Source organism: Microbacterium sp. APC 3901 (genome assembly GCF_030407765.1).
Classification (GTDB): domain Bacteria; phylum Actinomycetota; class Actinomycetes; order Actinomycetales; family Microbacteriaceae; genus Microbacterium.
In genome coordinates, this window is sequence record NZ_JASDCU010000002.1 from 1 (window position 1) to 230686 (window position 230686).

Annotated in this window: 204 protein-coding genes, 3 tRNA genes and 1 riboswitch (1 of these 208 cut by a window edge); of the genes, 80 read left to right on the plus strand and 127 right to left on the minus strand. The window is 68.0% G+C overall.

Annotated elements, in window-relative coordinates:
- The 3 genes from QMA07_RS01620 to QMA07_RS01630 form a co-directional block, all read right to left on the minus strand.
- On the minus strand, positions 1-353 hold a 353-nt coding region (locus QMA07_RS01620; protein WP_290159479.1), incomplete at its 3' end, for a hypothetical protein.
- Between the two features lie 184 nt (positions 354-537).
- Positions 538-1353, minus strand: a complete 816-nt coding sequence (locus QMA07_RS01625; RefSeq protein ID WP_290159480.1) for an SDR family oxidoreductase — start codon at positions 1351-1353, stop codon at positions 538-540.
- Between the two features lie 90 nt (positions 1354-1443).
- Positions 1444-2190, minus strand: a complete 747-nt coding sequence (locus QMA07_RS01630) for an SDR family oxidoreductase (RefSeq protein WP_290159482.1) — start codon at positions 2188-2190, stop codon at positions 1444-1446.
- A 242-nt stretch (positions 2191-2432) separates the two neighbouring features.
- Between QMA07_RS01630 and QMA07_RS01635 the strand changes: the two genes are divergently transcribed.
- From QMA07_RS01635 to QMA07_RS01645, 3 genes are read left to right on the plus strand one after another with little or no spacing between them, the layout of a single operon-like run.
- On the plus strand, positions 2433-3890 hold the full coding sequence (locus QMA07_RS01635) for an APC family permease (protein WP_290159484.1): 1458 nt from the start codon (positions 2433-2435) through the stop codon (positions 3888-3890).
- A gap of 34 nt (positions 3891-3924) precedes the next feature.
- Positions 3925-4764 carry a molybdenum cofactor biosynthesis F family protein gene (locus tag QMA07_RS01640; protein WP_290159487.1) on the plus strand — a complete coding sequence of 280 codons (840 nt, stop codon included), beginning with the start codon at positions 3925-3927 and terminating at the stop codon, positions 4762-4764.
- 1 nt (position 4765) lies between these two features.
- Positions 4766-6412, plus strand: a complete 1647-nt coding sequence (locus tag QMA07_RS01645) for an amidohydrolase (RefSeq protein WP_290159489.1) — start codon at positions 4766-4768, stop codon at positions 6410-6412.
- A 231-nt stretch (positions 6413-6643) separates the two neighbouring features.
- On the opposite strand, the gene QMA07_RS01650 is transcribed toward QMA07_RS01645, so the two are convergent.
- The 3 genes from QMA07_RS01650 to QMA07_RS01660 form a co-directional block, all read right to left on the minus strand.
- Complete coding sequence (locus QMA07_RS01650; RefSeq protein WP_290159490.1) at positions 6644-8107, minus strand: GMC family oxidoreductase; 1464 nt, start codon at positions 8105-8107, stop codon at positions 6644-6646.
- Positions 8104-9549 (minus strand): aldehyde dehydrogenase family protein, encoded by a 1446-nt coding sequence (locus QMA07_RS01655; RefSeq protein WP_290159492.1) that lies wholly within the window; start codon positions 9547-9549, stop codon positions 8104-8106. Before QMA07_RS01655 ends, QMA07_RS01650 begins: the two co-directional genes overlap by 4 nt.
- A 159-nt stretch (positions 9550-9708) precedes the next feature.
- The gene (locus tag QMA07_RS01660; RefSeq protein WP_290159493.1) at positions 9709-10146 is read right to left on the minus strand and encodes an Lrp/AsnC family transcriptional regulator; all 438 of its coding nucleotides are present in this window, start codon (positions 10144-10146) and stop codon (positions 9709-9711) included.
- Between the two features lie 150 nt (positions 10147-10296).
- Here QMA07_RS01660 and pdhA point away from each other — a divergent pair, with 150 nt between their 5' ends.
- The 4 genes from pdhA (at position 10297) to QMA07_RS01680 (ending at position 15253) form a co-directional block, all read left to right on the plus strand.
- The gene (gene pdhA / locus QMA07_RS01665; protein ID WP_290159496.1) at positions 10297-11397 is read left to right on the plus strand and encodes a pyruvate dehydrogenase (acetyl-transferring) E1 component subunit alpha; all 1101 of its coding nucleotides are present in this window, start codon (positions 10297-10299) and stop codon (positions 11395-11397) included.
- The gene (locus QMA07_RS01670; protein ID WP_290159497.1) at positions 11394-12422 is read left to right on the plus strand and encodes a transketolase C-terminal domain-containing protein; all 1029 of its coding nucleotides are present in this window, start codon (positions 11394-11396) and stop codon (positions 12420-12422) included. Before pdhA ends, QMA07_RS01670 begins: the two co-directional genes overlap by 4 nt.
- The gene (locus QMA07_RS01675; protein WP_290159499.1) at positions 12419-13777 is read left to right on the plus strand and encodes a dihydrolipoamide acetyltransferase family protein; all 1359 of its coding nucleotides are present in this window, start codon (positions 12419-12421) and stop codon (positions 13775-13777) included. The genes QMA07_RS01670 and QMA07_RS01675 overlap by 4 nt, the downstream gene beginning before the upstream one ends.
- A gap of 195 nt (positions 13778-13972) precedes the next feature.
- The gene (locus tag QMA07_RS01680; protein ID WP_290159501.1) at positions 13973-15253 is read left to right on the plus strand and encodes an MFS transporter; all 1281 of its coding nucleotides are present in this window, start codon (positions 13973-13975) and stop codon (positions 15251-15253) included.
- 56 nt (positions 15254-15309) lie between these two features.
- Here QMA07_RS01680 and QMA07_RS01685 read toward each other — a convergent pair whose 3' ends face one another.
- The 5 genes from QMA07_RS01685 to QMA07_RS01705 all read right to left on the minus strand — a co-directional run bounded on the left by QMA07_RS01685 (position 15310) and on the right by QMA07_RS01705 (position 21494).
- On the minus strand, positions 15310-16605 hold the full coding sequence (locus QMA07_RS01685) for a hypothetical protein (RefSeq protein WP_290159504.1): 1296 nt from the start codon (positions 16603-16605) through the stop codon (positions 15310-15312).
- Positions 16606-16632: 27 nt separating this feature from the next.
- The gene (gene ptsP / locus QMA07_RS01690) at positions 16633-19113 is read right to left on the minus strand and encodes a phosphoenolpyruvate--protein phosphotransferase (protein ID WP_290159506.1); all 2481 of its coding nucleotides are present in this window, start codon (positions 19111-19113) and stop codon (positions 16633-16635) included.
- Complete coding sequence (dhaL, locus tag QMA07_RS01695) at positions 19113-19754, minus strand: dihydroxyacetone kinase subunit DhaL (RefSeq protein WP_290159508.1); 642 nt, start codon at positions 19752-19754, stop codon at positions 19113-19115. The genes ptsP and dhaL overlap by 1 nt, the downstream gene beginning before the upstream one ends.
- On the minus strand, positions 19754-20746 hold the full coding sequence (gene dhaK, locus QMA07_RS01700; protein WP_290159511.1) for a dihydroxyacetone kinase subunit DhaK: 993 nt from the start codon (positions 20744-20746) through the stop codon (positions 19754-19756). The genes dhaL and dhaK overlap by 1 nt, the downstream gene beginning before the upstream one ends.
- Positions 20747-20882: 136 nt before the next feature.
- Entirely contained in the window at positions 20883-21494 is a 612-nt protein-coding gene (locus tag QMA07_RS01705) for a TetR/AcrR family transcriptional regulator (RefSeq protein WP_290159512.1), read from the minus strand.
- Positions 21495-21605: 111 nt separating this feature from the next.
- On the opposite strand from QMA07_RS01705, the gene QMA07_RS01710 reads away from it, so the two are divergent.
- The 6 genes from QMA07_RS01710 to paaK are packed head-to-tail and all read left to right on the plus strand — an operon-like array spanning position 21606 to position 28227.
- Positions 21606-22793 carry an acetyl-CoA C-acyltransferase gene (locus QMA07_RS01710; protein ID WP_290159515.1) on the plus strand — a complete coding sequence of 396 codons (1188 nt, stop codon included), beginning with the start codon at positions 21606-21608 and terminating at the stop codon, positions 22791-22793.
- Complete coding sequence (locus QMA07_RS01715; RefSeq protein WP_290159518.1) at positions 22790-23521, plus strand: enoyl-CoA hydratase/isomerase family protein; 732 nt, start codon at positions 22790-22792, stop codon at positions 23519-23521. Before QMA07_RS01710 ends, QMA07_RS01715 begins: the two co-directional genes overlap by 4 nt.
- Entirely contained in the window at positions 23518-24426 is a 909-nt protein-coding gene (locus tag QMA07_RS01720) for a 3-hydroxyacyl-CoA dehydrogenase family protein (RefSeq protein ID WP_290159519.1), read from the plus strand. Before QMA07_RS01715 ends, QMA07_RS01720 begins: the two co-directional genes overlap by 4 nt.
- Entirely contained in the window at positions 24423-26504 is a 2082-nt protein-coding gene (gene paaZ / locus QMA07_RS01725; RefSeq protein ID WP_290159521.1) for a phenylacetic acid degradation bifunctional protein PaaZ, read from the plus strand. The genes QMA07_RS01720 and paaZ overlap by 4 nt, the downstream gene beginning before the upstream one ends.
- Before the next feature lie 5 nt (positions 26505-26509).
- A complete protein-coding gene (paaI, locus tag QMA07_RS01730) occupies positions 26510-26893 on the plus strand; it encodes a hydroxyphenylacetyl-CoA thioesterase PaaI (RefSeq protein ID WP_290159523.1) in 384 nt (127 codons plus the stop codon).
- A 38-nt stretch (positions 26894-26931) separates the two neighbouring features.
- Positions 26932-28227, plus strand: a complete 1296-nt coding sequence (gene paaK / locus QMA07_RS01735) for a phenylacetate--CoA ligase PaaK (protein WP_290159524.1) — start codon at positions 26932-26934, stop codon at positions 28225-28227.
- A 30-nt stretch (positions 28228-28257) separates the two neighbouring features.
- Here paaK and QMA07_RS01740 read toward each other — a convergent pair whose 3' ends face one another.
- Positions 28258-30378: a RecQ family ATP-dependent DNA helicase gene (locus tag QMA07_RS01740; protein ID WP_290159526.1), complete on the minus strand. Its 2121-nt coding sequence runs from the start codon at positions 30376-30378 to the stop codon at positions 28258-28260.
- Positions 30379-30493: 115 nt separating this feature from the next.
- Here QMA07_RS01740 and QMA07_RS01745 point away from each other — a divergent pair, with 115 nt between their 5' ends.
- The 8 genes from QMA07_RS01745 to QMA07_RS01780 all read left to right on the plus strand — a co-directional run bounded on the left by QMA07_RS01745 (position 30494) and on the right by QMA07_RS01780 (position 37175).
- Positions 30494-30913, plus strand: a complete 420-nt coding sequence (locus tag QMA07_RS01745; protein ID WP_290159527.1) for a pilus assembly protein CpaE — start codon at positions 30494-30496, stop codon at positions 30911-30913.
- An 87-nt stretch (positions 30914-31000) separates the two neighbouring features.
- Positions 31001-31978 carry a 1,2-phenylacetyl-CoA epoxidase subunit PaaA gene (paaA, locus tag QMA07_RS01750; RefSeq protein WP_290159528.1) on the plus strand — a complete coding sequence of 326 codons (978 nt, stop codon included), beginning with the start codon at positions 31001-31003 and terminating at the stop codon, positions 31976-31978.
- Positions 31978-32283: a 1,2-phenylacetyl-CoA epoxidase subunit PaaB gene (paaB, locus tag QMA07_RS01755; RefSeq protein ID WP_290159935.1), complete on the plus strand. Its 306-nt coding sequence runs from the start codon at positions 31978-31980 to the stop codon at positions 32281-32283. Before paaA ends, paaB begins: the two co-directional genes overlap by 1 nt.
- A 29-nt stretch (positions 32284-32312) precedes the next feature.
- A complete protein-coding gene (gene paaC / locus QMA07_RS01760) occupies positions 32313-33122 on the plus strand; it encodes a 1,2-phenylacetyl-CoA epoxidase subunit PaaC (protein WP_290159937.1) in 810 nt (269 codons plus the stop codon).
- Complete coding sequence (paaD, locus tag QMA07_RS01765) at positions 33116-33610, plus strand: 1,2-phenylacetyl-CoA epoxidase subunit PaaD (RefSeq protein WP_290159529.1); 495 nt, start codon at positions 33116-33118, stop codon at positions 33608-33610. Before paaC ends, paaD begins: the two co-directional genes overlap by 7 nt.
- Positions 33610-34791 carry a 1,2-phenylacetyl-CoA epoxidase subunit PaaE gene (gene paaE / locus QMA07_RS01770; protein WP_290159531.1) on the plus strand — a complete coding sequence of 394 codons (1182 nt, stop codon included), beginning with the start codon at positions 33610-33612 and terminating at the stop codon, positions 34789-34791. Before paaD ends, paaE begins: the two co-directional genes overlap by 1 nt.
- Before the next feature lie 10 nt (positions 34792-34801).
- A complete protein-coding gene (locus QMA07_RS01775; RefSeq protein WP_290159532.1) occupies positions 34802-35572 on the plus strand; it encodes an enoyl-CoA hydratase/isomerase family protein in 771 nt (256 codons plus the stop codon).
- A 79-nt stretch (positions 35573-35651) separates the two neighbouring features.
- The gene (locus QMA07_RS01780; RefSeq protein WP_290159534.1) at positions 35652-37175 is read left to right on the plus strand and encodes an ATP-dependent DNA ligase; all 1524 of its coding nucleotides are present in this window, start codon (positions 35652-35654) and stop codon (positions 37173-37175) included.
- 7 nt (positions 37176-37182) lie between these two features.
- Here QMA07_RS01780 and QMA07_RS01785 read toward each other — a convergent pair whose 3' ends face one another.
- From QMA07_RS01785 to QMA07_RS01800, 4 genes are read right to left on the minus strand one after another with little or no spacing between them, the layout of a single operon-like run.
- Positions 37183-37692, minus strand: coding sequence for a phosphoribosyltransferase (locus QMA07_RS01785; protein WP_290159536.1), 510 nt, complete (start codon positions 37690-37692; stop codon positions 37183-37185).
- A 48-nt stretch (positions 37693-37740) separates the two neighbouring features.
- Entirely contained in the window at positions 37741-38586 is an 846-nt protein-coding gene (locus tag QMA07_RS01790; protein WP_290159538.1) for a transglutaminase family protein, read from the minus strand.
- Positions 38583-39509 carry an alpha-E domain-containing protein gene (locus tag QMA07_RS01795; RefSeq protein WP_290159539.1) on the minus strand — a complete coding sequence of 309 codons (927 nt, stop codon included), beginning with the start codon at positions 39507-39509 and terminating at the stop codon, positions 38583-38585. Before QMA07_RS01795 ends, QMA07_RS01790 begins: the two co-directional genes overlap by 4 nt.
- Entirely contained in the window at positions 39503-41197 is a 1695-nt protein-coding gene (locus QMA07_RS01800; RefSeq protein WP_290159541.1) for a circularly permuted type 2 ATP-grasp protein, read from the minus strand. The genes QMA07_RS01795 and QMA07_RS01800 overlap by 7 nt, the downstream gene beginning before the upstream one ends.
- 203 nt (positions 41198-41400) lie before the next feature.
- Between QMA07_RS01800 and QMA07_RS01805 the strand changes: the two genes are divergently transcribed.
- From QMA07_RS01805 to QMA07_RS01815, 3 genes are read left to right on the plus strand one after another with little or no spacing between them, the layout of a single operon-like run.
- A complete protein-coding gene (locus QMA07_RS01805) occupies positions 41401-43155 on the plus strand; it encodes a thiamine pyrophosphate-binding protein (RefSeq protein WP_290159543.1) in 1755 nt (584 codons plus the stop codon).
- A 27-nt stretch (positions 43156-43182) separates the two neighbouring features.
- Positions 43183-44037, plus strand: a complete 855-nt coding sequence (locus QMA07_RS01810; protein WP_290159545.1) for a PhzF family phenazine biosynthesis protein — start codon at positions 43183-43185, stop codon at positions 44035-44037.
- Between the two features lie 34 nt (positions 44038-44071).
- Positions 44072-44506, plus strand: a complete 435-nt coding sequence (locus QMA07_RS01815) for an NUDIX domain-containing protein (protein WP_290159548.1) — start codon at positions 44072-44074, stop codon at positions 44504-44506.
- A 31-nt stretch (positions 44507-44537) separates the two neighbouring features.
- On the opposite strand, the gene QMA07_RS01820 is transcribed toward QMA07_RS01815, so the two are convergent.
- Positions 44538-44918 (minus strand): VOC family protein, encoded by a 381-nt coding sequence (locus QMA07_RS01820; RefSeq protein ID WP_290159550.1) that lies wholly within the window; start codon positions 44916-44918, stop codon positions 44538-44540.
- A 227-nt stretch (positions 44919-45145) separates the two neighbouring features.
- Positions 45146-47017 carry an FAD-dependent monooxygenase gene (locus tag QMA07_RS01825; RefSeq protein ID WP_290159552.1) on the minus strand — a complete coding sequence of 624 codons (1872 nt, stop codon included), beginning with the start codon at positions 47015-47017 and terminating at the stop codon, positions 45146-45148.
- A 132-nt stretch (positions 47018-47149) separates the two neighbouring features.
- Between QMA07_RS01825 and QMA07_RS01830 the strand changes: the two genes are divergently transcribed.
- On the plus strand, positions 47150-47851 hold the full coding sequence (locus QMA07_RS01830; RefSeq protein WP_290159554.1) for a helix-turn-helix domain-containing protein: 702 nt from the start codon (positions 47150-47152) through the stop codon (positions 47849-47851).
- A 114-nt stretch (positions 47852-47965) separates the two neighbouring features.
- Here the strand turns inward: QMA07_RS01830 and QMA07_RS01835 are convergent, their stop codons facing one another.
- Positions 47966-49345 (minus strand): MFS transporter, encoded by a 1380-nt coding sequence (locus tag QMA07_RS01835; protein WP_290159555.1) that lies wholly within the window; start codon positions 49343-49345, stop codon positions 47966-47968.
- Positions 49346-49500: 155 nt separating this feature from the next.
- On the opposite strand from QMA07_RS01835, the gene QMA07_RS01840 reads away from it, so the two are divergent.
- From QMA07_RS01840 to QMA07_RS01875, 8 genes are read left to right on the plus strand one after another with little or no spacing between them, the layout of a single operon-like run.
- Positions 49501-50991 (plus strand): fumarylacetoacetate hydrolase family protein, encoded by a 1491-nt coding sequence (locus QMA07_RS01840; RefSeq protein WP_290159939.1) that lies wholly within the window; start codon positions 49501-49503, stop codon positions 50989-50991.
- Positions 50988-51674, plus strand: a complete 687-nt coding sequence (locus tag QMA07_RS01845) for a GntR family transcriptional regulator (protein ID WP_290159557.1) — start codon at positions 50988-50990, stop codon at positions 51672-51674. The genes QMA07_RS01840 and QMA07_RS01845 overlap by 4 nt, the downstream gene beginning before the upstream one ends.
- Positions 51671-53167 (plus strand): 5-carboxymethyl-2-hydroxymuconate semialdehyde dehydrogenase, encoded by a 1497-nt coding sequence (hpaE, locus tag QMA07_RS01850; protein ID WP_290159558.1) that lies wholly within the window; start codon positions 51671-51673, stop codon positions 53165-53167. Before QMA07_RS01845 ends, hpaE begins: the two co-directional genes overlap by 4 nt.
- Positions 53168-53180: 13 nt before the next feature.
- On the plus strand, positions 53181-54344 hold the full coding sequence (gene hpaD / locus QMA07_RS01855; protein WP_290159559.1) for a 3,4-dihydroxyphenylacetate 2,3-dioxygenase: 1164 nt from the start codon (positions 53181-53183) through the stop codon (positions 54342-54344).
- A gap of 10 nt (positions 54345-54354) precedes the next feature.
- The gene (locus QMA07_RS01860) at positions 54355-55140 is read left to right on the plus strand and encodes a fumarylacetoacetate hydrolase family protein (RefSeq protein WP_290159562.1); all 786 of its coding nucleotides are present in this window, start codon (positions 54355-54357) and stop codon (positions 55138-55140) included.
- The gene (locus tag QMA07_RS01865; RefSeq protein WP_290159564.1) at positions 55125-55928 is read left to right on the plus strand and encodes an HpcH/HpaI aldolase/citrate lyase family protein; all 804 of its coding nucleotides are present in this window, start codon (positions 55125-55127) and stop codon (positions 55926-55928) included. The genes QMA07_RS01860 and QMA07_RS01865 overlap by 16 nt, the downstream gene beginning before the upstream one ends.
- A gap of 29 nt (positions 55929-55957) precedes the next feature.
- Positions 55958-57235 (plus strand): MFS transporter, encoded by a 1278-nt coding sequence (locus QMA07_RS01870; RefSeq protein WP_290159565.1) that lies wholly within the window; start codon positions 55958-55960, stop codon positions 57233-57235.
- 22 nt (positions 57236-57257) lie between these two features.
- Complete coding sequence (locus tag QMA07_RS01875) at positions 57258-57980, plus strand: DUF6882 domain-containing protein (RefSeq protein WP_290159566.1); 723 nt, start codon at positions 57258-57260, stop codon at positions 57978-57980.
- Positions 57981-58001: 21 nt separating this feature from the next.
- On the opposite strand, the gene QMA07_RS01880 is transcribed toward QMA07_RS01875, so the two are convergent.
- The gene (locus QMA07_RS01880; RefSeq protein WP_290159568.1) at positions 58002-58478 is read right to left on the minus strand and encodes a DUF4188 domain-containing protein; all 477 of its coding nucleotides are present in this window, start codon (positions 58476-58478) and stop codon (positions 58002-58004) included.
- Positions 58479-58545: 67 nt separating this feature from the next.
- On the opposite strand from QMA07_RS01880, the gene QMA07_RS01885 reads away from it, so the two are divergent.
- Together QMA07_RS01885 and QMA07_RS01890 are read left to right on the plus strand one after the other, a co-directional pair.
- On the plus strand, positions 58546-59106 hold the full coding sequence (locus tag QMA07_RS01885) for a TetR/AcrR family transcriptional regulator (protein ID WP_290159569.1): 561 nt from the start codon (positions 58546-58548) through the stop codon (positions 59104-59106).
- 59 nt (positions 59107-59165) lie between these two features.
- The gene (locus QMA07_RS01890) at positions 59166-59714 is read left to right on the plus strand and encodes a hypothetical protein (RefSeq protein WP_290159571.1); all 549 of its coding nucleotides are present in this window, start codon (positions 59166-59168) and stop codon (positions 59712-59714) included.
- A gap of 104 nt (positions 59715-59818) precedes the next feature.
- Here the strand turns inward: QMA07_RS01890 and QMA07_RS01895 are convergent, their stop codons facing one another.
- Positions 59819-60697: a bifunctional methylenetetrahydrofolate dehydrogenase/methenyltetrahydrofolate cyclohydrolase gene (locus QMA07_RS01895; protein WP_290159573.1), complete on the minus strand. Its 879-nt coding sequence runs from the start codon at positions 60695-60697 to the stop codon at positions 59819-59821.
- Complete coding sequence (gene glyA, locus QMA07_RS01900) at positions 60694-61968, minus strand: serine hydroxymethyltransferase (RefSeq protein ID WP_290159575.1); 1275 nt, start codon at positions 61966-61968, stop codon at positions 60694-60696. The genes QMA07_RS01895 and glyA overlap by 4 nt, the downstream gene beginning before the upstream one ends.
- 36 nt (positions 61969-62004) lie before the next feature.
- A riboswitch (ZMP/ZTP riboswitch) is annotated at positions 62005-62089 on the minus strand.
- A 52-nt stretch (positions 62090-62141) separates the two neighbouring features.
- Between glyA and QMA07_RS01905 the strand changes: the two genes are divergently transcribed.
- The 6 genes from QMA07_RS01905 to QMA07_RS01930 all read left to right on the plus strand — a co-directional run bounded on the left by QMA07_RS01905 (position 62142) and on the right by QMA07_RS01930 (position 69639).
- Positions 62142-63668: a beta-N-acetylhexosaminidase gene (locus QMA07_RS01905; protein ID WP_290159576.1), complete on the plus strand. Its 1527-nt coding sequence runs from the start codon at positions 62142-62144 to the stop codon at positions 63666-63668.
- The gene (gene nagA / locus QMA07_RS01910; protein ID WP_290159577.1) at positions 63665-64831 is read left to right on the plus strand and encodes an N-acetylglucosamine-6-phosphate deacetylase; all 1167 of its coding nucleotides are present in this window, start codon (positions 63665-63667) and stop codon (positions 64829-64831) included. Before QMA07_RS01905 ends, nagA begins: the two co-directional genes overlap by 4 nt.
- A gap of 494 nt (positions 64832-65325) precedes the next feature.
- Positions 65326-67476, plus strand: coding sequence for a sigma-70 family RNA polymerase sigma factor (locus tag QMA07_RS01915; protein ID WP_290159578.1), 2151 nt, complete (start codon positions 65326-65328; stop codon positions 67474-67476).
- Between the two features lie 30 nt (positions 67477-67506).
- Positions 67507-67878 carry a YrdB family protein gene (locus tag QMA07_RS01920; protein ID WP_290159579.1) on the plus strand — a complete coding sequence of 124 codons (372 nt, stop codon included), beginning with the start codon at positions 67507-67509 and terminating at the stop codon, positions 67876-67878.
- Positions 67875-69239, plus strand: a complete 1365-nt coding sequence (locus QMA07_RS01925) for an FAD-linked oxidase C-terminal domain-containing protein (RefSeq protein WP_290159581.1) — start codon at positions 67875-67877, stop codon at positions 69237-69239. The genes QMA07_RS01920 and QMA07_RS01925 overlap by 4 nt, the downstream gene beginning before the upstream one ends.
- Complete coding sequence (locus tag QMA07_RS01930) at positions 69232-69639, plus strand: NUDIX domain-containing protein (RefSeq protein ID WP_290159583.1); 408 nt, start codon at positions 69232-69234, stop codon at positions 69637-69639. Before QMA07_RS01925 ends, QMA07_RS01930 begins: the two co-directional genes overlap by 8 nt.
- Positions 69640-69651: 12 nt before the next feature.
- Here the strand turns inward: QMA07_RS01930 and nagB are convergent, their stop codons facing one another.
- The 5 genes from nagB to QMA07_RS01955 all read right to left on the minus strand — a co-directional run bounded on the left by nagB (position 69652) and on the right by QMA07_RS01955 (position 77171).
- Positions 69652-70431 (minus strand): glucosamine-6-phosphate deaminase, encoded by a 780-nt coding sequence (gene nagB, locus QMA07_RS01935; protein WP_290159584.1) that lies wholly within the window; start codon positions 70429-70431, stop codon positions 69652-69654.
- A complete protein-coding gene (locus QMA07_RS01940; protein ID WP_290159585.1) occupies positions 70424-71389 on the minus strand; it encodes an ROK family protein in 966 nt (321 codons plus the stop codon). The genes nagB and QMA07_RS01940 overlap by 8 nt, the downstream gene beginning before the upstream one ends.
- A 52-nt stretch (positions 71390-71441) precedes the next feature.
- Positions 71442-72629: an ROK family transcriptional regulator gene (locus QMA07_RS01945; RefSeq protein ID WP_290159586.1), complete on the minus strand. Its 1188-nt coding sequence runs from the start codon at positions 72627-72629 to the stop codon at positions 71442-71444.
- Between the two features lie 79 nt (positions 72630-72708).
- Positions 72709-75963: a family 20 glycosylhydrolase gene (locus QMA07_RS01950; protein WP_290159588.1), complete on the minus strand. Its 3255-nt coding sequence runs from the start codon at positions 75961-75963 to the stop codon at positions 72709-72711.
- Positions 75954-77171 carry an alanine racemase gene (locus QMA07_RS01955; RefSeq protein ID WP_290159590.1) on the minus strand — a complete coding sequence of 406 codons (1218 nt, stop codon included), beginning with the start codon at positions 77169-77171 and terminating at the stop codon, positions 75954-75956. Before QMA07_RS01955 ends, QMA07_RS01950 begins: the two co-directional genes overlap by 10 nt.
- 25 nt (positions 77172-77196) lie before the next feature.
- Between QMA07_RS01955 and QMA07_RS01960 the strand changes: the two genes are divergently transcribed.
- A complete protein-coding gene (locus QMA07_RS01960) occupies positions 77197-77604 on the plus strand; it encodes a RidA family protein (RefSeq protein ID WP_290159592.1) in 408 nt (135 codons plus the stop codon).
- 102 nt (positions 77605-77706) lie between these two features.
- Complete coding sequence (locus tag QMA07_RS01965; RefSeq protein WP_290159593.1) at positions 77707-79221, plus strand: L,D-transpeptidase family protein; 1515 nt, start codon at positions 77707-77709, stop codon at positions 79219-79221.
- A 138-nt stretch (positions 79222-79359) separates the two neighbouring features.
- Here the strand turns inward: QMA07_RS01965 and QMA07_RS01970 are convergent, their stop codons facing one another.
- Positions 79360-81579 (minus strand): NADP-dependent isocitrate dehydrogenase, encoded by a 2220-nt coding sequence (locus tag QMA07_RS01970; protein WP_290159595.1) that lies wholly within the window; start codon positions 81577-81579, stop codon positions 79360-79362.
- Between the two features lie 179 nt (positions 81580-81758).
- On the opposite strand from QMA07_RS01970, the gene QMA07_RS01975 reads away from it, so the two are divergent.
- From QMA07_RS01975 to QMA07_RS01985, 3 genes are all read left to right on the plus strand, one after another.
- On the plus strand, positions 81759-82217 hold the full coding sequence (locus QMA07_RS01975) for a GNAT family N-acetyltransferase (protein WP_290159597.1): 459 nt from the start codon (positions 81759-81761) through the stop codon (positions 82215-82217).
- A 110-nt stretch (positions 82218-82327) separates the two neighbouring features.
- Positions 82328-83458: an ROK family transcriptional regulator gene (locus QMA07_RS01980; RefSeq protein ID WP_290159599.1), complete on the plus strand. Its 1131-nt coding sequence runs from the start codon at positions 82328-82330 to the stop codon at positions 83456-83458.
- A gap of 15 nt (positions 83459-83473) precedes the next feature.
- Positions 83474-85498 carry a beta-galactosidase gene (locus QMA07_RS01985; RefSeq protein ID WP_290159601.1) on the plus strand — a complete coding sequence of 675 codons (2025 nt, stop codon included), beginning with the start codon at positions 83474-83476 and terminating at the stop codon, positions 85496-85498.
- On the opposite strand, the gene QMA07_RS01990 is transcribed toward QMA07_RS01985, so the two are convergent.
- Positions 85458-86429 carry an acetylxylan esterase gene (locus tag QMA07_RS01990; protein WP_290159602.1) on the minus strand — a complete coding sequence of 324 codons (972 nt, stop codon included), beginning with the start codon at positions 86427-86429 and terminating at the stop codon, positions 85458-85460. The genes QMA07_RS01985 and QMA07_RS01990 overlap by 41 nt on opposite strands.
- 155 nt (positions 86430-86584) lie before the next feature.
- Here QMA07_RS01990 and QMA07_RS01995 point away from each other — a divergent pair, with 155 nt between their 5' ends.
- Genes QMA07_RS01995 through QMA07_RS02020 form a run of 6 tightly spaced genes read left to right on the plus strand, consistent with a single transcriptional unit; the run spans position 86585 to position 95827 of the window.
- Positions 86585-87895, plus strand: a complete 1311-nt coding sequence (locus QMA07_RS01995) for an extracellular solute-binding protein (RefSeq protein WP_290159604.1) — start codon at positions 86585-86587, stop codon at positions 87893-87895.
- A 7-nt stretch (positions 87896-87902) separates the two neighbouring features.
- The gene (locus QMA07_RS02000) at positions 87903-88841 is read left to right on the plus strand and encodes a sugar ABC transporter permease (RefSeq protein ID WP_290159606.1); all 939 of its coding nucleotides are present in this window, start codon (positions 87903-87905) and stop codon (positions 88839-88841) included.
- Positions 88831-89772 carry a carbohydrate ABC transporter permease gene (locus tag QMA07_RS02005; RefSeq protein WP_290159607.1) on the plus strand — a complete coding sequence of 314 codons (942 nt, stop codon included), beginning with the start codon at positions 88831-88833 and terminating at the stop codon, positions 89770-89772. The genes QMA07_RS02000 and QMA07_RS02005 overlap by 11 nt, the downstream gene beginning before the upstream one ends.
- Before the next feature lie 3 nt (positions 89773-89775).
- Entirely contained in the window at positions 89776-92091 is a 2316-nt protein-coding gene (locus QMA07_RS02010) for a glycoside hydrolase N-terminal domain-containing protein (RefSeq protein WP_290159609.1), read from the plus strand.
- Positions 92088-94397, plus strand: coding sequence for an alpha-xylosidase (gene yicI / locus QMA07_RS02015; RefSeq protein WP_290159610.1), 2310 nt, complete (start codon positions 92088-92090; stop codon positions 94395-94397). The genes QMA07_RS02010 and yicI overlap by 4 nt, the downstream gene beginning before the upstream one ends.
- Positions 94394-95827, plus strand: coding sequence for a GH1 family beta-glucosidase (locus tag QMA07_RS02020; RefSeq protein WP_290159612.1), 1434 nt, complete (start codon positions 94394-94396; stop codon positions 95825-95827). Before yicI ends, QMA07_RS02020 begins: the two co-directional genes overlap by 4 nt.
- A gap of 46 nt (positions 95828-95873) precedes the next feature.
- Here the strand turns inward: QMA07_RS02020 and QMA07_RS02025 are convergent, their stop codons facing one another.
- The 8 genes from QMA07_RS02025 to QMA07_RS02060 form a co-directional block, all read right to left on the minus strand.
- Complete coding sequence (locus QMA07_RS02025; RefSeq protein ID WP_290159613.1) at positions 95874-96677, minus strand: hypothetical protein; 804 nt, start codon at positions 96675-96677, stop codon at positions 95874-95876.
- A 111-nt stretch (positions 96678-96788) separates the two neighbouring features.
- Positions 96789-98603: an ABC transporter ATP-binding protein gene (locus tag QMA07_RS02030; protein WP_290159614.1), complete on the minus strand. Its 1815-nt coding sequence runs from the start codon at positions 98601-98603 to the stop codon at positions 96789-96791.
- Complete coding sequence (locus QMA07_RS02035; RefSeq protein WP_290159616.1) at positions 98600-100531, minus strand: ABC transporter ATP-binding protein; 1932 nt, start codon at positions 100529-100531, stop codon at positions 98600-98602. The genes QMA07_RS02030 and QMA07_RS02035 overlap by 4 nt, the downstream gene beginning before the upstream one ends.
- 373 nt (positions 100532-100904) lie before the next feature.
- On the minus strand, positions 100905-101402 hold the full coding sequence (locus QMA07_RS02040) for a methylated-DNA--[protein]-cysteine S-methyltransferase (protein WP_290159617.1): 498 nt from the start codon (positions 101400-101402) through the stop codon (positions 100905-100907).
- On the minus strand, positions 101399-102898 hold the full coding sequence (locus tag QMA07_RS02045; RefSeq protein ID WP_290159618.1) for an AlkA N-terminal domain-containing protein: 1500 nt from the start codon (positions 102896-102898) through the stop codon (positions 101399-101401). Before QMA07_RS02045 ends, QMA07_RS02040 begins: the two co-directional genes overlap by 4 nt.
- 152 nt (positions 102899-103050) lie before the next feature.
- The gene (gene purH, locus QMA07_RS02050) at positions 103051-104658 is read right to left on the minus strand and encodes a bifunctional phosphoribosylaminoimidazolecarboxamide formyltransferase/IMP cyclohydrolase (protein WP_290159620.1); all 1608 of its coding nucleotides are present in this window, start codon (positions 104656-104658) and stop codon (positions 103051-103053) included.
- A gap of 53 nt (positions 104659-104711) precedes the next feature.
- Positions 104712-105299 carry a phosphoribosylglycinamide formyltransferase gene (gene purN, locus QMA07_RS02055; RefSeq protein WP_290159622.1) on the minus strand — a complete coding sequence of 196 codons (588 nt, stop codon included), beginning with the start codon at positions 105297-105299 and terminating at the stop codon, positions 104712-104714.
- Between the two features lie 43 nt (positions 105300-105342).
- Positions 105343-106743, minus strand: coding sequence for a DUF6350 family protein (locus tag QMA07_RS02060; protein WP_290159624.1), 1401 nt, complete (start codon positions 106741-106743; stop codon positions 105343-105345).
- 91 nt (positions 106744-106834) lie between these two features.
- On the opposite strand from QMA07_RS02060, the gene QMA07_RS02065 reads away from it, so the two are divergent.
- Positions 106835-108292, plus strand: a complete 1458-nt coding sequence (locus tag QMA07_RS02065) for an NCS2 family permease (RefSeq protein WP_290159626.1) — start codon at positions 106835-106837, stop codon at positions 108290-108292.
- Positions 108293-108421: 129 nt separating this feature from the next.
- Here QMA07_RS02065 and sucD read toward each other — a convergent pair whose 3' ends face one another.
- Both sucD and sucC read right to left on the minus strand, forming a co-directional pair.
- A complete protein-coding gene (gene sucD, locus QMA07_RS02070; protein ID WP_290159627.1) occupies positions 108422-109324 on the minus strand; it encodes a succinate--CoA ligase subunit alpha in 903 nt (300 codons plus the stop codon).
- A 27-nt stretch (positions 109325-109351) separates the two neighbouring features.
- Complete coding sequence (sucC, locus tag QMA07_RS02075; protein ID WP_290159629.1) at positions 109352-110518, minus strand: ADP-forming succinate--CoA ligase subunit beta; 1167 nt, start codon at positions 110516-110518, stop codon at positions 109352-109354.
- A gap of 168 nt (positions 110519-110686) precedes the next feature.
- On the opposite strand from sucC, the gene QMA07_RS02080 reads away from it, so the two are divergent.
- A complete protein-coding gene (locus QMA07_RS02080; protein WP_290159630.1) occupies positions 110687-111349 on the plus strand; it encodes a TetR family transcriptional regulator in 663 nt (220 codons plus the stop codon).
- A 79-nt stretch (positions 111350-111428) separates the two neighbouring features.
- Complete coding sequence (locus tag QMA07_RS02085; RefSeq protein ID WP_290159632.1) at positions 111429-112664, plus strand: acyl-CoA dehydrogenase family protein; 1236 nt, start codon at positions 111429-111431, stop codon at positions 112662-112664.
- Positions 112665-112691: 27 nt separating this feature from the next.
- Here the strand turns inward: QMA07_RS02085 and QMA07_RS02090 are convergent, their stop codons facing one another.
- Positions 112692-113576, minus strand: coding sequence for a helix-turn-helix transcriptional regulator (locus tag QMA07_RS02090; protein ID WP_290159633.1), 885 nt, complete (start codon positions 113574-113576; stop codon positions 112692-112694).
- A 123-nt stretch (positions 113577-113699) separates the two neighbouring features.
- On the opposite strand from QMA07_RS02090, the gene QMA07_RS02095 reads away from it, so the two are divergent.
- A complete protein-coding gene (locus QMA07_RS02095) occupies positions 113700-114644 on the plus strand; it encodes an SDR family oxidoreductase (protein ID WP_290159634.1) in 945 nt (314 codons plus the stop codon).
- A gap of 9 nt (positions 114645-114653) precedes the next feature.
- Here QMA07_RS02095 and QMA07_RS02100 read toward each other — a convergent pair whose 3' ends face one another.
- Positions 114654-115139, minus strand: coding sequence for a hypothetical protein (locus QMA07_RS02100; RefSeq protein WP_290159636.1), 486 nt, complete (start codon positions 115137-115139; stop codon positions 114654-114656).
- Positions 115140-115180: 41 nt separating this feature from the next.
- Here QMA07_RS02100 and QMA07_RS02105 point away from each other — a divergent pair, with 41 nt between their 5' ends.
- Positions 115181-116632: an NAD(P)/FAD-dependent oxidoreductase gene (locus tag QMA07_RS02105; RefSeq protein WP_290159638.1), complete on the plus strand. Its 1452-nt coding sequence runs from the start codon at positions 115181-115183 to the stop codon at positions 116630-116632.
- A 51-nt stretch (positions 116633-116683) separates the two neighbouring features.
- Complete coding sequence (locus QMA07_RS02110) at positions 116684-117727, plus strand: ATP-dependent DNA ligase (protein WP_290159640.1); 1044 nt, start codon at positions 116684-116686, stop codon at positions 117725-117727.
- A 3-nt stretch (positions 117728-117730) separates the two neighbouring features.
- On the opposite strand, the gene ligD is transcribed toward QMA07_RS02110, so the two are convergent.
- From ligD to QMA07_RS02130, 4 genes are all read right to left on the minus strand, one after another.
- Positions 117731-118783: a non-homologous end-joining DNA ligase gene (gene ligD, locus QMA07_RS02115; RefSeq protein ID WP_290159642.1), complete on the minus strand. Its 1053-nt coding sequence runs from the start codon at positions 118781-118783 to the stop codon at positions 117731-117733.
- A 40-nt stretch (positions 118784-118823) separates the two neighbouring features.
- Positions 118824-119954 (minus strand): SseB family protein, encoded by a 1131-nt coding sequence (locus QMA07_RS02120; RefSeq protein WP_290159644.1) that lies wholly within the window; start codon positions 119952-119954, stop codon positions 118824-118826.
- 26 nt (positions 119955-119980) lie between these two features.
- Positions 119981-122434 (minus strand): UvrD-helicase domain-containing protein, encoded by a 2454-nt coding sequence (locus QMA07_RS02125; RefSeq protein WP_290159646.1) that lies wholly within the window; start codon positions 122432-122434, stop codon positions 119981-119983.
- A gap of 157 nt (positions 122435-122591) precedes the next feature.
- Positions 122592-125435, minus strand: a complete 2844-nt coding sequence (locus QMA07_RS02130) for a lamin tail domain-containing protein (protein ID WP_290159648.1) — start codon at positions 125433-125435, stop codon at positions 122592-122594.
- A 199-nt stretch (positions 125436-125634) separates the two neighbouring features.
- Between QMA07_RS02130 and QMA07_RS02135 the strand changes: the two genes are divergently transcribed.
- Complete coding sequence (locus QMA07_RS02135; protein ID WP_290159650.1) at positions 125635-126030, plus strand: YccF domain-containing protein; 396 nt, start codon at positions 125635-125637, stop codon at positions 126028-126030.
- Between the two features lie 22 nt (positions 126031-126052).
- Here QMA07_RS02135 and QMA07_RS02140 read toward each other — a convergent pair whose 3' ends face one another.
- The gene (locus QMA07_RS02140) at positions 126053-127039 is read right to left on the minus strand and encodes a glycerophosphodiester phosphodiesterase family protein (protein ID WP_290159651.1); all 987 of its coding nucleotides are present in this window, start codon (positions 127037-127039) and stop codon (positions 126053-126055) included.
- Between the two features lie 87 nt (positions 127040-127126).
- On the opposite strand from QMA07_RS02140, the gene QMA07_RS02145 reads away from it, so the two are divergent.
- A complete protein-coding gene (locus QMA07_RS02145) occupies positions 127127-128038 on the plus strand; it encodes a Bax inhibitor-1/YccA family protein (protein WP_290159652.1) in 912 nt (303 codons plus the stop codon).
- A gap of 160 nt (positions 128039-128198) precedes the next feature.
- Positions 128199-128471, plus strand: a complete 273-nt coding sequence (locus QMA07_RS02150; protein WP_140036394.1) for a GlsB/YeaQ/YmgE family stress response membrane protein — start codon at positions 128199-128201, stop codon at positions 128469-128471.
- Between the two features lie 76 nt (positions 128472-128547).
- On the opposite strand, the gene QMA07_RS02155 is transcribed toward QMA07_RS02150, so the two are convergent.
- From QMA07_RS02155 to QMA07_RS02205, 11 genes are all read right to left on the minus strand, one after another.
- On the minus strand, positions 128548-129837 hold the full coding sequence (locus QMA07_RS02155) for an RNA polymerase sigma factor (protein WP_290159655.1): 1290 nt from the start codon (positions 129835-129837) through the stop codon (positions 128548-128550).
- Position 129838: 1 nt separating this feature from the next.
- Positions 129839-130264 carry a YciI family protein gene (locus tag QMA07_RS02160; RefSeq protein WP_290159657.1) on the minus strand — a complete coding sequence of 142 codons (426 nt, stop codon included), beginning with the start codon at positions 130262-130264 and terminating at the stop codon, positions 129839-129841.
- A gap of 113 nt (positions 130265-130377) precedes the next feature.
- A complete protein-coding gene (locus QMA07_RS02165; RefSeq protein WP_290159659.1) occupies positions 130378-131316 on the minus strand; it encodes an L-lactate dehydrogenase in 939 nt (312 codons plus the stop codon).
- 153 nt (positions 131317-131469) lie between these two features.
- Entirely contained in the window at positions 131470-133056 is a 1587-nt protein-coding gene (gene guaA / locus QMA07_RS02170) for a glutamine-hydrolyzing GMP synthase (protein WP_290159661.1), read from the minus strand.
- The gene (locus QMA07_RS02175; RefSeq protein ID WP_290159663.1) at positions 133053-133565 is read right to left on the minus strand and encodes a DUF3817 domain-containing protein; all 513 of its coding nucleotides are present in this window, start codon (positions 133563-133565) and stop codon (positions 133053-133055) included. Before QMA07_RS02175 ends, guaA begins: the two co-directional genes overlap by 4 nt.
- A 40-nt stretch (positions 133566-133605) precedes the next feature.
- Positions 133606-134583 carry a carbohydrate kinase gene (locus QMA07_RS02180; protein WP_290159665.1) on the minus strand — a complete coding sequence of 326 codons (978 nt, stop codon included), beginning with the start codon at positions 134581-134583 and terminating at the stop codon, positions 133606-133608.
- Positions 134580-135776, minus strand: a complete 1197-nt coding sequence (locus tag QMA07_RS02185) for an ADP-dependent glucokinase/phosphofructokinase (protein ID WP_290159666.1) — start codon at positions 135774-135776, stop codon at positions 134580-134582. The genes QMA07_RS02180 and QMA07_RS02185 overlap by 4 nt, the downstream gene beginning before the upstream one ends.
- A gap of 29 nt (positions 135777-135805) precedes the next feature.
- The gene (locus QMA07_RS02190; protein ID WP_290159667.1) at positions 135806-136669 is read right to left on the minus strand and encodes a ketose-bisphosphate aldolase; all 864 of its coding nucleotides are present in this window, start codon (positions 136667-136669) and stop codon (positions 135806-135808) included.
- A 44-nt stretch (positions 136670-136713) separates the two neighbouring features.
- On the minus strand, positions 136714-137559 hold the full coding sequence (locus QMA07_RS02195) for a carbohydrate ABC transporter permease (protein WP_290159668.1): 846 nt from the start codon (positions 137557-137559) through the stop codon (positions 136714-136716).
- Positions 137560-137561: 2 nt separating this feature from the next.
- Entirely contained in the window at positions 137562-138485 is a 924-nt protein-coding gene (locus QMA07_RS02200; protein ID WP_290159669.1) for a sugar ABC transporter permease, read from the minus strand.
- Positions 138486-138568: 83 nt separating this feature from the next.
- Entirely contained in the window at positions 138569-139864 is a 1296-nt protein-coding gene (locus QMA07_RS02205) for a sugar ABC transporter substrate-binding protein (protein WP_290159670.1), read from the minus strand.
- A gap of 249 nt (positions 139865-140113) precedes the next feature.
- On the opposite strand from QMA07_RS02205, the gene QMA07_RS02210 reads away from it, so the two are divergent.
- The gene (locus QMA07_RS02210) at positions 140114-140923 is read left to right on the plus strand and encodes a DeoR/GlpR family DNA-binding transcription regulator (protein WP_290159671.1); all 810 of its coding nucleotides are present in this window, start codon (positions 140114-140116) and stop codon (positions 140921-140923) included.
- 9 nt (positions 140924-140932) lie between these two features.
- Here QMA07_RS02210 and QMA07_RS02215 read toward each other — a convergent pair whose 3' ends face one another.
- The 8 genes from QMA07_RS02215 to QMA07_RS02250 form a co-directional block, all read right to left on the minus strand.
- Positions 140933-141283, minus strand: a complete 351-nt coding sequence (locus QMA07_RS02215; protein WP_290159673.1) for a DUF2510 domain-containing protein — start codon at positions 141281-141283, stop codon at positions 140933-140935.
- On the minus strand, positions 141280-142029 hold the full coding sequence (locus tag QMA07_RS02220) for a hypothetical protein (RefSeq protein ID WP_290159674.1): 750 nt from the start codon (positions 142027-142029) through the stop codon (positions 141280-141282). The genes QMA07_RS02215 and QMA07_RS02220 overlap by 4 nt, the downstream gene beginning before the upstream one ends.
- 3 nt (positions 142030-142032) lie before the next feature.
- On the minus strand, positions 142033-142338 hold the full coding sequence (locus tag QMA07_RS02225) for a hypothetical protein (RefSeq protein ID WP_290159676.1): 306 nt from the start codon (positions 142336-142338) through the stop codon (positions 142033-142035).
- Entirely contained in the window at positions 142331-142879 is a 549-nt protein-coding gene (locus tag QMA07_RS02230; RefSeq protein WP_290159677.1) for a hypothetical protein, read from the minus strand. Before QMA07_RS02230 ends, QMA07_RS02225 begins: the two co-directional genes overlap by 8 nt.
- Positions 142880-142901: 22 nt before the next feature.
- Positions 142902-143192 carry a WXG100 family type VII secretion target gene (locus QMA07_RS02235; RefSeq protein WP_290159678.1) on the minus strand — a complete coding sequence of 97 codons (291 nt, stop codon included), beginning with the start codon at positions 143190-143192 and terminating at the stop codon, positions 142902-142904.
- Between the two features lie 127 nt (positions 143193-143319).
- The gene (locus QMA07_RS02240) at positions 143320-147945 is read right to left on the minus strand and encodes an ExeM/NucH family extracellular endonuclease (RefSeq protein WP_290159679.1); all 4626 of its coding nucleotides are present in this window, start codon (positions 147943-147945) and stop codon (positions 143320-143322) included.
- 236 nt (positions 147946-148181) lie between these two features.
- The gene (locus QMA07_RS02245) at positions 148182-148940 is read right to left on the minus strand and encodes an SURF1 family cytochrome oxidase biogenesis protein (RefSeq protein ID WP_290159940.1); all 759 of its coding nucleotides are present in this window, start codon (positions 148938-148940) and stop codon (positions 148182-148184) included.
- Between the two features lie 57 nt (positions 148941-148997).
- Entirely contained in the window at positions 148998-150113 is a 1116-nt protein-coding gene (locus QMA07_RS02250; RefSeq protein ID WP_042539210.1) for a GuaB3 family IMP dehydrogenase-related protein, read from the minus strand.
- A 76-nt stretch (positions 150114-150189) separates the two neighbouring features.
- On the opposite strand from QMA07_RS02250, the gene QMA07_RS02255 reads away from it, so the two are divergent.
- Positions 150190-151269, plus strand: a complete 1080-nt coding sequence (locus QMA07_RS02255) for an FAD-dependent oxidoreductase (RefSeq protein ID WP_290159681.1) — start codon at positions 150190-150192, stop codon at positions 151267-151269.
- 1 nt (position 151270) lies between these two features.
- Here QMA07_RS02255 and QMA07_RS02260 read toward each other — a convergent pair whose 3' ends face one another.
- The 9 genes from QMA07_RS02260 to guaB form a co-directional block, all read right to left on the minus strand.
- The gene (locus QMA07_RS02260) at positions 151271-152959 is read right to left on the minus strand and encodes an ATP-binding cassette domain-containing protein (protein WP_290159683.1); all 1689 of its coding nucleotides are present in this window, start codon (positions 152957-152959) and stop codon (positions 151271-151273) included.
- A 68-nt stretch (positions 152960-153027) separates the two neighbouring features.
- Positions 153028-154812, minus strand: a complete 1785-nt coding sequence (locus tag QMA07_RS02265) for an ATP-binding protein (protein ID WP_290159685.1) — start codon at positions 154810-154812, stop codon at positions 153028-153030.
- A complete protein-coding gene (locus QMA07_RS02270; protein WP_290159686.1) occupies positions 154809-155156 on the minus strand; it encodes a response regulator in 348 nt (115 codons plus the stop codon). The genes QMA07_RS02265 and QMA07_RS02270 overlap by 4 nt, the downstream gene beginning before the upstream one ends.
- Positions 155153-155296, minus strand: a complete 144-nt coding sequence (locus QMA07_RS02275) for a hypothetical protein (protein ID WP_290159687.1) — start codon at positions 155294-155296, stop codon at positions 155153-155155. Before QMA07_RS02275 ends, QMA07_RS02270 begins: the two co-directional genes overlap by 4 nt.
- Positions 155293-156795 carry a glycosyltransferase gene (locus QMA07_RS02280; protein ID WP_290159689.1) on the minus strand — a complete coding sequence of 501 codons (1503 nt, stop codon included), beginning with the start codon at positions 156793-156795 and terminating at the stop codon, positions 155293-155295. The genes QMA07_RS02275 and QMA07_RS02280 overlap by 4 nt, the downstream gene beginning before the upstream one ends.
- Positions 156780-157493 carry a PHP domain-containing protein gene (locus tag QMA07_RS02285; RefSeq protein WP_290159691.1) on the minus strand — a complete coding sequence of 238 codons (714 nt, stop codon included), beginning with the start codon at positions 157491-157493 and terminating at the stop codon, positions 156780-156782. The genes QMA07_RS02280 and QMA07_RS02285 overlap by 16 nt, the downstream gene beginning before the upstream one ends.
- Complete coding sequence (locus tag QMA07_RS02290; RefSeq protein ID WP_290159693.1) at positions 157490-158479, minus strand: ATP-grasp domain-containing protein; 990 nt, start codon at positions 158477-158479, stop codon at positions 157490-157492. The genes QMA07_RS02285 and QMA07_RS02290 overlap by 4 nt, the downstream gene beginning before the upstream one ends.
- A complete protein-coding gene (locus tag QMA07_RS02295; RefSeq protein ID WP_290159942.1) occupies positions 158479-159522 on the minus strand; it encodes a response regulator in 1044 nt (347 codons plus the stop codon). Before QMA07_RS02295 ends, QMA07_RS02290 begins: the two co-directional genes overlap by 1 nt.
- Positions 159523-159716: 194 nt before the next feature.
- On the minus strand, positions 159717-161219 hold the full coding sequence (gene guaB / locus QMA07_RS02300; RefSeq protein WP_140036371.1) for an IMP dehydrogenase: 1503 nt from the start codon (positions 161217-161219) through the stop codon (positions 159717-159719).
- Between the two features lie 310 nt (positions 161220-161529).
- On the opposite strand from guaB, the gene QMA07_RS02305 reads away from it, so the two are divergent.
- Genes QMA07_RS02305 through QMA07_RS02320 form a run of 4 tightly spaced genes read left to right on the plus strand, consistent with a single transcriptional unit; the run spans position 161530 to position 165605 of the window.
- Positions 161530-162846: a branched-chain amino acid ABC transporter permease gene (locus tag QMA07_RS02305; RefSeq protein ID WP_290159694.1), complete on the plus strand. Its 1317-nt coding sequence runs from the start codon at positions 161530-161532 to the stop codon at positions 162844-162846.
- Between the two features lie 5 nt (positions 162847-162851).
- Positions 162852-163829 (plus strand): branched-chain amino acid ABC transporter permease, encoded by a 978-nt coding sequence (locus tag QMA07_RS02310; RefSeq protein ID WP_290159696.1) that lies wholly within the window; start codon positions 162852-162854, stop codon positions 163827-163829.
- Between the two features lie 46 nt (positions 163830-163875).
- Positions 163876-164841, plus strand: coding sequence for an ABC transporter ATP-binding protein (locus tag QMA07_RS02315; protein ID WP_290159944.1), 966 nt, complete (start codon positions 163876-163878; stop codon positions 164839-164841).
- Positions 164838-165605 (plus strand): ABC transporter ATP-binding protein, encoded by a 768-nt coding sequence (locus QMA07_RS02320; protein WP_290159698.1) that lies wholly within the window; start codon positions 164838-164840, stop codon positions 165603-165605. Before QMA07_RS02315 ends, QMA07_RS02320 begins: the two co-directional genes overlap by 4 nt.
- Positions 165606-165774: 169 nt before the next feature.
- On the opposite strand, the gene QMA07_RS02325 is transcribed toward QMA07_RS02320, so the two are convergent.
- The 3 genes from QMA07_RS02325 to groES form a co-directional block, all read right to left on the minus strand.
- Positions 165775-167046, minus strand: a complete 1272-nt coding sequence (locus QMA07_RS02325; RefSeq protein WP_290159700.1) for an ABC transporter substrate-binding protein — start codon at positions 167044-167046, stop codon at positions 165775-165777.
- A gap of 143 nt (positions 167047-167189) precedes the next feature.
- Positions 167190-168128, minus strand: coding sequence for an EamA family transporter RarD (gene rarD / locus QMA07_RS02330; RefSeq protein ID WP_290159702.1), 939 nt, complete (start codon positions 168126-168128; stop codon positions 167190-167192).
- 178 nt (positions 168129-168306) lie between these two features.
- Positions 168307-168603 carry a co-chaperone GroES gene (gene groES, locus QMA07_RS02335; RefSeq protein WP_039394204.1) on the minus strand — a complete coding sequence of 99 codons (297 nt, stop codon included), beginning with the start codon at positions 168601-168603 and terminating at the stop codon, positions 168307-168309.
- Positions 168604-168746: 143 nt separating this feature from the next.
- On the opposite strand from groES, the gene QMA07_RS02340 reads away from it, so the two are divergent.
- On the plus strand, positions 168747-169955 hold the full coding sequence (locus QMA07_RS02340; RefSeq protein WP_290159704.1) for a class I SAM-dependent methyltransferase: 1209 nt from the start codon (positions 168747-168749) through the stop codon (positions 169953-169955).
- A gap of 19 nt (positions 169956-169974) precedes the next feature.
- On the opposite strand, the gene QMA07_RS02345 is transcribed toward QMA07_RS02340, so the two are convergent.
- From QMA07_RS02345 to coaA, 11 genes are all read right to left on the minus strand, one after another.
- Positions 169975-171195 carry a hypothetical protein gene (locus QMA07_RS02345; RefSeq protein WP_290159706.1) on the minus strand — a complete coding sequence of 407 codons (1221 nt, stop codon included), beginning with the start codon at positions 171193-171195 and terminating at the stop codon, positions 169975-169977.
- Positions 171179-172234, minus strand: a complete 1056-nt coding sequence (locus QMA07_RS02350) for a hypothetical protein (RefSeq protein WP_290159708.1) — start codon at positions 172232-172234, stop codon at positions 171179-171181. Before QMA07_RS02350 ends, QMA07_RS02345 begins: the two co-directional genes overlap by 17 nt.
- A gap of 3 nt (positions 172235-172237) precedes the next feature.
- Positions 172238-172744 (minus strand): hypothetical protein, encoded by a 507-nt coding sequence (locus QMA07_RS02355; RefSeq protein WP_290159709.1) that lies wholly within the window; start codon positions 172742-172744, stop codon positions 172238-172240.
- On the minus strand, positions 172744-173814 hold the full coding sequence (tsaD, locus tag QMA07_RS02360; protein WP_290159711.1) for a tRNA (adenosine(37)-N6)-threonylcarbamoyltransferase complex transferase subunit TsaD: 1071 nt from the start codon (positions 173812-173814) through the stop codon (positions 172744-172746). The genes QMA07_RS02355 and tsaD overlap by 1 nt, the downstream gene beginning before the upstream one ends.
- A complete protein-coding gene (gene rimI / locus QMA07_RS02365; RefSeq protein ID WP_290159713.1) occupies positions 173811-174317 on the minus strand; it encodes a ribosomal protein S18-alanine N-acetyltransferase in 507 nt (168 codons plus the stop codon). The genes tsaD and rimI overlap by 4 nt, the downstream gene beginning before the upstream one ends.
- The gene (gene tsaB / locus QMA07_RS02370; protein ID WP_290159714.1) at positions 174314-174937 is read right to left on the minus strand and encodes a tRNA (adenosine(37)-N6)-threonylcarbamoyltransferase complex dimerization subunit type 1 TsaB; all 624 of its coding nucleotides are present in this window, start codon (positions 174935-174937) and stop codon (positions 174314-174316) included. Before tsaB ends, rimI begins: the two co-directional genes overlap by 4 nt.
- 20 nt (positions 174938-174957) lie before the next feature.
- A complete protein-coding gene (gene tsaE / locus QMA07_RS02375) occupies positions 174958-175455 on the minus strand; it encodes a tRNA (adenosine(37)-N6)-threonylcarbamoyltransferase complex ATPase subunit type 1 TsaE (RefSeq protein WP_290159716.1) in 498 nt (165 codons plus the stop codon).
- Positions 175452-176558 (minus strand): alanine racemase, encoded by a 1107-nt coding sequence (gene alr, locus QMA07_RS02380; protein ID WP_290159718.1) that lies wholly within the window; start codon positions 176556-176558, stop codon positions 175452-175454. Before alr ends, tsaE begins: the two co-directional genes overlap by 4 nt.
- Positions 176555-176914 carry a holo-ACP synthase gene (locus tag QMA07_RS02385; RefSeq protein WP_290159720.1) on the minus strand — a complete coding sequence of 120 codons (360 nt, stop codon included), beginning with the start codon at positions 176912-176914 and terminating at the stop codon, positions 176555-176557. Before QMA07_RS02385 ends, alr begins: the two co-directional genes overlap by 4 nt.
- Before the next feature lie 134 nt (positions 176915-177048).
- A complete protein-coding gene (gene glmS / locus QMA07_RS02390; RefSeq protein ID WP_290159722.1) occupies positions 177049-178896 on the minus strand; it encodes a glutamine--fructose-6-phosphate transaminase (isomerizing) in 1848 nt (615 codons plus the stop codon).
- 57 nt (positions 178897-178953) lie between these two features.
- Positions 178954-179898: a type I pantothenate kinase gene (coaA, locus tag QMA07_RS02395; RefSeq protein ID WP_290159723.1), complete on the minus strand. Its 945-nt coding sequence runs from the start codon at positions 179896-179898 to the stop codon at positions 178954-178956.
- Between the two features lie 36 nt (positions 179899-179934).
- Between coaA and QMA07_RS02400 the strand changes: the two genes are divergently transcribed.
- Positions 179935-180879 carry a Ppx/GppA family phosphatase gene (locus QMA07_RS02400; RefSeq protein ID WP_290159725.1) on the plus strand — a complete coding sequence of 315 codons (945 nt, stop codon included), beginning with the start codon at positions 179935-179937 and terminating at the stop codon, positions 180877-180879.
- Positions 180880-180913: 34 nt separating this feature from the next.
- On the opposite strand, the gene glmM is transcribed toward QMA07_RS02400, so the two are convergent.
- The 9 genes from glmM to QMA07_RS02445 form a co-directional block, all read right to left on the minus strand.
- Complete coding sequence (glmM, locus tag QMA07_RS02405) at positions 180914-182272, minus strand: phosphoglucosamine mutase (RefSeq protein WP_290159726.1); 1359 nt, start codon at positions 182270-182272, stop codon at positions 180914-180916.
- A gap of 14 nt (positions 182273-182286) precedes the next feature.
- Positions 182287-182772 carry a 30S ribosomal protein S9 gene (rpsI, locus tag QMA07_RS02410; protein WP_042539158.1) on the minus strand — a complete coding sequence of 162 codons (486 nt, stop codon included), beginning with the start codon at positions 182770-182772 and terminating at the stop codon, positions 182287-182289.
- Between the two features lie 27 nt (positions 182773-182799).
- Complete coding sequence (rplM, locus tag QMA07_RS02415) at positions 182800-183246, minus strand: 50S ribosomal protein L13 (RefSeq protein WP_042539156.1); 447 nt, start codon at positions 183244-183246, stop codon at positions 182800-182802.
- 178 nt (positions 183247-183424) lie between these two features.
- Positions 183425-184093 carry an endonuclease/exonuclease/phosphatase family protein gene (locus QMA07_RS02420; RefSeq protein WP_290159729.1) on the minus strand — a complete coding sequence of 223 codons (669 nt, stop codon included), beginning with the start codon at positions 184091-184093 and terminating at the stop codon, positions 183425-183427.
- Positions 184090-184275, minus strand: coding sequence for a hypothetical protein (locus QMA07_RS02425; protein WP_290159731.1), 186 nt, complete (start codon positions 184273-184275; stop codon positions 184090-184092). Before QMA07_RS02425 ends, QMA07_RS02420 begins: the two co-directional genes overlap by 4 nt.
- Complete coding sequence (locus tag QMA07_RS02430; RefSeq protein WP_290159733.1) at positions 184272-185528, minus strand: hypothetical protein; 1257 nt, start codon at positions 185526-185528, stop codon at positions 184272-184274. The genes QMA07_RS02425 and QMA07_RS02430 overlap by 4 nt, the downstream gene beginning before the upstream one ends.
- Positions 185525-186373, minus strand: a complete 849-nt coding sequence (gene truA / locus QMA07_RS02435; RefSeq protein WP_290159735.1) for a tRNA pseudouridine(38-40) synthase TruA — start codon at positions 186371-186373, stop codon at positions 185525-185527. Before truA ends, QMA07_RS02430 begins: the two co-directional genes overlap by 4 nt.
- A gap of 55 nt (positions 186374-186428) precedes the next feature.
- Entirely contained in the window at positions 186429-187967 is a 1539-nt protein-coding gene (locus QMA07_RS02440) for an APC family permease (protein WP_290159736.1), read from the minus strand.
- A 99-nt stretch (positions 187968-188066) separates the two neighbouring features.
- On the minus strand, positions 188067-188432 hold the full coding sequence (locus QMA07_RS02445) for a helix-turn-helix domain-containing protein (protein ID WP_290159738.1): 366 nt from the start codon (positions 188430-188432) through the stop codon (positions 188067-188069).
- Positions 188433-188526: 94 nt separating this feature from the next.
- Here QMA07_RS02445 and QMA07_RS02450 point away from each other — a divergent pair, with 94 nt between their 5' ends.
- Positions 188527-189372, plus strand: a complete 846-nt coding sequence (locus QMA07_RS02450; protein ID WP_290159740.1) for an SDR family oxidoreductase — start codon at positions 188527-188529, stop codon at positions 189370-189372.
- A gap of 69 nt (positions 189373-189441) precedes the next feature.
- On the opposite strand, the gene QMA07_RS02455 is transcribed toward QMA07_RS02450, so the two are convergent.
- From QMA07_RS02455 to QMA07_RS02470, 4 genes are all read right to left on the minus strand, one after another.
- Complete coding sequence (locus QMA07_RS02455; RefSeq protein ID WP_290159742.1) at positions 189442-189795, minus strand: hypothetical protein; 354 nt, start codon at positions 189793-189795, stop codon at positions 189442-189444.
- On the minus strand, positions 189792-190415 hold the full coding sequence (locus tag QMA07_RS02460; RefSeq protein ID WP_290159744.1) for an Asp23/Gls24 family envelope stress response protein: 624 nt from the start codon (positions 190413-190415) through the stop codon (positions 189792-189794). Before QMA07_RS02460 ends, QMA07_RS02455 begins: the two co-directional genes overlap by 4 nt.
- Positions 190412-190978: a sigma-70 family RNA polymerase sigma factor gene (locus tag QMA07_RS02465; RefSeq protein WP_290159746.1), complete on the minus strand. Its 567-nt coding sequence runs from the start codon at positions 190976-190978 to the stop codon at positions 190412-190414. Before QMA07_RS02465 ends, QMA07_RS02460 begins: the two co-directional genes overlap by 4 nt.
- A gap of 123 nt (positions 190979-191101) precedes the next feature.
- Complete coding sequence (locus QMA07_RS02470) at positions 191102-191569, minus strand: Asp23/Gls24 family envelope stress response protein (RefSeq protein ID WP_290159747.1); 468 nt, start codon at positions 191567-191569, stop codon at positions 191102-191104.
- Positions 191570-191719: 150 nt separating this feature from the next.
- Here QMA07_RS02470 and QMA07_RS02475 point away from each other — a divergent pair, with 150 nt between their 5' ends.
- Positions 191720-192331, plus strand: a complete 612-nt coding sequence (locus tag QMA07_RS02475) for a TetR family transcriptional regulator (protein ID WP_140036340.1) — start codon at positions 191720-191722, stop codon at positions 192329-192331.
- Positions 192332-194008 carry an MDR family MFS transporter gene (locus QMA07_RS02480; protein ID WP_290159749.1) on the plus strand — a complete coding sequence of 559 codons (1677 nt, stop codon included), beginning with the start codon at positions 192332-192334 and terminating at the stop codon, positions 194006-194008. It begins immediately after the preceding gene.
- 65 nt (positions 194009-194073) lie between these two features.
- Here QMA07_RS02480 and QMA07_RS02485 read toward each other — a convergent pair whose 3' ends face one another.
- From QMA07_RS02485 to QMA07_RS02525, 9 genes are all read right to left on the minus strand, one after another.
- Positions 194074-194256, minus strand: coding sequence for a hypothetical protein (locus QMA07_RS02485; protein ID WP_056375780.1), 183 nt, complete (start codon positions 194254-194256; stop codon positions 194074-194076).
- Between the two features lie 143 nt (positions 194257-194399).
- Positions 194400-194473: transfer RNA gene (locus QMA07_RS02490), tRNA-Met, on the minus strand.
- A gap of 34 nt (positions 194474-194507) precedes the next feature.
- Positions 194508-194579 (minus strand) — tRNA-Thr (locus tag QMA07_RS02495).
- Between the two features lie 67 nt (positions 194580-194646).
- A complete protein-coding gene (locus QMA07_RS02500) occupies positions 194647-195927 on the minus strand; it encodes a M23 family metallopeptidase (protein WP_290159751.1) in 1281 nt (426 codons plus the stop codon).
- Positions 195928-196051: 124 nt separating this feature from the next.
- On the minus strand, positions 196052-196846 hold the full coding sequence (locus QMA07_RS02505) for an inositol monophosphatase family protein (RefSeq protein ID WP_290159753.1): 795 nt from the start codon (positions 196844-196846) through the stop codon (positions 196052-196054).
- A complete protein-coding gene (locus QMA07_RS02510) occupies positions 196843-197817 on the minus strand; it encodes a hypothetical protein (RefSeq protein WP_290159754.1) in 975 nt (324 codons plus the stop codon). The genes QMA07_RS02505 and QMA07_RS02510 overlap by 4 nt, the downstream gene beginning before the upstream one ends.
- Positions 197818-197930: 113 nt before the next feature.
- Positions 197931-198725 (minus strand): enoyl-CoA hydratase/isomerase family protein, encoded by a 795-nt coding sequence (locus tag QMA07_RS02515; RefSeq protein WP_290159756.1) that lies wholly within the window; start codon positions 198723-198725, stop codon positions 197931-197933.
- Between the two features lie 46 nt (positions 198726-198771).
- A complete protein-coding gene (locus QMA07_RS02520) occupies positions 198772-199263 on the minus strand; it encodes an FBP domain-containing protein (RefSeq protein ID WP_290159758.1) in 492 nt (163 codons plus the stop codon).
- A gap of 44 nt (positions 199264-199307) precedes the next feature.
- Positions 199308-200015, minus strand: coding sequence for an FCD domain-containing protein (locus QMA07_RS02525; protein ID WP_290159760.1), 708 nt, complete (start codon positions 200013-200015; stop codon positions 199308-199310).
- Positions 200016-200152: 137 nt separating this feature from the next.
- On the opposite strand from QMA07_RS02525, the gene QMA07_RS02530 reads away from it, so the two are divergent.
- From QMA07_RS02530 to QMA07_RS02540, 3 genes are all read left to right on the plus strand, one after another.
- Positions 200153-201562, plus strand: coding sequence for a gluconate:H+ symporter (locus QMA07_RS02530; RefSeq protein WP_290159762.1), 1410 nt, complete (start codon positions 200153-200155; stop codon positions 201560-201562).
- A gap of 7 nt (positions 201563-201569) precedes the next feature.
- On the plus strand, positions 201570-202088 hold the full coding sequence (locus QMA07_RS02535; protein WP_290159764.1) for a gluconokinase: 519 nt from the start codon (positions 201570-201572) through the stop codon (positions 202086-202088).
- 203 nt (positions 202089-202291) lie between these two features.
- Entirely contained in the window at positions 202292-202591 is a 300-nt protein-coding gene (locus QMA07_RS02540) for a hypothetical protein (RefSeq protein WP_290159766.1), read from the plus strand.
- Between the two features lie 73 nt (positions 202592-202664).
- Here the strand turns inward: QMA07_RS02540 and QMA07_RS02545 are convergent, their stop codons facing one another.
- The 4 genes from QMA07_RS02545 to QMA07_RS02560 all read right to left on the minus strand — a co-directional run bounded on the left by QMA07_RS02545 (position 202665) and on the right by QMA07_RS02560 (position 205044).
- Positions 202665-203138, minus strand: a complete 474-nt coding sequence (locus QMA07_RS02545) for a heme-degrading domain-containing protein (protein ID WP_290159768.1) — start codon at positions 203136-203138, stop codon at positions 202665-202667.
- A gap of 118 nt (positions 203139-203256) precedes the next feature.
- Complete coding sequence (locus QMA07_RS02550) at positions 203257-204120, minus strand: FHA domain-containing protein (RefSeq protein ID WP_290159770.1); 864 nt, start codon at positions 204118-204120, stop codon at positions 203257-203259.
- A gap of 15 nt (positions 204121-204135) precedes the next feature.
- Positions 204136-204402: a hypothetical protein gene (locus QMA07_RS02555; protein WP_290159772.1), complete on the minus strand. Its 267-nt coding sequence runs from the start codon at positions 204400-204402 to the stop codon at positions 204136-204138.
- Between the two features lie 144 nt (positions 204403-204546).
- Entirely contained in the window at positions 204547-205044 is a 498-nt protein-coding gene (locus QMA07_RS02560) for a MarR family transcriptional regulator (protein WP_290159774.1), read from the minus strand.
- Between the two features lie 79 nt (positions 205045-205123).
- Here QMA07_RS02560 and QMA07_RS02565 point away from each other — a divergent pair, with 79 nt between their 5' ends.
- On the plus strand, positions 205124-207247 hold the full coding sequence (locus tag QMA07_RS02565; RefSeq protein WP_290159776.1) for an MMPL family transporter: 2124 nt from the start codon (positions 205124-205126) through the stop codon (positions 207245-207247).
- A gap of 141 nt (positions 207248-207388) precedes the next feature.
- Here QMA07_RS02565 and QMA07_RS02570 read toward each other — a convergent pair.
- A tRNA-Tyr gene (locus tag QMA07_RS02570) sits at positions 207389-207473 on the minus strand.
- 86 nt (positions 207474-207559) lie between these two features.
- On the minus strand, positions 207560-208489 hold the full coding sequence (locus tag QMA07_RS02575; RefSeq protein ID WP_290159778.1) for a PfkB family carbohydrate kinase: 930 nt from the start codon (positions 208487-208489) through the stop codon (positions 207560-207562).
- Positions 208490-208574: 85 nt separating this feature from the next.
- Between QMA07_RS02575 and QMA07_RS02580 the strand changes: the two genes are divergently transcribed.
- A complete protein-coding gene (locus QMA07_RS02580) occupies positions 208575-209168 on the plus strand; it encodes a hypothetical protein (RefSeq protein ID WP_290159780.1) in 594 nt (197 codons plus the stop codon).
- Positions 209169-209232: 64 nt separating this feature from the next.
- Here the strand turns inward: QMA07_RS02580 and rpoC are convergent, their stop codons facing one another.
- From rpoC to QMA07_RS02610, 6 genes are all read right to left on the minus strand, one after another.
- Positions 209233-213108: a DNA-directed RNA polymerase subunit beta' gene (rpoC, locus tag QMA07_RS02585; protein WP_042539086.1), complete on the minus strand. Its 3876-nt coding sequence runs from the start codon at positions 213106-213108 to the stop codon at positions 209233-209235.
- Positions 213109-213195: 87 nt separating this feature from the next.
- A complete protein-coding gene (locus QMA07_RS02590; RefSeq protein ID WP_290159783.1) occupies positions 213196-216699 on the minus strand; it encodes a DNA-directed RNA polymerase subunit beta in 3504 nt (1167 codons plus the stop codon).
- Between the two features lie 230 nt (positions 216700-216929).
- Positions 216930-218636 carry an ABC transporter ATP-binding protein gene (locus QMA07_RS02595; protein WP_290159785.1) on the minus strand — a complete coding sequence of 569 codons (1707 nt, stop codon included), beginning with the start codon at positions 218634-218636 and terminating at the stop codon, positions 216930-216932.
- Positions 218633-219598: an ABC transporter permease gene (locus QMA07_RS02600; RefSeq protein WP_290159787.1), complete on the minus strand. Its 966-nt coding sequence runs from the start codon at positions 219596-219598 to the stop codon at positions 218633-218635. Before QMA07_RS02600 ends, QMA07_RS02595 begins: the two co-directional genes overlap by 4 nt.
- Positions 219599-219632: 34 nt before the next feature.
- On the minus strand, positions 219633-220637 hold the full coding sequence (locus QMA07_RS02605) for an ABC transporter permease (RefSeq protein ID WP_290159789.1): 1005 nt from the start codon (positions 220635-220637) through the stop codon (positions 219633-219635).
- An 86-nt stretch (positions 220638-220723) separates the two neighbouring features.
- Positions 220724-222397 carry an ABC transporter substrate-binding protein gene (locus tag QMA07_RS02610; protein WP_290159790.1) on the minus strand — a complete coding sequence of 558 codons (1674 nt, stop codon included), beginning with the start codon at positions 222395-222397 and terminating at the stop codon, positions 220724-220726.
- 168 nt (positions 222398-222565) lie between these two features.
- On the opposite strand from QMA07_RS02610, the gene QMA07_RS02615 reads away from it, so the two are divergent.
- Positions 222566-223486 carry a sugar kinase gene (locus QMA07_RS02615; protein ID WP_290159792.1) on the plus strand — a complete coding sequence of 307 codons (921 nt, stop codon included), beginning with the start codon at positions 222566-222568 and terminating at the stop codon, positions 223484-223486.
- Positions 223487-223558: 72 nt separating this feature from the next.
- On the opposite strand, the gene QMA07_RS02620 is transcribed toward QMA07_RS02615, so the two are convergent.
- From QMA07_RS02620 to QMA07_RS02640, 5 genes are read right to left on the minus strand one after another with little or no spacing between them, the layout of a single operon-like run.
- Complete coding sequence (locus QMA07_RS02620; protein WP_290159794.1) at positions 223559-224425, minus strand: MurR/RpiR family transcriptional regulator; 867 nt, start codon at positions 224423-224425, stop codon at positions 223559-223561.
- Between the two features lie 14 nt (positions 224426-224439).
- The gene (locus QMA07_RS02625) at positions 224440-225951 is read right to left on the minus strand and encodes a glycoside hydrolase family 3 N-terminal domain-containing protein (protein ID WP_290159796.1); all 1512 of its coding nucleotides are present in this window, start codon (positions 225949-225951) and stop codon (positions 224440-224442) included.
- On the minus strand, positions 225948-226781 hold the full coding sequence (locus tag QMA07_RS02630; protein ID WP_290159798.1) for a carbohydrate ABC transporter permease: 834 nt from the start codon (positions 226779-226781) through the stop codon (positions 225948-225950). The genes QMA07_RS02625 and QMA07_RS02630 overlap by 4 nt, the downstream gene beginning before the upstream one ends.
- Positions 226778-227755 (minus strand): sugar ABC transporter permease, encoded by a 978-nt coding sequence (locus QMA07_RS02635; protein WP_290159800.1) that lies wholly within the window; start codon positions 227753-227755, stop codon positions 226778-226780. The genes QMA07_RS02630 and QMA07_RS02635 overlap by 4 nt, the downstream gene beginning before the upstream one ends.
- A 14-nt stretch (positions 227756-227769) precedes the next feature.
- Positions 227770-229062: a sugar ABC transporter substrate-binding protein gene (locus QMA07_RS02640; protein WP_290159801.1), complete on the minus strand. Its 1293-nt coding sequence runs from the start codon at positions 229060-229062 to the stop codon at positions 227770-227772.
- Between the two features lie 197 nt (positions 229063-229259).
- Here QMA07_RS02640 and QMA07_RS02645 point away from each other — a divergent pair, with 197 nt between their 5' ends.
- Together QMA07_RS02645 and QMA07_RS02650 are read left to right on the plus strand one after the other, a co-directional pair.
- On the plus strand, positions 229260-230120 hold the full coding sequence (locus QMA07_RS02645; RefSeq protein ID WP_290159802.1) for a fused MFS/spermidine synthase: 861 nt from the start codon (positions 229260-229262) through the stop codon (positions 230118-230120).
- Between the two features lie 112 nt (positions 230121-230232).
- A protein-coding gene (locus tag QMA07_RS02650; protein WP_290159804.1) for a hypothetical protein crosses the window boundary here: on the plus strand, positions 230233-230686 show its 5' portion. The gene runs 74 nt beyond the window's last position; 454 of the gene's 528 nt are visible here — the first part of the coding sequence; it begins with the start codon at positions 230233-230235; the stop codon falls past the right edge of the window.

Here is a 230686-nt window from a genome sequence, read left to right on the forward strand (position 1 = left end):
AGCGCCAGCCGCATCTCCGACCACCGCGCCGGCATCCTCTCCCCCGCCAGACTCAACGGCCGCCGCACCAGATCGACGACCCTGTCGACTCGGGCCGCACCCCGCACATCCACCAACAGCGTCCGCTGCAACAACTCATTCAGACCCCGACACCCCGCCGCATGCGGAAAGTCACCCATGTCCCCCGTCGCAACCGTCTCCACGATCACGGCCTCCACCCGCCGGAACGTCGCGCCCGCCGCCACGAGAACACCCACACGATCCGCATCCGACAACCCCGCCAACGCATCATCGGACAACACCGCATCAAGGTCAGCGATGACCCGATCCAGAAGCTCCGCGGTGCTGTTCATACCCCCAGTCAACCCGGGACCACCGACATTCAAGACCCACAAGAGACCACTTTTACCCCAGATCAGCGCAAGTATCTCGGCCTACCGGAATTATGCAGCGCGAGTCATCGCACGAGGCAGTGGAGCGACAGTGAGCCAGGCAGCAGAGCGACGGCACCTCAGCACCGAAAGGGAACGGAATCCCTTACATCCCCGCCCGATCGAACGCGATCGTCGGCACGTCCACCACGTGGGATCCGCCATCCGCCACGATCACTGCGCCCGTGATGTACGACGACTCCCCCGACCCGAGAAACCGCACGACCGACGCGATCTCGGCGGGCCGAGCCGGTCGCTGCAAAGGCACATCGGCCGTCACCGTCGCATACGCCTCTTCGCGCGAACCGAGCCCGGCCTGCGTGGCGAACTCGTCCATCTCGTCGTCCGCCATCGGCGTCTGCACCCATCCGGGGCACACCGCGTTGACCCGCACGCCGCGTCTCCCGTAGTCGCGAGCGAGTGTGCGGGTCAGGCCGATCAGAGCGTGCTTGCCCACCGTGTACCCGGCAACCGAGGGCCCCGCGAAGAGACCGGCGAGCGACGACACGATCACGATCTGCCCCTTCGCCTCGATCAGCGACGGCAATGCCTCTCTCGCCATCACGAACGCCGTGGTGAGGTTGGCGCGGATCGCCGCATCCCAGCTGTCGTCGTCGGTGTCGGCGACGGGTGAGAAGCCGTGTCCACCGGCGTTCGCCACGAGCACGTCGAGCCGCCCGAACGTCGCGAGCACCTCGGCCACCGCTGCCTGAGCGGACGCGGTGTCGGCGGCATCCGCGATGATCGGGTGAGCGCCGACCGCATCCGCCACGGCGCGCAACGGTTCGGGCCGCCGCCCGACCACGACGACGTGCGCTCCCTCTGCGGCATACCGCTCGGCGACCGCCGCACCGATGCCTGTTCCGCCGCCGGTGATGACGACGACGCGTCCCGAGACCGTCGATCCGACTGCATTTCCCATGTCTGCTCCTGTTCCTGGTGCGCTCACGCGCTGCTCATGCGCTCACGCGCAGTCCATGCGCTCACGCGCCATCCGGTGGCCCCGAGGTCATCAGGCGGGGAATCCTGACCGGGCCGAGTACCCGAAGTCGCTGAGGATCGTCGCGCCGTTGATCGCTCTGCTGCGCGGAGAGACGAGATACAGCACGTGGGAGGCGACGTCCTCCGGCGTCTGCACGGCGAACTCCGGATCGACGAACGCCTCGGCGCCGAGGTCGCCGCGACTCATCGCCGTGTCGACGATCGACGGCGCAACGGTGTTCACCCTGATGCCGTCTCCCGCGAGATCCACGGACAGTGATCGCCCCAGCTGCACGAGAGCCGCCTTCGACGCGCAGTACGGAGCCATGCCCGGCGATGACACGAACGCCGAGTCGCTCGCCAGCAACACGACGGATGCGGCGGCCGACGCGCGGAGTGCGGGAAGCGCCTGGGCGACGACCAGGAAAGCCCCCGTGACGTTGACCGCGAACACCGCGTTCCAGTCGGCAAGGGATATCTCCCCGATCGACGACCCGACCGGACCGGAGATTCCGGCGCAGCAGACGACCCCGTCCAGCCCGCCGAGCTCCTCGACGGAGGTCGAGACGGCGTCCTCCACCTGCGCCTCGTAGGTGACATCAACCACACGGACGACGGCGTCACGGCATCCGCGTGCCGTCTCGTCGAGCGCGGCAGCATCCCGATCGAGCAGCGCCACCCGCACCCCTTCTGCGGCGAGCGCGAGGGCGGTCGCCCGCCCGATGCCGCTCGCCGCTCCTGTGATCAGCGCGGTCGTGCCGCTCAGTCGAAGGTCCATGCTCTCCCTGAGACGCCGTCGCCGCGCCCGCGGCGCTGTCTGAGAACGGCGGTGTCATCACGGTCATCCTGCTCTGCCGGCAGCGGCGCGGGAACACGCCGGCGACGGCTGTGCGCGCTGGCACCATCGTCCTTCGCTCAGGGTCAACCGCCCGCCTCCCGGCGCGAGGAGACTCGCTCTATCGACGAACCCCTCGTCGTCGATGCCGTTCGACACAGCAGTCACCGAGCAAAGGAACCGACGTGGCAGACCCGATATCTGCGTCCACGACGCAACACGACCACACCTCTCTTCGACCCGGCGCGCTGGGCGTCGCCGGCATCGTCTTCCTCGTCCTCGCCGCCGTCGCACCGCTGACCGGCATCGTGGTCGTCGCCTCCCTGGCGATCGCCCTCGGCAACGGTGGCGGCACCCCGATGGCGTTCTTCCTGGTCGCCGCCATCCTGCTGCTCTTCGCCGTGGGCTACGCGCAGATGTCGAAGCAGCTGGTGAACGCCGGCGGCTTCTACGCCTTCGTGGTGAAGGGACTCGGCCGTACGGGCGGTCTCGTCGCCGGCCTCATCGCGACGCTCGGCTACAACTTCTTCGTGGTCGGCACGATCGGCACCAGCGGCTTCTTCATGCAGAACATCATCCGCGACCTGACGGGCCTCGACGTGCACTGGCTGATCTGGGGTCTGGTGTCGATCATCGTCTGCTTCGTGCTCGCACGCGTCGGCGTGGACTTCTCGTCGAAGATCCTCGGCGTCTGCCTCGTGCTCGAGGTGCTGATGCTCGTCGTCTTCGACGTCTCGGTGCTCGTGCAGACCGGCTACGACGTGGCCGCGTTCAGCCCCGAAGCGGTGTTCTCGGGTTCGCTGCCGATCGGCCTGCTCCTCGCCGCGACGGGCTTCCTCGGATTCGAGGCGACTGCCCTGTTCAGCGAGGAGGCGAAGCAGCCGCTGCGCACCATCCCCCGCGCGACCTACACCTCGATCATCGCGATCGGCGTGATCCTGGGCGTCACCACGTGGGCCGTCGTGAGCGCGACGGGCGTCGCGCAGGCACAGGCCACAGCTCTCGAGCACCTGCCGACGGGCGACCTCATCTTCACCCTCTCGCAGCAGTATCTCGGGGGTCCGCTGACCACGGTGATGATGATCCTGCTGCTCGTCAGCCTGTTCGCGGCGATGCTCGCGTTCCACAACTCCGCGACGCGCTACCTATACTCTCTCGGTCGCTCGCGGATCCTCCCGCACGCTCTCGCCCGTACGCGCCGCAACGGCGCCCCGCAGCTCGCGGGGATCGTGCAGGCGTCGTTCGCAGCGATCGTGGCGATCATCTTCGCGATCGCCGGCGCCGACCCCATCCTCACCCTGGTGCCGGCAATGCTCGGTTTCGGCACCCTGAGCGTGCTGATCCTGCAGGGCCTCGCGGCGATCTCGATCGTCGTGTACTTCCGCCGGTCCGGCGACCCTCGGTGGTGGAGCACGTTCATCGCCCCGGGCATCGGATTCCTCGGCATCGCCGCGATCTCGGTGCTCGCGATCGTGAACTTCAACATCGTCGCCGGATCCGAAGAGCTCGCCATCCGTCTCATGCCCCTCCTGCTCGTGGTCGCCCTCATCGGCGGCATCGTCTACGGCGCCTACCTCAAACGCTCCAGGCCCGCGGTGTACGAGGGCCTCGCATCCGACCTCGAGCGATTCAGCGATCGCTGACGCTCCCCGACCTCCCACCCCTTCAAGGAGAGACATGACGACCCTCAACCCCGCCGACACCTCCACCTGGCTCCCGCTCGAAGGCCTGGCCCCCGGTTTCGACGCGAACAAGGCCCCGCACACGACGGCGCTGAGCGGACGAGAGATCACGGTCGTGGATGCCCGCGGAACCCGCATCTCGCACCGCTTCGCCGACACCACGGTCGCGTGGGACTACCGCCCGGGCGCCGACGACTCCACAGCACCGGCATCCGACACCGACGACTACGAGGCCTTCGAGGTCGACGATGAGCTGTACTTCGTGCAGTTCCATCACAGCTACCTGCCGAACGAGGCCGTGTCGCTGGTCGTCGACCTCCGCCACGGGCGCTCCCTCGCCGTCATCTCGGTGATCCTGCCCGCGCCCGAGCAGGGACGCACCCGCGTGCAGCACGTCTTCGCGCCGAGCATCATCGAAGGCGTGGTCGTGACGGGCGCAGAGCCCGCCCCGACGACGACGCTCATCGGCCGCCGGGTCGAATGGGTCTACAGCGAGGAGCACGCCTACGAGCACGTCTACCTCTCGGAGCGCTGGTACTCATGGCAGTGCCTCGCCGGCCCGGAACGAGGGCTCGCCGACACCGACGAGAACAGCGTGTGGGAGGTGCGCCCCGGCATCTACATCTTCGCGTGGCGCGAGAAGGTCATCCCGTGCGCGTCGGTCACGATCGCCGACCATCGCGACGTGAACGCGATCCGCTCTCACGGCGTGCTGTTCGGGCTCGACGAGTCGGGCGAGGTGCCGACGCACTTCACGTTCGGCGCGCACGGCCGGCTGCTCTCGACCACGCATCACGGCTCGGGGCTCGAACCGGCCTCGTTCGGGGCTCTCTGACATGGCGGCGGATGCCGAGCTGATCGTCACGGGGTCGGTGATCCGCACGGCGGATCGTCGCAAGCCGGTCGTCGAGGCGTTCGCCGTGCGCGACGGGCGGATCCTCGACGTCGGGACCAGTGCCGAGATGCGTGCTCTCCGAGGGCCGGACACACGGATGCTGGACGTCGGCGACGCCGCGATCTACCCCGGTTTCGTCGACGTGCACAACCACCACGCCATGGCCGGCCGCACCGAACTGTTCGAGCTCTCGCTGCCCCCGTCGCTCGCTCTCGACGACATCCTCGACCTCGTGCGAGACAAGGCGGACACGCTGCCGCAGGACGCGTGGATCGTGGGTGGCCCCGTGTCGACCACGCTGCTGCCCGCTCTCGCGAACACCGCGACCAGGCAGCGTCTCGACGACGCGGCCGGTGGTCGGCCGGTCGTGCTCGTCGAGGACTCGAGGCACAACAGGTGGGCGAGCACCCGGGCATTGGAGCTCGCCGGCATCACCTCCGGCGCCATTCCCTCCGGCGGCGTCACCCTGCTGGATCCCGACGACGGCACACCGACCGGGGTGCTGCTGGAGGCGGCGGGAATCCCGGTGCAGGAGGCCTATGACCGCAGCGGCGGGCTGACGGACGAGCAGCACATCGCCGCGTCACGCCGCGGCGTCGAGATCCTCAACTCCTTCGGCATCACGACGTTCCAGGATGCCGGGGTGTCGACCGACATCCTCGCCGCGCTCGCGGCACTCGACCGGGCAGAGGAGCTCAGCGCCTGGGTCGTCTCGTCGTTGCTGATCAACGACGAGATCTTCGGGTTCGATCCGATCGGCGCGGCGCTCATCGAACTCGGTGAGCAGTTCCGCACCCCGCACCATCGGCCGGATTTCGTGAAGATCTTCCTCGACGGGGTGCCTCCCGCGCGGACTGCCTCCTTTCTCGATCCCTACGTGGCGGATGCTGCGCACGGCGCCCACTTCCGCGGCGAGACGACGATGGACTTCGACGAGCTGCACACCTGGCTGCGGTCGGTCGCCGAACGCGGACTCGGCGCCAAGGTGCACTGCACGGGCGACGGGTCGGCGCGTCTCGTGCTCGACGTCGCCGAACGCATCCGCGCCGACGGCTTCGGCATCCCGATCCAGATCGCTCACGGCCAGTTCCTCGCCGATGACGACATCCCCCGGTTGCGAGCCCTCGACGTGTCGGCCGACATCTCTCCGTTCATCTGGTTCCCCGGCGTGATCCCGCAGGCACTGGCCGAGGTGCTCGGCGAGCGTGCCGAGCATTCGCAGCCCAACCGTGCTCTGCTCGATGCAGGAGCGCTCGTGGCCGGCGGTTCGGACTGGCCGGTGAGCGAGTCCCCGAACACGCTCGAGGGACTGCAGGGTCTCGTCACGCGCGCGGACCCGCTCGGACGCGCACCCGGCGTCCTCTGGCCCGAGCAGGCGATCACCGCCGAGGAGGCGCTCGAGGTCTTCACGATCAATGCCGCGATCGCGATGGGGCTCGGATCGGAGACCGGCTCTCTGACGCCGGGCAAGTCCGCGGACTTCGTCGTGCTCGCACGCGATGCGATCGCCGGCCCCGCCGACGAGATCGTGCACACGTCGGTGCGCTCGACGTGGTTCGCCGGTCGCGAGGTCTACACCGCGCGCTGATCCGGTCGCGGGCACCGCGTCCGCCCTGCCCTCCGCACTCGCGTGCGCGGCTCTCGCATGCGCGGCTCTCCTGCCGTGGGTGGTCAAAATCGCACCGCTCACGAGCGATTCGGATGCGTTTTTGACCCCGCACGCGAGATGAGATGCGTTCTTGACCCCGCACGTGGGCACGGACGCCGAAGCCCCCTCCCGCACTTCGCAGGAGGGGGCTTCGCGCACGGCCCGCCGACGTCAGCGCGCGAGCAGGAGCCTCGCCCCCAGCTCGCCGATCATCGCCGCGGGCGCATTGGTGTTGCCCGTCGGAACAGTCGGGATCACCGATGCGTCGATCACACTCAGCCCCTCGAGGCCGCGGACGCGCAGCAGCGGGTCGACGACCGCGTCGGCATCCGAACCCATCCGGCACGTGCCCACCTGGTGGTGGTACGTGATGGCGGTGCGGCGCACCCAGTCCTCGACACCGTCGTCCGGCACATCCGGCCCGGGATACACCTCGGTCGCTCCCCACCCGTCGGCGAGCGCCGGCTGCGCGCCGATCCGACGGCACTGACGCACGGATGCCGCGAGCGACGCGACGTCTCTGTCGTCTTCGAGTGCAGCGAGGTCGATCAGGGGCGGGTCGTCGAGATCGGGGCCAGACAGGCTGAGCGTGCCCCGGCTGTATGGCGTGACCAGCCCGGCCATGAGCGTGAATCCGTCATCTCCCCGGGGCTCGAGGTCGCCCCACATCGGCACTGAGAAGTGGATCGGCTGCGTGTCCGGCTCGGCCAGATCATCGCGGCTGCGCCAGAAGAGGTGCGACTGCGTGACCGAGACGCCGGGCTGCGGCGGCCCGACCGGTCGCTCCGTCGTGAAGATGACGGGCGAGAGCAGGTGATCGTGGAGGTTCTTGCCGACGCCGGGGGCATCGACCACGACCGGAATGCCGAGGGCTGCGAGCTCATCGGCGGGACCGATGCCGGAGCGCAGCAGGATCACGGGCGATCCGATCGCACCGGCCGAGAGCACGACCTCGTCGGCGAAGACGTCCTCGGAGTCGGCGCCCGTTCCGAGCCGCACGCCGACAGCGCGCCCCTCCTCGACGATCACGGAGTGCACCTCGCGTCCGGTCAGGACCGTGAGTCTGTCGGCGATCGGCTGCGCATAGGCCATCCACGTGTTCACCCGGCGTCCGTCGCGAATCGTCACCTGCTGCTGCGAGACGCCGTCGAGGGTGCCGCCGTTGTAGTTCGGATTGCGGGGCAGCCCCTCCTCGACCGCCGCGTCGATGATCGACGCCTGAATCGGCGAGAGCTCGTAGTCGTCGGTGACCGGCAGCACATCCTGCTCGAGCGCCGAGAAGACGGGTTCGACGGTGCTCCAGCCCCACCCGGTCGCCCCGCCGCGCTCCCACGCGTCGTAGTCGGAAGCCGCGCCGCGCACCCAGATCATCGCGTTGAGCGCGTGCGAGCCTCCGGTGACCTTTCCGCGCGGGAGATGCAGTCGGCGACCGCCGGCGTGCTCCTGCGGCACCGTGAAGAAGTCCCAGTCATCGGCGGAGTGCCAGAGCTCGCCCGCCCGAGACGGGTCGTGGATCGCGGGGTTCGAGTCGTATCCTCCGGCCTCGATGAGCGTCACATCGACGCCCGCATCGACCAGCCGTCGCGCGACGATCGCCCCCGAAGTCCCCGCGCCGACGACGATCGCGGTCTTCACGCCTGCGCCTTGCGTCCGGGGCCCGACACGACCTGGGTCACGGCGACGGACTTGAGACCCTCGACGCCGAACTCCAGGCCGTAGCCCGAGCTCTTGACACCGCCGAACGGCACCATCGGATGCAGCCCGCCGTGAGAGTTGATCCACACCGTGCCCGACTCCATGCGCGTCGCCGCCTCGCGCGCGGCCTCGGGGTCGCTCGACCAGACCGATGCGCCGAGACCGACATCCACCGCGTTGGCGAGGGCGAACGCCTCGTCGACGTCGCTGTACCTGATCACCGGGAGTGCGGGTCCGAACTGCTCCTCCTGCACGAGCGCCGCGTCGTTGTCGATGTCGGCGACGATCGTGGGCCGGTAGAACAGCTCCCCGAGTTCGGACGCCGCCTCGCCGCCTGTGACGACTCGAGCGCCGCGGCCTCGCGCCTCTTCGACCAGCCGCGACACGATGTCGAACTGGGCGCGATTCTGCAGCGGGCCGAGCACGTTGTCCTCATCGAGCCCGTTGCCCATCGGCACGGAGGCCGCGATCTCGGCGAGCGCGTCGACGACTTCTTCGTACACGGAGTCGTGCACGTAGAGGCGCTTCATGGCGGCGCACGTCTGACCGGTGTTGATGAACGCACCCCAGAAGAGGTCCTGCGCGATCGACGACACCTCGGTGCCCGGCAGCACGATGCCGGCATCGTTGCCGCCGAGTTCGAGGGTGAGGCGCGCGAGGTTGCCGGCCGAGCTCTCGATGATGCGGCGCCCGGTGGCCGTCGATCCGGTGAACATGATCTTGTCGATGTCGGGGTGCGAGGCGAGGCGCGCGCCGACCTCGCGGTCGCCCGAGACGCCGATCAGCACGTCGGCCGGCAGCACGTCGTTCATCACGGCCAGCATCGCGAGCACGCTCAGGGGCGTGTACTCGCTGGGCTTCACGACGACCGTGTTGCCCATCCGCAGCGACGGACCGATCTGCCAGACGGTGATCATGAGCGGCCAGTTCCACGGACCGATCGCGCCCACCACCCCGGCCGCCTTGTAGACGAGCTCCGCGTGCAGCGTCTCGTCGTCGACGAGCACCTGCGACTCGATCGGGATCGCGGCGTTGGTGCGCAGCCACGCCGAGCACGCGCCGAGCTCGAAACGCGCGTTGGGGCCGTTCAGCGGCTTGCCCTGTTCGCGCGACAGCAGGTGCGCGAGCGCCTCGGCGTTCGCGTCGATCGCGTCAGCAGCTGCGATCAGCAGCTCGCTGCGCCTCGCGTGCCCGAGGGACTCCCAGCCGGGCTGCGCGGCCCGCGCCCGCGCGATCGCGTCGTCGAGGTCCTCGACCGAATGCTCGGGAGCCCGACCGATCACGTCCCGCGTGGCGGCATCGGGGATGTCTCGTCCAGCGCCCTCCGGCGCCTGGATTCGGTCGAGCAGCGCAGTGGCTGCGGATGCGGCGGATTCGGACATCGGGACTCTCCTTCGAGCGGGACGCGTGCCAAGGGTCTGGCGGTCGTCTCATTGTCGAACGCCGGGGCGCGGCGCACTTGTCGAGGAGTGCGCCGCAGATGTCCGAGTGCGAAGGGATGCTCAGCACCCACTCGCTCGGACGCGTGATCAGACGCGCGATCAGACGAGCGCGAAGTCTTCGAAGATGAGAGTGGTGCGGGTGGAGCGGATCGATGGGATCGCTTGGATGTCCTCCAGCACGATGCGACGGAGGTCGCGTGCGTCGCTCGCTCGGACGAGCAGGATGACGTCGAAGTCACCGCCGACGAGCGCCATGTGCTCGATCTCGGGGATGGAGCGGAGCCGGGCGCTGACCTCCTGCCACGTGGCCTGCTCGATCGCGAGGGTGACGTAGGCGCTCGCGTGATGACCGAGCAGCACCGGGTCGGTGCGCACGGTGTATCCGGTGATGATGCCCGAATCCGTGAGGCGTTTGATCCGCGCATGGGCGCCCGCCCTCGAGATGTGCACGGCCTCCGCGATGGCCGTCATGGACGCGCGCGCATCGGCTCTCAGCTCCGCGAGAATCGCGTGGTCGGTCTCATCGAGCGTGATCATGGAACTCCTTCGTCCGTGCCTGAATTCTGACACTTCGCAGCGCAGGAGGACAACCGGGCAGCAATCGTCCACGATGTGTCAAATGTTCTTGGACGACTGCCCGCGGCGGCGCATGCTGTCCTCATCAGGTTCGGCAAGGAGGGCGAACGGATGCAACACACAGATCTGCTCCCACGCGACGCGGCGGTCCAGCTCATCGACCCCGACGGCAGAATCGTCGACGACGAGCGCTATGCTCTCCCGCGATCCGAGGCCCTGCTCGCCGCCTATCGCGGTCTCGTCGAGGGACGGCGAATCAACGATCAGGCCAGCGCTCTCGTTCGGCAGGGCCGCCTCGCGGTCTACCCGTCGTCGCACGGCCAGGAGGCGTGTCAGATCGGCGCCGCACTCGCTCTCGCCGATGACGACTGGCTCTTCCCGACATATCGCGACTCGGTGGCGGTCATCGCTCGTGGCGTCGCGCCGGCTGAGGCGATGGTGCTGCTCAAGGGCGACTGGCACTCGGGGTACGACGTTCGAGCGCACCGCGTCGCCCCGCAGGCCACTCCCCTCGCCACGCAGCTGCTGCATGCGGTCGGCTTCGCGTATGCCGCCAAGAGGCGCGGAGAGACCACCGTCGTCGTGGCCCTGTGCGGAGACGGCGCGACCAGCGAGGGCGACTTCCACGAGGCCATGAACTTCGCCGCCGTCTTCCACGTGCCCGTCGTGTTCTTCGTGCAGAACAACGAGTTCGCCATCTCGGTGCCGCTCAGTCGGCAGACGGCGGCACCCTCCCTCGCCCACAAGGCCATCGGCTATGGGATGCCCGGGCAGCGTGTCGACGGCAACGACGTCGCCGCCGTGCTGGCGGTGCTGGGCGACGCGGTCGATCGGGCGCGCGCCGGCGGCGGACCGACGCTCGTCGAGGCGCACACCTACCGGATGCAGGCGCACACGAACGCCGACGACGACACCCGCTATCGCGAGCGGGCCGAGGTGCAGGCGTGGGTCGCCCGCGATCCGCTGGCGCGCCTGCGTGCCCATCTCACGAGCGTGGGCGCACTCACGGAAGAGCTCGAGACCGAGTACGCCGACGGGGCGGAGCAGACGGCGGCGGCGATGCGGGAGGCCCTCAACACGGATGCCGACATCGACCCCGAGGACCTCTTCCGATTCGTCACAGGGTCCCGCTCACCGCAGCGCGAAGAGCAGTGGCGGATGCTGAGCGGCGAGATCGAACGAGCCCGCGAAACAGCCGGAGGTGCACGATGACCATCGCCCACGACGACGTCCGCGTCGACATGCGCACCGCGTCCGTCTCGACCATGAGCATGGCCGCCGCTCTGAATCTCGCCCTCGCGGACGCGATCGAGGACGATGCCGAGGTCGTGGTGTTCGGCGAAGACGTCGGCGCACTCGGCGGTGTGTTCCGGATCACCGACGGCCTCACGGCACGGTTCGGTGAGGACCGCTGCTTCGACACTCCGCTCGCAGAATCCGGCATCGTCGGCACAGCCGTGGGCATGGCGATGAACGGCATGAGGCCCGTCGTCGAGCTGCAGTTCGACGCCTTCGCGCTGCCGGCGTTCGAGCAGATCGTCAGTCACGTCGCGAAGCTCGGCAACCGCACGCGCGGAGGGGTGCGGATGCCGCTGGTGATCCGCATCCCGTTCGGCGGCGGCGTCGGCGGCGTCGAGCACCACTGCGACTCGTCCGAGGCGTACTACGCCCACACCCCCGGCCTCACGGTCGTGAGTCCGTCGACCCCGCAGGACGCGTACTCGATGCTCCGCGCGGCGATCACCTCGCCCGACCCGGTGATCTTCCTCGAACCCAAGAAGCTGTATTGGACGAAGGGCGAGGTCGACACCTCGGTGATCGCCGACATCGGTACGGCCCGGATCGCGCGCGAGGGCACCGACATCACTCTGATCGCCTACGGCGCCTCGGTGCCGCTCGCTCTGGAAGCCGCCGACGTCGCGGCATCCGAGGGGCGCAGTGTGCAGGTCATCGACATCCGCTCGCTGTCTCCGTTCGACGACGAGACGGTGACCGCCGCCGTGCGTTCGACCGGCCGCGCAGTCGTGATCGCCGAAGCCCCTGGTTTCGCCAGCGTGGCATCCGAGATCCAGGCGCGAGTCTTCGAGCGCTGCTTCGAGTATCTGGAGGCTCCCGTGCGGCGGGTCACCGGATTCGACACCCCGTATGCGCCTCCCAAGCTCGAGCACTGGTATCTGCCCGATGTCGACCGCGTCCTCGACGCGATCGACTCGCTGCACTGGGAGGACGAGTCATGACCGCCCTGACCGGCCGCGTGTTCCGCCTTCCCGATCTCGGCGAGGGGCTGACCGAAGCAGGACTCGTGCAGTGGCTCGTCTCCGTCGGCGACACCATCGTCACCGATCAGGCGATCGCCGAAGTCGAGACCGCCAAGAGCATCGTCGAGCTGCCCTCCCCGTTCGCGGGCGTCGTGTCGGCTCTGCACGGTACGCCCGGCGAGACGATCGACGTCGGCGCGCCGGTGCTCGAGGTCGCCGATGCGGCGAGCTCCGCACCCGCGTCGGAGGCGGACGGATCGGACAGATCGGATGCCGCAGAGCACGAGGCCTACCGAGAAGAGGAGCGAGCGGGGTCGGGCAACGTCCTGATCGGCTACGGCACCTCGGAGAGAGCGACGACGGGCCGTCGCCGTCGGAGAGCGGCGCCGGTCTCGTCGGTGCCAGTCTCGTCGGCGCCGGTCTCTCCGGCGGAGACCGCGCCGCGACGCCCTGTGGCCGTGCGCTCACCTCTCGTCCGGCGACTGGCGCGAGACCTGGGGCTCGACGTGCACGACATCACCCCGACCGGACACGACGGCTCGATCACCCGCGCCGACGTTCTGGCCGCGGCCGTGGACGATGCGGTCGACGGTGCAGCGGCGCAGCATCGCAGCACGACCGGGCATGACCTCGACGGCCTCGCCGTGGTCTCGCGCGAGCGCCTGTCGGCTCTGCGCCGAGCCGTGAGCGCGAAGCTCAGCCGCAGTCGCTCCGAGATCCCGGAGGCGACCGTATGGGTCGACGTCGATGCCACCGAGCTGTGGGCGTTGCGCGCCGGCATGGCTCCGGACGGCGGCAAGGCCCCCTCGCTCACCGCGCTCATCGCGCGCTTCGTGCTGCTCGCTCTCGAGGATCACCCCGTGCTCGCCTCGCGCCTGAGCGAGGACGCATCGGAGCTGATCACGTTCGCCGGGGTCAATCTCGGCGTCGCCGCCGACACCGACCGCGGGCTCATGGTCCCCGTCATCCCCCGTGCGCACGACCTCACGGTCGAGCAGCTCGACGCCGCACTGCGCGAGCTGACGACCGCCGTGCGCGCCGGGTCGATGCCGCCGGAGCGCCTGCGCGGATCGACGTTCACCCTGAACAACTACGGCGGGCTCGGCGTCGACGGCTCAGCCGCCATCATCAATCACCCCGACGTCGCGATCCTCGGAATCGGTCGCATCATCGAGCGTCCCTGGGTGGTCGACGGCCAGATCGTGCCCCGCCGCATCGCACAGCTGTCCCTCGTGTTCGATCACCGGGTCTGCGACGGCGGCTACGCCGCGAGTTTCCTGCGCCGTGTGACGGAGCTCATCGAGCATCCGCTGCGTGCGTTCGGGAGGGTGTGAGGGCCGCTCGCTTCGGAATTCCGTGCTCCATCGGACGCAGTGCTTGGGCCACGCGACCGCGTGCGCTACTCTCGACAATTACTGACCGATCATTCGGTAAGTGCTTCAGGGTGACACTGCGTCGCTCTTACCCCACCGCAGAACAATGGAGTTCGCATGACGTCAACAGTCTCCGCACGCACCTCGAGAACGAGAATGCCCAACGAGGAGCGCCGGGTCCTCGCCGGCACCCTCGTCGGCACCTCGATCGAGTGGTACGACTTCTTCATCTACGCGCAGGCCGCCGGTCTCGTGCTCGCCCCGCTCTTCCTGGCTCCGATCGCCCAGGAGAATCCGGGATTCGCACAGATCCTGTCCTTCGCCACCATCGGCATCTCCTTCCTCTTCCGCCCACTCGGGGCGATCATCGCCGGCCACCTCGGCGACAAGCTGGGCCGCAAGAAGATGCTGGTCTTCACCCTCGTCATGATGGGCCTCTCGACAGCGCTGATCGGCGTGCTTCCGACGTATGCGGCGATCGGCGTCGCCGCTCCGATCCTGCTCATCGTGCTCCGCATCCTGCAGGGGTTCTCCGCCGGCGGCGAGTGGGGCGGGGCGGCACTGATGGCCGTCGAGCACGCTCCGACGGGCCGGCGAGGACTCTTCGGCGCCTTCCCGCAGATCGGCGTTCCGATCGGCATGATCCTCGCGACAGCGACGCTCTGGGTGCTGACGAGCTCGATGTCGCCCGAAGCGTTCCTCGCCTGGGGATGGCGCATCCCGTTCCTGATGTCGATCGTGCTGATCGCCGTCGGCTACGTGATCAGGCGCGCGGTCGACGAGAGCCCCGTCTTCGAGGATCTCCGCCGTCGTCGGCAGGAGGCCTCGGCACCGCTGGGTCGCCTGTTCCGCAAGAACACCAAGCAGGTCGTGCTCACCGCACTCATCTTCATCGGAAACAACGCCGCCGGCTACCTGCTCATCGCGTTCTTCGCCACGTACGCCGTCACGGCCCTCGGCATGGAGCGCCCTCCTGTGCTGCTGGCCACGACGCTCGCATCCTTCGGGTGGCTCATCTTCACGCTCTGGGGCGGTCACCTGTCCGATCGGCTCGGGCGGGTACGCACGTTCCAGATCGGCTACATCGCCCTCGCGCTCTGGGCGGTTCCGATGTGGTTCCTGATCGATACGGCGAACATCTTCTGGTACTTCGTGGCGCTGTTCGTCATGACGTTCGCGCTCGGGCTCTCCTACGGTCCGCAGGCGGCCCTCTACGCCGAGATGTTCCCCGCGAACGTCCGGTACTCGGGCGTCTCGATCGGGTATGCGCTGGGCGCCATCCTCGGCGGAGCCTTCGCGCCGATGATCGCCGAGACGTTGCTCAATCAGTTCCAGGCGGCCTGGACGATCGGCATCTACATCGCCGTCGCGGCAGTGATCTCGCTCATCGCAGTGTCGATGGTCAAAGAGACGAAGGGCGTCGACCTGCACGCCTGACGGAGCCGCTGACAGGGCCAGGCGGCGGGTCGGTCGGTGGAACGACCGGCCCGCCGTCAGCCGAAGACGAGCGGCATGCGGGCTGTGGCGTCCTCGACCGTGATGCCGACGATCGTCGAACCCTCTTCGGCGACGTCGCGGTCGGCCTGGAAACGGAAGACCTGACCGTCGCGGTTCGTGACGGCGTAGTAGTCATCGCCCGACGACGCGACATCGACCACGGTGCCCCCGGGGTAGGCCGCCATCGCATCGGCCACAGGAGCGCCGAGGCGGATGTCGCCGCGATGCGGCATCGCGGAGCCGTCATCCACCGCCTCGTCGAGGCTGCGCTCGTTCCCCACGGTGATCGACCGCACCGCGTCGCCCGCCTCGACGGGCTGCACCAGGATCGACCCGGCGTCGTCAGGCGCGACGAGCCTCCACGGCCCGCCGTCGTACTGCGGTTCGACGACCTGCACATCTTCTCCGGCTGCGGCGAGAGCGGCATCGACCGAATCGCCGAGGCGCAGCGGACCGACACCGCCGACACCGATCTGCCACTCTCTCCATACGGTTCCGGGATCACCGGAGGGGTCGGTCTCGGCGACGGGTGGATTCTCGGTGAGTTCCTCGATCAGGCCCGCCCGTGCCTCCTCGGCACGCGTCTGCAGCAGCAGCGCGGCCGCTTCGGCGTCGAAGGTGCGATCGCCGGTGAAGGGCTGCCACAGCTGCACGATCACGTTCCCGGTCGCGGCGAACGCATCGAACGCCTGCCAGTCATAGCCGGAAGCCGTATCGTCGAGTGTTCCCGCGAAGGCCCGAACACCCTCGTTCTCGTCGAGGATCACCGCGTCGAACGTCACCGGGGACTCCTTGACGAACTCCGCGCACTGCTCGGCTGCGTGCAACAGCTGATCCATCCTCGCCTGGGCCTGGGCCTCGTCGGCGAACTGCAGGACGAGCAGTTGACCGAACCCGTAGTCGGGATCGGTGGGCACCTGCCACTCGATGACGCGTGCTCCGACAGTTCCCAGCGACTGCTCGGCGTAGAACGCGTCGCAGATCGCGGGGCTCGCGGCGAGACCTCCGCCGTCCGACACCTGATCGAGCACCGAGGACGTGTCCCCGACATCGGTGGCTTCGGGCACGATTCCCGCGATCTCCTCGGCGGTGAGTGCGAAGGCGCCGAGTTCGTCGCCGACGAACACGATGGGTCCGGCGTAGGGCTCCGGCGCGGGAGTGGTCTGCGATGGCGACGGCGTCGGCGAGGACGAGGCCTGGGGGGTCGGAGCGCAGGCGGTCAGCGCGACCAGAGCCCCGATGCCGATGGCTCCGAGCATCACGCGCGCCCGCTCCGTGGTGAAGATGTGCATGTCTGCCTCCGCCTTCAACCTACATTCTCAGCCGATCGCGTCAGAGGCGGCGGTGCGGGCATCGTCCGCCGTCGCGGCCCTCGACACAGCCTCCGCGGCGGCCTCGCACTGCTCGACCGTGACAGCTGCCAGTGCCGCCGCGACGCGTCCCAGCGCCCGGGGCGTCATCGACAGCGACGTGACCCCGAGGCCCACGAGCACTGCTGCGAGGGTCGGATCGGCCGCGGCCTCTCCGCAGACGCCCACCGGCAGGTTCCACCGGCGTCCGGCCGCACCCGCCTGCCCGATCAGGCGCAGCACAGCCGGTTGCCACGGATCGTTCAGATCGCCCAGCTCACCCAGCAGGCGATCCGCCGCGAGCGTGTACTGGGCGAGGTCATTGGTCCCGATGCTGACGAAGTCGACGACCTCGAGCATCTCGGAGGCGAGGAGTGCGGCGGAGGGCGTCTCGATCATCACGCCCACCCTCTCGAGTCCGGCAGCCCGCGCACGGTCTGCGAAGTCTCGCGCCTCATCGACGGTCGCCACCATGGGAGCCATCACCTCGACCAGCGCCGACTCCGCAGCCGCCGCGAGCGCGAGGGCCCGCAGCTGATCGTCGAGCAGCCCGGGTGATCGCCGCGCGACCCGCAGACCGCGGACTCCGAGGGCCGGATTCTCCTCGGCATCCGCATTGGCGAACGGCAGCGGCTTGTCGCTGCCCGCATCGAGCGTGCGCACGACGACTCTCCGTCCGGGGAACGCCGCGAGGACGCCTCGGTACGCCTCGACCTGCTCGTCCACCGACGGCGCATCGACGCGGTCGAGGAAGCAGAACTCGGTGCGGAAGAGACCCACTCCCTCGGCCTTCGACGCAGCGGCCGTCACCGCTTCGGCCGCACCGCCGACGTTGGCGAGCAGTGCGATCCGGCGCCCATCGGCGAGCACCCCCGCTCCGTCGAACGGCACGACGACCGCCGCTGCCTTCGTCTCGGCGATCCGGGAGCTGCTCGGGTCGACCTCGACCGTGCCCCGCTCTCCGTCGACGAGCACGTCGACACCCGGAGCGATCCCCGTCGCCCCGGCCACGCCGACCACCGCGGGGATGCCGAGCGATCGGGCGATGATCGCGGTATGAGACGTGGGCCCACCCTGCTCGGTCACGAGAGCGACGCAGTTGCCGCCGCCCAGCGCGGCGGTGTCGGCGGGCGCGAGGTCGATGGCCACGAGCACGAAAGGCTCCTCCCTCTCCGGGACACCCGGCATCTCGAGGTCGAGGAGCTCGGCGATGATCCGGTCTCGGACGTCGCGGATATCGGCGGCGCGCTCGGCCATCCGACCGCCCAGAGCCCGGAGCCCCGTCTCGTGCGCGACAGCCGCCTCCCACACGGCGCGCGCGGCGGTGCGTCCCTCCGACCGCACGAGTGCCGTCGCGTCGGCGACCAGTTCGGGGTCCGAGGCGAGCAGACGCGAGGCATCGAGGATCGCCCGAGCCTCCCCGGTCGCGTTCGCTGTGCGGTGGCGCAGCTGATCGGCCACCGCCAGAGCTGCCCGCTCGATGGCCGACACCTCGCCCTCGCGCTCACCGGCATCGACCGTGACGCTCGGGTCGGGCTCGTCGAGCGGCGCGGCCAACATCACGGCCTGAGCCGCGACTCGGCCTGCGCTCACGCCACGACCGCTCAGCACGGTTCCCGACTCGACGGGCGCCGCAGCGGTCGGCGAATCCGTCGATCGCGTGAGCACGGCCTCTTTCGGGGGCGATGCGACGTCGGTTCCTTCGCCGAACCCCTCGTCGAACAGCGCGACGAGTCGATCGAGGGTGGCCTCGGCATCCGTCCCGGTCGCGGAGAGCCGCACCTCGTCGCCCTGCGTGGCCCCGAGCATCAGCAGCCGTGACAGGCTGGCAGCCGCGGCCTCGGGTCCGTCCGGAAGGCGCGTGAGTCGCACATCCGTTCCCGCAGAGGCCTCGGCGATCAGCGCGGCCGGACGAGCATGGATGCCGAGCGGGTTGCGCACGGTGGCCACGCGCGTCGCCGCATGGCCCTCCGCCAGTGACGGTGCGAGTGGCGGTGCGAATGGCGGTGCGGCGACGGATGCCGGTTCGTCGGGCCCGCCGAGCTGTCCGGTCTTCGCACCCAGCGCGGCGGAGGCCTCCTCGGCCACGGCCTCGAGCGATCCGCCGGCCGCCGCAGACACGACCGCGGCGAGCAGCCCCTCGACGAACGGCGCGGGCGTGAGGCGCACAGGGACGTCACTCGTCCGCAGTTCGAGCGCGAGCTCAGCGCTCAGCACCGCCGATCCGAGGTCCATCAGCACCAGCACGCCATCGCAGTCGGCCGACAGGTCGTCGATGGCGGTCGCGACCGTCACGGCATCCGTTCCCAGGATGGCGGTGCCGTCGGCATCCGTGCCCGCTCCCGCTGCCACCAGGACGCGCACGCCCCCACCCCGCACCATCTGCAGGGCAAGCTCGAGGGCCGCCTCCGCGAGTCGAGCACTGTGGGAGACGGCGACGATGCCGATCATCAGGAAGATTCCGCAGCGGCCAGGGCGAGCGCCTCGAACAGCAGCGTCGTCGATGCCGCCCCCGGATCGATGTGTCCGGCGCTGCGCTCACCGAGGTAGCTCGCGCGTCCCTTGCGCGCCACCAGGGGCTCCGTGGCATCGCGCCCCGCGGCTGCCGCGACGGCAGCCGCGGCCGTCGCCGCGGCGAGATCCGCCCCGCCCGCGATCGCTGCGTCGAGAGCATCCAGAGCGGGCGCCATCGCATCGAACATGGTCTTGTCGCCGGCTTCGGCCTTGCCTCGAGCGACGATCCCGTCGAGTCCCGCACGCAACGAGGCTGCGAGCCCGGTGGCATCCAGCTCGATCACCGGCCCGGACGCCATGCCCATCCGCAGGAACAGCGTGCCGTAGAGCGGCCCGCTGGCCCCTCCGACCGAGCTCACGAGAGTCATGCCGACCGTCTTGAGCAGTTCGTCGACAGTCTGGGGAACACCGGAGTCGAGCTTCGCCGCGACCGCATCCATGCCCCGGGCCATGTTCGCGCCGTGATCCGCGTCGCCGATCGCCGAGTCGAGCTCGGTCAGCCAGTCGCGCTTCTCGGCGATCACGTCTCGGAACCGTCGGACCCATTCGGCGAGGGCCGCAGCGTCGATCGTCGTCATCATGCTCCCCATCGCAGTCCCGGCGTGTTCACCGGGGCATCCCACAGCCGCAGCAGCTCGTCGTCGGCCTTCAGCACGGTGAGCGAGCAGCCGGCCATGTCGAGCGACGTGATGTAGTCGCCGACCAGGTTCCGGGCGATCTGCACGCCCGCCTTCTCGAGCAGCGACACGACCTCGCCGTACATCAGGTACAGCTCGATCAGCGGTGATCCCCCCATGCCGTTGAGCATCACGATCGCGGGTCCTGATGCATCGAGATCGGCGAGGATCGGCTCGACGAGCTGACGGGCGATCTCGGATGCCGGAGCCAGCGGCTCCCGATGCCGACCGGGTTCGCCGTGGATGCCGATGCCGATCTCCATCTGGTCCTCCGGCAGATCGAACGTGGGTTTGCCCGCTGCGGGCACCGTGCAGCTCGTGAGCGCCATCCCCATCGAGCGGCCCTGACTGTTGATGCGCTTCGCGAGCTCGACGACCGCGGCGAGATCCTGCCCCTCTTCGGCCGCCGCGCCGACGAGCTTCTCGAGCAGCACGGTCAGCCCGACGCCACGACGCCCCGCCGTGTAGAGAGAGTCCTGCACGGCGACATCGTCGTCGACGATCACGGTGCCGACCTCGATGCCCTCCATCGACGCGAGCTCCGCGGCCATCTCGAAGTTCAGCACGTCACCGGTGTAGTTCTTGACGATGTGCAGCACGCCGGCTCCGCGGTCCACCGCCTTGGTCGCGGCCTGCACTCGGTCGGGGGTCGGCGAGGTGAACACCTCGCCGGCGACGGCGGCGTCCAGCATGCCCACCCCCACATATCCGCCGTGCAGCGGCTCGTGTCCTGACCCGCCACCGGAGACGACGGCGACCTTGCCCTGCGCCTTCGGCGTCGCGCGCGTGATCACGTGCGTCTCCAGGTCGACCGACAGCTCGGGATGCGCGAGGGCGACGCCTCGCAGCGACTCGACCAGCACATCGGCGGGGTTGTTGATGAGCTTCTTCATCGTTCGATCTCCCTTGATCTCTGCGGTGGCGATCTTTCGCAATATTGGAAAGTTATTCGTCCATGTCGAACTTCCTCGGGCACCGCCGCGTTGTCAAGATCCACCTGCCGACCGGCGTCCGTCTACCGCTGCCTCGTCAGCGCGACTGCAGCCCGTCGAGGCTCACCCGCAGGATGTCCTCCCCCAGCTCATCGGGGTCGACGGGACCGCCCGGGCGATACCACTCGACGACCGAGTTGATCATGCCGAAGATGAGCCTGGTCGCGACCGCCGCGTCGACATCGTCACGGATCAGCCCCTCGGCCTGCGCCTCGGCGACGATCGCCGTCACCCGCTGGTCGAACGCGCGACGGCGCACGAGTGCAGAGGTCTCGACGTCGCCGTTGCCGCGCACACGCAGCAGCAGCGTGACCGACGGGAGCTTCTCGGTCAGTACCCTCACGGCTCCGCGGATGATCGACCGCAGACGATCGGAGGCGAGCGCATGCCGCGCCGTCGCGTCGTCCACGACGGCCTCGAGAGCGTCGAGGGCGTCGGTGAGCGCGAGCTCGAGGATCGCCGACTTGGATTCGAAGTGGTGGTACAGCGCCGATTTGGTGAGGCCCAGAGTCGCGCTGAGATCGGCGACGCTGGTCGCGTCATACCCCTGCTCGTTGAAGACCTTGACGGCGACCGCGAGCACCTGCTCGCGGTCATAACCCGGCCGGCCGCGCTTGGGGGCCGGCGCGTCGAATCCGAGCTGCACCATGGCCCCAGTCTGTCAGTCCCGATGAGTTGCCATCCGCCCGAGGATCTGAGATCGTATTCCTGACCGATCGGTCTGAAATTATCGCCAGCGTGGGCGATCGAGAGGATGACGATGTCCGAGGCCTATCTTGTCGACGGGGTCCGCACCCCCGTCGGGCGCTACGGAGGCGCACTCGCCGGCATCCGCCCCGATGATCTGGCGGCCCTCGTCGTGGGCGAGACCGTCATTCGATCGAGGATCCCCGCCGAGGCGATCGACGAGGTCATCCTCGGAGCCGCGAATCAGGCGGGCGAGGACAACCGCAATGTGGCGCGGATGGCCGTGCTGCTCGCGGGCCTCCCCGATTCGATCCCCGGATTGACCGTCAACCGCCTCTGCGCCTCCGGGATGTCGGCCATCGCACTCGCCGCGAACGCTGTGCGTGCGAGCGATGCCGACCTCATCGTCGCCGGTGGCGTCGAATCCATGACCCGAGCGCCCTGGGTGCAGGCCAAGCCGGAGCGCGCATGGGCCAAGCCCGGCGCTGCCTTCGACACATCGATCGGCTGGCGCTTCACGAACCCACGCCTCGCTGCGCGCGAGAAGGCCACCTTCTCGATGCCCGAGACGGCAGAGGAGGTCGCCCGCGTCGACGGCATCAGCCGTGCGGACGCCGACGCATTCGCGCTGGAGAGCCACCGGCGGGCCGTCGCCGCGACCGATGCGGGGCGCTTCGCCGACGAGATCGTCGGGGTCGAGACGGTCCGCGGCATCGTCGACACCGACGAGGGTCCGCGACGCGACACCACCCTCGATGCCCTCGCGAAGCTGCGCGCCGTCGTGGCCGGTGGCGAGGTCGTCACCGCCGGCAACTCCAGCTCGCTGAACGACGGAGCCTCCGCGATCATCGTGGCGAGCGGCGAGGCCGTCGAACGACACGGCTTGCGCCCCCGCGCACGGATCGTCGCGTCCGCGACGGCCGCGCTCGCTCCCGAGATCATGGGGCTCGGCCCGGTGCCCGCCACGCAGAAGGCTCTCGCGAAGGCGGGTCTGCAGATCGCCGACCTCGGGGCCGTCGAGTTGAACGAGGCCTTCGCGTCGCAGTCGCTCGCCTGCATCCGCCGCCTCGGTCTCGACCCGGCGATCGTCAACGCCGACGGCGGAGCGATCGCCCTCGGCCACCCGCTCGGCTCCAGCGGTTCGCGTCTGATCGTGACCCTGCTGGGCCGACTCGAGCGAGAGGACGCTCGCTACGGTCTGGCCACCATGTGCGTCGGCGTCGGACAGGGAACCGCGATGATCGTGGAAAGACTCGCATGACCCTGCGCATCGAGGAGCAGGACGACCGTGTGGTCGCCACGCTCGACCGCCCCGAGAAACGCAACGCGATCGACCAGGAGATGATCGACGCGCTCCACAGCCTGTGCGCGATGCTCGAAGACACCCCGCGCACCCTGATCCTCACCGGCTCGTCCGGAGTGTTCGCGGCCGGTGCTGACATCGCCCAGCTGCGCGATCGCACCGCAGCTGACGCGAGGCGTGGCATCAACGCGATGGCGTTCATCCGCGTCAACGAGTTGCCGATGCCGGTGATCGCGGCGATCGACGGCTTCGCGCTCGGGGGTGGAGCCGAGCTCGCGTACGCCGCAGACATCCGGATCGCCACCCCCGCTCTGCGCATCGGCAACCCCGAGACCGGACTCGGCATCATCGCGGCGGCCGGCGCGACGTGGCGCCTGCCGGAGATCGTCGGCGCCGCACGCGCAAGCGAGCTCTTGCTCACCGGGCGCACGCTCGACGCCGACGAGGCTCTCCGATCGGGCCTGATCTCGTCGGTGCATCCCGCCGACGAGCTGCTGCCCGTGGCGCACGCGATCGCCGACCGGATCGCGGCGAACGACCCGCTCGCGACGCAGTATACGAAGCGAGCCCTTCGCACCCCCAGAGCACAGCATCCCGAGATCGAACTCGCGCTGCAGGCCGAACTGTTCGAGTCGCCGGAGAAGCACCGCCGCATGACGGCGTTCCTCGAGAGGAAGAACCGATGAGCGACCCCCGCCGTGTGTCGTCGAGCGAACGGCGCGAGACGAAAGGCCCGGACCACGCACCCGCGACCGTCGGCGTGCTCGGCGGAGGGCGAATGGGCGCCGGCATAGCGCACGCCTTCCTGCTCGCAGGTTCTCGTGTCACGGTCGTCGAGCGCGACACGGCGAGCGCCGATGCCGCACTGCAGCGGATCCGCGAGAGCATCCACCGGTCCGTCGAGCGCGACCCCGCCCTGACAGAGGTCGAGATCACTCGCCGCCTCACGACCGGAGTCGACCTCGGCGCGTTCGCCGCGGTCGACCTCGCGATCGAAGCGGTGCCCGAGGACCGCGCACTCAAGGACGACGCGCTCGCCCGCACGGAGTCGGCGATGCCCGAGCATGCGATTCTGGCGAGCAACACCTCGTCGATCTCGATCGACGAGCTGGCGGCGGGTCGACTGCGCCCCGCGCGATTCCTCGGCCTTCACTTCTTCAACCCCGTGCCCGCATCTGCGCTCGTCGAGATCGTGCGAGGCACGGCGACCGACGGGGCCGTCGTCGAGAGCGCGACCGGATGGGTGAACGCCCTCGGCAAGACGCCGATCGTCGTCAGCGACTCCCCCGGGTTCGCGTCCTCGCGCCTCGGCGTGATGCTCGGACTCGAGGCGATCAGGATGCTCGAGGAGGGTGTCGCCTCTGCGACCGACATCGACGCCGCGATGACGCTCGGATACCGGCATCCGATGGGTCCGCTGCGCACCACCGACGTGGTCGGGCTCGACGTCAGACTCGGCATCGCGGAGGAGTTGGAACGCACGCTCGGCGAGCGGTTCGCTCCGCCGGACCTGCTGCGACGGATGGTCGCCGAGGGAAAGCTCGGCCGCAAGAGCGGCGAAGGGTTCTACGCATGGAACGAGGAGAGATGACCGAGTATCTGCCGAGCTACGTCCAGGGCGAGTGGTGGACCCCCTCGTCTCCCCGGCGATCCACAGAGGTGCGTGACGCGTCCACCGGCGACCTCGTCACCCTCGTCTCCACCGACGACCTCGACCTGGCAGGCGCGCTGGAGCACGCTCGCTCTGTGGGACAGAAGAGCCTCGGCTCGCTCACGTTCCACCAGCGAGCCGTGCTGCTCAAGCAGTTCGCTCTGGCCCTCACGGAGCGCAAGGACGAGCTGTACGCCCTGTCCTCGCGCACCGGTGCCACCAAGAACGACTCATGGGTCGACATCGACGGCGGCGTCGGGGTGCTGTTCTCGTACTCGGGAAAGGGCCGTCGCGAGCTGCCCAACAGCCGCGTGCACGTCGACGGCCCGGTCGAGCCGCTTTCGAAGGACGGGTCGTTCCTCGGCCGCCACGTCTACACGACCCTTCCCGGGGTGGCCGTGCAGATCAACGCGTTCAACTTCCCGGTATGGGGCTCGCTCGAGAAGTTCGCTCCGGCGTTCCTCGCCGGCATGCCGACGCTCGTGAAGCCCGCGACGCCCACCGGCTACCTGGCTGAGGCGATGGTGCGCATCCTCGTCGAGTCGGGCCTGCTCCCCGCGGGCTCGCTGCAGTTGGTGAGCGGCAGCGTCCCCGATCTCTTCGAGAACCTTCGGCTGGGTGACATCGTCGGCTTCACCGGCAGCGCATCGACGGCGGAGAGCCTCAAGGCCCACCCTGCGGTGCAGACGGGTGGGGTGCGTTTCACGGCCGAGACCGACTCGATCAACGCCTCGGTGCTCGGCACCGACGCCGTCGAGGGCACGCCGGAGTTCGACGCCTACGTGCGCCAGCTCGTCACCGAGATGACGACCAAGGCAGGGCAGAAGTGCACGGCGATCCGCCGAGCGATCGTGCCGACCGGATCGGCGGATGCCGTGATCTCCGCCGTGCAGGCGCGCATCGCCGAGAAGACCGTGCTGGGCGACCCGCGCGCCGAGGGTGTCACGATGGGTCCGCTCGCCTCGACCGCCCAGCGTGACGAGGTGCTGCGGCAGGTGGGCAGGCTGCGAGAAGCCGGCGGACGGATCGTCGTCGGGACGACGGATGCCCCCGAGGTGCGACTCGTCGACGGCAGCGCGGGGCTCTCTCCCGACGGAGCGTTCGTCTCACCTCTGCTGCTGCGTTTCGACGACCCTCAGGCCGATGCGGCGCATTCGGTCGAGGCATTCGGTCCGGTCTCGTCGTTGCTCACCTACGACACGACCGCCGACGCCGCAGCGCTCGTGGCCCGAGGCGGTGGATCGCTCGTCACCAGCATCGCCACGCACGACCCGGTGCAGGCTGTGGAGCTGGCCACACGCATCGCGCCCTTCAACGGACGGATGCTGTTGCTCGACCGCGACGATGCGCGCTCATCGACCGGCCATGGCTCGCCGCTGCCCAACCTCGTGCACGGCGGCCCGGGGCGAGCGGGCGGTGGCGAAGAGCTGGGCGGAATCCGCGCGGTTTTGCACCACATGCAGCGCACCGCGGTGCAGGGCTCACCCGAGATGCTGACCGCGCTGACCGGGGTGTGGCACGCGGGAGCCGCAGCGCGCAGCGACGGCCGGCACCCGTTCCGCAAGTCGCTCGCAGAACTGCGCATCGGCGACCAGATCGTCTCGGCCGCCCGCGAGGTGACGCTCACCGACATCGAGACGTTCGCGCACTTCACCGGCGACACGTTCTATGCGCACATGGATGAGACGGCTGCCGCGGCGAACCCGTTCTTCCCCGGACGGGTGGCGCACGGATACCTGCTCGTCTCGTGGGCGGCCGGCCTCTTCGTCGACCCCGAGCCCGGCCCGGTGCTCGCGAACTACGGGCTCGAGAACCTGCGGTTCATCACTCCGGTCTCTCCCGGTGACACGATCCGCGTCGAACTCACGGCCAAGCAGATCACCCCCCGCGAGACCGACGAGTACGGCGAGGTGCGCTGGGATGCCGTGATCCGCAACCAGGCGGAGGAGCTCGTCGCGACCTATGACGTGCTCACGCTGGTCAGCAAGGAGCCCACCCCCGAGGTCGTGGCTGCATGAGGGCCATGATGCAGCGCGATGCCGCGTCAGCGATGCTCGGCATGACCGTCGAGCTCGATGAGCCCGGCGAGGCCGTGGTGTCGATGACGGTGCGTGACGACATGCTGAACGGCTTCGCGATCACGCACGGCGGTCTGGTGTTCACTCTCGCCGACACGGCCTTCGCGATCGCCTGCAACGAGGACGAGCGGGTCACTGTCGCCGGCGGCGCCGACATCACCTTCTTGAAGTCGACGACCGCAGGGCAGCGGCTGACGGCACGTGCGGTCCGCCGCGTCGTCAGCGGTCGCAACGGCATCTACGACGTGACGGTGACCGACGAATCGGGCGATGTCGTCGCCGAGGTGCGCGGCCGCTCGCTCACCACGAACCGGCCGCAGAAGGGGTGAGCGGACTCATGCCCATGACCGCGACGAAGGAGTCGACGATGAACGAGGAACGCGCCGAGATCGGTAAAGAGATCGAGCTGCACTCCCCCGCTGCGCTGGCTCGAGTGCAGCTGCAGCGCCTGCAGTGGACAGTGCACCACGCCTACGAGAACGTGCCGACATACCGCCGCAAGTTCGATGAGCACGGCGTGCATCCCGACGACATCCGCACTCTCGACGACGTGCAGAGGCTGCCGTTCACCACGAAGGCAGACCTGCGCGAGAGCTACCCCTTCGGCATGTTCGCCGTGCCGATGCCCGAGGTTCGACGCATCCATGCGTCGTCGGGCACGACGGGGCGGCCGACCGTCGTCGGCTACACGGAGGGCGATCTCGACCGGTGGGGTGACCTGGTCGCACGGTCGTTGCACGCGGCGGGCATCCGCGCGGGGATGAGGGTGCACAACGCCTACGGCTACGGACTCTTCACCGGTGGGCTCGGTGCCCACGCAGGCATCGAGCGGCTCGGTGCCACGGTGATCCCGGTCTCCGGTGGTCAGACCGCACGGCAGGTGCAGTTGATCGCCGATTTCGAGCCGGATGCCATCCTCTGCACGCCGAGCTACCTGCTCACGATCGCCGACGCGATGGAGGCGGCAGGCATCGACCCCACGCAGACGTCGTTGCGGGTGGCAGTGCTCGGGGCTGAGCCGTGGACCAACGAGATGCGCCGCGAGATCGAGCAGCGACTGCACATCGACGCCGTCGACATCTACGGGCTCAGCGAGGTCATGGGGCCGGGCGTGGCGAGCGAGAGCGTGCTCACCAAAGACGGTCCGCACATCTGGGAAGACCACTTCCTTCCGGAGATCATCGACGGCGACACCGGCGAGCGGCTGCCGGACGGCGAGCTGGGCGAGCTGGTCTTCACCTCGCTCACCAAAGAGGCCTTCCCGGTGATCCGCTATCGCACGCGGGACCTCACCCGTCTGCTGCCGGGGACGACGTATCCCGCCCTCCGGCGGATCGAGAAGATCACCGGACGCAACGACGACATGATCATCCTGCGCGGCGTCAATCTGTTCCCCACCCAGATCGAAGAGCTCGTGATGGGCATCGAGACGCTGACACCGCACTTCGTGCTGGAGCTGCACCGCGCCGCCCAGCTCGACACCATGACCGTGCGCATCGAGCGGCATCCCTCGCTGAGCGTCGAGGAGTGCGATGCCGCCGCTGCAGTGCTCACGCATCGCATCAAGGTGCACATCGGCACCAGCGTCGACGTGAAGGTCGAGGAGCCGGGCACACTGCCGAGAAGCGAGGGCAAGTACAAGCGCGTGTACGACCTGCGGTGAGCTGCCCCAGTCGCAGCTGAAGCCCTGGCGTCAGCCGCGCAGCGCGAGCACGAACGGAAGCACGTCGGTGGCGCCGGCCTGGCGGAGCGTGCGGGCGGCGACCGTCAGCGTCCACCGACTGTCGGCCATGTCGTCGACGAGGAGCACGGGCCCCTCGGGTATGTCGAGGTGCTGAGCGCTGAACCGGTCCCAGAGGCCAGCGAGACGGAAGACGCTGTTGCCCCCGGGCTGACCGCTCGGGCCCCCGTCGACCGGGTCGAGCGCGCCGAGATATGGCAGCCGTCCGATCTCGGAGATCCCGCGGGCGAGCGAATCGACGAGCGACGGATGAGACCGCGACGGCATCGCGACCACCGCGACGGGGCGCTCCGTCCATCCCCAGCCGGCGAGCACGCGCACGCAGCCGCCGAGCACCTGCGGGGTCACGGCGGCGTCGGGTGCTCCCGCCGCGAAGAGCTCTCGCAGAGTGCCGCCCCATCCGAGATCCGTCAGCCGAGCGAGGGCGCGCCCTTCTCCTGCCTGCTCCCCCGCCGGGATGCGCCCCTTGACGGGCACGCCGAGCTTGTCGGCACCGGTCGGCCAGGCGCGGCGCGGTTCGACGGGGACGCCGACTCGGTCGAGCGACTCCGCAGCCTGAGTCGTCGCCGATTCGCCGATCTCGCTCGGGAACCAGATGCCGGCGCAGTTGTCGCATCTGCCGCAGGGCGCTGCGGTGTCGTCGTCGAGCGAGCGCTGCAGGAACTCCATCCGGCATCCGTCCGTCTGCTCGTAGTCGATCATGTGCTGCTGCTCGGCTCGGCGCTCGCCCGCGATGCGCTCGTAGCGCTCGGCGTCATAGGCCCAGGGCTCACCCGTGGCGACCCACCCGCCCTGGACGCGCCGCACCGCACCGTCGACATCGAGCACCTTGAGCAGCAGCTCGAGCGGCGTACGACGGATGTCGACCATCGCCTCGAGCGCCGGCGTCGAGATCGGCTGATCTCCGAGTGCGGCGATCACCCTCTCGGCGCGCTCGCGATCGGGCATCGATGCGGTCGCGAAATAATGCCAGATGTCTCGATCTTCGACTCCCGGCAGCAGCAGCACGTCTGCGCTCTCGCTCGCGCGGCCGGCGCGACCCACCTGCTGGTAGTACGCGACAGGTGACGATGGTGCACCGAGGTGCAGGACGAAACCGAGATCGGGTTTGTCGAAGCCCATGCCGAGTGCGCTCGTCGCGACGAGGGCCTTGACCTCGTTGCGCTTCAGCATCCCCTCTGACTCCGCGCGTTCGTCGGTGTCTGTCTGCCCGGTGTACGCGCGCACGTCGTGTCCGTGGTCGCGCAGCAGCCGGGCGGTGTCGACCGCCGCGGCGACGGTGAGCGTGTAGATGATGCCCGAGCCGGGCAGGTCGTCGATATGGCTGAGCAGCCAGGCGAGCCGGCTCGCCGAGCTCGGCAGGCGCAGCACTCCGAGCCGCAACGACGTGCGGGCGAGTGGACCGCGGATCGTGAGCACCTCAGAGGCCCCGTCATCCGATGAGCCTCCCGTGCCGAGCTGCTCGGCGACGTCGGCCACGACCCTGCTGTTGGCGGTCGCCGTGGTCGCGAGCACCGGAACCTCTGGCGGCATCTGCTCGATGAGGTCGCGCAGCCGACGGTAGTCGGGGCGGAAGTCGTGCCCCCAATCGCTGATGCAGTGCGCCTCGTCGACCACCAGCATGCCGATGCGCCGAACGAGCGCCGGCAGCTGCTGCTCGCGGAAAGCCGGGTTGTTGAGCCGCTCAGGTGAGACGAGCAGCACGTCGACCTCGTCTCGGTCGAGCTGCTCCATGACCTCCGCCCACTCGTGCGCGTTGGTGGAGTTGATCGCCACGGCTCGGACGCCGGCGCGCTCGGCGGCGGCGATCTGATCGCGCATGAGGGCCAGCAGCGGCGAGACGAGCACGGTCGGCCCCGCTCCCTGCCGCCGCAGCAGCAGCGTCGCGACGAAGTACACCGCCGATTTGCCCCAGCCGGTGCGCTGCACGACGAGCGCGCGGCGGCGCCCCTCGACCAGCGCCTCGATCGCCTCGTACTGGCCGTCGTGGAAATCGGCGTCGGGGCGGCCGACCAGTTCGCGCAAGGCGGCGAGCGCAGCAGTGCGGGTGTCGACAGCAGAGGGGGAAGTCATTCCTCCACTGTGCCTCATGCCACCGACGTCGGGCCCGACGCCGCCGACACCGAGGGCATCGTCATCCACAGGGGGATCCGCGCCGCGACCTCGAGACGTCGTCTAGCGTGGAGAGATGATCACCCGAGAGCTGGCTGTATCCCTGCGCGACGCCGGACTCGTGTGGCATCCCGCCGAGGGAGATCGCTTTCAGCTCGACCTCCCGAACGATGTCGAACTCGAAGCCGAGGCCGACGTCTTCACAGTCAGCGAGATGACGATCGAGGCTCGACAGACACCGAGCGGCACCGATCTCGCCTTCAACGGCACGACCGAGTGGGCGCTCGACGCGGTCACCCTGGCCGACGCCGTCTGGCTGCCACGCGAAGACCAGTTGCGCGAGCTGCTTCGAGGCACCTTCCGCACCCTCACCCGGCTTCCCGACGCCTTCGTGGTCGAGGTCGAGATCGCGGGAGAGACGCTGAGATTCGAGCATCCGGATCCGTCCGAGGCCTACGGTCGAGCCCTTCTCGACCTGGTCTCTCGCTCCCGCTGAGCGCCGCGTCTTGCGCGCAGCGCACCTCCGTGTCAGAATTACCTAACGACCGGTCAGTAAAGCCGATCGGATACCGAGGAGTCGATGATGACCAGCCCCGCAGACCTCTCCCTCGTCGACGGCGAGCTCTCCGACGAGGAGCGCCTGTTCGACGAACTCATCGCGAACGAGCAGCGCATCGAGCCGCGCGACTGGATGCCCGACGCGTACCGCAAGACGCTGATCCGTCAGATCTCGCAGCACGCGCATTCGGAGATCATCGGCATGCAGCCCGAGGGCAACTGGATCACCCGGGCTCCGAGCCTCAAGCGCAAGGCGATCCTCATGGCCAAGGTGCAGGACGAGGCGGGGCACGGGCTCTACCTCTACTCCGCGGCGCAGACGCTCGGCATCACGCGCGACGAGATGATGGATCAGCTGATCAGCGGCAAGGCCAAGTACTCGTCGATCTTCAACTACCCCACCCCCACGTGGGCCGACATGGGCGCGATCGGATGGCTGGTCGACGGTGCCGCGATCTGCAACCAGGTGCCGCTGTGCCGCGCGTCCTACGGCCCCTACGGCCGCGCCATGGTGCGCGTGTGCAAAGAGGAGTCGTTCCACCAGCGCCAGGGTTTCGAGATCCTGCTCTCGCTGATGCAGGGCTCCGAAGAGCAGAGGCAGATGGCGCAGGATGCCGTGAACCGCTGGTACTGGCCGAGCCTGGCGATGTTCGGGCCGCCGGACGACCAGTCTCCGAACTCCGCCCAGTCGATGAAGTGGAAGATCAAGCGCTTCACCAACGACGAGCTGCGCCAGCGCTTCGTCGGGATGCTGGTGCCGCAGGCCGAGATCCTGGGCGTCACCCTCCCCGATCCTGATCTGCGCTTCGATGACGAGACGGGCCAGTACGTGATCGGCGAGATCGACTGGGACGAGTTCTTCGAGGTGCTGCGCGGGAACGGCCCCTGCAACGCCGAGCGTCTCGAACGCCGCCGCACGGCGCACGAGGAGGGCGCGTGGGTGCGTGAGGCCGCAGCCGAGTACGCCCGCAAGCAGGCTCTCACGACGAAGGCGGTGGCATGATGGCGACGCCCGGCGCCGACGAACGCGAGCCCTGGCCTCTCTGGGAGATCTTCGTCCGAGCGAATCGCGGCCTGAGCCACGTGCACGTCGGGTCCCTGCATGCCCCGGACTCCGACATGGCGATCCGCAATGCCCGCGACCTCTACACCCGCCGTGGTGAGGGTGTCTCGATCTGGGCTGTGCCCGCCGATGCGATCACCACGAGCGACCCCGACGCGAAGGGCGCCTACTTCGAGAGCCCCGCGGGCAAGAACTACCGGCATGCCGTCTACTACACGGCCTCCGAGGGGGTGCCGCACCTGTGAGCGACATCCACACGGACGTCCATGGAGACATGCACGGGGATGTCTCGGTCGACGAGCTGCGGTTGAGCGACGAGCTCACGGGAACCGGCTCCGCAGCGGCATCCGCTGACATCGCCGAGTACGCGCTGTGGCTCGGCGATGACGCCCTGATCCTCTCGCAGCAGCTCGGCGAATGGATCGCGCGCGCCCCCGAGCTCGAAGAGGACGTCGCTCTGGGCAACATCGCCCTCGATCTGCTCGGCCACGCCCGCTCGTTCCTGCACTTCGCCGGATCTTTCGACGGACGCTCCGAAGACGACCTCGCGTACTTCCGCGACGAGCCCGAGTTCCGCAGCGCCTGGATCGTCGAGCAGCCCAACGGCGACTTCGCGCAGACGATCGCCCGCCAGTTCGTGGTGTCGACCTACATGTTCGAGCTCTACTCCGCGCTGCGCGCGAGCACGGACGAGACCTTCGCCGCGATCGCCGAGAAGTCGCTCAAAGAGGTCGACTACCACCGCGATCACGCCGTGCAGTGGGTGCTGCGCCTCGCCGGAGGCACCGACGAATCACGGGAGCGGATCATCCGTGCGCTCGGCGACGTCTGGCCGTATGTCGACGAGCTCTTCCGCGATGAGCCGCTGATCGATCGTCTCGGCGATGCCGCCGTGCGCCCGTCCGCGCTTCGCGGCGGATTCGACGCGGTGATCGACACCGTGTTCGCAGAGGCGGAGCTGACCGCGCCATCAGTGGCGGCATCGTCGGCGGGAGGGCGCCGAGGTGCCCACGCGACCCCGATGGGCCATCTGCTCGCCGAGATGCAGGTTCTCGCGCGACGTCATCCGGGGGCGTCATGGTGACCGACACGGTGCAGACCGACGCCTGGCGGATCGCCGCTGCCGTGGCGGACCCCGAAGTCCCCGTGCTCACGATCGAAGACCTCGGAGTGCTCCGGGCCGTCACGGTCGACGGCGACGTCGTGCGAGTCGACATCACCCCCACCTACAGCGGATGCCCCGCCATGGACACGATCCGCGACGACGTCATCCTGGCCCTCACCGCTGCCGGTTACTCGCAGGTCGACGTGCGCCTCGTGCTCTCCCCCGCCTGGACCACGGACTGGATGTCGGATGCCGGCAAGCAGAAGCTCTCGCAGTACGGCATCGCTCCTCCGACCGGGCGATCCGCGCTGTCGTCCGGCCCGATCCGCCTGGCCATCAGCGTGAGATGCCCCCGGTGCGGGTCGCTCGACACGCACGAGGTCTCGCGCTTCGGTTCCACCTCGTGCAAGGCGCTGTTCGAATGCCGCGCGTGCCTCGAGCCCTTCGACCACTTCAAGGTGCACTGATGTCGCTGTTCGCCCCGCCCGGTGCCGTCGCACCGGCATCCGTTCGTCCGTCCTCCGCATCGAGCGCGAAGAAGCGCGCCCGCTTCCACACCCTCACCGTCGAAGAGGTGCGACCGCTCACCGACGACTCCGTCGTGGTCAGCTTCACGGTTCCCGCTGAGCTCGCCGACGACTACGACCACCTGCCGGGCCAGTACGTCGCGCTGCGCACCACGCTCGAGGGCAGCGAGGTGCGCCGTTCGTATTCGCTGTGCCGCGCGCCGGAGCATCGCACGGCGGAGCAGATCGCGGAGGGCATGCCGACCCGGCTCAGCGTCGCCGTGAAGCGCGACGAGGGCGGGCTGTTCTCCACCTGGGCGCAGACCGGCCTGCACGCCGGGTTCGAGATCGATGTGATGAGCCCGCAGGGCACGTTCACCTCCGGACTCGACGACCTCGATCATCGCCACGTCGTCGGAATCGCCGCGGGCTCGGGCATCACCCCGCTGATGGCGCTCGCGCACACCGCACTGACCCGATCAGAGACCTCGCGCTTCACCCTGCTCTACACGAACCGCTCGACGCTCGACGTCATGTTCCTCGAAGATCTCGCTGATCTGAAGGACCGCTACCCGACGCGAGTGACGCTGCACCATGTGCTCTCGCGTGAGCAGCGCACGGCTCCCGTGCTCTCGGGGCGGATCGATGAGGAGAAGCTGCGTACGATCCTGGGGATGCTCATCGACCCGAGCGACGTCGACGAGTGGTTCCTCTGCGGTCCGCTCTCGCTCGTCGATCTGTGCCGTGAAGTGCTCGCCGATGTCGGGGTGCCCCGCGAGCACATCCGGTTCGAACTCTTCACGACCGGCGACGAACCTGTGCGCGCCGCCCGCCCTGTCGAGGTGCGGGCGGGCGCGAAGACGATCCGCATCGAGGTGAACCTCGACGGCGTCTCGTCGACCGTCGAGAGCCCCGTCGACGCGCACGAGTCGGTGCTGAATGCGGCTCTGCGCGTGCGACCGGACGCTCCGTTCGCGTGCGCCGGCGGCGTGTGCGGCACGTGCCGCGCCAGGGTCGTCGAGGGCAGCGTGACGATGACCGAGAACTATGCGCTCGAGCCGGACGAAATCGAACGCGGCTACGTCCTGACCTGCCAATCACACCCGACGAGCGACCGCGTCGTGGTCGACTACGACGTCTGAGGAGCATCCGATGATCGATCTGACCATCGCCGACGACGTCGCGACAGTGGTCCTGGACTCTCCGGCCACGCTGAACTCGCTCGACGAGCAGGCGCTGCGTGATCTGGGCCGTGCATACGACGAGGCCGATGCGGCGGGAGTGCGCGCACTCGTGCTCCGGGGCGAAGGCCGCGCGTTCTGCGCCGGTCGTGACATCTCGGCCGTCGATCCTCGCAACGACGACGTGATGGGCTTCCTCGGCGGCCTCGTGACGCCGCTGCTGCAGCGGATGGCGCGTTTTCCCGCTCCGACGTTCGCGGTCGCACACGGTGCGTGCCTGGGCGTCGGACTCGGTCTGCTGATCGCCACGGATGTCGTCTACGTCGCGGAGTCGGCGAAGATCGGCTCGCCGTTCGCGGCGCTGGGCGCCACGCTCGATTCGGGCGGACACGCCCTGTTCGTCGAGCGCCTCGGCGCGCACAAGACGCTCGACCTCATATACACGGGGCGTCTGATGAGCGGTGCCGAAGCCGTGACCTCGGGCCTCTTCTCCCGCGTGCTCCCCGACGACGAGGTGCTGCAGACGACGACGGATGCCGCCGCGACCGCCGCCCGCGGCGCCACCTCCGCGTTCCTCGCGAGCAAGCAGCTCGTCGCTCGCATCCGCGATGAGAGGCTGGCGCTGTGGGGCTCGATCGACCTCGAGAACGCCGCTCAGGCCGCGCTCTGCGACACCGACGACTACCGCGAGGGCTTCGCCGCGTTCCAGGAGAAGCGGAAGCCGGAGTTCCGGGGGCGCTGAGGTCTCGCCGTTCTACTGCGGCGGCGAGGGTGAAGGCAAGGGCTTCGCCGATGTCGGATGCCGGTGCCAGACTGCATCCATGTTGCTCTCGGAGCTCGTCTCCACCGCTGAAGAGGTCACCGCCACCGCATCGCGCCTCGCCAAGATCGATGCACTCTCGCGGTTGCTCGCGCGCGCGGATGCCGACGACGTCCCCACCCTCGTCGGGCTGCTCCTCGCGACACCGCGTCAGGGACGCCTGGGTGTGGGCTGGCGCGGGATCTCCGCCCTCGAGGTGACGCACGCCGACGAGCCGTCCCTGTCGATCAGTGACGTCGACACGGCGTTCGAGGCTCTGTCCCGCGCGGCGGGCTCGGGGTCTGCAGCCGCCCGGACCGATCTGCTCTCCGCTCTCGCCGGCCGCGCCACGGCCGCCGAATGGGATCTCCTGTCGCGCGCGATGCTCGGCGAACTGCGCACGGGTGCGCTCGGCGGCGTGCTGCTCGACGCGATCGCTCGCGCCTCTGATCGCCCCGCGGCATCCGTGCGACGAGCAGCGATGCTGTCCGGCGACCTGGGTGACACGGCGGTCATCGCCCTCACAGGCACGGCGGCCGAGCTCGAGGCGGTGGGCCTCGTGGTCGGGCGGCCCGTGCTGCCGATGCTCGCCTCGACCGCCGCGACTCCGACCGCGGCCCTCGAGGTCACGGGCAGGGCGTCCGTCGAATACAAGCTCGACGGAGCGCGCATCCAGGTGCACCGCAGCGGCGACGAGGTGAGCGTGTACACCCGCAGCCTGGCTGACATCACACACCGTGTGCCCGAGATCGTCGAGATCGTGCGAGGTCTTCCCGCCCACGACCTGATCCTCGACGGTGAGACCCTGTCGCTCGACGAAGACGGCGGTCCGCGGCCGTTCCAGGAGACGATGTCGCGGTTCGGCGCCGACGTGTCTCGCGACCTCGTGCTGCGCCCCTGGTTCTTCGACGTACTGCACGTCGACGGCCGCGATCTGCTCGACGAGCCGCTCTCGACCCGCCTGGCGGAGCTCGAACGCGTCGCGGGCGAGTGGCGGATGCCGGGCATCGTGACCGACGATTCCGCAGCCGCCGAGCAGCTGTCCCGTGACGCATTGAGCGCCGGGCACGAGGGTGTGCTCGTCAAGGGAATCGACGCTCCCTACTCGGCAGGGCGTCGCGGCAAGTCCTGGGTCAAGGTCAAGCCCGTACTCACCTACGACCTGGTCGTGCTCGGAGCCGAGTGGGGCTCGGGCCGACGACAGGGGTGGCTGTCGAACCTCCATCTCGGCGCACTCGATCCGAGCGGAGAGTTCGGCGAGCCGGGTGGACTCGTGATGGTCGGCAAGACGTTCAAGGGTCTGACCGACGAGCTGCTGCGCTGGCAGACCGAGCAGTTCCCGGAGTTCGAAACACGGCGCACGCAGTCGACGGTGTTCCTACGCCCCGAGTTCGTGGTCGAGATCGCGATCGACGGCGTCCAGCGCTCTCCGCGCTACCCCGGGGGCATCGCGCTGCGCTTCGCACGCGTCAAGGCCTACCGCCCCGACAAGACCGTCGCAGACGCCGACACGATCCAGACTCTGCGCTCACTGCAGCGCGGCTGAGCCTACGTCAGGCCGACGGCGCGAGCCCGAGATCCTCTTCACGCACCGTGCCCTGGAACGACCACGGGAAGTCGATCCACAGATCGGTGTCCTTCCACGCGTAGTCGGGCTGGATGATGGTCGACGGCTTGGTGTAGATCGTGACCGACCGCACGTCTGCCCCCTTGTCCTCGAGCAGCTGCACCGCGAGTGCGAGCGTACGGCCCGAGTCGGCGACGTCGTCGACGAGCAGCACGCGACGACCGTCGAGATAGGCCATGTCGAGTTCGGGCGGCAGCACCTCCGGAGCATCGAGCACCGTGCCGATGCCGGTGTAGAACTCGACGTTGATCGCGCCGCAGTTCTTGGCGCCGAGACCATAGGCGATGGCACCGGCGGGCAGCAGACCGCCGCGGGCGATGGCCACCACGACCTCGGGCATGAAGCCGCTCTCGAGGATGCCGCGCGCGAGATCCCGCGTCGCAGATCCGAAGCCGTCCCAGGTGAGCGTCTCGCGCTCGATCGATGCATCCGTCATCGTCTCATTCTTCCCCACTGCCGCTCGTCGTCCGGCCATGTCGTCGCCTCAGCCGAGGCGCGTGATCTCGACAGAGACGAACAGCTCCGACGCACTCGGCCCGGCGTACACGCCGCGGAGCGGAGCGACATCGGCGTAGTCGCGACCGTGGCCGACGTAGACGTGCGATTCGCCGATGTCGACCAGGTTGGTGGGGTCGTAGCCGCGCCACTCACCGGAGTACCACTCCACCCAGGCGTGCGATTCCCCCGTCACCGACTGGCCGATCGCGGCCTTTGGGTCGGGGTGGAGATACCCCGACACGTACCGCGCCGGGATCCCCGCGGCGCGCAGCACACCGAGAGCCACATGAGCGATGTCCTGACAGACTCCGGATCGCGCAGGCCAGGCGTCGCGCGCCGTCGAGCCCACGCCGGTGACGCCGCTGCGGTACTCCATCGCCTCCCCGACCGCGCGGCAGATGTCGAGCGCGGTCTCGTCCACGCCGCCGCCCTCCGCCTCGAAGTGCAGGGCGAGATCGCGCATCTCGTCGTCCGGAGCGGTGGCGGGGGTCTGCGCGACGCACTCGGCCAGCGCGAGCGACTGCGGAATCCGGGCTTCCAGCTCATCCCAGTCGATCCCGGACGTCGCCGCAGGCACCGGTCGGACATCGACCACGCTCGTCGCCGTGACCGAGAGCATCTGATGAGGGGTCAGCAACTCGAACGTCGACACCCGCGTGTCCCAGTAGTCGGAGTAAGAGTGCTGGGTGGCCGTCGGCGAGATGTCGAGTGTCGCCTGCAGCACGAACTGACCCTCGCGAGAGTGCGGCAGCATCCGCGCCTCGTTGTACGACGCCGTCGCCGGCTGCTCGTAGCGGAAGCCCGTGCGGTGCACGATCTTGAGGCGGCTCACAGTGCCTCTCCGATCCACACCGGCACCGCGATCGACGGGAAGTACCGCTCCCTGATCGCGTCACTCGCGACAGACATCCCCACCTGGACCTCCTCCATGCTCTCCGACAGCCGGTGCACGGTGTCAGCGATCGGTCGGTACTCCAGCTCCGACCGCAAGCGGCCGAGCACGCGATGGGCCCGGTCGGGCACCCCGAACGCACCCGCCGGATCGATGCCGCGCAGGCACTCCTCGGCCTGCAGGATGCTCGAGAGCACCGAGCGGGGGAACAGGCGGTCGATCAGGAGGAACTCCACCGCGGAAGCGCCCGTCGGCACCGCTCGATGGCTGCGCAGATGGGCTTCGTAGGCTCCGCAGCTGCGCAGCAGCGTCGTCCAGCTCGGACCACCCGCCTCGGTCAGCGATCGCGTCGCCAGCAGACGAGCGGTCATGTCGGCGCGCTCGATCGAGCGGCCGAGCACGAAGAAGTGCCACGCCTCATCACGGCTCGTCGACGAGTCGACGACACCGAAGGCCAGCGCCGAGCGATCGCGCACCCACCGGAAGAACGGATGCGTCTTGTCTGAGGCGATGCGGCGCGGCATCCGCGCGTTCGACTCGTTGAGCGTCTCCCAGAGGTCGGTCGAGATGATCTCCCGCGCACGGCGTGCGTTCTCCCTGGCGGAAGCGATCGAGTGGGCGATCGACGCGGAGTGCTCGCGGTCGAGCGCGAGCAACCGCACCACGTCGTCACGGCTCAGCACCGCGTCGTCGTCCGCGGTCGTCCCCATCACCGAGAGCAGCGCACGACAGGCCGTGTCCTCTTCGACCCACGGGTCTTCGAGCAGCAGCTGGAGGTGCACGTCGAGAATGCGCGCGGTGCCGTCGGCCCGCTCGACGTAGCGGCCGATCCAGAACAGCGCCTCGGCGATGCGGCTCAGCATCCTGCTCCTCCCTGCTGCTGCTGCTGCTGTTGTTGTTGCTGCTGTTGCTGCTGGTGGTGCCGCAACTCGAGGTCCTCGTCCTGCGGCGACGAGAGGAAGGGCGGGTGCGGGTCCTCGCGCGCCGGCGCCACGACGGCGATCGCTCCGGTGGCGAGCGACACCTCGGCCGCCGCCGCGTCCGGGTCGCCCTCCACGGTCGTCGTCGGTCCGGTCAACAGTGACGGGTCCAGCACCCAGGTGTCCTTGGATCCGCCGCCCTGGCTGGAGTTCACGACGAGCTGCCCCTCGGGCAGCGCCACCCTGGTGAGACCGCCGGGCAGCACCCAGATATCGTTCCCGTCGTTCACGGCGAAGGGACGCAGGTCGACGTGTCGCGGGCGGAATCCGTCTTCCACGAGTGTCGGAATCGTCGACAGCTGCACGACCGGCTGGGCGATCCACCCGCGAGGATCCGCCCGCAGCGACGTGCGCAGCTCATCCAGCGTCTTGCGCGACGCATCGGGTCCGACGACCAGCCCCTTTCCCCCTGAGCCGTCGACCGGCTTCACCACCAGCTCCTCGAGCCTGTCGAGCACCTCTTCGAGCGCACCCGGGTCCTCGAGCCGCCAGGTGTCGACGTTCGGGATCACCGGCTCCTCCCCCAGGTAGTAGCGGATCAGGTCGGGCACGTATGTGTAGACGAGCTTGTCGTCGGCCACGCCGTTGCCCACGGCGTTCGCGAGCGTGACGTTGCCGAGACGAGCGGCGAGCATCAGACCTGGGGCGCCCAGCACAGAATCGGGGCGGAACTGCTGCGGGTCGAGGAACTCGTCGTCGACCCGCCGGTAGATCACGTCCACCCGAGTGGGGCCGGCGGTCGTGTGCATCCATACCCGCCCGCCCGAGCAGAACAGGTCGCGCCCCTCGACGAGCTCGATGCCCATCATGCGCGCGAGCAGGGTGTGCTCGTAATAGGCCGAGTTGTGGACGCCGGGGGTCAGCACCACGACCGTCGGATCATCGACACCGTCAGGAGCAGCCGCACGCAGCGCCTGCAGGAGGCGGCCGGGGTAGTCGACGACCGGGCGAACCCGGAGACTCGTGAACAGCTCGGGAAGCGTCTGCGCCATCACGCGCCGATTCGCCAGCACGTAGCTCACGCCGCTCGGCACGCGTACGTTGTCTTCGAGCACGCGCCAGGCTCCGCGCTCGTCTCGGATGACGTCGATGCCGGCGACGTGGATGCGCACCCCGTTCGCTCCGACGATCCCGGCCGCCTGACGGTGGAAGTGCGCGGACGAGCTGATCAGCGACGCGGGGATCACGCCGTCATGCACCGCGAGCTGCGGCCCGTAGACGTCGGCGAGGAACGCTTCGAGAGCCCGCACACGCTGCGTGACGCCCGACTCGACGTAGCGCCAGTCATCGGCGGCGACCACCCGAGGGACCACGTCGAGCGGGAACGGGCGTTCCTCCCCGGCGAAATCGAACGTGACGCCCTGCGCGAGATACGAGCTGGCGAGGGCGTCGGTGCGCGCCCTCAGCTCGGCATCGTCCATCGCCGCGAGCGCCGGGTACATGTCCTGATAGGGCAGGCGCACGCCCTCACCGCCGGGCGGCGCGTCTGCGGGGAACATCTCGTCCCACGGCGCCGCGCCCGCCCGCTGCGGCGACTGACGCGAGGTGTATCCGTCGAACAGTGACTCCATGGCCGCATGTTTCCTCGTCGCCGTTTCGGCGGTGTTACGCGCGCGAGTCAGCGCCGCGTCGGCGCGGGCGCGATATGATCGACCGTCCGGCGCTCTCTGACGTCGGTGCCTGAAAAAGAGGCACGAAGCTCCCCACGATGACGCGGGGGCGAGACACATACGGAATACGAATGTTCTCCGTCCCTGTCTCGAAAGGCTCTCGCATGCCCTCCGTCTCCGCGCACGTCGCACTCACTCTCGCCCAGCACATCGACGCCGTCTTCGGCGTGATGGGCAACGGCAACGCCTACTTCCTCGACGCGATCGAGACCCGGACGGATGCCGTGTTCACGGCCGTCCGTCACGAGCAGGGCGCGGTGGTCGCCGCCGATGCGCACTTCCGGGCGTCGGGGCGGATCGCCGCAGGCACCTCGACCTACGGCGCAGGCTTCACCAACACACTCACTGCCCTGGCCGAGGCCGTGCAGGCGCACGTGCCGCTCGTGCTCGTGGTGGGCGACGAGCCGACCTCCGGCCCTCGGCCGTGGGATGTCGACCAGATCGCCCTGGCCTCGGCCGTCGGCGCACGCACCTATACGGTCGGGCACGCGGATGCCGCAGCGACCACCGTGATCGCGATCGAGCACGCCCTGACCTACCGCGTGCCCGTCGTGCTCGCCATCCCGTATGACGTGGCATCGCTCGAGGCCGGTCCGGTGCCCGAGGCGCCGGCGCCCCGCATCCCCGCCCCGCTCGCTCCGCGCGGCGAGTTCGCCGAGGGCACGCTCGACGAGATCGCCGAGGCCCTGAGCGGCGCCTCCCGCCCCTTCCTGCTCGCCGGCCGCGGCGCCTGGCTGGCGGGCGCAGGCACCGCGCTGGGCGAGTTGGCAGCTCTGACCGGCGCACTCACCGCGTCGTCGGCGCTGGGCCGCGGCGTCTTTCCCGAGAGCCAGTACGACCTCGGCGTCACGGGAGGCTTCGGAGCCGACGGCGCCATGGAACTCGTGCGCACGGCCGACGTCGCAGTCGTCTTCGGCGCCTCGCTGAACCAGTTCACGATGCGGTTCGGTGAGCTCTTCGCTCCGGGCACCAGGGTGTTCCAGGTCGACATCGCCCCGGCGGCCACCCACCCGCACGTCGGCGGCTTCGTCCGTGCCGACGCGCGGGTCGCGGCAGAGGCGCTCGTCGCCCGGGTCAGCTCTCGGCTCTCGGCTCTCGCCCCGGCCGCCGAGCAGGATTTCGGGGCTGAATCGCGCCCGGCCGAGACGCCGTCCGTCGCGCATGGCGCGTCGCACCCGGCATCCGACGGTCTGCTCGGGCAGCCGTGGCGCGAGACCGTCGACGTCGCGGCCGCCCGAGCGTACGACGAGGGCGACGACCTCGCACCTGACGGTCGTCTCGATCCCCGCTCGGCTGCGCGTCGTATCGCCGAGCTGCTGCCGGAAGACCGCGTGGTCGTCTCTGACGGAGGTCACTTCATCGGCTGGGCGAACATGTACTGGCCGGTCGAGGCACCCGATCGCATGATGATGGTCGGCACCGCGTTCCAGTCGATCGGGCAGGGCTGGCCGAGTGTCGTCGGTGCGGCCCTCGCCCGCCGCGATTCGACGGTCGTCCTCACCTCGGGTGACGGAGGCGGGCTCATGGCGATCGCCGACCTCGAGTCCGCCGTCCGAGCGGCGGCGGGCCGCGGCATCGCCGTGATCTGGAACGATGCCGCCTACGGCGCCGAGGTCAACCTCTACGGGCTGAAGGGGCTCGCCGAAGGACCGATGCTCATTCCCGAGGTCGACTTCGCGGCGTTCGGCGCCGCGGTCGGTGCCGAGGGCGTCGTCGTCAAGACCCTCGCCGATCTCGACCGACTCGGCACGTGGGCGCAGGAGGATGCCGCGACACGGCGCTTCCTGCTGCTCGACCTTCGCATCTCGGGCGAGGTCATCGCGCCGTACCAGCAGGAGATCATCCGCGTGAACTCCTGACGGTGCACGATCGCTAGGCTCTTCGTCATGACGGATGATCCCGGTGTCCTGAGATACAGCGCCTTCGCGGCGACCTCAGACGGGGGGAACCCCGCGGGGGTCGTGCTCGACGCCGGCGGGCTGTCCGACGAGCGGATGCAGCGGATCGCCACCGACGTCGGATTCTCCGAGACCGCGTTCCTCGTCGGTCGCACGGACGACTCCGGTGTGCCGCGATATCGAGCACGCTACTTCTCCCCGGCTGCGGAGGTTCCGTTCTGCGGTCACGCGACCGTGGCGACGGCCGTAGCCCTCGCCGAACGAGACGGCCCCGGCGAGGTCGTGTTCGACACGAACGCGGGTGCGGTGGCGCTGCGGTCGGTCGTGGAGGAGAACGGCGCGGTGACCGTGTCGTTCACCAGCGTCGAACCGCAGGTGCGCGACCTCGACCCCGAGGTGCTCACACGCCTGCTCCACGCGCTCGGCCTCGCCGAGACGGACCTCGATGCGCGCTTCCCCGCGAAAGAGGCGTTCGCCGGCAACTGGCATCCGATCCTGGTCATCGACGACCGCGAGCTGTTCGACCAGTTCCGCTTCTCACCCGCAGAGGTCGCCGCGCTCATGCGCGAGAACGGCTGGCTGGGCACCGTCACCGTGCTGCACTCCGTCGGCCCTGCCGATTTCGACGCCCGCAATCTCTTCCCCGTCGGTCGCATCACCGAAGACCCGGCGACCGGCTCGGCCGCGGCATCCAGCGGAGCGTATCTGCGCGCGCTCGGCCACCCGGAGACCATCGTGCGCATCCACCAGGGCGCGCATGTCCGGCGACCGAGCCTGCTCACGGTCTCGATCCCGCCGACCGGCGGGATCGAGGTCTCGGGCGGTGCGACGCTGCTCGGCTGACACGAGCAGCGCCACGGTGCGTTAGCCTTCCGGGATGCCTGCCATCCGCAACATCGCTGTCGGCCTGCCCGTCAAGGATGGGCATCTGCTCGCCCTCGAAGGACACGACCGCACGCGACCGCTCGACTTCCTGCGCGCGATCGGCGGAGGCATCGAGTTCGGAGAGACGGCTGCGGACGCGCTGCGCCGTGAATTCATGGAAGAGCTGGGCGTCACACTCGAGCATGCCGAGCCGCTCGGGGTCTTCGAGAACATCTTCACGTACGAGGGCGCCCCCGGCCACGAGATCGCGCACGTGTTCGCGGTGTCTTCCGCGGCGCTCGATGCCGTGCCTCTCGACGCAGAACTCCGCATCCTCGACGAGGGCAGCCCCGTGAGGTGGGTGCCGATCGACGACATCCGTTCCGGCACACGCGTGCTGTTCCCCTCAGGTGCGCCCGAGGCGCTGTTCGCGCTCACCCAGCGCTGAGCACGTCGAGCACCTCGAGCACCTCGAGCACTCAGTTCTGCGCGCTGTAGTCGGGCAGCTCCTGCAGAGTCCATGTGTTGCCGTCCGGGTCGTCGAAGGTGACGAACCGGCCCCACCCCTGCTCATCGACACCCTGCGCCGCGACTCCGAGCCCCTGAAGATGGGCGAGCGCCTCATCGGCATTCGGGACGACGACCTGGATGCTGTTCTGCTGGCCGGGCTCGAGTGCGATCTCGAGTCCTGTGCCGAAGGCGATCGAGCAGGCTGAGCCGGGAGGCGTCATCTGCACGAACCGAAGCCCGTCGTAGGGCACCTGGTCGTGATCGGCGTGAAAGCCGATCTTCTCGTAGAACTCCTTCGACCGGTCGACATCCGAGACCGGGACGAAGATCAGCTCGATCTTCCACTCCATCACACGCTCCTCCTGTCGGGGCGACTTCGCCCATCGGCCCTCAGGCTACGCGTGGCCTCCGACACTCACCAGAGGTGTCTCATCCGTGCGAGACGCCTCCCGGTACGGCAGGCCGAGCCCACCTGCCCTCGGGAGGAGAACTGCGCCTCGGGAGGAGGGCCTGCTCGAGATCTTCCTCCCGAAGGGATATCTCCTCCCGAAGGACGCGCACCGCTCTCGCAACAGGGTCAGGATGCCGGCAGCAGCGCCCCGTCGAAGAACGCACCCAGCTCGTCGGTCGCGTCCAGAGGAAGGATCGCCGCGACGTACTGGTCGGGGCGCACGACGATCACCACGCCGTCACGCGACAGCTCACGCGCCGCGAAGATGTCGGTCTCGGTCCATTTCGACGGCCCCGCCGCATAGACCTTCTCCCAATCGGTGAGCCCGAGCGGGCCGGTCCTCGGCTGGAAGAGGGCCGGGGCCGAGGTCACCTCGATCTCTTCGTACGGCTGCTGGTAGATCGCCTTCACGTCGAACACCGCGTCGGTGTCGGCATCCGAGGGTGTGAACCGCTCGAAGACGGGCGCGGCCTCAGCCGCCCACGCGTCGAGCGTCGCCGCGTCGCGACCCGAGAAGGCGTAGACACGCCAGCGTCCGTCTGCCTTGGCATGGTGACCGAGGTGGATCACGTTGCCGTCGCCGACCCGCACGACCTCGGCGGACTTGAAGCGCTTGCCCAGGGGGAAGCCGCCCGCGAGCGCCTGGTGCGCGTCGGAGCCGGTGATCATCGATGAGGTGTACTGCGTCATGAACCCGGAGGGGAACTCGGCCGTCGCGAGATAGTACGTCGCGAGGTCCGTGGGATCGGTGATCTCCGAGGGCTTGCGCGCCATGAGCGTCGACCACTCCCTGTCGAAGTCGATGAGCTGCTGGGCGACGGGGCGACGCTCGGCGCCGTACGTCGCGAGGAGCGTCTCCGGCGCGCGGCCGCTCAGCACTGATCCGAGCTTCCAGCCCAGGTTGAACCCGTCCTGCATCGACACGTTCATGCCCTGGCCGGCCTTGGCGCTGTGCGTGTGGCAGGCATCGCCCGTGAGGAACACCCTCGGCGTGCGGCCGGACCCGTCGATCACGTCGTCGAACCCGTCGGTGACCCGGTGCCCCACCTCGTAGACGCTGTGCCAGGCCACCTCCTTCACGTCGAGCGTGTAGGGGCTGAGGATCGCATTCGCCTTGGCGATGATGTCTTCGATCGGCGTCTGGCGCACGCGGTGGTCGTCGTCCTCGGCGACCTCGCCGAGGTCGATGTACATCCGGCTGAGGTAGCCGCCCTCGCGAGGGATGTGCAGGATGTTGCCCGCCTCCGAGTTGATCGCGCACTTGGTGCGCCAATCGGGGAAGTCGGTGTTCACGAGCACGTCCATCACGCCCCACGCGTGCGCTGCACTGCCCCCGACGTGTGTGCGTCCGATCGCCTGGCGCACGCCGCTGCGCGCGCCGTCGCATCCGGCCACGTACTTCGCGCGGATCGTGCGCTCCTCGCCGGCCCGCTCCCCCGCGACGTAGCGCAGCGAGACCTCGACCGGGTACTCGCCCTGCTCGTGCACGGTGAGTCCTACGAACTCGATGCCGTAGTCGGGGACGATGCGACCGGGACCGTTCGCCGCGGCCTCGGCGAAGTAGTCGAGCACTCGCGCCTGGTTGACGATCAGGTGCGGGAACTCGCAGATGTCGTAGGCGTAGTCGGCGGTCCGCGAGGTGCGGACGATCTCGTTCGGACGCTCGGGGTTCGGCCCCCAGAAGTTCATCCAGCCGATGTTGTAGGCCTCGGCGATGATGCGCTCGGCGAAGCCGAACGCCTGGAACGTCTCGACGCTGCGCGGTTGGATGCCGTCGGCCTGACCGAGCACCAGACGCCCCTCGCGCTTCTCGACGATTCGTGTCGAGACATCGGGGTACTGCGACATCTGGGCGGCGAGCAGCATGCCGGCGGGGCCGGAGCCGACGATCAGCACATCGATCTCGTCGGGGAGGTCTGCGGGGCGCTCGGTTCCGATGCCCTGGGCATCCTTGACACGCGGGTCTCCCGAGACATAGCCGTGGTGGTGGAACTGCATCGTCGTCGATTCCTTCCGGACGTCACTGTCGGGTGTTGCCTTCGAACGCCTCGTGTTCTATATTCGAACACAACGTTCTACTATTGAACACAGTTTAGGGACGCTCGTCCCGGAACGCAAGGGAGCGCACGCATGCCCGAGAGCACCCCGGCCTCGCAGACGCTGAGCCGCGGCATCCGGATCCTGGAGGTTCTCGCCGACGCGCGCATCCCGCTGACGATCGACGAGATCGCCTCGAGACTCGAGGTGCATCGCTCGGTCGCCTACCGCCTCCTCCGCACACTCGAAGACCACCGGCTCATCGGGAGAGACGCATCGGGTGCCGTGACGCTGGGCCCGCGCATGGCAGCTTTGGCGGCCGGCGTCGCCCACGACCTTCAGGCCGAGGCGATCCCGGAGCTGACCGCGATCGCGAACGAACTCGGCATGACCTGCTTCCTCGGCGTCCTCGACGGAGACGACTGCATCACGCTCGCGAGCATCGAGCCTCGTCATGCGATCGCGAGCGTCGCTCAACGGCCGGGCGCCAGGCACTCCGTCATGGTCGGCGCACCGGGCAAGGCGATCCTCACGCAGCTCCCGCTCTCGCAGTGGCCGGACGACCCTCGAGCAGGACTGCACGCAGAGGTCGACGAGGCGCGCGTACGCGGATATGCCACGAGCCACGACGAGGTCATCCCCACCGTGCAGGCGGTCGCGGTGCCGCTCGCACTGCGTGGTCAGCGCCCGGCGGCGATCGCAGTCGTGCATGTGGCCACCGACCTCGACGACGCTGAGATCGCGGCCCGTCTGCGCCGCTCCGCGTCGGCGATCCGAGAAGCCCTCGACGGCTGATGTCGTTCACGATTCAGCATGAATGGGAGACGGCAGATGCGTCGCCCCCGAAGAACTGGAGCGACGCATCGCCTGCACCATCGTCGATGCTGAGTTGTGGACGGCCGATCTAGATCAGACCTTGGCCAGCCCACGGATCGGACTCACGGACTGCTCCTCCTCGTGGTCGGGTCCGAGGGGGATCCCGGAGCGATCACGCAGCAGCAGCGTCGCCACGAGGCCGAGCAGCGTCATGCCGGCGAGGTACCAGGTGACGGCCTGCGTCGAACCGGTCGCCTGCACGATCGCGGTCGCGATGGTCGGGGCGAACGCGCCTCCGGCGATCGCGCCGATCGCGTACGAGATCGAGACGCCCGAGAAGCGGATGCTCGCGGGGAAGAGCTCGGTGTACAGCGCCGCCTGAGGGCCGTAGGTGAACCCGAGACCGATCGTGAGGATCGCGAGGCCCGCGAAGAGGAGCCCGATCTCACCCGTGTTGACCAGCGGGAACAGCGTGAAGACGCCGACGAGCTGCATCACCCAGCCGATGATGTACGTGGTGCGACGACCGATGCGGTCCGACAGCCACCCTGCGATGAGCGTCGTGATGAGCCATGTGACGGCAGAGCCGGCCACCGCCCACAGCACGGGTCCGCGCTCGAGGCCGATCGGCCCCTCGGGGTTGGTGGCGTATCCCTGGATGTATCCACCGGTCGTCATGTATCCGACCGCGTTGTTGCCCGCGAAGACGAGAGCAGCGACGATCACGAGCAGCAGGTGCTTGCGGAACAGCTGCACGATCGGCATGCTCGCCTTCTCCTTGCGTTCGGCGAGCTCGATGAAGACCGGGCTCTCCTCCACCTTGCGGCGCACGTAGTAGCCGACGAGGATCAGGACGACGCTGAGCAGGAACGGGATTCGCCAGCCCCACTGGAGGAACTGATCGCCCGGAGCGATCACCGTCATCAGCGCCATCACTCCAGACGCGAGCAGCAGGCCGAGCGGCACGCCGATCTGCGGCGATGCACCGAAGATCCCGCGCTTCGCCTTCGGAGCGTGCTCGACGGCCATCAGCACCGCACCGCCCCACTCCCCTCCGGCCGAGATGCCCTGCAGGATCCGCAGCAGCACCAGCATGATCGGTGCGGCGATCCCGATCGCCTCGTAGGTCGGGAGCACGCCGATGAGCGCAGTGGCCGCGCCCATCAGGATCAGCGTCCACATGAGCACCGTCTTGCGCCCGAGCTTGTCGCCGTAGTGGCCGGCGAGGAAGGCGCCGAGCGGGCGGAAGAGGAAGCTGACTCCGACGGTGGCGAACGCGACGATGGCACTGTTCGCTCCGAGCGGCTCGAAGAACAGCTGTCCGAAGACCAGGCCGACGGCCGTGGCGTAGATGAAGAAGTCGTACCACTCGACCGTGGTGCCGACGACCGTGGCGAACACGACCCGGCGCCGATCGGCCGGTGTCGCGATGGTTCCGGTGGGCGTGAACCCAGCCTGTGACTGCCCGCTCATAGGGGTGTCTCCTTTGATTGTGACCGCATTGTCACGGCTCGCACACGAGAGGTGTCGAGTTGCTTGCCGAGGGGTGACACGATGATATATGATTTCGAATACGACGCACAAGGCGTCGACGCACAGCGCGAGGAGGCGCCCCCGTGACGGCATCGATGACCCGGCCCGGCAAGATCATCGCGATCCATCTGAGCTACGCCTCCCGTGCCGATCAGCGCGGTCGTCGGCCCGCTGCTCCCTCCTACTTCTTCAAGCCGGCCAGCTCGGTCGGCGTCTCCGGCGGCACGGTGGAGCGCCCTGCCGGCACCGAGCTGCTGGCCTTCGAGGGCGAGATCGCCCTCGTGATCGGCACCGCCGCCCGTCATGTGTCGCTCGGCGACGCATGGAACCACGTCGGCTGGGTCACCGCGTCGAACGACCTCGGACTGTACGACCTGCGCGCCAACGACAAGGGATCCAACGTCCGCTCCAAGGGCGGCGACGGCTACACCCCGCTCGGCCCCGGCCTCATCGACGCCCGCACCGTCGATCCCGCCGCCCTGCGCGTGCGAGCCTGGGTCAACGGCGAGCTGCGCCAGGACGACACCACGGCCGGTCTCATCTTCCCGCTGGCACAGCTGGTCGCGGATCTCTCTCAGCACTTCACGCTCGAACCCGGTGACGTCATCCTCACCGGCACACCGGCCGGATCCTCGGTGATCGTGCCGGGCGATGTGGTCGAGATCGAAGTCGATGCTCCGGATGCCGAGGGCTCCCCCTCCTCCGGCCGGCTCATCACCACGGTCACGCAGGGCGATGTCCCCTTCGATGAGGAGATCGGCTCGCTCCCCGCCGTCGACGACGTGCAGCGCGCCGAGGCCTGGGGCTCGCGCGAAGAGGCGGGGCTCCCCGCCGAGGATGCGGCGCCCACCGCCGAGGAGGCGGCGCCCGCCCTCTCCCCCGAGCTCCGCGCCAAGCTCCTCGAGGCGCCGACCGCCGGCCTCTCCGCGCAGCTGCGCAAGCGCGGCCACCACTCGTGCTTCATCGACGGGGTCTCCGTCAACATCCCCGGCAGCAAGATCGTGGGTACGGCCAAGACGCTGAGATTCGTCCCGTTCCGGGAAGACCTCTTCACAACCCACGGCGGAGGCTACAACGCGCAGAAGCGCGCATTCGACTCGGTCGACGAGGGCGAGATCATCGTGATCGAGGCCCGCGGCGACGCGACCACAGGCACCCTCGGCGACATCCTCGCTCTGCGCGCTCGCGCTCGCGGCGCGACCGGCGTCGTCACCGACGGCGGGGTGCGCGACTTCGACGCCGTAGCCGAGATCGGACTCCCCGTGTTCTCGCAGGGCGCCCACCCCTCGGTGCTCGGACGCAAGCACGTGCCGTGGGATGCCGACATCACCATCTCGTGCGGCGGTGCCACCGTGCAGCCGGGAGACATCATCGTCGGCGACGGCGACGGTGTCGTCGTGATTCCACCCGCTCTCGCCGAGCAGGTCGCAGACGACACTCTCGCGCAGGAGATCGAGGACGCCTGGATCGCCGAGCAGGTCGCGGCCGGGCACCCCGTCGACGGGCTGTTCCCGCTCAATGCGGAATGGCGCGCCAAGTACGAGGCCGCGACGGGCGCAGCATCCGACCGCGGGGCACGGCCGTGACGACGGTCGCCAATGCCAGCAAGTCGGAGCAGGCCTATGCCTGGATCCGCTCGCGCATCTCCGGCCACATCTTCGGGCCCGGCTACCGGCTCGTCCTGGGATCGCTGGCGGAAGAGCTGGGCATGAGCGTCGTGCCGGTGCGCGAGGCCATCCGCCGCCTCGAGGCCGAGGGGCTCGTGACCTTCGAGCGCAACGTCGGCGCCCGTGTCACGCTCGTCGACGAGAGCGAGTACGCCCACACCATGGAGACCCTGGGGCTGGTCGAGGGCGCTGCCACGGCCCTGTCCGCGCCCCTGCTCGACGATGCGACGCTCGACGCCGCGGAGGCGGTCAACACGCGGATGACGCAGATGCTCGGTCACCTCGATGCGCATGCGTTCACCGAGCTCAACCGGCAGTTCCACTCCCTGCTCTTCCAGCCCTGCCCGAACCCGCATCTGCTCGATCTCGTGCACCGAGGATGGGCCCGTCTCTCCGGAATCCGCGACTCGACGTTCGCGTACGTGCCTGGCCGTGCCCAGCACTCCGTCGAGGAGCACACGCAGATCCTCGAGCTCATCCGAGCGGGTGCCGACCCGCTCGAGATCGAGCTCGCCGCCCGCAACCACCGCCTGCGCACGAGGGATGCCTTCCTCGACGCTCTGCACGCCCGTTCTCACCACAACTCAGGAGACGAGTCATGACCGATTCCCGCATCCCCGCCGACCTGCCCGACCACATCCAGCACTACATCGACGGCGCGTTCGTCGACTCGGTCGACGGCGACACCTTCGACGTGCTCGACCCGGTGACGAACAAGACCTACACCACGGCGGCCGCCGGCAAGAAGGCCGACATCGAGCTCGCCGTCGCGGCAGCGAAGCGCGCGTTCGACGAGGGTCCCTGGCCGCGGATGCTCCCCCGTGAGCGCTCGCGCGTGCTGCACCGGATCGCCGACCTCGTCGAGTCGCGCGACGCCCGCCTCGCAGAGCTCGAGTCGTACGACTCGGGGCTGCCGATCACCCAGGCTCTCGGACAGGCCCGCCGCGCAGCCGAGAACTTCCGCTTCTTCGCCGACCTGATCGTCGCGCAGTCCGATGACGCCTTCAAGGTGCCCGGCAAGCAGATGAACTACGTCAACCGCAAGCCGATCGGCGTCGCCGGGCTCATCACGCCGTGGAACACGCCGTTCATGCTCGAGTCGTGGAAGCTCGGCCCCGCACTCGCGACCGGCAACACCGTGGTGCTCAAGCCCGCCGAGTTCACCCCGCTCTCCGCCTCTCTCTGGGCAGGGATCTTCGAGGAGGCCGGATTGCCCGCGGGCGTCTTCAACCTCGTCAACGGTCTCGGCGAGGACGCCGGAGACGCGCTCGTCAAGCACCCCGACGTACCGCTCATCTCGTTCACGGGCGAGAGCTCGACCGGACAGCTCATCTTCGGCAATGCCGCTCCGTTCCTCAAGGGACTCTCGATGGAGCTCGGCGGCAAATCGCCAGCCGTGGTGTTCGCCGACGCCGACCTCGAGGCCGCCGTCGACGCGACGATCTTCGGCGTCTTCTCCCTCAACGGCGAGCGCTGCACAGCGGGATCCCGCATCCTGGTCGAGCGCTCGATCTACGAGGAGTTCGTCGAGAGGTACGCCGCGCAGGCGAAGCGCGTCAAGGTCGGCTACCCGCACGACCCGGCGACCGAGGTCGGCGCCCTGGTGCACCCCGAGCACTACGACAAGGTCATGAGCTACGTCGAGATCGGCAAGACCGAGGGTCGACTCGTCGCCGGCGGCGGCCGCCCCGAGGGCTTCGACGAAGGCAATTTCGTCGCACCGACGGTGTTCGCCGACGTCTCCCCCGACGCCCGCATCTTCCAGGAGGAGATCTTCGGACCCGTCGTCGCGATCACGCCCTTCGACTCCGACGAGGAGGCGCTCGCGCTCGCGAACAACACGAAGTACGGACTCGCCGCCTACATCTGGACCAACGACCTGAAGCGCGCGCACAACTTCGCGCAGTCGGTGGAGGCCGGCATGGTGTGGCTGAACAGCAACAACGTGCGCGACCTGCGCACTCCGTTCGGCGGCGTCAAGGCCTCGGGTCTCGGTCACGAGGGCGGCTACCGCTCGATCGACTTCTACACCGACCAGCAGAGCGTGCACATCACGCTCGGCGGTGCCCACAACCCGACCTTCGGCAAGAACTGATCAAGGACCCGCGATGACCGACAAGACTGCGAAGACGCTGACCTCCTCGGGCTACTACGTGAGCCAGGAGGCTCCGATCCAGACGGACAACCCCGTCCCCACCCCCGAGAGCACTCCTCCCGACGTGCTGCGCTGCGCCTACATGGAGCTCGTGGTCACCGACCTCGCGGCGTCCCGGGTGTTCTACGTCGACGTCCTGGGACTGTACGTCACGGAAGAGGATGACGAGGCGATCTACCTCCGCTCGACCGAGGAGTTCATCCACCACAACCTCGTGCTGCGCAAGGGCCCGATCGCCGCGGTGGCGGCCTTCTCGTACCGCGTGCGCACACCGGAGGATCTCGACCTCGCGGTGGCGTTCTACACCGAGCTCGGATGCGACGTGCGCCGCAACCCCGAAGGCTTCGTGAAGGGCGTCGGCGACTCCGTGCGCGTGGTCGACCCCCTGGGCTTCCCCATCGAGTTCTTCCACCGGTCCGACCACGTCGAGCGGATGTCGTGGCGGTACGACCTGCACATCCCGGGCGAGCTCGTGCGTCTCGACCACTTCAACCAGGTCACGCCCGACGTGCCCCGCGCCGTCAAGTTCATGCAGGACCTGGGCTTCCGCGTGACGGAGGACATCCAGGACGACGAGGGAACCGTCTACGCGGCCTGGATGCGCCGCAAGCCCACCGTGCACGACACGGCCATGACCGGCGGAGACGGGCCGCGCATGCACCACGTGTGCTTCGCGACCCACGAGAAGCACAACATCCTCGCGATCTGCGACAAGCTCGGAGCACTGCGCCGCTCCGACGCGATCGAGCGCGGGCCCGGCCGCCACGGCGTCTCGAACGCGTTCTACCTGTACCTGCGCGATCCCGACGGCCACCGCGTCGAGGTGTACACGCAGGACTACTACACGGGCGACCCGGACAACCCCGTCATCACGTGGGACGTGCACGACAACCAGCGTCGCGACTGGTGGGGCAACCCGGTCGTACCCTCCTGGTACACCGAGGCCTCGCTGGTGCTCGATCTCGACGGCAACCCGCAGCCGGTCGTCGCCCGCACCGACAGCTCGGAGATGGCCGTCACGATCGGCGCCGACGGGTTCTCGTACACGCGTCCCGACGACGACGAGTCCATGCCCGAGTACAAGCAGGGCGAGTACAAGCTCGGCCATCAGCTCTGAGGGGGAACGGATGCTGTCACCAGACACCGTCACGCAGATCGCCGCGGAGCTGGCCGAGGCCGACCGGACCCACTCGGTGATCCCGCGCATCACGGCGCGCTACCCCGAGGCCACCGTCGAGGACTCGTACGCGATCCAAGGTGTGTGGCGCGACTCGCAGATCGCCGCCGGACGACGCCTGGTCGGTCGCAAGATCGGGCTGACGTCGAAGGCGATGCAGCAGGCCACGGGCATCACCGAGCCCGACTACGGCGTCATGTTCGATGACACGGTCTACGAGTCGGGCGCCGAGATCCCCGTCGACCACTTCTCGAACGTGCGCATCGAAGTCGAGCTGGCATTCGTGCTGGGGCATCCGCTCGAGGGCCCCGACTGCACGCTCGACGATGCCCTCGCGGCGATCGACTACGCGGTTCCCGCGCTCGAGGTGCTGAACTCGCACATCGAGCTCGAGGGCCGCACGATCGTCGACACGATCAGCGACAACGCCGCATACGGCGCCATGGTGCTCGGCACCGTGCGCAAGCGGCCCGACGAGATCGACCTGCGCTGGGTTCCCGGCGTGCTGTCGCGCAACGGCGAGATCGAGGAGACCGGCGTCGCAGCCGGCGTGCTCGGCCATCCCGCAACCGGTGTCGCGTGGCTCGCGAACAAGTTCCACCAGCACGGCGCGCGTCTCGAGGCCGGGGAGATCATCCTGGCAGGATCGTTCACACGCCCGATGTGGGTGTCGCGCGGCGACGAGGTGCTGTGCGATTACGGACCGATGGGAACGATCGCATGCCGCTTCATCTGAGCCCCTCCTTCCGTGAGCAGCTCGGCTCGTCCGGCCGTCCGCTGATCGGCATGTGGGCGTGCTCCGGGAGCCCTCTCGTGACCGAGGTCGCCGCGGGATCAGGGCTCGACTGGCTGCTGATCGACATGGAGCACTCGGCGAACACGCTGGAGTCCACGCTGATGCAGCTGCAGGTCGTCGCCGCCTATCCGATCACTCCGGTGGTGCGGGTCTCCTCGAACGACGTCGTCGCGATCAAGCAGGTGCTCGATCTCGGCGCCCAGAACCTCATCGTGCCGATGGTCTCCTCGGTCGATGAGGCGCGTGCCGCCGTCGCGGCGACCCGGTATCCCCCCGAGGGCGTGAGAGGCGTGGGCAGCGCGCTCGCCCGCAGCGCCAGGTGGAACCGCGTCGACGGGTATCTGCAGGACTCGGCACGGCACACGTCGCTCACGGTGCAGATCGAGACGGCAGCAGGAGTGCAGGCCGCCGCCGAGATCGCCGCGGTCGACGGAGTGGATGCGGTGTTCGTCGGCCCGTCCGACCTCTCTGCATCGATGGGGTTGCTCGGCCAGCAGACGCATCCCGAGGTCGTGTCGGCGGTCGAGCAGGTCTTCGCCGCGGTGAAGGCCGCAGGCAAGCCCGTGGGCGTGAACACCTTCGACCCGTCAGCCGCCGACGCCTACATCGCCGCCGGAGCGGACTTCGTGGCGGTCGGTGCCGACGTGGCCATGCTCGCGCGGGCATCCGAGGCGCTCGCCGCCCGGTTCGTCCCGGCTTCCGACGACGCGACCCGCGCCAGCTACTGACGCCCGCGCCGCCCGTCGCGGTGGCAGGATTGACGGATGCAGAGAAGCGGGGCGCCGTCATGATCCGCGCGCTCGCCGCGATGCAGGACAAGGGATTCCGCTGGTTCTTCCTCGCCCGCGCGATCACGCTGGTCGCCGGGTCGATGTCGTCGATCGCGCTGGCCTTCGCGGTGCTCGGGATCGACAACGACGCCCGTTCCCTGTCACTCGTGCTCGCCGCCTTCACGGTCAGCAACATCGTCTTCCTGCTGTTCGGCGGAGTGATCGCCGACCGACTGCCGCGCGCTCTCATCATCCAGTCCTGCTACGTCATCGACATCCTGTCGGTCGGGGCTATGGCGGCGCTCCTGTTCAGCGGCACCGCCACGGTTCCCCTGCTCGCGCTGCTGTCGGTCGTGAACGGAGCCTCGACCGCGTTCGTGCTGCCGGCCATGCAGGGGATCATCCCTCAGCTCACCTCCCCCGAGCACCTCCAGCAGGCGAACGCGATGCTGTCATTCGTGCGCTCCGCGACGACGATCGGCGGCCCGATCATCGCCGGCATCGTCGTCGCCGCAGCCGGCCCCGCCTGGGCGATGGTCGTGCAGGGGATCGGCTGGGTCATCGCCATCCCCGTCCTGGCGATGGTCAGGCTCCCTCCCCCGGATCATGCCGGCGGAACCACGATGTTCCATGACCTCCGGGTCGGATGGCTGGAGTTCTGGGGTCGCACGTGGCTGTGGGTCATCGTGCTCGCCTTCATGGTGATGAACGCGATCCATATCGGCGCCTGGGGCGTCGTCGGTCCGTACATCGCGAAGAACGACGAGCGTCTGGGGGTCGCCGGCTGGGGGTGGGTGGTCAGCGCAGAAGGCGTCGGCATCCTGTTGATGACGCTCATCCTGATGTGGTTCCCGCTCAAGCGACCGCTGCGCTACGGCATGATCGGCATGGCCGCGTTCGCGATCCCTCTGACCGTCCTCGGCGTGCACCCCGCCGTGATCCTGCTGGCCGTCGCCGCCTTCATCGCGGGCGCGGGAGCGGAAGTCTTCAGCACCGGTTGGAACCTCGCGATGATGGAGAACGTGCCGGGCGACAAGCTGTCGCGCGTCTCGAGCTACGACATGCTGGGGAGCTACGTCGTGATGCCGATCGGCACTCTCGTATACGGCTGGCTCATCACACACAGCGACGTCGAGACGGTCTTGGTCACCTCGGGGGTCCTCTACGCATCGCTCGCGGTGGTGACCCTGATGGTGCCGAGCGTCTGGCGCATGGGCCGTCCTGCCGATGCGGTGTCCCCACGACAGGAGTTGGCGGATTCATAGCAATCCGGGCGACACTGGGGGCATGACCTTCGCCGCGCTCCAGCCGCTCGCAGACCGTGCTGCACTGTTCTCCTCCCTCCGCCAGGATTCCCTGGCCACCGCCCTCGAGGACCTCGGCGATCACCGCTGGGATGCCGACATGGCGGCGGGGACCCTCACGTTCACCTCGAACACCGAAGCCACCCGTCAGCTCGTCTCCCGCGCCCACCTCGTCGCGACGATCGCCCCGGGTCCGCGCTCGCTGCTCTGGGCCTGGGCGCATCCGCAGGGCGACCCGGCGGGAATCGCCGCACAGCTTCGCGACTACGGCGTCCAGCACGGCATCGCCGAGCTGAGCGAGACCGAACTCCCCTTCCCCGCCGACGCCGCCGGAGACGCCGAATGGATCACCGCCGCCGCTCACACCGTGGGCGCCGTGGCCGTCGAGCTCACCGGCCGCGCTCCCTACTACCTCGCGCCCGTCGGCGGAGGCACCTACGCAGTGTTCCTCCTCGATGCCCCTCTTCCTCCGCTCACCGTCGGGTCGGCCGCGATCGTCCTTCCCCGCATCCTCTCGGATCTGGCGCTGTCCGATGCCCGCACGGCCGTCTGGGATGCCGCCCGCCTCGCCGGCTGGAACCTCACCTGGGCCGACGAGTCCTTCTCGGGCGCCACGGTCGCCGATGCGACCGGCACCGCGACGTTCCGCTTCGACGAGCAGGCGCGCATCACCAACATCGAGAGCAGCCTGCACCCGCAGGGCTGATCTCTCACCGAGCGCAGCGCGTCAACGGCCCAGCCGCTGACGCGCTGTCTTCGTTCCGGGCCCGATCGGTGCGTGTCCGGTGGCCGCCGCGAGTCCGAACACCGGCATGTCGACGTACACCGCCTCGAGATCGTTCGCCGGCACCTGATAGGTCTCGTGCCAGACTCCCACGCTGCCGCTCCCTTGCAGGGTCCGCATGAAGTCGCGCCACGGCTGCAGGTGCGGAGCGTCGCGGTCGGCGGCGAAGCGCTGCAGATGCTCGGGGCTCTCCCAGTACGACAGCAGGATCGTCGTGCGCCCGAACCAGCTGTGCGCACCGAGCATCCCGGCATCCTCGTGGGTCGCGAGGTGCTGCAGCATCGGCGGCATCTTGCTCGCGGTGCGCATCACACGCCCCATCTGCCACCAGCGGTTCGCCCGCATCCCGATCAGGAAGACGGTGATGTCCGATCGCTCCGGGGACGCGGTGAACCGACCGGGAAAGACCTGCTGAGCCATGAGGCACCCCTTGAGAACAGTGTTATGTAACTGCGTTATGCAACAACGTTACGATAAGATCAACGCCATGGCAAGACCCCCTCTCTACGACGACGCTCTGCGCGACCGTCTCCTCGACGCGACAGCCGAGATGGTCGACGCCAAGGGCCCCGAACGGATCAGTCTCCGTGACATCGCCCAGAACGCCGGCACCTCGACCTCGGCCGTATACGCCCTGTTCGGCGGAAAGACCGAGCTGCTCGTCGCCGTCATCGAGCACGGCTTCGCCTCTTTCGGCGAGGCTCAGGCGACCGCCGAACCACGGGGGCTGCGCGCACTGGGGTTCGCATACCGGGCGTGGGCGATGGCGAACCCGGCGCTCTATCGCCTCATGTTCGGCGGCGGGGTGGCCACGGAGGACTGCCGCCCCGACGATGCGACCATGAGCACCGCGATGGCGCCCCTCGTACGCGCGCTCTCGCCACGCGTCGACGAGGCCGAGGTGATGGCCTCGGCGCTGACCGTCTGGGCACAGGTGCACGGAGCCGTGAGCCTCGAGCTCGCCGGAGTCACTCCCCCGCTCGCGCCGTGGGACTCCGTCTACGCCGCGGTGGTGGATGCGGTCGAGCGCGCCTTCCCCGCGCGTTGACCGCAACCGAGGCGGTGTGAGAGGTGCCACCGCATCCGGGAGTGTGGAAGTCTGGTCGCATGAAGAACGGAATCATCCGGTTCGCCGCGCTCTACGTCTTCAATGTCGCAGTCCTGCTGCTCATCGGCCTGCTGTCCGCCGGAGTCTCGGTCGGATTCCACGCCCTCTGGGCCGCGGTCGTCCTGACTCTCGCGGCACTCTTCGTCAAACCACTGCTCACGGGCGCGTTCCGCACGGCTGCCGCGAAGTCGGCATCGGATCGCACGAAGGCCGGCGAGAAGGTCGTCCAGTACGTCCTCGTCTACCTCGTCGAGCTGATCATCTGGGCGGCTGTCGTCTGGCTGAGCGGCGTCCGCGCCTCGGGGTTCTGGAGCTACGCGCTCCCACCGCTCTTCCTGCTCTTCGGCTGGATGATCTACGACCGGGTCGACGACAAGCTGCGGGCGAAGGCAGGCGAGCTCTACGACGCCGTGCAGGGCAGGGTCTCGGGCAGGAAGACCACCGCCGCATCTGCATCCTCCGCCGCACCGGCCACCGCCGAGGCGCGCCAAGAACTGCAGGACGGGCTGACCCCCGAGCAGCGACGCATGCTCGACGAGCTCGGCTGAACGCAGAAGGTCCCGATCTGCGGACCCCGCCCCGATTCGCGGACGAATCTGACGGGAGAGGTCAGCAGATCGGGACCGGATGCGCAGATCGGGACCGATCAGGCTCAGACGAGCCGCTCGGCCGCCTCCACGACGTTCGTCATCAACAGCGCGACCGTCATCGGGCCGACGCCGCCGGGGTTCGGCGAGACCCAGCCTGCGACCTCGGTGACATCGGGGTGCACGTCTCCGAAGACCAGGTTCTTGCCGGTCTCCGGGTCGGTCTCACGCGTCACGCCCACATCGAGCACCGCGGCTCCGGGCTTGACGTCTTCGGCGCGGATGAGATGCTTGACGCCCGCAGCAGCGACGATCACATCGGCCTCGCGCAGGTAGCGCGGCATGTCGACCGTGCCCGTATGGGTCAGGGTCACGGTCGCATTGAGGTCGCGACGGGTCAGCAGCAGACCGATGGACCGACCGATGGTCACCCCGCGTCCGACGACCACCACGTGCTTGCCCGTGAGGTCGTAGTCGTTGCGCAGCAGCAGCTCGATCACACCGCGCGGCGTGCACGGCAGCGGCGTGTGGATCGGGCTGTTGACGTTGAGCACGAGCCGACCGAGGTTGGTCGGGTGCAGGCCGTCGGCATCCTTCGCCGGATCGATCCGCTCGAGGATCGCATCCGTGTCGATGTGCTTCGGCAGCGGCAGCTGCACGATGTACCCGTGGCACTCCGGGTCGGCGTTCAGCTCGTCGATCAGCGCCTCGACGTCGGCCTGCGTGGCATCGGCCGGCAGCTCGCGTTGGATCGAGTTCATTCCGATCGCCTCGGACTGACGGTGCTTCATGCCGACGTAGAGCTGGGATGCCGGATCGGCGCCGACGAGGACGGTCGCGATGCCGGGGACGATGCCCTTCGCCTTCAGCGTGGCGACACGCTCGGTCAGCTCGGCCTTGATCGCGGCAGACGCCGCCTTGCCGTCGAGGATCTTCGCGGTCACTGCTGCAGGTCCGGGTAGAGCGGGAAGACTGCGGCGAGCGCGTCGACACGAGCGCGAAGCGCCTCGACGTCGGCGCCGGGCAGCAGCGCGAGGGCGATCACGTCGGCGACCTCGGTGAACTCGGCGTCGCCGAAACCGCGGGTCGCGAGCGCCGGGGTTCCGATGCGCAAGCCCGAGGTGACCATCGGCGGACGAGGGTCGTTCGGCACCGCGTTGCGGTTCACGGTGATGTGGATGTCGTGCAGCAGGTCTTCGGCCTGCTTGCCGTCGATCTCTGCGTCGCGAAGATCCACCAGCACCAGGTGCACGTCGGTGCCGCCGGAGCGCACACCGATGCCGGCATCCTTCACATCCTGCTGAGAAAGACGCTCGGCGAGGATCGATGCTCCGCGCAGCGTGCGCTCCTGGCGTTCCTTGAACTCGGCGGTGCCCGCGAGCTTGAACGCGGTCGCCTTGGCGGCGATCACGTGCATGAGAGGACCGCCCTGCTGCCCGGGGAACACCGCGGTGTTGATCTTCTTCGCGATCTCGGGGTCGTTCGTCAGGATGAAGCCCGAACGGGGGCCGCCGATGGTCTTGTGCACGGTCGACGAGACGACGTGCGCGTGCGGCACCGGGTTCGGGTGCAGGCCTGCGGCGACGAGACCGGCGAAGTGCGCCATGTCGACCCAGAGCAGGGCGCCGACCTCGTCGGCGATCGCGCGGAAGGCGGCGAAGTCGAGGGTGCGAGGGTAGGCGGACCATCCGGCGATGATGACCTTGGGCTTGTGCGCGATCGCGAGGCGACGCACCTCGTCCATGTCGATCGTCGAGGTCTCGGGGTCTACGCCGTAGGCGACGATGTCGTAGAGACGGCCCGAGAAGTTGATCTTCATGCCGTGCGTCAGATGACCGCCCTGGTCGAGCGCGAGGCCGAGCAGCGTGTCACCGGGGCGGGCGATCGCGTGCAGCACGGCGGCGTTGGCCGACGCTCCCGAGTGCGGCTGGACGTTGGCGAACTCCGAGCCGAAGAGGTCCTTGGCACGCTGGATGGCCAGCGATTCGGCGACGTCGACCTCTTCGCAGCCACCGTAGTAGCGACGCCCGGGGTAGCCCTCGGCGTACTTGTTGGTGAGCACCGAGCCCTGAGCCTGCAGCACCGAGACGGGCACGAAGTTCTCGGATGCGATCATCTCGAGGAACGTCTGCTGACGCTGGAGCTCGCGGTCGAGAACCTGTGCGATCTCGGGGTCGACCTCGGCGAGCGGGGCGTTGAAGTAACGATCGGTCATGACTTGCTCCTCTGACGACGGATTCGAAGGGGTATACCTATCGGCCCAGGCGCGCGGTCGAATTCCGTGGTCAGTCGCTCCCCGGTGGTAGTCCACCCAGACGCCAGTCGCGACGTGAGAAAGCATAGCGGATTTCCCTGGGCTGCCGGCTCTGTGCAGGGTAGGTTTTGTTCATGGTCCTTCCCCATTCCATGCCCCTCGTTCCTCTTCCCGCTTCCGTCATCGCCGGCGATGGTCGACTGCCTGTCTCCGGGAGCACGCGAGTCATCGGCGACTCCCCCGCCGCGCAGCAGCTGATCGATGCCGCGGAGCGGCGCACCGGCATCCGCTTCACCCTCTCCCCCGACACGGCAGACACCGCAGACACGACCTCGGCGATCGTGCTGCGCGTCGATCCCTCCGTCGCACCCGAGGGCTACACGCTCAGGGTCACCGATTCCGTCGAGGTCGTCGGCGGCGACGAGGCCGGGCTCTTCTACGGAGTGCAGACCCTGCTGCAGCTGCTCCGCGACGGAGACGAGGGCTGGGCGCTGCTGCGCGCCGAGGTCGCGGACGCACCGCGGTTCGAGCGCCGCGGCGTGATGCTCGACGTCACTCGGCACTTCTTCGACGTCGACGAGGTCAAGAAGTTCATCGACAGCACCAGCGCGCTCAAGTTCAACCATCTGCACCTGCACCTCAGCGACGATCAGGGGTGGCGCATCCAGATCGACGCATGGCCGAAGCTCACCGAGCTCGCGTCGTCGACCGCCTCGCTCGGCGACCCCGGAGGCTTCTACACCAAGGACGACTACCGCGAGATCGTGGCGTACGCAGCCGAGCGGCACATGCTCGTGATTCCCGAGATCGACCTCCCCGGGCACACGCACGCCATCGGCGTCGCATACCCCGAGCTCGTCGAGGACCCGGTCATGAACGACAGCCTTATCGCCGAATCGGTGCGCCTCGATCAGCCGCTCCCCGTGGCCGGAGAGCCCTATCTCGGGTGGGGCGTCGGGCATTCGAGCGTCCGCATCCACGAGGAGCGCACGTACGAGTTCGTGCGCGACGTCGTGCGAGAGCTCGCCGAGATGACGCCTGGTCCGTTCATCCACATCGGCGGAGACGAATCACTCGGCACCCCGCAGGCGGATTTCGATCACTTCGTCGAGCGCGCGACCGCGATCGTGTTCGAGGAGGGCAAGATCCCCCTCGCGTGGCACGAGGTCGGCGCGGCGAACGACATCGCCGAGGGCACGATCGGGCAGTACTGGGGCAAGACGACGCCCGAGGGCTCGCACGCCGCAGAGGCAGCCCACTTCGTCGAGCGCGGCGGCGCGCTGATCATGTCGACCGCAGATGTCGCGTACCTCGACATGAAGTACACCGCCGACTTCCCGCTCGGGCTGACCTGGGCCGCGATCATCGACGTCCGCACGGCCTACGAATGGGAGCCGACCGCGGTGCTCGACGTGCCTGAGTCGGCGATCCTCGGCATCGAGGCTCCGTTGTGGAGCGAGACCACTCGCACCCTGAGCGATGTCGAGCAGCTGGTGTTCCCCCGGGCCGCCGCTCACGCCGAGGTCGCCTGGTCTGCGCGCAGCGCCGCAGGTCGGGACTGGGAGTCGTTCCGCGTGCGGCTCGCTGGGCTCGCTCCGCTGTGGAAGGCTGAAGGCGTCGATTTCCACCCCTCAGCCGAGATCCCCTGGAGCGAACGATGACCACCGATTCCCCGGCGACCGGATCGCTCGTCATCCACTCGACCCGACTGATCGACCACGGGTCCGAGATCGCGGACTCCTGGGTGCGGATCGAAGACGGCCTGGTCGTCGCCGTCGGAACAGGGCAGACGTGGAGCGCTGCAGACGAGGTCGTCGATGCGACAGCCATCGCCGGACCGGATGCCGTGCTCACGCCCGGCTTCATCGACATCCATTGCCACGGCGGTGCCGGCGCCTCGTTCGACGACGGCGTAGAGGCGATCCGCACGGCTCGTGCTCTGCACCGCTCCCACGGCACCACCCGATCGGTGATCTCACTCGTCACGGCGCCGGTCGACGCCCTCGCGCAGCGCGTGGCGCTGATCGCCGACCTGATGCAGACGGATGCCGACATCCTCGGCTCGCATCTGGAGGGGCCGTTCCTCGACCCCGCGCATCATGGAGCACACGAGCCGACGCTGCTGCTGGCCCCGGGCGGCGATGATGTCGCTCGGCTGCTCGAGGCCGGCCGCGGCACGATCCGGCAGGTGACGATCGCACCGGAACTCCCCGGCGGACTCGACGCGATCCGACGGATCGTCGACGCCGGAGCAGTGGCTGCGGTGGGTCATACGAGCGCGGACGCCGCGATGGCTGTGGCAGCCTTCGACGCGGGTGCGACGGTGCTGACCCATGCGTTCAATGCCATGCCCGGCATCCACCATCGTGCGCCAGGGCCCGTGCTCGCGGCGGCCGGCGATCGCCGGGTGGTGCTCGAGGTGATCGCCGACGACGTGCACCTCGATCCACACGTGATCAAGCTCGTGTTCGACTCGGCACCCGGCCGCGTGGCGCTCGTCACCGACGCCATGGCTGCCGCGGGCAGCGCCGACGGGCACTATGACCTGGGCGCCGTGAGCGTGACGGTCGAGGACGGCATCGCGCGGGCGGACGACACCGGCTCGATCGCGGGGTCGACGCTCACCCAGGATGACGCGCTGCGCCGGGCGATCGCTGCGGGAGCGCCGCTGGCGGAGGCGGTGCGCGCTCTCACCGAGACTCCGGCAGCCGCGGTCGGATACGGCGATCGACTCGGCCGTCTCGCAGTCGGCTACGTCGCTGACGCCGTGCTGCTCGATGCGCACCTGCAGGTCGAGCGCGTGTGGGTGGGCGCTCGCCCGTAACCCCGTACCGCGCGGCGAGATGTCGCGGGCGCATCCGCGCGCGGACGTGCGCACTCCGGCCATGATCTCTGCGTGGGTGAGGGGCCGCCGTTCCCCAGATCGGCGGCCCCGTCACATTTCCCTCCCATGTGCGAGAGCTGGCGGGCCGAGCGCTCCTCCCCCGAGGTGCCCGACCCGCCATGCCGGTGCACTTACCCCTTGCACCAGCGCCCGAGCTCCGCCCCCCGGTGGAGCCCCATGGCTGTCTCTCCTGATGAGACGACGTCGACGCCGATTCATTACGCGATTTCTCAGATCTTTTTTTCAGGAAGCTCGCCAGGATCGGTCGATCCGCCCGTGATCAGGGGTTTTCGGGTTCGCAGAATTCTGCGAACAGTTTCCCGGAAGGGGTGGCAGGGCTGAGAGATTGGAGAGAGAATGGTGATGGCGCGTGATGAAAATGGGGTTCACGCGTCTCTTCATGTGGAGGCGCACTCGCGCTCCACGACAGATGGATGACTGTGGATCAGGACAGCACTTCGCACGACGAAACGATCGCCGACGCCGATCTCGTCCTGCGCACCCGCTCGGGTGACGCAGCGGCATTCGGCGAACTCTGGAGGCGGCATTACCCGTCCGGCATGTCCGTCGCTCGGTCGATCACCTCGTCGATCGACCCCGACGATCTCGTGCAGGAGTCCTACACCCGCATCTATCAGGCGATCATCAAGGGCGGCGGACCCAACGGCTCCTTCCGCGCCTATCTGTTCACGAGCATCCGCAACACCGCCGCCGCCTGGGGCCGCTCTCGGCGCGAGTCTGCGATCGACGAGCTCGACAGCGTGGCCGACCCCGACAGCACAGACCAGGCGGCCAACGAGGCCCTCGACCGCAGCCTGACCGCGCAGGCGTTCCGCAGCCTTCCCTCCCGCTGGCAGGAGGTGCTCTGGTACACCGAGATCGAGCAGATGAAGCCTCAGGAGGCAGCGACGCTCCTCGGCATGAAGGCGGGCGCCGTATCGCAGCTCGCGTTCCGTGCACGCGAAGGGCTTCGCGAGGCGTGGATCCAAGCACACCTCCGCAGTGCGGCGGCCGGCTCCGACTGCCAATGGACCATCGAGCATCTGGGCGCGTACTCGCGCGGCAATCTCAGCACGCGAGATCACAACCGTCTCGAGCAGCACCTCGAGGACTGCGCACGCTGCATGATCGTCGCCGCTGAGGCGAAGGACGTGTCGACGCGACTCGCCCTCGTGCTGCTGCCGCTCGTCCTCGGCGTCACAGGCGCCGCCGGATATCTCGCCACTCTCCAGGGCGGAGGCACGCCGATCGTCGCGCTTGCAGCCATGCCCTCCGGGATCACCGAGGGTGCCGTCGTCGCCGCAGGCGCGGGAACGACGGCCACGGGCGGCTCCACGAGTGGAGCGGCAGGAGGCGGCACTGCTGCAGGCGGCGCAGGCAGCGCGGCGAGCGGCGGCATCTTCAGCGGTGTCGGCGCACTCGTCGGCGCGGGTTCAGCAGCCCTGGTGGTTGCGGGCGTCGTGGCGGCTGCCACGATCGTCCCGACCCTCACCGGAGTGACACCGGTCGCATCGCTTCCCAGCGCCGGCGACAAGGACTCTTCGTCGATCAGTGCCGACGTCGGGCCCGACGAATCGATGTCCGATGAGAAGACGCCGATCGTCGACGACGCGGACTCGGACCTCGACCCCGAACCGGTACCGCCCGTCGAAGCGCCCGTCACCCCGGAGCCGGGCGAGGACATCGCGCCCGCGATCGTCGCACCCCCCGCTCCGAACGAGACATCGAAGCCGTCACCGGATGAGGACGCCCCCGAGGAGGAGACTCCCGGTGAGGAGACTCCCGGTGAGGAGACCCCCGGCGGCGAAACCCCCGGCGGCGAAACCCCCGGAGAAGAGACCCCCGGCGGCGAAACCCCCGGAGAAGAGACCCCCGGTGAGGAGACTCCCGGTGAGGAGACCCCCGGAGAAGAGACCCCCGGCGAACCGGCGACACCTACGACCCCGATCGTGGTGCGCCTCGCCGACATCTGTCTCGACGCTCGAGCGATCACCTACGTGACCTTGGACGTGTCCGGTGACCCGGGCGCCGACATCGAAGCTCTGCTCGGCGGTAGCCACGGCGGTGCCGACAGCACATCGCTGAGTGACGCCGGAACCGGCACGATCGGACTGCGACCGAGGCTCACGCAGCTCCTCTTCCCCACGACCGTGGAGATCCACTATGTGACGGCGGCCGGCCCGGTCCTGCCGGTCACCACCAGCCTCTCAGCGCTCGGGGTGACCCTCGAATCCGTCCTGCTCGCGCCCGCGTGCGGTGCTCCGGCCGAAGATCCCGTCGACACCGCGACCGTAGTGCCGACCCCGGACGACACGGTCGCGCCCGCCCCGGTTCCCACAGACGAGGCCGCACCCGCAGCCCCGGACGAGACGGCACCCGCGAGTCCGGTCGAGGCTCCGGATGCGGAAGTGCTTCCTGAGACCCCGGCTCCCGCACCGGCCGCTCCCGTCGAGCCTTCCGCTCCGGCGGAGATCGCTCCTCCGATGGAGCCGACGGTCGAGGAAGAGGGCGCGCCCGTCGACGAGACTGCGCCCGGCGTCGACGAGGTCGCCCCCGCTGCAGACGAGGCCGTCCCCGCGCTCTGACCCGCGATCGGCGGCGAATAGACTGGATCCATGTCCCAGGATCCCGCCTCCGTTCCCGGCGTCGACCGCCCCCGCATCGCCCCCCTCGACATCGTTCGATCGGTGGTACTGATCGTCGCCGTGGGCACGCTCGCACTGTGGGGCTTCGCGATGTGGCCGTTCCCCTGGAACATCGTCATCGGCATCGGCGCTCCGATCGTCGTGATCCTGATCTGGGCGCTCTTCCTCTCACCGCGGCCTGTGCTGCGTCTGCACCCGTTCCTGCGGGTCGTGGTCGAGCTGCTGATCTACGTCGGTGTCACGATCGCGTGGTGGCTGATGGATCAGCCGATCATCGGCACCGCGTTCGCCGTGGTCGCTGTCGGAGCCGGCGTGGTGAGCGGGCGGCGTCGCATCCGATGAGCGCTCTCGATCAGCTCGTCGCCGCACTCGGTGACATCGTCGACACCGATGCCGCGATCCTCGAAGAGGCGCGCGCCGACCGGTCAGGACACGCAGCTCCAGGTCATCCGCTCGCGGTCGTGCATGCAGAGACCGTCGAACACGTCCAGACCGTGATGCGTATCGCCACCCGGACGGAGACTCCCGTCGTGGTGCGCGGGGCGGGCACCGGGCTCGCCGGGGCGGCGAACGGCGGCGACGGCGAGATCGTCCTCTCCACCCGCCGCATGACCGCGATCCACGAGATCCGCGCAGACGACCTGCTCGCCGTCGTCGAACCCGGCATCCTCAACGCCGACCTCAACGATGTACTGGCAGAGCACGGACTCTGGTGGGCTCCCGATCCCGCCAGCCGCGCGATCTCGACGGTCGGCGGAAACATCGCCACCGGGGCAGGCGGGCTGCTCTGCGCGAAGTACGGTGTCGTGAAGGACGCGGTCCTCGGGGTCGATCTGGTGCTGGCAGACGGCCGTCTGATGCGCCTCGGTCATCGCAGCGTCAAAGGCGTGACGGGACTCGACCTCACCTCTCTCGTGATCGGCTCGGAAGGCACTCTCGGCGTGGTCGTCGGCGCCACCCTGAAGCTGCGCCGACTCGTCGAGGGAACCACGTGCACGGTGACGGCGATCTTCCCCGACGTGCGCACAGCGGCGTCCGCATCCGCCGCGGTCACCGCCTCGGGTGCGCAGCCGGCGATCATGGAGCTGATGGACTCCGCCAGCCTCGCCGCGGTCGCCGCCCTGCTGGAGCTGCCGGCCCCCGCCGCCGGGAGCGCGCAGCTGACGATTCAGACCGATGGCCCGGCCGCTGTCTCCGAAGCGACCACGATCGCCGAGATCCTGACGGCTCACGACGGTGTGACGCAGGTCTCGCACGACCGGGAGGAAGGCGAGCGCCTGCTGGCGATCCGCCGAGCGATGCACCCTGCCATGTCCGCTCTCGGCACGACCCTCATCGAAGACGTGTCGGTGCCGCGCAGCGCGATGCCCGCGATGTTCGACGAGATCGCCCGGATCGAGAAGGCGTACTCGATGACGATTCCCACGGTGGCGCACGCGGGCGACGGAAACCTGCATCCGAACTTCATCTTCGAAGGCGCCGAGCCCCCCGCTGAGGTCTGGGCCGCCGCAGACGAGCTGTTCCGGGCCGCGATCGCGCTCGGCGGCACTCTGACCGGCGAGCACGGCATCGGAACGCTGAAGAGCCGTTGGCTGGCCGACGAGCTCGGAGAAGACCAGTGGGAGCTTCAGCGTCAGATCACCCGGGTGTTCGACCCGCTCGGCATCCTGAACCCCGGCAAGGTGTTCGCACCCGATGCCTGACATCCGTGTCAGCGCGGCGGTCATCGTCGACGACGCCGGCAGGGTGCTGGTGGTCCGCAAGCAGGGCACCACGCGCTTCATGCAGCCGGGCGGCAAACCCGAGCCCGGCGAGACGCCATCGCAGACGCTGATCCGAGAGCTGCACGAAGAGCTCGGACTGCGACTCGACGAGGCCGATCTCGAGCCTCTCGGAACGTTCGTCTCAGAGGCGGCCAACGAGCCGGGTCACCGGGTCGTGGCAGACGCGTTCTCAGTGTCCATCGCCGCCGCGGAGGTGGTGGTGCAGGCCGAGCTCGCCGAGCTGCGGTGGATCACCCCCGCCGACGCCGAGACGCTGCCGCTGGCGCCGCTCAGCCTCGAGCACCTGCTGCCGCTCGCGTGGCCTGCGACGCGCCCCTGAGCGCCGATCAGGTCAGATCCCCTGCCAGCTCGGCTTGTTGGCGTAGGTGTAGCGGTAGTAGTCGGAGAGCCTGAGCCGCGACGCGGCGGCTTCGTCGACCACGACGGTGGCGTGCGGATGCAGCTGGATGGCCGAACCGGGGAGGATGGCCGACAGCGGCCCCTCGACGGCATCCGCGACGGCCTGAGCCTTGCCCTCGCCGAAGGCCAGCAGCACGAGGTGACGCGCACGCAGGATCGTTCCCAGCCCCTGGGTGATGCAGTGCTTCGGCACATCGTCGATCGAGTCGAAGAAGCGGGCGTTGTCCTCACGCGTCTGCACCGTGAGCGTCTTGACGCGCGTCCGCGAGGCGAAGGACGACCCCGGCTCGTTGAACCCGATGTGTCCGTCGGTGCCGATGCCGAGAATCTGCAGATCCACTCCTCCGGCGGCCTCGATGGCCGTCTCGTAGTCGTCGCCCGCATGCTGGATCGTGTCCTGAGCTCCGTTGGGTACATGGATCCGGCGCGGGTCGAGCCCGAGGGGCTCCACGACCTCGCGAGTGATGACCGAGCGGTAGCTCTCGGGATGAGCCGGGTCGATCCCCACATACTCGTCGAGCGCGAAGCCGCGCACCTGCGAGACGTCGCGACCCGTGAGCTTCTCCCGCAGCGCCTTGTACACGGGGAGAGGCGTCGAGCCGGTGGCGAGGCCGAGCACGGCATCCGGACGCCCGTCGATCAGCTCGACGATCTCCGCGGCGACCAGTGCGCCTGCTGCTTCTGCGTTCTCGACGATGACGACTTCAGCCATGGGAAACGATCTCCTTAGAGGGGGTGGTTGCGCCGACGACCGCAGCACCGAAGGCCGCGGCGGGAGAGCCGGCAGGGAGCAGTTCGATCCTGTCGTCCAGATGCAGTGAACGCATGAAGGGCGATGCCTCCGCGCCGGCCTGGAGCGCGCCACGGACGCCCGCGTGGAGCCGCTCCCCGAGCGAGGTGAGGCCGCCGCCGATGATCACACGTTCGACGTCTGCGGAGAGCACGAGGGCCCGCACAGCCGCGGCCGCACCGTGGAACAGGTCTGCGCGCAGCCCGACGGCGCGCTCGTCGCCCGCGTCAGCCGCGTCGAGGATGTCGCGGACCGGCAGAGCCCCCGGCCGATTCCAGGCACGGGCGAGCGCGCCACCGCCGCAGAAGGTCTCGATGCATCCGCGCTGCCCGCAGCCGCAGAGCCGACCGTTCGGGTCGACCGAGAGGTGACCGACCTCGCCGGCGGTTCCTCGCGCGCCACGCCAGATCGTGCCGTCGACGACGATGCCGGCAGCGACACCGGTGCCGAGATTGAGGTACGCCATGGAGCCGTCGATGCCGCGCAGCACAGCCGCGCCGAGCGCGGCCGCTTTCACGTCGTTCTCGACGCGCACGGGGACTCCCAGCTGTCCGCCGGCCAGACCGGCGAGATCCAGCGACTCGACGCCGAGGTTCACGGCGTGCAGGACTCGGCCGGTGTCCGCGTCGACGAGACCGGGGATGCCGACGCCCACCGACTCGACGGCAGAGCGGGCAAACCCTCCTTCGAAGGCGAGAGCGTCGACGGCATCGAGGATGCTGACCATGACCGCATCCTCGCCCCATCCGGTCGGACGGCGCAGCCGCGCCAGGATCTCTCCGTCGGGCGACACGGCCACAGCATCGATCTTGGTGCCGCCGACATCCAGGCCCACTCGAATGGGCCGACCGGACAGGCCGACGGTGATCGCATCCGTCATCGGATGGAGCTCCTGCTCGGCTTCAGGTCGCGGTCGCTTCCGCGAACGCGGCTCACGAGACACCCAGCTGGCTGGAGAGCACCATCACGGCGGCGCCGCGCAGGACGATGTCGTCCTGGTGGGTGCGCCGGATGAGCGCATCCTCGAAGACTCCCTCGAGCGTGCGCGCGTGCAGAGTCTCGACCGCAGCGTCGATCAGCACTCCGTCGAGCAGGTCCTCCGGGCCCGAGAGCACGACTTCGGACAGGTCCAGGGCCGCCACGATCGGGGCTATCGCGATGCCCATCCGTGTGCCGGCGTCGCGGAGGATCTCCTCGCGCGAGTCAGGAGCGGCCGCGATGGCTGGGCGCAGTCGCGTCTCGCTCAACCAGGCTTCGAGGCATCCGTCCTTGCCGCACGCGCATCGGGGCCCACCGTCTGTGCCCACCACGACGTGGCCGATCTCGCCCGCGGCGAAGCGGCTGCCGAGAAGCGGCTGGCTGCCCGTGATGACCCCTGCCCCGACTCCACGACCGATCTTGATGAGCATGAAGTCGGCCTTCGCCTCGCCGAACGTGTATTCGGCGAGAACGGCGGCGTTGGCATCGTTGCGCACGAGGACCGGCAGATCGAGATCGATGCCGAGCTTCGCCTCGAGTGGCAAATTGCTCCACCCCAGGTTCGGCGAGCTGAGCACGACGCCGTCCGGACGCACGACGCCCGGGCTGCCGATTCCGACACCGAGAATGGGCTGCGTGGCCGTCTCCGCGAGCGCGCGTGCCAGTTCGAGGGTGGCGGCGTACGCGGCATCGCCGTCTGCGCTCTCAGGTCGTGGCACTTCGCGGCGCTCGAGCACGTCGCCGTCGAGGCTGAGCAGAGCGCCCACGAACGCGTGGGGGCCCGACAGATCGAGCCCGATGATCTGATGACCGACACGGTCGATGTCGATGAGGATCGGAGGCTTGCCCGGTCCGACCGTCTCACGCACTCCCATCTCGACGACGATGCCGTCGGCGATGAACTCGGCGACGAGGTCTGAGATCGTGACTCGCGTCAGGCCGGTCTCTCGCGAGAGGTCTGCCCGGCTCATCGCACCCGAGTGGTAGAGAGTCTGCAGAACGAGAGCGCGGTTGTGACCGCGGGCGTGCTCCGGGAGCACCTTCGAGCGAGAGCGCAGGTGGCGCCCCGGGCCGAAGGCGTGCGCGCTCGCGGCGACGTAATCTGGTGACGTCGAAGGACGCGATCCATCCGATACGGACATGTTTGTTAGTAGACCTTACGAACAAAAATTTCGCAACCCCTGCCTCTGGTAGCACAGGGAGGGTTACGGAAACGTTACATTATGCCGAGAGTACCCCGTCGGCGGTGCCTTGAGTGCCGGACAAGCGCTCCACGAGGCCGGCCACGATCTGCTGCCTCGCGTCACGAGTGAGAGGCTTCCCCGGCACCCCAGGACGCCTCTGCGATGGCGTCGGACCGTCGAGAGGACGATACCGCACCCCCGTTTCGGCGAGGCGTCTGAGGTGGGTCGGGATTCTGCGGGCGAACCCCTCGTACGCGGGAGGTTCGCCGCCGTCCCACAGCCGCTCGGCGATCGCCGCGAGACGGGGAAACATCGCGAAATCGACACGGTCCCGCGTCGGGAGGTGCTCGGTCCACACGTTGGCCTGCCCGCCGGACGCGCCGTCCTCGATGCGCAGCGTATACGCCTGCTCGATCGGCAGCGGCGGCCCGACCCTGATGGGCTCCTCCCCCGACTCCGACTGCGGATAGTCGAGATACACCTCGAGGTCGGGACACGCGATCACGGGGATGCCGCGTCGCAGCGCCTCCCTCATGGCGACAGGGCCCCGCCACGCGAGGACCTCCACGCCGTCGGGGACGTCACCCTCGAGCACCTCGTCCCACGCGAGGGCGGTGCGTCCGCGGCTGCGGACGTGCGCCGCGAACTGCGCGGTGAACCACGGCTGCACGTCATGCGGAGTCGCCAGACCGAGCTCGCGCATCCGCTCGCGCGCAGCAGCGCTCTGCGCCCACTCGGTCACGGGGACCTCATCTCCGCCGATGCCGATCCAGGGAGAGTCGAAGAGGTCGCACAGCGCGTCGATCGCGGCTCGCCCGAAGGCGAGGGCGTCGTCCGTCGGAGCGAGAGTGCGCGGGTTCACGCCGAAGCGCGACCACGGCACCGCCACGGGCTCGCCGACGTCGGTGTTGCCGAGCTCGGGATACGCGGCGAGGCCCGCCTGGATGTGCCCCGGCAGCTCGACCTCGGGCACGACCGTCACGAATCTCTCGGTGGCGTAGGCGACCAGGCCGCGCAGCGCGGCATCGGTGTAGTACCCCTCGTGCAGCCCCGCCTCGACGGTGGCGCCCGGACCGTGGCCCAGCTGCGTCTCCTCGCGGCGAGCGCCCACCTGCGTCAGACGCGGGAAACCGGGCACCTCGAACCGCCAGCCCTGGTCGTCGGTGAGGTGAAGGTGCAGGTGCGTGAGGTGATGGTCGGCCATCAGATCGACAAGACGCTCGAGGTCCTCGACGGGGCGGAAGTGCCGCGCGACGTCGAGCATCACCCCCCGCCAGGCGTAGGCCGGTGCGGACTCCCAGACGCCCGCGGGGATCCGCGCACGATCGTCGCCCGGTTCGCGCAGCTGCCGCAGCAGGGTGACACCGCGGAACACACCGGTCGGGGTGGCACCGGCGACCTCGATCCCGTGGGCGGCGACCGTGACGCGGAAGGCCTCGTCGCTCACGCGCTCTCGGGCGAACGGCTCGTCGGCGAGGGACTCGTCGACGAGAAGAGTGATCGCGGGGGTCGAATCCGGAGCCCCGTGATGGCCGCCGAGCCGGGCCGCGCTCGGTGCGAGCGCGTCGGGGGCCGTGACCGGAGTGCGAGCCGTCCACTCGAAGGGGTCGGCGGCAGGGTCGATCACCGAGCGGATGTTCGGGACGGGCGCGCGATGGGCCGCAGGCGCCATCCTCAGAGCCCGGCCCGGCGTCGCGCCGCATGTGCGACCGGCCCGCACCACCGGCACACCGCCGACGATCACCTCGTCGATTCCGGTCGGCGCCCGGTGCGGTGCGTCGAAGGTCGCCCCCGCCGAGATGGTCTCGGGGTCGAACAGCACCAGATCGGCTGTCGCTCCCTCGCGGATCACGCCTCGGGGCGCGTCGCCCCGGTCGAGGCCCAGCCGCATCGCCGGCGTGCCGGACAGATGCCGCACGGCCTGTTCGAGCGAGAGGACACCGAGCTCGCGCACGTAGTGACCGAGATAGCGGGGGAAGGTTCCCCGGCCTCGCGGGTGCGGGCGGGCGCCGATCAGGATCCCGTCGCTGCCGCCGCAATGCCGCGGGTGCCGCATGATCGCGCGGACGTTGTCCTCGTCGCCGATGTGCATCAGGATGCCGGTCGCGCCGCCGTCTTCGAGGATCGTGTCCAGCACGACGTCGACGGCGCGTCTGCCCGACGAGGAGGCGATCTCCTCGACGGTGCGCCCGACGAGGTCTGCGAGGCCGGGCGCGGCGGTGCCGGAGATCTGGATCGCCGACCAGTCCGCGCGCTCACCGTGGAATCCGTCGCAGCCGATCTCTTCGAGTTCGACGCGCACGGACTCGCGTCCTGCCTCGTCGAGGGCGGCGAGGGTGGTCAGCAGGTCTCCGCTCTCGGCGAGCCTGCTCGGCAGCAGTGCGGCCAGAGTCGTGGCGCCGGGAAGGTAGGGGTAGGTGTCGAGAGTGACGTCGACGCCGTCGTCGAGTGCCTCGTCCACGAGCGCCAGCAACTCCGACGCGCGCCCGCGGTTCGGCGCGAAGTTCATCGTCGCGTGCGTCAGATGGATCGGACACCCCGTACGGCGCCCGATGTCGAGCGCCTCACGATAGGCGTCGAGGGCTCCCCCGCCGTAGCTGCGGGTGTGCGGCGCCCAGTACCCACCGCGCTCGGCGACGACGCGGCAGAGCGCCTCCAGCTCGGCGGTGTCGGCGTACATGCCAGGGGTGTACGTCAGCCCGCTCGACATCCCGAACGCTCCCGCGTCGAGCGCCTCGCCGAGGATGCCGGACATCTCCGCGATCTCCTCACCGGTCGCCGCGCGGTTCTCGTGGCCAACCACCATCATCCGCAGGTTGCCCTGAGGCACCAGGACGGCGGCGTTGGCCACCGACATCTCGTCGATCGCGGTGAGCAGGTCACCCATCGAGCGCCAGGGGGCAGTGGATGGCATGCCGTTCCAGCCGGCGATCTGAGCGGGGATCACCTGTGCTGCAGCATCGTCGAGCGGCGCGTAGCCGAGCCCGTCCTGGCCCAGCACCTCCGTCGTGACACCCTGCAGGATCTTGGCGTCGTGCCCGGCTCCCTGCAGCACCGCCAACTCGCTGTGCGCGTGCATGTCGATGAAGCCGGGAGACAGCACCTTCCCCGTGGCGACGATCTCGACCGCATCCCCGGGCAGCTCCAGAACGCGCTCGTCGCCCTCGCGGATCACCGCCACGATGCGCGATCCCTCGACGGCGACATCGGCGAGGAACCTCTCGGCGCCGGTGCCGTCGACCACGGTGGCACTGCGGTACACCCGCACCGGCTTCTCCGTGCTCAGAAGCATGTCGCGACCGCTCCGATCACGCGCGGGTCCGCCGCATCCGGGTCGTCGATCACCGCCACCACACGCCACTTGTCGAACGCCGTGCACGGGTGCGACAAGCCGAGGCGCACGACGTCGCCGACGGCGACACTCGCCCCCTCTGCGAGATCGAGGAACGCATGCTGGTCATTGAGGGCCGTGATCCTTCCGTCGACCGACTGAGGAACGGGCAGGTCGAGGTCGAACGGCACGTCGCGGCGCCCCGCATCCAGGAGTGCGAGCCCCTGCTCGGGGTGGGAGACGACGCGCGACCAGGCATGCATGGCAGATCGCAGAGGCGCCGTCGACGTCAGCGGGCCGAACGGCGACATGCGCGAATAGAAGCCGTCGTCGTGGATCTGGAACGCTCCTGATCGCAGCACGATGTCGGCGTCGTCGCGGTGCGGGGCCAGTATCGCCGCGGCCCGGTCGGGAAAGGCGCTGCCCCCGGCGCTGAGCACGGGGCGGACATCGGGTGGATATGCGAGGCGTCGATGCAGCTCGACCAGCGTCGACAGATAGGCGTCGACCGCCGTGACGGAAGCGTCTTCCCGGTCGGGGCCGAACGGACCCTCATATCCCGCTACGCCGGCGAGCCGCAGACCGGGTGCCTCGAGGATCGCCTGCGCGATGCGCTCGCCCTCCTCCACGCTGCGGGCTCCGGTGCGGCCGCCCCTGCCACCGAGCTCGACGAGCACCTCGAGCGCTCGGTCGGCTCCGCTGAGGGCGTCTGCGAGGATCTCGACGGTGCCGACGGAGTCCGCCCAGCACAGGATCCGGAGATCGCGATCCGCGCCCAGCAGTTCGCCCAGACGATGTGCGGCCGCGCCATCGGTGACCGAGTTCGCGATGAGCACCGTGGATGCTCCCGCCTCGACGGCGACCTCCGCCTGCCACGGCGTCGCGACCGAGATGCCCCACGCCCCCGCGTCGAGAAGTCGCTGCCAGAGCGCCGGCGCCATCGTCGTCTTGCCGTGCGGCGCGAGGAGCACGCCCTGTTCGTCCGCCCACGCGAAGACGGTCGACTCGTTGTGCGCGAGCGCGGCCTCATGCACCGTCAGCACCGGAGTCACGAGGTCGGAGAGGTGCAGACCCGCCCCGGCGACCTCCGAGAGCCGGAGCCCCGCGGATCGCGAAGGGAAACCCTTCGCCCAGGTGCCGAGAACAGGATCCGGGATTTGTAGAGGCATCTAACAAGGCTACTAGGCTGGCCTCATGACCGCGAAGATCCGAGTGTCGACCGACGCCGCCCCCGCCCCCGCCCACACCTTCTCGCAGGGCATCCGCAAGGGTCCGATCGTGCAGGTCTCCGGCCAGGGCCCCGTCGATCCCCAGACGAACGAGTATCTCTTCCCGGGCGATGTCGCCGCGCAGACCACGCGCACCCTCGAGAACGTGAAGGCGATCGTGGAGGCCTCGGGCGCGACGTTCGACGACGTCGTGATGCTACGCGTGTACCTGACCAAGCGCGAGGACTTCGCGATCATGAACGACGCGTACGGCGCCTTCGTGACCGCGCACACGACCAGCGGCATCCTGCCGTCGCGCACCACCGTCTTCACCGGCCTGCCGCGTGAGGAGATGCTCGTCGAGATCGACGGCCTCGCGGTCGTCATCGACTGACACGAGCGCGGTCTCCACAGGTCCACGGACCGTTGCCTCCCCGTTATACGCGATCGCGTAGCATATCGGTAAGGACACGCGAGAAACCGGGGGGTGATGTTCGTGACCGATCTGATCTCAGCGCAGGATGCGAAGACCGAGAAGCTGACCGAGGCGACCGCCTCCGGTGATCAGCCGCAGAACGTCGCGCCCGGCGACTCCGGCAATGCCCCCACCGACTCCCAGCCGCCGAGCAGCGGTGACCGGGAGCTCGCCTGGGCGCCGAACGAACCGGCACCCAAGAAGAGGCGTCTCGGCCTGTGGATCGGTCTCGGCGTGGGAGTCCTCGCCCTCGGCGCAGGCGCCGCATCGATGATCCTGATCGCCCCGGGCACCACGGTCGCCGGAATCCCCGTCGGCTGGCTCACTCCCGGTGCCGCCGCCGAGACCATCGAGGCTCATGTCGCCGAGACCGAGGTCACTCTCACCGGAGCCGGTGACGACATCGTCCTGTCAGGAGCCGACCTCGGCGTAGCGATCGACGCGAGCGCACTGGCCGACGCGGCCTTCGCGGAGCGTCCGCTCTGGAACGTCACCGCATGGATGGGCGACCCCGTCGCCGGCGAGATCACTCTCGACCCCGCCCAGGCGGAGTCCGCGCTGCGCGAGGCAGTGCCGACGAGCTTCGAGGACCCGGTCGACGCCGGAGTCGTCTTCGACGCCGCGGGCGGAGGCTATGCGATCACGCCTTCGGCACCGGGCACGGCCGTGGACGTCGACGGCCTCACCGACGCGATCATCGCGACGATCGCGGATGGCGGCAAGAGCCTCGAGTTCTCCGGCGCTCCGGCCGAAGCGACCCCCGCCGTCACCGACGACGATGCCTCGGCATTCGCCAACTCGCTGAACACGATGCTGGGTTCGATCGGCTTCTACATCGGCGAAGAGCGCACGGTTCCCGTCGATCCGGCCACCGCCTCGACCTGGTTCTCGGTCGTCGATGAAGAGGGCGAGCTGAGCATCGTCCCCGATGAAGCGGCGATCCAAGCGACGGTCGACGCGCTTCCCGCATCCGTCGACCGGGCACCCGTGAACGCGACGAACATCGTCGACTCCGGGGGCGAGATCCTTCGCACCGTCGCCGAGGGCACCAACGGCCGCGCGATCGGCGACACCTCGAACCTCGCATCCGACGTCGCCTCGAAGCTCGAGGCCGGCGAGGGCGTCTTCCCCATCGAGGTCACCGAGACCCCGTTCGAATCCGTCAATCTGAAGCGCAACATCGTGGTCGACCTCAGCTCGCAGACCACCACGCTCTACGAGAACGATGTCGCGGTCAGATCCTGGAAGATCTCGTCAGGAAAGTCGACCACGCCGACAGACACCGGCAACTTCCGGGTCTACGCACACCTCCGTGAGCAGGACATGAAGAGCCGCGAGCCGGACGGCTCCATCACCGAGACGCCGAACGTCCCCTGGGTCACGTACTTCAACGGTGACGAGGGATTCCACGGCACCTACTGGCACAACGACTTCGGCAATCCGCGCAGCCACGGCTGCGTGAACATGCCGATCGACGTCGCGCGCTACGTCTACGAGTGGTCCCCTGTGGGCCTCGAGGTCACGGTTCAGAACTGACCGGATGCGGCACCTTCGCGTGCCGCGCTGCCGCCGCCGTGCGGCCCTGCCACCCTGCCGCAGTCGAACGCGGTCGAGGCCCGAACCAGAAGAGGGGCCGGATGCTCGCGCATCCGGCCCCTCTGACGGTGATCCGTGTCAGCTCAGCGCGTCGACGATGCCGTTCAGCGTCGTCGACGGACGCATGACGGCTTCGACCAGTGCGTCGTCGGGGCGGTAGTAGCCACCGATCTCGACGGGCTTTCCCTGCACGGCGTTGAGCTCGGAGACGATCTTCTCCTCGTTCTCCGCGAGCCTGGCGGCGATCGGCGCGAACGACGCCGCGAGTTCGGGGTCCTTCGTCTGCGCCGCGAGCTCCTGCGCCCAGTACAGGCCCAGGTAGAAGTGGCTACCGCGGTTGTCGATCGTGCCGAGAGCACGACCGGGAGAGCGGTCTTCTTCGAGGAAGGTTCCGGTCGCGGCGTCCAGCGTCTCCGCGAGGACGCGGGCCTTCTCGTTGCCCGTGCGGTCTGCGAAGTGCTCGAGCGATGCGGCCAGCGCGAAGAACTCGCCCAGGGAATCCCAGCGCAGGTAGTTCTCCTCGACAAGCTGCTGCACATGCTTGGGCGCAGATCCTCCGGCGCCGGTCTCGAACAGTCCGCCGCCGGCGAGCAGAGGGACGATCGACAGCATCTTGGCGCTGGTGCCGACCTCGAGGATCGGGAACAGGTCGGTGAGGTAATCACGCAGCACGTTGCCGGTCACCGAGATGGTGTCGAGGCCATGACGCATACGCGCGAGCGTGTAGCGGGTGGCTTCTTCGGGGGCGAGGATCGTGATCGTGAGGCCCTTGGTGTCGAGCGTCGCGAGCCCCTGGTGCACCTTGGCGATGATCTGCGCGTCGTGCGAGCGGTTGGCGTCGAGCCAGAACACCGCAGGCACTCCAGAGGCGCGAGCGCGCGTGACGGCGAGCTTGACCCAGTCCATGACCGGGATGTGCTTGGTCTGGGTCGCACGCCAGATGTCGCCGGCGCCGACCTCGTGCTCGATCAGGACGGTGCCCTCGCTGTCGAGGACCTGGACCGTGCCGGGAGCGGCGATCTCGAAGGTCTTGTCGTGGCTGCCGTACTCCTCGGCCGCCTGGGCCATGAGCCCCACGTTCGGCACGGTTCCGATCGTGGCCGGGTCGAGCGGGCCGTTCGCGATCACATCGTCGATGACGGCCTGGTAGACGCTCGCGTACGAGGAGTCCGGGATCACTGCGAGGGTGTCGGCTTCGCCGCCGTCCTCGCCCCACAGCTTGCCGCCGTTGCGGACCAGCGCGGGCATGGAGGCGTCGACGATCACGTCGCTGGGCACATGCAGGTTCGTGATCCCCTTGTCGGAGTTCACGTACGAGACGCGCGGGCCCTCGGCGAGCGCGCGGTCGAAGGCTGCGGCGATCTCCTCGCCGCCGGCGATACCCCCGAGACCGGACAGGATCGACCCGAGGCCGTCGTTCGGGTTGAGACCCGCCTCAGCGAGCTTGTCGCCGTACTGAGCGAACACGTCCCGGAAGAAGACTCGCACGACATGACCGAAGATGATCGGGTCGCTGACCTTCATCATCGTGGCCTTGAGGTGCACCGAGTAGAGGATGTCGTCGTTCTTCGCCGTCTCCATCGTCTCGGCGAGGAAGGCATCGAGGTGCGCGGCCGAGAGGAACGTGGCGTCGATGATCTCGCGCGGGAGAACCTTGAGCCCTTCCTTGAGGATCGTCACGGTACCGTCAGCGGCGGTGTGACGGAAGCTCAGGACGTCGTCGTGGGCCGCGACCCAGGAGCGCTCGTTGTGCTTGAAGTCATCGTGACCCAGCGTCGCGACGCGTGTCTTCGAACCCTCCGCGAACGGCTTGTTGCGGTGCGGGTGCTTCTTGGCGTAGTTCTTGACGGCCAGAGGCGCTCGGCGATCGCTGTTGCCCTCGCGCAGCACCGGGTTGACCGCGGAGCCCTTGATGCGGTCGTAGCGTGCGCGGACGTCCTTCTCCTCGAGCGAGGTCGGCTCGTCCGGGAAGTCGGGGATGTCGTAACCCTGAGCCTGGAGCTCGGCGATCGCGCCCTTGAGCTGCGGGATCGAGGCAGAGATGTTCGGGAGCTTGATGATGTTCGCCTCGGGGAGCGTCGCGAGTCCGCCGAGCTCGGCGAGCGAGTCGCCCACCTGCTGCTCGGGGGCGAGCTTCTGCGGGAATGCGGCGAGGATGCGTCCGCCGAGCGAGATGTCGCGGGTTTCGACCTCGATGCCCGCCTGCCCCGTGTAGGCCTTGATGATCGGCAGGAGGGAGGCTGTGGCGAGAGCCGGAGCCTCGTCCGTGTAGGTGTAGATGATGGCGTCGTCGGTCACCAGGAGGTTCTCCGTTCGCGAGGGCATATTTGTCTCGATACCAAGATACCTGAGGCGCTCCCGGCGCACGTTCGCCTCGAGGAGGCGTCGACATCGACTTCCGGCATCCCGCGCACCGGAACCCCTGACGAAAGTCGAGGTTTCTGCGCGGGATCGCTGGGAGGGGCTAGCCTGTGACTATGTCCGAACTGCGCATGGTCGAACTCTCCGCTGCGACGATCGTCGCGGTGAACAACCTGTCGCTCAAGCCCGGACAGGAGCAGTTCCTCGCTCCGGTGTCCTACGGCATCGCAGCGACGGTCATCAACCCGCAGACCTCCTGGCAGCGGGTCGTCCTCGAAGACGACCAGGTCGTCGGGTTCGTCAGTGCGAACTTCGACGTCGAAGCTCCGGAAGAGCACTTCCGCTCGGTGCTGTGGCGCATCAACGTCGACGCGGAGGGCCAGGGCAAGGGGGTCGGCCGCTTCGCGGTCGAGAGCCTGATCGAAGAGGCCCGCGCACGCGGCTTCGATCACGTCAACGTCATCTACGAGGCCGGAGAGGACGGCCCAGAGGCGTTCTTCCTGCGAGTCGGGTTCACCCCCGTCGGCGAGACCGAGTACTCAGAGGTCATCGCCCAGATCCGCATCGCTTCGTAGACCGGCGGCGGGGTCTCGAATCCCTCCCCCATCGAGGCTCCGTCGCCCTCGGTCGTCTATTTCGTACCGCGCTGAAACAAAATAGCGCAATACGGCGCTAAGCTCTCATCATGCTTCACACGCCGAGTTGGTCCTGGCCGACCCTGCACGATGCGCAACGCAGCGTACTGCTCGAGGTCCTCATGCACGGATCGCGTTCACGCGCGGAGCTGGCGCACCGCACCGGGATGTCCCGCGCATCTCTCTCGCGACTGTCGCGGGATCTCGTCGATCTGGGCTTCGTCACCGAAGGCGAGGCACAGGCACGCCCCGGGCGCGGACGCCCTTCGGAGACCCTCCGAGTGCGCGCGGACGCCGCCCAGTTCGCGGGCTTCAAGCTCACCGGCGACGCGCTGTACGCCGCCGTCGTCGACCTTTCTGCGACCGTCATCGACACCGTGGAGCATCCGCTGCCGTCCCGTGAGATCGACGATGTCGTCGATCTCATCGGCCGCGTACTAGAGGAGATGAAGCCCGCCCACCCCCGCATCTCGGCCGTCGGGGTGTGCCTGGCGGGCGACGTGGTCGGAGCGGAGGGACATCGACGAATAGTCGGATCGCACTTCCTGGGCTGGGAGAACGTCCCCCTCGCCGACCTCGTCAGGGCCCGCACGGGACTGGCGACCGAGATCGGCAACGATGTGCAGTCACTCACCGCCGCCCATCATTGGTTCGGCGCGGGCAAGGGGGCGAGTTCGCTCGCTCTGATCGGTCTGGGAGCAGGCATCGGCGCAGGCCTCGTCGTGGGCGACGAGCCCATCAGAGGAGCACACGGACATCCGGGCAAAGTCGGACACCTGCGCGTCTCCGACTCGGGGCCGACCTGCGACCGCGGGCACGTGGGATGCGTCTCGGCGTTCGTGACGATCCCGGCGGTCGAGCGCGCGCTCGAGGGACTCCCGTTCGAGGAGATACTCCGTCGGGCCTCCGAGGGCGACGAGGAATGCTCCGTCGTCGTCGGCGCTGCGCTCAGAGCGCTCGGAGTGGTGATCGCGAACCTCGTCTCGATCGTCGACATCGAGAAGGTGATCATCACCGGCGAGGGCTTGCCGATCGCGGCCGCCTCTCCCGGGCTTCTCAACGCCGCTGTCGCGGAGGCACTCGACCCGGCGGCTGAAGCCCCGCCGATAGACCTGCACCCTTTCCAGTTCGCAGACTATGCCTGGGCGGCCGCTGTCAGTGCGGTCCGACTCGTGCTCTGACCCGCCGAGGATCCGATGTCGCATCACTCCCGCTTCTCTCCCCGATCGCTTCTCTTCGGCGGCGACTACAGCCCCGAGCAGTGGCCCGAGTCGGTCTGGCGCGAAGACGTCGCCCTCATGCGCGAGGCCGGGGTCAACATCGTCACCCTCGGGGTCTTCTCGTGGGGGCTGCTGGAGGTGGACGACGACCGGTGGGACTGGGACTGGTTCGACCGCATCATCGACCTCCTCTCGAACGAAGGCATCTCGATCGACCTCGCGACGCCGACCGCCTCCCCACCCATCTGGTTGCACAGGGAGCATCCGGAGATCCTCCCCGTCGACCGACGAGGAATCAGATACCACCAGGGCGGACGCCTTCAGTGGTGCCCCAGCCATCCGGTGTGGCAACGATACGCGCGACGAATCGCCGAGCGCCTCGGTGAGCGTTACGGCGCTCACCCGTCGGTGACGATGTGGCACGTCAGCAACGAGCTGGGGGGCGGGAACCGTCGTTGCTATTGCGCGGCCTCTACGTCGGCATTCCGCGTGTGGCTCGAGAACCGATACGAACACATAGACGCCGTGAACTCCGCCTGGGGAACGGCATTCTGGGGGCACCGGTACCGCCGTTTCGACGACGTGACCGCTCCCCTCGACAGTGAGTCCGCACAGAATCCGTCTCTGCTCCTCGACTTCGACCGGTTCAGCTCGGACGCCCTGCTCGGACAGTTCAGGCTCGAGCGCGATGCGCTGCGCGATGCAGGAGTCACCACGCCCATCACCACGAATCTCATGGTGTCACCCTCGGGGAGCGTCGCGGACTACGCATCGTGGATCGACGATCTGGACGTGGTCGCGATCGACCACTACACGATCGCCGAGGACCCCCGCAGGGAGCGAGAGCTGGCGTTCGTCGCCAGTCGCACGCGCGGCCTCGACCCCTCTCGTCCGTGGCTGGTGATGGAGCACTCGACCTCCGCGGTGAACTGGCAACGACGCAACGCGCCCAAGTCGCCGGGCGAGATGATCCGCAACAGTCTCCAGCACATCGCCCACGGCTCGGACGGAGCGCTGTTCTTCCAATGGCGGGCTTCGGCTTCCGGGGCCGAGCAGTTCCACTCGGCCATGGTGCCGCACGCCGGCAGCGATTCGAGGCAATGGCGGGAGGTGGTCGAGCTCGGCCGGCGGCTCGCGCAGCTCGACGAGCTGACAGGAAGCCTCGGCGAGAGGTCCGAGGTCGCGATCCTCGTCGACGACGTCTCGCTCTGGGCCTGGCACGCGGGCCAGAAACCCCTGCACGATCACCCGATCCACGAGGACGCCCGACAGTGGTTCGACGTCCTCTCTGCGCGCGGTTTCGGTCCGGACGTCGTTCCCCCCACGTCCGACCTCACAGGACGCTCACTCATCGTCGTTCCGTCGCTCTACCTCGTCACCGACGCCACGGTTGCTGCGATCGAGGCCGTGGTCCGGAGCGGGTCGACAGTGGTCATCGGTCCGCTCTCGGGCATCGTCGACGCCGACAGCCGGATCCGGGTCGGGGGGTACCCCGGGGCGTTCCGAGACATGCTGGGCGTCGTCGGGGAGGAGCTGGTGCCCCTGCTCGACGGTGAACAGCTGCTCCTGTCGTCGGGTGCGCAGATGGCCGACATCTCCGCACGTCTCAGAACGACGGCGGCCGACGTGGTCGAGGTCCACCGCGGCGGTGATCTCGACGGACTCCCGGCGATCACGCGCCGCGCCGTCGGCGCCGGGGCGGCCTGGCACATCTCAGGCCTCGTCGGCGCGGGGTTCGACGACCTGGTCGACCGCATCACGGGCGACGCCGGGCTCGTGCGTCGCCTCCCCTCCTCCGACGACATCGAGGCGGTCAGACGCGTGTCCGCCGACGGCTCGTGGCTGTTCCTGATCAATCACGGCACCACGGATGCAGTCGTCCCGGCCGATGGTACGGATCTGATCTCCGGAGAGAGCGCCGACGGACGGTTCGCCCTGCCTGCGGGCGACGTCGCCGTCATCAGGGAGCGAGTCGAGAAGCGAGCCACTCGGCCTGTCTGACCCACTGATGGGTCTGGCCACCCTCATGTCCGTTGTACTCGTACACGGTGATCTCGCGTTCCTCGGCCGCGAGGTGATTGAAGGCGGCGAAGACGCTGGACGGCAGGACTATCCCGTCCATCAGCGCGACAGAGAAGAGCGTCGGGGCGGTGATGCGACGCGCGAAATTGACTCCGTCGAAGTACGAGAGGGTGTGGAAGACGCGCTCGTCCTGATCTCGATGCACCGCGAGATATCGCGTGATCTCCTGAAACGGCTGATCGGGCGTGAGCTGCACCGATCGACGGAAGTGGCACAGGAACGGGACATCAGGCATCACTGCGACGAGATCGGGAACGAGTGCGGCCACTGCCAAGGCGATCCCCCCGCCCTGGCTCGCACCGGAGACGGCGATGCGAGTTGCGTCGACGAAGGGCATCAGGCGCACCGCATCGACCAGACGCACACCGTCTGTGAACAGTCGACGATAGTAGTAGTCCATCGGATCGCTGATGCCGCGGGTCATGAACCCGGGCACGGACGCTGCGGAACCGTGCGGGTCGGGCGTGTCTCCGCCGGTGCCCCACCCGCTCCCCTGGCCCCGCGTGTCCATGAAGACGTGGACGAATCCGGCTGCGGCCCACTGGAGCTTCTCACCCGCGACGCCGCGCCCGCCGTTGTAGCCGTTGTATTCGATGACGACCGGAAGAGGGCCGGCGACATGGGGGCGCGTGACCCAGGCCTTCACCGGCTCTCCACCGAACCCGGGGAACGTCAGATCCTCGACGATGAGTTCTCGGATCGGCGTCCGCGCCGGCACCAGCGTCGCTTCGCCTCCGGCCGCGCGCGCCTCGTCGACCGTCTGCTGCCAGAAGCTGTCGAAGTCGACGGGTTCGGCCACCTCGGGTCGGTATTCGCGGAGCTGCTCCAGGGGCAGGTCGGTCAACGGCATCGTTCCTCCTCGACATACATCGGATCAATTTCAGATTCTCGCTTGACTTTATGTTTCAGCAAAATACAAAATAGCACCACCACCCTTTGACCCGGCTCCTCCTGGCGATGAAGCCCCCTGGGTCACCGACACCGCCGTCTGAAAGGAACCGTCCCATGACATCGATCCGCCACCGCAAGCGGACCGCCGCACGTTGGGCCGCCGCGCTGCTCGCTCCCGCGCTCGCCGTCTCCGCTCTCTCCTCCTGCGCAGGAGGGCCTGCCGATGACGCCGCGGGCGAACCCGTGACGATCGACTTCTGGGGTTGGGTCCCTGGACTCGAAGACCTCGTCGCCCAGTGGAACGACGAGAACGAGGACATCCAGGTCGACTTCCACCGGATGACCGGCGACGACGGGCAGAAGGTCGAGGCCGCGGTCGACGCCGGCCAGGGCCCTGATCTGGTTCAGCTCTCGACCCACACGCTGCCGGAGTACGTGATCACCGAGCGCGTGGTCGACATCACCGACTACGTCTCCGAATACGCCGACGACTACACCCCGGCCTCCTGGTCGGCCGTCTCGTTCGACGGTCGCGTCTTCGGCATCCCGCAGGGAATCGGCCCCGCCGGAACCATGTACCGCACCGACATCTTCGCCGAGTACGGACTCGAATTCCCCGAGACGTGGGACGAGTACCTCGAGGCCGCTCGCACCCTGAAGACCGCGAACCCCGATCTGCATATCGCGAACCTCTCTCCGGGCGAGATCGGTCAGTGGGCGCAGGAGATCCAGCAGGCTGAGAGCAGCTGGTACGGGATCGACGGCGATGCCTGGACTGTCGGAGTGAACGACGAAGGCAGCCAGCTCGTCGCAGAACGCTGGCAGACCCTCCTCGACGAGGACCTCGTCACCACCGAGCTGATGTGGACGCCCGAATACTGGGCTCTCGTCAACAGCGGGAAGATCGCGACGATCACCTACGCTGCATGGTTCCCGAGCATCCTCGCCGAGAACACCGCAGACCTCACGGAGAAGTGGAGTGTCGCCTCGATGCCGAAGAACGCCGGCTCCGAGAACTCCGGCGACTCGGGCGGTGCGGCCGTCGTCGTTCTGAAGAACACCGAGAACGCCGAGGCCGCTGCGAAGTTCGCGGCCTGGTTGAACGGTTCGGACGACACGCAGGAAGCACTGATCACCGTCGGCGGACTCTTCCCCTCCACCACGAACGGACTGGAATCGCCTGCGCTGCGACAGGAATCCGAGTTCTACGGCGGCCAGGTCATCAACGACGTCTTCATCGAGTCCGCCAAGCAGACTCCGGACACCTGGGTCGAGGGTCCCAACTACGGCACGATCCAGACCGCGCTCCTCGACGAGTTCGCGAAGGTGGTCGCGGGCCAGCAGACCTTCCTCGAAGCGCTCGACATCGCACAGGCCGCCGGAGTCGCCGATCTCGAATCGCGCGGCCTCAGCGTCTCGGAGTGACCTGGTCGTGACCACCACATCCGCCTCGTCCTCCCGGCGCCGGTTCTCCGGCGCCGGGAGGCCATGGATCCCGTACGCGTTCGTCGCCCCCTTCGTGATCCTGTTCCTCGTCTTCCTCGTCGCACCGATCGTGGTCGGCGTGGTCAACAGCCTCTTCTCCCGACAGTCGAGCGGTCTCGGATTCGGCGGGTCCAGCATCGAGTTCGCCGGCCTCGACAACTTCTTCCGGGCGTTCGCCGACCGCGACTTCCTGCTCGGATTCCCGAAGGTGCTGCTGTACGGTGCCGTCCAGGTGCCGGTCATGATGGTCATCGCCGCCACCCTCGCCCTGCTGTTCGACACGGCACTGGTGAAGGCCAAGCGGTTCTTCCAGTTCGCCCTCTTCCTGCCCTACGCAGTCCCCAGTGTGATCGCGGCCCTGCTCTGGGGGTTCCTGTACCAGCCCTCGGTCAGCCCGATCCTGCAGTTCCTCTCATCTCTGGGAATCGACGCGAACCTGCTCGGTCCGGGAACGGTGTGGTGGTCCATCGGGAACATCAACCTGTGGTCGCTGATCGGGATCAACATGATCATCCTGTTCGCGGCGCTGCAATCGGTGCCACGAGAGATGTACGAGGCGGCGCGCATCGACGGCGCCGGCGAGATCCGCACGGCACTGCAGATCAAGCTGCCGATGATCGCTCCCGCGGTGCTGCTGACCACCCTGTCGTCCGTCATCGGCACTCTTCAGCTGTTCAACGAACCGCAGGTCCTCCAGTCGATCACCTCGAACATCCCGAGCGACTTCACCCCGAACATGGCGATCTATGCGGCATCCACTCTCGGCAAGGACCCGAACCTCTCGTCCGCGATGGCTGTGATCCTCGGCCTCGCGACCCTGATCGTGTCCCTCATCCTGCTCGCCGCGAACAGGCGAACGACGAAGGCGGCCTCCGATGGCATCTGACACTCTCACGTCCACTGCCGCTCTGAACACCCGCACTGCGGTCACCATAGATTCGCCTCGACGCCGACGCTCGACATTCGTGAACGGCGATCGGGTGCACCGCGGATGGATGGTCCTCGTGACCGCGGTGATGGTGATCGTCGCCGCGTACTTCCTCATCCCCGTGCTCTGGCTCGTCATCGCCTCGACGAAGTCGACCGGCGATCTCTTCTCCACCCCCGGCTTCGCCTTCGCCGACTGGCACCTCTGGGAGAACCTCGCCGCGCTCAGCTCCTACGACGGCGGCATCTTCTGGCGGTGGAGTCTGAACTCGATCATCTACTCGGTGATCGGATCGGCCTTCACCACGCTCGTGTGCGCGGTGACCGGCTACGCCCTGGCCGTGTATCGCTTCCGTGGCCGAAGCACCCTGGTCGCAGTGATCCTCGGCAGCCTGCTCGTCCCCGGCACCGTCATCGCGCAGCCGACGTATGTGCTGCTCGTGGGCATGGGATTGAACAACACCTATCTCGGTCTGCTGCTACCCGCGCTGGTCTATCCGTTCGGCGTGCTGCTGTGCTTCATCTACGCGCAATCCTCCGTCCCTCATGAGCTCATCGAGGCCGCTCGGCTCGACGGAGCAGGCGAGTTCCGCATCTTCGGCACAATCGGTCTGCGCCTGATGTCGACCGGAATGGTGACGGTTCTCCTGTTCGCATTCCTCGGCAGCTGGAACAGCTACATCCTGCCGCTGCTGGTGCTCACCGATTCGTCCCTCATGCCGCTCACCGTCGGACTCACCGGATGGAGCCAGGCATCGATCACGATCCCCGGCCTCCAGATCCTCACAGTCGTCGGCTCACTCGTATCGGTCATCCCGATCGCGATCGTCTTCCTGTCGCTCCAGCGGTTCTGGCGAGCGGGGCTCACCGCAGGAAGCGTGCGCGGCTGATCCATGAGCAGCATCATCCTCTCGGGAACGGCCGACCGGTGGCTGGAATGCCTTCCGCTCGGGGACGGGCGCATCGGGGTCATGACGAACGGCGGCGCGGCGCAGACCCTGATGCACGTGAACGATCACGCCGCCTGGTCCGGTTCGCCGGAGAGCGAGGCCGTCTCGGGGCTGCTCCGGGCCGACGAATGCTCACGACTGCTCGCGCAGGCGAGAGCGTCGATCGAGGCCGGCGACCCCGTCGCCGCCGAGGGTCCGTTGCGAGCGATGCAGACCTCCTACGCGCAGTCTTATCTGCCACTGGGCGACGTGCTCATCACCGTCGAGGGCGCGGCCGACTGCCCGGAATCGGTTCGGAGGTCTCTCGACCTTCGATCCGGCATCCATCGCTCTCGCGACGAAGAAGTCGAGACGACGACGTTCGTGGACTCCGAGAACAGTGTCGTCGTGCACGTGATCTCCTCCGCACGGCCGGTTCACACGACACTCACCTCCCCTCTGCGTGGTCTCGACGGCGCGCCGGCCAGAACGGAACGAAGAGGCGGCGACGATGTCCTGCTCCTGCGCCTGCCGAGCGACGTCGCACCGGGGCACGAGCCCGATCTCCCTGCCGCACAGTGGAACGGCCGCGCGCTCGAGGCGGCGCTCGTGGCGCGGGTGCTGCGCGGCGCAGAACGCACGGTGGTGCTCGTCGCGACCGCCACCACGTTCGGCGGGCACGCGACCATCGTCGGCACCGCGGCTGATGCGCTGACCGACGCCACCCGGCGACTCGACGCCGTCGCCGCGCACGACGTCGACGCCGTGCGCCGGGCGGCGTCGACGAGGATGCAGGAGCTGCTGTCGTCGGTGGCGCTGCGCCTCGGGGCGCCCGATCCCGTCGATGAGGCGACGGTCGACACATCAGCCCGTCTCGCTCGGGCACGCGCAGATGATCGCGGCGTCCTCGCCAGCGACCCCGGCCTCGTGTCACTGCTCTTCGACTACGGGCGATACCTGCTCGTCTGCTCCTCGCGGCCAGGCGGACTGCCCTCGACCCTGCAGGGCCTGTGGAATGCAGAGATGCGACCCCCCTGGGGCAGCGCCTACACCCTCAACATCAACACCCAGATGAACTACTGGGGCGCGCAGGTCACCGATCTGTCGTCACGCATGACGCCGCTCACGGATCTCACCATCGACCTCGCGGAGGCAGCAGCTCCCCATACTCGGCGACTGTACGACGCACCGGGCTGGACCGTTCACCACAACACCGATCTCTGGCTCTACTCCACGACGCCAGGACGGGGCGCGGGGGATCCGCGGTGGTCCTTCTGGCCGCTCGGCGGCGCATGGCTCGCGACGCTGCTCACCGAGTCATGGGACTTCGGCGCTGCCTCCGTCGACGACCTCGACCGCGTGTGGCCCACACTTCGCGGAGCCGCGGAGTTCGCTCTCGCCTGGCATCACGACGACGGCACGTCACCGGCGACCTCACCTGAGAATGCGTTCCTGACGGACGACGGTCGCTCCGCGTCGCTCGCGAGGACATCGACGATGGATCTGGCGCTCGTTCGATCCGTCCTGACGCGCACGGTCCGTGCCGCCCACGTGCTCGGACGACAGGACGACGACATCGCGCGTGCCTCCGCCGCACGTCTGGTCGACCTGCCCGATCAGCCGTCCGTCACGGAAGACGGCACCATCGTCGAATGGGATGCAGCTCGCCCTGAAGAGGACCCGCACCACCGTCACGTCAGCGCGCTGTTCGGACTGTTCCCCGGCGAGGAGCGATGGGATGCGCGACGCCGGGCCGCAGCTGCGGCGACCCTCGAACGTCGCGGGGACGACTCCAGCGGCTGGTCGCTCGTGTGGAAGCTCGCACTGTGGACGCGCCTGGGTCGCCCGGAACGTGTCGGCGCGCTGATGGAGCTGGCTCTGCGTGATGCTGAAGAGGTCACCGGCCCGTGGGCCGGCGGTCTCTACCCGAACCTCTTCGCGGCGCATCCGCCTTTCCAGATCGACGCCAATCTCGGCTTCGTCGGCGCTGTCAGCGAGGCGCTCCTGCAGTCCCACGACGGGATCCGGCTATTGCCCGCCCTTCCCGAAGAGCTCGCCGACGGGAGCGTGACGGGCCTCATCGCCCGTCCCGGCATCGTCGTCGACATCGAGTGGCTGAACGGCCGGCTCGTCAACGCGCGGCTGCGTGCACGCCATGAGCGTGCCGCCGGGTCGCACACCGTGCACTGGGGCGATCGCCGCCTCACCGTCCGCATCGACACGACGCATGACACTGTGCTCGATGCTCTCTCTTTCCCCACCGAGGAGGTAAGCCCGTGAGATTCACCGACGGGTTCTGGCAACTGCGTGAAGGCGTGTCCGCCCTGTACGCGCGCGAAGCGCACGACATCGACGTGCGCGACGACGCACTCGTCGTCTCCGCGCCGACGAAGGTCATCGAGACTCGGGGCGACACCCTCAACCGACCCGTTCTGACGGTCACGCTGACCGCACCGCTCGCGGGCATCATCGGCGTTCTGATCGAACACCACATCGGGGGCCTGCCTCATGAAGGCTTCGATCTCCCCGGCATCGGAGACGACTCGGCCTCCCCCACGATCGTCATCGACGCCACCGGAGGCGCGATCACCAGTGGAGACCTCACTGCCAGGGTGCGGCATGGCGCTGGTTGGTCGCTCTCGTTCGAGAGTGGTGGGCATGTGCTGGCCAGCTCAGACGAGAGCTCCATCGCGATGATCGACGTCGACCCCTCGGTCGCACTCGACGGGCAGCTCGAAGATCAGCTGCGGCGACACCGCGGCGGCGGTGCACAGCGCTATATGCACCAGCAGCTCTCGCTCGGGGTGGGTGAACTCGTCTACGGCCTCGGCGAGCGCTTCGGCCCGCTGGTCAAGAACGGCCAGTCCATCGAGACCTGGAACGCCGACGGCGGAACGTCGAGCGAACAGGCCTACAAGAACGTCCCGTTCTACGTCACGAACCGCGGATACGGTGTCCTCGTCGATCACCCCGGCCATGTCTCCTTCGAAGTCGGCTCGGAGAACGTGGAGCGCGTGCAGTTCGCGGTCGCCGGTGAGCGGCTGCAGTACTACGTCATCGCCGGAACCGGCCAGCGAGAGGTGTTGGAGCGCTACACGGCGCTGACCGGTCGCCCGGCGCTTCCGCCCGCATGGTCGTTCGGCACCTGGCTGTCCACCAGCTTCACGACCGACTACGACGAGAAGACCGTCACCGGCTTCATCGATGGTTTCGCCGAAAGAGACCTGCCGTTGTCCGTCTTCCATTTCGACTGCTTCTGGATGCGCGAGTTCAACTGGTGCGACTTCGAGTGGGATCCGCGAGTCTTCCCCGACCCCGAAGGGATGCTTCACCGACTTCACTCACGAGGGCTGAAGGTCTCGGTGTGGGTCAACCCGTACATCGGTCAACGCTCGCCGCTGTTCGAGGAGGCCCGGAGCGCCGGCCACCTTCTTCGTCGGCGCGACGGCACGGTGTGGCAATGGGACATGTGGCAGGCGGGCATGGCGATCGTCGATTTCACCAACCCCGACGCGCGCCGGTGGTACCAGGAGAAGCTGCGGCGACTGACGGCCCAAGGCGTCGACACCTTCAAGACCGACTTCGGCGAGCGCGTTCCGCTCGACGTCGTGTGGCATGACGGCAGTGCTCCTGAGGGCATGCACAACCGCTTCGCGCAGCTTTACAACGAGGCGGTGTTCGAGGTGCTCCAGGAGCGCGGGGAGGGCGATGCCGTCGTCTTCGCACGTTCTGCGACCGTGGGCGGGCACCGGTTTCCCGTCCACTGGGGCGGGGACAGCGCCTCGACCTTCGTGTCGATGGCAGAGACCCTGCGCGGAGGTCTTTCTCTGGCCTTCGGCGCCTTCGGATTCTGGAGTCACGATATCGGAGGGTTCGAGGGCACGCCCGACCCCGCCGTCTTCAAACGATGGACTGCCTTCGGATTCCTGTCCAGCCACAGCAGGTTCCATGGGTCGCGTTCGTACCGTGTGCCGTGGGCCTTCGACGACGAAGCGGTCGAGGTCACACGGGTCTTCTCCCAGCTGAAGATGCGATTGATGCCCTATCTCTATGCAGCAGGCAAGGAGTCGGCACGTTCCGGTGTACCGGTGATGCGGCCGATGCCACTGGCATTCCCCGACGACCCGGCTGCGGCCTATCTCGATAGGCAGTACATGCTCGGCGCGGATCTGCTGGTCGCCCCGGTGTTCACCGCCGACGGGGACGTCGAGTTCTACCTCCCCGCGGGAGGCTGGACGCACCTGCTCACCGGGGAACGAGTGACAGGGGGCGGATGGCGACGCGAGCGGCATGGATTCACCAGTCTCCCCCTCTACGTTCGAGACGGTGCCGTGCTGCCGTTGTCTGCGCACGCGGACCGCCCCGACGCCGATTGGCTGAAAGGTCTCGAACTGAGGATCTTCGGGGATCCGGACGACGCGACGATCGTGGTCGACAACCCGGCGGGCGACAGTGCGGAATACTCGGTCGTGAAGGACGAAACCGGCTACTCGGCATCCACACAGTCGAGCGATGCGTTCAGCATCGCCATCGCAACAGGGCCCGCGACAGCGGCCTCCCACGGAAAGGCCCGCATCACACGATGACTCTCTCCCCCACTGACGACTACCGCGGATCCGGACTCGTCCTTCCCGAGGGCTTCACATTCGGATCGGCGACCGCCTCGTACCAGATCGAGGGCGCGGCCGACGAAGACGGTCGGACGCCGTCGATCTGGGACACGTTCAGCAAGACGCCGGGTAAAGTCTGGAACGGTGACAGCGGCGATGTGGCCTGCGACCACTACCACCGCGTCGACGAGGACCTCGATCTGATGTCGGACCTCGGGCTTCAGGCGTACCGCTTCTCGATCGCCTGGCCGCGGATCGTGCCCGCGGCAGACGGCCGCATCAACCAGACGGGCATCGATTTCTACTCTCGTCTCGTCGACGGACTGCTCGAGCGCGGCATCAAGCCGGTGGCGACCCTCTATCACTGGGACCTCCCCCAGTACCTCGAAGACGCGGGCGGGTGGACCTCCCGGTCGACGACCGATGCCTTCGAGCGATACGCGTCGATCATGGGCGCGGCGCTCGGCGACCGGGTGCACACCTGGACGACGCTCAACGAGCCCTGGTGCTCTGCCTATCTGGGATACGGGCAGGGCGGGCACGCGCCGGGCCGCCACGAGCCGGCATCTGCTCTGGCCGCCGTGCACCACTTGAACCTCGCGCACGGGCGCGCTGTTCAGGCGCTCCGCGCCACCTCGACCGGCGACCCCGACTACTCGGTGACGCTGAACTTCCACGTGCTGCGCGGGGTCGGCGATGGAGCTGGCGAGGCCATGCGCCGAATCGACGCTCTGGCGAATCGCGCCTTCACGCATCCGATGCTGCGCGGCGAGTACCCGGCGGATCTCCTCGAGGACACGGCCTCGGTCACGGACTGGTCGTTCGTGCACGACGGCGATCTCGCCGCCGTCCATCAGCCGATCGATGTACTCGGAGTGAACTACTACTCCACCGCGACGGTGCGGCTCTGGGACGGAGTCTCGGAGAAGCAGCAGAACGACGGACACAAGGGTACCGCCGGGGGCACCGCGTGGCCGGGCAGCGATCAGTTGGTCGAGTTCGTCGAGCAGCCGGGTCCCTACACGGCGATGGGATGGAACATCGCGCCCGAAGGGCTCGAAGAGCTGCTCGTGTCGCTGTCGGAGCAGTTCCCCGAGCAGCCGCTGATGGTCACCGAGAACGGCGCCGCGTTCGATGACGAGGTCGCTGACGACGACACAGTGCCGGACCCCGAGCGCACCGACTATCTGCGACGCCATTTCACTGCCGCGCATCGTGCGATCCAGCAGGGCGTCGACCTGCGCGGATACTTCGTGTGGTCGCTGCTCGACAACTTCGAGTGGGGCTACGGCTATGCCAAGAGGTTCGGCATCGTTCGAGTGGACTTCGACTCGCTCGAACGCACCGTCAAGGACTCGGGGCACTGGTATCGCGAGCTCATCGCGTCACGCACGATCGGGGCCTGACCCTTCAGATGGGCACCGACCGCCGCTTCCTCATCGGAGGCGGCGGTCACTGCTTGTCTGGCCGCTTGCGCTCGTTCCACGCTGCGATCGCCGACGCGGCGGCACCTGCCGCACGATCGATGGCCTCCGCAGAGCGGCTGAACACGTCGTGCGCGGCGTCCTGCCAGTTCGACGAGGCTGACGGCGTCTCGCCCGCCTGCACTCTCGCGGCGTGCTCGGCAGCCTCGAAGGCGCGCTCGAGGTCGGCGACGGAGTCGCGGTATGCGGCGAACTCCTCGGCGCTGACCCTGCCGGTGGCCGCGCGACGCATCTCGACCGCGTGCGCTGCGGCCCGCAGATACGCCGCCGTGGCGGGCTGTCTGACGTCGGTCATCGCCGGGTACGCGATCTGCAGGCCGGCATCGGTCTCGTAGTTCATCCAGCGCACCACGATCGCTTCATGCTGCGCCTGGAGGCGCTCCAGGGGGCGGGGCGCTGACGCCGCGGGGATGGCCGCGCGCGCGGCGCTGAGGCGCACCTGCTTGGCGCGCACGTCTGCGGCGGCGGCCTTGGCGTCGTTCTCCTTGGCGCGCAGCATCCGCTTGGCGCCGGCGACCTGTTCCTGGGTCGCGCGCCGAGCACTGCGTTCCGCAGAGATGCGCACGACGTCGGCCCGGGCGAGCTTGACCGCCATCCGCCGTTCGACCGCCGTCTGCTGGGCAGCCTTGAGATCATGCCGCGCCGCGTCGTACTCGAGCCGGCGGCCGCTCTTCGTGCTGCGACGGCGTAGCCCGACTGCCCCGGCGGCGACCCCTCCGGCCGCGACGGGCGCGATCCACCACAACTCGACGGCGAGAAGCAACGGATCCATACTTCGATGCTACCCAGGCCGACGCCTCACCGCTCCGCCGTCCCCTCGGCGCACGACCGAGGCCACGACCGATCATCGGTCGTGGCCTCGGTGTTCAGGAGTCGCGCTCGTTCACACCAGGGTCTGCTGCCAGGCGGCATGCAGCTGCGCGAACTTGCCCGTGCCGCTGATGAGCGCGTCGGGAGTGTCATCCTCGATGATCTTCCCGTGCTCCATGACCAGCACCCGGTCGGCGATCGCGACCGTCGACAGACGGTGTGCGATGATGATCGCCGTGCGGTCCTTCAGCAGCGTCTGCAGCGCATCCTGAATCAGACGCTCCGAGGGGATGTCGAGCGACGCGGTGGCCTCGTCGAGGATCAGCACCGCAGGGTCGGCGAGGAACGCGCGGGCGAACGAGATCAGCTGACGCTGACCCGCCGACACACGCCCACCGCGCTTGTTGACATCGGTGCGGTACCCGTCGGGCAGCGACGAGATGAACTCGTCCGCCCCGACCGCACGGGCCGCCGCGCGGATCTCGTCGAGCGAGGCGTCGGGCTTCCCGAGAGCGATGTTGTCGGCGACCGTGCCGCTGAAGAGATAGGCCTCCTGCGTCACCATGACGATGGCCCGACGGAGGTCCTTCGGGTGCAGGTTGCGGAGGTCGACTCCGTCGAGCGTCACCGTTCCGATCGACGGGTCGTAGAACCGGGAGATCAGCTTCGCGAGCGTGGACTTTCCGGCTCCGGTGGTGCCCACCAGCGCGATGGTCTGCCCCGCCGGGATGTCGAGCGAGAAGTTCGGCAGGATCGTCTTCTCACCGTTGTAGCCGAACGTCACCTCGTCGAACTCGATATGTCCTCGCGACTCCCACAGGTCCACCGGCTTCTCGGGATCCGGAACCGTCGGCACCTCCTCGAGCACGCCGGACACCTTCTCCAGCGCCGCCGTCGCGGACTGGTACGAGTTGAGGAACATCGCGATCTCCTGCATCGGAGCGAAGAAGTTGCGCACGTAGAGCACAGCCGACAGCAGCACGCCGACGGTGAGTGCCCCCTCGGACACCCGGATGCCACCCCAGAGCACGACGATTCCGAGCACCAGCGCCGCGACACCCATCAGACCGGGCTCGAAGGTGCCGAACAGCAGCATCGAGCGACGGTTGACGTCACGGTAGTCGCCGGCGATCTTCTGGAACGTCACATCGTTGCGGGGCTCCTTGCGGAACGCCTTGACCGCTCGGATGCCCGTCATGGTCTCGACGAACTGCACGATCACCTTCGCGCTGATGACGCGCGACTCACGGTAGACGAGCTGCGAGCGCGAGTAGAACCAGCGCATCAGGAAGAACAGCGGCACGCCGCCGATCGCGAGGATGAGCCCGGACTGCCAGTCCCATACGCACAGCGCGATGAACGTGAACAGGCCGAACAGCACGCCGGATACGAGCTCGTTCAGCCCGCCGTCGAGAAGCTCCTTGATCGAGTCCAGATCGCTCGTCTGACGCGAGATGATGCGGCCTGACGTGTACGACTCGTGGAACTCCAGGCTGAGGCGCTGAGTGTGCAGGAAGATCCGCTTGCGCAGGTCCAGCAGCACGGCCTGGGTGAGCTTGGCCGCGATGATCACGTACCAGGCGATCATCGCCGCCGCGACGGCACCGGCGAGCAGGTAGATCCCGCCGATCATGAAGGTCGGCATCCAGTCCGCGCGCTCGAGCACGGCGGGCAGAGCCCGGTCGAGCCCGATGCTGATCAGGATCGGGCCGGCGACCTGGAGCGCCGTCGAGATCACGAGCACGATCGCCGCGAGCGCGATCTGCGCCTTGAGGGGACGCACGAGCGAGCCCAGCAGCCGGAGCGACCGACGGCGGATGGCCCGGCTCTCCTCCTTGGTGTAGCTGGAGCGGTCTTCGTCCTGGGTTCCGGTGATCGCGGAGCTCATCGCTGCACCTCCTTCTCGGTGATGATGTCCTGGTCGGCGGCTTCCTCGCGGAGCCCGTCGCGGACGGTGTCTTCGATCTCGGCCTGCTCATCGCGGATGATCGGGATCGCGCCCGTCCGTGCCGCTTCCTCGGCCTCGAGGCTCGAGATGACGTGGCGGTAGTGACGGCTCGTCTTCAGCAGTTCGCTGTGCGTTCCGACGGCGGTGACGCGGCCGGCTTCGAGCAGAGCCACGCGGTCGGCGAGAGCGACCGTCGAGGGCCGGTGCGCCACGATCAAGGCCGTGGTGTCGGCCAGCACGTGTCGCAACGCCTCTTCGACGAGCGCCTCGGTGTCGACATCGAGCGCAGACAGCGGGTCGTCGAGCACGAGCACCTTCGGGGCTGCGGCGACGGCTCTGGCGAGCGCCAGACGCTGACGCTGCCCGCCGGAGAGGCTCAGCCCCTCCTCCCCGATGACGGTCTCGACGCCCTCGGGCAGCGAGTCCACGAAGGCCGCCTGGGCGACGTCGAGCGCCTCGCGCAGCACACGCTCGGCCTCCTCGCTGTGCACGTCGAGGTCGGCGCGCCCCAGCAGCACGTTCTCGCGGACGGTCGCCGAGAACAGCGTGGCGTCTTCGAAGGCCATAGCGATGTGCTGGCGCAGCTCGGCGAGCGGCAGGTCGCGCACATCGACGCCGTCGAGCGTGACCCGCCCGCCGGTGACGTCATAGAGGCGCGTGGGCAACGTGGTCAGCGTGGTCTTGCCACTGCCGGTCAGTCCGACGAGCGCCATGGTCTCGCCCGGTCGCAGCACGAGGTCGATGCCGTCGAGCAGGTCGCGCTCGTGCGCACCCGCATCCTGATATCGGAAGTGCGCTCCCTCGAACGCGAGCTCGCCTCGGGGCTCCGCGATGTGTACGGGGTTCTCGGGGTCGGTGATCGAGTTCGTCTCCGAGTAGATGTCGAACACGCGGTCGGTGGCGGTGCGCGCGTCGAGCATGAACGAGAACAGGAAACCGATCGATTCGATGGGCCAGCGGAGCACCACGGCCATGGCGAAGAACGCGAACAGCTGCGCCTGGTCGATCTCGCCCTGTGAGATCAGCCAGATGCCCGACATCAGGCTGAGGCCGAAGGCGATCTGCGGCATGAGGTCGAGCCAGAACCAGATCGACGCGATCGCGCCGGCTTTGCTCATCTCGGTCTCGCGCAGCGTCTCGGCCTGACGGCTGAAGCGGCCGAGGGCGTGCTTGCCCCGACCGAAGGCCTTGAGCACGCGGATGCCGTGCACGCTCTCCTCGACGCTCGTCGCGAGGTCACCTGCCTGGTCCTGGCTGCGGCGTGTGAGCGCGCCGTAGCGCTTCTCGAAGAGGTAGCCGCGGATCCACAGGGGGATGGCGGTGACGATGAAGATGACGCCCAGCAGCCAATGCCAGCGGAACAGCAGCACCGATCCGATCACGATCGTGAGGATGTTGACCACCAGCAGGACGAGCCCGAAGGCCAGCCACCGTCGGATCAGGCCGATGTCCTGCATCATGCGGCTCAGCAGCTGCCCCGACTGCCAGCGGTCGTGAAACGAGACCGGAAGCGTCTGCAGGCGCGAGTAGAGCTCGGTTCGCATCGTGTACTCGACCTGTGTCGCAGGGTAGAGCACGAACTGGCGGCGCAGCCAGACCATCAACGCTTCTCCGATCGCGAGACCGAACACTGCGAGCGCACCCCAGGCGATGGCGTCGATCGCACCGGTCTGCACCGGTCCGCGGATGATCTGCTCGAGCACGATGGGGATCATCAGGGCGATGATCGCCGCGACGAGCGCGCTGGCGGCGCCTCCGGCGAGCCGCCAGATGACGGGCCTCACGAAGGGCTTCAGACGCCACAGCGCGGCCGGAGTGGAGAGGGAGGAAGAAGGGGAGGCGTTCTGCGATGAAGGCGAGGAAGACATGTCTCTCAGACGAGTTTCGTATGGAAAGCGGTTGCTGAACGGGGCGGACGCAGAAACGGACTCTCAGAGTCCGGCATCCGGTGTGGTCGTGCGTATATCGGAAAGTGGCTCTAGCGGAGCGGGCGCACCGGGGTCGAGCCGAGAGCGGCGATCTGCACAGCGGCGATCGATGTCATGGTGTCCTCCTCAGGGGCTCGGCTTTGTCGTCCCGGTCGGTGCGACAGCCCACCAGCCTATTCCTGTGAACAAGCTGAGCGCAAGAGAGATTCCCGATTGCTCGACGTCGTCTTCCTCTGGCGACATCGCGAGTCGGGGCGCCCGCCCGCGCGACGGGCGTGAGCGCTCCTGCACCGACCGACGCCTCGGCCCCGTCTCACCCCCGCGCGGCTTCTCGTTCCAACAGGCTCGCCTTGACGTCGAGGCCCCACGCGAATCCACCGAGCGTGCCGTCGGAGCGCAGCACCCGATGACACGGCACGAACAGGGCCGGAGCATTGCGGGCGCAGATCGACGCGGCGGCCCGCACCGCACGGGGGTTGCCCAGCCGCGCCGCGAACGAGGTGTAGGTCAACGGCTCCCCCGGCGCGATCTCACGCAGCGCCGACCATCCGGCGAGCTGCAGCATCGTGCCCGTCTGCTTCACCGCAACCGCGTCGATCGCCGAGAGGTCTCCGGCATAGAACGCGAGCGCCGCAGCCGCCGCATCGGTGTCGCTCTCGCGCACCTCCGTGGGTCGACTCCGGGTCGAGAGACGGGCGACGATCGTCGCCTGATCGGCCGTCCATCCTGACGAGAGGACTCGCTGCTGCTCGTCGGCGAGGATGGTGAACGGTCCGTCCGGGGTCTCGACGGTCTGGATGATGGCGTTCATGTGGTCTCCTTCACGAGGGCGGTGGTCTGGGAAGCGCGTGTCCGCCGCACGGGCCGCGCCGGTGCCGCGCGCCAGAGGTGAGCGCTGAGATAGCTGCGCCACGGAGCGGCGCGCTCCGCCCACGCGACGAGCGGGAGCGGATCGCCCGGGAGCCCGGCCGCGGCAGCCCCTGCGCGCAGTGCGACGTCACCGGGGAGCAGCACGTCGGGGTCACCCAGAACGCGCATCCGCACGTAGTCGGCCGTCCAAGGCCCGATGCCCGGCATCGCGAGCAGCGCCGCGCGCTGCTCGACGCCGTCGTCTCCGACCGTGAGCGGGAGCGAGCCGTCGGCGAGAGCTGCGGCAGCTCCGACGATCGCTCTGATGCGAGCCCGCGGTCCGCGCAGCACCTCAGCCCCTCGCTCGGCGATCGCCGACATCGTCGGGAACAGAAGACCGTGCTCCGTGCGCTCCCCCAGCGCATCGGTCAGAGCAGTGAGTGCGGTGCGGGCGGCGACGACCGTGATCTGCTGACCGACCATGGCCCGGATGAGCATCTCATGCGGATCCGCCGAACCGGGCACGCGGATGCCGGGAGTGCGCTCGACGAGTGGAGCGAGCTCCGGGTTCGCGCTCAGAGCCTGATCGACGGCGAGAGGATCGGCATCGAGGTCGAAGATCCGTCGCACAGTCGAGACGAGAGGGGCGAGGTCGCCGAGCTGCGCGACGCGGGCACGCAGGCGCAGTCGCTCCGTCGCGTCCTGCCTCACCTCGAACCACGCGGGTCCGCCCGTCATGCGCAGATGACGCGAGAACGACGCGGCCGTGGCCTCTTCGACCCCCGACACCGCACGGGCCGCCATCCACTGGAAGATGCCGGACGCATCGAGGGGTCCGCGATACGGGAGGACGAGGTCGATCGTGCCGGGAGCAGCCGATGCCGGCATCTTCCGGCGAGCTCTGAGCTCGCCGGGCGTCAGGCTGAACACCTCGCGGATCGTGTCGTTGCACTGTCGGATGCTCGCGAAACCCGCAGAGAACGCGACATCGGAGATGGGCATGTCCGTGCCGACGAGCAGCATCCGCGCCGTGTGAGCCCGATGTGCCCGAGCGAGGGCGAGAGGACCCGCACCGAGTTCGGTAGAGAGCAGCCGAGTGAGGTGCCGTGTCGAATAGCCGAGGCGCACCGCGAGGCCGGACACCCCCTCTCGCTCGACCACGCCCGAGGCGATGAGACGCATCGCCCGAGCAGCGACATCGCTGCGCAGATCCCACGCGGGTGAGCCGGGGGCTGCTTCGGGGAGGCAGCGCTTGCAGGCACGGAACCCCGCCTCGTGGGCTGCGGCGCTGGTCGGATAGAAGGTGACGTTCCGGGGCTTGGGCGTGCGAGCGGGGCAGCTCGGTCGACAGTAGATCCCGGTCGAGCGGACGGCCGTCACGAACTGACCGTCGAAGCGCGTGTCGCGCGCGCTGATCGCGCGATATCGCTCGTCGAAGTCAGTCACGGGGAAGCTCATGGCTCCACTCTGTCATGCACCGCCGACACCGGCTGGCGGGAATCGGACATCGCTGTGGAGCCCAGATCCCGCCTCTGCAGACAGCGCAAGACCCCTCGCACCGGCGTCGGCGCGAGGGGTCTTGGAGGCGCTTCGGCGCTGAGGACGGCGTCTCAGTGGAAGAAGTGGCGCTCGCCGGTGAAGAACATCGTGACGCCGGCCTTGCGCGCTGCATCGACGACCTCTTCGTCACGCACCGAACCGCCGGGCTGCACGATCGCCTTCACGCCCGCGTCGATGAGCACCTGCGCACCGTCGGCGAAGGGGAAGAACGCATCGGATGCCGCGACGGAGCCGGCTGCGCGGTCACCGGCACGCTCGACGGCGAGCCGGCAGGAGTCGACGCGGTTGACCTGGCCCATGCCGACGCCGACCGTGGCGTTGTCCTTCGCGAGGACGATCGCGTTCGACTTGACGGCGCGGCACGCCTTCCACGCGAAGATCAGGTTCTCCATCTCCTCGTCGCTGGGGCGCTCGCCAGAGACGAGCTCCCAGTTCTTCGCCACCGACACGATGTCGTCGGGGAAGCGGTCTGCATCCTGCAGCAGGAGTCCTCCTGAGACCAGACGCACGTCCATGCGCTCCTGCTGCCAGTCCTGCGGCAGCTGCAGCAGACGCAGGTTCTTCTTCGCCTTGAACACCTCGAGGGCTGCGGGCTCGAACGACGGAGCGACGATGACCTCGGTGAAGATGTCCTTGAGGTTCTCGGCCATCTTCAGCGTGACTGTGCCGTTCGCGGCGATCACCCCGCCGTACGCCGACACGGGGTCGCACTCGTGGGCACGGATGTGCGCACTCGCGATCGGGTCGAGGGCGTTCGGCGCGGTGGTCGCGATGCCGCACGGGTTCGCGTGCTTGATGATCGCGACTGCCGGCTTCACCATGTCGTAGGCGGCGCGCAGTGCGGCATCCGCGTCGACGTAGTTGTTGTACGACATCTCCTTGCCCTGCAGCTGCGTCGCCTGCGCGATACCGTGACCGCCGACGCGCGTGTAGATCGCGCCGCGCTGGTGCGAGTTCTCGCCGTAGCGCAGCGTGTTGAGCAGCTCTGCCTGGATCGTGAGGTGGGTGGGCAGGTCCTCGCCCTCACCGAGCGTGCCCTCGGCGAACCAGGAGGCCACCGCCGTGTCGTACGCGGCGGTGTGAGCGAAGGCGCGGGCTGCGAGTTCGCGACGCTGCGTCAGCGTGGTGCCGCCGTTCTCGATGGCGCTGATGATGCCCTGGTACGACTGCGGGGAGACGACGATCGCGACGTTGGCGTGGTTCTTGGCCGCAGCGCGAACCATGGCCGGTCCGCCGATGTCGATCTGCTCGACGACGTCGTCGCCCTCGGCGCCCGATGCGACCGTCTCGACGAAGGGGTAGAGGTTCACGACGACGAGCTCGAACGGCGCGATGTCGAGGTCGGCGAGCTGACGCTCGTGGTCCTCGAGGCGGAGGTCCGCGAGCAGACCTCCGTGGATCTTCGGGTGCAGGGTCTTCACGCGACCGTCGAGCATCTCGGCGACACCGGTGACGGCGGCGACGTCGGTCACCTCGAATCCGGCCTCGCGGATGGTCGACGCGGTCGAACCGGTCGAGACGATCTGCACGCCCGCGCCGGCGAGCGCTTCGGCGAGCACGAGCAGATCGGTCTTGTCGCTCACTGAGACGAGCGCCCGACGCACCGGGACGGTGTCGCGGTCGCGGTACAGCGAATGATCGTGGCGGGGTCCGGCCATGATGGGCTCCTTCGTGCGAGGGGGGCGTGCGTGGATCGGGCAGGGTGCGGAAGTCAGGGTGCGGAGGTCAGCGAGAGCTCGCCGGTCGCGATGCGTCGCACCACGTCGATGAGCAGTCGGCGTTCGACGGGCTTGATGCGCTCGTGCAGGCTGTGCTCGGTGTCGCCGGCGACGACCGGCACCCTCTCCTGCGCGAGGATCGGCCCGGTGTCGACGCCGTCGTCGACGACGATCACGCTCGCGCCGGTCTGCGAGACACCCGCGGCGAGCGCGTCGCGCACTCCGTGCGCGCCGGGGAACTCCGGCAGGTAGGCGGGATGCGTGTTGATCAGCCGGGGCGCGAGGTCGGCGACGAGAGCGGCGGGAAGCAGACGCATCAGGCCGCTGAGCACGACGAGGTCGGCGTTCCAGACGGCGAGCTGGCGGCCGAGCTCTTCGCCCCATGCTTCGCGAGACTCGTGCTCGTGCCACGGAACCGTGAAGCTCGGGATGCCGAACTCCTCGGCGTGGGCGAGGCCGTCGGCTTCGCGGTCGGCACCGACGACCACCACCCGCGCGGGGAAATCGGGGTGGCGAGCAGCCTCGAGGAGGGCGCGAAGGTTCGAGCCGGTGCCCGAGATGAGAACGGCGACCGTGAGCACGCGCCCAGTCTATCGGGGCCGGCGTCGGGGCCCGACCCGCATGTCAACCGACGGGGTCCCCCGGGTCGCGCCTCGGCAGCCGGAATCCCGCCGCGGTGTCGAGCGGCGAGGTGTCGAGCGGCGCAGTGTCGTGGGCGGACGATGCGTCGGGCCAGCCGACCGTCGCCCCATCGGGCGCGCTGGAGACGGCGTCGGAGGCCGTCATCTCGGCGACCCACCGGTCGGTGCGCTCTTCGGCGAGCTCGTCCCGGTTCCGGGGAGACAGCAGCAGGATCGCCGCGCCGAGCAGAACCTCGCCGCCCAGAGCGAGGGCGAACGGCAGCGCCGCCGGTCCCGCTTCGGCGAGCCGGCCGGGGCCCATCGATCCTCCGGCGAGCAGCGCGGCGACCGCAGCGACCGCTGCGGTCAAGGCCCCTATGCCCACAGAGATCACCGCTCGAGGAGCCATTCCGAGAGGCGTACCCTCCCAGACGAGGCGCGAGCGGACAGCCCATCCTGCGAACGCTCCGGCTCCGATCGGGAGGATGATCACGATGAGCATCCAGATCGACGTGCCCTCGGGAAGAAGGCCGAGTACGGGAATGCCAGGGACCACTCCGAGCTGCGTGCCCGCGGGAGACACGGCAGTGCCGACGCCGACCGCGAATCCGGGGCCGGCGAGCCAGGAGGCCGCCCAGACGATGATCGTGGGCAGATAGGCGAGATGCCCGAGCGTGATCACGGCGGCGCCGAGCGCATCGACTCTGGCCGCCTGGAACAGCGCCACCATCTCTCCGCCTCGTGCCGCGACGAGCACCGCGACGGCGACAGCCGAGACGGCTGTGACCCCCACCACGGCGAAGGCTGCTCCGCGGACCGCTGCGCTGGGCACCGGCCCCCAATCGCCCCGCGAATCGACGACATCGTGGATGCGGTCGAGGACGCCGCCGTCACCGTCTTCCCAGGCGACGCGGACCGCCCCGCCCACGGCACCCGCGAGATAGACGGCGGTCGGCAGCAGAGTGCCCTCCGCGACGGACGTCTCGAACGCGGCGAGGTGCGAGGTCAGCGCGACCCCGGTTGCTATGGCCGCGAACGCGAGGGACCCCGAGAGCGTGCCGAGCAGCCAGGCGCCGGCACGGGCTGCACGGGCGCCGGAGCGAGCCGCGAACAGCAGAGTGAAGATGAGGAACGCCAGCGGAGTCACCGAGAGGGTGAAGGCGGCGGCGTCAGGCGCGATGCCTGTGGTGCGAAGCACCTCGGTCGAGAGTTCGACGCTCAGCGGCACCCCGTGGCCGAACTGCCACAGTGACCCGGTGAGCGGCCAGAGGGCTCCCCAGTCGGCCGTGACTCCGAACGAGAGCGTCCAGAGCAGGGTGAGCGGCGCCAGCAGAACCACGAGACCGACCGCCGCAGCGATAGCGGCGTCGAAGGCGGCGAGGAGCGCGACGAGGAGGCGTTGCATATCGAATCGAGACTACGACGAGAACCCTGTCGTCGCCTGGGGGCGCGCGCGACTCGCGCGACACGATATCGTCTCCTGCGGAGGTTTCCCGATGACAACTGCCCCGTCCCCCACCCGCTCTACTGCCGAACCCACCAACGCCCTGGACCGCTTCTTCGAGATCAGCAAGCGCGGATCCACGATCGGCACCGAGATCCGAGGGGGTCTGGTGACCTTCGTCACGATGGCCTACATCGTGATCCTCAACCCGATCATCCTGTCCGGCTCGACCGACGTCGCAGGCGACACCCTCGACTTCAGCGCCGTCGGCGCCGCGACCGCGCTGACCGCCGGTGTGATGACGATCCTGTTCGGTCTCATCACCCGCCTGCCCTTCGGCTTCGCTGCGGGCCTCGGCATCAACGCCTTCGTCGCGTTCTCGGTCGTCGGCCAGGTCACCTGGCCTGAGGCCATGGCGCTCGTCATGATCAACGGCCTCGTGATCGTGCTCCTCGCGGCCACCGGCCTGCGGAAGATGATCTTCGACGCCGTCCCGTTCCAGCTCAAGATCGCGATCACTGTCGGAATCGGCCTGTTCATCGCCTTCATCGGCTTCGTGAACTCGGGCTTCGTGACCGCCACCGGGAGCGCATCCCCGCCGGTCGGTCTGGGAGTCGGCGGCTCCGTGGCGACCGTCCCGACCGTTCTCTTCATCGTCACGCTCATCGTCACCGGCATCCTGGTCGCCCGCAAGGTCAAGGGCGGGCTGCTCATCGGTCTCGTCTCGGGCACGGTGCTCGCGGTGATCGTCGAGGCGATCTGGCACCTCGGTGCCGCAGCAGACGGCAACGCCGGAGGCTGGGGGCTGACGGTCCCCACGCTCACCGGCTCGCCGTTCGGCCTGCCCGACCTGAGCCTGGTCGGCGCGGTCGACTTCAGCTTCGACTTCAGCAAGGTCAGCCTCGTCGCGATCGTGATGATCGTCTTCACGCTGGTCTTCTCGAACTTCTTCGACGCCATGGGCACCATGACCGGTCTCGCGAAGGAAGCCGGTCTCGCGAACGAGAACGGCGACTTCCCGCGCATCAAGTCGGCGCTGGTCGTCGAAGGTGTCGGCGCGATCGTCGGTGGTGGCACCTCGTCGTCGTCGAGCACCGTGTTCATCGAGTCCGGAGCGGGTATCGGAGAGGGTGCGCGCACCGGCTTCGCGAACCTGATCACCGGTGGCATGTTCCTGCTCGCGATGTTCCTCACACCGCTCACGTCGATCGTGCCGACCGAGATCGCCGCCGCGGCGCTGGTGATCGTCGGAGCCATGATGATGGCCCAGATCAAGTACATCGACCTCACCGAGTTCAGCGTGCTGCTGCCGGTGTTCCTGACGGTCACCGTGATGCCGCTGACCTACTCGATCGCCAACGGAATCGGCGCCGGCTTCGTCAGCTGGGTGCTCGTGCAGGCGTTCTCCGGCAAAGCCAGGAAGATCAGCCCGCTGCTGTGGGTGGTCGCCGCCGGTTTCGTGGTGTTCTTCGCGCGCGGCCCCATCGAGGCGTTCTTCGGCGTCGCCTGAGCGGCGCGAGACGAGAGAGGGGCGGATGCGAGCTGCATCCGCCCCTCTCTTCGTGTCGGGGCGCATCTCGCCCGGGCATGAAAGAAGGCCCCGGAGTGGAGTCCAGGGCCTTCTCCTCGATTATAGCGCTTAGAGCGACTCGACGATCTCACGCATGAGAGCGGCGGTCTCGGACGGCGTCTTGCCGACCTTGACGCCGGCGGCCTCGAGGGCCTCCTTCTTCGCCTGAGCGGTGCCTGCCGAGCCCGAGACGATGGCGCCGGCGTGGCCCATGGTCTTGCCCTCGGGAGCCGTGAAGCCCGCGACGTAGCCGACGACCGGCTTGGTGACGTGTGCCTTGATGTAGTCGGCCGCACGCTCTTCCGCATCGCCGCCGATCTCGCCGATCATCACGATCGCCTTGGTCTCGGGGTCGGCCTCGAACGCGGCCAGCGCGTCGATGTGCGTCGTGCCGATGACCGGGTCGCCACCGATGCCGATGGCGGTCGAGAAGCCCAGGTCGCGCAGCTCGAACATCATCTGGTAGGTCAGGGTGCCCGACTTCGACACGAGACCGATCGGGCCCTTGCCGGTGATGTTCGCGGGCGTGATGCCGACGAGCGCCTCACCGGGGGTGATGATGCCGGGGCAGTTCGGTCCGATGATGCGGGTCTTGTTGCCCTTGCTCTGCGCGTAGGCCCACGCCTCGGCCGAGTCCCCGACGGGGACGCCCTCGGTGATGACGACGAGCAGCGGGATCTCGGCGTCGATGGCCTCGATCATCGCGTCCTTCGTGAACGCACCCGGCACGAAGGCAATCGACACGTCGGCGCCGGTCTCCTTCATGGCCTCGGCCACGGATGCGAAGACGGGGAGCTCGACGGCGTTGCCGTCCTTGTCGGTGTGCGAGACCGTGGTGCCGGCCTTGCGGGCGTTCACGCCACCGACGACCTGGGTGCCGGCCTTCAGCATGAGCGCCGTGTGCTTGGTGCCCTCGCCGCCGGTGATGCCCTGGACGATGACCTTGGAATCCTTGTTGAGGTAGATCGACATTTCTTTAGTCCTTGTGTCTCTCTGCGATCAGGCGTTGGCGAGTTCGGCGGCCTTGTCGGCGCCCTCGTCCATGGTGCTGGCGAGCGTGACGAGCGGGTGTGCGTACTCGGCGAGGATCGCGCGACCCTCGTCGACGCGGTTGCCGTCGAGGCGCACGACGAGCGGCTTGGAGGCTGCGCTTCCGAGGGTCTCGAGAGCACCCTTGATGCCGTTGGCGACGGCGTCGCACGCCGTGATGCCACCGAAGACGTTCACGAACACGCTCTTGACCTGCGGGTCGCCGAGGATGACGTCGAGTCCTGCGGCCATGACCTCGGCCGAGGCGCCGCCGCCGATGTCGAGGAAGTTGGCGGGCTTGACGCCGTTGTGGTTCTCACCGGCGTAGGCGACGACGTCGAGCGTCGACATGACGAGTCCTGCACCGTTGCCGATGATCCCGACCTCGCCGTCGAGCTTCACGTAGTTCAGACCGCTCTTCTTGGCCTTGGCCTCGAGCGGGTCGGCAGCGTCCTTGTCCTCGAGCGCTTCGTGCTCGGGGTGACGGATCTCGGAGGCGTTGTCGTCGAGCGTGACCTTGCCGTCGAGGGCGATGATGTCGCCCTCTTCGGTGCGGACGAGCGGGTTGACCTCGACGAGAGTCGCGTCCTCGCCCTTGTAGACGTCGAAGAGCTTGACGAAGACGTCGGACACCTTCTCGACGAGGTCTTCGGGGAAGTTGGCCGCGCGGGCGATCTCGACGGCCTTCGCCTTGTCAATGCCGGTCAGCGGGTTGACCTCGACGCGTGCGAGCGCCTCGGGGCGCTCGACCGCGAGCTCCTCGATCTCCATGCCGCCCTCGACCGAGCAGAGGCTCAGGTAGGAGCGGTTGGCGCGGTCGAGCAGCACGGAGAAGTAGAACTCCTCGGCGATGCGCGCACCCTGCGCGACCATGACTCGCTTGACGACGTGGCCCTTGATGTCGAGTCCGAGGATGGCCTTGGCGGCCTCGTACGCCTCTTCGGGGGTCTTCGCGACCTTGACGCCGCCGGCCTTGCCGCGACCACCGGTCTTGACCTGGGCCTTGACGACGACGACTCCGCCGATCTTCTCAGCGGCTGCCTTCACCTCCTCGGGGGTGTCGGCGACGATGCCGGCGAGAACCGGCACTCCGTACTTCTCGAAAACGTCTCGTGCCTGGTACTCGTACAGATCCACTGTGGTTCCTTCACTGGGCTGCTGTCTGGTAATTCTCTCGATGTCGAGACATCGACCAGTCGCCCAGCCTACTACCTCGAACTGAACGCCTGACAGACGCAAGCGGGGCCCTGTCTCCCCATGACGACCACAACCATGTCGACCGCAGCCGAGGTCTAGGCTCGTCCCATGCACGAATCCGCAGAACTGCGCACCGGCGTCGTGGCCGCTGCACTCGAGCTCTTCGCATCGCAGGGCTTCGACCAGACCTCCGTCGAGCAGATCGCGAAGGCCGCAGGGGTCTCGCGTTCGACGTTCTTCCGCCAGTTCGGCGGTAAGGAGGATGTCGTCTTCGCAGATCATGAGGTTCTGCTCGAGCAGCTGCGGACGTTCCTCGGTGAGGGACATGACGACCCTTGGGGGGCGGTGTGCGCTGCATCCGAGTCGGTCTTCGCCCACTTCGCACACGACCCCGAGCTCGCGCGTCGGCGCTATCAGATCGTGCGCCAGGTGCCGGTGCTCCGTGAGCGCGAGATCATCACGGTGTTCCGGTACGAGCGGCTGTTCGACGACTACCTGCGCAGCTCCCTTCCCGGCATCGATCCTCTGGACGCCGTCGGATTCTCGGCTCTCGTCACCGCGGTGCACAACCATGTGCTCCGACAGCTGCTGCGCGGCAAGAAGAAGGTGCCGCTCTCGACGCTGCAGACGGCCCTCGCCGACGTGCGCCGCCGCTACGGCGTGCCCTCGGAGACTGCCACAGAGGCGCCGGACGACGTGGTCGTCGCCGTGTTCCCCCGCTCGATGCCGATCGCAGAGGTCACGCGGCGCCTGCGCACCCAGCTCGACTGACCGCGTCTGACTCCGACCTCACGGAGTCGTGGAACCGAGTATCGAGGAGTACGATACCTGGTGTCACGAAGGAGTCACCATGAGCACCACAGCCTCCCCCCTGCCCGGCGAGCGCGTGTCGTCGTACGACATCACCGGACGACAGGACAGCGACTACTACGCCGTCTTCGCCGACATCCCCGAGGACGATCGCGCAGCCTGGGATCGCGCCAAGGCGTACATCGACGAGGTCGGACCGCAGATGGCGGATGCCTGGGACCGTGCCGAGTACCCGCTCGACGCCGCTCGCCGCATGGGCGAGATGGATCTGGTGGTCGACGGCATCGATCATCCGTCGCTCACTCGCCTCTCCCCTCTCGCCGCCGGACTCGTGAACATGGAGATCTCCCGCGGTGACGGCTCGCTCGGCACCGTGCTCGCCGTGCAGGGCGGACTCGCGCTGCGCACTCTCGCCCTCTTCGGTTCAGCCGAGCAACAGGAGAAGTGGCTGACGGCGCTCGCCCACGGCTCAGTCTTCGGCTCGTTCGCCCTCACCGAACCCGACCACGGATCCGACTCCGTCTCGCTCGAGACAGTCGCGCGCCGCGATGGCGACGACTGGGTGATCCGCGGGGCGAAGAAGTGGATCGGCAACGGGGCCTCGGGCGGCATCACGTTCGTGTGGGCCCGCGTCGATGACGAGACGGCCGCGGAGCACGGCGCCGTGCGGTGCTTCCTCGTCGAACAGGACACCCCCGGCTACACCGGGACGCCGATCCGGGGCAAGGCGTCGCTCCGAGCCATCCACCAGGCGCACATCGAGCTCGACGACGTGCGCGTGCCGCTCGACTCCGTGCTGCCGGGGACCAAGAGCTTCAAGGACGCGTCGATCGTGCTCTACGCGACCCGTTCCGGCGTCGCCTGGTCGGCTCTCGGCCACGCGACCGCGTGCTACGAGGCGGCACTCGCCTACTCGACGCAGCGCATCCAGTTCGGCAAGCCGCTGGCCAAGTTCCAGATGGTGCAGGAGCGCCTCACCCACATGCTCGAGGACCTCACCGCGATGCAGCTCTACTGCCGTCGCCTCGCAGACCTCGAGACCGCCGGCGCGCTGCGCCCCACCCAGGCGTCATTGGCGAAGTTCCACAACACGCGCGCCGCACGGCGCGTGGCAGCCGTCGCCCGCGATCTGCTCGGCGGCAACGGGATCCTGCTCGAGAACGGCGTGATGCAGCACATGGCCGACATCGAGGCGATCCACACCTACGAGGGCACCGAGAGCGTGCAGGCGCTGCTTCTCGGGCGCGACATCACCGGGATGAGCGCCTTCGTCTGATCCTGCGCGGCGGGCGCCTGTGACGGATCAGCCGTCGGACTTCCCGCCCGAGGCGGACGGTGCGGGATCGCCGGCGAATCTCTGATGACCGATCACCGAGAGAAGCCGTAGCTTCTCCTGGCTCTCGCTGCCAGGCGCCGCAGTGTAGACGAGCAGGGAGTGCGACTGCTCCGGATCGACGAGCGTCTGGCACGCGAGCTCGAGCCTCCCGAGCTCGGGGTGCATGAAGCGCTTGGTGGCGCCGGGGCGAAGACCCACCTCGTGCGTCTTCCAGATGCGTCGGAACTCCTCGCTCCGGTCGGTCAGAAGCTCCACATAACGCGCCGCTCGAGATCCTGGGCCCCGACGAGCGGCGATCTCGCGCAGCCCCGACACCCACAGCCGGGAGAGGAACGGATGGTCCTCCGGGTCGTAGATCAGCCGGGCGGAGGGGTCGGTGAACCATCGATACCCGATGCTGCGCGAAGGTCCGCGGAGTCCGACGAGATCTCCCACCAGGGCACTGCCCAACGGGCTCTGACGCAGAGTCTCACCGAGTTCGGTGACCACCTCGGCGGGAGTGTCGTGCAGTCGATCGAAGATCCGCAGCATCCCCGGGCTCACATGGTCGCTCTCGGCGCCTCGCGCCGGCGGCGTGTGACCGGCGAGGGCGAAGAGATGGTCTCGCTCTGCCAGTGAGAGGTGCAGTCCCTGGGCGATCGCCGCCACCATCTGATCGGAGGGCTGGGGTCCGCGTTCCTGTTCGAGCCGCGCGTAGTAGTCGGTCGACATGTGGCACAGCGAAGCCGCTTCCTCCCGTCGCAGGCCGTCGGTGCGTCGCCGCTCTCCGCGGGCGAGCCCGACATCCTCGCGTTGCAGCGCCTCGCGCCTCGTCCTCAGGAACTCCGCGAGCCCCCGTCGGTCCACCGCCATGCGCTTCTCCCGCCGTCGTCTCTGTTCTACCAGCCGACTCCCGCGCGATCCACGGATCGACGATCCCTGGTTCGCCCGGCGCACACGGGAGAGCATCGGAGCCGACGAGGAAGAGGAGAGAACATGCCGCGCAAGAACGCAGAACAGACCATCCCGCCGTTGCACGGTGCGCGCGCAGTGATCACCGGAGCAAGCGACGGAATAGGCATGGGGATCACCACCCGTCTCGCCGCCGCGGGCGCGGAGGTCGTGATGCCCGTCCGTAATCGAAGAAAGGGCGAGGCGGCGATCACTCGCATCCGTGAGACGGCTCCGCACGCACGCATCTCGCTGCGGGATCTCGATCTCTCGTCACGCGACTCGATCGCCGCACTCGCCTCGACTCTGCGAGACGAGGGAGTGCCGATCGGCATGCTCATCAACAACGCCGGAGTGATGACGCCGCCGGACCGCAGAACCACGGCGGAGGACTTCGAGCTGCAGTTCGGCGCCAACCATCTGGGGCACTTCGCACTCGTCGGACGGCTGCTCCCCCTGCTCGTGGCCGGCGAGGCCAGGGTCGTCTCGCAGATCAGCATCGCGGCCGACAGCGGCGGCATCAACTGGGGCGACCTTCAGTGGGAGCGCTCGTACAACGGGATGCGCGCCTACAGCCAGTCCAAGATCGCGTTCGGAATGTTCGCGCTCGAGCTTCAGCGACGCGGCGAGGCCGAGGGATGGGGCATCACCAGCCTGCTCTCGCATCCCGGGGTCGCACCGACGAACCTGCTGGCCGCGCAGCCGGAGCTCGGCCGCGCGACGCAGACGGCGGCACGCCGCGTGATCGACGCGCTCTCACGCCGGGGCGTGATCGTCGGCACCGCCGAGTCCGCAGGACTTCCTGCGCTCTACGCGGCGACCTCAGCGGATGCCGTCGGCGGAGGATTCTACGGGCCCTCGGGGGTCGGCCACCTCGGCGGCCCGCCCGCGCCCCAGAGGCTCTACTCGCGGCTGCGAGACGCGACGTCGGCACGGAGGATCTGGGACGTGTCCGAGACGCTCACCGGGGTGCGCTTCGAGGCGCGGTGACCGCGGGCGTCAGTCGCAGCCGCAACCGCCGGCCGGCGTCTTCACCATGAAGCAGACGTCGCACACGCCGTAGTCGCGCTCGCTCGTCTTGGTCGCACGCTCGGCCCTCGGGGCCGCCGCGGCTCGAGGCGTCGCGGTGCGCTTCGCCTTGACCGGAGCGATCGGTCGGAACTCGCTCGGGTGCGTCACGAAGAAGTACGGAGCACGGCCTTCGCTCGGCCGCAGACGCAGGGGCGTCGAACCGACGACGACGACCTCGTCTTCGGTGAAGCCGTTGGTGTAGGTCTTGCCGATGTGCAGCGAGGCGCCATCGCCGCGGCGGATCGCCTCGATGTACCGGCCTCGGTCGATGTAGGACGAGATGCCGACGGCATCCGTGATCGCCGCGATGAACTCATGGTTCTCTTCGGCGATGCGGTGCGCTCGGAGCGCCTCCGCGAGGGTTCGATACGGACGGGAGTTGCCTGTGGGGGTCGGGCCCTGAACTTCATTCATTTCCTCAAGGATCTCACGCCCGGGCATGGAAGACTGGCCGAATGGCACGCGCGACGATCATCGGCTCCGGACCGAACGGCCTGGCGGCGGCCGTGACCCTCGCCCGTGCAGGCTACGAGGTGCGCGTCCTCGAGGCGGCGGACACCATCGGCGGCGGCGTCCGCACCGCCGAGTCGACGCTCTCCGGCTTCCGCCATGACGTCTGCGCCGCGGTTCATCCGGCTGCGCTGTCGTCGTCGTTCTTCCAGGCGTTCGGCCTTGCCGAGCGGGTCGACTGGATCCACCCCGACATCTCTTACGCGCACCCGCTCGACGGCGGCAGAGCCGGCATCGCCTGGCGCGACATAGAGCGCACCGCCGCGGCGCTCGGTGCCGACGAGCGCGCCTGGCTGTCGCTTCTGCGCCCGCTCAGCACGCATGTCGAGGGTGTCGTCGACTTCACCGGCAATCAGATGATCCGGGTTCCCCGCGAGCCGATCACGGCTCTCCGATTCGCACTGCGGATGCTCGATCAGGGCACGGCCCTGGCCCGACGCACCTTCCGCACCGAGGAGGCCGCCGGTCTGATGTCGGGCGTCCTGGCGCACGCGAACACCCCCCTCCCCTCCCTCGCCGGTGCCGCCGCCGGACTGCTGCTGGCCGCGCAGGCGCACGCGGGCGGATGGATGTACCCCCGAGGCGGCGCGCAGAACATCGCCGACAGCATGGTCGCCGACATCGAGGACAATGGCGGATCCGTCGAGGCAGGCACGCACATCACCGACCTGGCGGCGCTCGACTGGGGCGACCCCGCCCGCGGCGATCTGCTGATGCTGAACACGTCGCCCCGGCTCACCCTCACCCATCCCGACATCCCCGCGTCGTACGCGCGGGCGATCCGCAGCTACCGCTACGGCCCGGCTGCCGCGAAGGTCGACTTCGCTCTCGACGGACCCATCCCCTGGACCAACGCCGAGGTCGGGCAGTCGCCCACCGTGCACATCGGTGGATCAGCGGCGGAGATCTGGGAGAGCGAGAACGCCGTGGCCCGCGGTCGGATCAGCGATCACCCCTATGTGCTGTCGGTGCAGCCGTCGGTCTTCGATCCCAGTCGGGCGCCCGAGGGCAAGGCGGTGCTGTGGGCATACATCCACGTGCCGCAGGACTCCGACCTCGACGCCACCGAGCTCATCACCCGTCAGGTCGAACGGTTCGCACCGGGGTTCCGCGATCTCATCCTCGCCCACCACTCCGTGCCCGCGTCGTCGCGCGAGGCGGTGAATCCGTCGGAGATCGGCGGCGACATCCTGGGCGGTGCCTTCACCATCCCACAGGCGCTGCGCAGACCCGTGCTCGGCACCGCGCCCTGGCGCACACCGATGCACGGCGTGTATCTCGCTTCGGCGTCGACCCCGCCGGGCCCGGGTGTCAACGGCATGGCCGGGTGGCACGCCGCCCGAACGGCGCTGAAGGATGCGGGCACCCGCGTGTCGCTCGGCGACCTGTTCGGCTGACGCCCCGAAGTCGCCCTTCTGCCGCGGCGCCGCCGACGCCAGGATGGATCCATGCGCTACGAGATCCCCTCACCGATGCTGGCGAAGGCGGCAGCATCCGTCCCGGACCCTGCGAAGGCCGCCGGCGGACTGCTGTTCGAGCCCAAATGGGACGGATTCCGTGGACTGATCGCCTGGGACGGCGACAGCGTCGAGATCGGCTCTCGCGGGGCGAAGCCGCTGACCAGGTACTTTCCCGAGCTCGTCGAAGCCATCCCCCGGCTGCTGCCTGGCCCGTGCCTGCTCGACGGCGAGATCGTCGTCGCCACAGGCCCGGCGGGCGCGCAGCGGCTCGACTGGGAGGCGCTGAGCCAGCGCATCCATCCCGCGGCCTCGCGAGTCGCCAGGCTGGCAGCCGAGACACCGGCGATGTTCATCGCGTTCGACCTGCTGGCAGTCGACGACGAAGACCTGTCGAGCGCTCCGTTCGCCGAGCGGCGCGAGCGTCTGGAGACGCTGATGGCCTCGGTCGAGCATCCGCTGCACATCACGCGTACCACCCGCGATCGAGACGCCGCTGTGCGCTGGCTCGCCGAGTTCGAGGGGGCAGGCCTCGACGGAGTGGTGGCCAAGCCCCTCGATCAGCCGTACGCGCCCGGCAAGCGCACCCTCGTCAAGATCAAGCACGCCCGCACGGCCGACGTGGTCGCGCTCGGATACCGCGTGCACAGATCGGGAGCGGGGGTCGGGTCGCTGCTCGTCGGCCTCTACGATTCCGACGGCACGCTCCGGCAGGTCGGCGGCGTGGCAGCGTGGAGCGATGTGCGCCGGAGAGAACTCGTCGAGGAGCTCGACCCGCTGGTGGAGCGCGACGATACAGGCGATGCCGTCACCGGAGAGGGCGAGCGATCACGCTTCAGCGGTTCGAAGGATGTGTCTTTCGTTCGGCTGCGGCCCGAGCTCGTGCTCGAGGTGCGCTACGACCAGCTCGAGGGTTCGCGGTTCCGTCACACCGTGCAGTTCGAGCGTTGGCGGCCCGACCGGGATCCCCGTTCGTGCACCTACGACCAGCTCGAGACCGTCGCCGGATACGACCTGGCCGCGGTCATAGGCTGAGTCTCACCCGTCGATCGGATCGCCGTTCGCGTCCCAGTTGCCTTCGACCTTCTTGCTGGGCTGCACACGTGGTGGCTCCCCCGGCATCTTCGGGAACTCGGGTGGGAACGACAGCTCACCCAGGCCCGCCTCGAGGTCACGCTCCCACCACTCCAACAGCGTGTCGATGCGACCCGGGTCGTCTTGCTTACCCGCCCAGGGGTCGCCGACCTCATCGAGTCGTCTCGGAATGCTGCGCACGGTGAACTCCGCGGGGTCGAGGCCGTCGAGTTCGTCCCAGTGCACCGGCGTCGAGACAGTGGCTCCGGCGAGAGCCCGAGGACTGTAGGCGCCGGCCATCGTGCGATCCCGGTTGGCCTGGTTGAAGTCGATGAAGACCCGCTCCCCTCGTTCTTCCTTCCACCAGCTCATCGTGACCTGCTCGGGCATCCGTCGCTCCAGCTCTCGGCCGGCCGCGATCACGGCGTGCCGCACGTCGAGGAACTCGTGCGTCGGCTCGATCGGGGCGAACACGTGCAGCCCGCGATTGCCACTGGTCTTGACGAACGCGTCGAGACCGACCTCGTCGAGCACCTCCCGCAGCGCGTGTGCGGCGAGGACGGCATCGGCGAACCCCGTCCCCGGCTGCGGGTCGAGATCGATCCGCAGCTCGACCGGGTTGTCGGGGTCGGAGGCGAGCGACGCCCACGGGTGGAACACGATCGTGTTCATCTGCGCCGCCCAGACGATCGCGCTGGGTCGGTTGAGCACGATCTGCGGATGCCGACGCCCGCTGTTGTAAGTCACCGTGACGGCGTCCACATAATCGGGCGTGCCCTTGGGCGGGTTCTTCGAGAAGAAGCCGTCGCTGCCGAGCCCGTCGCGGAAGCGCTCGAGCGAGACGGGACGGTTGCCGTTCGCCTCGAGGAACGGGGCGCTGACGAGCTGGAAGTACTCCGCGAGCTCGGCCTTCGTGATGCCGTCCTTCGGCCACACCACCCTGTTCGGGCTGGACAGCACGACCTCTCGCTCCCCATCAGGATCGATGACGGTCAGGGGCACGCGTTCTGAGGCCATGTTCCGACCCTAGGGGGCGTATGCGACGCGCGGAAGCCCGTCAGTCGTCGATGTCGACCGCCAGGATCAGCACGGACGTGAGCGCGTCGCGCTCGACCACGACGCTGGGCCCGGCCGGGTCGATGATGACGCCGGCCATGTCGATGTGGCTGGACAGGATCTTCGCCAGCTGCAGCGGCTCGAAGGGCAGCGGCCGATCGCCTCGTCCGAGCGCGAGCACCTCGAGCGGGTGCGAGAACAGCTGGAGGAATCGCTTGCCGTCAGGAGTCTGCGCCTCGGCGATGCCGACCTGTCCCCCGGGGTTGCCCTCATTGACGGCGACCCACATGCGCTTCGTCGCGAGCGCCTCACCGACCTTCGAGGCGGTGTCCTGCTCCCGCGGGGCGGCGATCAGCGACTTGACGGTCATGTCGACATCCGCCTGCTCGAGGGTCTTCTGCAACAGCTCGGTCGGGAACACCACGCGGTGCGGGGCGGAGGCGTTGTCGACGATGAGGCCGGCGAAATCACCCGAGACCACCTGCTGCAGAACCGAGGTGACGGGTTGGGCGACGGCCGAGGTCGCGGTCGGGTCCTTCTCGAGCTGCACGGAGTCCCGCACCGCGGCGGCTGAGCTGAACGCCAGCATGAACTGCCGCTCGCCATCGCGCACCACCGCGACCGCGAGGGGCTTGCCTTCGCTGATCTGCGCACGAGCATCGCCGTTCACACGGATGTAGATGTGGCCCTGCAGCGCCTGACGGAGAACTCCGAGAAGCTGCTCGTTGGTCGCGCCCTGCTCGACCTCTTTGAGTGATTCGCGCAGCAGGACGTTGTCCTTCATGCCCGCGACGGTCTCGGTCTGCTCGGGCGGCAGCGCAGGCGCCAGCGGCAGCTTGCGTTCGGGCTCGGCCACGGGAGCAGGTGCGGGGGCTGCGGATGCAGGGGCGGCGGCCGGCGCGGATGCGGCGGGAGCCGCGTCCGGGTCGGGCAACTCCACCTCGGGTCCGGCCTGCGCGCCCACGCCGCGGAATGCCTGCACGGAGATCCCGATCGTGGGTGTGACTTCGGTGGCCTCGGGGGATGGCTCAGCGACGTCCGGGGCGTCGACGGCGGATTCCACGGTCTCGGTCTCGGTCTGGTCGGCGACGGCGTCGTCAGCGGACTTCTTGCGGCGGGAGAACAGGGCCATATCAGCCAGCCTAACCCGCCGACGGGCTAGATCTTCTCGATCGGCGCGACCTTGATCAACAGCTTCTTCTGGCCGGCGGAATCGAAGCGCACGTGCGCGATGCGCTTGGCCCCCTCGCCCGTCACCGCGTCGACTCGTCCCTCACCGAAGTCGGAGTGACGGATACGATCGCCGGCGGCGAGCTCGAGGTCGCCGTTGTCGCGCATCTTCGCCGTCACCCGGTTGGGGAACTTGTCCATCGCTGTCGACAGAGGCTTGAGCGAGTCGCGTCCTGGCAGTTGCTTCACGCCGAACCGGTCGCTCGAACCGGAGCCGCCGAACCCGCCGCCCCTGCGTGCATTGAGCGCGCGGGACTGCATGCCGCCTCGGGAGTTGACGTCGCCTGGCGACTGGCGCCAGTCGATGAGCCCGGCGGGGATCTCCTGCAGGAAACGGCTGGGCATCGCTACCGAGACTTCTCCGAACTGGGCTCTCGTCATCGCCAGCGACAGGTGCAGACGCTTGCGTGCGCGGGTGATGCCGACGTAGAAGAGCCGACGTTCCTCCTGCGGGCCGCCCGGCTCTCCGGCCGAGATGCGGTGCGGGATGAGATCCTCTTCGACGCCGGTCACGAACACCGCGTCGTACTCGAGGCCTTTCGCGGTGTGCATCGTCATCAGCGACACCGAACCCGACTCGTCGTCGAGGTCGTCGGCATCGGAGACGAGGGCGACCTCCGTGAGGAAGTCGACGATCGTCCCGTCGGGATTGTTGCGTGCGAAGTCTCGTGCGACGGCGACGAACTCGTCGAGGTTCTCGACGCGCGCCTCGTCCTGAGGGTCGCGGCTCGCACGCAGCGCGTCGAGGTAGCCGCTCTTCGACAGCAGCACGCTGAGACCGTCGGCGACGGTGGTGGGGGCGGGGACCTCGCCGGAGGCGGGGAGCATGATCTCGGTCGCTTCGGCCAGCACGGCATCGAGCTGGGCGATGCCGGCCTGGATCTTCGGGCCGAAGCCCAACTGATCCGGCACAGAGAGCGCCTGGCGGAACGTGATGTCATGCTCTTCGGCGAAGCGGGCGATCGCCGTCTCGGTGACATCGCCGATCCCGCGGCGGGGCTTGTTGAGGATGCGTCGCACCGCCATCTCGTCGGCCGGGTTCGCGACGGCGACCAGATAGGCGAGGGCGTCTTTGATCTCGGCACGCTCGTAGAACTTCGTGCCGCCCATGATCTTGTAGGGCACGGCCGAGCGGATGAAGATCTCTTCCAGAGCACGGGACTGCGAGTTCGTGCGATAGAAGACCGCCATCTCGGAGTACGGCATCCCGGCACGGTGCAGCGCCTCGACCTCGTCCGCCACGAACTGCGCCTCGTCGTGCTGGGAGTACCCGGTGAAGCCGACGATCATGTCGCCGTCGCCCTTGTCGCTCCAGAGCTTCTTGTCTTTGCGGTCGAAGTTGTTGCCGATCACCGCGTTCGCCGCGGAGAGGATGTTCTGGGTCGACCGGTAGTTCTGTTCGAGCAGCACGACGCGCGCTCCGGGGAAGTCGCGCTCGAACTCGCTGATGTTGCGGATGTCGGCCCCGCGGAAGGCGTAGATGGACTGGTCGGAGTCACCCACCACGGTGAGCGAAGCGCCCGCGAGCTCGGGAGTGGTCTCCGGCTCGAAGATCATCATGCCGTTCGAGGCATACGGATCTGGGCTCTCGCCGCTTACCGGTCGCGTGAGTTCGTGGATGAGCGCGTACTGGGCGTGGTTCGTGTCCTGATACTCGTCGACGAGGACATGGCGGAAACGACGGCGGTAGGTGTCGGCGACCTGCGGGAACGCGCGGAACAGGTGCACCGTCTGCCCGATCAGGTCGTCGAAGTCGAACGCGTTCGCCTTCTGCAGCTGACGCTGGTAGTCGGCGAACAGCTCGACGAAGATCCGCTCGGCCGGGTCGCTCATGTTCGCCTGGCGCGCGTAGGCGTCGGCATCCGAGAGCTCGTTCTTGAGCTTCGAGATGCGCGACTGCACGGCACCAGGGGTGAGCCCGTAGGCGTCGGCCTCGTGCTGCTTGACCAGCCGCTTGATCAGCGCGCGCGAGTCACCCGAGTCGTAGATCGTGAACGACTTGGTGAACCCGAACTGCTGGGCCTCGCGGCGAAGGATGCGCACGCAGGCGGAGTGGAAGGTCGAGATCCACATGCCCCGAGCGGCCTCGCCGACTATCGCCTCGACGCGCTCGCGCATCTCACCGGCCGCCTTGTTGGTGAAGGTGATCGCGAGGATCCGACTGGGCCACGCCTCTCGCGCCCTCAGCAGCGAGGCGATGCGGCGGGTGAGCACGCTCGTCTTGCCCGAACCGGCGCCGGCGACGATCAGCAGCGCGGGGCCGCGATAGGTCACCGCCTCGAGCTGCTGCGGGTTGAGGCCGGCGAGGAGGTCGTCCTGTCCCGGCGCTCCGGTGGAGCGGGGGCCGACGGATCCGGGGACGATGAGGGGGGCTTCGGTCATGGCTCTACGAGTCTAGGCCGCGCCACCGACACTGCCGACGGGATGGCGAGTCCGCAGGGACGGTGAAGCGCCGACCGCGTTCGACGACCCCGCAAGAGAAGACGGGCTGGTGCACGAGTCATCGTGCACCAGCCCGTCTTCGTGTCGATGCGTCGTATCAGGCCGAGTGACGACGTCGGCGGGCGACCAGAGCGCCGGCGATGACGAGCACCAGCGCCAGGGCGATCATCGCGACGGGAACCTCGGAACCGGTCGAGGCGAGCCCGTTCGGATCGGTGACGTCGTTCCCGTCGCCCGGGTTCGCACCGGAGTTCTCGCCTGGGTTCGCACCGGGGTTCTCACCCGGGACCTCACCCGGGTTCTCACCCGGGTTCTCTCCGATAACGCCGGGGAGGGTGCCGACGCGCAGCGCCTCCGATGCGAAGCCGTCAGCGAACCACCAGACCGCACGCTCACCGTCGACAGACAGCGAGGCCGGAGCCGTCGCGAATCCCTCGTTGTTGATGTCCGGCATTCCGGCGGGGCGGGCGAAGTGCGCGAGCCCCGGCTGAGCCGTGCCGTTCAGGGTGATCTGCGCGGACTGCCCCTGGCAGCCGTCATCGCAGACCGCCCACAGCACACCGAGGACGCTGTCGTAGTCGAGTGCCATGACCCCGGCGAGACCCGGTGCGATCTCCGAGACCAGAGTCGCCTGACCGTCGGCCCCGAGCGCGAACGCGTACACGTGACCGTTGTCCTCGACCGCCACGAAGAAGAGACCGCCACCGTGACCGGCATAGTCGGCCGGGTCGTACGCCGCGCCGCTGTTGATGTCGAAGAGCGCGCCCTCGAGTGCGCTGTCGGGCACCCACTGCACCGCCTCCATGCCGAGGTTCGCTCCCACGTCCGGCAGCAGCGCGGTCAGATCCCACTCCTGCTCGGCGACGAGATCACCGGCGGAGGCCTCGGGATCGACCTTGAGAAGGATGTTCTGGTTCACACCCTTTGCGCTGTTGTCTCGCTCCGAGGCGACGTAGACCGCCCCGTCGCCGTCGACGGTGATGCCCTCGGTGTCGGGGCCTGCGGCACCAGGGTCCGAGGCATCCTTCTGGAACCGCACGCGCTTGCCTGATTCCCAGCCGGGGATCTGCGAGAAGGAGCCGTCGGCGTGGGCCTCGAGCTTCCAGATGCGTCCGTCGCCGTTGTCGACGGCCCAGAGGAACGCTCCGTCGGCGGCCTCCTGCACGTCGAGCCCCGAGCTGTCCTCGAGGAAGGTCGGCGCGGTGTCGAGCACCCGGACCTCGGCAGACCCGGGCCAGGGAGAGACCGCGATCTCTCCTGCACAGGTGTTGGCATCGCCCTTCGTGCCCTCCGCGGTGACGGCGAAGGCTCCGGTCACGTCGGGGCAGCGACCCCAGGTGGTCGCGGCATGCCCTGCACCCCAGGTGGTCGAATCGACGAGAAGACCGCCGTCGAACAGACGCACGGTGTCGCCGTCGCCCAGACCGAAACCGAGGTCGGCGCCCTCGACGACGAGGTATCCGCCCCCACCGATCGTCGTGCCGGCCGGGATCGCGTAGGAGTGATTGTCGTCATCGTCCTTCACGACGATGCCGGAGACATCGAGGTCGGATGCCGTCGGGTTGACGAGCTCGACCCAGTCGCCCGGCGAGCCGCCGTCGGACTCGACCTCGTTGATGCGCACGGCGTTGCCGCACGCGTTGGGCTGCCCCTTGGTCGAGACCGCGATGTCGACGAAGTCCCCCGTCCCGTCTGCACAACGGGCGAGGACGCCCGCCGCGTGGGCGTCGTAGACATGCTCATCGACGACGGTGAGGTTCGCGTCGCGCACCGTCACCGTGTCGCCGTTGCCGAGGCCGAAGACGAAGTCCGTCGGCTGATCGAAGACGAAGTACGCACCCGGTTCGAGGACGGTTCCCGCAGGCAGCGGAGTCGTCTCAGCTGCATGGCCGACCGGATCGCCGTCCATGACCGTCCAGCCGGAGAGGTCGACCGCCGTGCCGCCGGCGTTCACGACCTCGACCCAGTCTGTCGAGTCGCCATCGGACTCGATCTCGTTGATGACCACATCGGGCATCACGCACGAGTTCGCGCCGCCCATGGTCGGGTGGGCCAGCACGAAAGCGCCCTCACCGTCGGGGCATCGTGCGAGAGTCGCCGCTGCGGAGTCGCCGTCGATCGCGGCGTGGCCCTCCCACGGAAGCGTGTCGTCGATCTGCGCGCCACCCGCGTCGAACAACCGGATGCGATCGGCGCTGCCGATCCCGATCGGATCGCGGAACGCGGTCTCGGCGCCGTCGACCAGGCCGATCGTCCCCTCGTCGACCACGAGGAATCCGCCCGCGGCGATCTGCGTCCCTGGCAGGAACTGCCAGCGGTGATCGTCTGAGTTGTCGCGGATCTCGTAACCCGAGATGTCGAGTGCGGCGTCTCCGGAGTTGTAGAACTCGACCCAGTCCGCTGGTTGCGAATCGACCTCGTTGATGACGATCGAGCCGCCGACAGGGGCGTCCGGGGCGAACACGTTGGCCGCACCCTTCGTGGACTCGCCGGTCTCCGCCCACTCGACGGCGCCTGCGACCTCGCGAGCACCCCAGGTCACCGCGGCGTGAGCGGTCCAGGAGGTCTCGTCGACGAGCGTCCCGCTCTGGTCGAACAGACGAACCTGGTCGTCCTTTCCGAGACCGAAGGTGAAGCCGTCGGCGCCGGTGCCCGCCTCATCGAGCACGAGATGGGCGCCGGGTTCGACGAGCGATCCTGCGGGGAACGCATACGACTCGTCGTCGCCGTTGTCCCTGACGACGAAGCCGCTCAGATCGATGACGGCGTCGGAGGTGTTGACGAACTCGATCCAGTCTCCGGGAACACCCCCGCTGGATTCGACTTCGTTGATGCGGATGCCGAGTTCGGCTCCGGTGGCGGCGAGGGGCGCGGCGAGCAGAGCGGCTGCGCTGAGCGCGCAGACCGTCGTGACCGCAGCCGCGGATTGCAGGCGGGACATGGGGCTCCTGGGGGATCAGACGGGTATCAGTCCACATCAGCGATGCCGCATGGCCGCCCGACGGCCCGCAGGTGCACGGATGGTGAACGACCGGTGGCGGTTCGCCATCGACCCGAGACGCGTCCGCCCGGCGGGCGAGGTGCGCGCGGGAGCAGCGCGGACCCGGCGGACACCCAGCCGCCGATGCGAGAATCAGCCGGTGCGCACGATCCTCAACATCATCTGGCTGATCTTCGCCGGCCTCGGTCTCTTCCTCGGCTACGTGCTGGCGGGCATCCTGCTGTGCATCCCGATCGTGACGATCCCCTGGGCCATCGCCTCCTTCCGCATCGCTCGCTACGCGATCTGGCCGTTCGGGCGTGAGATCGTCAGCAAGCCGACCTCCGGGGTCGGCTCGTTCCTCGGCAACGTGCTCTGGGTGATCCTCGCCGGCTGGTGGCTGGCCATCGGCCACATCGTCTCGGGTCTTCTCCTCTGCGTCACGATCATCGGCATCCCGATGGGCATCGCCGACTTCAAGATGGTGCCCGTCTCGCTGATGCCCCTCGGTAAGGAGATCGTGTCGCGTCGAGGCGCGTTCGATCGCACCCTCTGAGGCGCCACCGCCTACCCGACCGTCAGCTGCGGAAGAAGCCCACTCCGAGATCGGGGTGGTCGACGAACACCCCGTCGACGCCCGTGCGGGCGATCACGCCCCACTCCGCCTCGTAGTCGCCGAAGGCGCTCTTGCCCCCCGCGCCGCGGAACTCCGCCGAGAGGAACGCGTTCTCGGGTCGGCACGTCCACGTGAAGACCGTGAGTCCCCGGGCATGCGCGTCGGCGACGATCGAGTTGCCCGGCGTCAGCAGCATCCGCTTGTTCACGCTGATGCCGTCGACCCGCCCCACCAGCCCGTCGAGGCCCTGCGGGGTGACCGTGGCCCTGTAGGTCATGGCATGTGTGCCCTGCGCGACCGAAAGGTCGTAGGGACGCCCGGAGGCCTCGATCAGATAGATGTAGGAGGCGGTGATGCCCCGCACCTGGAGTTCGCCGAGGATGGTCGACTCGAAGCACTCGATGATCAGCGGAAGCCCGCCGTCCGCCCACCCGGAGGCGCGTAGATCGCGCTCGATCAGCGGGGCGAGGTCGAGCCCGATGCTCGCGAAGTAGGTGGCGTGCTTGACCTCGAGCACGACGCCGATCTCGCGCCCGTGCTCGTCGGAGCCCGCTCGTACGATGTCGAGCACGTCGGTGAGCCGCAGGATGGCCTGTGAGCCGTTGAAGGTCGCACTCGACAGCCGTACTTCGGGCAGCCGTTCACGGCTGCGCAACGTCGACAGCTCGTCCCACGTGAAGTCCTCGGTGAACCAGCCTGTGAGAGCCTGACCGTCGACGCGCTTGGTCGTCTTGCGGTCGGCGAACTCCGGATGCTCCGCCACGTCGGTGGTCCCGGAGATCTCGTTCTCGTGCCGCACGATGAGCACGCCGTCCTTCGTGGCGACGACGTCGGGCTCGACCGCATCGACGCCCATCGCGAGGGCGAGTTCGTAAGACGAACGACTGTGTTCCGGACGGTAGCCGGGCGCACCGCGATGCCCGATCACGAGAGGCGATTTCCTGGGCACGCTCTCAGCGTAGGACACCCTGATGACCCTGTATTCCCGGTATCGTGGAGGAAAGCGACCTACAACCACTTTGGAGTAAGGCCCACCATGAGCAACTTCGCCTTCAACAACCCGGCGTTCCAGCAGCAGGACCCGCGAAACGTCGCGACCTACCCGGGTGCCCCGCAGGGCGCTCAGGGTGCGCAGGCCGCGTCGTTCCAGCACGGCACGATGGATGCCGCTGCGAACGCGCAGCTGGAGGGCATGTACGCAGCCCCGCCCGCCGGCGCTATCGAGACCGACCGCATGTCCGTCGAGGACACCGTCTGGAAGACCGCCGGACTCTTCGCCATCCTGCTCGTCACCGCAGCCGTCGGCTGGGTATGGACGCTCGGCGGCCTGGAGCGCAACCCGTATCAGGGCGTCTCGATGATGCCGTGGATCATCGGCGCGCTCGGTGGCTTCGTCCTCGCCATGGTGATCACGTTCACCTCGCGCAAGAAGGTCCGCCCGGCGCTGATCTTCGCGTACGCCGCGTTCGAGGGTCTGTTCGTCGGTGGCATCTCGGCGTTCTTCGAGGCGATCTGGCCCGGCATCGTCATCCAGGCGACGCTCGCCACCGTCTCGGTCGTCGGTGTGACCCTGGCGCTCTTCGCGAGCGGCAAGATCCGCGCGTCGAAGAAGGCGACCAAGATCTTCATGATCGCGATGGTCGGCTACCTCGTCTTCTCGCTCCTCAACCTCGTCCTGATGTGGACCGGCGTCCTGCCCCAGGGCCAGGCCTTCGGTCTGTACAGCGCGGAGATCATGGGCATCCCGCTCGGCCTGATCATCGGCGTCCTGGTCGTCATCATGGCCGCGTACTCGCTGGTGCTCGACTTCGACCAGATCCAGCAGGGCGTGCGCAACGGCGCTCCTCGCAAGTACGGCTGGCTCGGCGCCTTCGGCATCATGGTCACGGTCGTCTGGCTCTACGTCGAGATCCTGCGCATGATCGCGATCATCCGCGGCAGCAACTGACGCGAATCGCTTCACCGAGGCCCGTCTCCCTGTGGGGAGGCGGGCCTCTTTGCATACCTGAGGGCCTCAGCGCAAGGGGTTGGCTGATAATCAGCTGAGAGGGCACCATGGATCACACGAGCCCTGGCACCCCGGGGCTCACGAAACAAAGGAGCTGAACATGAGCTTTCTCGGATTCCTTCTTCTCGGCCTCATCGCCGGAGCAATCGCAAAGCTGATCCTGCCCGGAAAGCAGGGCGGCGGATGGCTCATCACGCTGCTGCTCGGCGTCGTCGGCGCCTTCCTCGGCGGTTGGCTCGGAAGCCTGATCCTCAACCGTCCTCTGACCGAGTTCTGGGACCTCGGTACCTGGCTCCTCGCCATCGGCGGCTCGATCATCGTGCTGCTGATCTACGGTCTGATCGTCGGACGCGGCAGCAAGGCCCGCAGCTGACACACCGCAGTACCTGAACCGCCCTCCTCTCCAGCGTCGCTGGCGAAGAGGGCGGTTCTCTGCGTATGGGTCGTGCTCAGCGCTCGTCGGCCTTGGCCCGCAGCAGAGCCCGCTCTCGATCGTTGCCCGCGAGCGACGCCGCCACGGCGAACTCGCTGCGAGCCTCATCGTCACGCCCGAGCCGCAGCAGCATCTCCGCCCGTGTCGCCGGAAGAAGGTGGTATCCGGCGAGGGCGCCCGAGGATGCGAGCCGGTCGATGATCTGCAGGGCGGATGCCGGTCCCGTCGCCATCGCGACGGCCGCCGCACGATTGAGGTCCACCACGGGCGACGGTGCGATGCGGCCGAGAGCCTCGTAGAGCACGACGATGCGATCCCAGTCGGTCTCGTCGATCGACGCGGCGACCGCATGGCATTCGGCGATGGCGGCCTGCAGACCGTAGGGTCCACGACCTGTGCCGATGGCATCCGCAGCGCGCAATGCCGCGCGCCCGCGCGCGATGCGGCCGCGATCCCAGCGACGACGGTCCTGATCGGCGAGCAGCACGGGGTCGCCGTGCGCATCGACTCGGGCAGGGAACCGTGCGGCAGTCAGCTCCATGAGGGCGATGAGGCTGTGCGCGTCACGCTCGCGCGGCATCAGCGCCGCCAACACGCGTGCGAGTCGGATCGCCTCGAGGCTCAGCTCAGGGCGCATCCAGTCGGGCCCGCTGCTGGCTGCGTGCCCCTCGTTGAAGATCAGGTACAGCACGCCCAGGATCGCCCCCAGCCGTGCCGTGTGCTCTTCGCGAGGAGGCATCTCGAAGGGGATGTTCGCCGCGGCGAGGGTCTTCTTGGCCCGCACGATGCGCTGCTGCACGGTCGCCGTCGGCACGAGGAAGGCCCGGGCGATCTCCTCGCTCGACAGTCCGCCCACGACGCGCAGGGTCAGCGCCACCTGAGCTTCGCGCGAGAGCACCGGGTGGCACGAGATGAAGATCAGTCGGAGCACGTCATCGTCGACGGCATCCGGGTCCCAGGGGGGCGCGTCCGCCGCCTCTGCCTGCTCACGCTCGAGGTCGTGGGCGAGCGCGGCCAGGCGATCGTCCAGCCGTTCACGACGGCGCCAGCCGTCGATCGCCTTGCGCTTCGCCACTGCCGTGAGCCACGCCGCCCCGTTGCGTGGCACGCCGTCGACGGGCCACTGCTGCAGAGCATCCAGCAGAGCCTCCTGCGCGAGATCCTCGGCGAGGCCGAAGTCACCGACCACGCGCGTGAGCGTCGCGACGATCTTCGCCGACTCGATGCGCCACACGGCGGCGACGGCTCGCCGCGCACCGTCGTCGGGTGCGGAGCGAGCCGCCTCGCGGTGCCGAGAGCCGCTCATCTCACTGCTGGGCGCGCTGCGCCTGCTCCTCGCGCCAGCCGGCTTCCTTCTCGATCCACTCGTTGTCGGCCGGGAAATCCGACTCGTCCGTCACGCGCCGCACCTCGAGGAACGAGCCCTTGCCGAGGGGAGCCCGGCTCGCCCACTCCGCTGCCTCTTCACGGCTCGACACCTCGAGGATCCAGAAGCCGTTGAACAGCTCCTTCGTCTCTCCGTAGGGCCCGTCGGTGATCAGCGGCGTCTCTGCGCTGAAGTCGACGACGAATCCCTCGGCGGCGTCACTGAGACCCTCACCGGCAGCCAGCACGCCGGCCTTGATCATCGACTCGTTGTACTTGCCCATGGCCTCGATGACCTGCTCGAACGGCATCTCTTTGTACGCCTCGACCGCGTCGTCGTTCGAGCGCATGATCAGCATGTACTTCATGGTGTTCTCCTCGGTGGTGGGGCCGCCTGTCGACCCTCTCAATGAAGACGTCGAACGCGGATGCCTCAGATCGACATCCCCGCCGAAAAAGTTCTGACTCCGTCTCGACGGGATCAGCCGAGTTCCTCGACCGCCCTGCGGATCGCATCGGCCGAGGTCTGCAGAAGGGCTTCCTCGTGGTCGCTCATCGGCGTCTCGGCCAGCGGGACGGCGCCGACCGCGCCCACCACCGACGGCACCGACAGTGCCACTCCGTGGATGCCGTACTCACCGTCGAGGACCGTCGCGACCGGAAGCACGGCGCGCTCGTCATGCAGCACGGCCTCGGCGATGCGGGCGCAGCTGACGCCGATCGCGAGGTTCGTCGCCCCCTTGCCGCGGATGACGGCGTAGGCGGCGTCGCGCACCTCGATCGCGATGCGGTCGAGCTCGTCGGCGGTGAACGGCTCATCGGCGGGCCAGTCGAGGATCGGCACCGACCCGATCGTCGCGTTCGACCAGAGCGGGAACTCCGTGTCGCCGTGCTCGCCCACGATGTCGGCGTGCACGCTCGCGGTGCTGACGTTCGCGCGATGCGCGAGACGCCAGCGCAGACGTGAGGTGTCGAGCACCGTGCCCGATCCGAACACTCGGTGGGGAGGGAGCCCCGACACGCGCTGCGCGACGACGGTCATCACATCGGCGGGGTTCGTGACGATGATGAACACCGCGTCCGGAGCGCGCTCGACGAGCTGAGGCATCAGCGTCTCGAGCAGCCGTGCGTTGATGCCCGAGAGCTCCATGCGGGTCTGCCCTGGCTGCTGCTTCGCCCCCGCGGTCACCACGATCACGTCGCTGCCCTCGACGACGGCGAGATCGGAGCCGCCGCTCACCGCCGCCGACGTGAACTGCGTGCCGTGCGCGAGGTCGAGCACCTCGGCATCCACTTTGTCGGTCGCGATGTCGTAGAGCGCGACCTCGGCAGCACTCCCCCGGATCAGCGCGGCATAGGCCACGCTCACCCCCACGCTGCCCGCACCGATAACCGTGATCTTCGTCCGCGCCTTGGTCATACGCTCATCCTGCCCGAAATACGGCGAACGGGCACGGACCGTGTTGGTCCGTGCCCGTTCATCTCACCTGAGTGGGAGCTCCTTCGTCACTCCCACTCGCCCGCTGGCGCGGTCGAGTGCCACTCAGTGCCTACGCGAGTGGGAGCTCCTTCGTCACTCCCACTCGATGGTCCCCGGCGGCTTCGACGTCACGTCCAGCACGACGCGGTTGACGTCGCGAACGCCGTTGGTGATGCGGTTCGAGATCTTCGAGAGCACGTCGTACGGCAGACGGGTCCAGTCGGCGGTCATGGCGTCTTCGCTCGACACCGGACGCAGCACGATCGGGTGGCCGTAGGTGCGGCCGTCGCCCTGCACGCCCACCGAGCGCACATCGGCGAGCAGCACGACGGGGCACTGCCAGATGTCCTGGTCGAGGCCCGCCTTGGTGAGCTCCTCACGCGCGATCGCATCGGCTTCGCGCAGGATCTCGAGGCGATCCTGCGTGACCTCGCCGATGATGCGGATGCCGAGGCCGGGTCCGGGGAACGGCTGGCGGCCGACGATCGCCTCGGGGATGCCGAGCTCGCGCCCGATCGCGCGGACCTCGTCCTTGAACAGGGCGCGCAGCGGCTCGATGAGCTCGAAATCGAGGTCGTCGGGGAGCCCGCCGACGTTGTGGTGCGACTTGATGTTCGCGGTGCCTGCGCCGCCGCCGGACTCGACGACATCGGGGTAGAGGGTGCCCTGCACGAGGAACTTGACCGGGGCGCCGCCCGAGGCCTTCGCCTCGGCGACGAGGTCGAGCTGCACCTTCTCGAAGGCGCGGATGAACTCGCGACCGATGATCTTGCGCTTCTCCTCCGGGTCGGTGACGCCCGCGAGGTGACCGAGGAAGACGTCTGCCGCGTCGACCGTGATCAGACGGACTCCGGTCGACTCGACGTAGTCCTTCTCGACCTGCTCGCGCTCGCCCTTGCGGAGGAGCCCGTGGTCGACGAACACCGCGGTGAGCTGGTCGCCGATCGCCTTGTGCACGAGGGCAGTCGAGACCGCCGAGTCGACGCCGCCGGAGAGCGCCGAGATGACGCGCGCGTCACCCACCTGCTCGCGGATGCGCTCGACCTGCTCGGCGATCACGTTGTCGCTGTTCCAGTCGGAGGCGAGTCCCGCACCCTTGTGCAGGAAGTTCTCGATCACACGCTGGCCGTGGTCGGAGTGCTTCACCTCGGGGTGCCACTGCACGCCGTAGAAGCCACGCTCCTCGTTCGCGAACGCCGCGACCTTGGTGGCGTCGGTCGTGGCGAGCACGTCGAAGCCCTCCGGCGCCTTGGCGACCTGGTCGCCATGGCTCATCCATACGTTCTGCTCGGCGGGCTGGCCGGCGAGCAGCGTGCCGCCGTCACCCGAGATGACGGCATCCGTCGCGCCGTACTCGCGGAGGCCGGTGTTCGCGACCTCGCCACCCAGGGTCTGCGCCATGTACTGGAAGCCGTAGCAGATGCCGAGCGTGGGCACGCCGAGATCGAAGACGGCGGGGTCGAGGCGGGGAGCGCCCTCCTCGTAGACCGATGACGGACCACCAGAGAGGATGATCGCGACCGGGTTCTTCTCGGCGATCTCCGCGGCCGTGGCGGTGTGCGGCACGATCTCGCTGTAGACACCGGCCTCACGCACTCGACGGGCGATCAGCTGAGCGTACTGCGCGCCGAAATCGACGACGAGTGCGGGGCGCTGCTGGGTCTCGGACTGCTCGGTCAACGGGCACCTTCCGTAACAGGGGCGGAGGCCTCAGCGGCCTCACGGGTGGCGAGGTAGGTCTTGACTTCACGGGCGACGATGGCCTCCATGAAGAACGACAGCAGCGGGATGACACCGCCGAGCGCGAGCAGGATGAACCGCGGGAACGGCCAGCGCATCAGGCTCCACATGCGGAAGCACGCGAACAGGTACACGACGTAGAACCAGCCGTGGGCGACGAGGATGAACAGCGACACGTTGAATCCGTCGCCGAGGGAGGTCATCTCGCACGAGTTCGTCCAGGGTGCGAAGAGCGACCACCACTGGCAGTCCGCCCCGGCGAGGACGCCGGCGAACCACACGGGCCCACCAGACCCGCCGACGAACAGTTCGAGATGGATCGGCGTGTACTTCAGCACCATCTCGGTGACCAGCAGGAGCAGCATGACTCCGGTGATGATCGACGCGATCTGGTAGAACTTCAGCGCACCACGGATCGCCGGAAAGCTGGCGACTTTCGGTTCGGGCATGACTCCAGTCTAGCCGGGGAGGATCCGGGGCGATTGCGGCTCAGGGAGCAGGTGGGCGCGCCACCAGCAGCTCCCCCGCGCCGGTCGCGTCGAGTGCTCCGGCGGCGTCCGGCACGAGCAGCGAGGAGCCGGCACAGAGCCGCCGACCGTCGATCATGACCTCCCCCCGACTCACGATCACGATCGCGAAACCGCGTCCGACCACAGCCGCACCGTCGACGGGAATCCGCTCGAGCCGGAAGTACTCGTCGGCAGCCACGGGAAACACGGACCCGGACCCGGGGGCCGTGCTCACGAGCATCCGGAGCTCGTCGCGTGATCGCGCCGCCCTGTTCACCGCGGCGAGCGCGAGGGCGAAGCCGAGGCCGAGGTGCCCGACAGCCGCGCCGTCGATTGCGAAGTCCCCCCACTCGAGCAGGATCGACAGGTCCTCCGGCTGCTGCAGCTCGAGCAGCAGCACACCGGCCCCGATCGCATGCAGCTCGCCCGGCGGCACCCAGACCACGTCACCCGGTGCGACCTCGACCTCGTGCAGCAGACCGAGCAACGTCGTCGCGTCCTGCCGATCGACGAGGGCGGCGAGATCAGCGGCCTCGACGCCCTGACGCAGGCCGACGTGCACCGTTCCGCCCTGCAGGATGTACCAGGCCTCGGCCTTTCCATGCGCGCGGCCGAGATGCGCCGCCGCGAAGTCGTCATGCGGGTGCGCATGCACGGGCAGCCGTTGTCCCGCATCCAGCAGCTTCACCAGCAGCCGCGTGTCGGCGCCCCACCGCGCGACGTGCTCGTCGCCCAGCCAGGTGATCGGATCCTGCTCGACGGCGTCACGCAGCACGCGACCGTCGGGGAGCGTGGTGAGACCGAGCTCGGGCTCGCCGCGAACCGTGGTCGTCGACCCGATCCAGTCCTCGGGCTCCCGAGGCGCATCACCGCCGTCGCCTCGGAAGGCGCTGATGCGCGCGCCGCCACGGTAGAAGCGCTCGGCCGGCCTATTCGACGGCAGCAGGATGGGGTTCACGCGTGCTCCTTCGATCGCACGGCTCCCGCGAGGAAGCCGCCGACGAACGTGTCTCCGAGACCGACGGTGGTGGGCGATGCGACATCGAGTGAGAATGCCGCGACGCCGACGGCATCCGGCAGAGCGGCCTCGACTGCGGCGACCAGGGCCTCCCCTCCCCCGTGGCGGGGCATCGCAGCCGTCTCATCGACGTCGTCCGCCCGCAGTGCGTCGCCGACGCGGTAGCGGGTGGCGGCGACTCTCACGGCGCTGTCGAGCGCGGCACGATGTCGAACCGCATCCGGCCCTGTCGCGAACGCCCAGTACCGGGTGTGCACGACCAGCGCCCGCGCCGGGATGATCATGTGCGCCTCGAGGAGCGCGCGGATGACGTCGGCCGGGTCGAGGAGGTTCACGGAACGCCCCAGATACTCCTGCAGCTCGTCCTCGTTCATGCCGTAGACGTCGATCTGCGGCAGCAGTCGTGCACGCACCGTCTCGGCGAAGTCGCGGGTGTAGAACCCTGCGTCCTCGTAGTAGACGAGGGAGTCGTGCGGAAGACTCCGCATGGCCCGCTGCACCTCGGCCAGCCGGAGTTCGAGCAGGTCGTGATCCTGCATGGTGTTGAACCCCGAGACCAGGAAGACTCCTGCGTCGCTGAGAGCGGACGAGAGGTCGCCGGAGAGCAGCATCCGCCTGTTCGGCGGATCATTGGCGAAGATCAGTCGGTTGGGGGCGGGCGAGACCACATCGCCGTCCGTCAGCCGCACGTGCGCACCGACCGGGTACTGCACGATGAGGTGCGGATCGAGTGTGTCCTCTGTCGCCGACGAGATGTAGGAGATCGACTCCGGCAGCAGACGGCGTACGTTGTCGTCGATGCTGACGAGGTGCTGGACGCTCGGGATGCCGAGCGCATCGAGTACGAGGCCTGCCCGCACACCGGTGCCCCCGAGGGTGATCGAGTGCTCGAAGTGCGACACGAAGTCCTCGATCACCTGAGACGATGCGACGAACCTCTCCGCACCTGTTCCCGAGGCGACGAACGCCAGCACCGCAACCAGCAGGGAGCGTTCGTCGATGATCGGCGCCGTGGTGGTGAGTTCGTGCCGCCGCACACCGTGTGCGTGCGTCAGCCTGTCGAACACCGACGAATCCCACGTGAGCTCGTAGTCGACGGTGCCGCCGAGTCCGAGTACGAGCGTTCTGTCCACGTCGCCGATCATCCTTCCGAGGTCGAGGTTCAGTACAGCGAGGCCTTGCCGTCTGCACCGAACAGGTCGATCTTCTCAGCAGCCGTGGCCTTCATGGCTTCGAGCGCCATCGGCTGGATCGCGTTCGGCTCGCGCAGACGCCGATCGGTGCCGAGGATCTCACGCATGCGGTTGTGGTACGAGACCTTGATGTCGCTGGAGATGTTGATCTTGTTGACGCCCAGCTCGACCGCACGGCGGAGCTCGGCATCGGGGTTCGACGAACCGCCGTGCAGCACCAGGGGGATGCCGATCGCCGCCTTGATCTCTTCGAGCAGATCATGGCGCAGCTCGGGGTTCTTGTCGCTCGGGTACAGCCCGTGCGAGGTGCCGATCGCGATGGCGAGGCTGTCGACCCCGGTCTCCTCGACGAAGCGCACCGCGTCGGCCGGATTCGTGTAGATGATCTCTGCCGCGCCCGACTCGCCGTAGCTGTCGTTGGCCCCGATGGTGCCCAGCTCGCCCTCGACCTGGATGCCCACGGCGTGCGCGGCGTCGACGACCTTGCGGGTCAGCGCGACGTTCTCGTCGAACGGCAGCAGCGACGCATCGATCATGACGGAGGTGAAGCCGGCCTTGATCGCCGTGATGATCTGCTCGTAGCTGCCGCCGTGGTCCCAGTGGATCGCGACGGGCACGCTCGAGCGGTGCGCACGCGAGTGCATCGCGGCGATCAGATCAGTCGTGATGTGGGACACCTCGTCGGGGTGGATGGCGATGATGACCGGGGCGGCCTTCTCCTCGCTGATGTCCATGACGCCGTTGAACATCGCCCAGTCGCTGATGTTGAACGCCGGGATGGCGAAGTTGTTCTCGTTGGCGACATCGAGGATGGATTTGCCGGTGTAGAGCACGTGTTTCTCCTGTTTCGTGGTGGTGGTGTGTCCGTCGGACGACGTCAGCTCTTCACGGACCCCGCCGTGAGACCGCTGATGAAGTACCGCTGGAAGATGAGGAAGAGGATGAGCACCGGGATCGACCCGAGCACGCTCATCGCCATGATCTGGTTCCACTCGTACGAGTGCTGGCCCATGAGCAGCTGGATGCCGATGGGCACGGTGCGCATGTCGATGGTCCGCGTCAGCGTGAGCGCGAAGAGGTACTCGTTCCACGCGATCATGAACGTGTAGATGCCGACGGAGACGATGCCGGGAACCGAGATCGGCACCAGGATCCGCCAGAGCGCAGTCATGGAGCCGGCGCCGTCGACGCGGACGGCTTCGTCGAGCTCCTTCGGGAGGGTGTTGAAGTACCCGGTCATCATGATGATCGCGTAGGGAAGCGTGAACACCATGTAGGTGAGGATCAGGCCGAGGTACGAGTTGTACAGCCCGAGCGCGACCATGAGCCCGAAGTACGGGATCAGCAGCGTGATCGGCGGCACGGCCTGCACGCTGACGATCACGACGTTCAGGATGCGCTTGCCCCGGAACTCGAACCGGCTGAACGCGTAGGCCGCCTGGATCGCCACCAGCAGGGTGAGTATTGTGACCGACCCCGCCACGATGTAGCTGTTCAGGAAGAACCGCATGGTCTCGGGGTTCGTGAAGATCGCGATGTAGGCGTCGAACGAGAAGGTGTCGGTGATCAGCCGCGGAGGCAGCTCGAAGATCTGGGTGTTCGACTTGAACGAACTCGACAGCATCCACAGCACGGGACCGGCGGCGAAGACAGCGCCGATGATGAGACCGATGGTCAGGCCGGTCTTGGCGACACGGCGCTGGCCGAGGGCGGTGAGAGCCATGATCAGTCCCTCGCTTTCTGGTGACGGACGTAGAACACGGCGAGCACCATCGACATCAGCAGGACCAGCACCGCGGAGGTCGCCGCGAGCGAGAAGTCGTACTTGGCGAAGGCGAGCTTGTAGGTGAAGGTGCTGAGGACCTCTGTGACATCGATCGGTCCGCCGCCCGTGGTCATCCAGATGAGGGCGAACTGCTGCGACGTCCAGATCAGGTCGAGCAGCACGAGGCTGATGATGATGGGGCGCAGCTGCGGGATGGTCACGTTCCAGAACCGCTGCAGGCTGTTCGCGCCGTCGACGGTCGCGGCCTCGTGCAGTTCGGCAGGCACACCCTGGAGGCCTGCGAGCAGGCTCACCATGAAGAAGGGGTAGCCGGCCCAGATGTTGATGAAGATGATGGTGCCCAGCGCGAGCTGCGGAGAGGCGAGCCACTCGATGTCGGTGTTGAGCAGGAAGTTCACCACGCCGTTCGGAGCGAGGAGCATGCGCCACAGCACCGCGATCACCGCGACCGTGAAGAGCCACGGCAGCACGTACAGAGCCCGGAACAGGGAGCGAGAGAACCGACCGAGCAGCGGGCTGTTGAGCATCATCGCGAACGCGAGTCCGAGCACGAGGTGAGCGGCGACGCTCGCCACCGTGAAGAGGATGGTGTTGCCCGTCGCCTTCCAGAAGCCGGGATCCGAGAGGATCTCGACGTAGTTCCGGATTCCGACGAACTCGGGCGACTTGTTCAGGATCACGTTGTCCTGGAACGAGTACCCGATGACCATCACGATCGGGATGATCATCAGCACGAACAGCAGGATGATCGTCGGGGAGAGGAATCCGTACGACTCCGTGGTCTTGCGCAGCTGTCGGCGTCGTCGCGACAGCGCGACCCCTGTGACGATCACCTCGGTGTCGTCGGACATCTTCAGGCTCATGGGAACCGGTGCTCCTTGGTTGGTCGGGTGCCGCACCGCACTCGTCGCGGTGCGGCACCCCGTTCAGGTGGGGAGACGGTGGATCAGAACTCGCCGACCCACTCCTCCTGTGCCTTCTGGAGCGCGTCGTCGATCGACTGCTGCCCGTCGAAGGCCGACTGCAGCTGCTCTCCGAGCTGACGCATCAGCTCTTCGGCGACGGGGAGGCCGGTGAACTCGTTCGCGGGGTAACCGGCCTGGTAGATCTCGAACGCCTGCGCGAACAGCTCATCGTCCTCCACGAATCCGGGAACCGATGTCGAGTTGCCGGGGAAGGCGTTGGCCATCGTCGAGAGCTCCGAATTGGTCTGCTCGCTCATCAGGAACTCGACCAGCTTGAACGCGGCCTCCTTGTGCTCCGAGTTCTCGGCCACGCCGATGCCCCAGGATGCGTAGGGGATGCCCCGCTCGCCGTCATAGCCGTCCTCTGCCGGCAGCGCCGAGATCGAGAACTGCAGGTCGGGGTTCGTCTCGCGGATCAGATTGATGTGCGCCAGCGAATCGATCATCATGCCGACGCGGCCGTTCGTGAACTCCTCGACCTTGTCCTGCTCCTTCATCGTGAAGGAACCCGAGGCGATCGAGCCGTCGTCCCACATGCCGCCGATGAAATCGACCGCAGAGGTCACGTCGTCGTTGGTCAGATCGGGCTGACCGTCTTTCAGCATCGAGCCGCCCGAGGCCCAGACCCACGACATGACGTCGTTCTGCACGCCGTTCGGAGCCTCCAGCGACAGCGGGAGGACCCAGCCCGAGACATCGCCGCCGAGCGCCGAGACCTTCGACGCCGCATCCGCGAACTCCGTGCGGGTGGTGGGCGGAGCAGTGACGCCCGCCTCTGCCAGCAGGGTGTCGTTCGTGAACATCGGGTAGACGAAGTTCACGACCGGGATCATATAGGTGCTGCCATCGACCTGGATCTGGCTGGCGAGCTCGCTGTCGTCGTAGTCGTATTCCTCCATGAGCGCGCTCAGGTCTGCGATGACGCCCTGAGAGGCGAAGTCGTTGACCCACGCGCCGTCGAGGCCGACGACGTCGGGCATCGTGCCGGACGCCGCTCCGGCGAAGAGCTGCTCCTTGGTCGATGCGTAGGGTCCGCTCACGAGCTCGACCGTGATGCCAGGGTTCGCATCTTCGAACTCATCGATGAGCGCCCGGAACTCGCCGTCGGGGAGTTCGGGCTCCCACCACTGCGCGAATTCGATCGTGACGTCTCCGCCGTCCCCGCCGTCGGTTCCGCTGTCGCCTGCCGCGCACCCAGCCACGGCCAGGACTGTCACGGCTGCTGTCGCGGCGCCCGCGAACGTGAGAATGCGTCGCCCTCGTCCCACTGTGATCATCACTTCTCCTCTTCGAGATCGTGCCGCATACGCGCTTCGATGCTTGTTCATGCGGTTTTGAGCAATGTTATGCCGTCATTTGCCGAAACGTCAAGCGTTTCTTTGCGCTATTCGATGGATGTACTCACAGATCCATCGCTACATCGCCGTCACGACGGGCACAGAACGCGACGGTGCCGACCCGTCCAATCTGCTGTTTTCTGCTGAACTCTGCCGACTTTGCCGCTCTTATGTGCTAGAGATGTGTGCATGGAAGCAACCGCACCGTCGCCCAAGCGCCGCCTCCCGGCGGGCCGGAAGGCGGATCTCGCCTCGTACGTCGAGCAGGTGGGAGAAGTGACCGTCGGCGGCCTCGCCGAGCACTTCCATGTCTCGATCGACACGATCCGTCGTGATCTCGACCAGCTCGACCGTGAGGGCGTCGTCATCCGTACCCACGGAGGAGCTGTCAGCGCGGAGGGGCAGCTGAAGGACCGCGCGCTCGACGTCCGCCTGCGGATGCAGACCGAGGAGAAGGAGACGATCGCGCGCCTCGCCGCGGGACTCATCGACGACGGAGCGGTCGTGATGCTCAACGCCGGAACCACCACGCTGGCCCTCGCGCGGGCTCTTCGCAATCACCGCGACCTCACGATCGCCACCAACAACCTGCGGATCCCCGCCGAGATCCCCCCCTCCGCCTTCCGCGACCTCTACGTGTTCGGCGGCGCCGTCCGCGCGATCACGCAGGCCACCACCGGTCCCGTCACGTTCATGATGACCCCGGGGGGACCGGAGGTCGACATCCGCTGCGATCTGGCGCTGATCGCCGTGGGGGCCATCGACGAGGCGGGCTTCTCGACGTCGAACATGGGCGACGCGAACATGATGGCCGAGATGATCCAGCGCGCCGACCGCACCGCGATCCTCGCCGACTCGTCGAAGTTCGGGCGACGACTGTTCGCCCAGGTCACGACCCTCGACCGGGCCGACTACCTGGTCACGGACGCTCCTCCTTCGCCTGCCTTCGCCACCGCGCTCGCTCAGGCAGAGGTCGAGGTCGTCAGCCCCTCAGCCTGACCGCTCTCGTCATCGGGAGGCGATCGGGCCACCGGGCGTAGGGGGAAGCGCCGCGATCAGCCGGGACCCGGTGATCGCGGCGGCGACGATCGCCGCCGTGCCGGCTACCGGCAGCAGGGCGAGCGCGAACGCAGCGCTCGGACCGAAGGCGAACGAGAAGACGAGGAACGCCGCCCAGGCGACTACGCCGACTCCGACCCACATCCACTGCATCCTGGTCGTCGCCGTGCGGAGTGCTGCGGCCGTGGTCGGTCGCCCGTGATGGATGACGTTCTCGGTCCATTGGCGACCGTCCCACCACCTCTGGGTGCGTCGGTGGACGTCATACCAGCCCGGCGACGCGGGTCCGCCGCCGCTCATGAGGCGAACGAGGGCTGGGGCCACGAGGGCAGGGCGGTGGACGAGAGAACACCCGAGAGCACGGATGCGCGAGACTCCGAGTCGCCTCGTCCGATGAAGTATCCGATCACGTTCAGCAGGAGTCCGATGATGCCGATCGCCAGTCCCACCCATGCGACAGGCGTCGCGAAACCGCCGATGATGGCTACGACGAGTCCGGCGATGCCGACCACACCGCCGATCGCGTTGAACAGGTTCGAGGAGTACCACGCGTCCTGTGACGCTGCCGCATCCCGGAGCACACGCACGAGCCCGTCGACCGACGTCTCGAGTTCGTCGACCTGATCCTCATGGAGGTCATACGCCGACAGGTAGTGCCGCGCCGCGTCGGAGTCCCATGCTCCGCTTCCCAGACCGGCCAGCCGAGCCGTCGTGCACTCCGCATCGACGCGACTCTGCACACTGCCGATGCCTTGCACCAGCTTGTCCGCTTCGGCGCGCAGAACGGTGGGAAGACCCATGCGTGCGACCCTGTCGCGCATCGCGTTGAGGATCTCCCGCATGATCCCGATGTTGGCGAGGAGTGCTGCCATCGCTGCGTGGTACGCGGCGTCCTTCGCCCAGTCCGGCCAGGGAACGCCGAACGTCGAGAGGCTGTCGGCCCACGCGCGCGCCACGGCCGGCGCCCCGCGCTCTGCCTTGTCGAGCTCTCTCAGCCCATCATCGATCACGTCGATGATCCATTGCCCCATCGCCTCCGGATGCATACCTCACGCCCCCCTGATGTCGCGGCCGACCTCGTCTTCGGTCTTCTCATAGATCTCCGCCACCTGCTCGAGCCGCGACCCCATGGCACGGAAGAGCGTGCCGCCGTCACGGATCTTCTGCCGGAGGTCGGCCGCCGCCGCGAGATACTCGTCGCGAAGGGCTTCGAACCCCGGCTGATCCGAGAACGCCCAGTATTCGAAGGTGTCCGAGATGCTGTCGGCTCCCGCCGCGAGAGTGTCGCCCCATCCCCGCCAGAGTTCGGCGTCAGCCCGCAGCACCCCCGTATCGACCGTGTACCCGTCACTCATCGTTACCCCCATCGTCAGCACCTGCGCGTCGCGCGATCACCGTGTTCACGGTCGTCTTCACGACATCCGCGAACTCGACCGCGGTGGCGGACGCCCTCCATTCCGCGTCGATCGTGACCGAGAACTGACCCAGTGCGTCGACCGCGACCGTCAATTCGGGGAAGACGTGCCGCTCGGATTCGCCTTCGGGTTCGGCTACCACGGCGTCGATCGCATCCTCAGCCGGCAACCCGCCCTGCAACAGCTGCATGACCTGGTACGCCTTCGCCGAGACATCGGGCATGGCCGAGATGCCCGCGAGCGCAAGAGCGGAGTCCGTGGCTGCGGCGAGCGCGGTGGCCGCCGCGTTCATGTAGCCGCTCGGATCGACGGCGACCGACGAGACGAGCCCCTGGGCATCGGCCTCGATCTCGACGAGTGGGCCACGCTGAGCGACCTCGCGCGTCAGTCGCGCCATCTCGGCCGAGAAGTCCGCGGCGATCTGCCTGGACTGACCGCGGAGAGCGTCGATGCGGGCGGTCAGATCATCTGAGGGAGTCATGTGAGAGGCATCCGTGCTCGGGTCAGGCGACGAGGTCGATGATGGTCGCTTCGGCGTGGCGATAGCTTGCGAGCGCGCGCTGCAAGGCACTGATCGCGCTCGTCAGCTCGTCGAGAGTATAGGTATGGTCCGCTTGCCACTGATCGTGCCGACTCTCGTAGGCGTCTGCGGCTTCGCCGTCCCACCCTGCGAGCATCAGCTGCGATGCACTGTCGAGAGCGGCGCCCTCGGCCTGCAGATCGGAAAGCGCCCCGAGCAGGACATCGATCATGGTCTGTATCTGGTCGAAATCGACCTCGACTGCTACCCCCATGCCAGCACCCTAACATCCCTCCTCCGCGCTGCACGGCGGCACCCTGACGTCCTCGGGAACGACGAAGGCCGCCGGGATCGCCCCGACGGCCTTCGTGCGTGTGAGGCGGGTGTGCCGCCCGGTGCGGTCAGAACCAGCCGTTGAGGAGATCCCACAGCCAGTCGATGATGCCGCCGATGATCCCGCCGATGCCGCCTGCGCGGTTGACCGTGACCGTCGCGGTCGCCTCGTCACCGTCTGCCTGCGACACCGCAACCGTGTACTTGCCGGGCTGAGTGCTCTTCGGCACCGTCACGGAGGTGGAGAAGGTGCCGTCGGCCTTGACCTGGACGGAGCCGACCTCGACGGCCGATCCCTTCTTCGGTCGCAGCTCGACGGTCACGCTCTCACCCGGCAGGTAGCCCTCACCCGTGATCGTGAGCTTCTTGCCCGCGGCCACCTTCGACGAGCCGAGGTCGATCGAGCCGGCGAACTCGACCGGTTCCTCGCCAGCGATCGTGAACGGCACCTGCACGGTCGTCCCCGTCCCGGCGACGGCGACGGTGAGCAGCCGCTCTCCGAAGACGCCCGACGGAACCGTGAAGCCGAGCGACGCACGCCCCGCCTCATCGGTCGCGTCGACGATCGTCGGGTCGACTGCACCCGCAGCGAGCTGCGTGTCGCCGAGCGACAGCGTCACCGCACCCGGCGCCTGCTCCCCCGCGCTGAACGCCAGTGATGAGAGAGCGACCGTCACCTGGTCGCCGGCGCTGTAGCCGTCGGCATCCGGGGCGCTGACCGAGACACCCACCGCGCGCTGCGCGAGGTCGGGAGTCGCCGTCTGGTTCGCGTCGAACCAGTCGACCATCGACTGCAGATCGATCTTGCCGGTGTCGCGCTTGCCCGCGCCCTCACGGAAGGTGAAGAAGTTGTCTCCACCCGCTGCCAGGAACGAGTTCGCAGCGACCGTGTAGCTCGCGGCCGGATCGATGGGCGTGCCGTCGAGCGTGATCGAGGTGATCCTCGACCCCTGGGCCCCGGCGGGGTCGTAGGTGTACACGAGTCCCTCCGAGACGCCGAGCTTGAGGAACGGACGAGCCGAACCGGCCGGCTGCCACTGCTCTTCGAGCACACCCTCGAGCTGCTCGCCCGTGAGCGACAGCGTCACCAGCGTGTTCGCGAACGGCTGCACCGTGGCGGCCTCGCGGTAGGTGACGTTGCCGTTCGGGTCGTTCGCGTTCGATGAGGCGTACGTCAGGTTGGCGCGGATGCCGCCCGGGTTCATCAGCGCGATGTCCGCACCGGTGGACCACTTCTGCACGTCGGCGACGAAGTTGCCGATGGTGGATTCGCCACCGCGGTTCTCCGAGCCGTTCGTCTGACGAGCGCGGTTGAAGTCGGCAGTGATGTCTCCGACCTTGACCGCGCCGAGCACGTCCGCCTCGGCCTTCGCCTTCGCGACGATGTCGGCGACCTCCGGAACCGCCGGGTACAGGGCGGTTCCCCCCGAGGTGAGGGGCTTGATCTCGTTGGTGATCGAGATCAGGTCCTTCGTCTTCGGGTCGACCTGGAGGTTCATGAGACCGAGGTTCTCGCCGTACTGACCCGCCGAGATGACCGGACGGCCGTCGATGACGTGGTTGTAGGCGAGGTGGGTGTGAGCCGACACGATCGCGTCGACGTCGTCATCGACTCCGTAGACGATCTCGCCCAGAGGCGAGTCCGGAGTGATGCTCGACAGTTCGGCACTGGATGCGCCCTCGTGGACGAGGAGGATGACGACATCCGCCTCTCCGTTGGCGGCGTCTCCGTCGCGGAGGTCGTCGGCCACGGCGTTCACCGAGTCGACGATGCTGCGCACCTCGAGATCCGCGATGCCCTCAGGGGACACGAGCGAGTCGAGGTCTTCGGTGACTGCGCCGACGAAGCCGACGCGCACGCCGTCGAGTTCCTTCACCCAGGCCGGTGCGAGCGCAGGCTCGCCGGTCTCGGTGACGAAGACGTTCGACGAGATGTACTCCCAGTCCGCGCGGTCCTGGACACGGTCTCGCAGGTCTCCCCAGCCCTGGTCGAACTCGTGGTTGCCCGCAGCGCTGACATCGAGACCGGCCGCGTTGAGCGCGTCGATCGTGGGGTTGTCGTCGTTGATGAACGAGGTGAACGTCGAGGCGCCGATCAGGTCGCCGACGCCGGCGAAGATCGTGTTCGGGTTCTCCGAGCGGAACTGCTGCACCGCTCCCGCGACGACCGCCGCGCCCGCCGCAGCCCCGTCGGCTTCGATGCGCCCGTGGAAATCGTTCATCGTGACGACGTCGATGCTCACCGGCGGGATCTCAGACGAGACTCCGACGATGATCGGGTCGTGGTCGCTGGAGCGGAACGGCGTGCCCGCCTCGGTCGCGCCGAACGCGTAGCCGCGATCGCTCCACTCGGGGGAGTTGATGCTCCACACCCCTGCGCCCGTGATCGACTCGGCCAGCGACGGCGATGCGAGAACGTGGTCGAGCGAGCCGAGCTCGCCGTCGAACGTGTAGGTGTGCTCCTCGGGAGCCTTCTCGCGGGCGACGTCGCTCCAGCCTTCGCTCGTGAAGACCTCGATGGGGTCTTCCTTCGCGTAGGCGTTGAAGTCCCCGATGAGCAGGATGTCGCTGCTGCCAGTGACCTCTTCGATCTCGGTGGCGAAGTCCTTGAGCGACTCGGCCTGCTTCACGCGATCGGCGTTGAAGAAGCCCTGGCCGTCAGCAGGCTCGGTGCCACCGCCCTCCGGCGCCGACTTCGACTTGAAGTGATTCGACACCACGGTGACGACGCGGCCGTCGATGTCGAAGGCCTGCGCGATCGGCTCGCGAGCGTTGCTCCACACCGTCTCATCCGTGACCGTGAGGCTCTCGCCTACGGTGCTCACGTCATCCTTCTTGTAGATGATCGCGCTGGTGATGAAGTCGGTCGTCGCCGAGTCGTTCAACTCGTCGGGAGTGCGGACGTAGTCCCACTCCTCGCTGCCCAGCGCATCGTTGAGACCGTCGACCAGGTCGTCGAGCGCCTCATCGAGGGTGCCGCCCAGCTTGATCGAGTTCTCGATCTCCATGAGCGACACGATCTCAGCGTCCAGGCCGTTGATCGCCGCGACGATCTTCGACTTCTGGATCTCGAACTGAGCAGCGTTCGCCGCGCCCCGGGCATTCGAGTTCTCGCTCTTCAGCGTCGTGAAGTAGTTGAAGACGTTGAACGATGCCACCTGCACATCGCCGCCCACGGCCGGAGCCGCGTCAGCGCGCGGGTTCGTCGCCTCGAAGCCCACCTTCAGGTCGGCGGACGAGGCGCTGTCGATCGGCACGACCGGCTGCAGACGCCAGTCGTCGAAGCCGTACTGGAGCACATACCCGTTGTCGCCGAAGTCGACGGTGTCTCCGTTGCGGACGACGAGGTCCTCGGTGAAGTACGGCTGGTCGTTCGGGTGGCCGCTGTTCGAGACCTGGATCGACCATCCGTCGTCGAGCAGGATGCGGTTGGCGCGGTTCGCCGCCGCGATCGCCGCGGCTTCGGCTCCCGGGCGCGTGGTCTCCGTGCTCTTGACGTTCAGGTCGGCGCCGGCGTTCAGCCAGAGCGTGCCGAAGTTGAAGAGCTGGTGGCTGGACGCGAGGCGATAGGTGCCTGCGGGTGCCACGTACATGTTCTCGTACTGCTCGCGGTCGACGCCGACTGCGGCGTCGGGAAGAGGCGTGGTCTCAGGGACGCCCACGCCTGCCCGCACGACGGAGATGCCGTTCAGCGATGCCGGGTTGATCTGGGTCTGGCCGAAGTACTCGCTGACAGAGCCGGTGATCGAGACGAGGTCTCCGATCGCGAGCGTGGGGGCGAGCGCGTTCAGGAAGACGAAGACGCCGTCCGAGGCTCCCGGCGTCGCGTCGTTCGCTCCGCCGGAGCCCTCGGTCTGGATGACGATGCCCTTGTATCCGCCGGTCCGGTAGTCGGCCGTGACGACACCCTCGACCGTGACGGTCTGGCCGTTCAGCGGCGAGACGTCGGTCGTGCCCTGCACGTCGGCGATGGACACCTCGGTGGGCTCAGGGTCGGGATCGGGAGCCGTGCCGGCGTTCTGCGGCGTGATGCTGGGCGACAGGCTGAAGTCGGCCCTGTTGTCGTCGGTGTCCTTGCCGCCGGTGCGGTTGAGCGACTTCACGTCGGTGTTGCCCGCCGGCGGCGTGGCCGCGGCGGTCTCGAACGTGTTCGAGCTGCCATAGCCGAGCACGTCGATGACGCCGTCGACACCCGTGACCGAGCCGGGTGTCAGCGTGATCGCCGCCGTGCCCTCGACGAGTGCGAGTGTGCCGTTCGTGCCGCTCGGGTTGAGAGTGCTCACGGCGTCGGCCGTGGGCAGTGCGGCGCCGTTGGCGCCGTTGCTGCCTGCCTGCACGAGATAATGGCCGCCCGCGGGGATGACACCGGTCAGCGGTGCGACGCCGTTGGAGGCTGCCGTGCCCGTCGCGGATCGGTACTGCAACGAGAGCCCGTCGAGGGTGACGGGCGCCGCCGTGGGGTTGTAGAGCTCGACGAACTTGTTCGTGAACGCCGCACCGGCACTGCCTCCGGAGAGATAGGCCTCGTTGATCACCACCCCGGTTCCCGAGACATCTGCGGAGGCTGGCGCGACGATCAGGGCGCTGGCGCCCAGTGCGGCGACGCAGGTGGCGGCGAGAACGCCGAGACGCCCCCGACTTCTGCGATCTGACGCGGGAACCTGGCGGTTCGCGGCATCGGGAGCGGACATCATCTGTGTTGTCTCCTCGGGTGGGGTCTGGCGACGGCTCTCGTGAAACCGCGGCTGTGCGCGCTCTCAGCCGGCGCACATGTGAGCGAGCATACGGAGGCCCTCGGACAACCTCAACGGAGTTTTCCGATTGGTAACCAAGCCCTCACCGAACGTCCGAAGGCGCCCCTGACGAAGGTGGAACATCGTACGGGCAGACGCTCAGATGCGCGCAACTCCCCGCGCGGATGCGGGTCGGGTCAGGTGGGATCGCCGGCTGCGGCCACGGCGTCTTCGAACTCCTCGACCTCTCGCTCCCACTGGTCCTTGGCGAGTCGGTACCAGAGATAGAACGCGAACCCGGCGAAGATCGCCCACTCGGCGGCGTAGAAGATGTTGAGCCAGTTCACCGGCGACTGCTCGTCGGGCGCCGGCGAGGAGATGTCGGTGAGACCTGCCGTCGCGGTGGCCGAGGCCAGATACGGTCGGTACACATCGAGGTCGTCGATGTCGTGCCAGTGGCTCAGGAGCGCGGCTGTCGACATCCGGTCCATGCGCTGCGGATCGTCCTTCGGGGGCAGGGCGGGCCCCTCGTCGGAGATCACCCGTCCGACGATCGACACCTCCGCGTCGCCCTCGTTCAGCTCTGCTACGGCCGCATCGGCGACCGCACGGTCGGCGGTCCAGCCGATCGCCACCGCTATCGACGTGCGCTCCGCGACCCTCAGCTGACCGGTCACCCAGTAGCCTTCGACGTCGTCATTGAATCTGCTCGACACGATGAGGAAGTCGTTGGGGATCCAGGTGCCCGACGTCTCGACCTTCTGCCCCACGAGCGGTTCGGGCAGATACTGCCCCGGCTCGACGACATCGGTCAGCGGACGCACCTGCTCGGTCGCGCCGGCGGGAGGCGGATCCGTCTCGATCGCCCGCTCGAGCTGCCATTGGCCGAGCCACGCGAACACACCGGCGACCACCAGGCACAGCACGAGCATCCCGATCCATCGCCCCCGGAGCATGACCTCGCGGAGAGTGGGCGGGAAAAGAGCAGCAGAAGTCACAGCGTCGTGCGTGCCTCAGGCCTCGTAGGGCGCGAGGACGACCTCGACCCGCTGGAACTCCTTGAGGTCGGAGTATCCGGTGGTGGCCATCGACTTGCGGAGCGCCCCGATCAGGTTCGACGTGCCGTCGGCGACGGGAGCAGGACCGTAGAGGATCTCCTCGAGCGTGCCGATTCCGCCGACCTCGACGCGGCGGCCACGAGGGAGCTTCGGGTGGTGCGCTTCAGGACCCCAGTGGAAACCGCGGCCGGGTGCGTCCGTGGCGCGGGCGAGCGCGACGCCGAGCATGACCGCGTCGGCCCCCATCGCGAGCGCCTTGACGATGTCTCCCGATGTTCCGACTCCGCCGTCCGCGATCACGTGCACGTAGCGTCCGCCTGACTCGTCGAGGTAATCACGACGAGCGGCGGCCACATCCGAGACGGCCGTGGCCATCGGAGCATGGATGCCGAGCGTGGCGCGAGTGGTCGATGCCGCTCCCCCACCGAATCCGACGAGGACGCCGGCTGCCCCCGTGCGCATCAGGTGCAGTGCCGCGGTGTAGGTGGCGGCTCCGCCGACGATGACGGGAACGTCGAGGTCGTAGATGAACTTCTTGAGGTTCAGTGGTTCGTCGACGCTCGAGACGTGCTCAGCCGACACCGTGGTGCCGCGAATGACGAACAGGTCGACGCCCGCCGCGGCGACGGTGTCGTAGAACTCCTGCGTGCGCTGCGGAGTCAGGGACCCTGCGACGGTCACGCCGGCCTCGCGGATCTCTGCGAGGCGCTGCGTGATGAGCGCCGGCTTGATCGGCTCGGAGTAGAGCTGCTGCATGCGCGCGGTCGCCTCGCCCTCGTCGAGGGCGGCGATCTCGGCCAGAAGCGGCTCGGGGTTCTCGTAGCGGGTCCACAGACCCTCGAGGTCGAGGACGCCGAGTCCGCCGAGCTGTCCGAGCATGATCGCGGTCTGCGGGCTCACGACGGAGTCCATGGGTGCGCCGAGCACCGGGATGCCGAAGCCGAAGGCGTCGATGGTCCACGCGGTCGACACGTCCTCCGGGTTGCGGGTGCGCCTCGAAGGCACCACCGCGATGTCATCGAACGTGTACGCGCGTCGCGCACGCTTGCCTCGGCCGAGCTCGATCTCCATGGTCACCACCCCAGACTACCGGGCGCACGCGATGACGCCGACGGCTGGGAGACTGAGATGGAGCCCGGGAGGCAATATGTCGGATTCGACGGAGGTCGCCGTCATCGGCGGCGGTGTGATGGGCCTCGCGACCGCGTGGGAGCTCACGCGGCGAGGGATGAAGCCGGTCGTCTTCGACCGCTTCGCCCGCGGACACCATCAGGGCGCATCGCACGGCGCGACGCGCAACTTCAACAACGCCTACGACGAAGAGCACTATCTCGACCTGCTCATGCGTGCGCGCGAGGGGTGGGATGCCCTCGGGCAGCCCGACGGCGAGCCGCTGCTGCGTCTGCACGGCCTGGTGACCCACGGCGATGCCGACATCGTCGCGATCGGGCAGAGACTGATCGAGCGAGGCATCCACGCCGAGATCCTGACGGCCGGCGAGGCATCATCGCGCTGGTCGGGCATGCGCTTCAGCGATGAGGTGCTGTTCTCCCGCGATGCGGGCGTCGCCAGGGCCTCCGCCGCGCTGGGCGAGCTCGAGCGCCGCATCGTCGCGGCGGGAGGCGAGGTGCGCTGGGAGACCCCCGTGGCGCGCATCGACGACACCGACGAGGGCGTCGACATCGTGCTGGACGATGGTCGGGTGCGGGCGGACGTCGTCGTCGTCACCGTCGGCGCCTGGACCGAGCGGATGCTGCCGGGCATCCGCCTGCCTCGCCTGGAGGTCACCGAGGAGTTCCCCGCGCACTTCACGCCCGCGCGAGGATCCGCCTGGCCGTCCTTCAATCACTACGTCGACACCGACCGCCACCCGGCCACGGTGTACGGCATGCCGACACCGGGCGAAGGCGTCAAGGTCGGGTTCCACCGGGCGGGCGATCTCGTCGATCCGGACGCCCGCCCGCACGCGGTCACGCGCGCGCACGCTCTCGCGGCCTACGTGCGCGAATGGCTGCCCGGTCTCGATCCGGCGTCCGCGGTGCCGATCAGCTGCACCTACACCTCGACGGACGACAGCGCCTTCGTGCTCGATCGGCGGGGACGGGTCGTGGTGGGCGCGGGCTTCTCGGGGCACGGGTTCAAGTTCGCACCGGGCGTGGGTGCGACGCTCGCAGATCTGGCGATCGACCCGTCCGCCCTCGCGGCCGCGCCTTTCCGCCTGCCCTGACTCAGCGCGCCCGCGACACGCGACGCTCGTCCCACACCGGGACGTCGGACTCGTAGACCTCTCCCTCCGACCCGAACACGAGGAACCGGTCGAACGAGCGCGCGAACCAGCGATCGTGGGTGACCGCGAGCACGGTGCCCTCGAAGCGCTGCAGAGCGTCTTCGAGCGCCTCGGCGGATTCGATGTCGAGGTTGTCGGTCGGCTCGTCGAGCAGCAGCAGCGTCGCGCCCGAGAGCTCGAGCAGCAGCACCTGAAAGCGCGCCTGCTGTCCACCGGAGAGCGATTCGAAGGTCTGCTGCGCCTGGCGGACGAGCCCGTAGCGGTCGAGCACCGAGCTGGCTGCATCCCTCGGCATGCCTGCTCTCCGTTCGTCTCCTCGGTGCAGGATCTCGAGCAGCGTTCGTCCGACGAACTCCGGATGCGCATGCGTCTGAGCGAACAGCCCCGGCACGACGCGCGCGCCGAGCGTTGCTCGCCCGCTGTGCTCGACCGGCGTGAGATGCTCGCCGGTCGAGGTCACATGACCCAGCGTCGGGTCCGGATCGCTGCCTCCGCGCGCGAGCAGACGGAGGAAGTGCGACTTGCCCGAGCCGTTCGAACCGAGCACGGCGACCCGATCGCCGTACCAGACCTCCGCATCGAACGGCCGCATCAGACCGCTGAGCTCCAGCGCCTGCGCGACCACCGCGCGCTTGCCCGTGCGCGCACCGCGCAGTCGCATGTCGAAGTCCTGGGCCGGTGGTCGCTCCTCGGGCGGGCCCGCCTCCTCGAACTTGCGCAGCCGGGTCTGCGCGGCCTGATATCGCGACGCGAATCCGTCGTTCGCCGACGCCTTCACCTTCAGATTCGCGACGAGGGTGCGCAGCTTCTCATGCTGCTCGTCCCACCGGCGACGGAGCTCGTCGAGCCTGTCCATCCGGTCGCTGCGAGCCTGGTGGTAGGTCGCGAATCCCCCACCGTGCACCCACGCCGACGCACCGGCGCCGCCCGGTTCGAGAGTGATCAGCCGGTCGACCGCCCGCGCCAGCAGCTCTCGGTCGTGCGAGACGAGCAGCACGGTCTTCGGCGTCTGTCTGAGCTGCTCCTCGAGCCAGCGCTTCGTCGGCACGTCGAGGTAGTTGTCGGGTTCGTCGAGCAGCAGCACCTCATCGGGGCCGCGCAGGAGCGCTTCGAGAGCGAGCCGCTTCTGCTCGCCGCCCGAAAGAGTCGTGAGCTCGCGGAAGCGCGCTCGCTCGTACGCCACGCCCAGAGCAGCGACCGTGCACTGATCCCAGACGGTCTCGTGCTCGTACCCGCCCGCATCCGCGTACTCGGCGATCGCCGTCGCATACGCCATCTGGGTGTTGTGCTCGTCTCGCTCGATCAGCGCGTCCTCCGCCGCCTCGAGAGCCTGCGCCGCCTGGCGGATGCGCCGAGGTGCCACCCGGACGAGCAGCCCGTGAACGGTCTGCCCCGGCTCACCGTGGCCGACGAACTGATCCATCACACCGAGCCCGCCGTCGATCGTGACGACTCCGGCATCCGCGGCCTGATCGCCGCGGATGATGCGGAGCAGCGTCGTCTTCCCCGCCCCGTTGGGTCCGATGAGCGCGCTCGTCGAACCGGCCCCGACGCGGAACGTCGTCTCGTCGAGCAACGGCCTGCCGTCAGGAAGGGTCAGCGAGACCCCTGCAACATCTATGTATCCCACCGTGCGTGGCCGTCCTTCCGCCCGCATGGCGAGCCGACCAGGCTATCAGGATCCGGCGCGTGCGGTGATCACGGGCGGTGGCCGACGACCTGGATCGCCTCGGTCCGCGGGGCCGCGGGCAGCAGCATCCGGAACTCGGTGCCGACACCCTCCCTGCTCGTCACATCCATCGTGCCGCCGTGCGCGAGCACGATGGCGCGGGTGATGGTGAGGCCGAGGCCGACTCCCGGCACCGCGTTGCGGGTCGCGGTCGACGCGCGGAAGAACCGTGTGAAGAGCATCCCCTGTTCGTCTTCGGGGATGCCGACGCCCGTGTCGCGCACAGCGATCTCGATGCCGCCGTCCACCGGGCGGACGCTCGCCGTGACCCGACCGCGGGCGGCGGTGAACTTGATCGCGTTCGAGAGCAGGTTGTCGAGGGCCTGGCCGATCCGTCCGGCGTCGACCGACAGCCGCACAGGGCCATCCGGCACCTCCGCGATGAGCTCGATCCCCTCGCGCTGCGCGTGCGGTCCCGACGACGCGACGGCGCTGCGCGTGAGCTCCACGACGTCGACGTCGCGGCGTTCGAGCGGGAATCTGCCGGACTCGACCTGTGCTGTGAACAGCAGGTCTCCCACCAGATTCAGCAGTCGCTGCGCGTTGCGCTCGATGATGTCGACGAACTCCTGTTGATCCGCCGTGAGGGGCTGGGCAGGATCGTTCTGCAGGAGGTCGAGGAATCCGATGATCGCGCTCAGCGGTGTCCGCAGCTCGTGCGAGATCATCCCGACGAACTCGTCCTTCATGCGGGCGACCTCGACCGCCCGGGTCTCATCGGTGATCACCAGCAGGTAGCCGTGCCGCGAACCGTCGGAGTCCTGATACGGGGTGACGGTGATGCGCGCGGGAACCGTGGATCCGCCCGCTGTCTCCACATCGATGTTCGAGTCGACCGGCAGCCCGGCATCCGCGTCGGCGAACAGGGCTCGAAGCCCTGGATGCACCTGATCGGCCGTGTGCTGAGAACCGTCAGGCGCGAACTGCGCGAGCACGGTGGCCTCGAAGAACCTGTCGACGCGGACGTTGTCCAGCGCCTCCGGCACAGGCAAGCCCAGCAGCCGCACCGCACCCGGATTCCACGCGGTGATCGTGCCGTCGTTGTCCGTGGCGATCACGGCCTGCCCGGTGATCGAGTTCCACAGACTGGTGAAGGACTCGGAGAGCGCGCGGTACTGCTGCTCACTCGACTTCAGCTGCTCGAGCATCTCCTCGTTGGCCGCGAGAGCCGCCGTGCGCTCGACGACGTGGCCCTCGGCCTGGGTCGTGCGAAGACGCTGCTGGCGCGACAGCTCGTTGACGATGGCCCCCACCGTCGCGAAGACCAGCGGACCGATCACACCGCGCAGCCAGTCGGCCGGGTCGTCGGGCGGATCGATGAGGTTCGGCATCACGAGCGCGACCGACGAGAGGACCGCCACGATGACGACCTGCCTGCGCCCCGGTGCGGCCGCGATCCAGATCACGGGAAGGAGGACGAAAGAAGAGAAGAGCGATGCCGGACCGCCGGTGCCGGTTCTGATGGCGCCCAACGCGACGATGTCGATCATCGGGATGAGCATCACGACCCAGCCCTCGTACACCCCACGAGCCGAGAGCACGGCCGCGAGGGCGGTCGCTGCGGCGATGGTGACGAGACCGAAGACCGCGAAGGCGGTGTCTGTCACGGGGATCCCCGGAACCGTCCACATGAGCACAGCCGCGACCGCGACCGCGATCGCTGTCGGCCCCTGCTTCATCAGCGGCGTGGGGTTGTCGAAGTATCGGCGCCATCCGCGTTCCATCGTCTGCTGCACTGTGCTGGTCGGCGTCATCGCGCCACACCTCGCAGGAGCGCTCGCAGATCTGCACCGATGATCGGCTTGGGCAGCGCGGCGTCGGCGTCGGGGTAGTCGGCGACGTCGAGCACTGAGCTCACGATGAGGAAGCAGTCCGGGAATCGAACCTTGATGAGACGCGCCAGCTCCGTGCCGCTGATGCCGGGGAGCAGCAGGTCGAGCACGGCGACGGCGGGAGAGATCGTCGCGAACGCGGCGATCGCGGATTCGCCATCTGCCGCCGCGAACACGTCGAACCCCTCGCGGTCGAGATAGCGCTTCAGCAGCGCCGTCTGATCTGCGCTGTCCTCGACCACGAGGGCCAGCGGCCGCCCGGTCATCGCAGGAACAGCTCTCGCACGATCACGATGACGACGACGACGCCCAGAGCGAGAAGCGCCTGTGGGATCAGGAGCTTCTCTCGACGCGCGTCCGCGGCGATCTCCTCCTCCTCGGCGTTTCTCGAAGGTGCTTCGGTCATGAGTCGACCCGTCCGATCTTCTCGGTCTTGATCCATGCGGCGTCAGCGTGGCGCCACTCCTTGATGTACGAGTCCACGGTGATGGCGCAGAGCAGCGAGCCATACCCGCAGACGTAGAGCAGGAGGCCGGCGAAGAAGCGTCCCCCCGGCAACGGCTCCACCGCGCGGGCGAGCCAGATGCCGAGCATCGAGATCGGCCCCCACAGGTAGAAGACGACCGCCCAGGCGAAGCGGGTCTCATCCGTGACCGCGAGGCCGAGATCGTTGAGCCCCGACTCGAACAGCCAGGGGAACAGGGCGATCGCCATGAGGATCAGGGCGCCGAGGCCCGGGAACATCAGCGCCTCGCGCCAGGATTGCCGGCCGATGCGCCCGTCGAGCTGCACCGCGTAGAGCATCGAGAACAGATAGATGCAGGCCGCGGAGATCCACATGAAGCGGAAGACGAACTCCGCGATCTCACTGTGCAGGATGAGCAGCACGAGCAGAGCACTGGCGGCGAGGATCATGAACGCCGGCAGCAGCAGGATCGTGAACCACGCGAGACCGAACGCAAAGCTGCCCAGGTTGTGCACCCGGCTGGGCCGGAACCACAGATGGCGATAGATCGAGGTCAGCTGCACGTTGCCGCGAGCCCATCGCAGGCGCTGCTTCCACAGACTGTCGATCGTACGGGGCTCTTCGGCCAGCACGACCGCGTGGGGCTCGAAGACCATGCGGCGTCCCGCCAGCTGGCCCTCGAACGTCGTCATCGTGTCCTCGGCGAGAGTGCCGGTCGGGATCCGTCCGCCGATGGCCTCGAGATTCGCCCTCGAGTGCAGCTGCGCGCCCCCGGCCAGGCAGGCGATCGCGCCCCCGACGTTCTGGGTGCGACGGGCCGAGAGCTGCCCGATCACGTACTCGATCGCGATGAACCGGGTGAGGTAGTTGCGGTCACGACTGCCCTCGGCGATGTAGGCGGTGACGGCCCCGACCTTCTCGTCGGCCAGGTGCCGGCTCATCTTGCGCAGAGAATCCCGCGCGAAGATCACGTCTGCGTCCATGATCAGGACCGCTTCGGTCCACTCGTTCGCGAGCACGATGTCGAGGCCGTGATTGAGCGTGTGCGCCTTGCCCTCGCCGCCCTTGTCGCGGCGCAGGTGCACGACTCGCCCGGGGAATGCGGCAGCCTTCGCTGCGACCACCTCCGGGGTGTCGTCTGTCGACGCGTCGTCGATCACGAAGATGCGCAGGCGGTCGGCCGGGTATTCGAGCTGCATCAGCCGTTCGATCGCCTGCCCCAGGACCAGCCCCTCATTCCAGGCCGGGATCAGCACGGCGACGCGCGGATGATGGGGCGCGGCCCGGCTGTAGTGGTTCCGGAAGGCATGGATCGGAAGTACCAGGAACTGCAGCCCCGTGTTGATCACGGGAAGGGTCCCGACGAGCACGCACAGGAGCAGGATCACGACGACGACGGTCTCGAGCCAGCTCAGATCGACCATCAGCGAGCGCTCCATGCGTCGAGGATCCCGGCCACGCGCGAATAGCGCCCGACGTCGGAGGCCACATGGCTGTCGGTCGACGCGACGATCTCAGCGCCGGCGCCGTGCAGTGCGTCGAGGAGCGGGATGCCGGGGCACCCCCACTTCTCGTTCACCTCCACGATCGTGTCGGTCTCGGCCGCCGTCTTCGCCCAGGCCGATACACGTTCGCCACCGAGGTCGTCCTCGGAGAGCCCGATCTTCGGCAGGATCGAGAAGCAGTGCGCCAGCTGATTCCCCGGATGGCGGCGCATGGCGGCGATCAGGGCGCCGACCAGCTGATCGAGCGCGTCCTCCGGCGCCCAGCCACCCTCGATCCGCTCTCGCACGACGCTCGGACCGAGCGGCCCGTCGACGCCGGGGAACTGATGGTCGGCGATCAGGATGCGGTCGATCCCGGCGGGCAGGTCGGGGATGTCGAGATCGCCCGATGCGTCGAGGATCTTCGCCTCGACACCGGTCAGCACGGTGAGGCCGTCCGGCACCTGCAACGCCCTCACCGCGGCGAGGTACTCGGGCACCCACGGCGTCGACTGCCGCACGTGGTCGACCAGGCGCACGGCCGTGAGCCCCGCCGCCGAGGCCGCCGCGACGTTCTCGGCGAGAGTCGACACCGCATCATCCGAGAACGTCGAATGCACGTGATGATCACCTCGGAGCAGCCCGTGGGTCACAGTTCCTCCTGATGCCCGGCGTGTGCCGAGACGAGGACCTCGTCGACCTCGAGGATCACGTCTTCGAGGAAACGCACCGTGGCGACCTCGCGGAAGGGGATCTTCGCCGGGATCTCGCGACCGAGGAACAGGTCGGCGACGAGCGAGGGGATGTCGACCCCTGCGGCGATGGTGAGCGGAAGCGCACCGGGGAAGCGCGGATTCACCTCGAGGAGCACGGCCCGGCCTGCGCGATCGCGCCGGAGCTGCACGTTGGCGACGCCGACGAGGCCGATCGCCCGCGCGATCGACGCCGCAGCGCTCTCGAGCTCGTCGTCGTGCACCGTGCGTCCGGCGATCGCGACACCCGAGTCGACCCTGGCACGGGTCCGGGGCACGGCAGCCACCACCGAGCCCGAGGCGTCTGCGATCACATCGACCGAGTACTCCTCGCCGGGGAGGAAGTCCTGCACGATGAGTCCTTCGTCCTCGGGCAGTGCTTCGAGCGCCGCCCGGTCGGGGACGAGTCGCACGCCACGGCTGCCCGCGCCCTGGCGAGGCTTGGCGAAGGCGGGGAACTCCCAGTCGACCGCCAGCGCGTCGGGGCCAGCGAGCACGGTGCGCGGGGTGAGTCCCGTCGCCTCGCAGCGCTCGGCGAGCAGCAGCTTGTCGAGCGCCACGGACAGCGTGTCCTGCGACGGCGCGGCGAGCACGGCCGGGGCCAGCTCGTCGCGTCGGGCGGCGAGTGCCCCGAGCTCGACATCGACCGTGGAGATCACGAGATCGAGCTGGTCCTCCTCGACCATGCGGGCGATCGTCGAGACGAAGTCCTCGTCGCGCCCAGGTGGCACGAGACGCCGGTGCGTCGGCGGCACGAGGTAGATCCCGCTGGCCCAGCCGTCCATGTCGGCCGCGAAGACCTCGAGGTCGGACCGGCGCAGGAGCGAGCGGATCACGGCCACACCGGCGGGGCCCCCTGCACCGGTCACCAGCACGCGCGCGGTCATCAGCTCTCCTTCCGAGTGAGCTCGTGGGCGCCGATGAACTCGGCGGTCTCGCGCACGACCTCGAGCGGCTCCACGGCGGCTCCGCCGCCGAAGCGCGACCAGTATCGAGCGGTGGCTGTCACGAAGTCGGGCTCGAGGTAGTCGCGGGTCGCCGTCTGGGAGCCGAAGCATTCCAGCAGCCTCAGCTTCTGGCCGAGGTACTGGTCGATGCGCACGAATCGCGTCGGCCGGAAGTCGATCGTCGCCGAGGGGCTCTGATAGCAGGCGACCGTGCCCACCCGGCGGGTCGCGGCGATCGTCGCCTCGCTCACCGCGCGGTGGTCCTGGTGGCGATCGTTCGACGAGTGCGTGTACACGATGGTCGGCTGCACCTCCTGCACGACCTCCTCGATCAGTCGCACCGTGGTGCCGCCGCCGGAGATCTCGGTGTCGATGAGGTCTTTGACGAACAGCCGCGCGCCGAGGATCTCGGCCGACGCGAGCGACTCATGCTGCCGACTGTCGGCGTCTCCGCCCCGAGCACCGCGCGAGAGGGTGAGGATGGTGATCGAATCGCCGGCCTGGGCGTGCGCTGCGAGGATCCCTCCGACGCCGATCTCGACATCGTCGGGGTGCGCGCCGATGGCGAGCACGACCTCCTTGGTGCGGCCGGCCTCGCGTCGTGCTCGGCCCTCCGTCGCGAGCCGCACGACGGCCTCGACGAGTGTGGCGTTGTCGAGCGGCTTGGTGAGGAACTCGTCGGCCTGCGCGCGCAGGGCCGACACCGCGTATTCGACCGAGACGTGCGCGGTCATGACGATCACCGGCAGCAACGGATCGTCGCGACGCAGCTCTGCCAGCAGCTCGAGGCCGTCGAGGCCCGGCATCTCGATGTCGGTGACGACCACGTCGGGCGTGAAGGTCTCGAGCGCCGCGACGGCGGAGAGGCCGTCGTGCGTGACCGAGACCTCGCAGCCGGCGCGCCTCTCGAGCACGGTCTTCACGAGCAGGGCGACGTCAGGGTCGTCATCGACGACCAGGACGCGGGGAGCATCCTGAGGCATATCTGCGGCTCTCATTGGGGAAGTCCCCTGCCGATCAGCGTCCGGCATGTCACTCACTGCGCCCTTCGCGCGGAGAGCTCGAGGGGAAGTCGAGCGGGTTTCTCTAAATACTGGCATACCTATGGACCGCATCGACGGCACCGCACGACGGAGGGCCGGATGCTGTCGCATCCGGCCCTCCGTCTGTCTCTGTCTCAGCGCTTGTAGTTCGGCGCCTCGACCACGATCTGCACGTCGTGCGGGTGCGATTCCTTCAGCCCGGCCGCGGTGATGCGCACGAACTTGCCGCGCTGCTTGAGCTCCTCGATGGTGCGGGCCCCGACGTAGAACATCGACTGGCGCAGTCCGCCGACGAGCTGATAGGCGACAGCACCGACCGGACCGCGATACGGCACCTGGCCCTCGATGCCCTCGGGGATCAGCTTGTCGTCGCTCGGCACGTCTGCCTGGAAGTAGCGGTCCTTTGAGTACGAGGTCTGCTTGCCGCGGGTCTGCATGGCTCCGAGCGAGCCCATGCCGCGATACTGCTTGAACTGCTTGCCCGACTGGAACACGATCTCGCCCGGCGACTCGTCGGTGCCGGCGAGCAGTGAGCCGAGCATCACGGCGTCGGCACCGGCGACGAGCGCCTTCGCGATGTCGCCCGAGTACTGCAGGCCGCCGTCGGCGATCACGGGCACACCGGCGGGACGTGCAGCAAGCGACGCCTCGTACACAGCCGTGACCTGGGGCACGCCGACGCCCGCCACGACGCGCGTGGTGCAGATCGAGCCGGGTCCCACGCCGACCTTGACGGCGTCGACGCCCGCGTCGACGAGCGCCTGGGCGCCCTCGCGAGTCGCGACGTTGCCGCCGATCACGTCGATGTGCGCGAAGCTCTCATCGGCCTTGAGCCGCTTGACGAGGTCGATCACACCCTGAGACTGGCCGTTGGCCGTGTCGACCACGAGCACGTCGACGCCGGCGTCGCGCAGCGCTTCGGCGCGCTCCCAGGCGTCTCCGAAGAACCCGATGGCCGCGCCGACGCGCAGGCGACCCTGGTCGTCCTTCGTGGCCAGAGGATACTTCTCGCTCTTGTCGAAGTCCTTGATGGTGATGAGTCCCGCGAGCTTGCCGTCTTCATCGATGAGCGGCAGCTTCTCGACGCGGTGATGCGCGAACAGCGCGATGACCTCGCCTGCGGCGACGCCCACCGGTGCGGTGACGAGTCCCTCGGACGTCATGACGTCCTTCACGAACGTGGTCTGGCGCTCGAAGCCCGACACGAACCGCATGTCGCGGTTCGTGATGATGCCCACCAGGCGTCCGTCGGCGTCGACGACCGGAAGGCCGGAGATGCGGTACTTGGCGCAGAGCGCGTCGACCTCTTCGACGGTCGCGTCCGGCGTCGTCGTGATCGGATCGGTGATCATGCCCGATTCGCTGCGCTTGACGCGGTCGACGTGCGCGGCCTGGTCGGCGATCGAGAGGTTGCGGTGCAGGATGCCGATGCCGCCCTCTCGTGCCATCGCGATGGCCATCCGCGACTCGGTGACGGTGTCCATCGCGCTGGACAGCAGCGGTGTCGCGACCGAGATCCGGCGAGTGATCCGCGACGAGGTGTCGGCCTCGCTGGGGATGACGTCGGTGTGCCCCGGGAGGAGCAGCACGTCGTCGTACGTGAGTCCGACGAAGCCGAAGGGGTCGTGCTGGTCCATGGATTGTCCTCCTGCGGGCGCGATCTGGGGGCGAGGGTGTACCAATTCTAAGCGCCGGGAGGCTGAGGAAATTCCCCGCCCTCGAGCGCTCCCGCGCAGCACGACGCGGGGAGAGGAGCCGCGGAGGAGCCCGGGTGGCAACTTCGTGATGGGATCGTTCTCACCGTGAGCAGATCGTGCCTTGGTCGAAACAGAGCCGACACATTACGCTCATACCGTCGTACATCAGGGCCGATGCACAACTCCGTCATGGCCTGTGTACTGGGCTGGAGGTTCTGTGCGTCCGACGATCTCGGCGAATCGAAGCGGAATGCGGTGGGTCATCATCCTGCTCGCGTCGCTCCTCGCCATCGCTTTCCTGTGGTTGCAGCCTCCTGCAGCGGCCTCCGCCGAAGAGACGGACGACGGCCAGGAGATCACCGACTTCTACTTCGCCGGTGTCATCACCTTCGATGACGACCCCGTCGAAGGCGTCGTCATGACGATCGAGGGCGGCGGCTTCGAGGGCGAGACCGAGACCGACGCAGAGGGCAAATGGCGCCTGTACGTGCCTGAGAAGGACACCTTCACGCTGACCGTCGACGAGGAGACGCTCCCCGACGGTGTGATCGTCGATCCGGCGCTGCTGCCTGAGGGCACTCAGCCGATCGCCGGTACGACGGCGTCGTTCGAGGTCGAGTTCGGTCTGACCGGCACCAAGATCCTCAACCTCTTCCTCGGTGAGGGCGAGAGGATGACGACGTCCTTCATCGATCAGCTCCTCTCGCGACTCGTCGGCGGCCTGAACTTCGGCCTGCTGCTCGCACTCGCCTCCATGGGCGCCGCGCTCATCTACGGCACCACCCGGTTGTCCAACTTCGCACACGCCGAGATGGTCACCTGGGGCGGCCTGGTCGCCCTCGTCACGACGAGCTTCTGGCAGCTGCCGCTCTGGCTCGGGATCATCGCTGCCGTGGTCGGCGGTGGTCTCTTCGGGTGGGCACTGGATGCCGGCATCTGGCGTCCGCTGCGAAGACGAGGGCTCGGGGTCGTGCAGCTGATGATCGTCAGCATCGGCCTCTCCCTCGCCCTGCGCTACGCCTTCCAGTACATGATCGGCGGCGGCACGCGTCAGCTTCCCGGGGCCAGCCCCGAGCCGTTCCGGTTCGGACCGATCTCCCTGTCGTACATCGACCTCATCGCCATGGGCGTGAGCATCGTCGTCATCGTCGGGGTCGCCTTCTTCCTGACGCGCACCCGCATCGGCAAGGCCACCCGCGCCATCTCCGACAACCCCCAGCTCGCTGCGGCGTCGGGGATCGACGTCGACAAGGTGGTCAGGTACGTGTGGATCCTGGCCGGCACGCTGGCCGCCATCTCCGGCATCCTCTGGGCGTACTTCCGCCCAGGTGTGAAGTGGGACATGGGAATGCAGATGCTGCTGCTGATCTTCGCCGCCATCACCCTCGGCGGTCTGGGCACCGCGTTCGGCGCACTCGTCGGCTCCCTCATCGTCGGCATCGCGGTCGAGGTCTCCACCCTCTGGATCCCCTCGGATCTGAAGTATGCGAGCGCCCTGGTCGTGCTCATCGTGATCCTCCTCGTCAGACCGCAGGGCCTGCTGGGACGCAGGGAAAGGTTGGGCTGATCGCCATGGACTTCGGAAGCATCTTCTCGAACACCGCCGCCTATCTGTTCAGCCCCGTCACCCTGGCGTACGCGCTGGCCGCGACAGGTCTGGCCGTGCACTTCGGATACGCGGGACTCCTCAACTTCGGTATGGCCGCCTTCATGGCCATCGGCGGGTACGGCTACGCCATCTCGGTGCTGACCTTCGGTCTGCCCTGGTGGATCGGCATGCTCATCGGTCTGCTCGGAGGCGCGCTCTTCGCCGTGCTCCTCGGCATCCCGACGCTTCGCCTTCGGGCCGACTACCTCGCCATCGCGACCATCGCGGCGGGTGAGATCGTTCGACTGCTCTTCACCACCCAGATCTTCGACGAGTACACCAACTCCGCCGACGGTCTCGCGCAGTTCAACGGCGGGTTCCGTGACGCCAACCCCTTCCCACCCGGCACCTACGGATTCGGGCCGTGGACGTACAGTGCGAACGACCTGTGGAACCGAGTGTTCGGACTCCTCGTCCTGCTCGTCGCGATCCTGCTGGTCTGGTCGCTCATGCGCAGCCCGTGGGGACGCGTGCTGAAGGGCATCCGTGAAGACGAGGACGCTGTGCGCTCGCTCGGCAAGAACGTCTTCGCCTACAAGATGCAGGCGCTCGTGGTCGGTGGTGTGATCGGCGCAGCCGGAGGGATCGTGTTCGTCCTCCCCTCGGCCGTGGTCCCCGGCAGCTACACGACCTCGCTCACGTTCTTCCTCTGGACCGCCCTGCTGCTCGGTGGAGCAGCCACGGTGTTCGGTCCGACGCTCGGCGCGATCCTCTTCTGGGTCGTGTTCGCGTTCATGGCGAACCTGCTGCCGTCCATGGCGAAGGCGGGACTCCTGCCGATGTCCGACAGCCAGGCCTCGACCCTGGTGTTCATCTTCGTCGGCATCGCCCTGATGCTGCTCGTGATCTTCCGACCTCAGGGCATCCTCGGAGACAAGAGGGAGATGACCTTTGTCAAATGAACTGACCCCCGACGAGAGCGCCCAGACGGCGCCCGCCACCGGGAGCATCCGACGTCCGAAGACCACCGGTCTCGCGAAGGGCCCTGCGGCCCCCGGAGTGCCGAAGGTCGATCCGATCCTCGTGGCCGACGCCGTGCAGCGGCGCTTCGGCGGCCTGACCGCCGTCGACGTCGATCACGTCGAGATCCCCCGCGGCGCGATCACCGCGCTGATCGGACCGAACGGCGCAGGCAAGACCACGCTGTTCAACCTGCTGTGCGGGTTCGACAAGCCCAACAGCGGCACCTGGTCGTTCGACGGGGTGAGCCTCTCGGGCGTGCCCTCGTTCAAGGTGGCGCGCATGGGACAGGTGCGTACGTTCCAGCTGACCAAGTCGCTGTCGTTGCTCACGGTGCTCGAGAACATGAAGCTCGGCGCTCCGGGGCAGCGGGGTGAGGGATTCTGGTCGAGTCTCTTCCCGTTCCTGTGGCGCAAGCAGGACCAGGAGATCGAAGGCAAGGCGCGCGAGCTGCTCGCCCGCTTCAAGCTCGACGCCAAGGAGAAGGACTTCGCCGCATCGCTGTCAGGCGGGCAGCGCAAGCTCCTCGAGATGGCCCGCGCGTTGATGAGCGACCCGACCCTGGTCATGCTCGACGAGCCGATGGCCGGCGTCAACCCGGCCCTCACCCAGTCGCTCCTCGACCACATCCTCGATCTCAAGGGTCTCGGGATGACCGTGCTGTTCGTCGAGCACGACATGCACATGGTGCGCCACATCGCCGATTGGGTCGTGGTCATGGCTGAGGGCCGCATCGTCGCCGAGGGACCCCCGGACGAGGTCATGGAGGACCCCGCGGTGGTCGACGCCTACCTCGGCGCGCACCAGGATCTCGATCTCGGTGCCGTCACCGGTCGCATCCCCGTGATCGAGAACGCCGCGGCCGCCAGGCTCCGAGAGCAGATCGAAGCAGAAGCAGAGGCGGAGCTCGACGCGACGAGCACCCTCGATCCCGATCAGAAGGGCAACGCATGACCGCCGCCACACCCACAGCGTCGTCGCCGTCACCCGACGACATCGTCGTCGAGCTGAAGGACGTGCACGCCGGATACCTCCCCGGAGTGAACATCCTCAACGGCGCGAACCTGGTCGCCCGGCAGGGCGAGCTGATCGGCATCATCGGCCCCAACGGTGCGGGCAAGTCGACTCTGCTGAAGGCGATCTTCGGCATGGTCAACATCCGCGGCGGCGACGTCACCCTCAACGGAGAGAGCATCGTCGGGCTGAAGGCCGACAAGCTCGTCAAGCGCGGCGTCGCCTTCGTGCCGCAGACGAACAACGTCTTCCCCTCGCTCTCGATCGAGGAGAACCTGCAGATGGGGCTCTACCAGAACCCCAAGATCTACGCGGAGCGTCTCGAGTTCGTCACCGGGATCTTCGCCGAGCTCGGCAAGCGCCTCAAGCAGCGCGCGGGCTCGCTCTCGGGCGGCGAACGCCAGATGGTGGCGATGTCGCGGGCGCTCATGATGGACCCGTCGGTTCTGCTCCTCGACGAGCCCTCGGCGGGGCTCTCCCCCGTGCGCCAGGATGACGCGTTCATCCGCGTATCCGACATCAACAAGGCAGGGGTGACCACGATCATGGTCGAGCAGAACGCCCGTCGCTGCCTGCAGATCTGCGACCGCGGCTACGTGCTCGACCAGGGCAAGGACGCGTACGAGGGCACGGGCCGCGACCTGCTGAACGACCCGAAGGTCATCGGCCTCTATCTCGGCACGCTCGGCACCGAGGCCGCCTGACACGCACAGACGAAGAGAAGGGGCGGATGCTGCGGCATCCGCCCCTTCTCTGTCCGTGCGTGTGTGTGCGTGCAGGATGCAGGCCGCCTGAGGCGCCTCTCCTCCGACTTCGCACGCCCCCGGACACGACGAAGGCCCCGGATGCGGGATCCGGGGCCTTCGCTCGTGATCAGTTGGTGCGGGAGATCAGGTTCTCGGCGTTGTACACGTACGTGCCGATCGAGGCACCCTGCGGGTCGCCGTTCTCGTCGAACGTGATCTCGCCCGAGTAACCGTCGTAGTCGGCCGTGCCGCCTCCGTTGATGATCTCGGCGCAGTCGACGAAGCTGGTGCACTTCTCGCCTTCGCCGCTGCCGCCCGAGACCTCAGCCATCTTCGCTGCGATGTCGGCGCCCTCCGTCGAGCCGGCCGCGAGCGAGGCGAGAGCGACGAGCACGACGGCGTCGTAGGCCTCTGCCGCATAGGTGAAGTCATTGACCTCGGGGTTGCCCTCGCCGGTCCAGTACTCCTGCAGACGGTCTGTGAAGTCGTCCTCGAGTGCCGGTCCCGGCTTGGTGCCCTGAGCGCCCTCGAGCGAGAACGGGAAGTTCGTGTCGGGCGAGGAGCCGTAGTCCGACAGGTTTCCGTCGACCAGGTAGAACTTGTCCGGCGAGATGCCCGCGTTCACGAGCAGCGGGGCGATCGTCTTGAACTGGTCGAACGACACGATCGCGACGGCGTCGGGGTTCTGCGCCTTGATGGTCTCGACCTGTGCGTCGAACTGACCGTCACCGACGTTGTAGGACGCGTCGGCGACGACCTCGCCACCCGCGTTCTCGAACGTCGACTGGATGTTCTCGAAGAGTCCCGTGCCGTAGGCGTCGTTCTGGTAGATCACGCCGAGGGTCTTGGCGCCGTCCTCGGCGATCAGGTTGCCGAGCACCTCGCCCTGCAGCAGGTCGCTGGGAGCGGTGCGGAAGTAGAGACCGTTGTCGTCCCAGTCCGTGAAGTCGGGGCCGGTGTTCGAGGCCGAGATCTGCAGGATGCCTGCGCTGACGTTGCCGTCGAGGATCAGGCGCGAGACACCGGAGGCCGCGGCGCCGACGATGGCCGTGACACCCGCGCTCTGCAGCTTGCTGATCGACGTCTCATAGGCCTTGGTGTCGGTGTCACCCTCGTCTTCGGCCGTGAGGTTGATCGTGACTCCTGCAGCAGCGTCGTTGACCTCCTTGACTGCGAGGCCGACGCCCGACTCCATGGGCGGTCCGAGGAACGACAGCGAGCCCGTCTGCGGCAGCAGCGAACCGAGCTCGAGCGTGAGGTCGGCCGAACCGCCGCCTCCACCGTCGGACGGCTCCTCCGAGGGCGTGCTGCTGCAGCCTGCGACGACGATCGCCGAGGCGCTCAGAAGCGCGACTCCTGCGAGAATCTTGGCGCTGCGCGAGCGCGTGAATGCGGTCATGATGCTCCCTTGCGTGACTGGCCGTGGATTGTGACCACGGTCGGGTGCTCTAACACTAGGACTGAAAGGCTTCGCGTAGGGGTCGCCGATGTTTCGGTGCGTTAACGATCCGACACCGAGTTCCGCAGGCGTGATCCGGGAGTTCAGACCAGTGCCGGCTGAGCGATCCGACGCCCTCGACGCGCGGCGAGGAGCAGGTCGATCACGAACACCAGGATGGCGGCCCAGACGATGATGAACCCGGCCCAGCGCTCGGACGGCATGGGCTCACCGAGCACCACAGCGCCGATGATGAACTGCATGATGGGCGTGACGAACTGGATCATCCCGATGACGGTCAGGTTGATGCGTCGGGTGCCGGCGGCGAAGAGCAGCAGCGGCACCGCCGTCGCGACTCCCGCGAAGGCGAGCAGCACCGCATGCCAGACGCCGTAGGAGCCCATCGTGATTCCTTCGGGGGTGGTGGCGACGAGGATCAGCTGCACGACGGCGATCGGGATCAGCCAGAACGACTCGAGGGTGAGACCGCTGATCGCATCGACTGCCGGACCGATCTTCTTCTTGATGAGTCCGTAGACGCCGAACGAGGCCGTCAGCGAGAGGGCGATCCACGGGAACTCGCCGTAAAAGAGGACGATCACGATCACGGCGACCGCGGCGATGCCGATCGCCACCCACTGAAGTCTGCGGATGCGCTCCTTCAGCACGAACACCCCGAGCAGCACGGTGGTGATCGGGTTGATGAAGTAGCCGAGGCTGGTCTCGACGATGTTCCCGGAGAGGGTGCCGATGAGGAACACCTGCCAGTTGACATAGATCAGGATGCCGGCGAGAGCGGTCCATCCCAGGAGCCTCGGCTGTCGGACGATGACGCCGAACGCCTTCCAGCCCCTCATCACGGTGAGGAGGAGCAGGCAGAAGACGAGCGACAGCAGCACCCGCCAGGCGACGACCTCCCACGGACCTGTGGGGACGAGCAGCAGGAAGTAGAGGGGCAGCACGCCCCAGAGCAGATACGCTCCGCCCGCGTACGCGACCCCCGCCGTCCGAGTGGCTCGGGAGGCGGCGTTCGTCGGGGTCACCGCACAACCCTATGCCCGCCGCAGACCAGCATCGCGGCCCCCACGGTCGCCGGCCGGACATTGGCAGGAATCGGTGCACCGGTGGCGGCTCTCCTGCCCTTCTCGGCCACGTGACATGGTGGCCATATGCAGGAAGGCCCGGATGCGTGATGCATCCGGGCCTTCCGAAGACGTTGTCTCAGCGGACGACGACTGCGAGCACGTCGCGAGCCGACAGGACGAGGTACTCGTCTGCGCCGAACTTCACCTCGGTGCCGCCGTACTTGCTGTAGAGCACACGGTCGCCCACGGCGACGTCGAGCGGAACGCGGTTGCCGTTGTCATCGATGCGGCCGGGGCCCACGGCCACGACCTCGCCCTCCTGGGGCTTCTCCTTGGCGGTGTCGGGGATGACCAGGCCACTCGCGGTGGTCTGCTCGGCCTCGACCTGCTTGATGACGATGCGATCCTCGAGCGGCTTGATGGAAACCGACACGGTCTACCTCTTCTTTCTTGACGCTGACAGGAAGACTTTTCGCACTCTCAACCCGAGAGTGCTAATCCAGTCTAGGCGTTCCGCTGGCACTCACGCAATGCGAGTGCCAATGGGGCGAACGGGGCGCCGCCTAAGCTGGAGGCGTGGAGATCTCCGAGCTGCGCGCCCTGCTCACCCCCGAAGGCCTGACGGCGCTGGACAGACTCGGCCCCGTCGACGAGGTCGCCGATGTCGCCCGCGTCGTATCCCGGCTGCGCGCCGCCGGGCACTCCCCAGAGCTGGTCTCAGCTGTGGTGGGCCAGGCGCGTCTGCGAGCCAAGGCGAAGGGCAAGTTCGGCGAGTTCGCATCGCGGATGCTGTTCACCCGCGCCGGGCTCGAGCAGGCCACTCGACTGGGTGTCGCCGCGCGTCATGCGCAGCGACTGCGCCGCGCAGGCGTCACCCGCGTCTCCGATCTCGGCTGCGGGATCGGGGGTGACTCGCTCGCCTTCGCCGGCGCCGGACTCGACGTGGTCGCCGTCGATGCCGACGAGGTGACCGCCGCGATCGCCGCATACAATCTCGCACCTTTCGGAGGCAGCGCGGTCGTCACGCATGGCACCGCCGAGGCCCACGTGCCGGTCGACGGGGACGACACCCACGCGATCTGGATGGACCCGGCACGCCGCACCGCGGGCCACAGCGAGACCCGACGGGTGTCGTCCGATGACTACTCTCCCCCGCTGGACTGGGCGTTCGACGTCGCCTCTCGCACCTCGACCGGCATCAAGCTCGGCCCTGGCCACGACCGGGACTCGCTCCCCGTCGACGCCGAGGCGCAGTGGGTGAGTGCAGAGGGCAGCGTCGTCGAGCTGGTGCTGTGGACGAGAGCGCTGGCTCGCGACGGCATCCGCCGGTCCGCTCTCGTGATCCGCGGCGAGCGCTCGCACGAGCTCACCGCGGGCGCGGATGCCGAAGATGCGCCGGTGCGTGAGCTCGGCGCCTTCCTGCACGAGCCGGATGGAGCGGTGATCAGGGCGCGCCTGATCGGCGATGTCGCACGCAGTCTCGACGCGGGGATGCTCGATGAGCGCATCGCCTACCTCACCTCCGACACGGCGCTCACGAGCCCGTTCGTACAGTCGTTCCGGGTGCGTGAGACGATGCCCGCCAACCCCAAGGCGATCAGTGCCGTGCTCAGGGCGAACGATGTCGGCTCGCTCGAGATCAAGAAGCGCGGCATGGACATCGACCCGGCGGCCTTCCGCAAGAAGCTGACGCTGCGGGGTGATCAGGCGGCGACGCTCATCCTCACGCGCGTGGGCGATCAGCGCCGTGCGATCCTCGCCGATCGGGTGCCTGCAGCCGAATAGCGTCCGGCGACCTGCAGCGCTAGCCGTCGGAGTCGTCGGACGGGATGTCGACCTGGATCGGATCCTGCTTCTCGCCGCCGAGTTCGAGGGTCTCGCCCGGGCTCATCGTCTGCTCCGAGGCGACTGCTGCGCTGTCGCCGGAGACCACGAGGTACGGCGTGCCGTTCGGCGTGTAGGCGAGTCGCACGCTCCACTCCGCAGCGGCGGTCCCCGTCTCGTCGACGGTGAGTCCTCGGGTCTCGATGCCGTCGCCGGAGTACCCCTCGTCTCCCGACGCACGGCAGTCGACGCTCTCGACGGCGTCGACGATCAGACAGTCCTGCACGTCATCGTTCTCGAAACGCTGTGCGCGCCAGACGGGGGCACCGCGGAAGTAGCCGACGACCGAGAACGAGTACTCCTCGAAGCCTTCCTCGATCAGCTCCTCGGCCCGCTCCCGCTCGTCCCCTGCGAACTGCGACAGCCAGGAGTTCTGGTCCGAGCGCCAGCGCTGGATGATCCCGACGATCTCGCCGTTCATCGCCCGAGCAGCAGACGCCCAGATCTCCTCCGCGCCCTCCTCGCCCTCGCCGGGCGCGGTGACACTCGCACTGAGACCGATGGCGTTCCCGTCCTCGATCTCGACCGCAGGCTGACACTGATCCGCCGATTTGCCTGCGGCATCGAGCGTGATGCAGATCGTCGCACCCTCTTCTTTGGTGGCGTACCAGAGGAGGACGTCCTCGTCCCGGCCGATCGCTCGCAGGCTGCCCGGGTCGAACTCGCCCTCGGCCTGCAGTTCGGCGCGTCGCTGCTGCTGCTCGGAAGTCAGCGCCACGGCATCACCCGACTGGCCGAAGAGCGCCCATCCAGCGCCGAGGCCGATCACGAGAAGCGCTGCGGATGCGGCGATGGCAGCCTTCCAGTGTCGTCGGACCGCTGCACGAAGCCCCCTGTCCCCGAGGGGCTGCTGCCCACCGGCCTCCTCGCCGGCTGGACTCCCGGCGGGATGCCCGATCGGCGGGTCGGTGACGGCGGACTCGACATGCAGGGGCAGCGACTCCTCGGCCGAACGCGGCATGTCGAGTGCATCGGCGCCCTGCCCCGCCGCAGGTGCGGAGCGAACGGTCACGGCCGGCTCGACGCGCATGGACTCGAGTTCCCGCAGCCTGGCCGCATCGTCCTCGGTCAGGCCGCCGTCGCGACCGTATGCTCTGACCTGCAGGGCGCGCAGCTCGGCAGACTCACTCTCGTGCAGCATCGTCGCTCTCCCAGCCCCTCGTGACGGTGAGGTACTGCTGACCGTAGCCGAACTGGTACTCGTACCGGGTCGTCTCGCCGTCGTGTGCGATGTCGAGCACGAGCGTGCGATCCGCATCGGCCAGCATCAGGCTGTCGTCGCACGCCATCGGAGGGTCCGGCATGGACCCGTCATAGACGAGACAGTATCGCTGGGTGGATGCGTCTATCCCGGTCCAGATCGGCACCTGGTCGTCGTAGCCCACGACCTGGATCGTGCGCCTGTCCAGGTCGGTCTGCTCGGCGAGGGTCGTCGCCGCCTCCGCCTCGTCTGGGCTCGCGAACATCGAAGCGGATTGCGGCGAGGTGATGTAGCTGCGGGTGATGACCGCAGGCTCACCGTCCTCGGTGAGGAACATCTGCGCCTGCACATCGTAATTCTGGTTCTGACCCACGGGCTTCGTGAGCGTCGCATTCACACCCAGGATCATCGCCTGCTCCCGCGTCGTGCACGCCGGAGCCGTCGCGTCTTCGTGGCCGAGCACGAGACACACGTCCGCGCCGTCGTTCTTCGTCGCGAACCAGATCACGACGTCCTCTTCCTGCGTCATGGCACGCACGGAACCCGGGTCGAAGCCACCCGACGCGACGATCGCACTCTGCCACTCCTGCTGCTGCGCCGTGAGCTGCATCGGGGCAGGACCGCGGTCGGCGAAGATCAGCCAACCCAGCACGGCGCCGACGACGGCCGCGGCGATCGCGACGGCAAGGCGCCAGTGCTGTCGCAGAGCAGCGAGAGCGGAGTCGACGTGGGTGACCCCGGTGGCGATGGCCGCCTCAGACACCGGGGCCCCGTCTCCCTCGGCGGCGCTCGACGCGGCGGGGGCGACGTGTGCGTGTCGCCGCTCTGCGGCCTGTGGCTCCGGCGGCCTCGCCCCGCGCGCGTTCCCCGCCTCCAACTCGCGCAGCCGCGCAGCCTCCGCCTCACTCAGCGCACCGGAGCGACCGTAGGCCCGCGCCTGGAGAGCCCGCAGCTCGACGGATTCATCCGCGTCGAGCATCCGCTATCCGAGTCTCTCGAACTGCATCCCGGCCCAGACGAGCCAGCCGAGGCTGTAGACGGTCGCGCACAGACCGAGCACGAGTGCCCAGCGTGCGATGGCGCGACTCTCGACGGGCCGGCGCAGCGACATGATCGACGCGATCACGGAGACGACGGCTATCGGTATGCCCCATCCGACGAAGAACGAGGAGACCAGAGCGACGATGGCGGCCATCAGCGCCCAGGGTGCGAGGCGGGTGTCGTCGACGGCAGTCGCGTCCGTCGAAGGCGCCCAATCGGGGCCACGCCCGATGTCATCGGCCACAGGACCGCTGACGACCACCGGCTCGACGCCGACCGGCCCCGTCGGCAGCTTCGTGTATCCCTCGCGGCGCGACCCCGGGATTCGCGCCGAACCGGCCGGATGCTCGACCTCGTCGCTCGGGCGCTCGATGCTGGTCGGAGGCAGCGAGACACCGGACGCTGGTTCTGCACTTCCCGGATCGGGCGTGCGCGGCACGTCGCTCATCACATCACCGCAACGCGCTCGTCGACCTGGATCTCGGTGACCGGGAGTGTGGAGTCGGCTCCGAACGCGAGAGTCGACGGGCGTCGACCCGACGCGATCAGCTCCGCGGCGAGAGCCGCGATCATCGCCCCGTTGTCTGTGCAGAGAGACAGGGGCGGGATGCGCACGGTCACGCCCGCTTTCTCAGCCCTGGCGAGTGCGACCTCACGGAGTCGCCGGTTGGCGATCACCCCACCGCCCAGCAGCAGGCGTGGCACTCCGAGGTCCGCGCACGCGGCGAGCGCCTTCGTCACGAGCACATCGACCACGGCCTCACGGAAGCTCGCGGCCACATCGGCGACCGGGACCGGCACGCCGTCGGCCTCGCAGCGCTCGACCCAGCGTGCGACCGCCGTCTTGAGCCCGGAGAACGAGAAGTCGTAGCGGTGCTTCGCGAGGTCGGATGCCCGCGACAGCCCGCGCGGGAACCGGATCGCGTTCGGGTCGCCGTCGAGCGCGGCCCGATCGATCTCGGGGCCGCCGGGGTACGGCAGCGACAGGAGGCGTGCGACCTTGTCGAACGCCTCCCCCGCGGCGTCGTCCATGGTCTCGCCCAGCATCTCGACGTCGGTCGTGAGGTCGCGCACATGCAGCAGAGACGTGTGCCCTCCCGACACGAGGAGCGCGACCGTCGGGTACTCGAGAGGCTCGGAATCGGGGGTCAGGATGTCGGCGGCGATGTGACCCACCAGGTGATTGACGGCGTAGAGCGGCTTGTCGAGCGACACGGCAAGACCCTTGGCGGCACCGACGCCGACCATGAGCGCCCCTGCGAGACCCGGACCGCTGGTCACGGCGACGGCGTCGAGGTCGTCCAGCCGCACCCCGGCCTCGGCCAGCGCGGCGTCGATCGACGGCTGCAGGGCTTCGAGATGGGCTCGGGCGGCGACCTCGGGAACGACGCCGCCGTAGCGGGCGTGCTCGTCCATGCTCGACGCGATCGTGTTCGACAGCAGGGTGCGTCCGCGGACGATCCCGATGCCCGTCTCGTCGCAGCTCGTCTCGATGCCCAGCACCAGAGGCTCGGTCATGCGGTCGCCTCCTTCGTGGCATCCGCGGCAGGCTCGTCGGGCCGATCGGAACGCGGATGCTGCATCACGAGGCGCATCACGATCGCATCGACGTCATCGGGCTGGTAATAGCGACGACGGCGGCCGATCTCCTCGAACCCTTCGGAGAGGTAGAGCCGCTCAGCACCGGGATTGTCGGCACGCACTTCGAGGAAGACCTCCCTGGCTCCGCGTTCGGCTGCGGCAGCGAGAAGCGACCGCAGCAACGCGCGACCGCGACCGGCACCCCGGTGCTCCGCATCGAGGGCGATGGTCTGGATGTCGGCATCGCGCGATCCCTGCAGGGCACGGACCCCTCCGTAGCCGATGACGACGCCGTCGTGCTCGTCGACCAGGTAGCGGCCGTGCGGGCTCGCGAGCTCCAGCGCCATGGCCTGAGAGCTCCACGCGTCGGTGGGGAACGAGCGATGCTCTATGGCCATGATGGCGTCGAGGTCGTCGGGCGTCGCTGCGCGCAGAGTCATAGCCCCACCTTCTTCGGCGCTCCGGGCACGGTGACGTCGGGCTGCCGCAGGTACAGCGGCTCCGACCCCGTGAGCGTGCGCCCTGCGGCCACCGCTCGGGCACCCACACGAGCGAGGTCGACGGCCGACAGCGTCTCGACATCGATGCGACGCATGCCGTCGAGGTGCTCGTCTGCGTCGGCCCGCGCGACCAGCACCGTGTCGGCGACCATGTTCGGGATGCCGTCGACATCCGTCCCCGCGAAGACGGTGATCGCGACCTCTCGCCGACGGGCATCGGTGACGATGGCGAACGGGTCGGTGACGGCGTCTCGCTCGATCGCGGTGAGCGCCGCGGCGAAGTGGCTGGGCACGGGGATGACCGGGATCCCCCGGCCCATCGCGAAGGTGCGCGCGGTCGCGATGCCGATGCGGAGTCCGGTGAAGGGGCCCGGCCCCATGCCCGCCACGACCTGATCGATCGATCCGCTTCCGGTCTCGTCGAGGGCGCGCACGAGCAGCTCGCCGATGACCTCCGCGTGACCGAGCGGGTCGGCGGCCGACGCGTCGGACAGACGTGTGCCGTCGTCGTCGATGAGGGCGACGGCGGTGCCCAGGGAGGTGTCGACGGCAAGGATCACCTCTCCAGGGTAGCCGCCGTTCAGCCGGTGATCGCTGAGCGCCCGCCGCGCGTGATCGTCACGTGCCGCGGGGCATCCGCGTCGAGCTCGGACGGGTCGAGATCGCCGTCGCCGCCGACCGGGCGCTCCAGCTCGATGTCCCACCAGGTCTCTGCCAGTTCCTCGGCCATTCCGCGCCCCCACTCGATCACCACGACCGATCGTGCCAGGTCGAGGTCGAGGTCATCGAGTTCGGCGCCCGATCCCAGACGGTAGGCGTCGACGTGCACCAGCGGGGCGCGTCCGACGAGCGACGGATGGGTTCGTGCGATCACGAATGTGGGGCTCTGCACGGGCCCGCGCACTCCGAGGCCCTCCGCGAGGCCGCGCGTGAACGTCGTCTTCCCCGCGCCGAGGGGCCCGGTGAGGATCAGCAGATCTCCGGCTTCGAGGCGCTCTCCGATGCGGAAGCCGAGCTGCTCCATGGCATCAGACGTCTCGATCTCGCGGCGCCCGAGGAGAGCCAGGTCGACGCTCATGCCGACCGCCGGGGCACGCGGGGGCCGATGCGCGTGACGATCTCGTAGTCGATGGTAGACGCGGCGTTGGCCCACTCGGCCGCAGAGGGCACCCCGAGCGTCGGATCGCCGAACAGCACCACTTCGTCGCCGACCGATACCGGGGCGTCGCCGACGTCGACGACGAACTGGTCCATGGCGATCCTCCCGACGTTGGTGTACCGACGTCCGCCGATCGACACCGGCAGGCGCCCGGAGGCGTGACGCGGCACACCGTCGGCGTACCCCAGGGGCACGAGCACCAGCGTGGTGTCGCGCGAGGTGCGGTGGTCATAGCCGTACGACACCCCGGCGCCCGCCGGCACCCGACGGACGGCCGCGATCGCGCCCCGGAGAGTCATCGCGGGGCGGAGTCCGAGCTCGGCCGACGAGCGGTCCTCGAACGGAGAGAGGCCGTAGATGCCGATGCCGACGCGCACGGCATCCAGTCGCATCTCGGGCAGATCGATCGCGGCCGCGGTGGCCGCGATGTGCCGGATCTCGGGATGGATGCCGAACGAGGCCGCTGCGGCGACCGCCTCCTGGAACTTCGCGAGGGCCTCGCGGTCGTCCTGAGGCGAGGTGTTCGAGAGGTGGCTGAAGAGCCCGATGACGCGCAGTCGTCCGATGCGCTCGAGACGCGCGGCCTCGGCGAGCACGCGCCGCCAATCCGCCGGTGCGATGCCGTTGCGCGAGAGACCCGTCTCGAACTTCAGGTGCACGCCGACCGGGCGGTCGACAGACGCGACCGCGCCGGCGGCCTCGAGCTGGTCGAACGATGAGATGCCCACTTCGATGTCGTGCGCTGCCGCCTGGTCGAACCGCTCGCCCGGTGCGTGCAACCACGCGACGATCGGAGCGGTGATGCCCTGACGACGCAGCTCGAGAGCCTCGGGGATCTCGGCGACGCCCAGACGGGTCGCACCGCCGGCGAGGGCTGCGACGGCCACCGCGGCGGCGCCGTGTCCGTAGGCGTTCGCCTTGACCACGGCGATCACCTGCACCCCGGTGAGACGACGGAAGTGGCGGACGTTGTCGCTGATCGCATCGAGCTCGACACGGGCCTCGCGGAACGGAACGGTCACAGGGGCTCTCCTTCTGCCACCACGAAAGCGGCGGCGAGACCTGCGTCGTGGGTGAGGGTCAGGTGCAGGCGGGTGATCCCGCGCTCGGCGACGACGTCGGCGGTCGACCCCGAGAGAACGAAGTGCGGGCGACCAGAAGTCTCGGATGCGATCTCGATCTCGATCCAGTGCACCCCATCAGACCCGCCCAGGGTCTTGATCAGGGCTTCCTTCGCGGCATACCTCGCTGCCAGGGAGGGAAGGCGCAGCGCCCGCTCCCCCGGAGCGAACAGTCGCTCCAGCAGCCGCGGCGTGCGCTCCATCGTTCGCTCGAACCGCGGGATGTCCACGAGGTCGATGCCGGTCCCGATGATCACCCGTTCAGCCTAGTCGCGGCATCCGCATCCTTCGGCTCCTGCACCCCTGCTCGAAAACGGATGCATGCCCAGATCGCTCATCCGGGCATGCATCCGTGATTCTGACCTGCAGGTGCAGACCGGGAACCGACGGACTACTCGACGGTGACGGACTTGGCGAGGTTGCGCGGCTGGTCGACGTCGAGGCCCTTGGCCGTGGCGAGTGCCATGGCGAAGATCTGCAGCGGGACGACGGCGAGCAGCGGCTCGAACATCGCTCCGGCGAGCGGGATGCGGATGACTTCATCGGCGAACGGCAGGACCGCCGCGTCTCCCTCTTCGGCCACGACGATCACACGGGCACCGCGGGCACGGATCTCCTGGATGTTGGAGACGACCTTCGAGTGGACCACGGCCGAGTGGCGGGGCGACGGCACCAGGACGAACACCGGCTGCCCCGGCTCGATCAGCGCGATCGGACCGTGCTTGAGCTCGCCGGCGGCGAACCCCTCTGCGTGGATGTACGAGATCTCCTTGAGCTTGAGCGCGCCTTCGAGCGCGATCGGGAAGCCCACGTGGCGACCGAGGAAGAGCACCGAGCGGGTGTCGGCCATCCAGCCGGCGAGCTGAGTCACGTGCTCCTGCTCGCTCTCGAGGACCTTGGCGATCTTCTCGGGGAGAGCGGTGAGCTCGGCGACGTCGACGGATGCATCCTGCACCGAACCGCGCACGCGCCCCATGTGCAGGCCGAGCAGCAGCAGAGCGGTGATCTGCGCCGAGAACGCCTTGGTCGACGCGACCGCGACCTCGGGCCCTGCATGCGTGTAGACCACGGCGTCGGACTCACGAGGAATGGTCGCGCCCTGGGTGTTGCAGATCGAGAGGGTGCGAGCTCCGCGCTCCCTGGCGTACTTCACCGCCATCAGCGTGTCCATGGTCTCGCCCGACTGGCTGATCGAGATGACGAGTGTGTCATCGCCGATCACCGGGTCACGGTAGCGGAACTCATGTGCCAGCTCGACATCGACGGGGATCCGCGCCCACTGCTCGATCGCGTACTTTCCGACCAGCGCCGAGTAGGCGGCCGTGCCGCACGCGGTGATGATGATGCGATTGATGCCGAGGAACAGCTCGTCGAGGCCGTCGAGCTCCGGGATGACGACCTGGTCGCCCTGGATGCGACCGCGGATCGTGTTGGCGACCGCCTCGGGCTGCTCGGCGACCTCCTTGGCCATGAAGCTGGACCATCCGCCCTTCTCCGCGGCGGCGGCGTCCCATGACACGTCGAACGGCTCGGCTTCGACCGGCGTGCCGGCGAAGTCGGTGACCGCGACGGCATCCGGGGTGATCGACACGATCTGGTCCTGGCCGATGGCGAGCGCCCTGCGCGTGTGCTCGATGAATGCGGCGACGTCGGAGCCGAGGAAGTTCTCGCCCTCACCGAGGCCGATCACGAGTGGCGAGTTGCGTCGTGCACCGACGACGAGCCCCGGGTGATCCTGGTGCATCGCGAGCAGGGTGAACGCGCCCTCGAGGCGGTTGACCACGGCGCGGAACGCGCCCTGCAGGTCCCCGCCGTTGGTGCGGTACTCACGACCGAGCAGCGCGGCCGCGACCTCGGTGTCGGTCTCGCTGCGGAATGCCACACCGTCGGCCAGCAGTTCGTCCCGCAGCGAGGCGAAGTTCTCGATGATGCCGTTGTGGATCACCGCGAGCTTGTCGTCGTCGGCGAGATGCGGGTGCGCGTTCTCGTCGGTGGGGCCACCGTGGGTGGCCCAGCGGGTGTGCCCGATGCCCGTGTTGCCGTCGGCGAGGGCTGCGTCTTTGAGCGAGTCGCGCAGCATGGCGAGCTTTCCCGCCTTCTTGCGCATGCCCAGCGAGCCGTCGCCGTCGATGACCGCGACGCCTGCCGAGTCATAGCCGCGGTACTCGAGACGGGCGAGCCCTGCGAGCAGGATGTCCTGGCTGGGGCGCGGGCCCACGTATCCGACGATTCCACACATGTGGTCAAGAGTAAGGCGGGGTTTTTGCGAAGGTTCCGAACGAAACCCTGACCCCGCTCAGAGCTTGCGGAGGAGAACGCTCTCGACGCTGTGGTCGACGCCCTTGTTGAGCACGAGCCGGGCCCGGTGCTTGGTCGGCATCACGTTCTCGACCAGGTTCGGCATGTTGATCTCGTTCCAGTAGCCGAGCGCCGTCGTGATCGCCTCCTCGTCGGTGAGATGGGCGAAGACGTTGAAGTACGACGAAGGATTCGAGAAGGCTCCCTGGCGCAGGGCCAGGAACCGATCGACGTACCACTTCTCGATGTGCGAGGTGTCGGCGTCGACGAAGATCGAGAAGTCGAAGAGATCGCTGACGGCCACATCGTTGGGTGCCGGCGGTGGCTGCAGCACGTTCAGTCCTTCGACGATCACGACGTCGGGACGCCGGACGACCACATGCGCGTCGGGCACGATGTCGTAGCGCATGTGCGAGTAGAACGGCGCCCGCACCTCTGCGGCCCCGCTCTTCACCTCGGTGAGGAACTCGAGCAGCGCCCGCCGATCGTACGACTCGGGAAACCCCTTGCGCTCCATCAGGCCTCGGCGCTCGAGCTCGGCGTTCGAGTGCAGGAACCCGTCCGTCGTGACGAGTTCGACTCGAGGGGTGCCCGGCCACCGACTCATCAGCTCGCGCAGCAGGCGGGCGATGGTCGACTTGCCGACGGCGACGGACCCTGCGACTCCGACCACGAACGGGGTCGTCGAGTCGTCTTCCTGCAGGAACGAGCTCGTCGCGGCTCCCAGACGCTTCGTGGCCGTCGCGTAGAGGCTGAGCAGCCGGCTCAGGGGCAGGTAGACCTCCCGCACCTCGGCGAGATCCAGGCGGTCTCCGATGCCGCGAAGCTCGACGACCTCGGTCTCGGTGAGCGGCTGGTCGAGACCCGCCGCCAATCGCGCCCATTCGTCACGCCCGATCTCGCGATACGGAGACAGCGGCAGCGTGGGGTCGACAGTGGTCACGGATACATCGTAACGGCGCACGAGTAGTCTCTATCCGTGCGCCTGGGAGTACTCGACATCGGTTCCAACACCGTCCACATGCTCGCCGCCGATGTTCGACCCGGCGGTCGACCGCTGGCGACCACGAGCGACCGCACCGTGCTGCGACTGATGCGGTACCTCACCGACGACGGCTCGATATCCGAAGAGGGAGTGCTCGCGCTCGAGGCGGCTGTGGCTCAGGCGCGCAGAGTCGCGGATGCCGAGCGGGTCGACGAGCTGCTCGCCACCGCGACGAGCGCGGTGCGAGACGCCCGGAACGGTGCCGACGTGATCGCCCGCATCGAGGCGGCCCTCGGCCAGCCACTGCAGGTTCTCGACGGAGAGACCGAGGCCGAGCTCACCTTCCTCGCCGTACGGCGCTGGTTCGGCTGGTCGGCAGGACAGCTGCTGCTGCTCGACATCGGCGGCGGCTCGCTCGAGGTCGCGGCCGGCGGGGATGAGCTGCCGGATGCCGCGGCATCCGTCCCGCTCGGAGCAGGACGCATGACCGTGCAGTTCCTGCCCCACGACCCTCCCGGCGAAGACGATGTCGAACGCCTGCGGGAGCACGCGACGGCCACGCTCGCCGAGGTGCTCCCCCGGTTCACGGCGTTGCCGCGGCCCGATCACGTGGTCGGGTCGTCGAAGGCGATCCGGTCGCTGGCCAGACTCGCCGGCTATCCGGTTCCGGGGTGGTCGGGAATCCAGCGCATGGTGCTGCCCCGCGCCTCACTGGGGTCGTGGATCCCTCGGCTGGCCCGCCTGCCCGCGTCCGCGCGGCAGGAGCTCCCCGGCATCACCGCGGATCGCACGTTCCAGATCGTCGCGGCCGCGGTCTCGCTGCACGCCGCCATGACCGCGCTCGACGTCGATGAACTCGAGGTGTCTCCGTGGGCGCTGCGCGAGGGCGTGCTGCTGCGGTACATCGAGCAGCTGAACTGGAGCGCGCCGCGCGGCTGACCTGTGGTCGGTGCCGCACGGCGCGCTCGACGCTTCAGAGCGAGAGTCGCTCGCGCACGACGGCGACCAGACGGTCGGCGTACGCCTGAGCGGATTCGGCATCCGCAGCCTCGACCATGACCCTGACGAGGGCCTCGGTTCCCGACTTGCGGAGAAGCACACGACCGGTGTCGCCGAGTTCGGCGGCGACCGCGTGCACGGCCTCCTGCACGACGGCGTCGGACTCGAGTGCGTCCTTGTCGACGTCGCGCACGTTGATGAGCACCTGCGGGTACACGGTCATCACGCTCGCGAGTTCGGCGATCGTCTTGTTCTGACGGGCCATCTCGGCGACCAGGTGAAGCCCCGTGAGCAGTCCGTCGCCGGTCGTGGCGAACTCGCTCATGATGACGTGCCCCGACTGCTCGCCGCCGAGGGCATAGCCACCCCGGTCCATGTCCTCGAGGACATAGCGGTCGCCGACCGCGGTCTGGCGCACGGTGATGCCGTGCTCGCGCATGGCGACGTGCAGGCCGAGGTTGCTCATCACGGTGGCGACGAGCGTGTCGTCGGTCAGGTGACCGCGCTGCTTCATCGACACCGCGAGGATCGCCATGATCTGATCGCCGTCGATGACGTTGCCCTGAGCATCGACCGCCAGGCATCGATCGGCGTCGCCGTCATGGGCGATTCCGATGTCGGCGCCGAGGCGCACGACAGCCTCGGCGAGCTGGTCGAGGTGGGTCGACCCGACGCCGTCGTTGATGTTCCAGCCATCCGGGTCGGCACCGATCACGGTGACGTCGGCACCCGCATCGCGGAAGGTCTCGGGAGACACGCCCGATGCCGCGCCGTGGGCGCAGTCGAGCACGACCTTGATGCCGTTCAGGCGGTTCGGCAGCGAGCCGAGCAGGTGCACCACGTAGCGGTCCTCGGCGTCGGAGAATCGGTCGATCCTGCCCACGCCCGCACCTGTGGGGCGCAGCTTCTCGCCCACCATGGCCTCTTCGATGCGCTGCTCGACGACGTCGGGCAGCTTCACGCCGCCGCGGGCGAAGATCTTGATGCCGTTGTCGGGGGCCGCGTTGTGCGAGGCGGAGATCATCACACCGAAGTCGGCGTCACGATCGGCGACGAGGAACGCGAGCGCAGGAGTCGGAATGACCCCGGCTTCGAGCACGTCGACTCCGGAGGAGGCGAGTCCTGCGGCGACCGCTGCAGTGAGGAAGTGACCGGAGACGCGGGGGTCGCGGGCCACCACTGCAGTGAGTCGCTTGCCTTCGGCTTTGCGAGCCTCCGCAGTACGGCCCTGGCCCAGGACGACAGCAGTCGCCTGGGCCAGGGTGAGCGCGAGGTCGGCGGTGAGGATGCCATTGGCGAGTCCTCGCACACCGTCCGTGCCAAAGATCGGCATCGGAGCGGTTGACCTTAACGCTTCGAGTACTGAGGCGCCTTACGGGCCTTCTTGAGTCCAGCCTTCTTGCGCTCCTTGACGCGAGCGTCGCGCGAGAGGAAGCCGGCCTTCTTCAGGGTCGGACGGTTGTTCTCCTCGTCGATGCCGTTGAGCGAACGAGCGATGCCGAGACGCAGTGCGCCGGCCTGACCCGAGGGGCCACCACCGGAGATGCGCGCGATGACGTCATAGCCGCCGGCGAGGTTGAGGATCGTGAACGGGTCGTTGATCAGCTGCTGGTGCAGCTTGTTCGGGAAGTAGTCCTCGAGCGTACGGCCGTTGACCGTGATCGTTCCCGAGCCGGGGACGAGACGCACGCGGGCGATGGCCTGCTTGCGACGGCCGACAGCGGCACCCGGGACGCTGAGCACGGGGCGGGGAGCCGCCTCGACTGCGTCGGTCTCGGGAGTCGAGGTCGAGAAGTTCTGGGGGTTTTCGGTGGTGTCCTGGATGTCAGCCACGAGTATGTCCTTAAGTCTTTACGGCGCTTACTGGGCGACCTGGTCGAGGGTGTACGTCTGCGGCTGCTGCGCGGCGTGCGGGTGCTCGGCACCGACGTACACCTTGAGCTTCGACAGCTGCTGACGGCCCAGGCTGTTCTTGGGGAGCATGCCACGGATGGCCTTCTCGACAGCGCGGATCGGGTTCTTCTCGAGGAGCTCGGCGTAGGTGACCGACTTCAGTCCGCCCGGGTAACCCGAGTGACGGTAGGCCAGCTTCTTCTGGAGCTTCTGACCGGTGAGCGCGACCTTGTCGGCGTTCACGATGATGACGAAGTCACCCGAGTCGATGTGGTTGGCGAAGGTGGGCTTGTGCTTGCCACGCAGGAGCGTAGCGGCGTGCGAGGCCAGGCGGCCGAGAACGACGTCAGTGGCGTCGATGACGACCCAGTCGCGCTGGACTTCGCCAGCCTTCGGGGAGTAAGTGCGCGTCACGATAGTGCTGCTTTCTTGTTCGAACGGAGAAGTTCGTGAATCCCACTCCGGGGTGGTTCTTCCCTACAGGGATGAACACGCCAGTGGAGGGCTCACGTTCGTTAGTGCTCGGCAGTCGAGTACCAAAGAGACAGCCTACGTCATTCCTGACGTTCTCCCAAACCGGGTCGCTCGGCGATCAGTCGAACCGCGTCGTCACCAGGATCGGACGATGGTCGCTCATCCCCTGCGGAAGGGTGGTGACCCGCTGGATCTCGAAGCCGACCGAGGTGGCGAAATCGTAGTGACCGCGGAACACGCGGTAGCGGGTGTAGGTGTGGTCGTCGCTCAGAGTCAGCGCGTAGCCGTGCTCGCGGATCGTCTGCCCGAGGTTCTCCTTGAACACCGGGTAGTTGTAGTCACCGACCATCAGCTGAGGCAGCTCCTCTCCGAGGGTCGCGAGCTCCGTGAGAGCAGCCCTGATCTGGTGCCGACGCAGCGAGTTCAACGCGGTCAGCGGCGCCGCATGGAACGACGCCGCGATGAACTCGCGTCCGGCGTCGATGTCCTTCAGTCGCGCGCCCAGAACCCGCTCATGCGCGGGCTTGGCGATGCGGTCGTGCAGCGACTTCTTGAGCTCGATCGTCTTGATCGCCTGGAGGTGGAACTCGCTGGCTCGGTAGAACATGGCGAGCCCCAGACGGTTGCCCTGCGTCGCATCGGCGAGCGTGAGGTCGCCGATCGTCTCGGGCAGATCTGCGACATCGCACTCCTGCAGGCACAGGATGTCAGGATCGTGCGCCGAGACCAGTTCCGCTAGTTCGCCTGCGGCGCGGTGCTTCTGCAGGTTGTAGGAGATGACCTTCATCGCACTTCACGGTAGTGCGTCAGCCTTGGATTCCGGTGGAAATCGCCCGTCCGTTCGATGAACCGGTTGCCGTCGTCCTTCAGCTGACTCTGCAGATGCGCGAGAGTGACCCCGCGCTCAGAGATCGCTGCCCGCAGAGCAGCGGCGAACGCAGCACTGCGGTCGTCTGGGCGAGTCGTCACAGTTCCCCCGCGGGTCCGACATCGCCCGGCAAGAGCGCGTCTCGGGCGAGCTGTCGTTGGCGACGGCTGCGCGGGGCGTCGGACCAGCCGATGACGAGCCCGAGCACGATCAGGATCGCCGCCGCCCAGAGCACCGATGACGCGTCCATCGCCGTCCACTCGGCCCAGACCGCGCCGAGACCGATCACCGCGGCTCCGGCACCCAGCGCGGAGAGTCCCAGCTGCAGGCGGACCGCAGCCCGGTTGCCCGAGAGCAGAGACTCGACGAGCCCCACGTCGATGCGACGGGCAGCGCCGTCGGCCACCCATCGGCTCAGCGCGCTCTCCCTCGCGAACTGCAGGACGACGCCTCCGACCCAGGCGAGGATCCCGAGCGCCGCGCACACGGCGATCGCCGCACCGCTGCTCAGGCTCAACAGGTCGATGCCGTTCTCGATCGGCTCGTCCCAGTAGACCGGGTCGCAGGTGCGGCACTGCTGGCGCATGAAGATCGAGAGCATGAACGCGGCCAGCGAGATGAACGTCGCCGCGAGCAGCACCGTGGCGATCCGACGGAGGAGCCGAGCGCTGGGGACCGTGAGCCAACGCGGCACGACCGCTGCGACAGCGGCCGCCCGACGCTCGGCATCGGCCTGCTGCGCTCGGGGAACGCCTCTCTTCCAGCGCCCCCACTGCGTGCCCATGCGTGCGGAATCGCGCTCGACGGCCCGTCGCCCGATGCGACGGAGCATCTCGGCGCCGAAGGCGAGCACCGCGAAGACGAGGAGCACGATCCAGCTCACGGCATCCTCGCGGAGATCTTCGGTGAAGAGAACGCCCAGTGCGAAGATGCCGCCGAGGCCCGCGAGGCAGCAGAACAGCACCAGGCCGGTGGTCTGCAGGTGGGCGGCGGGCGCCGCCTTGAGTTCGAGTCGCAGCGACCGCTGCGGTACGGCGCTCGGATCGGCACCCGCACTCGACTCCACGGCGCGCAGGGCGGCGTAGCGCTCGGCGACGAAGACGACGGGCACACCGATCGCGAGCACTGCGGCGACGAGCAGGATCACGCCCATGCTCGCCCGGAACAGCGGATCGAGGTCGACCTGCCAATACAGCGATGACAGCGCCTCCTCCCCCACGATGCCGATCACGACGATGCCGAGGAAGGTGTAGAGCGAACCCACGATCAGGCCGACGCAGGTGTCGAGGAGCGCCCGCCAGAACGCCCAGCCTGCCGACGAGACCTCGACGAACACCGCGTCTCGCCCCGTCATGCTGTCGTGGAGTCGCGGCGAGCGCGTGTCTGCTCCGCCCGGGTCGAGAGCAGCTCGTCGGCCGGATACCCCACCTCGGTGAGCGTCAGCCCGCGGGCCGCCAGCACTTTGAACTCGCTGGTGCGGGTGAGCGCGTCGCGCAGCACGACCAGGTCGTCGACGTCGAGCCGCCCTTCCCCCACCGCCACGCACGCACCGACCAGTGCGCGCACCATGCTGTGGCAGAACGCGTCGGCCTTCACCTCCGCGACGAGCACACCCTCGGAGTCGCGCGACCAGCGGTAGTCGAGGAGCGTCCGGATGGTCGTCGCCTCCTCGCGAGGCTTGCAGTACGCCGCGAAGTCGTGCAGGCCGATGAGCGTCCGCGCAGCGGCATCCATCGCCTGTGCGTCCAGAACACCCCGGTGCGCGGTCGTGTCGTGGCGTCGAAGCGGATCGTACCCGGCGGTCGAGTCGGCGAGCCGATACCGATAGCGTCGCCAGACCGCCGAGAAGCGGGCGTCGAACCCTTCGGGGGCGATCGAGCTGCGGGTCACCGTCGCGTCAGGATACGCGCTCAGCACACCGCGCATGCGCCGTGCGATCGACGCCGCGGGGTCCTGCGGCGCCCGGCCCTGACGCGATTCGATGCGCGACCATTGCGCCTCGTCGAGGTCGACGTGCGCCACCTGGCCCAGCGCGTGCACACCGGCGTCCGTCCGTCCGGCGACGACGAACTGCACGTCGGAGCCGACGATGCGAGCGAGCGCGGCCTCGAGAGTCCCCTGCACTGTACGCAGGGTCGGCTGCTTCGCCCACCCGCGGAAGTGGGTGCCGTCATAGGCGATGTCGAGCCGGATGCGCACGGATAAAGCCTAGGGCGTAGCCGTGCGCGATCCGGCTCTGACCGGGTGATGGGGCTCAGATCCCGCCGTCGATCGAGCGGATCAGACCCGGCTCGTCCGGCACCATCACCTGGGTGTCGCGGTTGAGGCTCTCGCCGCGGAAGAACCTCTTCGACCGCGGGAACAGATACCAGACGAACATGAGCACGAGGCCGAAGGCGAGCGCTCCGATGCCGATCACGAAGGTGCCGCCGATGCCGAAGAGGACCGTGTAGCCGTAGTCCACGTCCCACATGTCGATCGCCGACTGCACGAAGGCCCAGGTGAGCATGCCCGCGCCCAGCACGGGAAACAGACCCTTGAAGAAGAAGTCGCGCGCCGAGCGGGTGAGGTCCTTGCGGAAGTACCAGGCACAGGCGAATCCGGTGATGGCGTAGTAGAACGCGATCGCCAGACCGAGCGACAGGATCGAGTCCTGGAGGATGTCGTCACTGATCAGGGTCATGCCGATGTAGTAGGCGATGGCCACGACCCCCATGACGATCGTCGAGAACGACGGCGTCTTGTAGGTCGGGTGCACGTCCTTGAACTTCGCCGGCAGCGCCCGGTACACCCCCATCGCGAGAGTGCCGCGGGCCGTGGGGAGGATCGTGGTCTGTGTGGACGAGATGGCAGAGAGCACGACGGCGACCACGAGCACCCAGCCGAACGGGCCGAGCAGTCCGTCCTTGATCGCCAGGAAGAAGTCGTCGGCGTTGGCCTCGTTGCCGAGTCCCGTGCCCTCCGCACCCAGACCGGCGTACATCATCGCGGCGATCGTGACGCCGACGTAGGTGACGAGGAGGATGACGGTGGTCAGCAGCGCTGCGCGGCCGGGGATCTTCTTGGGATCCTTGGTCTCCTCGTTGAGCGCCAGGCAGGTGTCCCAGCCCCAGTAGATGAAAAGAGCGAGCAGGATCGACTCGGTGAAACCGGGCCAGCTGGTGAACGCGAACGGGTTGAGCCACTCCATCTCGAACGGCGTCGGATCGGGCGCGGTCCCGGCGAAGAACTGCCAGAGCGCGGCGACGACGAAGATCGCCAGTGCGAGGTACTGGATGCCCAGCAGCACATTCTGGATGCGTTCACCGATCTCGACGCCGCGCCAGCTGACCCAGGTCATCGCGGCGATGAACAGCACCGCGACGAGGACGATCCGCCAGTCGTTGTTCTCGAGATCGAACCCGATCAGCGACCAGAAGTACACCGACGCGATCTGAGCGAGGTTGGCCAGCACGACCATGCCGGCGACCGCGACACCCCAGCCGCCCATCCAGCCGACCCATGGGCCGAACGCTTTCGTCCCCCACGTGAAGGTGGTGCCGCAATCGGGGACGGCATTGTTCAGCTCGCGGTAGGCGAAGGCGATCAACAGCATCGGCACGAACGCGATGATGAACGCGATCGGCGCCTGAGCTCCGACGGCCAGAACGACGTAGCCGAGCGTCGCGACGAGCGAGTACACGGGGGCCGTCGAGGCCAGGCCGATGACGGTCGATCCCCACAGACCGAGGGTGCCTGCGGCGAGCCCCTTGCCGTCGGGGCGTTCGAGATGGATCGGCGTCGTAGCTGACATGCTCAGAACATACGGCTACCGCGTATATCGCGTCAATCCTTTTCTTTCACCGACGGATTTCGTGGTTACGTCCATTCCGTAACGACGGAATCCGTCGAGCTAATCGCGATCGATCATTCCGTCGGCGTGGTCGGCGACCCACTCGACGAGCGGCAGCATCCGCTCCATGAGATCGCGGCCGAGCGGAGTCAGGCTGTACTCGACGTGCGGAGGCACCGTCGGGAAGGACTCACGGCGCACGAGTCCGTCGTCGGCCAGAGTGCGCAGCGTGGAGGCGAGCATCTTCTCGCTGATGCCGCCGACCTCGCGACGCAACTCGCCCCAGCGACGGGTGCCGTCGGAGAGCGACGAGAGAACCAGCACTCCCCACTTGCTCATCACGTGGTCGAGGATCACTCGCGTGCTGCATCCAGGCTCGAAGATCTGCGGAGTAGCCTCCCGGATCTGCGCATAACTAACCGTCATGTACGTACCTTACTTCAAAGTGGGTACCGACAGTGTGGAATGTTCACGACCGGTGGCGAGGTTGTCGCTCCTGTCACCTACGAAAGGACACCCCATGACCATCCTCGTCACCGGCGCGACCGGCAACCTCGGACGCCTCGTCATCGACAGCCTGCTCGAGCGCGGCGCCGACCCGCAGTCGATCGTCGCCGGAGCGCGCGACGTCAGCAGGGCCGAGGATCTCGGCGTTCGGGTCGCGCGACTCGATTACACCGACCCCTCCTCCGTCGCTGCGGCGCTCGAGGGCGTCGACAGCGTCCTGCTGATCTCGGGTTCTGAGGTCGGCCAGCGGGTCGCCCAGCATGAGGCCGTCATCGACGCCGCCAAGGCCGCCGGAGTCTCGAAGTTCGTCTACACGAGCGCCCCGCGGGCGACGACGAGCGATCTCGTGCTCGCGCCCGAGCACAAGGCGACCGAAGAGCTCATCGCAGCATCCGGTCTCCCCTCGGTGATCCTGCGCAACAACTGGTACACCGAGAACTATGCCGCCGACGTCGCCCGCGCAGCCGAGACCGGTGTGCTCGCCTCAGGAGCCGGTGACGGACGTGTCGCCTCGGCGAGCCGCAAGGACTTCGCCGAAGCCGCAGCCGTCGTGCTGCTCGAAGACGGTCACGTCGGCCAGGTGTATGAGCTCGGCGGAGACGTCGCGTGGGGCTACGCGGATCTCGCCGGCGCGATCGCCGAGGTCACGGGTCGCGACGTCGAATACCAGCCGCTGACCGCCGACGAGCAGCTCGCCGGCCTCCGGGCGGCCGGTCTCGACGAGGGCACGGCAGGATTCGTCGTCGCTCTCGACGCCGGCATCGCTGCGGGCGCCCTCGCCGATACGGACGGGACGCTCGCCCGCCTCATCGGTCGGCCGACCACGCCCCTCGTCGACGGCCTCCGCGCGATCGCCTGATCGCCATCGGCTGAGTGCCGAGAGGCGCCGATCCTCACCCAGGATCGGCGCCTCCGTGTGCTCACGCGCTCAGTCCGACGATGCCTCTCGCGGATGGACGTACGCGATCGTGAGAACGGTTGCGACGGATTCCAGCCCGTCCTCCGCGAGGACCTTCCCGATGGCCACGCGGACGTCTCGGAGCAGATCGAGGGCACTGGCCGAGTACTCGATGCCGAGTGACGCCTGGACCTCAGCCCCCTCGCCCACCACGCGGACGGCCACGAGAGGCTCGTCGATCGGGCTGAGCCCGACCGCCACGGCGCTCTCCCCGACGAGGTTCGACACCAGCGAGCCCGCTCGGTAGACGCTGCGCACGCCGGGAGTCGCACGCACCGCCGCCTCGATCCGCTCGGCGAGTCCCGGTAGGGCTGTCGTGCTCATGAGGCCTCCTCCGCCGCACTGCTGATCTGCTGGATATCCCGCACCGTGATGTCGATCGCGGTCACGGTGAGGTCGGTCTGCCGGCGCAGACGCTCGGCGACTTCTTCACGAAGCCGTTCGACGGCCGTCGGGATCGACTCCCCGTAGACGGCATTGACCTCGATCGCGATCCGGATCGGCTCGCCCACGACAGTGACGTCTCCGTCGAGAGTCGATCGACCGACCAGAATGCCCGGTACGGCGTTCTCGGCCGAGCGGATGAGTCCTCGGACCGCCCCCTCCGTGATGCCGAAGTCGAGGGACGGGTCGGACTCCGCGAACGGGATGCGGCGTCCGGCACGGGCATCGAGCGCGATCCCCGAGAGGATGCGGTCGACCCAGCTGTCATCGACCTCCGGGCTGGCCGCGACATCGGCTTCGATCAGCTGTCCACCCAGACCGCGAAGCCGTTCGAGCGCGTCGAGTGCGAGCTGGCACCCGGGCGAGCCCTCGATCGACGGGTCGACGGGCACTCTGCCTGCCTCGAGATAGTCGCTCAGCTCTTCGAGCGTGTGTCCGTCGAGATCACCCGGCTCGAGTCCGAGCTGACGCACGTCGGGAGCTTCCTGCTCTTCAGTCATCGCCAGGCCTCCATTCGCACGATCATGAACTTTCGGGCTCGAGCGAGAAGACCACGTGCCGTCGACACCGAGATGTCGAGCTCCGTGGCGATCTCGTCGTACGAGTAGCCGCCCATCTCCCTCAGCACCCAGCATTCGCGCTGAGCGGCAGGCAGTTCTTGCAGCGCCGCACCGAGCGCTTCGATCCCGGCGCGCGCCTCCACCACACGCGCGGGCGCGGCGTGCGCGGGCGCCGCCTGCTCCATGTCATCGACGTCGAGCGTCGGACGCAGCGCGCGAATACGGTCGACCGCCTTGCGGCTGACGATGCGCATCAGCCAGCTCTTGACCTTCGCCGGGTCGTCGAGCTCGGAGAACCGCTGCCACGCGGTCACGAACGTCTCTTGGACGATGTCGTCGACATCGGCCGAGGCGTTCAGCATCCGCTGCGTGTACGCACGCATCATCGGCGTGTACCTGCGCACCAGCACCGCGAACGCGGCCACGTCGCCGTCCATCGCCCGACCGGCGACGATCCGGTCATCGGCCTGCTCGAGAGCAGAGCGAAATCGTTCCCCACCCATCCGTCGACTCCCTCTTCCGTATCCCGTGAGATGTTCGGAGCAGACGCGCCGACGGATCGGATCGACGATCCGACGGCGCGGTCACAAGATGCTGATCCGATGGTTGATACGCACCTCGCGGGGCTACAGGACACGTGTCTCCGCGCCGGCGTCGGCGTCGGCCGTGTCGCCGCTCGCGTCGTCGTCCGAAGGGATGTGCACGTCGTTGATGGTGACGTTGACCTCGACAGCCTGCTTGCCGACGAACTCGCTCATGGCGACGGAGATCGCTGCCCGCACGTCATCGGCGACCTTCTGCAGCGACACAGGGTACTCGGCGACGATCGTCACATCGACGGCGACCTGGGTCTCGCCGACCTCGACGCTGACGCCCTGGGTGAGGTCGGTGGAGTTGAGCGCGTCGCGGATGGCTCCGACCGCTCGCGCTGCTCCGCCACCGAGGGCGTAGACGCCGGGAACCTCACGAGCCGCGATGCCGGCGATCTTGGCGACGACGCCGTTCTCGATGATCGTCTGGCCGGTCGAGGCGACGGTCGAACCTGCCGGGGCGACCTGGACCTTGGGCTGCTGTGCGTTCGAGACGTTCGCCATCATGTGCTCCTTCATCAGTGTGGGATCCCCAGCGGGGAGGGCCGCAGTGCAGCGACACCACTAAGACGGATGCTACGAACGATTCGTCACAAATCGTCGGGGAATTTCTTCACAGTGCACTCTTAGGTTGAGAGTGCAATATTGCACTCTATGAGCGAGAGTGCAGATTCTTTGCGAGAGCAGCGCAGGCGTGAGACGACCCGCGCCCTCACCGATGCGGCGCGCCGCCTGACCACCGAACGCGGCTTCGCCGGCTTCACGGTCGAGGAGCTCTGCGCAGAGGTGGGCGTCTCGCGGCGCACGTTCTTCAACTATTTCGAGAGCAAGGAGAACGCCGTCTTCGGGTTCGCCGCGATCGACTCCCGACAGGAGGCCCTCGAAGCCGAGTTCGTCGCCCAGAGCGGCGAGCTGCTCGACGACTTCCTCCGACTGACGATCGCCCGATTCGAGCTCTTCAATCCGCTCGACGACGCGCCCGCCATGTTCGCCGTGATCGAGCAGGAGCCTCGCCTGCTCAAGGCCGCGTTCGAACAGCTGGCGAAGAACGAGCGTCGCGACATGGAGCTCGTCGTGCGACGAAGCGGCAAGGGCGCCGATGCCGAGTTGCACGCCGAGGTCATGGTCCACACTGTCGGCGCGCTGGTGCGCCTGTGCATGGATCAGCTGCTGCACCATCACTCGACCGATTCCTTCAGCGATCTCGTCGGGCGACGCCTCGAGATCGCACGCGCCGTGTTCGCACCATCACAGAAAGCCGACTGAATGTCCGCCACAGCCACCAAGGATGCGCCCTTCCTGCTCACGAAGCGGCGCATCTGGATCATCTTCAGCGCCCTGATCGCCGGGATGCTGCTCTCGAGTCTCGACCAGACGATCGTGTCGACCGCGATGCCGACGATCGTCGGGCAGCTCGGCGGCGTCGATCACCAGGTGTGGATCACCACCGCATACCTGCTCGCGACCACGATCGTCATGCCGATCTACGGCAAGTTCGGCGACGTCCTCGGTCGTCGAAACCTCTTCCTGGTCGCGATCGCCCTCTTCACGCTCGCCTCGGTCGGCTGCGCGTTCGCCACCGATTTCTGGATGTTCGTCACCTTCCGCGCGCTGCAGGGTCTCGGCGGCGGCGGACTGATGATCCTGTCGCAGGCGATCATCGCCGACATCGTGCCCGCCAACGAGCGCGGCAAGTACATGGGGCCGCTCGGCGCCGTCTTCGGCCTGTCGGCTGTCGCCGGTCCTCTGCTCGGCGGGTTCTTCGTCGACCACATGACGTGGCAGTGGGCGTTCTACATCAACATCCCGGTCGGCATCGCCGCCTTCATCATCGCGCTGGTCGCCCTCAAGCTGCCGAGCAAGAAGGCCGAGAAGCCGATCGACATCTTCGGCGTGATCTTCCTGTCGATCGCGACGACCTGCCTGATCTTCTTCACAGACTTCGGCGGCGACAAGGAGTTCGGCTGGGATTCCCTCGCGACCTGGGCCTGGGGTGCCGGTCTTGTCGTGGCAGCGACCGCCTTTGTCATCACCGAGGCGAAGGTGCAGGACCCGATCATCCCGCTGAGCCTCTTCCGCAACCCGATCTTCGTCAACGCCACCGCGATCGGGCTCGTGCTCGGCATCGGCATGTTCGCCGCGATCGGCTTCGTGCCCACATTCCTGCAGATGTCGTCCGGCACCTCCGCCGCGGCATCCGGTCTGCTGATGATCCCGATGATGGTGGGTCTGATCGGAACCTCGATCTTCTCGGGCATCGCGATCTCGAAGACCGGCAAGTACAAGGTCTACCCGATCGTCGGAACGATCCTCACCGGCATCGCGATGGTGGCGATGACGACTCTCTCGGCCGAGACGCCGATCTGGCTGATCTGCGCGTTCCTGTTCGTGTTCGGCGCCGGACTCGGCCTGATCATGCAGGTCGTCGTCCTGGTCGTGCAGAATGCCGTCCCCGCCGGCGAGATCGGCACCGCGACCAGCACGAACAACTACTTCCGCGAGGTCGGCGCCTCGCTCGGCACCGCGGTGTTCGGCACGATCTTCACGACTCGCCTGACCGAGAACCTGCTCGGCGTCTTCGCCGACGCCGGAGCCTCACCTGAGGATGCATCTCAGGCGGCGTCGACCATCGACCCCGCCACGCTCAATGCCCTGCCAGACGAAGTCCGAGACGGAATCGTCACGGCATACGCGGATGCTCTCGCGCCGGTGTTCTGGTTCCTCGTGCCGTTCATCGTGCTGGCCCTCGTGCTGTCGCTGTTCCTCAAGCAGATCCCGCTGTCGGATCAGGCCGGGCTCGTCGCCCGAGGAGAGGCCATCAGCGGCGAGGAGGCCGAACGTCTGGAAGCAGAGCAGCGAGGCACGATCGTTCGGACCGCCGCCGGTTCGGATGGCGATGCCCGCGTCGTCGTCGACAACGACGCGCCCCCGACCGCTCGCTGACGCTCCGCGCACAGCCCTCGGGCCCGCTCCTCACGTCGAGGAGCGGGCCCGCGGTGTCTGCAGCGTCAGGGAAGGTCGCCGACCTCGAGCTCGTCAGGGTGATCCGCGTTGTCACCGTCGGCCTTCTGATCCTCACCCGGTGTCGCGGGGTCGATCTCGGGATCAGGGTCGTTCGTCACGAAGTCGGCATCCACGCCGGTCGCGTCGATCTCGGCGCCCTCATCGGGGCCCGCCTGGGGGTCTGACATGATCGCTCCTATCGTCGGGGGTACTGGGCGATCATTGTGACCGCGGGGAGCTCGGAGACGGCATCCCCTTGACATCGTCGCCACAACTTCCGAAAGACTCGTGATACGACAAAACCCCCGGGAATCCCGGGGGTTTCATTCTGTAGCAGGAGCGGGGCTTGAACCCGCGACCTCACGATTATGAGTCGTGCGCTCTGACCAGCTGAGCTACCCTGCCACACCGCATCCGCATCGCAGATACGAACGCTGTGAGCCCCGAGTCAGGATTGAACTGACGACCCCTTCCTTACCATGGAAGTGCTCTGCCACTGAGCTATCGGGGCGTGCTGCCCCTCGCGGGGCAACCACACGAGAATACCATCACTGTGGCGTCCTCATGAAATCGAGGTGTCAATACGAGGTGCGGCCCGCGTTCTCACGCAGCCACGGCAGCGGGTCGATGGTGCCGCCGTTGACGATGATCTCGAAGTGCAGGTGGGCTCCGTAGGAACGGCCGGTGTTTCCCGTGTGACCGACGATGTCGCCGACCTTCACGGTCTGACCGGCCTTGACCTGCAGCGAGCCGTACTGCATGTGCGAGTAGTGGCTCGTGACGATCTGCCCGTCGATCACGTGATCGATGTAGACGGTCACGCCGTATGCGCCGCCCTGCTCGGTGGCGATGCGCACGACGCCGTCGGCGATCGCCTGGATGGGCGCACCCTCGCCGGGCACGAAGTCGATGCCCTCATGCAGCCGGCCCCAGCGCATGCCGTATCCCGAGCTCATGCCCACGCCGACCTTGAAGGGCCACTGGATGGCGGCCTCGGCGTCGTTGGTGAAGACCTCGTTGGAGTAGTTGATGCCCTCTTCCGACGCCACCTGGATCAGGGAGACGGTCGAGAAGCTGTCGGAGCGCGCAAGCGACTCGTTCTGCACATCGGAGGAGGTGACGAAAGCCTGGATCTCGTCGTCGGCCTTGTCCGCAGACTTGGAGCCCGATGCGGCGACGAGAGACGTGGCCGCGAGCGACTGTGTGCCCTGCACTGCAGCCACAGCCTCAGCAGGAAGCGTCATTCCGACCGCGAGGAGTCCGGCGAGGCTCATCACGCCGACGGTCGCGCCGACTGTGAGGAACTTGCGGGCCGACGGACGGCGACGGGCGACGTGCTCGACAGGCGTCTCTTCCGCCGCGGCGGCTTCAGGCTCGACGGTCGGCTCGGACGCACTCTTCGGCGCGGCGCGGCGGAACGCACGGGCCGCGGTCTCGAAGGCATCGTCAGCGCCCGGGCGGTGCCCGGCTCCGCGAGGATCGGCGTGCAGAGGCTCTGTCCGAGCCTCCTCGGCCAGAGCGGGCATGGCCGCCGGCTCGACAGCAGGTTCCGCAACCGGCTCGATGACGACCTCAGGAGCCTCAGTGGGCTCGACCGCGACGACATCTGCCGAGTCCGATGCTGCTGACGCTGCGGCCACCGCGCTCGCGGCGATGAACACCTCTGCAGTGTTCAGCCGCTGGCGCGCGGCGCGGCGCGAAGTCGGAGTCTCGAAGGCGTCGGACGCGGCTTCGGAGACGGGCGCGGCTTCGGAGACGGCTTCCGTCACTCCTGCCGCAGAGGCCTCGAAGGCCGCAGTGCGGAGACGGCTGGACCGGCGCGTGGGCGCAGAGGCAGCCTGGGGATTCTCGAAGGGCAAGTCAGATTCTCTCGGGTTTAAAACGTCAAGCTCGGGGGCGCTTAGGACCTTCACCGATTCGGGCCGATGAAAGTAACGATCGGATAAACCCTAGCCTGATCCACCTGTGAATACCATGAATCGTTCACGTTTCATCTCGAAGAATATCGATCATCCGTCGGTGAACCTCGGTTCCACCTGCGATGAGCATGGGTCTCGTCGAGTCCCGATCGATCAGCGAGACCCTGCCTCCCGCCTCAGCGACGAGCAGCGCGCCTGCCGCATGATCCCACGGCTTCAGGCCGCGCTCGAAGTAGCCGTCCAGGCGACCGGCAGCCACGAACGCGAGGTCCAGCGCTGCCGAACCCGCACGTCGGAGATCCCTGGCGATCGGCATGATCCTGCGCACGGTGGCGAGGTCGCCGTCGTGCGTCGCCGGGTCATATCCGAAGCCGGTGGCCAGCAGCGCACCCGCCGGGGTCTCGGTTGTGACCGAGAGTCGCTCGTCGTCCAGAAATGCGCCGTGGCCCCTCGCCGCGGTGAACATCTCGGCGGATGCCGGGGCGTAGACGGCTGCGGCGAGGTCATCCCATTCACCCGCGACGGGACGCCCGCTGACCGCCGCGATACTCACCGCGTAGGAGGAAATCCCGTAGGCGTAGTTCACCGTGCCGTCGATGGGATCGACGACCCAGGTGATTCCGGTCTCGCTCCGCTCGGCCTCCGATTCTTCGCCGAGGAAGCCGTCTCCCGGCCGAGCGACCCTCAGTCGCTCACGGATGAGCAGTTCGACCTCGCGGTCGGCGTCCGTCACGATGTCTGCGAGCGTCGATTTCGTCGCGGCGAGGTGCACGCCTTCGGCGCGACGCGTGCGTGCCAGGTCGCCGGCCTCGCGTGCGATCCGAGAGGCGAGGTCGGCGAGCTCGATCTCGAGGCTCACTGCGGCGGGAACGGCGGGGCCGGCGGGGCTGCCGGGTAGGCAGCGGGGGCATCAGGCGCCTTCGGCACAGGAGGCGCCGGCTGTGCCTGCGAGTACGGATCTGACGCCGCTGGGAACGGTGCGATCGGGAACGGCTGCGGGGATGGAGCAGTCGGCAGCGCCTGCTGTGGAGCCTGAGGAGGCTGAGCAGAGGGGTGACCCGTGTAGTACGCGTTCCAGTCCGGCGAACCGTCGGGCAGCACCGGCAGCGGAGTGCGCCCGTCTGCGTACGTCGGCCAGGCGGGAGCAGCAGCGACGCCGTGAGCGACGGCGGCACGAGCGCTTGCAGGCTTGCGAGGAGCGAACAGAGCGTTCAGCAGGGGGATCAACGTGGTTCCCACCGCCGCGAGGATCGTGAGCGCGACGACGATGCGCCAGTAGAGCTCGCCGTAGTCGAAGGTGTTCGGGAACGTGAGGAAGAAGATCAGCATGGCCACGAGGCCGCCGAGGAACACGATCGTCGCGATGTAGATGATGCGGGTGAACGTCGTCACGTGCCGCTGCGCGGCCGGCGTGAACAGCCGGACATGCAACAGGGCGAGCTGGAGGATTCCGACGACCAGGAGGAGCTGGAAGAAGCGCTCTGCGCCGGTGAAGAACTGATCGTCCTCGGGCAGCCAGATCTTGACGGCTCCGACCAGCAGAGCGACGATCCAGCTGACCATGCTCGACAGGGCGAGCCAGTCGGGACGGTTCGGTGCGAGTCCGGCCTCGAGGATCGCGATGCCTGCGAACGCTGCGAGCAGAAGGATGGTGAGGAAGGCTCGGCCGATCAACCCGTCCTGATCGCCGACCAGTACCCACACGACGCAGACGAGCGCGGCGGCGATCAGCGCGCCGATGGCGATCCAGATCGCCCCTCTGATGAGAAGGGACATGTTCTTCTTCTCGACCAGCGCAGGGGGCTGCTGGACGATCTCCGGCTGCGTCATCGCGTTCCTCTCGTTGGGCGGCGTTGCGTTCATCCTTGCACGCGGCGCCGCGAAGGCAGCAGCGACGGCGCGATCCGTGGATACATCGGAGTGAATCGGCTCCGGTGCAGCGATCAGCGCTTGCGCGCGGAGGACGCAGCGAAGGCGGCGATCCGAGCCTGGGCATCCGGCGTCGCCATGGCGGCACCGATCGACCGCGCCTCCTCGCTCAGCTGCTCTGCGAACGTTCGCTCGGGCTGCGAGCGAACGAGTCGCTTCGCGTTCCCATAGGCCTCTGCGGCACCGGCCAGCCAGAAGCGGGCGACCTCTTCGGCGCGGGCTCGCACCAGGTCGGCTTCGCCCGCAGAGTCCGCCCCGTCGACGGCCTCTGCCACGAGACCCCATTCCACGGCCTCGGCGGCAGACAGCAGGCGGTCCTGCAGCACGAGTTGCAGCGCCCGACGCTGTCCGACCGCACGAGCGAGCTGGGCCGACACCGAGAGGTCGGGGGTGAGGCCGATATTCGCGTAGAGGCTGCCGAGGCGCGAGCGCGAACCGACGATGGCGTAATCGCTGCTGAGCAGGATCCCGAGTCCGCCCCCCGCCGTCGTGCCGTGAGCTGCGGCGACGACGGGCACCGCGGACTCCGTCAGCGAGCGGATGCCGGTGTTGATCACCTCGGCGAGCGCGGTGATGTCGTCGGCGGACCCCATGGTCGTGGCCATGTCGATCACGTCGCCGCCCGCGCAGAACGCCGGGCCGGCCGCATCGATCAGGATCGCCTTGACGTCTGACCGCGAGGTGGCCTCTGCAGTCGCATCGCGCCACGCGTGCGCGAGATCGGCATTGAAGGCGTTGAGTCTCGCGGGACGGTTCAGAGTGAGCCTGGCCAGTCCCCCGTCGACGGCGAACAGGATGGCATCGTTCATGGCTTCTCCTTCGAGCGCAGGACGTTGGCCACCAGGCTAACCGCGATCAGCGCTCGTCCCGCACCCGCTTGGTGAAAGCCTCCATACGGCGTCGCGTGCCGTCGAGACGCATGTCGACCTGTCCGGGTGCCAGCACCTCATTGGGGGCGAGGGGGTGAGCGAGCCTCACGTTCTCGTGGCAGGAGAGATCAGCACAGATGTAGGTTCCCACCGAATCTCCGCGCGTCCCCGCTTCGCCGGCACGTCGGGCCGAGAAGAGCGCGACCTGGTTCCCCGGCTGCATCGTGTGGCAGATGTTGCACATCCCCGAGCGCCCGCGGCCGGGATCCGAGGCTCGGAGGACGACTCCGACGATCTCCCCCTCATGCTGGGTGAGGATGTAACCGCGTCGCCCCGCACTGGGATCCCTCCATGCGAAGAAGTCCAGGTAGTCCCAGTCGATGAGGACGAAGTCGTGCGGCATCTCCATGACCCGCAGCTCGTCCGCGTCCGCATTGACGAAGGAGGCACGGACGTCTGCTTCGGTGAGCGCTCGCATCGCTCCAGTCTATGAACCCGGCGAAGCATCGGCGCGCTCCCGGGTCAGTCGGCCGCCCGCTGCATCGCGTCATCGGCCTCGGCGACGATCTCCCGCATCGCCGCGGCGGCGGCCTCCCCATCGCCGTTCGCCACGGCGAACGCGACGTCCCGATGCCACTGCACCGCGCTCTGATTGGCGACGTGCGGCATGAGGTCATGCGCCGTCCTCCCTCTGAGCACGGCCTCGACCGTCCCTCCCAGCGCGGCCAGCATCCTGTTGCCGGAGGAATCCAGCAGAAGCCGGTGCAGCCTGATGTCCGCCGTGAGGTAGCGCTCCCGGTCGGCCTCGTGATCTTCCTGACCCATCGCGACCGCGAGCGAGACGAGCTCCACTTTCTGCTCCGACGTCGCCGAGACCGCGGCGAGACGAGCGGCCAGCGGTTCGATCACGGAACGCAGCTGACTCAGCTCGCGCAGCTGCTCGTCACGGCCCGGGCCTGCGAGACGCCACGCGATGACCTCGGGGGCGTAGACATTCCAGTCGGCTCGAGGCCGCACTTCGACGCCGGACTTGCGGCGGACCCAGACCAGGCCGAAGGACTCGAGGACGCGAACCGCCTCGCGTGCGGCCGAACGGGAGACACCCCTCTTCTGCGCCAGCTCGACCGTGAGCATCCGCGAGCCCGGCGGGTGCTGGCCGTCAACGATCGCCCTGCCGAGCTCGGTGACGAGAGAATCGTGCACTGGGCTTCCGGCGCCGGAGACGGTCATATGTCGAGTATGCCCGCATCGGGCTCTTCAGATGGTGCATCTCACACCCATGTTTCGTTTATGTTGCGCATGACATGGTATGCGTGCTTATTATGTACGGCATAAGGTCGTAAACCACGCCCGGATCAAGGAAGCTCATGGCACTCTTCACCCCCGCCACCGACGCGCTCATGGCGGCAGTCACCGACACGGCCACGCCGGACCGCCCCGCTGGTCAGCTGATCACCGCCGCAGTGCTGGGGATCGCGATCATCATCGTCCTCATCACCTGGGTGAAGCTGCACCCCTTCCTCTCGCTCACGATCGGCGCACTCGCCACCGGCGCGATCGCGGGCATGGACATCAGCGCATCCGTCACCAGCTTCTCGACCGGATTCGGCACGACGATGGGTGGCGTCGGCATCCTGATCGCGCTCGGCGCGATCTACGGCAAGCTCCTCGCCGACTCGGGCGGCGCCGATCGCATCGTCGACACCCTCGTCAGCCGGGCGAGCGCCCGCTCGCTTCCCTGGGTCATGGGACTCATCGGCGCCGTGATCGGCCTTCCGATGTTCTTCGAGGTCGGCCTCGTGCTGCTCGTGCCTGTCATCATCCTCGTCGCCCGTCGCTCGGGTGCGCCGCTCATGCGCATCGCGATTCCGACGCTCGCCGGCCTCTCGGCCATGCACGGTCTCGTGCCGCCGCACCCGGGTCCGCTCGCCGCCATCGACGCACTCGGTGCCAACCTCGGCCTCACTCTCGCCTTCGGTGTGATCGTCGCGATCCCCGCTGTGATCATCTCGGGTCCCCTCTTCGCGCGTTTCGCCGAGCGCTGGGTCGATGTGCCCGTGCCCGAGCTGTTCGTCACCGAAGAGGACGAGGGCGTCGAGCAGCGTCGTAGGCCCTCGTTCGGCGCCACGCTCTTCAGCATCCTGCTGCCGGTGTTCCTCATGCTCGCGAAGGCCGTCGCCGACATCTCGGCCGCAGGGTCGGACGCCCCCTGGAAGCTCGCTCTCGACTTCCTCGGCACCCCGGTGATCGCGCTGCTCATCGCCGTGCTCGCCGGCTTCTTCATCCTCGGACGCGGCGCCGGCTTCGACCGCACCAAGATCAACGACATCGTGGGATCGTCGCTCGGCCCGATCGCCGGCATCCTGCTGATCGTCGGCGCCGGCGGCGGTTTCAAGCAGGTGCTGGTCGACACCGGCATCGGGGACGTGATCGCCGAGTTCGTCTCCGGATCCTCGGTCTCGGTGCTGGTCCTCGCCTGGCTGGTGGCCGTGGTGATCCGCATCGCCACCGGATCGGCGACCGTCGCGACGATCACCGCCGCCGGCATCCTGCAGCCGCTCACCGAAACCCTCGACTCCCCCATGGTCGCGCTGCTCGTGCTCGCGATCGGCTCGGGCTCGGTGTTCCTGTCACACGTCAACGACGCAGGCTTCTGGCTCATCAAGGAGTACTTCGGCCTCAGCATCCCGCAGACTCTGAAGTCATGGACAGTACTCGAATGCCTCATCTCGGTCACCGGCCTCGCCGGAGTCCTCGTCCTGAGCCTCTTCGTCTGAGCGCGCCATGATGTCCGTCAACGTACCCGTCCTCGTCTTCATGGGCGTCGCCAGCACCGGAAAGTCGACAGTCGCTGCCATGCTGGCCGGGCGCCTCGGCTGGGCCTTCGAAGAGGGCGACGATCTGCACCCCGAGGCGAACGTCGCCAAGATGGCCGCGGGTCACGCGCTCAACGACGACGACCGCTGGCCCTGGCTCGACCGCATCGCCGAGTGGATCGACGAGCGCATCGAAGCGGGCGAGCCCGGCATCGTCACGTGCTCGGCGCTGCGGCGCAGCTACCGCGACGTGCTGCGCCGAGAAGCGGTCACGTTCGTGCACTTCACCGGCTCAAGGGAGCTCATCCTCGATCGGATGCTGCGCCGTCAGGGTCACTTCATGCCGGCCACGCTGCTGGACTCGCAGTTCGCCACGCTCGAGCCGCTGGAAGACGACGAGAGGGCGATCGAGATCGACATCGCCCTCACCCCCGCCGAACAGGCAGCGCAGATCGCCTCCCGGCTGCGCCTGCACCCCGACTACTGAGACGATTCCTCGGCGCGAGACACTGAAGAGTCATGAGGAACTCGATGCGGAACCCGCTGCGAACACTGCTCGTGGCGCTGTTGCTCAGCACCGGGCTGGCGGGATGCGCACCGCAGGGCATCGGCCCCCAGAACCAGCACACCACGACGAGTGACGCACCGATCAGTCCCTTTCCTGCGTCGCGAGCGTGCGAGGGGGTGGCCATGATGCTGACGATCGATTCCGCATCGCCACGGGCGGGCGAGACCGTCTCCGTGTCCGCCGATCCTGCTGAGTGCAGCATCGACGAGCAGTGGGCGGGAGAAGTGATCGTCCGCACCTCAGATGGTGACACGAGGACCGGCTCACGGCTCGAGATCGGAGCGACCACTGTTTCAGTCGATCTGCCATCCGGTCTCACGGGACCAGCGCTGATGATGCTCGCGCCCGATCAGGACTGCGAGCAGACACGTGCGCCCGGCGACTGCCACTATCCGTACGTCGAGATCCAGATCAGGCCCTGACCGCTCGAACCCGCGGTGATCCGGTCGCCATCGGACACTCGCGCGTCGTCGACGTTCGGCACCACTCGGTGCTTCACCCGACGAGCAGCTCCAACGCGGTGATCCCCTCGACGACGAGGTCGTGGTCATCCGCTGACGGAAGCCCTGATACGGTCGCGACGGCGACGACGCCCACACCTTCGACACGGATGGGCACCGCGCCTCCGGCGACCGCATACGTGACGGCGTCGAGCCATCCCGGCTCGAACATGTCGCGCCCGCCGCTCGCGACACGTGCTTCGAGCAGCGCCGTGCTGGTCTCGAACCGCAGGGCGGTCGCGGCCTTCTTCTGCACCCAGGCGTCGTTGTCGGCCGTCGCACCCGGCAGCGATGCGTGAAACAGGATGGCGGAGGCGGTGCGCACATCGACCGCAACCGGAGCTCCCTGCGCCAGTGCGCGCTCTGCGATGGATCTCCCGAGCTGCCACGCGTCCGCGCGGTCGAACCGACGCAGGACCAGTCCGACGTGCTCTTTCTCCAGCTGCGCGAGCCTCGTCTGGTCAGTCATCAGCAGTCTCTCTTTCGTAGACGGTTCGTCTGAGACTGTAGCCGCCGCACATCACTGCTCACGAAGCGCGCGCCGCACGCTGAGCACGATGGGGCTCCCCTCCGTTGGGCGGAAGCGGTCAGCCGAGCTCGCCCGATCCGTACGGACGCACCGGTTGCTGCTTCTGGAACTCGTACTCGCCTCCCTGACGCCCGCCGAAGGGACGCCCATGGTCGGCGAACTCCTCCCGGTAGTACGCCAGACGCCAGGGCCCGATCTCGATGCGAGATCCGGTCCGCAGGATCCTGGCGTTCTCCGTGCTGTGCGGGAGATTCGGTCGACCGCCGCCGGTCGCCGCGTACGAGTAGAGGACGTACTCGTCATCGTCGTTGTGACGGACTTCGGCGTGGCGGGCTTCGAGCCCCTCCAACCGCAGGTCTGCGTCTGGCCCGGAACCGATGATCGTGCGCCCCGGGAGCAGGTCGAACTCTCGGGGCCTGCTGAAGTTCCAGTCGCCTGAACCGACCGCGAAGATCAACCGAGGACGACCCGAGCCGGGCAAGTAATGGGTCGTCGTGACCCGCCGCCGAACTCTCCGAGCCACCGTGGGGACGAGGGGGAACGGCGTCGAGGGAGGGACGGGAAGCCGGAAGCCGCTGCCGCTGTCCCGATGCTGCGCCTCCGACAGGAGCGTCGCGAGATGCCCGAGCTTGATGTGCGAGGAGCCGGCGATGGCCCGACCCACCGGCCCCGACTTCACGTCCCCGAGCTGAACGAGAGTACCCCGCGGTCCTTCCACGCGCACACGGATTCCGCGTCGCGCGAGTCCATCGGCGAGCGGGACGAGCTGAGTCAGGTCACGACGGCTCATGCTGCCGAGTCCAGTGGTGGATTCGAGCGTGACGACGACCTCCTGACCCTCAGCTCTCACGCTGAACCGCGCCGGAGGGCCGCCGTCCGGGCTGGCCTGCTCGACGTGCAGGTCGATATCGAGGCGAATCATCGGAGAAGCTCGTTCTCAGACCGAGCCCGTGCCACCGGACGCGCTGTCGCTGGTCGTCACCCGGAGGGTGCCGTTGAACTTCCAGGTCGCCCGTGGCGCGTCTGGCCCGATATCGCGAGGCACCTCGACGGTCATGTCCTCGAACGTGTAATTGACGGCGGCCCCACGACCGGTGAGATAGGCCCACATCTCCCGTCCGAGATCTGTCCAATCGGTGATCGACGCGCCGGTCGGCCCCGAGGCCGAGTCGAACAGCTCTGTCGGTTCATTCGGATCGCTCATGGCGTGCTCCTTTGCTGAGACCATGTCCTGTGGATCAGATTATGCGCCCGCTGCACCGAGGTGTCCAGGAATTTCCGAAGACCGTCTAGCAATTCCGCCGGGCTGGCGTGATCGCTGCCGCCCGCGTGGTGATCGACCCGCACCTCAGCGCGGAGCGGAGGCGGCGCCCCCGGCGTGTGCGCGCAGTGACTCGGTGATCTGACGGAGATACCGGGTGATCACTTCCTGCTCTTGGGCCGTGAACGAGTCCAGCTCCGCATCGACACCCATGATCATGGGGATCAGACGCCCCATCGCCCTGTCGCGCGACTCGGGCCGCGGAGCGACGAGGATGCCTCGACGGTCGTTCGGGCGAGGCTCCCGAGAGACATGCCCGAGCGCGACGAGCCGGTCGACGGCAGTGGTGGTCGCTCCCGCAGACAGCCCCACTCTCCGAGCGAGCTCGGTCGGAGCCAACGGTCCGCTCATGATCAGGTGCTCCATGACCTGGAGGTCGGTGGGATTGACCCCCAGTTCGTCGGCGAGGGAGGACTCGAACAGCTCGCTGAGTTCGAGGAATTCCCGCAGCAGAGCCGTCGCCGGTCGGGCAGGCGCGAACGCCGCCCTCTCGACCTCGGGCGCTGGCCCCTCGCTCGCTTGCATGCCCTCCACGATATCGCTACTCTCTTTCGATAGTCATATAATTTGATTGTCGAACTACTATCCAAGGTGGGGAATCCTCGTGAGTGCATTGACGCGTTTCCTGACGTCCGCCAAGACGTCATGGATCATCCTGGTCGTGACCGCCGTCGCAGCCGCCGCGCTCTTCGCGCTCGCGGGGAGCGAGGATTCCGAGACCGCCCCTTCCGTGGGGCTGCCCTCGTCGGCGGAGTCGGTCAAGGTCGACGAGCTTCTGGAGGAGTTCTCGAGCGCGGATGCGACCTCCGCGCTGGTCGTCTTCGCTGCCGAAGATGGCGAGCTGGATGCGGACACGCTCGCTCTCATCGATGAGAAGGCCTTCGGCGAGCTGGCGGATCTCTCACGCGACGGCGCCGTGCCGCCCGCGCAGATCTCGGAGGACGGAACGGTCGCACTGGTGATCGTGCCCCTCGAGCCGGAGCCGGACGTCGCCGAACAGTCTGCTCGCGCACAGGAGATCCGCGACATCTCCGCCGCAGACCTCGATGGGGTACGCGTCTATCTCACCGGCGCAGAGGGCTTCGAGGTCGACATCGCCGCCGTCTTCGACGGCGCGGACTTCACCCTGCTGCTCACCACCGTCATCGTCGTCGCAGTGCTTCTTCTGATCACCTACCGCAGCCCCTGGCTGTGGATCGTCCCCCTGGTCGTCATCGGCCTGGCAGACGCCCTCGCCGGGATCGTCGCGCGACAGGTGGCGAGCGCCGTGGGCATCCAGCTCGACGCGTCGATCACCGGCATCCTGTCGGTGCTCGTCTTCGGCGCGGGAACGAACTACGCCCTCCTCCTGATCGCTCGATACCGAGACGAACTGCGATTGCACGAAGACCGCAGGGAAGCGATGCAGCGGGCTCTTCGCGGAGCGGGTCCCGCCATCGTCGCCAGCGGATCGACCGTCGCTCTCGCGCTCCTCACGCTGCTTCTCGCTGAGATCGCCGGCAACCGTGCGCTGGGACTGGCGTGCGCCGTGGGGATCCTCGTCGCCATGTTCTTCGCTCTCTTCGTCCTCCCCGCTGCCCTCGTGCTGTTCGGTCGCGGTCTGTTCTGGCCCTACATCCCCCGGTTCAACTCGCCCGACGCCATCTCTCGCAGCGTCTGGGGCAAGCTCGGTCGCGGGGTGTCCAAGCGGCCGGTCCTGGTGGCGTCCGTCGGCTTCGTGGTGCTCGGCGCCATGGCCAGCGGCCTGCTTTTCGTGCAGACCGGGCTGTCACAGAATGACCGTTTCCTGCAGAAGCCCGAGGCTGTACAGGGCCAGGAGGTTCTCGCCGACGCATTCTCGGCCGGAACCACCTCCCCCGCGATCGTCGTCGTTCCTCTCGATGACGCCGACGCGGCCGTTGCCACCCTCGGAGATCTCGAGGGCGTCGATTCGGCGACCGTGGGAGAGACAACCGATGAGCTGGCGCGGATCGATGTCACCCTCGATGCCGGCGCCGAAACCGAGGCGGCGTTCGCTGCGGTGGAGCGCATGCGCGAGGCTCTCGACGACGTCGGATCCGGCGAAGGCCTCGTCGGTGGCCTCGACTCGCAGGCGCTCGATGTGGCCGATGCGCAGGCTCGAGACCAAGCCCTCCTCATCCCGCTCATCCTTGCGCTGGTCTTCGTCGTTCTCGTCCTTCTCCTTCGGGCGTTCGTCGCGCCGTTGCTGCTCCTGATCGCGGTCGTCGCCAGCTTCTTCTCCGCCATCGGGCTGAGTTGGTGGCTCTTCCAGTCACCGCTCTTCGGCTTCCCCGCCATCGACACGAACGTGCTGCTGTTCAGCTTCCTGTTCCTCGTCGCGCTCGGCGTCGACTACAGCATCTTCCTCGTCACCCGGGCGAAGGAGGAGGCCACGCACCTCGGGACCACGCAGGGCATGATCCGCGCTCTTGCAGCGACGGGCGCCGTGATCACCAGCGCCGGCATCCTGCTCGCCGCGGTGTTCGCCGTGCTCGGCGTCCTGCCGCTCATCACGCTGACGCAGATCGGCATCATCGTGTGCATCGGCGTGCTGATCGACACACTCCTCGTGCGAACCGTCATCGTCCCGGCGCTCGCCTTCATCACCAAGGACGCCTTCTGGTGGCCTCGTCGTCCTCCGCTCTCCGACGCCGAGGCGACCCGTCAGGGGGCTGACGCGCTCTCCGCCGAGCAGAAGCCTGACGTCGTGAGCGTCGGCGTCGGGTAAGACGGGGCGGATCCTCGCTGAGACAGGACAGCGGGCGAGGACCCCGCGAGCGTAGAAACGAGAAACGCCCCCGCAGTGCGGGGGCGTTTCTCATCGTGTGCGAAGTGTTCTGATTCGACCTTGCGGTACAGAAGAACTTACTGGTGGCGAGTGAGGGATTCGAACCCCCGAATGCTGAGCAGTCTGATTTACAGTCAGATCCCTTTGGCCGCTTGGGTAACTCGCCAGAGCGCACCCGTCCGACTTCGACAGCCAACCGGGGGCACGATAGATAATCATACCTGCCGAGGGCAGGCGTGAGAAATCGAGCGCTCAGCTCCCGAAGACGCCCCGGTCGGGGTCGGCCAGCGACTCCGGAGTCCGGAGCAGGCCGCCCTCGGCGCGGCACGTGGCAGCGGCCACGTCCATCGCTCGATCGAGCAGCTGCTGCCACCCGCCAGCGTCGGAGGGCGTGCCCTGCGACAGTCCCGCAGCCACAGCTGCGAGGGTCGCATCGCCGGCGCCGACGGTGTCGACGACGCGTCCGGGCAGCGTCGAGATGGGCGCCGTCACGATCCCGGCATCCGACTCGAGAGCCGCACCGTCCGCACCCGCGGTGGCGAGGACGGCGCTGACCCCGAGGGTGCGCAACCGCGCCCTGAGGGCGTCGAGATCGCCGTCATAGAGAAGCGACGCGTCGTCGGCGCCGACCTTGACGATCGACGCTCCCGCAGCCGCACGCTCGAAGCCGCGCACGAACTCGGCGCGATCGCTCAGCATCCCCGAACGCGGGTTCGGGTCGACAGCGAGACGAGCATCGCCGACCGCCTCGAGCAGAGCATCGACCTCGGCGGGCACGTCGAAGGGGAAGCAGCTGACGGCCACGAGTCCCGAATCGGCGATCGTCCGAACCGCCTCCTCGGAGTAACGGATGCTGCGCTTCTGCGCCGCCTCGCTGAAGACGTAGACGGGCTCGCCGTCTGCACCGCGCTGCACAATCGCGCGGGACGAGCCCAGCGGCGCCTCACTAGCGATCAGCCGCACGTCGTGATCGTCGAGGTACTCGCGGATGTGCGCACCCGCTTCGTCCTCTCCGACCATCGCGATCAGGGTCGTCGGCACGCCCAACCGGCGAAGCCCGACGGCGACGTTCAGCGCTGCACCGCCGACCAGTTCTCGCACACCGCCGACATCGTGGATCTCGTCGATCAGCGCGTCTCCGACGACGACTGCACCGTGCACACGGGGGGAAACATCACTCATTCTGCCGACACTACCGCGCGAGCGGCTTCTGTGACGGTTCGGTCAGCCTCCCGGCGTAGACAGCGCGCGGCGCTACCGTGAGCGCATGAACGCTCGAATCGCCGCCGGAGCTGCGGCTCTCCTGCTCGTCGCAGTGCTCGCCGGCTGTGGTTCCGGTCCCGCGGAATCCGGGTCCGGCTCATCGCCCGACCCCTCGGCAAGCGCCGACCCCGAGGGCTCCGGGAGCCCATCACCCTCCGCTTCTCCCACTCCGACGGCCACGCCGATCGCGCTGCCGACGGACTGCCGCGCCATCCTGTCGGAGGATGTGCTCGCCCAGCTCGACGGCGTGCCCCTCAATGATGCGAGCGTCGGCCCCTCCGGCGTCGGCGACGCCGGGACCCTCACCTGCATCTGGCGCGATCCGCGCGCCGACACCACCAACCTCATCACGACGATCTCTCTCATGAACCGCGGCCCCGCGCTCGACATGCTCAATGCGCTCGTCACGACCGAGGGCTTCAGCTGTTTCACTCCCGACGGCGGAACCCGGTGCGAGAAGACCTGGCCGAACGAGCAGTACCCCGTGACGGACGGTCGCACCCTGTTCTGGCGCGACGACATCCTCATCGACACCCAGTACTCGAACCTGGCCCCCGAGGGCTACACCTCGAGCATCGTGGCGCACCTCTTCGACTGACTCCATCCGGGCACGAAGAAGGCCCCGGGCGAATCGCCCGGGGCCTTCTCACTCACTCAGTACGTCAGTTGTACGTACCCGGCGTGATGTCGTCCGTCGAGAACGCGTCGAAGTCGACGTAGCCGAAGTCGCCGTCAGCGTACGCGCCGTCGGATGCGAAGATCCGGTTCGGGTAGCGCTCGCTCTTGGCTTCCTCGGTGGCCTCGACCGTGACGTCGCGGTACTTCGAGAGACCGGTTCCGGCGGGGATGAGCTTACCGATGATGACGTTCTCCTTGAGACCGACCAGCGGGTCGCGCTTGCCCTGCATCGCAGCCTCGGTGAGCACTCGGGTCGTCTCCTGGAAGGAGGCGGCCGACAGCCACGACTCGGTCGCGAGCGACGCCTTCGTGATACCCATCAGCTCCGAACGGCCGGACGCGGGGCGCTTGCCCTCTGCCACAGCCTCGCGGTTGATCGCCTGGTAGCGCTTGAGGTCGACCATCTCACCCGGAAGCAGGGTCGTGTCGGCGTGATCGACGACGGTGACCTTGCGGAGCATCTGACGGACGATGACCTCGATGTGCTTGTCGTGGATCGGCACACCCTGCGAGCGGTACACGCCCTGGACGCCACCGACGAGGTAACGCTGCACCTCGCGGGCACCCATGACACGCATGACCTCCTTGGGGTCGAGCGTTCCGACCAGGAGCGGCTGACCGACGCTGACGTGCTGACCGTCCTCGACCAGAAGCGTCGCACGCTTCAGGACCGGGTAGATCACTTCCTCGTCACCGTTGTCGGGCGTCAGGATGAGCCTCTTGGCCTTGTCCGTCTCGTCGATCGTGATGCGACCGTCGGCCTCTGCGATCGGCGACGCAGCCTTGGGGGTACGCGCCTCGAAGAGCTCCTGCACGCGGGGCAGACCCTGCGTGATGTCATCGGCCGAAGCCGAACCACCGGTGTGGAAGGTACGCATCGTCAGCTGGGTACCGGGCTCACCGATCGACTGGGCCGCGATGATGCCGACGGCCTCTCCGATGTCGACGGTCTTACCCGTCGCGAGCGAACGGCCGTAGCACTGTGCGCAGACACCGACAGCCGAGTCACAGGTGAGGACGGAGCGCACCTTGATGCTCTCGACCCCCAGTGCGACCAGCTTGTCGATGAGCACGTCACCCACGTCGTCACCGGCAGAAGCGAGAACCTCGCCCTTGCTGTCGACCACGTCGGAGGCCAGCGTACGAGCGAACACCGAGTTCTCGACGTTCGCGTCGCGCACCAGCTCGCCCTGCGAGTTCGGAGCGGCGATCGGGAGCTCGAGGCCCTTCGACGTGCCACAGTCCTCTTCGCGGATGATGACGTCCTGCGAGACATCCACCAGACGACGGGTCAGGTAACCCGAGTCGGCGGTACGCAGAGCGGTGTCAGCCAGACCCTTACGGGTACCGTGCGTCGCGATGAAGTACTCCGCCACCGACAGTCCCTCGCGGTACGAGGAGATGATCGGACGCGGGATGATCTCACCCTTGGGGTTGTTGACGAGACCACGCATACCGGCGATGTTCCGGATCTGCAGCCAGTTACCACGAGCACCGGACGACACCATGCGGTTGATGGTGTTGTCTTCGGGGAAGTTCGCCCGCATCGCGGCCTGAACCTCGTCGGTCGCCTCGGTCCAGATCTTGATGAGCTCCTGGCGACGCTCGGTGTCGGTCGTCAGGCCCTTCTCGTACTGCGACTGGACCTTCGCGGCCTGCTTCTCGTAGCCGGCGACGATCTCCGCCTTGTTCGGCGGCGTCAGGATGTCGCTCAGAGCGACGGTCACACCGGAGCGAGTCGCCCAGTAGAAACCGGCGTCCTTGATGCGGTCCAGCGACGCAGCCGTCTCGACCTTGGGGTACTCCTCGGCCAGCTTGTTGACGATCTGCGACAGCTTGTTCTTGTCAGCCTGCTCGCGGACGAACGGGTATCCCTTGGGCAGCGTGTCGTTGAAGATCGCCTGACCGAGCGATGCGTCGACGAGACCGTGACGCTCGTAGCCCTCGGGAGCTTCGCCCTCGAGGAACGTCAGACCCGGGATGCGGATGCGGACCTTGGCCTGCAGGTCGAGGGTTCCCTCGTCCTTCGCCAGGATCGCCTCGCCCACCGAACCGAATGCACGGCCCTCACCGGCTGCGCCCGCCTTGACCGTGGTCAGGTGGTGCAGACCGATGATCATGTCCTGCGAAGGCAGGGTCACCGGGCGGCCGTCGGACGGCTTCAGGATGTTGTTCGACGCGAGCATCAGCACGCGGGCCTCGGCCTGAGCCTCGACCGACAGCGGCAGGTGGACAGCCATCTGGTCACCGTCGAAGTCGGCGTTGAACGCCGCGCAGACGAGCGGGTGCAGCTGGATGGCCTTGCCCTCGACGAGCTGAGGCTCGAAGGCCTGGATGCCCAGACGGTGCAGGGTGGGTGCACGGTTGAGCAGCACGGGACGCTCGCGGATGATCTCCTCGAGCACGTCCCAGACCTCGGGACGCGTGCGCTCGACAGCGCGCTTGGCTGCCTTGATGTTCTGCGAGTGACCGAGGTCAATCAGGCGCTTGATCACGAACGGCTTGAAGAGCTCCAGAGCCATCTGCTTGGGCAGACCGCACTGGTGCAGCTTCAGCTGCGGACCGACGATGATGACCGAACGGCCGGAGTAGTCGACACGCTTTCCGAGCAGGTTCTGACGGAAGCGACCCTGCTTGCCCTTCAGCATGTCGCTGAGGGACTTCAGGGCGCGGTTGCCGGTACCAGTGACGGGACGACCACGGCGGCCGTTGTCGAACAGTGCGTCGACGGCCTCCTGCAGCATCCGCTTCTCGTTGTTGACGATGATCTCGGGGGCACCGAGGTCGATCAGACGACGAAGACGGTTGTTGCGGTTGATCACACGACGGTAGAGGTCGTTGAGGTCGGAGGTCGCGAAGCGGCCACCGTCGAGCTGCACCATCGGGCGCAGCTCCGGCGGGATCACCGGGACGACGTCGAGAACCATGGCGGCCGGGCTCATGCCGGTCTCCAGGAACGAGTTGACGACCTTCAGACGCTTGATCGCGCGGATCTTGCGCTGACCCTTGCCCTCGGAGATCTGCAGGTGCAGGCTCTCGGCCTCGGCGGCCAGGTCGAACGCCGCGAGGCGACGCTGGATCGACTCGGCGCCCATGTAGGCCTCGAAGTACTGACCGAAGCGGTCCTGGAGCTCGTGGAAGACGTCGTCCTCCGGACGCAGCGCGCCGACCTCGAGGGTGCGGAAGTCTTCCCACACGCGCTCGAGCTTGGCGATCGCCTCGTCGGCACCCTTGCGGATGAGCGACATCTCCTTCTCGGCGGCGTCCTTGACCTTCTTCTTCGCGTCGGCCTTGGCACCCTCCGCCTCGAGGGAAGCGAGCTCCTCCTCCAGGCGAGCCAGGCGCTCGGCGATCTTCGCGTCGCGACGGTCTCCGAGCGTCTTCAGCTCGAGACGGATGTTGTTCTCCTGCGTGCCCAGGTCGCGGTGACGAGCATCCTCGTCGACCGAGATGACCATGTAGGCGGCGAAGTAGATGACCTTCTCGAGGTCCTTCGGCGCCATGTCGAGCAGGTAGCCCAGACGCGACGGAACACCCTTGAAGTACCAGATGTGGGTGACGGGAGCGGCGAGCTCGATGTGACCCATGCGCTCACGACGGACCGAGGACTTGGTGACCTCGACGCCGCAGCGCTCGCAGACGATGCCCTTGAAGCGGACACGCTTGTACTTTCCGCAGGCGCACTCCCAGTCGCGGGACGGGCCGAAGATCTGCTCTCCGAAGAGACCGTCCTTCTCCGGCTTCAGGGTGCGGTAGTTGATGGTTTCAGGCTTCTTGACCTCGCCGTAGGACCAGGCGCGGATGTGGTCCGCGGTGGCCAGGCCGATGCGAAGCTCATCGAAAGTGTTTGACTCGAGCACAAATTCTCCTGTGTAGGAATTCTTTTTGAAGAAATCGGGGAGGTGGGCCGCCGCGCCGGGGTGAACCTCGGCGCGGCGGCCGGAACCTTAGATCTCGTCGATCGAGGCGGCCTCGAAGCGGCTGGAGATGTTGATGCCGAGCTCCTCCGCAGCGCGGAAGGCCTCGTCGTCGGTGTCACGCAGGTTGACGAGCGTGCCGTCTGCCGAGAGGACCTCGACGTTCAGGCAGAGCGACTGCATCTCCTTCATGAGCACCTTGAAGGACTCGGGGATGCCGGGCTCCTGGATGTTCTCGCCCTTGACGATCGCCTCGTACACCTTGACGCGGCCGAGGATGTCGTCGGACTTGATCGTGAGGAGCTCCTGGAGCGCGTATGCGGCGCCGTAGGCCTCGAGGGCCCACACCTCCATCTCACCGAATCGCTGCCCACCGAACTGCGCCTTACCACCGAGCGGCTGCTGGGTGATCATCGAGTACGGACCGGTCGAACGCGCGTGGATCTTGTCGTCGACCAGGTGGTGCAGCTTCAGGATGTACATGTAGCCCACCGAGATCGGCGCCGGGAACGGCTCGCCGGAGCGGCCGTCGAACATCTGGGCCTTTCCGCTGGAGTCGATCAGGCGGACGCCGTCGCGGGTCGGGATGGTCGCGTCGAGGAGACCTGCGATCTCCTCCTCGCTCGCACCGTCGAACACCGGGGTGGCGACCTTGGTGCCGGGGGCGGCCTCGAAGGCGTCCGTCGGGAGCTTCGCAGCCCACTCGGGGGTTCCCTCGACCTTCCAGCCCTGCTTCGCGATCCACCCGAGGTGGGTCTCGAGCACCTGGCCGAAGTTCATTCGACCCGGGATACCCAGCGGGTTCAGCACGATGTCGACCGGAGTTCCGTCCGCGAGGAACGGCATGTCCTCGATCGGGAGGATCTTCGCGATGACACCCTTGTTGCCGTGACGACCGGCGAGCTTGTCACCCTCGGTGATCTTGCGCTTCTGGGCGATGTAGACCACGACGCGGCGGTTGACGCCCGAGCCGAGCTCGTCGTCGCCGTCCTCGGCGTTGAACTCCTTGACGGCGATGATCGTGCCCTGCTCACCGTGGGGCACCTTCAGAGAGGTGTCACGGACCTCGCGGCTCTTCTCGTTGAAGATCGCGCGGAGCAGACGCTCTTCCGCCGACAGCTCGGTCTCGCCCTTCGGCGTGACCTTGCCGACGAGGATGTCGCCGGGGCGGACCTCGGCACCGATGCGGATGATGCCGCGCTCGTCGAGATCCTTCAGCAGCTCAGGGCTGACGTTGGGGAGATCACGGGTGATCTCCTCCTTGCCGAGCTTCGTGTCGCGGGCGTCGACCTCGTATTCCTCGATGTGGATCGAGGAGAGGGTGTCGTCCTTCACGAGGTCCTGGCTGAGGATGATCGCGTCCTCGAAGTTGTAGCCTTCCCACGTCATGAACGCGACGAGGAGGTTCTTTCCGAGTGCCAGCTCGCCGTTCTCGGTGGCGGGGCCATCAGCGATGACCTCTCCGACCTCGACCCGGTCGCCCTCGTTGACGACGACCTTCTGGTTGTACGACGTGCCCTGGTTGGAGCGGTCGAACTTGCGCAGGTGGTAGTCCTGCGTCCCGCCCTCGTCGAGCATGACGGTGACGCGGTCTGCCGAGACCTCGGTGACGACACCCGGCTTCTCAGCCGTGAGCACGTCGCCGGCGTCGATGGCTGTGTAGCCCTCCATACCGGTTCCGACGAGAGGCGAGTCGCTGCGCAGCAGCGGCACAGCCTGACGCTGCATGTTGGCGCCCATGAGCGCGCGCTGTGCGTCGTCGTGCTCGAGGAACGGCACGAGCGAGGTCGCGACCGACACCATCTGGCGCGGCGAGACGTCGATGTAGCCGATCTCCTCGGGGAGGAAGAGATCCACCTCACCGCTACCGCCCTTGGGGCGTGCGAGGACGTGGCTCTCGCGGAAGCGACCGTTCTTGTCGAGCGGGGCGTTGGCCTGCGCGATGTTGAAGTCGACCTCTTCGGAAGCGGTCAGGTAATCGATGTGCTCGGTGACGACGCCACCCTCGACCTTGCGGTACGGGGTCTCGATGAAGCCGAACGAGTTGATGCGCGCGAAGGTCGCGAGAGCACCGATCAGACCGATGTTCGGGCCTTCAGGGGTCTCGATGGGGCACATGCGGCCGTAGTGCGACGGGTGGACGTCACGGACCTCGACACCTGCGCGGTCACGGCTCAGACCACCGGGGCCGAGAGCCGAGAGGCGGCGCTTGTTGGTCAGACCCGCGAGCGGGTTGTTCTGATCCATGAACTGCGAGAGCTGCGAGGTTCCGAAGAACTCCTTGATCGCGGCGACGACGGGGCGCACGTTGATCAGGGTCTGCGGCGTGATCGCCTCGATGTCCTGCGTGGTCATGCGCTCGCGGACGACGCGCTCCATGCGGGAGAGACCGGTGCGGACCTGGTTCTGGATCAGCTCGCCCACCGCGCGGATGCGACGGTTGCCGAAGTTGTCGATATCGTCGGTCGCGATGCGGATGTCGGCCTTCTTGCCCGAGCGGATGCCGGGGAAGGTCTCTTCCGTGCCTGCGTGCAGACGCACGAGGTACTTGATCGTCGCGACGATGTCCTGAACCGTGAGGACCGAGTCGGTCAGCGGTGCGTCGAGACCGAGCTTGTGGTTGATCTTGTAACGACCCACCTTCGCCAGGTCGTAGCGCTTCGGGTTGAAGTAGAAGTTGTCGAGCAGCGCACGCGCAGCCTCGGCAGCGACCTGCTCGCCCGGACGCAGCTTGCGGTAGATGTCGCGAAGCGCATCTTCCTTCGTGACGATGGTGTCCTTCGCGAGCGTCTCCTCGATCGAGGTGTAGCCGGCGAACTCCGTGAGGATCTCCTCGCTGGTCATGCCCAGCGCCTTGAGGAACACGGTGACCGACTGCTTGCGCTTGCGGTCGACGCGCACGCCGACCTGGTCGCGCTTGTCGATCTCGAACTCGAGCCATGCACCACGGCTCGGGATGACGCGCGCCGACACGATGTCCTTATCGGACGTCTTGTCGGGGGTCTTGTCGAAGTAGACACCGGGCGAACGCACGAGCTGCGAGACGACGACGCGCTCGGAGCCGTTGATGATGAACGTTCCCTTGTCGGTCTGCAGCGGGAAGTCGCCCATGAAGACCGTCTGGGTCTTGATCTCACCCGTGAGGTGGTTCATGAACTCGGCCTCGACGTACAGCGGAGCGGCGTAGGTCTTGCCACGCTCCTTGCACTCCTCGATCGAGTACTTCTCCGGCTCGAGGTACGGGTTCGTGAACGACAGCTGCATCGTTTCGCCGAGGTCCTCGATCGGGGAGATCTCCTCGAAGATCTCGCCGAGGCCGCTGTTCTCGTTCACGTCTGTGCGGCCGGCCTTCTTGGCCTCTGCGACACGAGCCTTCCAGGCGTCGTTGCCGACGAGCCAGCCGAAGGATTCGGTCTGCAGAGCGAGAAGGTCAGGGACCGTCAGCGTGTCGGAGATCTTGGCGAACGAAAGACGGGATGCTCCGCGTCCGTTCTTAGTGGTGGTGGTGGTGGATGCGTTGCGAGCAGCAGCCAAGGGAATAACCTCCGTGAGCCCCGCAGGGCTTCTCGATTCCTTTGTCGTCAGGTGAGTGTGCGCCCGGATGCTCAACGAAATGCCGACCACCATATGAGGGCAGGGAGAAGCGAGCGCAACTACCAACTATACGCAGGAACTTGCGACATGGCAAGCTCAATCCTTGACCTTCTTCGGATGCTGCGGTATTGGCACCCGAAGAAGGTCGAGAGGATCGTCCCGCGATCGCCCTAGGAGGCGATGTTGAGTTCGTTCCCCGGGATCGACGCCAGCAGACGCCGCGTGTACGGATCGCGCGGATTCGTGAAGATCTCCTCCGACGAGGCCGCCTCGACGAGGGCTCCGTCCTTCATCACGCACACGTAGTCGCTGATCAGGCGCACCACAGCGAGGTCGTGCGAGATGAACAGATAGCTGAGCCCGTACTCGGTCTGCAGGTCGCCGAGGAGTTTCAGGATCTGATCCTGCACGAGCACGTCCAACGCCGACACCGGCTCGTCGCACACGATCAGGTCGGGCGAGAGGGCGAGCGCTCGGGCGATCGCGACGCGCTGCCGCTGTCCGCCCGACAGCTCCGACGGATACCGCCGCAGCATCGACTGCGGCAGCGCCACGTCGTCGAGCAGCTGGCGCACGCGCTTGCGTCGGTCTGCGCTGCTCCCCCGCTTGTAGAAGTCGAGCGGCTCGGAGATCAGGCGCTCGATCGTGAACATCGGATTCAGGCTCGAGTACGGATCCTGGAAGATCGGCTGCACTCGCTGGCGGAAGTCCTTCGTCTCCGCTCGATCGAGCGATGCGATGTCCTTGCCCCCGTAGCGGATGAGGCCGCTCGTCGGCTCGATGATCTTCAGCAGCATCCGCGCCGTGGTGGTCTTGCCCGACCCGGACTCACCCACGATGGCGACCGTCTCTCCCCGAGGGATCGCGAGAGAGACATCGTCGACCGCGACGAAGTCCTCCTTCTGCCCTCGGACCGGATACACCTTGGTGAGGTGCTCGAACTCCACGATGTTGTCGGCCGTCGGGCCTTCCGGGGCGACGGCATCCGCTGCAGCGGGAGCATCCGTCTCCTCGGCGGGCCGCTCCGAGACACGGAACGCCTCCGGCCGCAGGCGCGCCGCCGCCACCGAGGGCGCCGCCGCCACGAGCGACTGGGTGTACGGATGCTGCGGAGCCTCGAGGATCTGCCGGGCCGGCCCCTGCTCGACGACCTTGCCGCGGTGCATCACGACGACGCGCTCGGCTCGCTCGGCGGCGAGACCCAGGTCGTGCGTGATGAGCAGCACCGCGGTGCCGAGCTCGCGCGTCATCTGACCGATCTGGTCGAGGATCGTGTGCTGCACGGTGACGTCGAGCGCACTGGTCGGCTCGTCCGCGATCAGCAGACGAGGCTTGCACGCCAGGCCGATCGCGATCAGCGCCCGCTGACGCATGCCGCCCGAGAACTCGTGCGGATACTGCTTCGCGCGTCGTTCCGGGTCGGGCAGGCCTGCGGCCGTGAGCGCCTCGATGACCTTCTCCTTCACGTTCTGCCTGGTGGCGAGACCGTGCGCGAGGAGCGTCTCGGCGACCTGGGTGCCGATCTTGGCGACCGGATTGAGGTTCGACATCGGGTCCTGCGGCACGAGCCCGATGTCACGCCCTCTGATCGTGCGCAGTTCGTTCTCGGAGGCACGCGTGATGTCACGGCCGTCGAGACGGATGCTGCCCGCGGCGACGCGGCCGCCCCCGGCGAGCAGACCGATGATGGCCATCGCGGTCGTCGACTTGCCCGACCCCGACTCCCCCACGATCGCGACGGTCTCGCCAGGGGCGATCTCGAGGTCGACGCCCTCGACGGCGTGCACGACGCCGTCCATGGTGGCGAAGTCGACGGCGAGGCCCTCGACCGACAGCAGGGGCGCGTCCTGCGCCCGGTTCTCTTTCGCAGCGTTCATCGTGCTCTCGTCCTCGGGTCCATGGCCTCGCGCAGAGCCTCACCGAACAGGGTGAAGCCGAGTGCGGTGACCGCGATGCAGATACCTGGCAGGAATGCCAGCCACGGCGCGATGGCGAGCTCGGCCTGCGCGTAGGTGAGCATGCGTCCCCACTCAGCTGTCTCGGGACGACCGCCGCCGAGACCGAGGAACGAGAGCGCCGCCGCATCGATGACAGCGGTCGCGAGCGTGAGCGTCCCCTGCACGATGACCGGGCCGATCGCGTTGGGCAGCACGTGCGACATGGTGATCTGACCGCGCCCGAGACCCAGCGTCTGGGCCGAGAGCACGTAGTCGCTCGATCGCTGCTGCAGCATCGATGCGCGCAGCAGGCGGGCGAAGATCGGCACCTGCGATGCACCGATCGCGATCATCACCGCGAAGGGCGTCTGGCCCAGGATCGCGGCGATCGAGACGGCCAGCAGCAGGTTAGGCACCGAGAGGATGATGTCGACGATGCGCATGATGAGTGTGTCGACCCATCCGCCGAAGGTGCCGGCGAGCAGCCCGAGGATCATTCCGCCGACCAGACCCAGAGCGGTCGAGATGACACCGATCAGCAGCGACGCCTGCGCGCCCCAGATGAGCTTGGACAGCACGTCGCCGCCGAAGCGGTCGAGGCCGAGGGGGAACTCGGGGAGCTCACCTGGCCCTGGGATGTTCGTGGGCGTGATGAACTTCGCGCCGGGCAGCGCGGTCTCGGGGTACGGCGCGAGGATCGGAGCGAGCACGGACACCAGGATGAACACCAGGACGATTCCGGCGCCGATCCACGCGGTGGGGTTGCGGCGGAGGCGGCGGAACACGTCGCGCCAGAATCCGCCTGGCCCCTCTGTGAGGCCGGCCCGGCCGACGGCGACGGTGTCGACGACCTCGCCGCTCGCTGCGGATGGTCCCTGCGCGGGTGGGAGCGAGATGGTCATGACGCCACCCCCTTTCGGAGAACGAGACGGGCCATCACTGCACCCGCACTCTCGGATCGATGAAGCTGTAGGACACGTCGACCGCCAGGTTGATCAGCGCGTAGGCGATCGCGATGAAGATGATGAATCCCTGGAGCACCGGGAAGTCCCGAGTGAAGATCGCCCTCGCGAGGAAGGATCCGATGCCGGGGAACGCGAACACCGTCTCGGTGAGCACCGCCCCCGAGATCAGGAGTCCGGTCTGCAGACCGATGGTCGTGATCACCGGCAGCATCGCGTTGCGCAGGATGAAGCGACTGCGCAGCGTCGACGACCCGACGCCCTTCGCTCGACCGGTGCGCACGTAGTCGGCGTTCTGAACCTCGAGAACGCTCGCCCTGGTGATGCGGACGATGATCGCGAGCGGGATCGTGCCGAGCGCGAGTGCCGGGAGCACCAGGTGCACCAGCGCGTCCCACGAGGCGTCGAACTCCCCCGTGATGATGCCGTCCCAGACATAGAAGCCCGTCGGGTGCGTGGCATCTATCCGCGGGTCCTGACGCCCGTCCGAGGGAAGCCACCCGAGCTGCACCGCGAACACGTATTTCAGGATGAAGGCCAGGAAGAACACCGGGATGGTGATGCCGACAAGGCTCAGAACCACCGATGCGTGATCGGTGAACTTGCCGTGACGACGGGCGGCCCAGTACCCGAGCGGAATGCCGACGCCGATGGCGAAGATGAGCGCGACAACGCTCAGCTCGATGGTGGCCGGGAAGCGACGGAAGAACTCCTCCGTCACGGGCCGGTTGGTCTGGATCGATGTGCCGAAGTCGCCCTGCAGCAGGCGTCCGATCCAGATGAAGTACTGCTCGATGATCGGCTTGTTGAAGCCGTACAGTTCGTTGACTCTGGCGATGGCGTCCGGAGTCGCCTTCTCGCCGAGAAGAGCGACGGCCGGGCCGCCTGGCAGGGCCCTGACCCAGGCGAACAGCAGGATGCTGAGGCCGATCAGTGTGGGAATGAGGAAAAGCAGTCGCCTGCCGATGGTGCGCAGCAAGAGGTCTCCGTTGATCAGAAGGTACGCCGGTCCCGGGCCTCCGCGGCGAGCGCGGAGACCCGGGTGGGCATCTCAGTCGGTCAGACCTACTCGGTGAGGACGATGTCCGTGAAGACCTCGTCGTTCACCGGGCTGGCGGGGTAGCTCTCGACGCGCGGGTCGAACGCCAGAGTCGGCGCCGGGTGCGCGAGCGGGACGCCGGGGATGAACTGCGCGACCATCTCGTTGATCTCCTCGTAGAGGGCCGTCTGGTCCTCGAGGTTGGAGACGCCACGGGCCTCGTTCAGCTTCTGGAACAGTTCGGGGTTGTCGAAGCCCCACTCAGAGCTCTGCTGTCCGAAGAAGACTCCGACGAAGTTGTCGGTGTCGTTGTAGTCGCCGGTCCAGCCGAGCAGGTGGATTCCGTGGTCGGCCGTGCCCGTGGTGCGGTCGAGGTACTCGACCCACTCCTCCGAGACCGGGGTGGTCTCGACGCCGACCTCGGCGAGCTGCGACGAGAGCACCGTGAAGATCTGCTCGGGGTCCGGCATGTACGGACGCGAGACGTTGACCGGGTAGTTGAAGGTGAGCTTCAGCGGGTTGGCCTCGTCGTAGCCGGCCTCTGCGAGCAGCGACTTGGCCTTCTCGGGGTCGTAGTCGTACGTCGTGACGTCGGGGTTGTAGCCGTTGACGGTGTCGGGCACGAACTCGATCGCCTTCTCGGTGCCCTCGGGCAGGACCTGGCTGATCAGCGCGTCCTTGTCGACCGCGTACGAGAGCGCCTCACGGACCTTCGGGTCCTGCAGCTCCGGGATGGCCTGGTTGAACGCGAGGTACAGGATCGTGAACGGAGGACGCGACACCATGGTGAAGCCGTCGTCCTCGAGCGCCTGGGTGTCGGCGGGGCCGACGAGGTCGTACCCGTCGATCGAACCGGACTCGAGCGCCTGACGGCGAGCCGTGGGGTCGTCGATGGTGCGGAAGATGATCTCGTCGATCTGGCCGGGCTCGCCCCAGTAGTCGCCGTATGCCTTGAGCGTGACCTGCTCGCCCGGCGCCCACTCATCGAACTGGAACGGACCGGTGCCGACGGGGTGGCCCATCGCGTACTCCGAGAGCACAGGAGCCTCGGCGGAGCCGCTCACGTCGTCGGCGCCGAACTCCTGCAGCGCCGACGGGCTCTGCATCGAGAACGACGGCAGCGACAGCGACGCGACGAAGCCGGCGAACGGCTTGTTCAGGTCGATGGTGACGGAGTAGTCGCCGTCAGGGGTGCAGGACTTGTAGACGGCGTCCGCCGGGCTGTCGGCGTAGCCCTTGAAGAGCTTGTTGTAGTAGTAGCCGAACGCCTCTGATGCGGCGAGGCCGGTCCAGTTGTACCAGCGGTCGAAGTTCGCGCACACGGCTTCGGCGTTGAACGGGGTGCCGTCGTGGAACGTGACGTCTTCCTTCAGGGTGAAGGTGTGGCTCATGCCGTCTTCGGACGACTCCCACGACTCGGCCAGCAGCGGCGCCGGGTCGGCCGTGCCGGGCTCGGTGCCCACGAGGCCCTCGAACATCTGCCGTGAGACACGGAAGCTCTCGCCGTCCTGGGCGAATGCCGGGTCGAGGCTTGCCGGGTCGGATGAGGCGGCGAACACGAAAGTGCCGTCGACATCTCCGGCAGCCTCTCCGCTGTCGTCGCCGCGCTCGCTGGCGACGCATCCGGAGAGGACCAGTGCCGCGAGTGCGGCTCCGGTGACGGCGAGGAGTCCTCGCCGACGCATGACTGAGTGGTGCATTGTGTGACCTTCCTGTCGAGCGCTGCTGTGCGCGTTCCGAAGACATCGTCGACTTCGGAAACGGTGATGCCTTGACGCTACCCAGTGTGCATACCGATGCAAACACCTCCAGGTTGCATTCCTGTTACGGATGTCCGGTGCCGTGGTCGATCCGGTAGCCTCCAGAGCGTGCCCGACACATATCCCCTCGCCGTCTGCGTCGGCGAGGGTCTCGTCTCTTTCGTCCCCGTCACCGCCGCGCCCCTCGAGGACGTGCGAACCTTCCATCGGTCCCTCGCCGGCGCGGAGTGGAACACCGCGATCGCGCTGGCATCCGCGGGGATCCGCACCGCTGTGGTGTCCCGCGTGGGCGACGACGGCTTCGGTCGGTTCCTCACGTCCGAGCTGCGCAGGCACGAGGTCGACGATTCGGCCGTCGACATCGACGCAGAGGCCCCCACCGGTCTCTATGTGAAGGAGCTGTCGCCTCGTCCGGACGGCTCCATCGACGGGAGGATGCACTACTACCGTTCGGGTTCCGCGGCCGCGGCGCTGTCGCCTGCGACCTTCGAGTCCCCCGCAGCATCCGCTCTTCTGGCTCAGGCGACGCTGGTGCACACCTCGGGCATCACGCCCGCCCTCTCGGATTCCGCTCGTGCAGCGCAGGATGCCCTGTTCGATGCGCCCCGCGACGGTCGACTGCTCAGCTTCGACGTGAACTGGCGCCCGGCGCTCTGGCGCGGACGCGAGGACGAGGGGCGTGCAGCGCTCTCGGACTACGTCCGTCGCGCCGACATCGCGTTCTGCACTCGACCCGACGCAGAGTCGGTGTTCGGCACTTCCGAGCCGGATCGGCTGCGCGAGCTGTTCCCCGAGCCGAGGTATCTGATCGCCACGAGCCCCGACGGTGCCGTGGCGTTCGACGGAGCCGAGCGCACCGACAGCAGATCGCTCGACGTCCCCGTCGTGGAGTCCATCGGCGCGGGGGACGCGTTCGCCGCCGGTTTCCTCGCCGGCGTGCTGACGGGGCTCTCGCTCACCGGCAGCCTGGCCCGCGCGCACAGGATCGCGACCAGAGCGCTGCTGAGCACCCGCGATCACATCGACTGATCACGCCCCCATCGCACCCGCTGACACGGCAGTCACCCGCTGACGGTCACGCGGGAGCCCCGGCGACAGCTCCTAGCGACGGCGACGGGGTGCGGCGGCGTCGTGCGTGAGCTGCAGCGGGATGACCACGGGCTCGCCCCGGTGCTGCACGACCCGCACGAAGAGGATGTCGACCAGCGCCAGCTGCGCGATGCGGCTCGACATCGCCGCCATGCGGAACGGCGATTCCTGCGCGTACGTGACCAGCGCGATGTCGGCAGCGAGCGCGAGCGTCGAGTCCGGGGCGCTCGTGATCGCCACCGACAGCGCGCCGGCGTCTCGGGCGATCTCGACGGAGCGGACGACCTCCTGGGTCTCGCCTCCGTGCGAGAACGCGATGACCACGTCGTCGGAGGTCCGCAGCGACGCCGTCGTGAGGGCGAGATGCGGATCGGCGGAGTGGGCGACCGAGCAGCCTATGCGGGCGAGCTTCTGCTGAAGGTCCTGGGCGGTCAACGACGAGGCCGCCTGGCCGAACAGGTCGATGTGGCGGGCCGCCACGACGGCTCTCGCGACCCGGTCCAGTGCGTCCGCATCGAGCCCGAGCGCCGTCTTCTCGATCGCGTCGATCTCCTGAGCAGCGAGCTTCGCGGCGATCGCCGACGGCTCGTCGTCAGGGTCGATCGCCGTGGTGTCGAGACCGAAACGCGCCCGCTGCGCCTGCGCGAGCGTGACCGTGCGAGCGACCGCGACCCGCAGTTCCCGATATCCGCTGAAGCCGAGCGACTGCGCGAATCTTGCCACGGTCGACAGCGAGGTGTGGCAGAGCTGAGCGAGATCGTTGATGGCGAGATCGACGACGAGCGTGGGGTCGCCGAGGATCGTCTCCGCGACCCGTGCTTCTGCAGCACTCAGTCGAGGAACGGATCGGCGCACCAGCGCGAGAACATCGTCGTCCACGGTGTCATCCTGCCTCAGTCGGCCCCGGCTGCGCTGCCCGGAGTCTGATCGGCGCGGCGCGAAGGCCCCCCGGTCAGTCGATCTCTGGCGGCCTGGGCACCGATCCTGCTCGCGGATGCGACCTCCACGACGGGAAGCGGCAGAGGTCGCCGAGCCGCGAGTCCCACGTTGACCACGACCGCCTCGGGGTCGCGCGCAGCGGCGCGCTCGACCAGCGAGCGCTGCGCGTCGTCGGCGTCAGGCCGATCCAGCAGGATGACCGTCACCCCCTCCGCGAGAACCGCTTGCTCGAGGGCCGCGTCCTGCTCGTCGAGCGACGTGCGCGCGACGTCGACACGAACGCGGTGGCCGTCGGCGGCGAGCGTCTCAGCCACATACGCGGAGGCGCTGTCGACAGCGAGAGTCGAACGACGGCGGGCATCGACGACCGCGAGCGCGACGGCATCCGCTCTCGCACCGGTGACCGCTCGTCGCACGATCTCCGATCCGTCGTAGTCGACGGGAGGCGCCGTGACGGCGCGGGACCGGAGAGTCTCACCGAGTCGGGTGACTCGCCGAGCCGCGGCGGCGAGTCGTTCGCGCGGCAGGGAGCCGTCGCTCACCGCCGCGAGGATCCCGTCGCGGGCGGCGAGGAAGTCTCGTCTGTCCTGATCGGGGAGCGTCGCTTCGCCCCGGTTCGTCGGATTGCCGATGCACAGCAGATCGGCGCCGGCTGCGAGAGCACGTGCGGCGCCCTGACCGATGCCGACGGTCTCGCGGATGGCAGCCATGTCGAGCGCGTCCGTGATGATGACGCCGTCGAAGCCCCAGTCGCGCAGCATCCCGAGAACCCTCGGATTGAGCGTCGCCGGCTCGTGCCCCCACGAGGGCACGACGATGTGCGCGGTCATGACGGCATCGACTCCCGCGGCGATCGCCGCACGGAACGGCTCGAGGTGAACACGCTCGAACTCCTCGATGCCGAGCGATATCTCGGGCAGCGCGTGGTGCGAGTCCAGATGCGTGTCGCCGTGGCCGGGGAAGTGCTTGACGCACGCAGCGACCGCATTGCTCTGCAGACCGTCGACGGCCGCCTGCACATGCCGGGACACGAGTTCTGCGTCGCTGCCGAAGGACCGGACGCCGATAACAGGATTCCGCGGATCCGTGTTCACGTCGGCGACAGGACCGAGCACCACGTTGGCGCCGATCGCCGCGACTCGTCGCGCGAGCTCCGCACCGGAGTGCCTCGTCGCCTCGACATCGTCGACGATCCCGAGCTGGGCAGCCCCCGGGAGGGTGGACCCCGCCGCAGACTCGAGACGCGTGACATTGCCGCCCTCCTCGTCGATCCCGATCAGGGCGTCGGGATTCGCGCGAAGGATCTCGTCGCTCAGGGCAGACAGCCCGTCTCCGACGTTCTGGCTGAAGTACACCACGCCCGCCAGGCCGTCACGCAGCTCGGCGAGAAGCCAGCCCGGTGCCTCGGTGCCGAGGAAGCCCGGCCAGAGCACCGCATTCGCGAGGCGTGTGAGCTCGTCGGTCATCCCTTCACCGCTCCGGCGACCATGCCGGCCGAGAGACGGCGCTGCACGATCACGAAGAAGATCATGACGGGGATCGTGATGATCGTCGACGCGGCCATGATGCTGCCCCAGTCGTTCGAGTGCAGGCCGAAGAACGACTTCAGACCGATCGACACCGTGTACTGATCGGTCGCGCTGCCGAGGATCGTCATGGCGAAGATGAACTCGTTCCACGCGGTGATGAAGCTGAAGATGCTCGTGGCAACGAGGCCGGGCATCACGAGCGGCAGCAGGATCGACCGGAACATCCGCCACCAGCTGGCGCCGTCGATGTACGCGGCCTCTTCGAGCTCGACCGGAACCGCGGCGACGAACCCGCGCAGCATCCAGATCCCGAAGGCGAGTGAGAGCGCGACGTAGACGACCATCAGGCCCAGGATGCTGTTGAGCAGCCCGAGGCTCTTCACCTGCAGGAACAGCGGGATGACGAGAGCCTCGAGCGGCACCATCTGCACGATGAGGATCATCATGAGGATGGTGGTGCGGAATTTGAAGCGGAAGCGCGCGACGGCGACCGCCGCGAGCAGGCACACCAGCGCGCTGACGAGCACCGTGACGAGGGCCACGATCGCGGAATTGCGCAGATAGGTGCCGAAGCCGCCGTCGGTGAGCACGTACGCGAAGTTGTCGAACGTGAACTCCTGCGGGAGCAGCGACTGACCGCCGCTCGAGGCCTTGGCGTCGAGGGCGCTGGACACCATCCAGTACACGGGGAACAGCGTGAAGATCAGGACGGCGGCGATCGCGATGCCGGTGCCGAGGCGCGACATGGCGGACGGGCGGGGGTTCACAGCTCGTCCTCCTTCATCAGGGAGCGGATGTACACGATCGTGATTCCGATCAGTACGAGGGTGAGCAGCACGGCGAGGGCGGCGCCGAACCCGTAGCGGTTCTGGCCGAAGGATTCGACATAGGACCAGACGCCGAGGTTGAGCACCGACCGGTTGCCTCCCCCACCGCCCGGCATCAGATAGACCTGCGCGAAGACTTTGAAGTCCCAGATCGTCGAGAGGATGATGACGACGGAGAAGACCGGCTTGAGCGTCGGGAAGATGATCTTCCAGAAGCGCATCCAGGCGTTGGCCCCGTCGAGTGCCGCGGCCTCGAGCATCTCCTTCGAGACTCCGAGGAGACCGGCGAGCACCGTGATCGCCACGAACGGGAAGCCGTGGTGCACGACGTTGAGCAGCACGATCGCATAGAAGGACCACTGGTTGGTGAACCAGTTGACCGGCTCGTCCATCAGGCCGAGATTCTGCAGGGTCGTGTTGAAGATGCCCCTGTCGGCGTCGAAGATGAACGTCCAGACATAGGTGCCGGTCACGGCGGGCATCGCCCACGCGACCATGATGCAGCTCGAGACGATGGTGCGCCAGACCGTGCCGAGCTTCGCGAGCAGCAGCGCGACCAGCGTGCCGACCGCCACCGTGACGAACACCGCGACGGCGGCGAATCCGACGGTGTTGGGCAGGACCACAGCCCAGAGTGTCGGGTTGGTGAGCGCCTCGATGTAGTTGTCGACGCCGATCCAGTTGTTCTCGCCGGTGTTGATCTCGCGCAGACCGTAGTCCTGCAGCGAGAAGATGAACACCTGGATGAGCGGCCAGAGCATGAGCACCGCGAGGATGACCAGCCCGGGAGCGAGAAGAAGCCAGGGGCGGGCCGTGAGCAGCGAGAGTCCTCGCCGCCGCGGCCGGCCGCCGGCCACGGAGGCGAAGGTGGACTCCGCCTTCGTGGCCGGCAGTGGCGCTTGCACCATCGACATGAAGGGATACAGCCTTACTTGTTGAGCAGCTCGGTCATCTCAGCTGCGGCATCCTTCGTCGCCGTGGCGACGTCCTTCTGCCCGCCGAGGATCGCCTGGATCATCGAGTTGGTGGTCTTCTTCGCCTGGACGGCTCCGAAGTTCGGGGTGACGGGCACGGATGCGCCGCCCTCGACCATCTGCTCCGCGAACGGAGCGACGAGCGGGTCGGTCGAGGCGAGAGCCTCTTCCATCGCCGACTGGACGCCGGGGAAGTAGCCGGTCTCGTCGGCCCACTGCTCGGCGAACTCGCCGGTGGTCATCAGCTTGACGAACTCCCACGCGAGGTCGGCATTCTCCGTCGTGTTGAAGACGGACAGGTGCGAACCGCCGAGCACGGACGGAGCGATTCCGCCGTCCTCACCGGGGATCACGGCTGCGCCGATCTTGCCCTCGAGCTCGGGGTTCGCCTCGATCAGCGCCTTCGGGGTCCACGAGCCCGAGAGCATCATGGCGACGTTCCCCTGAGTGAACGAGTCACGGAGGTCGGTCTCCTTCCACGTCGTGGCGCCGGCGGAGGAGAAGCCGTGCTCGGTCGCGAGTCCGGTGTAGAACTCGATACCGGCCCGCGACTCGTCGCTGTCGAGCTCGCTCGTCCAGGTCTCGCCGTCGAGCGTGGCCACCTCGCCACCCGCGCCCCAGACCCAGGGGTACACCTGGAACTCGGCGTCGCCCGCGACGGGGAACGGCAGCATCTCGGGCTTGGCGGCCTTGATCGCCTCACCGGCGGTGACGATGTCGTCCCACGTCTTCGGAGCCTCGAGACCGAGCTCCTCGAAGACATCGGTGCGGTAGACGATCGAGCGGACACCGGCGTACCACGGCATGCCGTACAGCTCTTCGTCGTAGGTGCCGGCGACCGCGAGACCCTCGACGAGGTCGTCGCGCAGGCCGTCTTCAGCGTCGACGTACTCGTCGAGCGGCTCGAGGGCACCTGCGTCGGCGAACTCCGCCGTCCAGGTGGTGCCCGTCTCGGCGATGTCCGGCGTGGTGCCGCCGGCGATCGACGTGACAAAGCGGTCGTGAGCGTCAGCCCACTGGATCTCTTCGATCTTGACCGTGGCCCCGGTCTCGTCCTCGAAGGCGCTCGACACCTCGTCGTAGAACGCGGTCGCGTCGGGGTTCGTGCCCTTCATGATCCAGACGGTGAGCTCCTGGCCCTCTCCGTCGACGGCTCCGCCGGTGTCTGCTCCGCCACCGGCACAGGCCGCCAGGCCCAGTGTGGCCACGGCGCCCAGCGCCACGACCGGAAGAATGCGCTTGTGCATCAGGGATCTCCTCTTTGAACGTCCTGGCGGCATCGGGTGCCTACCACGTAGGAAAAAGTATTCATCACTAACTAATTCCCTGCAAGTTATTCTCAGAAACGTCATGCGGCCGTAACATCGGCCTCTGCGGGCAGACCCACGGCGCCTCCGGGGCTCTCGCCCCGGAGGTCTCAGGGCGGAGCGCGTAGTCTCGGAGCATGGGCAGGACGCGAGCGAAGGACACCGAGCACCCGCAGGCCCGTCTCGACCACGGAGGCACAGCCCGCATCGTGCCGTCGGAGTTCACCACCGGATTCGAGCTCATCGTCGACGACACCCCGCAGTCGCACGTCGACCTCGATGATCCCACGCACCTGCACTTCGAGTACATCGTGCGCATGGGCGCCGTGATCGACCAGCTCGCGGCAGGTCCTCTCACCGCGGTGCACCTCGGAGCGGGAGCGCTGACGATCCCCCGCTACATCGAGGCCACGCGACCGGGTTCTCGTCAGCAGGTGATCGAGCTCGAGGCTCCGTTGGCCGCACTCGTGCGCGAGCACCTCCCGCTGCCGAGGGGCGCGTCGATCAGGGTGCGGATCGGCGACGCACGCGAGGGTGTGCGCCGGCTTCCGCCTGCCATCGTCGGAAGCTGCGATCTCGTGGTGTCCGATGTGTACTCGGGTGCACAGACCCCCGCCCACCTCACCAGCATCGAGTTCTACCGCGAGCTCGCCGAGCTCCTCGCACCGGGAGGCGTGCTGCTCGTGAACGTCGCCGACGGCCCTGGCCTCGCGTTCGCGCGGCGCCAGGTCGCGACGATCGCCGAGGTGCTGCCCGAGGTCGGCGTCCTCGCCGATACGCAGGTGTTGAAGGGCCGCAGGTTCGGCAACCTCGTGATCGCGGCGTCGGCCGCTCCTCTGCCGAGCGAATGGCTGCCGCGGATACTGGCCGCCGGGCCGCATCCTGCGAAGATCGCCCAGGGCGCCGAGGCGACCGCCTTCGTGCAGGGAGCGCGCGTGGTCACGGACGCGGATGCCGTGGCCTCCCCCCGCCCGGATGCCTCGCTGTTCCTTCGCTGAGCGCTCTGTTCCCGCGGATCACGATCCGGATGCTGGCACCGTGGGGCGTGCCGCCCCGACGACGGCGCCGTCGCGAGGCACACTTGACGGGGGACGCTGCGGAAGGAGAGCAATGAGTTTCATCCAGGGATACGACCAGGAGAGCCTTCGCGAGCTGGTCGACCTCGGTGAATGTGCCGCGCGGCTGGAGGAGATCGAGAGTCAGCGGAGCCTTCCGGCTCTGCTGGAACGGGTCTGGCTGTTGAAGGTCCTCGACCGTCTCGACGAAGCGCTCCCCCTCGCCGACGAGGCCGTGCGCCAGTCGCGCATGGCAGGTACGCGCAAGGACGTGCTGCGTGCGCGCGTGCTGCACGCCACGATCCTGCAGTACCGCGGCGCGCACGCCGCCGCCGCGCAGGAACTCGCCACGTGCGCCGCCGAGGCGGAAGGGCAGCGCTGGGTCTCGATCGCGGCATTCGCGCATCACCATCACGGCAAGAACGCATACGAGGCCGGTGACTACGAGACCGCCCGCGAGAGCTTCAAGCAGTCGCTGTTCCTGCGCCGTGAAGCGGGGGCCCAGGACC

What these genes read in the sequence shown, in the direction of transcription:
- QMA07_RS02090 (WP_290159633.1), bottom strand. Translation starts at nt 113,576, where the DNA reads ATGGCGGTGGACCGACGGGGGCTCGCGGAGTTCCTGAGGACGAGGCGC.
- QMA07_RS02215 (WP_290159673.1), bottom strand. Translation starts at nt 141,283, where the DNA reads ATGAGCGGCGGCGGACCCGCGTCGCCGGGCTGGTATGACGTCCACCGA.
- QMA07_RS01955 (WP_290159590.1), bottom strand. Translation starts at nt 77,171, where the DNA reads ATGCCTCTACAAATCCCGGATCCTGTTCTCGGCACCTGGGCGAAGGGT.
- QMA07_RS02465 (WP_290159746.1), bottom strand. Translation starts at nt 190,978, where the DNA reads ATGGGTGGGGAACGATTTCGCTCTGCTCTCGAGCAGGCCGATGACCGG.
- QMA07_RS02040 (WP_290159617.1), bottom strand. Translation starts at nt 101,402, where the DNA reads ATGAACGCCATCATCCAGACCGTCGAGACCCCGGACGGACCGTTCACC.
- QMA07_RS01745 (WP_290159527.1), top strand. Translation starts at nt 30,494, where the DNA reads ATGATCACCCGAGAGCTGGCTGTATCCCTGCGCGACGCCGGACTCGTG.
- QMA07_RS01890 (WP_290159571.1), top strand. Translation starts at nt 59,166, where the DNA reads ATGAAGAACGGAATCATCCGGTTCGCCGCGCTCTACGTCTTCAATGTC.
- QMA07_RS01960 (WP_290159592.1), top strand. Translation starts at nt 77,197, where the DNA reads ATGACCGCGAAGATCCGAGTGTCGACCGACGCCGCCCCCGCCCCCGCC.
- QMA07_RS01780 (WP_290159534.1), top strand. Translation starts at nt 35,652, where the DNA reads ATGTTGCTCTCGGAGCTCGTCTCCACCGCTGAAGAGGTCACCGCCACC.
- QMA07_RS01715 (WP_290159518.1), top strand. Translation starts at nt 22,790, where the DNA reads ATGACCCTGCGCATCGAGGAGCAGGACGACCGTGTGGTCGCCACGCTC.
- QMA07_RS01795 (WP_290159539.1), bottom strand. Translation starts at nt 39,509, where the DNA reads ATGCTGAGCCGCATCGCCGAGGCGCTGTTCTGGATCGGCCGCTACGTC.
- paaA (WP_290159528.1), top strand. Translation starts at nt 31,001, where the DNA reads ATGACCAGCCCCGCAGACCTCTCCCTCGTCGACGGCGAGCTCTCCGAC.
- QMA07_RS02240 (WP_290159679.1), bottom strand. Translation starts at nt 147,945, where the DNA reads ATGATGTCCGCTCCCGATGCCGCGAACCGCCAGGTTCCCGCGTCAGAT.
- QMA07_RS02600 (WP_290159787.1), bottom strand. Translation starts at nt 219,598, where the DNA reads ATGACCATCTCGCTCCCACCCGCGCAGGGACCATCCGCAGCGAGCGGC.
- QMA07_RS01685 (WP_290159504.1), bottom strand. Translation starts at nt 16,605, where the DNA reads ATGCACATCTTCACCACGGAGCGGGCGCGCGTGATGCTCGGAGCCATC.
- QMA07_RS02320 (WP_290159698.1), top strand. Translation starts at nt 164,838, where the DNA reads ATGACCGCCGCCACACCCACAGCGTCGTCGCCGTCACCCGACGACATC.
- QMA07_RS02545 (WP_290159768.1), bottom strand. Translation starts at nt 203,138, where the DNA reads ATGACTGACCAGACGAGGCTCGCGCAGCTGGAGAAAGAGCACGTCGGA.
- pdhA (WP_290159496.1), top strand. Translation starts at nt 10,297, where the DNA reads ATGCAACACACAGATCTGCTCCCACGCGACGCGGCGGTCCAGCTCATC.
- QMA07_RS02120 (WP_290159644.1), bottom strand. Translation starts at nt 119,954, where the DNA reads ATGGCCCTGTTCTCCCGCCGCAAGAAGTCCGCTGACGACGCCGTCGCC.
- QMA07_RS01985 (WP_290159601.1), top strand. Translation starts at nt 83,474, where the DNA reads ATGTCGCATCACTCCCGCTTCTCTCCCCGATCGCTTCTCTTCGGCGGC.
- QMA07_RS01640 (WP_290159487.1), top strand. Translation starts at nt 3,925, where the DNA reads ATGACGACCCTCAACCCCGCCGACACCTCCACCTGGCTCCCGCTCGAA.
- QMA07_RS02355 (WP_290159709.1), bottom strand. Translation starts at nt 172,744, where the DNA reads ATGAGCGACGTGCCGCGCACGCCCGATCCGGGAAGTGCAGAACCAGCG.
- QMA07_RS01670 (WP_290159497.1), top strand. Translation starts at nt 11,394, where the DNA reads ATGACCATCGCCCACGACGACGTCCGCGTCGACATGCGCACCGCGTCC.
- QMA07_RS02575 (WP_290159778.1), bottom strand. Translation starts at nt 208,489, where the DNA reads ATGAGTGATGTTTCCCCCCGTGTGCACGGTGCAGTCGTCGTCGGAGAC.
- paaZ (WP_290159521.1), top strand. Translation starts at nt 24,423, where the DNA reads ATGACCGAGTATCTGCCGAGCTACGTCCAGGGCGAGTGGTGGACCCCC.
- QMA07_RS01675 (WP_290159499.1), top strand. Translation starts at nt 12,419, where the DNA reads ATGACCGCCCTGACCGGCCGCGTGTTCCGCCTTCCCGATCTCGGCGAG.
- QMA07_RS01990 (WP_290159602.1), bottom strand. Translation starts at nt 86,429, where the DNA reads ATGCCGTTGACCGACCTGCCCCTGGAGCAGCTCCGCGAATACCGACCC.
- QMA07_RS01740 (WP_290159526.1), bottom strand. Translation starts at nt 30,378, where the DNA reads ATGACTTCCCCCTCTGCTGTCGACACCCGCACTGCTGCGCTCGCCGCC.
- QMA07_RS01705 (WP_290159512.1), bottom strand. Translation starts at nt 21,494, where the DNA reads ATGGTGCAGCTCGGATTCGACGCGCCGGCCCCCAAGCGCGGCCGGCCG.
- QMA07_RS02540 (WP_290159766.1), top strand. Translation starts at nt 202,292, where the DNA reads ATGATGCTGACGATCGATTCCGCATCGCCACGGGCGGGCGAGACCGTC.
- QMA07_RS02440 (WP_290159736.1), bottom strand. Translation starts at nt 187,967, where the DNA reads ATGTCAGCTACGACGCCGATCCATCTCGAACGCCCCGACGGCAAGGGG.
- QMA07_RS02455 (WP_290159742.1), bottom strand. Translation starts at nt 189,795, where the DNA reads ATGAGCACGACAGCCCTACCGGGACTCGCCGAGCGGATCGAGGCGGCG.
- QMA07_RS02470 (WP_290159747.1), bottom strand. Translation starts at nt 191,569, where the DNA reads ATGGCGAACGTCTCGAACGCACAGCAGCCCAAGGTCCAGGTCGCCCCG.
- dhaK (WP_290159511.1), bottom strand. Translation starts at nt 20,746, where the DNA reads ATGAAGAAGCTCATCAACAACCCCGCCGATGTGCTGGTCGAGTCGCTG.
- QMA07_RS01905 (WP_290159576.1), top strand. Translation starts at nt 62,142, where the DNA reads ATGGTCCTTCCCCATTCCATGCCCCTCGTTCCTCTTCCCGCTTCCGTC.
- QMA07_RS01950 (WP_290159588.1), bottom strand. Translation starts at nt 75,963, where the DNA reads ATGCTTCTGAGCACGGAGAAGCCGGTGCGGGTGTACCGCAGTGCCACC.
- QMA07_RS02045 (WP_290159618.1), bottom strand. Translation starts at nt 102,898, where the DNA reads ATGAGCTTCCCCGTGACTGACTTCGACGAGCGATATCGCGCGATCAGC.
- QMA07_RS02580 (WP_290159780.1), top strand. Translation starts at nt 208,575, where the DNA reads ATGAACGCTCGAATCGCCGCCGGAGCTGCGGCTCTCCTGCTCGTCGCA.
- QMA07_RS02430 (WP_290159733.1), bottom strand. Translation starts at nt 185,528, where the DNA reads ATGACGGGGCGAGACGCGGTGTTCGTCGAGGTCTCGTCGGCAGGCTGG.
- paaE (WP_290159531.1), top strand. Translation starts at nt 33,610, where the DNA reads ATGTCGCTGTTCGCCCCGCCCGGTGCCGTCGCACCGGCATCCGTTCGT.
- QMA07_RS01630 (WP_290159482.1), bottom strand. Translation starts at nt 2,190, where the DNA reads ATGGACCTTCGACTGAGCGGCACGACCGCGCTGATCACAGGAGCGGCG.
- QMA07_RS02220 (WP_290159674.1), bottom strand. Translation starts at nt 142,029, where the DNA reads ATGCATCCGGAGGCGATGGGGCAATGGATCATCGACGTGATCGATGAT.
- QMA07_RS02450 (WP_290159740.1), top strand. Translation starts at nt 188,527, where the DNA reads ATGACCATCCTCGTCACCGGCGCGACCGGCAACCTCGGACGCCTCGTC.
- paaK (WP_290159524.1), top strand. Translation starts at nt 26,932, where the DNA reads ATGAACGAGGAACGCGCCGAGATCGGTAAAGAGATCGAGCTGCACTCC.
- QMA07_RS02060 (WP_290159624.1), bottom strand. Translation starts at nt 106,743, where the DNA reads ATGCAACGCCTCCTCGTCGCGCTCCTCGCCGCCTTCGACGCCGCTATC.
- QMA07_RS02350 (WP_290159708.1), bottom strand. Translation starts at nt 172,234, where the DNA reads ATGCTCGACGCGGATGAATCCGTCGAGCTGCGGGCTCTCCAGGCGCGG.
- QMA07_RS02005 (WP_290159607.1), top strand. Translation starts at nt 88,831, where the DNA reads ATGGCATCTGACACTCTCACGTCCACTGCCGCTCTGAACACCCGCACT.
- nagB (WP_290159584.1), bottom strand. Translation starts at nt 70,431, where the DNA reads ATGGCTGAAGTCGTCATCGTCGAGAACGCAGAAGCAGCAGGCGCACTG.
- sucD (WP_290159627.1), bottom strand. Translation starts at nt 109,324, where the DNA reads ATGTCGATCTACCTCAACAAGGATTCCAAGGTCATCGTCCAGGGCATC.
- QMA07_RS02125 (WP_290159646.1), bottom strand. Translation starts at nt 122,434, where the DNA reads ATGACCGAAGCCCCCCTCATCGTCCCCGGATCCGTCGGCCCCCGCTCC.
- QMA07_RS02485 (WP_056375780.1), bottom strand. Translation starts at nt 194,256, where the DNA reads ATGTCAGACCCCCAGGCGGGCCCCGATGAGGGCGCCGAGATCGACGCG.
- QMA07_RS02010 (WP_290159609.1), top strand. Translation starts at nt 89,776, where the DNA reads ATGAGCAGCATCATCCTCTCGGGAACGGCCGACCGGTGGCTGGAATGC.
- paaI (WP_290159523.1), top strand. Translation starts at nt 26,510, where the DNA reads ATGATGCAGCGCGATGCCGCGTCAGCGATGCTCGGCATGACCGTCGAG.
- QMA07_RS01785 (WP_290159536.1), bottom strand. Translation starts at nt 37,692, where the DNA reads ATGACGGATGCATCGATCGAGCGCGAGACGCTCACCTGGGACGGCTTC.
- QMA07_RS01645 (WP_290159489.1), top strand. Translation starts at nt 4,766, where the DNA reads ATGGCGGCGGATGCCGAGCTGATCGTCACGGGGTCGGTGATCCGCACG.
- QMA07_RS02535 (WP_290159764.1), top strand. Translation starts at nt 201,570, where the DNA reads ATGATGTCCGTCAACGTACCCGTCCTCGTCTTCATGGGCGTCGCCAGC.
- QMA07_RS01945 (WP_290159586.1), bottom strand. Translation starts at nt 72,629, where the DNA reads ATGTCCGTATCGGATGGATCGCGTCCTTCGACGTCACCAGATTACGTC.
- QMA07_RS02530 (WP_290159762.1), top strand. Translation starts at nt 200,153, where the DNA reads ATGGCACTCTTCACCCCCGCCACCGACGCGCTCATGGCGGCAGTCACC.
- QMA07_RS02160 (WP_290159657.1), bottom strand. Translation starts at nt 130,264, where the DNA reads ATGAAGTACATGCTGATCATGCGCTCGAACGACGACGCGGTCGAGGCG.
- QMA07_RS02065 (WP_290159626.1), top strand. Translation starts at nt 106,835, where the DNA reads ATGACAACTGCCCCGTCCCCCACCCGCTCTACTGCCGAACCCACCAAC.
- rimI (WP_290159713.1), bottom strand. Translation starts at nt 174,317, where the DNA reads ATGACTCTGCGCGCAGCGACGCCCGACGACCTCGACGCCATCATGGCC.
- QMA07_RS02030 (WP_290159614.1), bottom strand. Translation starts at nt 98,603, where the DNA reads ATGAGCTCCGCGATCACCGGAACCCAGGACGAAGACCGCTCCAGCTAC.
- QMA07_RS01655 (WP_290159492.1), bottom strand. Translation starts at nt 9,549, where the DNA reads ATGTCCGAATCCGCCGCATCCGCAGCCACTGCGCTGCTCGACCGAATC.
- QMA07_RS02270 (WP_290159686.1), bottom strand. Translation starts at nt 155,156, where the DNA reads ATGACCGGGCGGCCGCTGGCCCTCGTGGTCGAGGACAGCGCAGATCAG.
- QMA07_RS01815 (WP_290159548.1), top strand. Translation starts at nt 44,072, where the DNA reads ATGCCTGCCATCCGCAACATCGCTGTCGGCCTGCCCGTCAAGGATGGG.
- QMA07_RS02110 (WP_290159640.1), top strand. Translation starts at nt 116,684, where the DNA reads ATGCGCTACGAGATCCCCTCACCGATGCTGGCGAAGGCGGCAGCATCC.
- QMA07_RS01830 (WP_290159554.1), top strand. Translation starts at nt 47,150, where the DNA reads ATGCCCGAGAGCACCCCGGCCTCGCAGACGCTGAGCCGCGGCATCCGG.
- QMA07_RS01825 (WP_290159552.1), bottom strand. Translation starts at nt 47,017, where the DNA reads ATGCAGTTCCACCACCACGGCTATGTCTCGGGAGACCCGCGTGTCAAG.
- QMA07_RS01660 (WP_290159493.1), bottom strand. Translation starts at nt 10,146, where the DNA reads ATGATCACGCTCGATGAGACCGACCACGCGATTCTCGCGGAGCTGAGA.
- QMA07_RS02560 (WP_290159774.1), bottom strand. Translation starts at nt 205,044, where the DNA reads ATGCAAGCGAGCGAGGGGCCAGCGCCCGAGGTCGAGAGGGCGGCGTTC.
- QMA07_RS02155 (WP_290159655.1), bottom strand. Translation starts at nt 129,837, where the DNA reads ATGAGCGGCTCTCGGCACCGCGAGGCGGCTCGCTCCGCACCCGACGAC.
- ptsP (WP_290159506.1), bottom strand. Translation starts at nt 19,113, where the DNA reads ATGATCGGCATCGTCGCCGTCTCCCACAGTGCTCGACTCGCGGAGGCG.
- QMA07_RS02100 (WP_290159636.1), bottom strand. Translation starts at nt 115,139, where the DNA reads ATGAATGAAGTTCAGGGCCCGACCCCCACAGGCAACTCCCGTCCGTAT.
- QMA07_RS02445 (WP_290159738.1), bottom strand. Translation starts at nt 188,432, where the DNA reads ATGACGGTTAGTTATGCGCAGATCCGGGAGGCTACTCCGCAGATCTTC.
- QMA07_RS02610 (WP_290159790.1), bottom strand. Translation starts at nt 222,397, where the DNA reads ATGCACCACTCAGTCATGCGTCGGCGAGGACTCCTCGCCGTCACCGGA.
- QMA07_RS02420 (WP_290159729.1), bottom strand. Translation starts at nt 184,093, where the DNA reads ATGAAGGTCATCTCCTACAACCTGCAGAAGCACCGCGCCGCAGGCGAA.
- QMA07_RS02645 (WP_290159802.1), top strand. Translation starts at nt 229,260, where the DNA reads ATGGGCAGGACGCGAGCGAAGGACACCGAGCACCCGCAGGCCCGTCTC.
- QMA07_RS02345 (WP_290159706.1), bottom strand. Translation starts at nt 171,195, where the DNA reads ATGCTGCACGAGAGTGAGTCTGCCGAGCTGCGCGCCCTGCAGGTCAGA.
- glmS (WP_290159722.1), bottom strand. Translation starts at nt 178,896, where the DNA reads ATGTGTGGAATCGTCGGATACGTGGGCCCGCGCCCCAGCCAGGACATC.
- QMA07_RS01885 (WP_290159569.1), top strand. Translation starts at nt 58,546, where the DNA reads ATGGCAAGACCCCCTCTCTACGACGACGCTCTGCGCGACCGTCTCCTC.
- QMA07_RS01865 (WP_290159564.1), top strand. Translation starts at nt 55,125, where the DNA reads ATGCCGCTTCATCTGAGCCCCTCCTTCCGTGAGCAGCTCGGCTCGTCC.
- QMA07_RS02035 (WP_290159616.1), bottom strand. Translation starts at nt 100,531, where the DNA reads ATGTCTTCCTCGCCTTCATCGCAGAACGCCTCCCCTTCTTCCTCCCTC.
- QMA07_RS02520 (WP_290159758.1), bottom strand. Translation starts at nt 199,263, where the DNA reads ATGCGAGCGCTCACCGAAGCAGACGTCCGTGCCTCCTTCGTCAATGCG.
- QMA07_RS02130 (WP_290159648.1), bottom strand. Translation starts at nt 125,435, where the DNA reads ATGTCCCGCCTGCAATCCGCGGCTGCGGTCACGACGGTCTGCGCGCTC.
- QMA07_RS01915 (WP_290159578.1), top strand. Translation starts at nt 65,326, where the DNA reads ATGACTGTGGATCAGGACAGCACTTCGCACGACGAAACGATCGCCGAC.
- paaC (WP_290159937.1), top strand. Translation starts at nt 32,313, where the DNA reads ATGCACGGGGATGTCTCGGTCGACGAGCTGCGGTTGAGCGACGAGCTC.
- QMA07_RS02205 (WP_290159670.1), bottom strand. Translation starts at nt 139,864, where the DNA reads ATGATCACAGTGGGACGAGGGCGACGCATTCTCACGTTCGCGGGCGCC.
- QMA07_RS02175 (WP_290159663.1), bottom strand. Translation starts at nt 133,565, where the DNA reads ATGCCCGAACCGAAAGTCGCCAGCTTTCCGGCGATCCGTGGTGCGCTG.
- tsaE (WP_290159716.1), bottom strand. Translation starts at nt 175,455, where the DNA reads ATGAGCGTCGACCTGGCTCTCCTCGGGCGCCGCGAGATCGAGACGTCT.
- QMA07_RS02275 (WP_290159687.1), bottom strand. Translation starts at nt 155,296, where the DNA reads ATGACCGAAGCACCTTCGAGAAACGCCGAGGAGGAGGAGATCGCCGCG.
- QMA07_RS02195 (WP_290159668.1), bottom strand. Translation starts at nt 137,559, where the DNA reads ATGGCTCTCACCGCCCTCGGCCAGCGCCGTGTCGCCAAGACCGGCCTG.
- QMA07_RS01820 (WP_290159550.1), bottom strand. Translation starts at nt 44,918, where the DNA reads ATGGAGTGGAAGATCGAGCTGATCTTCGTCCCGGTCTCGGATGTCGAC.
- purH (WP_290159620.1), bottom strand. Translation starts at nt 104,658, where the DNA reads ATGGCCGGACCCCGCCACGATCATTCGCTGTACCGCGACCGCGACACC.
- QMA07_RS01980 (WP_290159599.1), top strand. Translation starts at nt 82,328, where the DNA reads ATGCTTCACACGCCGAGTTGGTCCTGGCCGACCCTGCACGATGCGCAA.
- QMA07_RS01805 (WP_290159543.1), top strand. Translation starts at nt 41,401, where the DNA reads ATGCCCTCCGTCTCCGCGCACGTCGCACTCACTCTCGCCCAGCACATC.
- guaB (WP_140036371.1), bottom strand. Translation starts at nt 161,219, where the DNA reads ATGGACCAGCACGACCCCTTCGGCTTCGTCGGACTCACGTACGACGAC.
- QMA07_RS02105 (WP_290159638.1), top strand. Translation starts at nt 115,181, where the DNA reads ATGGCACGCGCGACGATCATCGGCTCCGGACCGAACGGCCTGGCGGCG.
- QMA07_RS01920 (WP_290159579.1), top strand. Translation starts at nt 67,507, where the DNA reads ATGTCCCAGGATCCCGCCTCCGTTCCCGGCGTCGACCGCCCCCGCATC.
- paaD (WP_290159529.1), top strand. Translation starts at nt 33,116, where the DNA reads ATGGTGACCGACACGGTGCAGACCGACGCCTGGCGGATCGCCGCTGCC.
- QMA07_RS01975 (WP_290159597.1), top strand. Translation starts at nt 81,759, where the DNA reads ATGTCCGAACTGCGCATGGTCGAACTCTCCGCTGCGACGATCGTCGCG.
- QMA07_RS01940 (WP_290159585.1), bottom strand. Translation starts at nt 71,389, where the DNA reads ATGACGGATGCGATCACCGTCGGCCTGTCCGGTCGGCCCATTCGAGTG.
- QMA07_RS01775 (WP_290159532.1), top strand. Translation starts at nt 34,802, where the DNA reads ATGATCGATCTGACCATCGCCGACGACGTCGCGACAGTGGTCCTGGAC.
- QMA07_RS02325 (WP_290159700.1), bottom strand. Translation starts at nt 167,046, where the DNA reads ATGACCGCATTCACGCGCTCGCGCAGCGCCAAGATTCTCGCAGGAGTC.
- QMA07_RS01625 (WP_290159480.1), bottom strand. Translation starts at nt 1,353, where the DNA reads ATGGGAAATGCAGTCGGATCGACGGTCTCGGGACGCGTCGTCGTCATC.
- QMA07_RS02310 (WP_290159696.1), top strand. Translation starts at nt 162,852, where the DNA reads ATGGACTTCGGAAGCATCTTCTCGAACACCGCCGCCTATCTGTTCAGC.
- QMA07_RS01720 (WP_290159519.1), top strand. Translation starts at nt 23,518, where the DNA reads ATGAGCGACCCCCGCCGTGTGTCGTCGAGCGAACGGCGCGAGACGAAA.
- QMA07_RS02515 (WP_290159756.1), bottom strand. Translation starts at nt 198,725, where the DNA reads ATGAACGATGCCATCCTGTTCGCCGTCGACGGGGGACTGGCCAGGCTC.
- QMA07_RS01925 (WP_290159581.1), top strand. Translation starts at nt 67,875, where the DNA reads ATGAGCGCTCTCGATCAGCTCGTCGCCGCACTCGGTGACATCGTCGAC.
- QMA07_RS02510 (WP_290159754.1), bottom strand. Translation starts at nt 197,817, where the DNA reads ATGACGCAGCCGGAGATCGTCCAGCAGCCCCCTGCGCTGGTCGAGAAG.
- QMA07_RS02460 (WP_290159744.1), bottom strand. Translation starts at nt 190,415, where the DNA reads ATGACTGAAGAGCAGGAAGCTCCCGACGTGCGTCAGCTCGGACTCGAG.
- QMA07_RS01880 (WP_290159568.1), bottom strand. Translation starts at nt 58,478, where the DNA reads ATGGCTCAGCAGGTCTTTCCCGGTCGGTTCACCGCGTCCCCGGAGCGA.
- QMA07_RS02305 (WP_290159694.1), top strand. Translation starts at nt 161,530, where the DNA reads ATGCGGTGGGTCATCATCCTGCTCGCGTCGCTCCTCGCCATCGCTTTC.
- QMA07_RS02145 (WP_290159652.1), top strand. Translation starts at nt 127,127, where the DNA reads ATGAGCAACTTCGCCTTCAACAACCCGGCGTTCCAGCAGCAGGACCCG.
- ligD (WP_290159642.1), bottom strand. Translation starts at nt 118,783, where the DNA reads ATGGCCTCAGAACGCGTGCCCCTGACCGTCATCGATCCTGATGGGGAG.
- QMA07_RS02085 (WP_290159632.1), top strand. Translation starts at nt 111,429, where the DNA reads ATGAGCACCACAGCCTCCCCCCTGCCCGGCGAGCGCGTGTCGTCGTAC.
- QMA07_RS02225 (WP_290159676.1), bottom strand. Translation starts at nt 142,338, where the DNA reads ATGAGTGACGGGTACACGGTCGATACGGGGGTGCTGCGGGCTGACGCC.
- tsaD (WP_290159711.1), bottom strand. Translation starts at nt 173,814, where the DNA reads ATGACCGAGCCTCTGGTGCTGGGCATCGAGACGAGCTGCGACGAGACG.
- QMA07_RS02475 (WP_140036340.1), top strand. Translation starts at nt 191,720, where the DNA reads ATGAGCGAGAGTGCAGATTCTTTGCGAGAGCAGCGCAGGCGTGAGACG.
- hpaD (WP_290159559.1), top strand. Translation starts at nt 53,181, where the DNA reads ATGACCGACAAGACTGCGAAGACGCTGACCTCCTCGGGCTACTACGTG.
- QMA07_RS02080 (WP_290159630.1), top strand. Translation starts at nt 110,687, where the DNA reads ATGCACGAATCCGCAGAACTGCGCACCGGCGTCGTGGCCGCTGCACTC.
- QMA07_RS02290 (WP_290159693.1), bottom strand. Translation starts at nt 158,479, where the DNA reads ATGACCGCGCGCGTGCTGGTGACCGGTGCAGGGGGCCCCGCCGGTGTG.
- QMA07_RS02235 (WP_290159678.1), bottom strand. Translation starts at nt 143,192, where the DNA reads ATGGGGGTAGCAGTCGAGGTCGATTTCGACCAGATACAGACCATGATC.
- QMA07_RS02020 (WP_290159612.1), top strand. Translation starts at nt 94,394, where the DNA reads ATGACTCTCTCCCCCACTGACGACTACCGCGGATCCGGACTCGTCCTT.
- nagA (WP_290159577.1), top strand. Translation starts at nt 63,665, where the DNA reads ATGACCACCGATTCCCCGGCGACCGGATCGCTCGTCATCCACTCGACC.
- QMA07_RS02150 (WP_140036394.1), top strand. Translation starts at nt 128,199, where the DNA reads ATGAGCTTTCTCGGATTCCTTCTTCTCGGCCTCATCGCCGGAGCAATC.
- QMA07_RS01710 (WP_290159515.1), top strand. Translation starts at nt 21,606, where the DNA reads ATGTCCGAGGCCTATCTTGTCGACGGGGTCCGCACCCCCGTCGGGCGC.
- QMA07_RS02200 (WP_290159669.1), bottom strand. Translation starts at nt 138,485, where the DNA reads ATGAGCCTGAAGATGTCCGACGACACCGAGGTGATCGTCACAGGGGTC.
- glmM (WP_290159726.1), bottom strand. Translation starts at nt 182,272, where the DNA reads ATGCCGATCTTTGGCACGGACGGTGTGCGAGGACTCGCCAATGGCATC.
- QMA07_RS02525 (WP_290159760.1), bottom strand. Translation starts at nt 200,015, where the DNA reads ATGACCGTCTCCGGCGCCGGAAGCCCAGTGCACGATTCTCTCGTCACC.
- QMA07_RS02230 (WP_290159677.1), bottom strand. Translation starts at nt 142,879, where the DNA reads ATGACTCCCTCAGATGATCTGACCGCCCGCATCGACGCTCTCCGCGGT.
- QMA07_RS02250 (WP_042539210.1), bottom strand. Translation starts at nt 150,113, where the DNA reads ATGGAGATCGAGCTCGGCCGAGGCAAGCGTGCGCGACGCGCGTACACG.
- QMA07_RS02280 (WP_290159689.1), bottom strand. Translation starts at nt 156,795, where the DNA reads ATGGAGCGCTCGCTGATGGTCGATCTGAGCTGGCTCGAGACCGTCGTC.
- QMA07_RS02025 (WP_290159613.1), bottom strand. Translation starts at nt 96,677, where the DNA reads ATGGATCCGTTGCTTCTCGCCGTCGAGTTGTGGTGGATCGCGCCCGTC.
- QMA07_RS02480 (WP_290159749.1), top strand. Translation starts at nt 192,332, where the DNA reads ATGTCCGCCACAGCCACCAAGGATGCGCCCTTCCTGCTCACGAAGCGG.
- QMA07_RS01800 (WP_290159541.1), bottom strand. Translation starts at nt 41,197, where the DNA reads ATGGAGTCACTGTTCGACGGATACACCTCGCGTCAGTCGCCGCAGCGG.
- QMA07_RS02245 (WP_290159940.1), bottom strand. Translation starts at nt 148,940, where the DNA reads ATGCTCCGGGGGCGATGGATCGGGATGCTCGTGCTGTGCCTGGTGGTC.
- QMA07_RS01860 (WP_290159562.1), top strand. Translation starts at nt 54,355, where the DNA reads ATGCTGTCACCAGACACCGTCACGCAGATCGCCGCGGAGCTGGCCGAG.
- QMA07_RS02550 (WP_290159770.1), bottom strand. Translation starts at nt 204,120, where the DNA reads ATGATTCGCCTCGATATCGACCTGCACGTCGAGCAGGCCAGCCCGGAC.
- glyA (WP_290159575.1), bottom strand. Translation starts at nt 61,968, where the DNA reads ATGACCGATCGTTACTTCAACGCCCCGCTCGCCGAGGTCGACCCCGAG.
- QMA07_RS02210 (WP_290159671.1), top strand. Translation starts at nt 140,114, where the DNA reads ATGGAAGCAACCGCACCGTCGCCCAAGCGCCGCCTCCCGGCGGGCCGG.
- QMA07_RS01930 (WP_290159583.1), top strand. Translation starts at nt 69,232, where the DNA reads ATGCCTGACATCCGTGTCAGCGCGGCGGTCATCGTCGACGACGCCGGC.
- QMA07_RS02165 (WP_290159659.1), bottom strand. Translation starts at nt 131,316, where the DNA reads ATGACCAAGGCGCGGACGAAGATCACGGTTATCGGTGCGGGCAGCGTG.
- QMA07_RS02265 (WP_290159685.1), bottom strand. Translation starts at nt 154,812, where the DNA reads ATGACGCCGACCAGCACAGTGCAGCAGACGATGGAACGCGGATGGCGC.
- QMA07_RS01680 (WP_290159501.1), top strand. Translation starts at nt 13,973, where the DNA reads ATGCCCAACGAGGAGCGCCGGGTCCTCGCCGGCACCCTCGTCGGCACC.
- QMA07_RS02625 (WP_290159796.1), bottom strand. Translation starts at nt 225,951, where the DNA reads ATGACCGACGAGCTCACACGCCTCGCGAATGCGGTGCTCTGGCCGGGC.
- QMA07_RS02095 (WP_290159634.1), top strand. Translation starts at nt 113,700, where the DNA reads ATGCCGCGCAAGAACGCAGAACAGACCATCCCGCCGTTGCACGGTGCG.
- QMA07_RS02635 (WP_290159800.1), bottom strand. Translation starts at nt 227,755, where the DNA reads ATGTCGATGGTGCAAGCGCCACTGCCGGCCACGAAGGCGGAGTCCACC.
- QMA07_RS02295 (WP_290159942.1), bottom strand. Translation starts at nt 159,522, where the DNA reads ATGCCTCAGGATGCTCCCCGCGTCCTGGTCGTCGATGACGACCCTGAC.
- QMA07_RS02555 (WP_290159772.1), bottom strand. Translation starts at nt 204,402, where the DNA reads ATGAGCGATCCGAATGAACCGACAGAGCTGTTCGACTCGGCCTCGGGG.
- QMA07_RS01810 (WP_290159545.1), top strand. Translation starts at nt 43,183, where the DNA reads ATGACGGATGATCCCGGTGTCCTGAGATACAGCGCCTTCGCGGCGACC.
- QMA07_RS01995 (WP_290159604.1), top strand. Translation starts at nt 86,585, where the DNA reads ATGACATCGATCCGCCACCGCAAGCGGACCGCCGCACGTTGGGCCGCC.
- hpaE (WP_290159558.1), top strand. Translation starts at nt 51,671, where the DNA reads ATGACCGATTCCCGCATCCCCGCCGACCTGCCCGACCACATCCAGCAC.
- paaB (WP_290159935.1), top strand. Translation starts at nt 31,978, where the DNA reads ATGGCGACGCCCGGCGCCGACGAACGCGAGCCCTGGCCTCTCTGGGAG.
- dhaL (WP_290159508.1), bottom strand. Translation starts at nt 19,754, where the DNA reads ATGACGACGATCGACGCTGCGGCCCTCGCCGAATGGGTCCGACGGTTC.
- QMA07_RS02255 (WP_290159681.1), top strand. Translation starts at nt 150,190, where the DNA reads ATGTCGGATTCGACGGAGGTCGCCGTCATCGGCGGCGGTGTGATGGGC.
- QMA07_RS01875 (WP_290159566.1), top strand. Translation starts at nt 57,258, where the DNA reads ATGACCTTCGCCGCGCTCCAGCCGCTCGCAGACCGTGCTGCACTGTTC.
- QMA07_RS01835 (WP_290159555.1), bottom strand. Translation starts at nt 49,345, where the DNA reads ATGAGCGGGCAGTCACAGGCTGGGTTCACGCCCACCGGAACCATCGCG.
- QMA07_RS01840 (WP_290159939.1), top strand. Translation starts at nt 49,501, where the DNA reads ATGACCCGGCCCGGCAAGATCATCGCGATCCATCTGAGCTACGCCTCC.
- QMA07_RS02595 (WP_290159785.1), bottom strand. Translation starts at nt 218,636, where the DNA reads ATGAACGCTGCGAAAGAGAACCGGGCGCAGGACGCGCCCCTGCTGTCG.
- QMA07_RS02640 (WP_290159801.1), bottom strand. Translation starts at nt 229,062, where the DNA reads ATGCACAAGCGCATTCTTCCGGTCGTGGCGCTGGGCGCCGTGGCCACA.